General features: G+C 69.4%; 226 protein-coding genes and 1 tRNA gene (2 of these 227 only partly in view). 123 read left to right on the top strand and 104 right to left on the bottom strand.

Annotation, left to right across the window (positions count from 1 at the left end; translation table 11 throughout):
* From ABOD76_RS09365 to ABOD76_RS09355, 3 genes are all read left to right on the top strand, one after another.
* Nucleotides 1-283 carry the end of a Glu/Leu/Phe/Val family dehydrogenase gene (locus ABOD76_RS09365; RefSeq protein WP_350244564.1) on the top strand. It extends 968 nt beyond the left edge of the window, so only the last 283 of its 1,251 coding nucleotides appear in the window; its start codon lies beyond the left edge, outside the window; it ends in the stop codon at nt 281-283.
* A gap of 88 nt (nt 284-371) precedes the next feature.
* On the top strand, nt 372-1,679 hold the full coding sequence (locus tag ABOD76_RS09360; RefSeq protein ID WP_350244563.1) for a Glu/Leu/Phe/Val family dehydrogenase: 1,308 nt from the start codon (nt 372-374) through the stop codon (nt 1,677-1,679).
* A gap of 117 nt (nt 1,680-1,796) precedes the next feature.
* On the top strand, nt 1,797-2,732 hold the full coding sequence (locus ABOD76_RS09355) for a quinate 5-dehydrogenase (protein ID WP_350244562.1): 936 nt from the start codon (nt 1,797-1,799) through the stop codon (nt 2,730-2,732).
* Between the two features lie 481 nt (nt 2,733-3,213).
* Here the strand turns inward: ABOD76_RS09355 and ABOD76_RS09350 are convergent, their stop codons facing one another.
* From ABOD76_RS09350 to ABOD76_RS09315, 8 genes are all read right to left on the bottom strand, one after another.
* Nucleotides 3,214-3,837: a deoxynucleoside kinase gene (locus ABOD76_RS09350; RefSeq protein ID WP_350244561.1), complete on the bottom strand. Its 624-nt coding sequence runs from the start codon at nt 3,835-3,837 to the stop codon at nt 3,214-3,216.
* Between the two features lie 62 nt (nt 3,838-3,899).
* Nucleotides 3,900-4,523 (bottom strand): deoxynucleoside kinase, encoded by a 624-nt coding sequence (locus tag ABOD76_RS09345; protein ID WP_350244560.1) that lies wholly within the window; start codon nt 4,521-4,523, stop codon nt 3,900-3,902.
* Between the two features lie 170 nt (nt 4,524-4,693).
* Nucleotides 4,694-5,500: a GNAT family N-acetyltransferase gene (locus ABOD76_RS09340; protein ID WP_350244559.1), complete on the bottom strand. Its 807-nt coding sequence runs from the start codon at nt 5,498-5,500 to the stop codon at nt 4,694-4,696.
* 105 nt (nt 5,501-5,605) lie between these two features.
* Nucleotides 5,606-5,681 (bottom strand) — tRNA-Ala (locus ABOD76_RS09335).
* Nucleotides 5,682-5,768: 87 nt separating this feature from the next.
* Nucleotides 5,769-6,809 carry a siroheme decarboxylase subunit alpha gene (gene ahbA / locus ABOD76_RS09330; protein ID WP_350244558.1) on the bottom strand — a complete coding sequence of 347 codons (1,041 nt, stop codon included), beginning with the start codon at nt 6,807-6,809 and terminating at the stop codon, nt 5,769-5,771.
* 118 nt (nt 6,810-6,927) lie between these two features.
* A complete protein-coding gene (locus ABOD76_RS09325; protein WP_350244557.1) occupies nt 6,928-9,450 on the bottom strand; it encodes a S8 family serine peptidase in 2,523 nt (840 codons plus the stop codon).
* The gene (locus tag ABOD76_RS09320) at nt 9,450-11,066 is read right to left on the bottom strand and encodes a carboxypeptidase-like regulatory domain-containing protein (RefSeq protein ID WP_350244556.1); all 1,617 of its coding nucleotides are present in this window, start codon (nt 11,064-11,066) and stop codon (nt 9,450-9,452) included. The genes ABOD76_RS09325 and ABOD76_RS09320 overlap by 1 nt, the downstream gene beginning before the upstream one ends.
* Nucleotides 11,067-11,330: 264 nt before the next feature.
* Nucleotides 11,331-12,557 carry an aminopeptidase gene (locus ABOD76_RS09315; protein ID WP_350244555.1) on the bottom strand — a complete coding sequence of 409 codons (1,227 nt, stop codon included), beginning with the start codon at nt 12,555-12,557 and terminating at the stop codon, nt 11,331-11,333.
* A 69-nt stretch (nt 12,558-12,626) separates the two neighbouring features.
* On the opposite strand from ABOD76_RS09315, the gene ABOD76_RS09310 reads away from it, so the two are divergent.
* Nucleotides 12,627-12,848 carry a hypothetical protein gene (locus ABOD76_RS09310; protein WP_350244554.1) on the top strand — a complete coding sequence of 74 codons (222 nt, stop codon included), beginning with the start codon at nt 12,627-12,629 and terminating at the stop codon, nt 12,846-12,848.
* Between the two features lie 3 nt (nt 12,849-12,851).
* Here the strand turns inward: ABOD76_RS09310 and ABOD76_RS09305 are convergent, their stop codons facing one another.
* From ABOD76_RS09305 to ABOD76_RS09285, 5 genes are all read right to left on the bottom strand, one after another.
* Nucleotides 12,852-13,151, bottom strand: a complete 300-nt coding sequence (locus tag ABOD76_RS09305) for a hypothetical protein (protein ID WP_350244553.1) — start codon at nt 13,149-13,151, stop codon at nt 12,852-12,854.
* Nucleotides 13,152-13,154: 3 nt separating this feature from the next.
* Complete coding sequence (locus tag ABOD76_RS09300; protein ID WP_350244552.1) at nt 13,155-14,264, bottom strand: M20 family metallopeptidase; 1,110 nt, start codon at nt 14,262-14,264, stop codon at nt 13,155-13,157.
* Nucleotides 14,265-14,316: 52 nt separating this feature from the next.
* Entirely contained in the window at nt 14,317-14,556 is a 240-nt protein-coding gene (locus ABOD76_RS09295) for a hypothetical protein (RefSeq protein ID WP_350244551.1), read from the bottom strand.
* Nucleotides 14,557-14,842: 286 nt separating this feature from the next.
* Nucleotides 14,843-15,886 carry a cell division protein ZapE gene (zapE, locus tag ABOD76_RS09290; protein ID WP_350244550.1) on the bottom strand — a complete coding sequence of 348 codons (1,044 nt, stop codon included), beginning with the start codon at nt 15,884-15,886 and terminating at the stop codon, nt 14,843-14,845.
* Between the two features lie 19 nt (nt 15,887-15,905).
* On the bottom strand, nt 15,906-16,610 hold the full coding sequence (locus tag ABOD76_RS09285; RefSeq protein WP_350244549.1) for a S4 domain-containing protein: 705 nt from the start codon (nt 16,608-16,610) through the stop codon (nt 15,906-15,908).
* Nucleotides 16,611-16,685: 75 nt separating this feature from the next.
* On the opposite strand from ABOD76_RS09285, the gene ABOD76_RS09280 reads away from it, so the two are divergent.
* From ABOD76_RS09280 to ABOD76_RS09270, 3 genes are all read left to right on the top strand, one after another.
* The gene (locus tag ABOD76_RS09280; protein ID WP_350244547.1) at nt 16,686-17,087 is read left to right on the top strand and encodes a DUF3197 domain-containing protein; all 402 of its coding nucleotides are present in this window, start codon (nt 16,686-16,688) and stop codon (nt 17,085-17,087) included.
* Nucleotides 17,088-17,148: 61 nt separating this feature from the next.
* The gene (gene ung, locus ABOD76_RS09275; RefSeq protein ID WP_350244546.1) at nt 17,149-17,868 is read left to right on the top strand and encodes a uracil-DNA glycosylase; all 720 of its coding nucleotides are present in this window, start codon (nt 17,149-17,151) and stop codon (nt 17,866-17,868) included.
* Between the two features lie 2 nt (nt 17,869-17,870).
* Entirely contained in the window at nt 17,871-18,896 is a 1,026-nt protein-coding gene (locus ABOD76_RS09270) for a DNA topoisomerase IB (RefSeq protein WP_350244545.1), read from the top strand.
* An 8-nt stretch (nt 18,897-18,904) separates the two neighbouring features.
* Here ABOD76_RS09270 and ABOD76_RS09265 read toward each other — a convergent pair whose 3' ends face one another.
* The gene (locus tag ABOD76_RS09265; protein ID WP_350244544.1) at nt 18,905-19,645 is read right to left on the bottom strand and encodes an RNase H family protein; all 741 of its coding nucleotides are present in this window, start codon (nt 19,643-19,645) and stop codon (nt 18,905-18,907) included.
* Between the two features lie 242 nt (nt 19,646-19,887).
* On the opposite strand from ABOD76_RS09265, the gene pheS reads away from it, so the two are divergent.
* From pheS to ABOD76_RS09100, 33 genes are all read left to right on the top strand, one after another.
* Nucleotides 19,888-20,907, top strand: a complete 1,020-nt coding sequence (pheS, locus tag ABOD76_RS09260) for a phenylalanine--tRNA ligase subunit alpha (protein WP_350244543.1) — start codon at nt 19,888-19,890, stop codon at nt 20,905-20,907.
* Nucleotides 20,904-21,791: an SMI1/KNR4 family protein gene (locus ABOD76_RS09255; protein WP_350244542.1), complete on the top strand. Its 888-nt coding sequence runs from the start codon at nt 20,904-20,906 to the stop codon at nt 21,789-21,791. Before pheS ends, ABOD76_RS09255 begins: the two co-directional genes overlap by 4 nt.
* Entirely contained in the window at nt 21,788-24,331 is a 2,544-nt protein-coding gene (locus ABOD76_RS09250) for a phenylalanine--tRNA ligase subunit beta (protein ID WP_350244541.1), read from the top strand. Before ABOD76_RS09255 ends, ABOD76_RS09250 begins: the two co-directional genes overlap by 4 nt.
* An 83-nt stretch (nt 24,332-24,414) precedes the next feature.
* Nucleotides 24,415-24,891 (top strand): AAA family ATPase, encoded by a 477-nt coding sequence (locus ABOD76_RS09245; RefSeq protein ID WP_350244540.1) that lies wholly within the window; start codon nt 24,415-24,417, stop codon nt 24,889-24,891.
* Nucleotides 24,892-25,177: 286 nt separating this feature from the next.
* Nucleotides 25,178-26,395, top strand: coding sequence for an elongation factor Tu (tuf, locus tag ABOD76_RS09240; RefSeq protein WP_350243532.1), 1,218 nt, complete (start codon nt 25,178-25,180; stop codon nt 26,393-26,395).
* 1 nt (nt 26,396) lies between these two features.
* On the top strand, nt 26,397-26,720 hold the full coding sequence (gene rpsJ, locus ABOD76_RS09235) for a 30S ribosomal protein S10 (protein WP_350244539.1): 324 nt from the start codon (nt 26,397-26,399) through the stop codon (nt 26,718-26,720).
* The gene (gene rplC, locus ABOD76_RS09230) at nt 26,717-27,337 is read left to right on the top strand and encodes a 50S ribosomal protein L3 (RefSeq protein ID WP_350244538.1); all 621 of its coding nucleotides are present in this window, start codon (nt 26,717-26,719) and stop codon (nt 27,335-27,337) included. Before rpsJ ends, rplC begins: the two co-directional genes overlap by 4 nt.
* On the top strand, nt 27,337-27,945 hold the full coding sequence (rplD, locus tag ABOD76_RS09225; protein WP_350244537.1) for a 50S ribosomal protein L4: 609 nt from the start codon (nt 27,337-27,339) through the stop codon (nt 27,943-27,945). The genes rplC and rplD overlap by 1 nt, the downstream gene beginning before the upstream one ends.
* A gap of 56 nt (nt 27,946-28,001) precedes the next feature.
* Nucleotides 28,002-28,232 carry a 50S ribosomal protein L23 gene (locus tag ABOD76_RS09220; protein ID WP_350245239.1) on the top strand — a complete coding sequence of 77 codons (231 nt, stop codon included), beginning with the start codon at nt 28,002-28,004 and terminating at the stop codon, nt 28,230-28,232.
* Nucleotides 28,233-28,242: 10 nt separating this feature from the next.
* On the top strand, nt 28,243-29,076 hold the full coding sequence (rplB, locus tag ABOD76_RS09215) for a 50S ribosomal protein L2 (protein ID WP_350244536.1): 834 nt from the start codon (nt 28,243-28,245) through the stop codon (nt 29,074-29,076).
* Between the two features lie 13 nt (nt 29,077-29,089).
* Nucleotides 29,090-29,377 (top strand): 30S ribosomal protein S19, encoded by a 288-nt coding sequence (gene rpsS / locus ABOD76_RS09210; RefSeq protein WP_350244535.1) that lies wholly within the window; start codon nt 29,090-29,092, stop codon nt 29,375-29,377.
* Complete coding sequence (rplV, locus tag ABOD76_RS09205) at nt 29,377-29,715, top strand: 50S ribosomal protein L22 (protein WP_350244534.1); 339 nt, start codon at nt 29,377-29,379, stop codon at nt 29,713-29,715. The genes rpsS and rplV overlap by 1 nt, the downstream gene beginning before the upstream one ends.
* Nucleotides 29,708-30,451: a 30S ribosomal protein S3 gene (gene rpsC, locus ABOD76_RS09200; RefSeq protein ID WP_350244533.1), complete on the top strand. Its 744-nt coding sequence runs from the start codon at nt 29,708-29,710 to the stop codon at nt 30,449-30,451. Before rplV ends, rpsC begins: the two co-directional genes overlap by 8 nt.
* Nucleotides 30,451-30,876, top strand: a complete 426-nt coding sequence (gene rplP, locus ABOD76_RS09195; protein ID WP_350244532.1) for a 50S ribosomal protein L16 — start codon at nt 30,451-30,453, stop codon at nt 30,874-30,876. Before rpsC ends, rplP begins: the two co-directional genes overlap by 1 nt.
* Nucleotides 30,863-31,060 (top strand): 50S ribosomal protein L29, encoded by a 198-nt coding sequence (gene rpmC / locus ABOD76_RS09190; RefSeq protein WP_350244531.1) that lies wholly within the window; start codon nt 30,863-30,865, stop codon nt 31,058-31,060. The genes rplP and rpmC overlap by 14 nt, the downstream gene beginning before the upstream one ends.
* On the top strand, nt 31,057-31,341 hold the full coding sequence (rpsQ, locus tag ABOD76_RS09185) for a 30S ribosomal protein S17 (protein ID WP_350244530.1): 285 nt from the start codon (nt 31,057-31,059) through the stop codon (nt 31,339-31,341). Before rpmC ends, rpsQ begins: the two co-directional genes overlap by 4 nt.
* A complete protein-coding gene (gene rplN, locus ABOD76_RS09180; protein ID WP_350244529.1) occupies nt 31,338-31,742 on the top strand; it encodes a 50S ribosomal protein L14 in 405 nt (134 codons plus the stop codon). The genes rpsQ and rplN overlap by 4 nt, the downstream gene beginning before the upstream one ends.
* 14 nt (nt 31,743-31,756) lie before the next feature.
* Nucleotides 31,757-32,104, top strand: coding sequence for a 50S ribosomal protein L24 (rplX, locus tag ABOD76_RS09175; protein WP_433961777.1), 348 nt, complete (start codon nt 31,757-31,759; stop codon nt 32,102-32,104).
* 56 nt (nt 32,105-32,160) lie between these two features.
* On the top strand, nt 32,161-32,700 hold the full coding sequence (gene rplE / locus ABOD76_RS09170) for a 50S ribosomal protein L5 (protein ID WP_350244528.1): 540 nt from the start codon (nt 32,161-32,163) through the stop codon (nt 32,698-32,700).
* Between the two features lie 83 nt (nt 32,701-32,783).
* Nucleotides 32,784-33,053 (top strand): 30S ribosomal protein S14, encoded by a 270-nt coding sequence (gene rpsN / locus ABOD76_RS09165; protein ID WP_350244527.1) that lies wholly within the window; start codon nt 32,784-32,786, stop codon nt 33,051-33,053.
* A gap of 170 nt (nt 33,054-33,223) precedes the next feature.
* Nucleotides 33,224-33,625: a 30S ribosomal protein S8 gene (gene rpsH, locus ABOD76_RS09160; RefSeq protein WP_350244526.1), complete on the top strand. Its 402-nt coding sequence runs from the start codon at nt 33,224-33,226 to the stop codon at nt 33,623-33,625.
* 30 nt (nt 33,626-33,655) lie between these two features.
* On the top strand, nt 33,656-34,213 hold the full coding sequence (gene rplF, locus ABOD76_RS09155; protein WP_350244525.1) for a 50S ribosomal protein L6: 558 nt from the start codon (nt 33,656-33,658) through the stop codon (nt 34,211-34,213).
* On the top strand, nt 34,210-34,554 hold the full coding sequence (rplR, locus tag ABOD76_RS09150; RefSeq protein WP_350244524.1) for a 50S ribosomal protein L18: 345 nt from the start codon (nt 34,210-34,212) through the stop codon (nt 34,552-34,554). The genes rplF and rplR overlap by 4 nt, the downstream gene beginning before the upstream one ends.
* Nucleotides 34,544-35,062, top strand: a complete 519-nt coding sequence (gene rpsE / locus ABOD76_RS09145; RefSeq protein WP_350244523.1) for a 30S ribosomal protein S5 — start codon at nt 34,544-34,546, stop codon at nt 35,060-35,062. The genes rplR and rpsE overlap by 11 nt, the downstream gene beginning before the upstream one ends.
* Nucleotides 35,059-35,226 carry a 50S ribosomal protein L30 gene (gene rpmD, locus ABOD76_RS09140; protein WP_350244522.1) on the top strand — a complete coding sequence of 56 codons (168 nt, stop codon included), beginning with the start codon at nt 35,059-35,061 and terminating at the stop codon, nt 35,224-35,226. The genes rpsE and rpmD overlap by 4 nt, the downstream gene beginning before the upstream one ends.
* Nucleotides 35,223-35,678: a 50S ribosomal protein L15 gene (gene rplO, locus ABOD76_RS09135; protein WP_350244521.1), complete on the top strand. Its 456-nt coding sequence runs from the start codon at nt 35,223-35,225 to the stop codon at nt 35,676-35,678. Before rpmD ends, rplO begins: the two co-directional genes overlap by 4 nt.
* Nucleotides 35,678-36,988, top strand: a complete 1,311-nt coding sequence (gene secY / locus ABOD76_RS09130) for a preprotein translocase subunit SecY (protein WP_350244520.1) — start codon at nt 35,678-35,680, stop codon at nt 36,986-36,988. Before rplO ends, secY begins: the two co-directional genes overlap by 1 nt.
* Nucleotides 36,989-37,108: 120 nt before the next feature.
* The gene (locus ABOD76_RS09125) at nt 37,109-37,684 is read left to right on the top strand and encodes an adenylate kinase (RefSeq protein WP_350244519.1); all 576 of its coding nucleotides are present in this window, start codon (nt 37,109-37,111) and stop codon (nt 37,682-37,684) included.
* 149 nt (nt 37,685-37,833) lie between these two features.
* Nucleotides 37,834-38,034: a 50S ribosomal protein L35 gene (rpmI, locus tag ABOD76_RS09120; protein WP_350244518.1), complete on the top strand. Its 201-nt coding sequence runs from the start codon at nt 37,834-37,836 to the stop codon at nt 38,032-38,034.
* Nucleotides 38,035-38,037: 3 nt separating this feature from the next.
* Nucleotides 38,038-38,397, top strand: coding sequence for a 50S ribosomal protein L20 (gene rplT / locus ABOD76_RS09115; RefSeq protein WP_350244517.1), 360 nt, complete (start codon nt 38,038-38,040; stop codon nt 38,395-38,397).
* Between the two features lie 82 nt (nt 38,398-38,479).
* Entirely contained in the window at nt 38,480-39,817 is a 1,338-nt protein-coding gene (glmM, locus tag ABOD76_RS09110; RefSeq protein WP_350244516.1) for a phosphoglucosamine mutase, read from the top strand.
* Between the two features lie 91 nt (nt 39,818-39,908).
* A complete protein-coding gene (locus tag ABOD76_RS09105) occupies nt 39,909-40,214 on the top strand; it encodes a ribosome-binding factor A (RefSeq protein ID WP_350244515.1) in 306 nt (101 codons plus the stop codon).
* A 50-nt stretch (nt 40,215-40,264) separates the two neighbouring features.
* Nucleotides 40,265-40,612, top strand: coding sequence for an acyl-CoA thioesterase (locus ABOD76_RS09100; protein ID WP_350245237.1), 348 nt, complete (start codon nt 40,265-40,267; stop codon nt 40,610-40,612).
* A gap of 73 nt (nt 40,613-40,685) precedes the next feature.
* Here ABOD76_RS09100 and ABOD76_RS09095 read toward each other — a convergent pair whose 3' ends face one another.
* The 8 genes from ABOD76_RS09095 to ABOD76_RS09060 form a co-directional block, all read right to left on the bottom strand.
* On the bottom strand, nt 40,686-41,186 hold the full coding sequence (locus ABOD76_RS09095; protein ID WP_350244514.1) for a CarD family transcriptional regulator: 501 nt from the start codon (nt 41,184-41,186) through the stop codon (nt 40,686-40,688).
* Nucleotides 41,187-41,690: 504 nt separating this feature from the next.
* Nucleotides 41,691-42,596, bottom strand: a complete 906-nt coding sequence (locus ABOD76_RS09090; protein ID WP_350244513.1) for an SPFH domain-containing protein — start codon at nt 42,594-42,596, stop codon at nt 41,691-41,693.
* A gap of 71 nt (nt 42,597-42,667) precedes the next feature.
* The gene (locus tag ABOD76_RS09085; RefSeq protein ID WP_380130192.1) at nt 42,668-43,420 is read right to left on the bottom strand and encodes an ABC transporter permease; all 753 of its coding nucleotides are present in this window, start codon (nt 43,418-43,420) and stop codon (nt 42,668-42,670) included.
* Between the two features lie 2 nt (nt 43,421-43,422).
* The gene (locus ABOD76_RS09080) at nt 43,423-44,364 is read right to left on the bottom strand and encodes an ABC transporter ATP-binding protein (RefSeq protein WP_350244511.1); all 942 of its coding nucleotides are present in this window, start codon (nt 44,362-44,364) and stop codon (nt 43,423-43,425) included.
* A 40-nt stretch (nt 44,365-44,404) separates the two neighbouring features.
* Nucleotides 44,405-45,556, bottom strand: coding sequence for an ABC transporter permease (locus ABOD76_RS09075; protein ID WP_350244510.1), 1,152 nt, complete (start codon nt 45,554-45,556; stop codon nt 44,405-44,407).
* A gap of 73 nt (nt 45,557-45,629) precedes the next feature.
* Nucleotides 45,630-46,538 carry a glycine betaine ABC transporter substrate-binding protein gene (locus tag ABOD76_RS09070; protein ID WP_350244509.1) on the bottom strand — a complete coding sequence of 303 codons (909 nt, stop codon included), beginning with the start codon at nt 46,536-46,538 and terminating at the stop codon, nt 45,630-45,632.
* A 167-nt stretch (nt 46,539-46,705) separates the two neighbouring features.
* The gene (locus ABOD76_RS09065) at nt 46,706-47,077 is read right to left on the bottom strand and encodes an HU family DNA-binding protein (protein WP_350244508.1); all 372 of its coding nucleotides are present in this window, start codon (nt 47,075-47,077) and stop codon (nt 46,706-46,708) included.
* A 236-nt stretch (nt 47,078-47,313) separates the two neighbouring features.
* Nucleotides 47,314-48,033, bottom strand: a complete 720-nt coding sequence (locus ABOD76_RS09060; RefSeq protein WP_350244507.1) for a HesA/MoeB/ThiF family protein — start codon at nt 48,031-48,033, stop codon at nt 47,314-47,316.
* A 104-nt stretch (nt 48,034-48,137) separates the two neighbouring features.
* On the opposite strand from ABOD76_RS09060, the gene ABOD76_RS09055 reads away from it, so the two are divergent.
* From ABOD76_RS09055 to fabF, 6 genes are all read left to right on the top strand, one after another.
* Nucleotides 48,138-49,163 carry a beta-ketoacyl-ACP synthase III gene (locus ABOD76_RS09055; protein WP_350244506.1) on the top strand — a complete coding sequence of 342 codons (1,026 nt, stop codon included), beginning with the start codon at nt 48,138-48,140 and terminating at the stop codon, nt 49,161-49,163.
* The gene (gene fabD / locus ABOD76_RS09050) at nt 49,160-50,068 is read left to right on the top strand and encodes an ACP S-malonyltransferase (RefSeq protein ID WP_350244505.1); all 909 of its coding nucleotides are present in this window, start codon (nt 49,160-49,162) and stop codon (nt 50,066-50,068) included. The genes ABOD76_RS09055 and fabD overlap by 4 nt, the downstream gene beginning before the upstream one ends.
* Nucleotides 50,065-50,586 (top strand): DinB family protein, encoded by a 522-nt coding sequence (locus ABOD76_RS09045; RefSeq protein ID WP_350244504.1) that lies wholly within the window; start codon nt 50,065-50,067, stop codon nt 50,584-50,586. The genes fabD and ABOD76_RS09045 overlap by 4 nt, the downstream gene beginning before the upstream one ends.
* Nucleotides 50,583-51,335: a 3-oxoacyl-[acyl-carrier-protein] reductase gene (gene fabG / locus ABOD76_RS09040; RefSeq protein WP_350244503.1), complete on the top strand. Its 753-nt coding sequence runs from the start codon at nt 50,583-50,585 to the stop codon at nt 51,333-51,335. Before ABOD76_RS09045 ends, fabG begins: the two co-directional genes overlap by 4 nt.
* A 90-nt stretch (nt 51,336-51,425) precedes the next feature.
* Nucleotides 51,426-51,656 carry an acyl carrier protein gene (gene acpP / locus ABOD76_RS09035; RefSeq protein WP_350244502.1) on the top strand — a complete coding sequence of 77 codons (231 nt, stop codon included), beginning with the start codon at nt 51,426-51,428 and terminating at the stop codon, nt 51,654-51,656.
* A gap of 114 nt (nt 51,657-51,770) precedes the next feature.
* Nucleotides 51,771-53,003 (top strand): beta-ketoacyl-ACP synthase II, encoded by a 1,233-nt coding sequence (gene fabF, locus ABOD76_RS09030; RefSeq protein ID WP_350244501.1) that lies wholly within the window; start codon nt 51,771-51,773, stop codon nt 53,001-53,003.
* A gap of 51 nt (nt 53,004-53,054) precedes the next feature.
* Here fabF and ABOD76_RS09025 read toward each other — a convergent pair whose 3' ends face one another.
* The gene (locus tag ABOD76_RS09025; protein WP_350244500.1) at nt 53,055-53,540 is read right to left on the bottom strand and encodes a DinB family protein; all 486 of its coding nucleotides are present in this window, start codon (nt 53,538-53,540) and stop codon (nt 53,055-53,057) included.
* A 73-nt stretch (nt 53,541-53,613) separates the two neighbouring features.
* Between ABOD76_RS09025 and ABOD76_RS09020 the strand changes: the two genes are divergently transcribed.
* On the top strand, nt 53,614-54,570 hold the full coding sequence (locus ABOD76_RS09020) for a helix-turn-helix transcriptional regulator (RefSeq protein WP_350244499.1): 957 nt from the start codon (nt 53,614-53,616) through the stop codon (nt 54,568-54,570).
* A gap of 91 nt (nt 54,571-54,661) precedes the next feature.
* The gene (gene ppk1 / locus ABOD76_RS09015; RefSeq protein WP_350244498.1) at nt 54,662-56,728 is read left to right on the top strand and encodes a polyphosphate kinase 1; all 2,067 of its coding nucleotides are present in this window, start codon (nt 54,662-54,664) and stop codon (nt 56,726-56,728) included.
* A gap of 57 nt (nt 56,729-56,785) precedes the next feature.
* Here ppk1 and ABOD76_RS09010 read toward each other — a convergent pair whose 3' ends face one another.
* From ABOD76_RS09010 to ABOD76_RS08995, 4 genes are read right to left on the bottom strand one after another with little or no spacing between them, the layout of a single operon-like run.
* Nucleotides 56,786-57,508 (bottom strand): acyl-CoA acyltransferase, encoded by a 723-nt coding sequence (locus tag ABOD76_RS09010; RefSeq protein WP_350245236.1) that lies wholly within the window; start codon nt 57,506-57,508, stop codon nt 56,786-56,788.
* A 45-nt stretch (nt 57,509-57,553) separates the two neighbouring features.
* Nucleotides 57,554-58,690 carry an o-succinylbenzoate synthase gene (gene menC / locus ABOD76_RS09005; protein ID WP_350244497.1) on the bottom strand — a complete coding sequence of 379 codons (1,137 nt, stop codon included), beginning with the start codon at nt 58,688-58,690 and terminating at the stop codon, nt 57,554-57,556.
* 31 nt (nt 58,691-58,721) lie between these two features.
* Nucleotides 58,722-59,099, bottom strand: coding sequence for a RidA family protein (locus ABOD76_RS09000; RefSeq protein ID WP_350244496.1), 378 nt, complete (start codon nt 59,097-59,099; stop codon nt 58,722-58,724).
* Nucleotides 59,096-60,181 carry a PP2C family protein-serine/threonine phosphatase gene (locus tag ABOD76_RS08995; RefSeq protein WP_350244495.1) on the bottom strand — a complete coding sequence of 362 codons (1,086 nt, stop codon included), beginning with the start codon at nt 60,179-60,181 and terminating at the stop codon, nt 59,096-59,098. Before ABOD76_RS08995 ends, ABOD76_RS09000 begins: the two co-directional genes overlap by 4 nt.
* 433 nt (nt 60,182-60,614) lie before the next feature.
* On the opposite strand from ABOD76_RS08995, the gene ABOD76_RS08990 reads away from it, so the two are divergent.
* From ABOD76_RS08990 to ABOD76_RS08960, 7 genes are all read left to right on the top strand, one after another.
* Nucleotides 60,615-61,547, top strand: coding sequence for a CAP domain-containing protein (locus tag ABOD76_RS08990; RefSeq protein ID WP_350244494.1), 933 nt, complete (start codon nt 60,615-60,617; stop codon nt 61,545-61,547).
* 98 nt (nt 61,548-61,645) lie between these two features.
* Nucleotides 61,646-62,299 (top strand): RNA 2',3'-cyclic phosphodiesterase, encoded by a 654-nt coding sequence (gene thpR / locus ABOD76_RS08985; protein WP_350244493.1) that lies wholly within the window; start codon nt 61,646-61,648, stop codon nt 62,297-62,299.
* Nucleotides 62,292-63,371, top strand: a complete 1,080-nt coding sequence (gene recA, locus ABOD76_RS08980; RefSeq protein ID WP_350244492.1) for a recombinase RecA — start codon at nt 62,292-62,294, stop codon at nt 63,369-63,371. Before thpR ends, recA begins: the two co-directional genes overlap by 8 nt.
* Before the next feature lie 185 nt (nt 63,372-63,556).
* Nucleotides 63,557-63,748: a 50S ribosomal protein L32 gene (gene rpmF / locus ABOD76_RS08975; RefSeq protein WP_350244491.1), complete on the top strand. Its 192-nt coding sequence runs from the start codon at nt 63,557-63,559 to the stop codon at nt 63,746-63,748.
* Between the two features lie 59 nt (nt 63,749-63,807).
* Nucleotides 63,808-64,524: a bacillithiol biosynthesis deacetylase BshB1 gene (bshB1, locus tag ABOD76_RS08970; protein WP_350244490.1), complete on the top strand. Its 717-nt coding sequence runs from the start codon at nt 63,808-63,810 to the stop codon at nt 64,522-64,524.
* Between the two features lie 39 nt (nt 64,525-64,563).
* Nucleotides 64,564-65,250 carry a DUF305 domain-containing protein gene (locus tag ABOD76_RS08965; protein ID WP_350244489.1) on the top strand — a complete coding sequence of 229 codons (687 nt, stop codon included), beginning with the start codon at nt 64,564-64,566 and terminating at the stop codon, nt 65,248-65,250.
* Between the two features lie 179 nt (nt 65,251-65,429).
* A complete protein-coding gene (locus ABOD76_RS08960) occupies nt 65,430-68,357 on the top strand; it encodes a sensor domain-containing protein (protein ID WP_350244488.1) in 2,928 nt (975 codons plus the stop codon).
* A 12-nt stretch (nt 68,358-68,369) separates the two neighbouring features.
* On the opposite strand, the gene ABOD76_RS08955 is transcribed toward ABOD76_RS08960, so the two are convergent.
* From ABOD76_RS08955 to ABOD76_RS08920, 8 genes are read right to left on the bottom strand one after another with little or no spacing between them, the layout of a single operon-like run.
* On the bottom strand, nt 68,370-69,323 hold the full coding sequence (locus ABOD76_RS08955; protein WP_350244487.1) for an aldo/keto reductase: 954 nt from the start codon (nt 69,321-69,323) through the stop codon (nt 68,370-68,372).
* Between the two features lie 41 nt (nt 69,324-69,364).
* Nucleotides 69,365-70,726 (bottom strand): sensor histidine kinase, encoded by a 1,362-nt coding sequence (locus ABOD76_RS08950; protein ID WP_350244486.1) that lies wholly within the window; start codon nt 70,724-70,726, stop codon nt 69,365-69,367.
* Nucleotides 70,723-71,385 carry a response regulator transcription factor gene (locus ABOD76_RS08945; protein ID WP_350244485.1) on the bottom strand — a complete coding sequence of 221 codons (663 nt, stop codon included), beginning with the start codon at nt 71,383-71,385 and terminating at the stop codon, nt 70,723-70,725. The genes ABOD76_RS08950 and ABOD76_RS08945 overlap by 4 nt, the downstream gene beginning before the upstream one ends.
* A 32-nt stretch (nt 71,386-71,417) precedes the next feature.
* Nucleotides 71,418-72,245 carry an FAD:protein FMN transferase gene (locus tag ABOD76_RS08940; protein WP_350244484.1) on the bottom strand — a complete coding sequence of 276 codons (828 nt, stop codon included), beginning with the start codon at nt 72,243-72,245 and terminating at the stop codon, nt 71,418-71,420.
* A gap of 17 nt (nt 72,246-72,262) precedes the next feature.
* Entirely contained in the window at nt 72,263-72,508 is a 246-nt protein-coding gene (locus ABOD76_RS08935; protein WP_350244483.1) for a hypothetical protein, read from the bottom strand.
* The gene (locus ABOD76_RS08930; RefSeq protein WP_350244482.1) at nt 72,505-73,173 is read right to left on the bottom strand and encodes a ferric reductase; all 669 of its coding nucleotides are present in this window, start codon (nt 73,171-73,173) and stop codon (nt 72,505-72,507) included. The genes ABOD76_RS08935 and ABOD76_RS08930 overlap by 4 nt, the downstream gene beginning before the upstream one ends.
* Nucleotides 73,170-73,343: a hypothetical protein gene (locus ABOD76_RS08925; protein WP_350244481.1), complete on the bottom strand. Its 174-nt coding sequence runs from the start codon at nt 73,341-73,343 to the stop codon at nt 73,170-73,172. Before ABOD76_RS08925 ends, ABOD76_RS08930 begins: the two co-directional genes overlap by 4 nt.
* 1 nt (nt 73,344) lies before the next feature.
* Entirely contained in the window at nt 73,345-74,631 is a 1,287-nt protein-coding gene (locus ABOD76_RS08920; RefSeq protein ID WP_350244480.1) for a S1C family serine protease, read from the bottom strand.
* A 330-nt stretch (nt 74,632-74,961) separates the two neighbouring features.
* On the opposite strand from ABOD76_RS08920, the gene ABOD76_RS08915 reads away from it, so the two are divergent.
* Nucleotides 74,962-75,834: a hypothetical protein gene (locus tag ABOD76_RS08915; protein WP_350244479.1), complete on the top strand. Its 873-nt coding sequence runs from the start codon at nt 74,962-74,964 to the stop codon at nt 75,832-75,834.
* A 30-nt stretch (nt 75,835-75,864) separates the two neighbouring features.
* On the opposite strand, the gene ABOD76_RS08910 is transcribed toward ABOD76_RS08915, so the two are convergent.
* From ABOD76_RS08910 to ABOD76_RS08870, 9 genes are all read right to left on the bottom strand, one after another.
* Nucleotides 75,865-76,698, bottom strand: coding sequence for a PSP1 domain-containing protein (locus tag ABOD76_RS08910; protein WP_350244478.1), 834 nt, complete (start codon nt 76,696-76,698; stop codon nt 75,865-75,867).
* Nucleotides 76,699-76,821: 123 nt separating this feature from the next.
* A complete protein-coding gene (locus ABOD76_RS08905; protein ID WP_350244477.1) occupies nt 76,822-77,559 on the bottom strand; it encodes a YebC/PmpR family DNA-binding transcriptional regulator in 738 nt (245 codons plus the stop codon).
* A gap of 43 nt (nt 77,560-77,602) precedes the next feature.
* Nucleotides 77,603-77,800 (bottom strand): hypothetical protein, encoded by a 198-nt coding sequence (locus tag ABOD76_RS08900; protein ID WP_350244476.1) that lies wholly within the window; start codon nt 77,798-77,800, stop codon nt 77,603-77,605.
* A gap of 85 nt (nt 77,801-77,885) precedes the next feature.
* Entirely contained in the window at nt 77,886-79,172 is a 1,287-nt protein-coding gene (locus ABOD76_RS08895; protein WP_350244475.1) for a cytochrome b, read from the bottom strand.
* Nucleotides 79,169-79,837: a Rieske 2Fe-2S domain-containing protein gene (locus ABOD76_RS08890; protein WP_350244474.1), complete on the bottom strand. Its 669-nt coding sequence runs from the start codon at nt 79,835-79,837 to the stop codon at nt 79,169-79,171. The genes ABOD76_RS08895 and ABOD76_RS08890 overlap by 4 nt, the downstream gene beginning before the upstream one ends.
* 22 nt (nt 79,838-79,859) lie before the next feature.
* On the bottom strand, nt 79,860-80,699 hold the full coding sequence (locus ABOD76_RS08885) for a c-type cytochrome (RefSeq protein ID WP_350244473.1): 840 nt from the start codon (nt 80,697-80,699) through the stop codon (nt 79,860-79,862).
* A 150-nt stretch (nt 80,700-80,849) separates the two neighbouring features.
* Entirely contained in the window at nt 80,850-81,728 is an 879-nt protein-coding gene (locus tag ABOD76_RS08880; protein ID WP_350244472.1) for a serine hydrolase, read from the bottom strand.
* Nucleotides 81,725-81,952 (bottom strand): hypothetical protein, encoded by a 228-nt coding sequence (locus ABOD76_RS08875; protein WP_350244471.1) that lies wholly within the window; start codon nt 81,950-81,952, stop codon nt 81,725-81,727. The genes ABOD76_RS08880 and ABOD76_RS08875 overlap by 4 nt, the downstream gene beginning before the upstream one ends.
* A 19-nt stretch (nt 81,953-81,971) precedes the next feature.
* Complete coding sequence (locus ABOD76_RS08870) at nt 81,972-82,616, bottom strand: response regulator transcription factor (RefSeq protein WP_350244470.1); 645 nt, start codon at nt 82,614-82,616, stop codon at nt 81,972-81,974.
* Nucleotides 82,617-82,721: 105 nt separating this feature from the next.
* Here ABOD76_RS08870 and ABOD76_RS08865 point away from each other — a divergent pair, with 105 nt between their 5' ends.
* Entirely contained in the window at nt 82,722-83,216 is a 495-nt protein-coding gene (locus ABOD76_RS08865; RefSeq protein ID WP_350244469.1) for a hypothetical protein, read from the top strand.
* A 54-nt stretch (nt 83,217-83,270) separates the two neighbouring features.
* On the opposite strand, the gene ABOD76_RS08860 is transcribed toward ABOD76_RS08865, so the two are convergent.
* The 9 genes from ABOD76_RS08860 to rlmB all read right to left on the bottom strand — a co-directional run bounded on the left by ABOD76_RS08860 (nt 83,271) and on the right by rlmB (nt 89,718).
* Complete coding sequence (locus ABOD76_RS08860; protein WP_350244468.1) at nt 83,271-83,852, bottom strand: type 1 glutamine amidotransferase domain-containing protein; 582 nt, start codon at nt 83,850-83,852, stop codon at nt 83,271-83,273.
* Nucleotides 83,853-83,997: 145 nt separating this feature from the next.
* The gene (yidC, locus tag ABOD76_RS08855; protein ID WP_350244467.1) at nt 83,998-85,632 is read right to left on the bottom strand and encodes a membrane protein insertase YidC; all 1,635 of its coding nucleotides are present in this window, start codon (nt 85,630-85,632) and stop codon (nt 83,998-84,000) included.
* Entirely contained in the window at nt 85,629-85,883 is a 255-nt protein-coding gene (yidD, locus tag ABOD76_RS08850; RefSeq protein ID WP_350244466.1) for a membrane protein insertion efficiency factor YidD, read from the bottom strand. The genes yidC and yidD overlap by 4 nt, the downstream gene beginning before the upstream one ends.
* A complete protein-coding gene (rnpA, locus tag ABOD76_RS08845) occupies nt 85,880-86,290 on the bottom strand; it encodes a ribonuclease P protein component (RefSeq protein WP_350245235.1) in 411 nt (136 codons plus the stop codon). Before rnpA ends, yidD begins: the two co-directional genes overlap by 4 nt.
* 86 nt (nt 86,291-86,376) lie before the next feature.
* Entirely contained in the window at nt 86,377-86,511 is a 135-nt protein-coding gene (gene rpmH, locus ABOD76_RS08840; protein WP_350244465.1) for a 50S ribosomal protein L34, read from the bottom strand.
* Between the two features lie 138 nt (nt 86,512-86,649).
* On the bottom strand, nt 86,650-87,222 hold the full coding sequence (locus tag ABOD76_RS08835; RefSeq protein WP_350244464.1) for an antibiotic biosynthesis monooxygenase: 573 nt from the start codon (nt 87,220-87,222) through the stop codon (nt 86,650-86,652).
* Nucleotides 87,219-88,118 (bottom strand): drug/metabolite exporter YedA, encoded by a 900-nt coding sequence (gene yedA / locus ABOD76_RS08830; RefSeq protein WP_350244463.1) that lies wholly within the window; start codon nt 88,116-88,118, stop codon nt 87,219-87,221. Before yedA ends, ABOD76_RS08835 begins: the two co-directional genes overlap by 4 nt.
* Nucleotides 88,112-89,005: an aldose 1-epimerase gene (locus ABOD76_RS08825; RefSeq protein ID WP_350244462.1), complete on the bottom strand. Its 894-nt coding sequence runs from the start codon at nt 89,003-89,005 to the stop codon at nt 88,112-88,114. The genes yedA and ABOD76_RS08825 overlap by 7 nt, the downstream gene beginning before the upstream one ends.
* Entirely contained in the window at nt 89,002-89,718 is a 717-nt protein-coding gene (gene rlmB, locus ABOD76_RS08820; protein ID WP_350244461.1) for a 23S rRNA (guanosine(2251)-2'-O)-methyltransferase RlmB, read from the bottom strand. The genes ABOD76_RS08825 and rlmB overlap by 4 nt, the downstream gene beginning before the upstream one ends.
* A gap of 95 nt (nt 89,719-89,813) precedes the next feature.
* Between rlmB and ABOD76_RS08815 the strand changes: the two genes are divergently transcribed.
* From ABOD76_RS08815 to ABOD76_RS08790, 6 genes are all read left to right on the top strand, one after another.
* Complete coding sequence (locus tag ABOD76_RS08815) at nt 89,814-90,629, top strand: ABC transporter permease (protein ID WP_350244460.1); 816 nt, start codon at nt 89,814-89,816, stop codon at nt 90,627-90,629.
* Nucleotides 90,622-91,425, top strand: coding sequence for an ABC transporter permease (locus tag ABOD76_RS08810; RefSeq protein ID WP_350244459.1), 804 nt, complete (start codon nt 90,622-90,624; stop codon nt 91,423-91,425). The genes ABOD76_RS08815 and ABOD76_RS08810 overlap by 8 nt, the downstream gene beginning before the upstream one ends.
* 13 nt (nt 91,426-91,438) lie before the next feature.
* Nucleotides 91,439-92,392, top strand: a complete 954-nt coding sequence (locus ABOD76_RS08805; RefSeq protein WP_350244458.1) for an ABC transporter ATP-binding protein — start codon at nt 91,439-91,441, stop codon at nt 92,390-92,392.
* A gap of 54 nt (nt 92,393-92,446) precedes the next feature.
* Nucleotides 92,447-93,463, top strand: a complete 1,017-nt coding sequence (locus ABOD76_RS08800) for an NADP-dependent oxidoreductase (protein ID WP_380130065.1) — start codon at nt 92,447-92,449, stop codon at nt 93,461-93,463.
* 61 nt (nt 93,464-93,524) lie between these two features.
* Nucleotides 93,525-94,085: a DNA-3-methyladenine glycosylase gene (locus ABOD76_RS08795; protein ID WP_350244456.1), complete on the top strand. Its 561-nt coding sequence runs from the start codon at nt 93,525-93,527 to the stop codon at nt 94,083-94,085.
* Nucleotides 94,086-94,090: 5 nt separating this feature from the next.
* Nucleotides 94,091-94,621, top strand: coding sequence for a GNAT family N-acetyltransferase (locus ABOD76_RS08790; RefSeq protein WP_350244455.1), 531 nt, complete (start codon nt 94,091-94,093; stop codon nt 94,619-94,621).
* Here ABOD76_RS08790 and ABOD76_RS08785 read toward each other — a convergent pair.
* From ABOD76_RS08785 to ABOD76_RS08775, 3 genes are read right to left on the bottom strand one after another with little or no spacing between them, the layout of a single operon-like run.
* A complete protein-coding gene (locus ABOD76_RS08785) occupies nt 94,618-95,499 on the bottom strand; it encodes an aldo/keto reductase (protein WP_350244454.1) in 882 nt (293 codons plus the stop codon). The genes ABOD76_RS08790 and ABOD76_RS08785 overlap by 4 nt on opposite strands.
* 49 nt (nt 95,500-95,548) lie before the next feature.
* Nucleotides 95,549-97,396 (bottom strand): ABC transporter ATP-binding protein, encoded by a 1,848-nt coding sequence (locus tag ABOD76_RS08780; RefSeq protein ID WP_350244453.1) that lies wholly within the window; start codon nt 97,394-97,396, stop codon nt 95,549-95,551.
* A gap of 51 nt (nt 97,397-97,447) precedes the next feature.
* Entirely contained in the window at nt 97,448-98,842 is a 1,395-nt protein-coding gene (locus tag ABOD76_RS08775) for a M1 family metallopeptidase (RefSeq protein ID WP_350244452.1), read from the bottom strand.
* 83 nt (nt 98,843-98,925) lie between these two features.
* On the opposite strand from ABOD76_RS08775, the gene ABOD76_RS08770 reads away from it, so the two are divergent.
* Nucleotides 98,926-99,261: an NAD(P)H-dependent oxidoreductase subunit E gene (locus tag ABOD76_RS08770; RefSeq protein ID WP_350244451.1), complete on the top strand. Its 336-nt coding sequence runs from the start codon at nt 98,926-98,928 to the stop codon at nt 99,259-99,261.
* Entirely contained in the window at nt 99,258-99,806 is a 549-nt protein-coding gene (locus tag ABOD76_RS08765; protein WP_350244450.1) for a nucleotidyltransferase family protein, read from the top strand. The genes ABOD76_RS08770 and ABOD76_RS08765 overlap by 4 nt, the downstream gene beginning before the upstream one ends.
* Here the strand turns inward: ABOD76_RS08765 and ABOD76_RS08760 are convergent.
* Nucleotides 99,790-100,689: an EamA family transporter gene (locus tag ABOD76_RS08760; protein WP_350244449.1), complete on the bottom strand. Its 900-nt coding sequence runs from the start codon at nt 100,687-100,689 to the stop codon at nt 99,790-99,792. The two genes, ABOD76_RS08765 and ABOD76_RS08760, sit on opposite strands and share 17 nt — an antisense overlap.
* Before the next feature lie 78 nt (nt 100,690-100,767).
* Here ABOD76_RS08760 and ABOD76_RS08755 point away from each other — a divergent pair, with 78 nt between their 5' ends.
* The 3 genes from ABOD76_RS08755 to ABOD76_RS08745 all read left to right on the top strand — a co-directional run bounded on the left by ABOD76_RS08755 (nt 100,768) and on the right by ABOD76_RS08745 (nt 106,196).
* Nucleotides 100,768-101,505 carry a hypothetical protein gene (locus ABOD76_RS08755; protein WP_350244448.1) on the top strand — a complete coding sequence of 246 codons (738 nt, stop codon included), beginning with the start codon at nt 100,768-100,770 and terminating at the stop codon, nt 101,503-101,505.
* A gap of 277 nt (nt 101,506-101,782) precedes the next feature.
* A complete protein-coding gene (locus ABOD76_RS08750; RefSeq protein ID WP_350244447.1) occupies nt 101,783-104,782 on the top strand; it encodes an adenosylcobalamin-dependent ribonucleoside-diphosphate reductase in 3,000 nt (999 codons plus the stop codon).
* Between the two features lie 238 nt (nt 104,783-105,020).
* The gene (locus ABOD76_RS08745) at nt 105,021-106,196 is read left to right on the top strand and encodes a VLRF1 family aeRF1-type release factor (protein WP_350244446.1); all 1,176 of its coding nucleotides are present in this window, start codon (nt 105,021-105,023) and stop codon (nt 106,194-106,196) included.
* Between the two features lie 12 nt (nt 106,197-106,208).
* Here the strand turns inward: ABOD76_RS08745 and ABOD76_RS08740 are convergent, their stop codons facing one another.
* The gene (locus ABOD76_RS08740) at nt 106,209-106,889 is read right to left on the bottom strand and encodes a spermidine synthase (protein WP_350244445.1); all 681 of its coding nucleotides are present in this window, start codon (nt 106,887-106,889) and stop codon (nt 106,209-106,211) included.
* A gap of 172 nt (nt 106,890-107,061) precedes the next feature.
* Here ABOD76_RS08740 and ABOD76_RS08735 point away from each other — a divergent pair, with 172 nt between their 5' ends.
* Nucleotides 107,062-109,317, top strand: coding sequence for an ATP-binding protein (locus ABOD76_RS08735; protein WP_350244444.1), 2,256 nt, complete (start codon nt 107,062-107,064; stop codon nt 109,315-109,317).
* Between the two features lie 7 nt (nt 109,318-109,324).
* Here ABOD76_RS08735 and queC read toward each other — a convergent pair whose 3' ends face one another.
* From queC to queF, 4 genes are read right to left on the bottom strand one after another with little or no spacing between them, the layout of a single operon-like run.
* Nucleotides 109,325-110,020, bottom strand: coding sequence for a 7-cyano-7-deazaguanine synthase QueC (queC, locus tag ABOD76_RS08730; protein ID WP_350244443.1), 696 nt, complete (start codon nt 110,018-110,020; stop codon nt 109,325-109,327).
* A complete protein-coding gene (locus tag ABOD76_RS08725; RefSeq protein ID WP_350244442.1) occupies nt 110,021-110,713 on the bottom strand; it encodes a 7-carboxy-7-deazaguanine synthase QueE in 693 nt (230 codons plus the stop codon).
* Complete coding sequence (locus ABOD76_RS08720) at nt 110,710-111,120, bottom strand: 6-pyruvoyl trahydropterin synthase family protein (protein WP_350244441.1); 411 nt, start codon at nt 111,118-111,120, stop codon at nt 110,710-110,712. Before ABOD76_RS08720 ends, ABOD76_RS08725 begins: the two co-directional genes overlap by 4 nt.
* Before the next feature lie 3 nt (nt 111,121-111,123).
* Nucleotides 111,124-111,576: a preQ(1) synthase gene (gene queF / locus ABOD76_RS08715; protein WP_350244440.1), complete on the bottom strand. Its 453-nt coding sequence runs from the start codon at nt 111,574-111,576 to the stop codon at nt 111,124-111,126.
* A gap of 255 nt (nt 111,577-111,831) precedes the next feature.
* Here queF and rimO point away from each other — a divergent pair, with 255 nt between their 5' ends.
* From rimO to ABOD76_RS08680, 7 genes are all read left to right on the top strand, one after another.
* Nucleotides 111,832-113,277, top strand: a complete 1,446-nt coding sequence (gene rimO, locus ABOD76_RS08710; protein ID WP_350245234.1) for a 30S ribosomal protein S12 methylthiotransferase RimO — start codon at nt 111,832-111,834, stop codon at nt 113,275-113,277.
* A gap of 33 nt (nt 113,278-113,310) precedes the next feature.
* Complete coding sequence (locus ABOD76_RS08705; protein WP_350244439.1) at nt 113,311-114,444, top strand: hypothetical protein; 1,134 nt, start codon at nt 113,311-113,313, stop codon at nt 114,442-114,444.
* Between the two features lie 2 nt (nt 114,445-114,446).
* Nucleotides 114,447-115,112 carry an arginase gene (locus ABOD76_RS08700; RefSeq protein WP_350244438.1) on the top strand — a complete coding sequence of 222 codons (666 nt, stop codon included), beginning with the start codon at nt 114,447-114,449 and terminating at the stop codon, nt 115,110-115,112.
* Nucleotides 115,113-115,244: 132 nt separating this feature from the next.
* Nucleotides 115,245-115,709: a 50S ribosomal protein L19 gene (gene rplS / locus ABOD76_RS08695; protein WP_350244437.1), complete on the top strand. Its 465-nt coding sequence runs from the start codon at nt 115,245-115,247 to the stop codon at nt 115,707-115,709.
* 136 nt (nt 115,710-115,845) lie between these two features.
* On the top strand, nt 115,846-116,487 hold the full coding sequence (locus ABOD76_RS08690; protein ID WP_350244436.1) for a DsbA family oxidoreductase: 642 nt from the start codon (nt 115,846-115,848) through the stop codon (nt 116,485-116,487).
* Nucleotides 116,488-116,561: 74 nt separating this feature from the next.
* A complete protein-coding gene (locus ABOD76_RS08685; protein WP_350244435.1) occupies nt 116,562-117,026 on the top strand; it encodes a MarR family winged helix-turn-helix transcriptional regulator in 465 nt (154 codons plus the stop codon).
* Nucleotides 117,023-118,504 (top strand): MFS transporter, encoded by a 1,482-nt coding sequence (locus ABOD76_RS08680; protein ID WP_350244433.1) that lies wholly within the window; start codon nt 117,023-117,025, stop codon nt 118,502-118,504. Before ABOD76_RS08685 ends, ABOD76_RS08680 begins: the two co-directional genes overlap by 4 nt.
* Before the next feature lie 43 nt (nt 118,505-118,547).
* On the opposite strand, the gene ABOD76_RS08675 is transcribed toward ABOD76_RS08680, so the two are convergent.
* Both ABOD76_RS08675 and ABOD76_RS08670 read right to left on the bottom strand, forming a co-directional pair.
* Nucleotides 118,548-119,165, bottom strand: coding sequence for a cyclodeaminase/cyclohydrolase family protein (locus tag ABOD76_RS08675; protein ID WP_350244432.1), 618 nt, complete (start codon nt 119,163-119,165; stop codon nt 118,548-118,550).
* Nucleotides 119,162-119,572: a methylglyoxal synthase gene (locus ABOD76_RS08670; RefSeq protein WP_350244431.1), complete on the bottom strand. Its 411-nt coding sequence runs from the start codon at nt 119,570-119,572 to the stop codon at nt 119,162-119,164. Before ABOD76_RS08670 ends, ABOD76_RS08675 begins: the two co-directional genes overlap by 4 nt.
* A 102-nt stretch (nt 119,573-119,674) precedes the next feature.
* Here ABOD76_RS08670 and ABOD76_RS08665 point away from each other — a divergent pair, with 102 nt between their 5' ends.
* Both ABOD76_RS08665 and ABOD76_RS08660 read left to right on the top strand, forming a co-directional pair.
* Complete coding sequence (locus tag ABOD76_RS08665; RefSeq protein ID WP_350244430.1) at nt 119,675-120,775, top strand: BMP family lipoprotein; 1,101 nt, start codon at nt 119,675-119,677, stop codon at nt 120,773-120,775.
* An 81-nt stretch (nt 120,776-120,856) separates the two neighbouring features.
* Entirely contained in the window at nt 120,857-121,897 is a 1,041-nt protein-coding gene (locus ABOD76_RS08660) for a S66 family peptidase (protein ID WP_350244429.1), read from the top strand.
* Here the strand turns inward: ABOD76_RS08660 and ABOD76_RS08655 are convergent.
* Nucleotides 121,890-122,291 carry a DUF6194 family protein gene (locus ABOD76_RS08655; protein WP_350244428.1) on the bottom strand — a complete coding sequence of 134 codons (402 nt, stop codon included), beginning with the start codon at nt 122,289-122,291 and terminating at the stop codon, nt 121,890-121,892. The genes ABOD76_RS08660 and ABOD76_RS08655 overlap by 8 nt on opposite strands.
* A 143-nt stretch (nt 122,292-122,434) precedes the next feature.
* On the opposite strand from ABOD76_RS08655, the gene dnaX reads away from it, so the two are divergent.
* From dnaX to ABOD76_RS08640, 3 genes are read left to right on the top strand one after another with little or no spacing between them, the layout of a single operon-like run.
* On the top strand, nt 122,435-124,618 hold the full coding sequence (dnaX, locus tag ABOD76_RS08650; protein WP_350244427.1) for a DNA polymerase III subunit gamma/tau: 2,184 nt from the start codon (nt 122,435-122,437) through the stop codon (nt 124,616-124,618).
* 43 nt (nt 124,619-124,661) lie between these two features.
* Complete coding sequence (locus ABOD76_RS08645; RefSeq protein ID WP_350244426.1) at nt 124,662-125,357, top strand: AzlC family ABC transporter permease; 696 nt, start codon at nt 124,662-124,664, stop codon at nt 125,355-125,357.
* On the top strand, nt 125,354-125,653 hold the full coding sequence (locus ABOD76_RS08640; RefSeq protein WP_350244424.1) for an AzlD domain-containing protein: 300 nt from the start codon (nt 125,354-125,356) through the stop codon (nt 125,651-125,653). Before ABOD76_RS08645 ends, ABOD76_RS08640 begins: the two co-directional genes overlap by 4 nt.
* 22 nt (nt 125,654-125,675) lie before the next feature.
* Here ABOD76_RS08640 and ABOD76_RS08635 read toward each other — a convergent pair whose 3' ends face one another.
* Complete coding sequence (locus tag ABOD76_RS08635) at nt 125,676-126,116, bottom strand: universal stress protein (RefSeq protein WP_350244423.1); 441 nt, start codon at nt 126,114-126,116, stop codon at nt 125,676-125,678.
* An 88-nt stretch (nt 126,117-126,204) separates the two neighbouring features.
* Between ABOD76_RS08635 and ABOD76_RS08630 the strand changes: the two genes are divergently transcribed.
* From ABOD76_RS08630 to ABOD76_RS08610, 5 genes are read left to right on the top strand one after another with little or no spacing between them, the layout of a single operon-like run.
* The gene (locus ABOD76_RS08630; RefSeq protein WP_350244422.1) at nt 126,205-127,608 is read left to right on the top strand and encodes an MBL fold metallo-hydrolase; all 1,404 of its coding nucleotides are present in this window, start codon (nt 126,205-126,207) and stop codon (nt 127,606-127,608) included.
* Nucleotides 127,609-127,665: 57 nt separating this feature from the next.
* Entirely contained in the window at nt 127,666-129,027 is a 1,362-nt protein-coding gene (locus tag ABOD76_RS08625; protein ID WP_350244421.1) for a DUF4127 family protein, read from the top strand.
* Between the two features lie 40 nt (nt 129,028-129,067).
* Complete coding sequence (locus ABOD76_RS08620; protein ID WP_350245232.1) at nt 129,068-129,805, top strand: glucodextranase DOMON-like domain-containing protein; 738 nt, start codon at nt 129,068-129,070, stop codon at nt 129,803-129,805.
* Nucleotides 129,802-130,674 (top strand): DMT family transporter, encoded by an 873-nt coding sequence (locus ABOD76_RS08615; RefSeq protein ID WP_350244420.1) that lies wholly within the window; start codon nt 129,802-129,804, stop codon nt 130,672-130,674. The genes ABOD76_RS08620 and ABOD76_RS08615 overlap by 4 nt, the downstream gene beginning before the upstream one ends.
* A gap of 24 nt (nt 130,675-130,698) precedes the next feature.
* The gene (locus tag ABOD76_RS08610) at nt 130,699-131,892 is read left to right on the top strand and encodes an amidohydrolase family protein (RefSeq protein ID WP_350244419.1); all 1,194 of its coding nucleotides are present in this window, start codon (nt 130,699-130,701) and stop codon (nt 131,890-131,892) included.
* Between the two features lie 2 nt (nt 131,893-131,894).
* Here ABOD76_RS08610 and ABOD76_RS08605 read toward each other — a convergent pair whose 3' ends face one another.
* The 13 genes from ABOD76_RS08605 to ABOD76_RS08545 all read right to left on the bottom strand — a co-directional run bounded on the left by ABOD76_RS08605 (nt 131,895) and on the right by ABOD76_RS08545 (nt 147,433).
* The gene (locus tag ABOD76_RS08605) at nt 131,895-132,371 is read right to left on the bottom strand and encodes a hypothetical protein (protein WP_350244418.1); all 477 of its coding nucleotides are present in this window, start codon (nt 132,369-132,371) and stop codon (nt 131,895-131,897) included.
* A gap of 50 nt (nt 132,372-132,421) precedes the next feature.
* Entirely contained in the window at nt 132,422-133,042 is a 621-nt protein-coding gene (gene plsY / locus ABOD76_RS08600; RefSeq protein WP_350244417.1) for a glycerol-3-phosphate 1-O-acyltransferase PlsY, read from the bottom strand.
* A gap of 42 nt (nt 133,043-133,084) precedes the next feature.
* Nucleotides 133,085-134,587: a lipopolysaccharide biosynthesis protein gene (locus tag ABOD76_RS08595; RefSeq protein WP_350244416.1), complete on the bottom strand. Its 1,503-nt coding sequence runs from the start codon at nt 134,585-134,587 to the stop codon at nt 133,085-133,087.
* Nucleotides 134,584-135,765, bottom strand: a complete 1,182-nt coding sequence (locus ABOD76_RS08590) for a glycosyltransferase (RefSeq protein WP_350244415.1) — start codon at nt 135,763-135,765, stop codon at nt 134,584-134,586. The genes ABOD76_RS08595 and ABOD76_RS08590 overlap by 4 nt, the downstream gene beginning before the upstream one ends.
* On the bottom strand, nt 135,737-136,984 hold the full coding sequence (locus ABOD76_RS08585; protein ID WP_350244414.1) for a glycosyltransferase: 1,248 nt from the start codon (nt 136,982-136,984) through the stop codon (nt 135,737-135,739). The genes ABOD76_RS08590 and ABOD76_RS08585 overlap by 29 nt, the downstream gene beginning before the upstream one ends.
* The gene (locus ABOD76_RS08580; RefSeq protein WP_350244413.1) at nt 136,963-138,222 is read right to left on the bottom strand and encodes a glycosyltransferase; all 1,260 of its coding nucleotides are present in this window, start codon (nt 138,220-138,222) and stop codon (nt 136,963-136,965) included. The genes ABOD76_RS08585 and ABOD76_RS08580 overlap by 22 nt, the downstream gene beginning before the upstream one ends.
* Nucleotides 138,223-138,333: 111 nt before the next feature.
* Nucleotides 138,334-139,308, bottom strand: a complete 975-nt coding sequence (locus ABOD76_RS08575) for a glycosyltransferase family 2 protein (RefSeq protein WP_350244412.1) — start codon at nt 139,306-139,308, stop codon at nt 138,334-138,336.
* Nucleotides 139,309-139,393: 85 nt separating this feature from the next.
* Entirely contained in the window at nt 139,394-140,380 is a 987-nt protein-coding gene (locus tag ABOD76_RS08570; protein WP_350244411.1) for a UDP-glucuronic acid decarboxylase family protein, read from the bottom strand.
* Nucleotides 140,377-141,858 (bottom strand): UDP-glucose dehydrogenase family protein, encoded by a 1,482-nt coding sequence (locus tag ABOD76_RS08565; RefSeq protein WP_350244410.1) that lies wholly within the window; start codon nt 141,856-141,858, stop codon nt 140,377-140,379. Before ABOD76_RS08565 ends, ABOD76_RS08570 begins: the two co-directional genes overlap by 4 nt.
* A 210-nt stretch (nt 141,859-142,068) precedes the next feature.
* On the bottom strand, nt 142,069-143,055 hold the full coding sequence (locus ABOD76_RS08560) for a choice-of-anchor D domain-containing protein (RefSeq protein ID WP_350244409.1): 987 nt from the start codon (nt 143,053-143,055) through the stop codon (nt 142,069-142,071).
* A gap of 72 nt (nt 143,056-143,127) precedes the next feature.
* A complete protein-coding gene (locus tag ABOD76_RS08555; RefSeq protein ID WP_350244408.1) occupies nt 143,128-144,351 on the bottom strand; it encodes a glycosyltransferase family 4 protein in 1,224 nt (407 codons plus the stop codon).
* Nucleotides 144,329-145,561, bottom strand: coding sequence for a glycosyltransferase family 4 protein (locus ABOD76_RS08550; RefSeq protein ID WP_350244407.1), 1,233 nt, complete (start codon nt 145,559-145,561; stop codon nt 144,329-144,331). Before ABOD76_RS08550 ends, ABOD76_RS08555 begins: the two co-directional genes overlap by 23 nt.
* A 186-nt stretch (nt 145,562-145,747) precedes the next feature.
* A complete protein-coding gene (locus ABOD76_RS08545; RefSeq protein WP_350244406.1) occupies nt 145,748-147,433 on the bottom strand; it encodes an O-antigen ligase family protein in 1,686 nt (561 codons plus the stop codon).
* A 307-nt stretch (nt 147,434-147,740) separates the two neighbouring features.
* On the opposite strand from ABOD76_RS08545, the gene ABOD76_RS08540 reads away from it, so the two are divergent.
* The 3 genes from ABOD76_RS08540 to ABOD76_RS08530 all read left to right on the top strand — a co-directional run bounded on the left by ABOD76_RS08540 (nt 147,741) and on the right by ABOD76_RS08530 (nt 154,167).
* Nucleotides 147,741-149,651 carry a malectin domain-containing carbohydrate-binding protein gene (locus tag ABOD76_RS08540; protein WP_350244405.1) on the top strand — a complete coding sequence of 637 codons (1,911 nt, stop codon included), beginning with the start codon at nt 147,741-147,743 and terminating at the stop codon, nt 149,649-149,651.
* Nucleotides 149,652-149,744: 93 nt separating this feature from the next.
* Nucleotides 149,745-151,355, top strand: a complete 1,611-nt coding sequence (locus tag ABOD76_RS08535; protein ID WP_350244404.1) for an NPCBM/NEW2 domain-containing protein — start codon at nt 149,745-149,747, stop codon at nt 151,353-151,355.
* A 310-nt stretch (nt 151,356-151,665) separates the two neighbouring features.
* A complete protein-coding gene (locus tag ABOD76_RS08530; RefSeq protein ID WP_350244403.1) occupies nt 151,666-154,167 on the top strand; it encodes an AAA family ATPase in 2,502 nt (833 codons plus the stop codon).
* Nucleotides 154,168-154,230: 63 nt separating this feature from the next.
* Here ABOD76_RS08530 and ABOD76_RS08525 read toward each other — a convergent pair whose 3' ends face one another.
* The 6 genes from ABOD76_RS08525 to ABOD76_RS08500 form a co-directional block, all read right to left on the bottom strand.
* Complete coding sequence (locus tag ABOD76_RS08525; RefSeq protein ID WP_350244402.1) at nt 154,231-155,556, bottom strand: alginate O-acetyltransferase AlgX-related protein; 1,326 nt, start codon at nt 155,554-155,556, stop codon at nt 154,231-154,233.
* A complete protein-coding gene (locus ABOD76_RS08520; RefSeq protein ID WP_350244401.1) occupies nt 155,544-156,698 on the bottom strand; it encodes an alginate O-acetyltransferase AlgX-related protein in 1,155 nt (384 codons plus the stop codon). Before ABOD76_RS08520 ends, ABOD76_RS08525 begins: the two co-directional genes overlap by 13 nt.
* Before the next feature lie 166 nt (nt 156,699-156,864).
* Nucleotides 156,865-158,022 carry an alginate O-acetyltransferase gene (locus ABOD76_RS08515; protein ID WP_350244400.1) on the bottom strand — a complete coding sequence of 386 codons (1,158 nt, stop codon included), beginning with the start codon at nt 158,020-158,022 and terminating at the stop codon, nt 156,865-156,867.
* Between the two features lie 34 nt (nt 158,023-158,056).
* Nucleotides 158,057-159,475 (bottom strand): MBOAT family O-acyltransferase, encoded by a 1,419-nt coding sequence (locus tag ABOD76_RS08510; protein WP_350244399.1) that lies wholly within the window; start codon nt 159,473-159,475, stop codon nt 158,057-158,059.
* Nucleotides 159,476-159,508: 33 nt separating this feature from the next.
* The gene (locus ABOD76_RS08505; protein WP_350244398.1) at nt 159,509-160,102 is read right to left on the bottom strand and encodes an alginate O-acetyltransferase AlgF; all 594 of its coding nucleotides are present in this window, start codon (nt 160,100-160,102) and stop codon (nt 159,509-159,511) included.
* Nucleotides 160,103-160,354: 252 nt separating this feature from the next.
* Nucleotides 160,355-162,250 (bottom strand): NPCBM/NEW2 domain-containing protein, encoded by a 1,896-nt coding sequence (locus ABOD76_RS08500; protein WP_350244397.1) that lies wholly within the window; start codon nt 162,248-162,250, stop codon nt 160,355-160,357.
* Between the two features lie 345 nt (nt 162,251-162,595).
* Here ABOD76_RS08500 and ABOD76_RS08495 point away from each other — a divergent pair, with 345 nt between their 5' ends.
* The gene (locus ABOD76_RS08495) at nt 162,596-162,739 is read left to right on the top strand and encodes a hypothetical protein (RefSeq protein ID WP_350244396.1); all 144 of its coding nucleotides are present in this window, start codon (nt 162,596-162,598) and stop codon (nt 162,737-162,739) included.
* A gap of 61 nt (nt 162,740-162,800) precedes the next feature.
* On the opposite strand, the gene argB is transcribed toward ABOD76_RS08495, so the two are convergent.
* Both argB and ABOD76_RS08485 read right to left on the bottom strand, forming a co-directional pair.
* On the bottom strand, nt 162,801-163,550 hold the full coding sequence (gene argB / locus ABOD76_RS08490) for an acetylglutamate kinase (protein ID WP_350244395.1): 750 nt from the start codon (nt 163,548-163,550) through the stop codon (nt 162,801-162,803).
* A 60-nt stretch (nt 163,551-163,610) separates the two neighbouring features.
* A complete protein-coding gene (locus ABOD76_RS08485) occupies nt 163,611-164,123 on the bottom strand; it encodes a GNAT family N-acetyltransferase (protein ID WP_350244394.1) in 513 nt (170 codons plus the stop codon).
* A 180-nt stretch (nt 164,124-164,303) separates the two neighbouring features.
* Here ABOD76_RS08485 and ABOD76_RS08480 point away from each other — a divergent pair, with 180 nt between their 5' ends.
* The 13 genes from ABOD76_RS08480 to ABOD76_RS08420 all read left to right on the top strand — a co-directional run bounded on the left by ABOD76_RS08480 (nt 164,304) and on the right by ABOD76_RS08420 (nt 178,724).
* Complete coding sequence (locus tag ABOD76_RS08480; protein ID WP_350244393.1) at nt 164,304-165,287, top strand: tRNA dihydrouridine synthase; 984 nt, start codon at nt 164,304-164,306, stop codon at nt 165,285-165,287.
* Nucleotides 165,284-165,802, top strand: a complete 519-nt coding sequence (locus tag ABOD76_RS08475; protein ID WP_350244392.1) for a DinB family protein — start codon at nt 165,284-165,286, stop codon at nt 165,800-165,802. Before ABOD76_RS08480 ends, ABOD76_RS08475 begins: the two co-directional genes overlap by 4 nt.
* A gap of 113 nt (nt 165,803-165,915) precedes the next feature.
* Nucleotides 165,916-166,956: an alpha/beta hydrolase gene (locus ABOD76_RS08470; protein ID WP_350244390.1), complete on the top strand. Its 1,041-nt coding sequence runs from the start codon at nt 165,916-165,918 to the stop codon at nt 166,954-166,956.
* A 26-nt stretch (nt 166,957-166,982) separates the two neighbouring features.
* Nucleotides 166,983-168,065 carry a peptidase C39 family protein gene (locus ABOD76_RS08465; protein ID WP_350244389.1) on the top strand — a complete coding sequence of 361 codons (1,083 nt, stop codon included), beginning with the start codon at nt 166,983-166,985 and terminating at the stop codon, nt 168,063-168,065.
* A 3-nt stretch (nt 168,066-168,068) separates the two neighbouring features.
* Nucleotides 168,069-168,854, top strand: coding sequence for a hypothetical protein (locus ABOD76_RS08460; RefSeq protein ID WP_350244388.1), 786 nt, complete (start codon nt 168,069-168,071; stop codon nt 168,852-168,854).
* 16 nt (nt 168,855-168,870) lie between these two features.
* A complete protein-coding gene (locus tag ABOD76_RS08455; protein WP_350244387.1) occupies nt 168,871-169,599 on the top strand; it encodes a PIG-L deacetylase family protein in 729 nt (242 codons plus the stop codon).
* 70 nt (nt 169,600-169,669) lie between these two features.
* Nucleotides 169,670-171,688: a molybdopterin oxidoreductase family protein gene (locus tag ABOD76_RS08450; protein ID WP_350244386.1), complete on the top strand. Its 2,019-nt coding sequence runs from the start codon at nt 169,670-169,672 to the stop codon at nt 171,686-171,688.
* Between the two features lie 62 nt (nt 171,689-171,750).
* Nucleotides 171,751-172,311 carry a molybdopterin-dependent oxidoreductase gene (locus tag ABOD76_RS08445; RefSeq protein WP_350244385.1) on the top strand — a complete coding sequence of 187 codons (561 nt, stop codon included), beginning with the start codon at nt 171,751-171,753 and terminating at the stop codon, nt 172,309-172,311.
* Between the two features lie 17 nt (nt 172,312-172,328).
* Nucleotides 172,329-173,585, top strand: a complete 1,257-nt coding sequence (locus ABOD76_RS08440) for a sensor histidine kinase (RefSeq protein WP_350244384.1) — start codon at nt 172,329-172,331, stop codon at nt 173,583-173,585.
* Between the two features lie 174 nt (nt 173,586-173,759).
* On the top strand, nt 173,760-174,824 hold the full coding sequence (locus ABOD76_RS08435; RefSeq protein ID WP_350244383.1) for a glucose-1-phosphate thymidylyltransferase: 1,065 nt from the start codon (nt 173,760-173,762) through the stop codon (nt 174,822-174,824).
* Between the two features lie 58 nt (nt 174,825-174,882).
* Nucleotides 174,883-176,604: a polysaccharide biosynthesis tyrosine autokinase gene (locus ABOD76_RS08430; RefSeq protein WP_350244382.1), complete on the top strand. Its 1,722-nt coding sequence runs from the start codon at nt 174,883-174,885 to the stop codon at nt 176,602-176,604.
* Between the two features lie 87 nt (nt 176,605-176,691).
* Nucleotides 176,692-178,269, top strand: coding sequence for an O-antigen ligase family protein (locus ABOD76_RS08425; RefSeq protein WP_350244381.1), 1,578 nt, complete (start codon nt 176,692-176,694; stop codon nt 178,267-178,269).
* On the top strand, nt 178,266-178,724 hold the full coding sequence (locus tag ABOD76_RS08420; RefSeq protein ID WP_350244380.1) for a hypothetical protein: 459 nt from the start codon (nt 178,266-178,268) through the stop codon (nt 178,722-178,724). The genes ABOD76_RS08425 and ABOD76_RS08420 overlap by 4 nt, the downstream gene beginning before the upstream one ends.
* 264 nt (nt 178,725-178,988) lie before the next feature.
* Here the strand turns inward: ABOD76_RS08420 and wbaP are convergent, their stop codons facing one another.
* On the bottom strand, nt 178,989-180,434 hold the full coding sequence (gene wbaP, locus ABOD76_RS08415) for an undecaprenyl-phosphate galactose phosphotransferase WbaP (RefSeq protein WP_350244379.1): 1,446 nt from the start codon (nt 180,432-180,434) through the stop codon (nt 178,989-178,991).
* Between the two features lie 395 nt (nt 180,435-180,829).
* On the opposite strand from wbaP, the gene ABOD76_RS08410 reads away from it, so the two are divergent.
* The 3 genes from ABOD76_RS08410 (at nt 180,830) to ABOD76_RS08400 (ending at nt 183,733) form a co-directional block, all read left to right on the top strand.
* Nucleotides 180,830-181,903, top strand: coding sequence for an NAD-dependent epimerase/dehydratase family protein (locus ABOD76_RS08410; protein WP_350244378.1), 1,074 nt, complete (start codon nt 180,830-180,832; stop codon nt 181,901-181,903).
* Entirely contained in the window at nt 181,896-182,702 is an 807-nt protein-coding gene (locus tag ABOD76_RS08405; RefSeq protein WP_350244377.1) for a WecB/TagA/CpsF family glycosyltransferase, read from the top strand. The genes ABOD76_RS08410 and ABOD76_RS08405 overlap by 8 nt, the downstream gene beginning before the upstream one ends.
* Before the next feature lie 80 nt (nt 182,703-182,782).
* Nucleotides 182,783-183,733 carry an NAD-dependent epimerase/dehydratase family protein gene (locus tag ABOD76_RS08400; RefSeq protein WP_350244376.1) on the top strand — a complete coding sequence of 317 codons (951 nt, stop codon included), beginning with the start codon at nt 182,783-182,785 and terminating at the stop codon, nt 183,731-183,733.
* A 58-nt stretch (nt 183,734-183,791) separates the two neighbouring features.
* Here the strand turns inward: ABOD76_RS08400 and ABOD76_RS08395 are convergent, their stop codons facing one another.
* Together ABOD76_RS08395 and ABOD76_RS08390 are read right to left on the bottom strand one after the other, a co-directional pair.
* The gene (locus ABOD76_RS08395; protein WP_350244375.1) at nt 183,792-184,199 is read right to left on the bottom strand and encodes a uracil-DNA glycosylase; all 408 of its coding nucleotides are present in this window, start codon (nt 184,197-184,199) and stop codon (nt 183,792-183,794) included.
* On the bottom strand, nt 184,196-184,339 hold the full coding sequence (locus ABOD76_RS08390) for a hypothetical protein (RefSeq protein ID WP_350244374.1): 144 nt from the start codon (nt 184,337-184,339) through the stop codon (nt 184,196-184,198). Before ABOD76_RS08390 ends, ABOD76_RS08395 begins: the two co-directional genes overlap by 4 nt.
* A 130-nt stretch (nt 184,340-184,469) precedes the next feature.
* Between ABOD76_RS08390 and tdh the strand changes: the two genes are divergently transcribed.
* The gene (gene tdh / locus ABOD76_RS08385; protein WP_350245231.1) at nt 184,470-185,498 is read left to right on the top strand and encodes an L-threonine 3-dehydrogenase; all 1,029 of its coding nucleotides are present in this window, start codon (nt 184,470-184,472) and stop codon (nt 185,496-185,498) included.
* A 53-nt stretch (nt 185,499-185,551) separates the two neighbouring features.
* On the opposite strand, the gene ABOD76_RS08380 is transcribed toward tdh, so the two are convergent.
* The 3 genes from ABOD76_RS08380 to ABOD76_RS08370 all read right to left on the bottom strand — a co-directional run bounded on the left by ABOD76_RS08380 (nt 185,552) and on the right by ABOD76_RS08370 (nt 190,342).
* Entirely contained in the window at nt 185,552-186,547 is a 996-nt protein-coding gene (locus ABOD76_RS08380) for an inorganic phosphate transporter (protein ID WP_350244373.1), read from the bottom strand.
* Nucleotides 186,547-187,185, bottom strand: a complete 639-nt coding sequence (locus tag ABOD76_RS08375; RefSeq protein ID WP_350244372.1) for a DUF47 domain-containing protein — start codon at nt 187,183-187,185, stop codon at nt 186,547-186,549. The genes ABOD76_RS08380 and ABOD76_RS08375 overlap by 1 nt, the downstream gene beginning before the upstream one ends.
* A 112-nt stretch (nt 187,186-187,297) precedes the next feature.
* Entirely contained in the window at nt 187,298-190,342 is a 3,045-nt protein-coding gene (locus tag ABOD76_RS08370) for an alpha-amylase family glycosyl hydrolase (protein WP_350244371.1), read from the bottom strand.
* Between the two features lie 116 nt (nt 190,343-190,458).
* Between ABOD76_RS08370 and ABOD76_RS08365 the strand changes: the two genes are divergently transcribed.
* Nucleotides 190,459-190,743 (top strand): DUF427 domain-containing protein, encoded by a 285-nt coding sequence (locus ABOD76_RS08365; protein WP_350244370.1) that lies wholly within the window; start codon nt 190,459-190,461, stop codon nt 190,741-190,743.
* A 57-nt stretch (nt 190,744-190,800) separates the two neighbouring features.
* On the opposite strand, the gene ABOD76_RS08360 is transcribed toward ABOD76_RS08365, so the two are convergent.
* The 3 genes from ABOD76_RS08360 to thrC form a co-directional block, all read right to left on the bottom strand.
* Nucleotides 190,801-191,778 (bottom strand): ribose-phosphate diphosphokinase, encoded by a 978-nt coding sequence (locus tag ABOD76_RS08360; RefSeq protein WP_380130128.1) that lies wholly within the window; start codon nt 191,776-191,778, stop codon nt 190,801-190,803.
* Between the two features lie 118 nt (nt 191,779-191,896).
* Nucleotides 191,897-192,805, bottom strand: a complete 909-nt coding sequence (thrB, locus tag ABOD76_RS08355; protein ID WP_350244368.1) for a homoserine kinase — start codon at nt 192,803-192,805, stop codon at nt 191,897-191,899.
* 39 nt (nt 192,806-192,844) lie between these two features.
* Nucleotides 192,845-193,882 carry a threonine synthase gene (gene thrC / locus ABOD76_RS08350; RefSeq protein ID WP_350244367.1) on the bottom strand — a complete coding sequence of 346 codons (1,038 nt, stop codon included), beginning with the start codon at nt 193,880-193,882 and terminating at the stop codon, nt 192,845-192,847.
* 349 nt (nt 193,883-194,231) lie between these two features.
* On the opposite strand from thrC, the gene ABOD76_RS08345 reads away from it, so the two are divergent.
* From ABOD76_RS08345 to ABOD76_RS08335, 3 genes are all read left to right on the top strand, one after another.
* A complete protein-coding gene (locus tag ABOD76_RS08345) occupies nt 194,232-194,495 on the top strand; it encodes a GlsB/YeaQ/YmgE family stress response membrane protein (protein WP_350244366.1) in 264 nt (87 codons plus the stop codon).
* A gap of 73 nt (nt 194,496-194,568) precedes the next feature.
* Nucleotides 194,569-195,447 (top strand): hypothetical protein, encoded by an 879-nt coding sequence (locus tag ABOD76_RS08340; protein WP_350244365.1) that lies wholly within the window; start codon nt 194,569-194,571, stop codon nt 195,445-195,447.
* A complete protein-coding gene (locus ABOD76_RS08335) occupies nt 195,444-195,800 on the top strand; it encodes a hypothetical protein (RefSeq protein WP_350244364.1) in 357 nt (118 codons plus the stop codon). Before ABOD76_RS08340 ends, ABOD76_RS08335 begins: the two co-directional genes overlap by 4 nt.
* Nucleotides 195,801-195,864: 64 nt before the next feature.
* Here ABOD76_RS08335 and ABOD76_RS08330 read toward each other — a convergent pair whose 3' ends face one another.
* Nucleotides 195,865-196,713 carry a MerR family transcriptional regulator gene (locus tag ABOD76_RS08330; RefSeq protein WP_350244363.1) on the bottom strand — a complete coding sequence of 283 codons (849 nt, stop codon included), beginning with the start codon at nt 196,711-196,713 and terminating at the stop codon, nt 195,865-195,867.
* A gap of 106 nt (nt 196,714-196,819) precedes the next feature.
* On the opposite strand from ABOD76_RS08330, the gene pta reads away from it, so the two are divergent.
* Together pta and ABOD76_RS08320 are read left to right on the top strand one after the other, a co-directional pair.
* The gene (pta, locus tag ABOD76_RS08325; protein WP_350244362.1) at nt 196,820-198,952 is read left to right on the top strand and encodes a phosphate acetyltransferase; all 2,133 of its coding nucleotides are present in this window, start codon (nt 196,820-196,822) and stop codon (nt 198,950-198,952) included.
* On the top strand, nt 198,949-199,602 hold the full coding sequence (locus tag ABOD76_RS08320; protein ID WP_350244361.1) for a DUF1345 domain-containing protein: 654 nt from the start codon (nt 198,949-198,951) through the stop codon (nt 199,600-199,602). Before pta ends, ABOD76_RS08320 begins: the two co-directional genes overlap by 4 nt.
* A gap of 63 nt (nt 199,603-199,665) precedes the next feature.
* On the opposite strand, the gene ABOD76_RS08315 is transcribed toward ABOD76_RS08320, so the two are convergent.
* The gene (locus ABOD76_RS08315) at nt 199,666-201,006 is read right to left on the bottom strand and encodes an MATE family efflux transporter (RefSeq protein WP_350244360.1); all 1,341 of its coding nucleotides are present in this window, start codon (nt 201,004-201,006) and stop codon (nt 199,666-199,668) included.
* Nucleotides 201,007-201,345: 339 nt separating this feature from the next.
* Complete coding sequence (locus ABOD76_RS08310) at nt 201,346-202,338, bottom strand: SDR family oxidoreductase (RefSeq protein ID WP_350244359.1); 993 nt, start codon at nt 202,336-202,338, stop codon at nt 201,346-201,348.
* 249 nt (nt 202,339-202,587) lie between these two features.
* Here ABOD76_RS08310 and ABOD76_RS08305 point away from each other — a divergent pair, with 249 nt between their 5' ends.
* The 7 genes from ABOD76_RS08305 to ABOD76_RS08275 all read left to right on the top strand — a co-directional run bounded on the left by ABOD76_RS08305 (nt 202,588) and on the right by ABOD76_RS08275 (nt 211,380).
* Complete coding sequence (locus tag ABOD76_RS08305; protein WP_350244358.1) at nt 202,588-204,918, top strand: putative bifunctional diguanylate cyclase/phosphodiesterase; 2,331 nt, start codon at nt 202,588-202,590, stop codon at nt 204,916-204,918.
* A gap of 74 nt (nt 204,919-204,992) precedes the next feature.
* Nucleotides 204,993-205,742 carry an IclR family transcriptional regulator gene (locus ABOD76_RS08300; protein WP_350244357.1) on the top strand — a complete coding sequence of 250 codons (750 nt, stop codon included), beginning with the start codon at nt 204,993-204,995 and terminating at the stop codon, nt 205,740-205,742.
* A gap of 28 nt (nt 205,743-205,770) precedes the next feature.
* The gene (locus ABOD76_RS08295; RefSeq protein WP_350244356.1) at nt 205,771-206,895 is read left to right on the top strand and encodes a thiamine pyrophosphate-dependent dehydrogenase E1 component subunit alpha; all 1,125 of its coding nucleotides are present in this window, start codon (nt 205,771-205,773) and stop codon (nt 206,893-206,895) included.
* Entirely contained in the window at nt 206,892-207,905 is a 1,014-nt protein-coding gene (locus tag ABOD76_RS08290; RefSeq protein ID WP_350244355.1) for an alpha-ketoacid dehydrogenase subunit beta, read from the top strand. Before ABOD76_RS08295 ends, ABOD76_RS08290 begins: the two co-directional genes overlap by 4 nt.
* On the top strand, nt 207,905-208,342 hold the full coding sequence (locus tag ABOD76_RS08285; protein ID WP_350244354.1) for a thioesterase family protein: 438 nt from the start codon (nt 207,905-207,907) through the stop codon (nt 208,340-208,342). Before ABOD76_RS08290 ends, ABOD76_RS08285 begins: the two co-directional genes overlap by 1 nt.
* On the top strand, nt 208,339-209,760 hold the full coding sequence (locus ABOD76_RS08280) for a dihydrolipoamide acetyltransferase family protein (RefSeq protein ID WP_350244352.1): 1,422 nt from the start codon (nt 208,339-208,341) through the stop codon (nt 209,758-209,760). The genes ABOD76_RS08285 and ABOD76_RS08280 overlap by 4 nt, the downstream gene beginning before the upstream one ends.
* Before the next feature lie 465 nt (nt 209,761-210,225).
* Complete coding sequence (locus ABOD76_RS08275; RefSeq protein ID WP_350244351.1) at nt 210,226-211,380, top strand: IS630 family transposase; 1,155 nt, start codon at nt 210,226-210,228, stop codon at nt 211,378-211,380.
* Between the two features lie 261 nt (nt 211,381-211,641).
* Here the strand turns inward: ABOD76_RS08275 and paaZ are convergent, their stop codons facing one another.
* Genes paaZ through paaA form a run of 5 tightly spaced genes read right to left on the bottom strand, consistent with a single transcriptional unit; the run spans nt 211,642 to nt 216,482 of the window.
* Nucleotides 211,642-213,705, bottom strand: a complete 2,064-nt coding sequence (gene paaZ, locus ABOD76_RS08270) for a phenylacetic acid degradation bifunctional protein PaaZ (RefSeq protein ID WP_350244350.1) — start codon at nt 213,703-213,705, stop codon at nt 211,642-211,644.
* A gap of 11 nt (nt 213,706-213,716) precedes the next feature.
* Entirely contained in the window at nt 213,717-214,214 is a 498-nt protein-coding gene (paaD, locus tag ABOD76_RS08265) for a 1,2-phenylacetyl-CoA epoxidase subunit PaaD (RefSeq protein ID WP_350244349.1), read from the bottom strand.
* A complete protein-coding gene (paaC, locus tag ABOD76_RS08260) occupies nt 214,211-214,984 on the bottom strand; it encodes a 1,2-phenylacetyl-CoA epoxidase subunit PaaC (RefSeq protein WP_350244348.1) in 774 nt (257 codons plus the stop codon). Before paaC ends, paaD begins: the two co-directional genes overlap by 4 nt.
* Complete coding sequence (locus ABOD76_RS08255; RefSeq protein WP_350244347.1) at nt 214,981-215,529, bottom strand: phenylacetic acid degradation protein; 549 nt, start codon at nt 215,527-215,529, stop codon at nt 214,981-214,983. The genes paaC and ABOD76_RS08255 overlap by 4 nt, the downstream gene beginning before the upstream one ends.
* The gene (gene paaA, locus ABOD76_RS08250) at nt 215,526-216,482 is read right to left on the bottom strand and encodes a 1,2-phenylacetyl-CoA epoxidase subunit PaaA (RefSeq protein WP_350244346.1); all 957 of its coding nucleotides are present in this window, start codon (nt 216,480-216,482) and stop codon (nt 215,526-215,528) included. Before paaA ends, ABOD76_RS08255 begins: the two co-directional genes overlap by 4 nt.
* Nucleotides 216,483-216,636: 154 nt before the next feature.
* Between paaA and ABOD76_RS08245 the strand changes: the two genes are divergently transcribed.
* The 3 genes from ABOD76_RS08245 to ABOD76_RS08235 form a co-directional block, all read left to right on the top strand.
* On the top strand, nt 216,637-217,233 hold the full coding sequence (locus tag ABOD76_RS08245; protein ID WP_350244345.1) for a TetR/AcrR family transcriptional regulator: 597 nt from the start codon (nt 216,637-216,639) through the stop codon (nt 217,231-217,233).
* A 245-nt stretch (nt 217,234-217,478) separates the two neighbouring features.
* Entirely contained in the window at nt 217,479-217,970 is a 492-nt protein-coding gene (locus ABOD76_RS08240) for a fasciclin domain-containing protein (protein ID WP_350244343.1), read from the top strand.
* Between the two features lies 1 nt (nt 217,971).
* Nucleotides 217,972-218,762, top strand: partial view of a VanW family protein gene (locus tag ABOD76_RS08235; protein WP_350244342.1) — the 5' portion only. It continues 403 nt past the right edge of the window; 791 of the gene's 1,194 nt are visible here — the first part of the coding sequence; the start codon lies at nt 217,972-217,974; its stop codon lies off the right edge, out of view.

Here is a 218,762-nt window from a genome sequence, read left to right as displayed (position 1 = left end):
GGCGGAGCGGGCCCTGAAAGCGCAGGGCTGCACCGTGCTGCCGGACCTGGTGGCCAGCAGCGGCGGCGTGATCGCCAACTACCTGGAGTGGGTGCAGGACGCCAGCAACTTCTTCTGGATGGAAGAAGAGATCCTGCAGGCCATCGACACCCGGGTGCTGGCCGCCGTGGACGCGGTGAGCCGCTACGCCCGCCAGCATGCCCTGGACCTGCGCACCGCCGCCTACGCCCTGGCGCTCAACAAGCTGCACGACGCCTCGGTCCTGCGCGGGGTGTATCCCTGAAGCTGCGGCCTGAGCTGTTCCGTCGCCTGTTTCCTGCCTGCCCCGGCGCGGCGTCGCCCGCCCGGCGTTCTCACCCCCAGAGGTACCCATGACCACCGAACCGCAACCCGCCAGCGCCGCTCCTCACCCCCTGCCCAGCTACCTGGACCCGCAGCATCTGGGCCCCTGGGGGATTTTCCTGGAACAGGTGGAGCGCGTCACGCCGTATCTGGGCAAGCTGGCCTACTGGGCCGAGACGCTGAAGCGGCCCAAGCGCATCCTGATCGTGGACGTGCCGATTCACCTGGACGACGGCACCGTGGCGCATTTCGAGGGCTACCGCGTGCAGCACAACACCTCGCGCGGCCCCGCCAAGGGCGGCGTGCGCTACCACCAGGACGTGACGCTCAGCGAGGTGATGGCGCTCTCCGCGTGGATGACCGTCAAGAATGCGGCCGTGAACCTGCCGTACGGCGGCGGCAAGGGCGGCATCCGCATTGACCCGCGCAACTACAGCCAGGGCGAGATCGAGCGGCTGACCCGGCGTTACACCACCGAGATCGGGCTGATCATCGGGCCGGAGAAGGACATCCCCGCGCCGGACGTGAACACCAACCCCAACATCATGGCCTGGATGATGGACACCTACAGCATGAACACCGGCAAGACCTCCACCGGCGTGGTGACCGGGAAGCCGGTCAGCTTGGGCGGCTCGCTGGGCCGCAGCGACGCCACCGGGCGCGGCGTATTCGTGACTGGCGCCCAGGCGATGCAGAAGCTGGGCATCCCGTTGGAGGGGGCGCGGGTGGCGGTGCAGGGCTTCGGCAACGTAGGCAACGCGGCAGCCCGCATCTTTCACGACCACGGTGCGAAGATCGTGGCGATTCAGGACGTGAGCGGCACCGTTTACAGCGACGCCGGCATCGACCCGTACCGGGCGCTGGAGCACCTGAAGGCCACCGGCAGCATCCTGGGCCTGGACGGCTCGGAGCAGCTGGAACGCGACCAGTTCTGGGACGTGACATGCGAGGTGTTGATTCCGGCGGCGCTGGAGAACCAGCTGACCGAGACCAACGCAGGCCGTATCCGGGCGCGGGTGATCGTGGAGGGTGCCAACGGCCCCACCACCCCGGCCGCCGACGACATTCTGCGCGAGCAGGGCGTGACGGTGGTGCCGGACGTGCTGGCCAACGCTGGCGGTGTGACGGTCAGCTACTTTGAGTGGGTGCAGGACTTCTCCAGCTTCTTTTGGACCGAGGATGAGATCAACGCCCGGCTGGAGCGCATCATGCGGGAAGCCTTCGACAGCCTGTGGGACGTGGCCGAGCGGCACAAGGTGACGCTGCGGACGGCCGCCTACATCGTGGCCTGCACCCGCGTGCTGGAAGCGCGCGCCCTGCGCGGCCTGTACCCCTGAACCCAGGCAACAGGGAAGCAGTGGACCCGGGTGACGCATTGGCCGCCCGGGTCCATTGCTTTTCGTCTGCGGGTCGTGAGAAATCCCTTTACCTTCACCCTCTACAATGTCAGCCAGATGACCAATCCTGATTCAGCCTGGCAGCCGGCTCCGGCCGGCTACAAACATGTGGTGAGCGTGTCCCTGGGGTCCAGCAAGCGCAATGCCCGCGAGGAAGTGGAGGTGCTGGGCCAGCCGTTCATCCTGGAGCGGCTTGGCACCGATGGAGACAGCAAGCGGATGATGCAGCTGTTTGCGGAACTGGACGGCCGGGTGGACGCGTTCGGGCTGGGCGGCGCCGACCTCGCGGTGGTGGCCGGCGGGCGGCGCTACGAGTTCGGCAACGTCCGCAAGCTGGTGGCGGGCATCCGGAACACCCCGGTACTGGACGGCAGCGGCCTCAAGAACACCCTGGAACGGGACGCCATTCAGCAGCTGGACCCGCTGCTGAAGTGGAAGAGCCAGAAGGTGCTGATGGTGAGTGCCGTGGACCGCTTCGGCATGGCCGAGGCGCTCAGCGACGCCCACGCCGACGTGGTCTACGGTGACGTGATCTTCGGGCTGGGCATTGACTACCCGCTGCGCAGCATCCAGGCGTTGCGCCGCATTGCGGGTGTGGTGCTGCCGGTGGTGACGCGGCTGCCGCAGGACTGGTTCTACCCGACCGGCGAGAAGCAGGAGGTCAGCGTGCAGGGCAAGGGCACGCGCTACTACCACTGGGCCGACGTGCTGGCGGGCGACACACACTACGTCAAGCGCTACGCGCCGCATGACCTGCAGGGCAAGACCGTGCTGACCCAGACCATCACCGCCCCCGACCGCGAGTGGATGCGCGAGCGCGGCGTGAAGCGTCTGATCACCACCACGCCGCGCATCGGGAGCCGCAACTTCGCCACCAACGTCATGGAGGCGATGTTCGTGGCACTCCGGGACAAGCAGGAGGCCCTCAGCGAGGCCGAGTACCTGGACCTGATCCGGCAGGTGGAGTTCCACCCGCAGGTCAACGAGTTCTGAGCTCGGGTGAAGGGAGAGCGGCGGCAGATAGCACCGCTGACCTGAAGGGTTCGGAACGGCAGACAACGACTGCCTGGCCGAAATTGCTGATCGTCAGGGTGGTCTGAAAACTGTGCTTTCGCATGGCCAGGTCAGAAACGGCGTTCTGGTGCACGACGATAGCCATCTGGGCCGACGCATCCTGATGGTCGAGAAGCGCAGGCCCTTCTGACAAGGCTCTGGCTCCTCCCGTCTATAGCGGCCCAGGCCCTGTAGCACGGAGACCGTCCGTAGAAGCCCCGGTATCTGGGGACGGGCTTCCGGGTGATCTTAGGTCAGGACCTGACCAGGGCCGTTGATGTGGCGCACCACTTCAGAATTGCTGATGATGTTCAAGGAGCGACCAGGCCGCTGCATCAACAACCTGCCTGAACGTCAGGCGCGGCATTTCGAGATGAACCATGTGCCCTCTCCCGTCCGGCAGTGGCGGAGCAACCCCCTGTTAGCGGAGAATCGGTTCTCTCAGGCCGCGCTGCTCAATCTGGCGGCAGACCCAGCCAAACCCCTCCGGGTCGGCCACGAAGTCCAGGGTGTCGCCAGGAATCCGCAGCAGCGGGCTGTGCTGGTACCCGGCGGCCCACGCGTCGTACAGCCGCCCCAGGCGCTCCAGGTACTCGTCCGGGATGGTCTGCTCGTAGGCGCGGCCCCGCATCGCGATGCGCCGCCGCAGGGTCGGCAGCGACCCGTCAATGTGGATCAGCAGGTCGGGGGTGCGCAGCGCCGGCAGGATACCGCCGTACAGGCTGTCGTAGGTGCGCCAGTCGCGGTCCTCCATCTGTCCGGACTCGTAGAGGTTGCGCGCGAACACCCCGGCATCCTCGAAGATGGTCCGGTCCTGAATGACCCGCTCGGCGCCGTTGACCAGCGTCAGGTGCTGCGAGAGCCGCTTGCTCAGGAAGAACACCTGGCTGTGGAAGCTGTAGCGGCGCATGTCCTGGTAGAAGTCCTGCAGGTAGGGGTTGTCCTCGAAGGCCTCGTACACGGGCGTCAGGCTGTAGCGGGCCGCGATCATGCCCGTCAGGGTGCTCTTGCCGCTGCCGATGTTGCCGGAGATGGCGATATACATGGAAGACCTTCTGAGGGTGCCCGTCCGGACTGCCGCCGGCGGGAGAGAGGGAGCGTGCGGGGTCAGTCGGCGGCGCTGGGGGCGTGCAGCGCGTCGTGGACCCGCTGCATCAGCTGCTGTTCATGGTCCGGATCGCCCACGAAGTCCAGCGTGTCGGCGGCCACCGTCAGCACCCGGCCCGGGTAGGTGCGGAAAAAGTCGTCGTAGCGGCGGGTCAGCTCCGCCAGGTAGGCCGCCTGGATGCCGTGCTCGCCCTGCTCATACGGCCGCGCCCGCCGCTCGATGCGGCGCAGCAGTTCGTCGGGTTCGGCGCGCAGGTACACCACCAGATCCGGGGTGGGCAGCCGGGGGCTCAGGTGGCCATACAGGTCCTGATACAGCTCGAACTCGTGGTCGCGCAGGTTCATGGCGGCGAAAATGAAGTCCTTGGCGAACAGGTAGTCGCTGACCACAGAGCCGCCGCTCCACAGCCCACCCTGCGCGATGCGCTCCAGCTGCTTGTAGCGCGACAGCAGAAAGAACACCTGCACCTGAAAGGCGTAGAGCTCCGGCTGCGCGTAGAAGTGGGCCAGGAACGGATTCTCCTCGACCACCTCCAGGTTCAGTTCGGCACCGTACCGCGCCGCCAGCCGCCTGGACAGGCTGGTTTTCCCGACCCCGATGGGGCCTTCCACGACGACATACATCGCCGCCGATGATAGCCCGCCCGGCACGGCAAATGTTGAGTGGGTTGGAATTGGAGCCCGCAGTCAGGAGAATGGACGGCGCAGTTCCCAGCTGCCACTCGCGGCCCGGAAGCCCAGGCGGCGATTGACGGCCAGCATGGGAGCATTGGCCGCATGGTTGTTGGTCCGCATCAGCGGGATGCCCTCGGCCTGTGCCCGCCGGACAGGTTCAGTTTCAGCATGCGCGCCACACCCTGGCCCCGCAGGTCCGGCACCACGCCTGTGAATTCGTTGTAGATGCCCGTGGTGATAGGGAAGCCCACAGCCAGACCCACCACCTCCGGGCCACGCATGGCCCGCACGACCCAGTCGGGGCGCATCCGGGAGCTGCCGCCCAGAGCGGCGTGAAGCTGCTGGGGCGTCCAGCGCGGCTGGCCCTGCAGGTCGGGGGTGTGGGCCAGCAGGTCGCCGTAGAGCGTTTCCAGCTGCCGCCATTCCTCGTCACTGGCCCCGGTCATGTCGCGCGGGTGCAGGCCGTCGGGCCAGTGGGGCGTCGGCTGTGGCCGGCGCAGATCCAGTTCGCTGGCAAACCGGTGGGCGTGCAGCCGGTAGCCGCGTCGCTCGGCCCACCCGCGGCTGGCCGGATCATGGTCAAGCACGTTGGTGACGATGCCGGCGGCACCCCGCTGCAGGGCCTGCGTCTCGGCCCACCGGAGCAGCTGATCACCCAGCCGTTTCCCCCCTCCCTGCGGGGCCAGCCCCAGCGTCAGCAGCAGCCAGCCGGGCGGGATGTACTCAAAGCTCCGCAGGTCGGCCAGTCCCAGCAGCTGTCCGTCCAGGTGGGCGACGTGCCGTTCCAGCACCAGTTGCGCGGGCCACTGGCGTTCCTGATCCAGAAAGCGCTCCAGGGTGGTCTCCTGGGCGCGCAGGCGGCTGTACAGCGCCATGAACTCCTGCGCGTCGGTGACCGAGTGATAGGGGCGCAGCTGAACAGGCATGCCTCATTGTGTCCGGGCAGAAGAAGTGGCGCTTCCGCCAGATGGCGCACCCCAGCACTGGACGGCAAAGAAAACCGGGAGGCCTCAGGGCCTCCCGGTGCGTTGTGGTGGAGCTGAGCGGGATCGAACCGCTGACCTTCTGAATGCCATTCAGACGCGCTCCCAGCTGCGCCACAGCCCCACAAGCTCAGATAGATTAGCAACGGTTCCGGGACTTGTCAACCGCGCGGGGCGGTGGGGCCAGGACGCAGCCCCACCGCCCCCACGGTCAGGCGTGAACGCCCAGCTCGCGCGCCTCCCACTCGTAGAACTCCGGCTTGTAGAACTCCAGCCGAATCTTCTTGTACTCCTTGGTGCTGTACAGGATGGCGTACGGCACGCCCTGCGCCACCTCGCGCTCAATGGCCTCGATCTTCCCGAACGCTTCTTCCTTGCTGCGTCCGTGCACCATGGTGAAGATGGTGTAGGGCCACTCGGGGTAGGTGGGGCGCAGGTAGCAGTGACTCACGGCCTTGAAGCCGGCCATCGCCTGCCCCACCTCCTGCACCTGATCCTGCGGCACGGCCCATACGCCCATGGCATTGAAGGTGAAGCCCGCCGACTGGTGGCGGAACACCGCCGAGACGCGCCGCAGGGCACCGGCTGCCTTCATCTTCTCGGCGTGGGCGGCCACCTCCTCAATGCTCAGCCCCAGCGCGGCGCAGGCGTCCGCGTAGGGCTCCTCGGTGATCGGCAGGTCCTTCTGGAACTCCAGCACGAAGCGCCGGTCCAGCTCCGAGACCGCGTAGCCGATGTTGCGCTGGGCGCTGGTGTACTGCGGGGCGGCCTTGGCGTTCCAGGCTTCCTTGCCGGTCATGTCGAACTCCACCCCGATCTTGAACAGGTGGAGGGTCGGCATCAGGCGGGTGAGCTGCGCGCCCGACAGCTCGTGCAGCCGCTGAACGTGCTGCTCCAGGTCGCTCTCCGGCGGTACCGCGATGGTGTACCACAGGTTGAAGTCGTGGTTGCGGCGGTAGTTGTGACTCACGCCCGGGTGCTGGTTGACGAGCTCGGCACCGGCGTCCAGCTGATCGGCCGGGTAGACGGCGGCCACCAGGCTGCTCTGATAGCCGAGCGTCCGGGTGTCGAAGATGGCGCTGACCTGCCGCAGCACTCCCTCGGCCTTGACCTCACGCAGGATGGCCAACGCCTCCTGCTCGGTCAGACCCACCTCCTCGGCCAGCACGCGGTAAGGCCGCGCCGTGATGGGGATGTCTTTCTGGATGCGGTTGAGCAGCAGCTCGCGCGGCGTGGATTGCACGGCAGTCATGCTTCACGCTAACACTTCAGGGGTGAGCAAAACGTCCTGTTTATCCCGAACCTGTTGGGACATGCAGCAGACAAAAGGGGCGGGCCAGCTGGCCCGCCCCCTTCCGGTTCCTGTCCGTTCAGCGCTGGTCGAGGCTGATGCGGTAGTCGCCGCTGCTGCTCTGGGTGCTGTTAGTAAATGCGCCTACCACCAGGTAATAGGTGTCGTTAGACGGCAGTTTGGCCTCGATAGTGGAGTCTGTGGACGTGCTGTCGTCGTTGCCAGTGATCAGCGTCGGGGCCGTACCGGTTCCCTTGCGGTACAGGGCCATGACGGTGTCGGGCTTGCCGCTCACTGAGGCGTTGATGTCAGCCACGATCTGCTGGCCGGTGGTACCGTTGAAGGTATAGACGTCCACGTCGCTGGCTGTCCCGATACTCGCATCAAGCGCCTGGCCCATGCCCAGGACGTTGGCCTTGCTGAAGTCCACGTTGCTGAAAGCCGCGCCCTTCACCGTGCCGCTGCCGTTCGGCTCGGTCTCCGAGCCGGCCCGTTTGCTCAGGCTGACCCAGTAAGAGTTTACGGGCGTGCCGCCGTTCTGGTCGTCCACTTTGATGTAGTAAGTGCCAGTGGTGGGGATGGTGTAATCCAAGGCAGCATCGCTTACACCGCTGCGCTGGTCGTCGTTGGTAGCCACCACTGTGCCGCTGGCATCCAACACCTGAAGCCGCAGGTCTGGGCCGCTATCAATGTAGCGGCTTAGACCGTTGGTTAAGGTATTGATGGAGGCTTTGTCGCCTGCCGTACCTGTGAACTTGTACAGGTCGGTGTCGGTTTCTGCCAGTACCCCGTCCTGCACTTGCCCATAATCGATGGCAGTGGCAGTGGCCCGGGTGTTATTCGGCTCGTTGCTGTCGGTAGGGAGGGTGATCGGGAGCTGCACCGCCTTGGCAAGGCTCTCGCCCGGGGCCAGGGACAAAGTCGCAGAGGCGACCCCCGCGTTGCCTCCCACCACCACTGTGCGCGGCCCGGAGGCATACAGCTGGTAATCGCCTGCGTCAATCTCGCGGAACGAGGCAATACCGGTGGGGAAGAAGGCGTTACCGGCCGCCGACTGGGCGTACAGCAGCTGATCGGGCCGCTTGCCGCCCACCATGGTCACCCCGACCAGCGGGATACTCACGGCCGTGTTGCTGGACGCCACGAACTTCAGGGTGACGTTCACGCCTTTTTCAGTGGTCGTGGCCACGTCCGCCTTGGAGGCAGCCGCCACCGCGGCGTCGGCGCGCACCACACCATTGCCGGTATCAATGCTATAGCTGCCTGTGGGCTTGAAGGCGGTGTCTTCCAAGAGATGGCGCACTTGGGCCGGAGTCAGCGTGATCTTGGCCACGCTGCCGTCCGGGTTCTTGGTGGCCGAAGCCTGCAGAATCAGGGCAATCGTGCCGGCGGTGGCTGGACTGGAGAAGCTGGTGCCGTCCACGTACGAGTAGTTGGCTTCGTCCGGGTTGCTCACGTTGGTCCGCAGGGTGGTGAGCCACATGTTTTGCCCGGGCGCGGCCACCGTGATATGCGAGCCCCGGTTCGAGAACCCAGTGCGCTCGTTGTAAGGGGTGGTGGCGGCGACGCTGATGGCACCGGGGGTCCATGCGGGACTGGCCGGTCCGGTGGTGGGCGTGTTACCGGCAGAGGTCACGAACACCACGCCGTTGCTCAGCACGTAGTCGACCGCTTCCTTGTCGAGTTGACTGTAGTCGCTTCCGCCGAACGAGTAGTTCAGGACGTCCACGTAGCCGTTGTGCCCGGCAGGCGTGTCGGTGTCGCCGGTCTCGCCCGGGGCCTTGCCGTCCGGGCCCACCACGGCCCATAAAAAAGCGTAGGCCGAGTCCACACTGCTGGCGCCGGTGGCGTCGTGGGTGATGGTGATGGGCACGATGCTGGCCTGGTACGCTACACCCGCGCCACCGATGCCGTTGTTGCCCACGGCGGCCGCGGTGCCGGCCACCCAGGTACCGTGTTCGCCCACGCCGTCGTAGGCGGTAGTGGGCGTGATCAGCTTGTCGTTGGGGCTGTCGTACCCTGGATAAACGATGTTGGCTTTCAAGTCTGGGTGGTTGCGGTCAATGTCCTCGTCGGCCACCCCAATGCGGATGCCCTTGCCAGTGGCGGTCTCCCAGGCCTTGTAGGCGCCCATGTTCTTCAGGAACCACTGCTTGCCCAGCTGCGGGTCGTTGAGGGTAGTGGCGACCGCCTGCGGCGCAAGAGAGGCCGCGCTCAGCGCCTGCGCCGTGTGGCTGGAACGCTCCGGCGTGGTCATCAGGTAGTTCGGCTCGGCATAGCGGACGCTGCCGGCCGCCGCGTAGGCATGCACGGCCTTGTTCACGCTTAGGCCATCCGGCAGCCGGATCAGGGCGGCGTGCAGGGCCGGCATCTCGCGCAGCACCTGACCACCTACGGTGGCGGCGGCGGCGGCGGCGCTCACGCCGTCAGGTAGCCCCACCACCACCTGCCCGGTCTGAAAGCTGCGGGTGGGGTCTAACGTGAATTTTGAGTCGGTGGGGACGGGTCGAACGGTCGTCACGCTGCTCTGTCCACAAGCGGCCAGCAGCAGGGTCAGGGCCAATGAAAGGTTGCCCAGTTTCTTCGTATGCACACGGTTCATCAGTATCCTCCGGTCACGAACTCGTTGACAGGGCCACGCTCGATCGGATTGGCCGTCACGCCGAATAGGTTGAAGAAGTCGGCCCCGACGGAGAAGGCGGTGTTGTCCTTGGAATTGGTCACGGCCGCCATCTGCCAGTCGTAAGCGTGGAACGGCTGCAGGTACTTGGTTAGGGCCGAGCCGTCGAAGTCGTAGGTGGCTGAGTTCATGCCCGACACATCGCTGAGCCACTGATCGGAGTTGCCTTCCGCCTGGGTGCGGTCCTCTACCAGCAACAGCAGGTTCTCGACGTCGCTGGCCCCGCTGGTGCGCCAGCGGAAGATCGGGGCGGTGTCCACACCGGTGTCGGCCTGGCCTGGGCTCAGCAGCTCTACCGAGTAACGGCCCAGCGGCGTGACGCTCTTTTCATCAGAGTCCTTGGTGCCCGCGTCGCTGACGGCCCGCACCCGGTACGTGGTCTTGACGCCGGGGGTCAGCTGCGAGCTGTTGTCACGCAGCACGTAGCCGGCGCTGGCGTCCTTGGGGTCCACCATCGCTTTGGCGGGCGTGGCGCTAAGCACCTTGGTGTAGGTCTTGCCGCCGTCCAGCGAGCGGTCGAGCTCGAAGGTGCGTGGCGCGGCCGTGCCGGTGTACTCGAAGTTCACGTCCACCCACATCACGGTGCCGGTGGGAGCCGCCTGCGGGGTCAGGCGGCCGGTGGTGCTGCGGGCCGTGCTGCTCAGCGCCTTCAGGGCGGCGCTGTCGTGGGTCTGCACCCAGCGCTTGAGCAGGGTGGCGGTCTGAGGATTCTTGCCCAGCGCGCCGTAGGTGGCGGTGTCGGCGAAAGTGATGGCGGTGGGGGCCACCTTGGTGGGAGCCACCAGCGCGCCAGCGTTGGCCACCGTATTGAGCTTCAGGTGCCGGATGACGTGGGTGCGGTTGCCGTTGAAGTCGTACATGCTGACGTGCAGGTCCACCGTGCCCTTGAAGGCAGCGAAGTCGCTGGCCGTGAAGGTGAAGGTGTCGTTGCCGCTGGGCGTCAGGTTCAGTGACCGGGTCCGGCCGGCATTCAGGAAGCCGGAACTGCCCGCGTCCACCTCCAGCGAAGCGATGCCGCCGTACACGCCATTCACGTCGGGCGAGGCGGTGGTGGTCTTGACGCCCACGTTGAGGTCCAGCGGCTTGTCGCCCGTGACATCAATCGTGTCGCCGTCCTTCAGCGGGACTTCGCTGGTCACCTTGCCCTTGGCGTCCAGCGTCTGGCGACTTAGCGTCACGGTGGGCGGCGTGGTGGGCAGGTCCGGATCAAAGCTGCGCTGCAGGATCTCGTCGAGCGTCTGCGGCGCGGTGGTGGTAAAGTTCTCGACCCGCGTGCTGGCGTAACCGTCCTTGTGGATCACCAGCGTATGCCGGCTGACCGGCACGTCCACGCTGTAGTGTCCGTTTGCGTCGGTGGTCGTGCTGACCTTGGTGCCGTCCACGCTCACGGTGGCGCCGGCCACCGCCTCGCCGGCGCGGGCCACACTCACGGTACCACTCACCTTCACGGTCGCCTCGGGCGGCGTGCTGCCCATACATCCGGTCAGCAACAGCATCCCCACGCCCATCAATCCCAGTACCTTGCCCTGATCCCTCATGTTGCCTCCTGAACAGCTTTAACTGGCGAACCCGCCCGGAGCCGTGCGCTGCTGCGGGGTCTGTGGAATTGCGCCGTCATGAATGAGGCCGGTGGGACCGGCCACCGCTGGAGAGTTCAGATGCCCCGGCAGGCCGAAAACCTGCCTGGTTCATTCCTGCCCAGACGGAGTTGGATTTGTACAGGACTATAGCTAACTTTCACGAATCGCTTCTGAGCGTCCCCGACGGTGCGGCTGAAATGAAGAAAGCCTGAAGCGGCCGGCTCAGAAGGCCCACTTGCCGCCGCGCATCACCGGCTCCCGGCTGCCGTCGTCACGCAGGCCATCCACGTCCGTGTCGGGTGTGCCGATCATCCAGTCCACGTGGATCAGGCTGTCGTTGCCGCCCGCCGCCTTCAGATCCCCCTCGACCGTGAATGGATAGGCGCGCCCCAGCGCAATGTGACTGGCCGCGTTCTCGTCAAAGAGCGTGTTGTAGAAGAGCAGCCCGGTGCGGGCCACCGGCGAGTCGTGCTCGACCAGCGCGATCTCACCGATGTGCCGGGCGCCCTCGTCGGTGTCGAGCAGGGCGGTCAGGACGTCCTGGCCGCGGCTGGCGGTGGCCTCCACCACCCGTCCGTGTTCAAAGCGCACCTGAATGTCCTCGATCAGCGTTCCACGGGTGCTCAGTGGCTTGCTGGCCCGCACGGTGCCGTTCACCCGGTCGCGGTGAGGCGCGGTGAACACCTCGTCGGTCGGCAGGTTCGGTACGCCCACGACGCCATTCTGGGCCGGTCCGGCGCCCCCGGCCCAGATGTGACCGTCGGCCAGTCCGACCTCCAGGTCACTGTGGGCATTCCGAAAGTGCAGGGCACGGTACTGGCGGCCATTCAGGTGCTCCCGCACCCGGGCCAGCTGCGCCACATGTGCCTGCCAGGCCGCCACCGGGTCCGGCTGATCGGCGCGGCTCGTGACGAAGATGGCCTCCCACAGGGCCTGGATCGCCTGCTCCGGCGGGAGGTCGGGGAACACTCGTGCGGCCCAGCTCGGCACCGGCATCGCGCCCACGCTCCAGTTGACCTCGAAGGTGCTGAAGCGTTCATTGAACGGCCGGTACAGCTGGGCCATCACCCGGCTGTGGCGGGCGATCCGCTCCTGATCGGCCCCGGCCAGCAGGTCCGGATCGCTGCCCATAATGGTCAGAAAGCTGTAGCCCTCATCGACCTGGTGCATCGGCTCGTCGAGCTTCCAGGTCGGCGCGTAGTCCAGCGCCGCTTCGGGGGCGTGGTCGTACATCAGGCGCGACAGCCGCTCGTCCTGGTACTCCACCGTGACCGCCAGCGCACCGATTGCCCAGGCACGCTCCACGACCAGCCGTGCCAGCGGGGCGCCGTCCAGGGGAGCCCAGATGAAGAGCCGGCCGCCCGGCTGCAGGTTCACCCCCACCCGCACCAGCAGGTCGGCGTAATTGGCGAGTTTCTGATCGAAGCTGAGCCCGGTCGCTGTGGTCATGGGGCTCAGTATTCACCACCGGAGGCCGGGCCGCGCAACCCTGCAGGCGTCCTCCGCGTACCTGAAGGCATGAACCTGATCTCGATCGTCTTTGGCGTGCTGGCGGCGCTGGGCCTGGTGGTGGGCTTTCTGCCGCTGCTCGGCTGGACCAACTGGTTTATCACGCTGCCGCTGGGCATTGTCGGCCTGATTCTGGGCGTGATGAGCCGCCAGCGCGGCGGCACCACGCTCAACGTGGTGGTGCTGGCACTGGCAGCGCTGCGGCTGTTCCTGGGTGGCGGCCTGCTGTAACGCCTAGGAGCGGGGGTCTTCCCACTCGCGGAACGGCACCAGTTCGCCCCCGGTCACCTGCGTTTCCAGGACGGTGTAGCGCCTGTCGAAGCGCACCACCACCTCCCCGCGGTCCAGGTGCTGGCTGCTCAGGATGGCCTTGCGGAACACGTAGCCGCCGTCGTCATCCACCCCGATGTGGGCCGCCCGGGTGAAGCGCAGGTCCACCGTGTCGCCGTGCGCCGTGGTCCGGACCCGCAGCCGGTAGATGCCCTGAGCCTCTTCCTTGACATAAATGTTGGCCGGCTTCTTGCGGAAGAACATGCCTTAATCTACCCCGCAGTCGCTAATCAGCGCTGTCAGCAGCTGAATGTGCTGCGGCCAGCGGTCCAGCCGCACGTGCTCGTGGGCGGCGTGGGCGCCGTCGCCCGGCGCGCCCAGGCCGTCCAGGGTGGGGCAGAGCGGCGCCGTGAAGTTGCCGTCCGAGCCGCCGCCCACGAACGCCTCGCTCAGCGGCAGGCCCAGACTCCGCGCCTGCCGCTCGGCCTGGGCGTACAGCCGCGCCGTGCCCTCTCCGCGCTCGAAGGGAGGGCGGTTCAGGCCGCCGCCCAGTTCAAAGCGCACGCGTGGGTCGTGGGGCCGCAGCTGCTCGAAGCCCTGCTGCACCCGCGCGGCCTCGGCCAGCGTGGAGACCCGCACGTCGGTATCGAACTCAGCGTGCGCCGGAATCACGTTGACCGCGCCGCCGCCACGAATGCGCCCCACACTCACGGTGGTGCCGGCCGCCGGGTCGGCCAGCGCCTGCACGGCCAGCACCGCCCGCGCCGCTTCTGTGATGGCGCTGGCGCCCTCTTCCGGCTTGTTGCCCGCGTGGGCCGCCACGCCCGTCACCCGCAGCGTGTACAGGCCGACGCCCTTGCGCCCGGTCTTGAGCGCGTGGCTGTCGGCCACCGGCGGCTCCACCACCAGCACGCAGCGGGCGCGCCGGGCCGCCGCCTCGATGTGGGGGCGGCTCAGCAGCGACCCCACCTCCTCGTCGGCGGTCAGCAGCACCTCGATGCCGCCCTGCGGCCACTGGCCGTTCAGAAGCATCAGGGCGTGCCGGACGCTCACGATGCCGCCCTTCATGTCGTAGGTGCCGGGGCCGTAGACGCGTTCGCCGTCCACCCGCCAGGGCATGCTCTCCAGCGTGCCGTGCGGCCACACCGTGTCGGCATGCATCAGGATCAGCACCGGGCGCTGCTGCGGGCCGAGCAGGAAGCGGCGCACTCCGCCCGGCAGGGCGTGCGTCTCGGCGCCCAGGCCACGCATCCAGCCCTCCACCACGTCCTGCACGCGCAGGATGGCCACCGGGTCATCGGACGGTGATTCGAGCAGCACAAGTTGCCGCAGGTCGTGGAGCAGCGCTTCCGGGTCAGGGGAGGTGAAGTTGGTCATGCTGCACGGTAGCAGCCGCCACCCGGGAAGGTGACGGCTGCAGGGGAGAAGGTTACGCGAGTTCCAGCAACTGCTGTTCGCTCAGGCGCAGGCGGGCGCGGCCCTTGAGGTACAACTGGTCCATCAGGCTACGACCGAACATGCTGGACAGACGCTGCGCCGCCAGCTCGCGCACCTGCCGGGTCCGGTCAATGGTGAACCGGATGCGGTCTGTGGTGCCGGGGACCCAGGCACAGTCCACGTCGTAGAGGGTGGGCTCCGTGGGGACGACTGCGATGAGGGCTCTGTTCATGGCACTCCTTATCAAGGCCGTAGAGTTGCCCGTCTCCGGCAGGGCAGAACAAGCGGACACAGATGCACGCAGAGCGCATCAGCGGGAGTGTATTCCGGAGACAACCGGGTAGTGTTCAGGGTAGGCGTGCAGCTGACCGCTTTGGAAAGAATCCGCTGAGGAGAAGCTTCACAAGCCGGTCATGGACGCGGCCGCGCTGACTGTACGTTGGGGACAGGCTCAGTGTAGCCGCTTGCGTGGCCGCTGCACCACTCCCCAGCGGCTGCCACCCTTCCCTGAAGCCCTCTTAATCGCGGTCTTGGACGCGCGCTTCATTCAGCAGTTCCGACAGGCGCGAGAGGCAGCGGGCGTACTTCTTGGCAAAGGCACCGTACCGGTAGGTCTCGTCAAAGAGGGTGCCCAGCGGCGCGCCGGTGAAGGCGGCGGCCACGCCCAGGTCGTAGACCTTGTCGATGAAATGCACCAGCCGCAGGGCCGGTCCCTGATCATTCATGGGGGCCAGCCCGGTCAGGCCCAGCGCCGCCACGCCGTCCAGCAGCTGCGGAAACCGGGCCGGATGCACCCCCAGCAGCACCGGCTGCAGCGCGGTGAACGTCAGCTCGGCCAGGGTGGCGGGGTCCTGACGTTCGCGCCAGTGGCGGTACTCGGCCTCGCTGAGCGGTTCGGCGGGCGCGCTGCCACGCTGGCGGTAGTCGGGGCCGTCCAGGGCCAGCGACTCGAAGCGGCCGGTGATCGCCTGGATCTGCCGTGCGAAGTCCTGGGCGTTGAAGCGGCCCTGCCCCAGCGCGCCCGGCTGGGTGTTGCTGGTGGCGATCACGTTCAGGCCCGCCGGCATCAGCTCACCCAGAAAGGTGTTGGCCATGTGGGTGTTGCCGGGATCATCCAGCTCGAACTCGTCGATGCACAGCAGTCGCAGGCCCCGGAACGCCTGCACGGCGCGCGGCATACCCAGCGCCCCGATCACGTACATCAGGTCCTGAAAGCTCATGAAAGCCTTGGGCACCGCCGCGGCGTGGTAGGCGCTGGCCAGCAGGTGGGTCTTGCCCACCCCGAATCCGCCGTCCAGGTACAGGCCCCGGCCCTCGGCGGGGCGGCGCTTCAGGCCCAGAAACCCGCTGCGCTGCTCGGCACCCAGGCCCGCCACGAACTGCTGCATCCGGTCGCTGGCCTGCTGCTGTGAGGGAAAGTCCGGGTTGGGGCGGTAGCTGGCGAAGCGCACGTCCTGAAAGCGTGCGCCGGGCGTCAGGGCCGCCGTCAGCTGCTCCGGGTCCAGTTCCGGATGGCGGACGCTCAGGTCAATGCCCGCCGGGGCCGCAGCCGGCACGCTCACCGGCCCCGGTCCCCGGCGCTCACTTGTGAACCTCCAGTTCCACCTTGTAGTTGCCGCGCCGGGTTTCGTTGACCACCCGCTTGAAGTCGATGCGGCCCAGTCCCTCGGCCGACAGGCTGTCTCCCTCGCGGATGTCGCTGCTGGCGCGCGCCGGCTGGCCGTTGAGCCGCACCTTGCCGCCGTCGATGCCCTGCTGGAAGTACGCGCGGCTGACGCCGAAGCCCTTGGCGCCCACCACGTCCACCCGCATGGACGGCACCACCACCTCGCGGGTCTTGCTGCCGCGCCCGGCCGCTGCGCCCAGTTCCTCCACATCCAGCTCGCGGCCGTCCAGTTCGGTGAGGTCGGCAATGGCCCGGGTGGCTTTGCCGGTCGTGACCACCACGAAGCTGCCGCGTTCCTCGCGCAGCTCGCCCAGCGTGTCTTCCGGCAGCTGCAGCCGCCGCAGCTGCACCGCGAAGTCCTGCTGGTCCCAGCCGGCCGTGTGGGGGGTGACGCGGAAGACGGTGACGCCGGTGTCCACATCCGGGATGTGCGCCGGGTAGACGGTCAGCACCACCCGGCGGGCATCCGGGAAGCCGCCGGCGATGTGGTGGCGCACCTCGTCGTCCTGCAGCTGGCGGCGGTCGATGGTCTCGGCGTCCACGAAGGCGGTGCGGACCACGCGGCCGCCACGGGCCTGGGCGACCAGGGTCGGCACTTTGGAGGCAGCGGGTTTGCTCATGCGCGTCAGCATAGTGTGCCGGGCGGGGGCGGAGGGTGGTGCGGGTTGCGCTGCGGCGGGCCGTACACTGGGGCCATGTCCTTCACCATCGCTGATCCGCTGGGCCTGACCGGTGCTCCGGCCCTCACGCTGCAGGCGCTGCAGGCCCGCTTTGAAGGCGCGGACCTGCGTGGCGCGCGCCTGATTCTGCTGACCGACCGCCAGGGCGAGCGCTTACAGGCGCGTTACGCCGTGCTGGTGGAGGCCTCGGGTGAGCGGGTGCTGACCGCGGCCGCCTTTGGGCCGCACTACGGCAAGGCCGGGATGGAGGCGCTGCGCCGGCTGGCCCAGTGGGGGGACGCGCAGGGCCTCCCGGTGCGCGAAACGGTGCTGAATGCCAGCGACTTCAACCGGGTGGTGGCCGAGCCGGACGCCGAGGAGGTGGGGCGGCTGGTGGCGGCCAGCAACCCCAGCGACTACGGCATTTATCTGTCCTGAAGCCAAGGTTCGTTTAGTTCTTCTTACCGTTGGTGTCGCGGTGGAGCCGCAGACTGGCAGCATGTCACTGCCGTCTTCTTCGTCCGGCCTGGCCTCGTTGCCGGAGCTGCCCGCCGACTGGCAGGCCGCCCTGCAGGGCGTGATGCACAGCGCCGCCTTTCAGCAGTTGCTGGCCTTCGTGGAGGCCGAGCGTCAGGCCGGACCCGTCTATCCGGCCCCCGAGGATATGTTCACGGCCCTGCGCCTGACGCCGCTGCACGAGGTGCGGGTGCTGATTCTGGGCCAGGACCCGTATCACGGGGCGGGGCAGGCCCACGGGCTGAGCTTCAGCGTGCGCCCCGGCGTGCGGCCGCCGCCCAGCCTGCAGAACATCTACAAGGAACTGCGCGACGACGTGGGTTTCCAGATACCCCGGCACGGCGACCTGCGCAGCTGGGCCCGCCAGGGGGTGCTGCTGCTCAATGCGGTGCTGACGGTGCGCCAGGGGCAGCCGAACAGCCACGCGGGTCACGGCTGGGAAGCGTTCACCGACGCCGTGATCCGGGCGGTGAACGAACAGCCGCAGCGGGTGGTGTTCGTGCTGTGGGGTGCCTATGCCCGCAAGAAGGCCAAGCTGGTGACCGGCAGCCAGCACGTGGTGATCGAGTCGGCGCATCCCAGCCCGCTGAGCGTCACGAAGTTCATGGGCACCCGGCCGTTCAGCCGCGTCAACGCCGCCCTGACCGAGGCGGGCCGGGACCCCATCGACTGGCAGCTGCCGCTGACGCCGGACGGAGCGTGAGCGTGACGACCCGCACCGAGCTGCTGCAGGAAACCTACCTGCGCCGTGAAGGCAATAAGCCGGACGCCTTCCGGTACTTCGAGCCGGACGGCCGCGAGTACCGTGACGCGGCGGGCCTGGAGCGCATCGCGCGGCTGGCGGTGCCGCCCGCGTATCAGGACGTGTACGTGAGCCCCGACCCGGACGCCGAACTGCAGGCCTTCGGCCGGGACGCGGCCGGGCGGCTGCAGTACCGCTACCACCCGGAGTTCATGCAGGCGGGGGCGCTGCGCAAGTGGCAGCGGCTGACCCGCTTCGCCGGGGTGCTGCCGACCCTGCGGACCGTGACCGGCAGCGACCTGCGCCGCAGCGGCCTGCCGGAGCGCAAGGTGCTGGCCCTAATGACCCGGCTGCTGCACGTGGGGCACTTCCGGGTGGGCAGCGACGGCTACGCGGCGGCCCACCGCACCTACGGCCTGTCCACGCTGCGGCACCGGCACGTCACGGTCAGCGGCACCACCGTGACCTTTGATTTCCGGGGCAAGCACGGCATCCAGCAGCACAAGGCCACCCGCGACGCCACCCTGGCGGCCAACATCTCGCGGCTGCTGGAGCTGCCGGGCCCGTGGCTGTTTCAGGCGGTGCAGGACGAGGGGCGCTTCCGGGTGCGGGCCGGGCAGCTCAACCGCTACCTGGGCGAGGTGATCGGCCCGTTCACCGCCAAGGACTTCCGCACCTGGGGCGGGACGCTGACGGCCGCCGAGTACCTCGCGGAGGCGGGCGTGGCCGGCAGCGAGCGCGCCGCGCGCCGCACCCTGGTGGAGTGCGTCAAATACGTCGCCGACGACCTGGGCAACACCCCGGCGGTGGTGCGCGGCCACTACGTCTGCCCGGTGATCTTTGACCGCTACCTGGAGGGCAAGGTGCTGGACGACTACGAGCCCCGGGCCACCCGCGCCGACAACCTGGAGGGCCTGACCCGCAGCGAGGCGGCCCTGAAGCGGATGCTGGAGAGCGAAAAGTCGCTGAGAACCCGCCGCCGGGGCTGACGGCTCGCTCAGTCGCCAGCCCGCAGGCCCGCCTCCTCGAACAGCACCTGCACCCGCTTTTCGGCGGCCTCGCTGCGGGCCGCCTGGACCGCGTCCCGGGCCTCACCTTCCAGCGCGCGCACCGGACGCTCCCAGATCGCCTGCGCCAGCCGGCTGGCCCGCCGGATCAGCAGCGTTTCCTGTGGCTGGGCCAGGCTCAGCACCGCGATCAGCACCTGCACGGTGGGCGGCAGCGGCGCCACCGGGTCCACCGGGAACTGCAGCGTCACCCGCTCGCCAGCGCGGCGCAGGCTGACCCGGGCTTCCGCCTGCCAGTGCGCCTGTTCGATGACGGCCTCCGCGCCGATGGCAGGCGGAGGCGGGCTGGAGCGGTCGCGCCGGGCGTCGTTGGCCAGCAGGTGGGCGGTCTGCATGTGGCGGTGGTCGCGGTTCACCCGCGCCACCCGCAGCTCCAGGCCGCGTTCGGCGGCTTCCAGCCGCACCTGCGCGGCCATCTCGTCCTGCGGCGCACTCTGGCTGCCGACCCGCAGGCTGCGGATCACGCTGGTGTTGTCGGTGTGGGCGGTCAGCCGCTCGCCCGCCGGCGCCTGTCGCACCGCCTCCAGCATGGCGCGCAGCTCGGTGGCATTGTTGTCCTCGGCCTCCGAGCGGCCCTGAATGCGGCTCTGCGGCTGCCCGGGCCGGATCAGCACCACGCCCCAGCCGCCCACTCCCGCGTCATAGCTGCCGTCCACGTAGGCGTGGTTCACCCGTCAAGGATAGCGTGCGGGTCAGCGCCGGTTCATGCCCCATCTCACCGAAGAGCACGCCTTGACCGCTCCGGGGGTCTGCGGCTACCCTGAACCCATGACCTCCCGTCCCGGTACACCTTCGCCGTTTTTCCGGGGCGGGAGCAGGCACGCCTGAACTGAGCGATGCCCCGCTGCCGCCCTGCCGCACTCCGGTAGGGCGGCTTTTTTGCTGAACCCATTGTCATCAAGGAGCCACAGCCATGCAGGAAGAAGCCCTTCAGGCCATCCAGGCCGCCCCCGATCTGGAGTCGCTCCAGGCGGTCAAGACCCGCTACGTGGGCAAGAGCGGACTGGTCACCCGCGAACTCGGCACCCTCGGCAAGCTGCCCCCGGAGGAACGCAAGGCGCGCGGCGCCGAGATCAACGCCGTGCGCGCCGCCATTGACGCGGCACTGACGGAGCGCGAAGCGGCGCTGAAGCGGGCTGCCCTGGACGCGCGCCTGGCCAGCGAGGCCATCGACGTGACGCTGCCGGGGCTGGGCCTGCCGTCCGGCGGGCCGCACCTGATCAGCCGCATTCTCACCGACCTGCAGGACATCTACGCCGGCCTGGGCTACACGGTGGTGGAGGGCAACGAGGTCGAGGACGACCAGCACAACTTCGACGCCCTGAACATTCCCTGGTTCCACCCGGCCCGCGACCTGTGGGACACCTTCTGGCTGGAGGACGGCCGCCTGCTGCGCACCCACACCTCACCCATGCAGGTGCGTTACATGGTCGACCACACGCCGCCCCTGAAGATCGTGGTGCCGGGCAAGGTCTACCGCTACGAGGCCACCGACGCCACCCACGAGAGCATGTTCCACCAATTGGAGGGGCTGGTGGTGGGCGAACGGGTCAGCATGGCCGACCTGAAAGGGACCATTGCCGAGATGGCCCGGGGTCTGTTCGGGCCGCGCACGCAGGTGCGTTTCCAGCCGAGCTACTACCCCTTCACCGAGCCGGGCGCCGACTTCTCGGTGTGGTGGGAGAACCCGCGCGGCGAGAGCAAGTGGCTGGAGCTGGGCGGCTGCGGCATGGTGCACCCCAACGTGTTCCGGGCGGTGGACGATTTGCGTGAGGCGCAGGGCCAGCCGCGCGTGTACGAGGGCAAGACCGGCTTCGCCTTCGGGCTGGGGCCGGAGCGCATCGCCATGCTGAAGTACGGCATTCCGGACATCCGCTACTTCTACGCCAACGACCCGAAGGTGCTGGCACAGTTCCGGGGGCCCCTCGGGTGAGCGTGCCGGAGACCCTCGCGCAGCTGGAGCAGTGGCTCAAGACCCACTACCGCGCCGCGCACGGCTCGCTGCAGCCGGGCCTCAGCGACGCCGAGATCGATGAGCTGCTCAGCGACTGGCCCCACCGGCTGAGCGACGACGTGCGCGCGCTGTACCGCTGGCACGACGGCTTCGAGGACACCCAGGTGGAGTTGTTGCCGGGCCTGAGCTTCCTGCCGCTCGCGCAGGCGCTGGAGCTGGCCCGGATGCTGTGGGCCGCCAGCGCGGCGCAGGCGCAGAAGGGCGGCCCCGACTTCTTCCCGAAGCAGCTGCTGCCCATCCTGTCGGACGAGGCCAACGACGTGCTGCTGCTGGTGCAGGGCGACGAGGCACCGCTGCCCAGCTCGCCGGCCCAGGTGGTGGCGCTGCAGCGTGGCCAGCGGCTCTATGCCTTCGAGCGGCTGGACGATCTGCTGCGGGCCTCGCTCGCCCTGCTGCAGCGCGGGGTCTATCAGATCGATCAGGACCGGGACCGGGTGGAGCTCGCGGACGCCCGGGCCGCGCAGACCGAGTGGCGCAAGTACCGGCTGCTGTATCTGGAGCAGGCCGAGGCGGCGGCCATCGAGGACGCCGACGAGGACCTCACCGAAGACGACACCGACCTGCCCGAGGAAGTCCAGGCCGAGCAGCTGATGAGCAACCTGATGAGCATGCTGGGCCTGCACCCCGACGACCTCGATCCGTCCACCGCCACGCTGGACGAACTGAACGACCTGGCCGAGATGGTGCCGCCCGAAGCGTGGCCCGAAGCCCTGCAGGAGCGCTATCAGGCCCTGGGTGGCCGCCCGCCCGGTGCGCCCGACCCTGCCCCCAACGCGTTGCCCCCCAGCGAGGACACCCCATGAAATTGCCCTATTCCTGGCTCAAAGAACTGATTCCCGACCTCGAAGCGCACCTGCGGCAGCGGCTGACCCAGCGGCGGGCCAGCGAGAGCACGCTGGACGGCTCGGCGGCCCTGGACGTGGCTGCCGGCGCGGAAGTCCACGAACTCGAGCCGTTGCTCGCCGGCCTGGGTCTGCCGCTGGAAGACACGGTGCACGTGCCGGCCCCGCCCGAGGGCGTGCTGCTGGTCCGCGTCACCGAGGCCGCCGCGATGGAAGGCACCCAGCTGACCCGGCTGACGCTGGACACCGGGCCGCACGGCCAGCGCACCATCGCTAGCGGCGCGCCCAATGCGGTGGGCCTGCCGGCCGGCACCATGCTGGCGCTGGTCACGCCCGGCACCCGGCTGGGTGAGCTGGAGTACGGCGTGCGGATGCTGCAGGGGGTGGAGAGCTGGGGCATGGCCGCCAGCGCCAAGGAGCTGGGGCTGGGCGAGAGTTCGGCGGGCCTGATGCTGTTCCCGGACGGGACCGCCGCGCCCGGCACCCCGATGCACACGCTCTGGCCCGCCGACTGGGTGCTGGACGTGGAGGTCACGCCCAACCGCGCCGACGTGCTCTCGGCGCTGGGGCTGGCCCGCGACCTCGCGGCCGCGCTGCAGCTGACCCTGCACGAGCCGCCGGCCGGCCCGGCCGCCACGGAAGCCGGTGAGATCACCGTCGTGCTGCCCGAGCGCGGCCTGACGGTCGAGCGCGACCCGGCCCAGCGGCTGCGCTTCGGCTGCGACCATTTCGTGGCGCGCACCGTGAACGGGGTGCAGAACGGCCCGTCGCCGCTGTGGCTGCAGCGCCGGCTGATGCTGTGCGGCTCGCGCAGCGTGAGCGCCATCGTGGACGTCAGCAACTACGTGATGCTGGAGCTGGGGCAGCCCACCGCGCTCTACGACCGGCGGGCCGTGCTCGGGGACCGCATCGTGGTGGGCTTCGGCCTGCGGCAGGGCGAGCGGGTGGCGGACCTGATGGGCAGCGTTCATCAGGTGGGTCCGGAGGACCTGCTGATCCGCGACGGCCGGGAGATCCAGATCCCGACCGTACAGGAGGCGTTCCGCACCGCCGGCGAGGTGCAGGAGGGCACGTCGGTGCTGGGCATCGCCGGCATCGTGGGGGCCGAGCACGGGGCGGTCCAGGCCGACACCCAGGACGTGGTGATCGAGAGCGCCCACTTCGACCCGGTGCTGCTGCGCCGGACCAGCACCCGGCTGGGCCTCAAGACCGACGCGGTCTACCGCTACGAGCGCGGCACCGACCCGCTGCTGCCGCCCCGCGCGGCCGACCGCATCGCGGCGCTGCTCTCGGACCTGGGCGGCACGGTGCATCCGGGCGCCACGGTGGTGGGCGAGCCGGCCCGGCCGGAGTCCATCCGGCTGGACCCGGAGTATGCCCGGGCGCTGCTGGGCATGGAGATTGCCACTTCGGAGATGCAGGGGATGCTGGAGCGGCTGGGCTGCACGGTGGAGCCGCAGGCCGGACAGCTGCAGGTGACGCCGCCGTCGTGGCGCATCGACCTGCTGATTCAGGAAGACCTGATCGAGGAGGTGGCGCGGCTGCACGGCTACGCCAGCCTGCCCGAGACGCTGCCGGTGCTGCTGGTGCACCCGGACAACGCCGGGGCCGAGCAGGCCAGCCTGGAGCGCCGGGAGCTGAAGCGCGCGGTGATGGGCCTGGGCTTCCAGGAGGTGGTCACCTACACCTTCACCAGCGACGAGGAGGCGGCCCGCGCCCGCAGCGAACGGCCCGGTGTGCGCCTCAGAAATCCGCTGACCGTGGAGCGTACCGGCCTGCGTACGGCGCTGTACCCCAGCCTGCTGCGCACCGCCCAGACCCACAGCCGGGAGCCGCGCACCCTGATCTTCGAGGTGGGGCACATCTTCCCGGCCAGCGGTGAGGCCGAGCGGCTGGGCCTGCTGATGCGCGGCCCACTGGCCCCGGACGACCATCAGGCGGGCGTGGCCGGCGGCTTCCGCGCTTTCCGGGGCCTGCTGGACGCGCTGGCCAGCACCCTGGGCGCCGAGGTGGAGGTGCGGCAGCTGCGCGGGGCGGCGGTGCCGGAGGCGCTGCACCCCGGCATTGCCGGCGAGGTCGTCTGGAACGGACAGCCGGTCGGCTGGCTGGGCGCGCTGCACCCGGAGGTGGCCGCCAGCTTCGGGCTGAGTGGCGATACCTTCCTGCTGGAGGTGGCGCTGCCGCTGCCGGGCCGAACGTGGGCCTTCCACGACCCCAGCCGCGCTCCAGCCGCCTGGCGCGACCTCGCGGTTGTGGCACCTCAGGCGGTCAGCTACGGCGAGATCGCAGGGCTGCTGCGGCAACACGCGGGAGAGCTGCTGGAGTCGGTGCGGCCGCTGAGCGTGTACACCGGCGAGTCGATTGCCGAGGGGCAGCGCAGTGTGGCGGTACGGCTGACCTTCCGCGCCGGGCGCACCCTGAGTGACGCGGAGGTGGACCCGCTGATGGACCGCCTGATGGCCGCAGTGCGGGCCGAGGGCTGGAGCATCCGGGAGCGGTAGACGGTCAACAGGAGGGGAGGAGAGGGCGGGCGCAGGGCGTTCCCGCCCTTTTTCCTGTGGGGCGACGGCGGGTATCGTGCCGTATGCCCACCCTGTTCCTGTTGTGCGGGCTGCCCGGGTCCGGGAAAACCACCCTGGCCCGGCAGCTGGAGCGGCAGCACCACACCCTGACGCTCAATCTGGATGCCTGGATGGTGCCGCTGTTCGGTCAGCACATGGAACGCCGCGTCTTTGATGCGCGGCTGGCCCAGCTGCAGACCATGCAGTGGGCGCTGGCCGGGCGCGCCCTGCAGCTGGGCGTGAACGTCACGCTCGACTGGGGCTTCTGGCGGCGGGCCGAACGGGAGACGTACCGGCAGCGGGCAGAGGCACTCGGCGCCCGCGTTCGGTTGCTGTGGCTGGACGTGCCGTCGGAGGTGCTGTGGCAGCGGCTGTTGCAGCGGAACGGGCAGGGAGCCGCAGGGACCTTCGAGCTGGACCGGAACGCGCTCGACCTGTTTCGTGAGCGCTTCGAGCGTCCTCTGGCGAGCGAGGAGCCCGAGCACCTGCAGCACGGCTGAACGTCGGTCGTGTCAGCCTCCGGAACGGCCCGGCCTTCGCCTCCGCAACGCCCTCTGTCAGGCGGCGGAGCGCCCTTCCGTCGGCTTCAGCACTCTTGCCTCCAGGCCGGTTTTCCAGTACCATGTATCTTCGGTGCGCCGAGCAAAGGCGACGTCTTTGCATGCCGGAGCATTGTGGCTTGAGGTGGGACACCGCCCAGCCGAGAAGAAACCCAATGTCGGCCAGCGCCTGATCAAAGGGCTGCACAACTGTGTGTAGAGCCGACCAATTGGAGGAGAGGGAATTATGGCGAAAGGGACGTTTGAGCGGACGAAGCCCCACGTGAACGTGGGGACGATCGGGCACGTGGACCACGGGAAGACGACGCTGACGGCAGCGATCACCTTCACGGCGGCGAGCGCGGACCCGAGCATCGAGACGCAGCGCTACGACCAGATCGACAAGGCGCCGGAAGAGAAGGCGCGCGGCATCACCATCAACACCGCGCACGTGGAATACAACACCACCTCGCGCCACTACAGCCACGTGGACTGCCCGGGCCACGCCGACTACGTCAAGAACATGATCACCGGCGCCGCGCAGATGGACGGCGCGATCCTGGTGGTCAGCAGCGCCGACGGCCCGATGCCGCAGACCCGCGAGCACATCCTGCTCGCCCGTCAGGTGGGCGTGCCGTACATCGTGGTGTTCATGAACAAGGTCGACATGGTCGACGACGAAGAGTTGCTGGAGCTCGTGGAGATGGAAGTGCGCGAGCTGCTCAGCCGCTACGAGTTCCCCGGCGATGACCTGCCGGTGGTCAAGGGCAGCGCCCTGCAGGCGCTCGAGGCGCTGGTCGCCGATCCCAAGATGGCGCGCGGCACCAACAAGTGGGTCGACAACATCTGGGAACTGCTCGACGCGGTGGACAGCTACATCCCCACCCCCGAGCGCGACACCGACAAGACCTTCCTGATGCCGGTCGAAGACGTGTTCACCATCACCGGCCGTGGCACCGTGGCCACCGGTCGTGTGGAGCGCGGCATCGTCAAGGTGCAGGACGAAGTGGAGATCGTGGGCCTGCGCGACACCCGCAAGACCACCGTCACCGGCATCGAAATGCACCGCAAGCTGCTGGATCAGGGCATGGCCGGCGACAACGTGGGCGTGCTGCTGCGTGGCGTGGCGCGTGACGACGTGGAGCGCGGTCAGGTGCTGGCCAAGCCGGGCAGCATCAAGCCGCACACCAAGTTCGAAGCGAGCGTGTACATCCTCAGCAAGGACGAGGGGGGCCGCCACAGCGCGTTCTTCGGTGGCTACCGCCCGCAGTTCTACTTCCGCACCACCGACGTGACCGGTGTGGTGGAACTGCCCGAAGGCGTCGAAATGGTGATGCCCGGTGACAACATCAGCTTCACCGTGGAGCTGATCAAGCCGATCGCCATGGAAGAGGGCCTGCGCTTCGCCATCCGCGAAGGTGGCCGCACCGTTGGCGCCGGCGTCGTCACCAAGGTGAACCAGTAATATGGTCGCGCCCAAGATTCGCATCAAGCTGCGCGGCTTTGACCACAAGGCGCTGGACACCTCGGCCAGCCGCATCGTGGACACGGTGCGCCGCACCGGCGCGGACGTGAGTGGCCCGGTGCCGCTGCCGACCCGCGTCCGGCGCTTCTGCGTGCTGCGGTCGCCCTTCAAGTACAAGGACGCCCGCGAGCACTTCGAGATCCGCACCCACAACCGCCTGGTGGACATCAGCAACCCCACCAAGAAGACCATCGACAGCCTGATGACCCTCGACCTGCCGACCGGCGTGGACATCGAGATCAAGACGGTGGGAGGCCGGGCATGAAGGGCATCCTCGGCACCAAGATCGGCATGACCCAGATCTGGAAGGGCGACCGCGCCGTTCCGGTGACGGTCGTGCTGGCCGGCCCGTGCCCGGTGGTGCAGCGCAAGACGCTGGTCACCGACGGCTACGAGGCTGTGCAGGTGGGTTTCATGCCCAAGAGCGAGAAGCGCATGACCCGCCCCGTGCTCGGCCATCTCAAGAAGGCCGGCGTGGGCGCGGTGCGGTACCTGCGCGAGTTCCGCAACTTCGCGCCGGAAGGCGACACCATCAGCGTGGACATCTTCGCTGAAGGCGAGAAGATCGATGCCACCGGCACCAGCAAGGGCCGCGGCACCCAGGGCGTGATGCGCCGCTGGAACTTCTCCGGTGGTCCGGCCAGTCACGGTTCCAAGAAGTGGCACCGCCGCCCCGGTTCGATCGGCCAGCGCAAGACGCCGGGCCGCGTGTACAAGGGCAAGCGCATGGCCGGGCACTGGGGTGTGGAGCGCGTCACCATCCAGAACCTGGAAGTGGTGGAAGTGCGCCCCAGCGAAAACCTGATTCTGATCAAGGGCGCCATCCCCGGCATGACCGGCGGCCTCGTGGTGCTGCGTCAGGCCGTTAAGGGAGCGAAATAATGGCCCAGATCAACGTGGTGGGCAAGAACGCCCGCACCATCGAACTCGACCTGCCGCGGGCGAACAAGCACCTGCTGCACCAGGTGGTCACCTGGCAGCTGGCCAAGCGCCGTCAGGGCAGCGCCAGCACCAAGACCCGCGCTGAAGTCAGCCGCACCGGCAAGAAGATCTTCAGCCAGAAGGGCACCGGCAACGCGCGTCACGGCGACCGCAGCGTCCCGACCTTCGTGGGCGGCGGCGTGGCTTTCGGCCCCAAGCCGCGCAACTACGGCTACACCCTGCCCAAGAAGGTGCGCCGCCTCGGCCTGGCCATGGCGCTCAGCGACCGTCAGCAGGACGGCAAGCTGGTTGCGGTGGACGGCTTCGAGCTGGACGGCAAGACCAAGAGCTTCCTGAACTGGGCGGCCCAGAACGGGATGGACGGCAGTGAGCGCGTGTTCCTGGTCACCGATGACGAGAACGCCCGCCGTGGCGCCCGGAACCTGAGCTGGGTGACGGCGCTCCCGGTCGCGGGCCTGAACGTCTACGACATCCTGCGTCATGACCGTCTGGTGATCGACGCCGTGGTGCTGGAGCCGGCCAAGACGGAAGAGGAGGCGGGCCAGTGAGCAGCGTCTACGACATCATCAAGCAGCCGGTCATCAGCGAGAAGGCCTACGCCGGCATGGACCGCGGCGTCTACACCTTCTGGGTGGCCCCCAGCGCCACCAAGACCCAGATCAAGAACGCCGTTCAGCAGGCGTTCGGCGTGACGGTGGTGAAGGTGACCGCCTTCAACGCCCTGGGCAAGATGAAGCGCACCGGCAAGTACGAAGGCCGCCGCGTGAGCCGCAAGAAGGCCATGGTCAAACTCGCCGAGGGCCAGACGATCGACGCCCTGGTCGGCACGGCGTAAGGAGCGGATTATGGCTGTCAAGAAATATCGTCCGTATACCGCGTCGCGCCGTCAGATGACGACCGCCGACTTCAGCGGCCTGACCAAGAAGCGCCCCGAGAAGGCGCTCACCGAGGCGCTGCCCAAGAGCGGCGGCCACAACAACCGCGGCCGCGTCACCAGCCGCTTCCGTGGCGGCGGGCACAAGCGCCTGTACCGCATCATCGACTTCAAGCGCCGCGACAAGTCGGGCGTGGTGGCCAAGGTGGCCGCGCTGGAGTACGACCCCAACCGCAGCGCCCGCATCGCCCTGCTGGCCTACGCCGACGGTGAGAAGCGCTACGTGCTGGCTCCCGAAGGCCTGACCGTGGGTGCGAGCGTCGTGAGCGGCCCGGAAGCCGAGCCGAAGGTGGGCAACGCCCTCCCGCTGCGCTTCATCCCGGTGGGTGCCGTGGTGCACGCCGTGGAACTGGTGCCGGGCAAGGGCGCCCAGATGGCGCGCAGCGCCGGAACCAGCGTTCAGCTGCAGGGCAAGGAAGGCAACTACGTCAGCCTGCGTCTGCCGAGCGGCGAGGTGCGCCGCGTGCACATCGAGTGCTACGCGACCATCGGCGCCGTGGGCAACGCCGAGCACAAGAACATCGTGATCGGCAAGGCCGGCCGCAGCCGCTGGCTGGGCCGCAAGCCGCACGTCCGCGGCAGCGCCATGAACCCCGTCGACCACCCGCACGGTGGTGGTGAGGGCCGCACCGGTGCGGGCCGCACGCCGGTCAGCCCCTGGGGCCAGCCGTCCAAGGGCCTGAAGACCCGCCGCAAGCGCAAGATCTCGGACCGCTTCATCGTCACCCGCCGTGGCGGGAAGTAAAGGAGGGTAGCGTATGCCCCGTAGCCTCAAAAAAGGGCCGTTCGTGGATGACCACCTCCTGGTGAAGGTGGACGCCCAGAACGACCGCAAGGACAAGCGCGTCATCAAGACCTGGAGCCGGCGCAGCACCATCGTGCCCGAGATGATCGGCCACACCATCGCGGTGTACAACGGCAAGCAGCATGTGCCGGTCTTCGTCTCGGAGCAGATGATCGGCCACAAGCTCGGCGAGTTCAGCCCCACCCGCAGCTACCGCGGGCACGGCGCGGACAAGAACGCCAAGGGGAGCAAGAAGAAGTAATGCAAGCCAAAGCGATTGCCAAATACATCCGCATGACGCCGCGCAAGGTTCGCCTGGTTGTGGACGTCATCCGCGGCAAGGACGTGCAGGCCGCCGAGGATCTGCTGCGCTTCATCCCCCGCGCCGCCAGCCTGCCGATCGAGAAGGTGCTCAAGAGCGCCAAAGCCAACGCGGTCAACAACCACGACATGATCGAGGACCGCCTCTTCGTGGCCCAGGCGTTCGTGGATGCCGGCCCCACCCTGAAGCGTCTGATTCCCCGTGCGCGCGGCAGTGCCAACATCATCAAGAAGCGCACCAGCCACATCACCATCATCCTGGAGGAGCGCCATGGGTAACAAGATCAACCCGAACGGCTTCCGCCTGGGCATCACCAAGGGCTGGAACAGCCGCTGGTACGCCGGGAAGAAGACCTACAGCAAGATGGTCCAGGAAGACGAGCGCATTCGCCGTCTGGTGGCCAAGGAGCTGTCGCAGGCGGGCCTGGCCCGCATCGAGATCGAGCGCGCGGGCCAGCAGGTCAACGTGATCATCAGCGCGGCCAAGCCGGGCATCGTGATCGGCAAGGGCGGCGAGAGCATCAAGCGCCTGCGCGCCGACATCGAGCGTCTGGTGAGCGCCGGCACGGTGGCCGTGAACGTCGCCGAGATCCCCAACCCCAACACCAGCGCCCCGCTGGTCGCGCTGCGCGTGGCCGAGCAGATCGAGCGCCGGTTCGCGTTCCGCCGCGCCATGAAGCAGGCGGCCCAGCGCGTGATGGAGTCGGGCGCCCGCGGCGTTAAGGTGATCCTGTCGGGTCGTCTGGGCGGCGCCGAGCAGGCCCGCACCGAGAAGGTGCTGGAAGGCCGCGTGCCGCTGCACACCCTGCGCGCCGACATCGACTACGGCACCGCGCTGGCCCGCACCACCTACGGCATCATCGGCATCAAGGTGCTGGTGTTCAACGGCGAGGTCATCGGTGGCAAGACCGAAACCGTGGTCCGTCCGCCGCGTCAGGGTGGCGAGCGCCGTCCTGAGGGTGACCGTCCCAACCGCCGCCGCCCCACCGCGCGCCGCCGCACAGGAGGTGAGTGATGCTTCTTCCGAAGCGCACCAAGTTCCGCAAGCAGTTCCGTGGCCGGATGACCGGCGACGCCAAGGGCGGCGATTACGTGGCCTTCGGCGACTTCGGCCTGGTGGCCATGGAGCCGGCCTGGATCAAGAGCAACCAGATCGAGGCCTGCCGCATCGTGATGAGCCGTCACTTCCGCCGCGGCGGCAAGATCTACATCCGCGTGTTCCCCGACAAGCCCGTCACCAAGAAGCCGGCCGAAACCCGAATGGGTAAGGGTAAGGGCGCCGTGGAGTACTGGGTGGCCGTCGTGAAGCCGGGCCGCGTGATGTTCGAGGTGAGCGGCGTGACCGAGGAGCAGGCCAAGGAGGCCTTCCGCCTGGCGGGCCACAAGCTCCCCATCAGCACCAAGATGGTGAAGCGCGAGGTATACGATGAAGCTCAGTGAAATGCGTGAGCTGGACGCGGCTGCGTTCGAGCAGGAAGTGGCGTCGCGCAAGAAGGAACTGATGGAACTGCGGTTCCAGGGCGCGGTGGGCAATCTGGACAAGCCGCACCGGGTCACCCAGCTCCGCCGCGAGGTGGCTCAGCTCCTGACCGTGCAGACGGAGAAGCAGAGGAGCCAGAAATGAAGAAGACACTGACCGGTGTGGTCGTGAGCGACAAGGCCGACAAGACGGTGAGCGTCAAGGTCGAGCGGCGCTTCATGCACCCGCTGTACGGCAAGGTCGTGACCCGCAGCCAGAAGTACGCGGCCCACGACGAGACCAACGAGTACCGGCTGGGCGACCGCGTCGAGATCCTCTCGGTGCGGCCCATCAGCAAGACCAAGACCTGGAAGGTCACCCGGTTGGTCGAGCGCCCGCGTGGCATCGAGACCACCGCGGTGGAGACCGAAGGCGGTAACGCATGATCATGCCTCAGTCCCGCCTCGACGTGGCGGACAACAGCGGTGCCCGTGAACTGATGTGCATCCGGGTGCTGAACAGCGGCATCGGCGGCAAGGGCCTGACCAAGGGCGGCGGCGGCAACAAGCGCTACGCCCACGTGGGCGACATCATCGTCGCCTCGGTCAAGGACGCCGCACCGCGCGGCACCGTCAAGGCCGGTGACGTGGTCAAGGCCGTGGTGGTGCGCACCAGCTTTGCGGTGAAGCGCCAGGACGGCTCGGCCATCCGCTTCGATAAGAACGCGGCCGTCATCATCAACAACAACGGCGAGCCGCGTGGAACGCGCGTCTTCGGGCCGGTGGCGCGCGAGCTGCGTGATCGCCGCTTTATGAAGATCATCTCGCTGGCCCCGGAGGTGCTGTAATGCCGCAGGGCAAGATCAGCAAGCCCAAAGCGGGCGAGCACCACAACTTCAAGCTGCACGTCAAGAAGGGCGACACCGTCGTCGTGACGCGCGGCAAGCACAAGGGCCAGACCGGCACCGTGCTGCTGGCGCTGCCTGAGGACCAGAAGGTCGTGGTCGAGGGCGTCAACATCGTCAAGAAGCACGTCAAGCCGAACCCCGGCAACAGCGCTGGCGGCATCGAGGAGCGCGAAGGCGCCCTGCATGCCAGCAAGGTGAGCCTGGTGGATCCTGAAACCGGTAAGGCCACCCGCGTGCGCAAGCAGGTCGTGGACGGCAAGAAGGTCCGCGTGGCTGTGGCCAGCGGCAAAGTCATCGACTGATTCAGGGTCGCGCCACTCTGCGTCCCGGGCGACCCGCCCGCCCGAAAGAGGAATCCATGCAGCAACTCAAGAGCAAGTACAACGATGAAGTGCGTCCCGCGCTGATGCAGCAGTTTGGCTACAGCAGCGTGATGGCCGTGCCGCGCATCGAGAAGATCGTCATCAACGAGGGTCTGGGCAGCAGCAAGGAAGACAGCAAGGCCATCGACAAGGCGGCCCGCGAGCTGAGCCTGATCACGCTGCAGAAGCCGATCATCACCAAGGCCAAGAAGAGCATCAGCAACTTCAAGCTGCGTCAGGGCATGCCGGTCGGCGTGAAGGTCACGCTGCGCGGCGAGCGCATGTACGTGTTCATGGAGAAGCTGCTGAACATCGCGCTACCGCGTCTGCGCGACTTCCGTGGCATCAACCCCAACGCCTTCGATGGCCGTGGTAACTACAACCTGGGCATCAAGGAGCAGCTGATCTTCCCGGAAATCACCTATGATATGGTGGACAAAGTCCGTGGCATGGACATCACTGTCGTGACCACGGCCAAGTCCGACGAGGAAGCCCGCGCGCTGCTCCAGGCGATGGGATTTCCGTTCCGGAAGTAAGACACAGCGAGCGGTAAAGGTTTCCCCGCACTTCACCCCCGGCTTCTGCCGGGTTCGGCGTGTGGGGACAAGGAGAGCCGAGTATGGCCAAGAAGAGCAAGATTGCCAAGCAGAAGCAGCGTGAGCAGACGGTGGCCAAGTACGCCGAGCGCCGTGAGGCGATGAAGGCGGCCGGTGACTACGCCGGTCTGGCGACCCTGCCGCGCGACGCCAGCCCCACCCGCCTGCACAACCGTTGTGAGCAGACCGGTCGCCCCCGCGGCTACATCCGCTTCTTCGGGGTCAGCCGCATCGTGCTGCGCGAGATGGCGCACCGCGGTGAGCTGCCGGGCGTCAAGAAGTCCAGCTGGTAACACCCGCTGTGTCCGTCCAGCTGGATACGAACCGCTTCACTTGAACGGTGATCGTCCGGACCTGGAACTGAGGATCCAAAGCCAGAAGCCCCAATGTTGGGGACCCCAGGGGAGCAGCCAGCCGGCTGTCTCCCCTCCAGCCGGGGCAGAGTGCCCCCGGAGGAGACCGAATGCTCAGTGATCCCATCGCCGATATGCTGACGCGCATCCGCAACGCGACGCGCGGCCACAAGGAGATCGTGGACGTGCCCGCCTCCAAGTTCAAGGAGCAGCTGGGCCACCTGCTGGTCAAGGAAGGCTACTTGGCCTCCTGCGAGCGAGTGCGCGACGAAGGTATGAAGTTCGATGTGCTGCGTCTGACCCTGAAGTACGGCGCCAAGCGCGAGCAGGTCATCAAGCACATTGAGCGCATCAGCCGTCCCGGCCGCCGCGCCTACGTCAGCCATGAGCACCTGCCGCGCATCCAGCGTGGCCTGGGTCTGGCGGTCGTTTCGACCAGCCACGGCCTGCTGGCCGACCGTGATGCCCGCAAGCAGGGCATCGGCGGCGAACTCGTCTGCGTTCTCTGGTAACGCGTTCACCCCTACACAGAAGGAGCTGCCATGTCGCGTATTGGTAGACAGCCGATCGCCGTTCCGAGTGGTGTGACCGCCACCATCGAGAAGGGCCTGTTCAAGGTCAAAGGCCCCAAGGGCGAGTTGACCGTTCCCCATAATCCCGCCATTGAGGTGCAGCAGCAGGACGGCACCCTGAGCGTCACCCGTCCGGATGACCGCCAGGACCACCGCGCCCTGCACGGCCTGACCCGCACGCTGGTCGCCAACGCCGTTCACGGTGTGGCCAACGGCTTCACCATCAACCTGGAGCTGCGCGGCGTGGGTTACCGTGCCCGCCTGAACGGCACGTCGCTGGAGCTGACCATCGGCTACAGCCACCCCGTTGTGATCGCGCCGCCCGCCGGCGTGAGCTTCGCGGTTCCGGAGCCCACCCGCATTGACGTGACGGGCATCGACAAGCAGCTGGTCGGCCAGGTGGCCGCCAACGTCCGCAAGGTCCGCGTGCCGGATGCCTACCACGGCAAGGGTGTGCGCTTTGTGGGTGAGAAGATTGCCCTCAAGGCCGGTAAGGCCGGCGCCACGGGCGGAAAGGGTAAGAAATGAGCGTCGCCAACCAGACCATGTTGCGCCGCAAGCTGCGTAACCGCCGCAAGGTGGTGACCGCCGCTTCGGGCCGTCCGCGCCTGAGCATCTACCGTTCCAGCAAGCACATCTACGCGCAGCTGATCGATGACGCCTCCGGCACCACCATCGCCCAGGTCGGCAGCAAGGCCGTCAAGACCGGCACCAAGACCGACAGCGCCGCTGCCGTGGGCCGTGCCCTGGCCGCCGCCGCGCTGGAGAAGGGCGTCAAGCAGGTTGTTTTCGACCGTGGACAGTACAAGTACCACGGCCGGGTGAAGGCGCTGGCCGAAGCAGCGCGGGAGGGTGGCCTTGACTTTTAATCGTCGCAATGACCGCAACGCCGAGCGCGAGACCGGCGAATTCGAAGAGAAGATGCTCTTCGTCAACCGCACCGCCAAGACCTACCAGGGTGGTCGCCGCTTCCGCTTCGCCGCGCTGGTGATCCTGGGTGACCGCAACGGTCGCGTGGGCATGGGCATCGGCAAGGCCAAGGAAGTGCCGGTCGCCATCGAGAAGGCGAAGGCTGTGGCCCGCAAGAACATGATCCAGGTGCCGGTCGAGAACGGCACCATCCCCCACGACATCGTGGGCGAGAACAGCACCAGCCGCGTGCTGCTGAAGCCGGCCGGCCCCGGTACCGGTGTGATCGCCGGCACCGTACCGCGCTCGATCGCCGAACTGGCGGGCATCACCAACATGCTCAGCAAGGAGCTCGGGAGCCGCAACAAGGTGAACGTGGCGTACGCCGTGTTCGACGGCCTGAAGAACCTGCGCACCGCGAAGCAGGTGCGGGCGCTGCGCGGCACGGCCGAAGGGGGGCAGGCATGAAGGTCACGCTGAAGCGCAGCACCATCGGCCGTCCGCAGGACCAGGTCGAGACCGTCAAGGCGCTGGGACTCAGCAGAATCGGCCAAAGCCGTGAGCTGCCGGAGACCCCCGCCATCCAGGGCATGATCCGCAAGGTCATCCACCTGCTGGAGGTGAGCAAGTGAAGCTTCACGATCTGATTCCCGCGCCCGGTTCCAAGAAGAACCGTAAGCGCGTGGGCCGTGGCCCCGGCGGCACCGACAAGACCGCCGGCCGTGGCCACAAGGGCCAGAAGAGCCGCTCGGGCGCCGGCAAGGGCCAGTTCTTCCAGGGTGGCGGCAGCACGCTGATCAGCCGCCTGCCCAAGCGCGGCTTCAACAACGTGGGCACCACCTTCGAAGTGGTGAACCTCAGCCAGCTGGACGGCCTGAGCGGCACGGTGGACCGTGCGGCGCTGGAAGCGGCCGGACTGGTGCGCCGCAAGGGCCGCCCGGTCAAGCTGCTGGCGCGCGGTGAGGTCAAGGCTGCCCTGACGCTGCACGTGGACGCGGCCAGCGAGGCGGCTGTGAAGGCCATCGAAGCTGCCGGCGGCAGCGTGGTGCTGACGCAGCCCCAGGCCGAAGCGCAGGCCGAGTAATGCTGCGCGCCTTCCGCGACGCATTCCGGATTCCGGATCTTCAGCGGAAGATCGTGTTCACGCTGCTGTTGCTGGCCGTGTACCGGCTGGGCAACGCCATTCCGACCCCAGGCATCAACGCGGCTGCGCTGGCCAACAGCAACAGCAACAACAGCATCCTCGGCTTGATTGGTCTGGTGTCGGGCGGCAACCTCCAGCAGTTCTCGATCTTCGCGCTGGGGGTGCTGCCCTACATCACGGCCAGCATCGTGATCCAGCTGTTGACCACCACCATCCCCGCCCTGGAGAAGCTCTCCAAGGAAGGGGAGGAGGGGCGCAAAAAGATCAACCAGTACACCCGCTACGCGGCGATCGCGCTGGGAACGGTGCAGGCCACCATTTTCTCGGTGCTGTTCACCCGCGACGCGGGCAATCTGGCGCCCGGCTGGGACCCGGGGCTCTTCACCATCCTGGTGATGGTGCTGGCGCAGGTGGCCGGCATCGCCTTCACCATGTGGCTGGGCGAACGCATCACCGAGGTGGGGGTGGGCAACGGCATCTCGCTGATCATCACGGCGGGCATCATCGCCCGCTACCCCCCGGAGATCGCCAACACCGCCAAGCTGATGCAGGCCGGCAACCTGACGCTCTTCCCGCTGCTGGGCTTCATCCTGGTGACGCTGCTGGTGATCGCCGGCATCGTCTACGTGTATCAGGCGGAGCGGCGGGTGCCGGTGCAGTACGCCCGCAAGCAGGTGGGCGGCCGCAGCTACGGCGGTCAGGCCACCTTCCTGCCGATCAAGGTGAACCAGGCGGGCGTGATTCCGGTGATCTTCGCGTCGGCCATGCTGATCCTGCCGAACCTGCTGCAGCAGGCTACCCAGACGCGGGCGCCGGCTGTGGCGACCTTCATCCAGCGCTACCTCAGCAGTGGCGGGGTGTGGTACACGGTGCTGGAAGTGCTGCTGATCGTGGGCTTCACCTACCTGTACAACAGCGTGCAGTTTGATCCCAAGCGCATTGCGGAGCAGCTGCGCGAGGCCGGCGGCTTCGTGCCGGGCGTGCGTCCAGGGACGGCCACCGCCGAGTTCCTGGGCCGCATCAGTACCCGCATCTCGCTGTGGGGCGCCATCTTCCTGGCCCTGCTGGTGATCATTCCGCAGCTGGTGCAGAAGGCCACCGGCGTGACCACCTTCCAGTTCTCCGGAACCGGCCTGCTGATCATCGTGGGTGTGGCGCTGGAAACCCTGCGCCAGCTGGAGTCGCAGCTGACGGTGCGCCGCTACGACGGCTTCATCAGCAAGGGCCGGATCCGCGGCCGGTTGCAGTAAGCTCAGCGACGTGCAGGAGTGGGCCGGGGGCATCCCCCGGCCCGCTTTCTGCTACTTTGGGTTCATCGCAGTCTCAGGACCAGTTCGCCCTGCGTCCGGCTGTACGGAAAGGAACACCTGATGCCCAACCAGTCCAACAAAGTGGTGATCTTTCTGGGGCCCCCCGGCGCCGGCAAGGGAACGCAGGCCGAACGTCTGGCGGCTGAGCAGCAGCTGCTCAAGATCAGCACCGGAGACATTTTGCGAGACCATGTGACCCGCAACACCGAGCTGGGGCAGCAGGTCAAGCCGCTGCTGGACGCCGGCCACCTGGTGCCGGATGACATCCTGATCGCGCTGATCCGCGACCGGCTGGCCAGCCTGGACCCGGTCCGGGTGATCTTCGACGGTTTCCCCCGCACCACCGCCCAGGCGCAGGAGCTGGACGTGCTGCTGGAGGAACTCGGCGCGCCGGTGAGTGCCGTGCCGCTGCTGGAGGTGCCGGACGACGTGCTGATCGCCCGGATCGTGGAGCGCGGCAAGACCAGCGGGCGCAGCGACGACACCGAGGAGGTGGCCCGCAACCGGCAGACGGTGTACCGGGACCAGACCCAGCCGCTGATTGATTACTACGCCGCGCGCGGGCAGGTGCATACCATCAACGGGGTGGGCAGCATGGACGAGGTGTACGGCCGCATCCGTGACGCGGTGAACTGAAGCCGCGACTTGAAGCGGCCCCGCCGGGCCTGTATAGTACTTTCTTGGCCAAGCGGAAGCCGGGCGGCCAACGGTCTCCAGCGAGAGACGGCCCGCTTCCCAGACGGCGGCCCCGCCAGCGTGCGGGCGCTTCCGGGCTCAGGAGAGACATGCCCAAGGTCAAGACCAAGAAGAGTGTCACGCGCCGGGTGAAGATCACGGCGACGGGCAAAGTCATGGCGTTCAAGAGTGGCAAGCGCCACCAGAACACCGGCAAGAGCGGCAGCGAAATCCGCGGCAAGGGCAAGGGCTTCGTCCTGGCCAAGAGCGAGTGGGCGCGCATGAAAGCGGCGCTGCCGAAGGGGAACTGATCTATGCCTCGCGTTAAAACCGGTGTTGTCCGTCGTCGCCGCCACAAGAAGACCCTCAAGCAGGCCAAGGGCTTCTGGGGTTCGCGCAGCAAGCAGTACAAGAACGCCTTCCAGACCCTGCTGAACGCGGCCACCTACGAGTACCGCGATCGCCGCAACAAGAAGCGCGACTTCCGCCGGCTGTGGATTCAGCGCATCAATGCGGGCGCCCGCCTGCACGGCATGAACTACAGCACCTTCATCAACGGCCTCAAGACGGCCGGCGTGGACCTGAACCGCAAGGTGCTGGCCGACATCGCCGCCCGCGAGCCGGAAGTGTTTGCCACTCTGGTGCAGACCGCCAAGGCCAGCCGCAACGGCTGAATCCGGCTGCCCCGAAGCGCCCCCGGTCGGGGGCGCTTTTTTGTGCTCCGGCACGGCCCGGCTTGCCTGATACCATACGGACATGACCACAGTTCAAGTTGCGCAGCGCAGGTATTTTGGCACCGATGGAGTGCGGGGGGTGGCGGGAGAAGCGCCGTTGACGGCCGACTGGGTGCTGCGGCTGGGGATGGCCGCCGCCGTGGTGCTGCAGGCGGCAGGCGGCGGGCGCGCCACCGTCGTGATCGGCAAGGACACCCGCCAGAGCGGTGACATGCTGGAAGCGGCGCTGGCCGCTGGCCTGACCTCGCGCGGCGTGAACGTGATTCACCTGGGCGTGCTGCCCACGCCGGGCGTCAGCTTCCTGACCCGCTACCTGAAGGCGGAGGCGGGCGTGGTGATCAGCGCGTCGCACAATCCCTACCAGGACAACGGCATCAAGTTCTTCGGGAAGAGCGGCGAGAAGCTGAGTGATGAGCTGGAGCTGCAGATCGAGGCCGCGCTCGACAGCTTGGACGCGCTGCCGCCAGTGAACGGGGTGGAGCTGGGCAGCGTCACCGACTACACCGAGGCCGAGCGGCTCTACGCCGACTTTCTGAAAACCCAGGCCCCGGACCTGAGCGGCCTGCGGGTGGCCATGGACTGCGCCAACGGCGCCGCCTACCGGGTGGGCCCCCGGGTGTTCCAGGCGGCGGGCGCCGACCTGTTTGCCATCTACACCACCCCGGACGGCCGCAACATCAACCGCGACTGCGGCAGCACCCACATGGACAATCTGGCACGCATCGTGCGCGAGGGCGGCTATGACCTGGGCGTGGCCTTCGATGGCGACGCCGACCGGGCGCTGTTCGTGGATTCGCGCGGCAACGTGGTGCACGGCGACCACCTGCTGCTGCTGAACGCGCGGGCGCGCGGCGAGCGCGGCGTGGTGGCCACCGTGATGAGCAACATGGCGCTGGAAGTCAAGCTGCAGGAGGCGGGCATTCCGCTGATCCGGGCGGCGGTGGGCGACCGCTACGTGCACGAGCAGCTGCAGGCGGGCAGCCTGCACCTGGGCGGCGAGCAGAGCGGCCACGTGTTGTTCCTGGACCGCTCGCCCACCGGCGACGGCATCCTGACGGCGCTGCTGAGCCTGGCCGCGCTCTCGCAGCTGGGCACCACCCTGGACGAGCTCCACGACGAGCTGGTGATGTTCCCGCAGACGCTGGTGAACGTGCGGGTGCAGGACAAGGCGGCGGCGGTCCAGCGTCCGCAGGTGCAGGCGGCGGTGCAGGCGGCCGAGCAGCGCCTGAGTGGCCGGGGCCGCGTCAACCTGCGGCCCAGCGGCACCGAGCAGCTGGTGCGGGTGATGGTGGAAGGCCCCGACGAGGCCGAGATCCAGGAGATCGCCCAGGGCATCGCCGGGCTGGTGGCGCAGGCCTGAACGGCCTGCCCGCGCCGCAGCGGGGCCACATGTGCGAACATGGCCAGATGACTGTCCTCTGTGCCGCTGGCCGCCGCTGTCCGGTGGCGCCATGAAACCCCGTCAGGTGGAGGCCGCCCTGTCCCGGCTGCTGTCCGGGGCCATCCACGACCTGCGCGACCCGCGCGTGCCGCTGATCGTGACCATCGAGCGGGTGACCGTCACGTCGGACTATGGGCTGGCGCGGGTGTATGTCTCGAGCATTGGGGACGTGGACGCGCTGGTCGAGGCGCTCAACCATGCCCGTGGCCGGCTGCAGCGCGAGGCCGCCAGCCAGCTGAAGCTGCGTCGCACGCCGCAGCTGGAGTTCTTCGGGACCCAGGCGATGCCGTTTCTGGCCCCGGAGTCGGACGCGTGAACGCAGAAACCCAGACCGTGATCCGGGCGCGCTACGCCGAAACCGACGCGATGGGCGTGGTGCATCACGCCACCTACCCGATCTGGTTCGAGCTGGGCCGCAGCGACCTGATGCGCGCGCTGGGGCTGCCGTACAGCGAGGTGGAACGGCGCGGCTACTACCTGATGCTCTCCGGGCTGAACGTGCGCTACCACCGGGCGGTGCGCTACGACGAGGAGGTCACGCTGCACACCCGCACCGCCGAGGTCCGGTCCCGCACCGTGAACTTCAGCTATGAGCTGCGGCGCGGCGAGGAACTGCTGGCCACCGGCGAGACGCATCACATCGCCACCGACCGGCAGTACCGCCCCGCCCGGATGCCGGACGACGTGCTGGCCCTGCTGCGCGGCGAGGGCTGACCGGAGGCGGGCCGCCCTGGCGGAAAACGGCGGCAGCTTCCTTTCTCGGGAAGCTGCCGCCGCGCACGTCCGGTTACTGGGGGGTTTCGTTCCAGGCGTGGTCCAGCAGGTCACGGACGTGAACGGCGCTCACGTCGTCCAGGCCACGCACCTCCTGCTCCAGCAGCTTGATGGCGCGGCGGAACGCCTGACGGTCCAGGTCCGGCAGCCCGCGGCGGATGTTCCAGCGCCGCAGCTCACAGGTCAGGGTGGCCAGCTCGTAGGGGTCGCCCGACACCAGGATCTCGGTGACGCGGCGGTGCCGGGCCGCCCATTGGCGCGGCAGCACCACTTCACCCTCCTGCAGGTGGTGCAGCAGGGTGGGCATCTCGTCCTCGGTCAGGGCGGCGCGCATGCCGCTGCTGGCGGGGGCGTCCACCGGCACGAAGGCCCGCGAGGAGGTATGGGGGAACTCGATGCTGTAGTACTGCAGCTGCTCGCCGCCCACCGGCCGCACACACGTCTCTCCGATCACGCCGATGCCGTAAGGAGGCACCACCACCCGGTCACCAATATTGAACGCACTGTTCTTCACGGATTCCACCTCGCTGATGACGGTGCTGGGCCAGACAGGCCACAGCAGCAGGAGAGGCGCAGCCTGACTCCACAAGGCGACAGCCCAGCCTGGAGGCTGGGCTGGAATTACTGCGGAGCGGGGCGGCGCGTTGCCGGGAGACTGCTCAAGATATGTGAATCGGTGCAGACACTGGAGCGGCGCAACAGGAGGGCGGTTCTGGCCCGCTGGGGCTGGAACGGGTACGACGTCCGCCGACGTGACATGAAGTGAGTGTAAGCGCTTGCACAGCTGAAACGATGCAGCTGGACTTAAGGCTTCATTTACGTATCTTCAGCGCTTGATGGGGGCGCAGGCGGGTCCACCCCCCGACTTTTCAGCCGCCCGTTCCGTCGTGCTGCCTCAGTCAACAGGTACTCGATCTGGGCGTTCACGCTGCGTAGTTCGTCGGCCGCCCAGCGCTCTAGCGCCTCGTACAGTTCGGGAGTCACGCGCAGCGCGAAGTTTTTGCGTTTCTCGGCCACCTCAGTAGAGGCTGCCGGCGTTCAGCACCGGCTGGGTGCCGCGCTCGCTGGTCAGCACCACCAGCAGGTTGCTGACCATCTGGGCCTTGCGTTCCTCGTCCAGTTCCACGATGTGCTGCTCCGAGAGCTGCCGCAGGGCCATCTCGACCATGCCCACCGCGCCCTGCACGATGATCTGGCGGGCCGCCAAAATTGCGCCGGCCTGCTGACGCTGCAGCATCGCCCCGGCGATCTCCGGTGCGTAGGCCAGGTGCGAGAGCCGCGCTTCCAGCACCTCCACCCCGGCGTGCTGCAGCCGCAGCCCCAGCTCGGTCACCAGCGCACCCGCCACCTCATCCGGGTTGCCGCGCAGCGAGAAGCCGGTGGCCTCGTGATCGTCGTAGCTGTACTGCGAGGCGAGGTGCCGCAGGGCCGTCTCGGCCTGGATATGCACGAACTGCTCGTACTCCTCCACGTCGAAGGTGGCCCGCGCGGTGTCCACCACCCGCCACACGATCACGGCCGCGATCTCGATGGGGTTGCCGCCCGCGTCGTTGACCTTCAGCCGCTCACTGTTGAAGTTGCGGATGCGCAGCGAGAGCCGGCGGCGGCTGGTGAAGGGGTTGGTCCAGAAGAAGCCGTTGCGCCGCTCGGTGCCCACGTAGCGCCCGAACAGCGTGATCACCGAGGCCTGATTCGGCTGCACGATGAAAAAGCCGCTGAGCATCAGGAAGGCGGCGATGCCCAGCAAGACGCCCCAGATGTACAGCTCCGCGACCAGCAGCGTCACCGTGGCCACCACCAGCACCAGCAGGATCAGCAGCGCCGGAATCCCCGGCAGCCCGAAGGCCCGGCGTTCCACGCTCGCCACCCCCTGCACCGGGGTGGCGTCCAGCACACGGTTCGGATCGGATTGCAGGTTGGTCATGACATCCTCCTATCAGGATGATATCACATGTGTATAGGTTACGTTAGAAGAACTGGAGGCAGTTGTCAGGGTCAAGCGCGGGGGCGCGGTGCAGCCGACACGATCAGCCCCAGCAGAGCGTCCAGACTCAGCGCCAGCAGACCAGCCAGCGCCGCGCCCAGCAGCACCAGCCCGGTGTTCTGCTGCGACAGACCGTTGATGATCGGGTCGCCCAGCCCGCCCGCGCCCAGCGCCGCGCCGATGGTGGCGGTGCCGACGTTGTAGACGGTGCTGGTGCGAACCCCGGCCAGCAGCACCGGCAGACTGAGCGGCAGCTCCACCCGGCGCAGCCGCTGGCCGGCGCTCATGCCCATGCCGCGCGCCGCGTCCAGCGCTGCGGCGTCCACGCCCAGCAGGCCCGCCACGGCGTTGCTCACCACCGGCACCAGGCCGTAGAGGATCAGGCCCACCAGGGTGGGGGCCGCCCCGAAGCCCAGCACCGGCACCGCCAGCGCCAGGATGGCGATGGTGGGCACCGTCTGGCCCAGTCCGGTGATGGCCTCGGCCAGCCCCATCTGGGCTCGGCGGCCGGGCCGGGTGACGTACACGCTCAGCGGCACGCCGATCAGCAGTACGGCGGCCTCGGCCACCAGCACCAGGCCCAGGTGCGTGGCGGTCAGCTGCCACAGCGGCCGGGAGGTGCTGAGGTCGCCGCCCGCCGCCAGCGGCCGCAGCACGGTGGTGAGCAGCGGGGTGAACAGGCACAGCAGCAGCAGCAGCGGCCACAGCACCGCCGTCAGGAAGCGCCCGGGCCGCCGGACTGGCCGCGCCGGTGCGGCCGTCAGGCTCAAGGCTGCTCCCGCTCGGGCGCCCCGGCCGCCAGCTGCGGCCAACCCACCACACCCAGCAGCCGGTCGCCGTCCCACACCGCCGCCTGAGCCTGACCGGCCCGCAGCATCAGGGCGATGGCGGTGCGGGCGTTGGTGGCCGCCTCGATGCGCGGTAGGCCCGCCGCGTCGCCCGGTTCCACCAGGTCGCGCACCGGCACGCCGGCCAGCTGCCTCAGGTTGGCGTCGTCGCCCAGAAACTGCCGCACGAAGGCGCTGGCCGGGTGATGCACCAGCTCGTCCGGCGTCCCGAACTGCTCCAGCTGGCCGGCACGCATCAGTGCCACGCGGTCACCCATCCGTAGCGCTTCGTCGATGTCGTGCGACACGATCACCACCGTTTTCCTCAGCTCCGCCTGGATGTTCAGGAAGCGCTCCTGCACCTCATCGCGCGCCAGCGGGTCCAGCGCTCCGAACGGCTCATCCATCAGCAGCACCGGCGGGTCGGCAGCCAGCGCGCGCGCCACCCCCACCCGCTGCGCCTGCCCGCCCGACAGCTCCGAGGGCCGCTTGTCGCGGAAGGCGCCGGGCTCCAGGCCCACCAGCGCCAGCAGCTCATCTACCCGGGCGCGGGTTTTGCTGCGGGGCCAGCCAAGCAGATCCGGCACGGTGGCCACGTTCTGCGCCACCGACAGGTGCGGAAACAGCCCGATCTGCTGGATCACGTAGCCGATGCCGCGCCGCAGCTGTTCGGGTCGCAGCGTGGTGGTGTCCTGGCCGCCCAGCAGCACCCGGCCGCTTGTTGGTTCGATCAGCCGGTTGATCATCCGCAAGGTGGTGGTCTTGCCGCAGCCGCTCGGCCCCAGCAGCGCGGTGATGGCGCCGTCCGGGAAGCTCAGGCTCAGGTCGTGGACGGCGACGGTTGCGCCGTAGGTCTTGTTGAGGTGTTCGAGCGTGATCATGGGCAGCTCCGGGAAAGGGGGAGACGGCGGACGGAAAGCATCAGTGGCGGCCCCCCAGCAGCACCTCGGCGCCGCGCAGCAGGGCGCTCAGCACGATGGCCAGCAGGCAGGCCGGCAGCGCGCCCAGCAGGATCAGGTCGGCGGCGCCCGCCTGCAGGCCCCGGAAGATGTACACGCCCAGGCCGCCCGCCCCGATCAGCGCGGCGATGCTGGCCACCCCCACCAGCAGCACCGCCGCCTGCCGCACGCCGCTCAGCCACACCGGCAGGCTCAGCGGAAACTGCACCCGCCAGAAGCGCTGGCTGCCGGTCATGCCCATGCCGCGCGCCGCGTCGATGGCCCCGGTCGAGACGCCGGTCAGGCCCACCACCCCGTTGCGCAGCACCGGCAGCAGGGCGTACAGCGTCATGGCGGTCAGGGCCGGCGCCACCCCGATGCCGCGCACCCCCAGCTCACGCAGGGTCGGCACGGCGGTGGACAGGGCGGAGAGCGGCGCGATCAGCAGGCCCAGCAGCGCCAGACTGGGGATGGTCTGCACCGCGTTGGCCAGCCCCAGCACTGTGCCGGCCACCCGCGGCCGGGCGCTGGCCCACACCGCCAGCGGGCCGCCGATCACCAGCGCCAGCAGCAGCGCCACCCCGACCAGCCGGACGTGCTGAATCAGCTCCTGGATGAAGCGGCTCTGCTCCACCCGCCCCTCAGCCACCACCGACCAGCTGCTGAAATGGCCGCTGAAGATCCAATACAGCAGCGGCAGCAGCCACAGCTGACTCAGCAGGCGCTCGGCGGGGGTGCGGGCCGCCTGCCAGACGCCGTACGCGCCGATGCCTGCCCCCAGCAGCCACAGCCACAGGCCACTGCTGGCGCTGGCGCGCGCAAAGGTCGCCTGCCCACTCAGCGCCGCGGCCGTCCTGGCCCCCAGCGCCCAGAAGCCGAAGCCCAGCGTCAGGGCCGAGGCCAGCCACAGCAGCCGGGGCATCAGGCGAGCGCTGACCACCAGCAGCAGCACCAGCAGCAGCGCCGCAGCGAGCAGGGCCGGCGGGAGCCCCTGCGGCACGCCCGGCGCGATGCGGTTGGGCCGCAGCAGCACCCACGGCAGCAGCAGGGCGGCCAGCATCGGCGCCGCCGCCAGCCCGAAGAGGGTCAGCAGGTCGCCGGACAGCCGGGCCGGAGCAGAGACAGGACCGTTCACCACCACCTCCTGAACGCGGCGCAGGCCGCTTCCGGGTCTGGACCGACCGGAAGCGGCCTGCGCCGTCACGCTCTTACTTGATCAGGTTCTTGCTTTTGAGGTAGGCCTGGGCGACATCGGCGGCGCTGCGGCCCTCCACGGCGATCTGGCCGTTGAGCGTCTGCAGCGTCTGCTGGTTGAGGGTGGCAAACACTTTGTTCAGGATGCCCTCAATCTGCGGGTTGGCCTTCAGCGTCTCGGTCCGGATGATCGGGGCCGGCTGGTAGACCGGCTGCGCGCCCTTGGGATCGGTCAGGGCCACCAGCTTCAGCGCCGCCAGGGTGCCATCGGTGCCGTAGGCCATGGCCGCGTTCACGCCGTTGGTGCCGGCGGCGGCGGCCTGCTGCGTCTGCGGGGGGGTGGCGCCGGCCAGCACCAGCTTCTGATCGGCCTTCAGCGAGAAGCCGTAGGCCTTCTCGAAGGCGGGCATGGTGTCGGGGCGGTTGAAGAACTCCGGGCTGCCGGCGATCTTGAAGGTGCCGCCGCCCTTCAGGTAGGAGGCCAGGTCCGCCAGGCTCTTGAGCTTGTTCTTGCTGGCAAACGCTTCCGGCAGCGCCACCACCCAGGTGTTGTTGGCGTTGGCGGGCTTCAGCCAGGTGATGCCCTGCTTGCTGTCCAGCTGCCGGGCGAGCGCGTAGATGCGCGTGGGGTTGCCGGCGTCGGTGGCGGGAATCTTGGCGGTGGGGAAGAGGTAGACGGCGTTGCCGGTGTACTCGGCGTAGGTGTCGATTTCACCGGCCAGGATGGCCTTGCGGTTCACGCCGGTGTCGCCGAGGCTGGCCTTGTCGGTGACGTCCAGGCCGGCGTTTTTCAGGGAGAGGATGATCAGCTGACTGAGCAGCTGCGCCTCAGGGTCCAGTTTCCCGCCCACCACAATCGGTTTCGCACTCGCGGAACTGGCACTGACCAGGGCGGCCAGCAGAAGCACAAAGGTCCGGTTCATGAATCTCCTCCGTTGTGCCTAACGTACTGAGCGGGCCATCATGAACTTGTGGGTGCGGCAACAAAGCGCGGCTTTTCCAGCTGAAGATAAACGTTTGGCAAATGCCCCGGTGCAGCGAATGGGCCGCCCCCGGTGAAGGAGGCGGCCCATCCTGGAGTACGGCTGGCTTAGAGGCCGGACTTGAGGGTGCTGGCGACCTTAAAGCGCACCTTCTTGCCAGCGGGAATGGTGATCTTCTCGCTGGTGCCGGGACGCACGCCCTGACGGGCTGCGGTCTTGGCGACGCTGAAGGTGCCGAGGCCCGGAAGGCCCACGCTTTTGCCGCCGCGCAGCGCTTCCACCACGACGTCCAGCATCGAGGCCACGGCCTCACCGGCCTGCTTCTTGTTCAGGCTGGTCTTGTCCGCCACCAGATCGATGATCTGGGTCTTGGCGATCTTCTCGCCCTTGTCAGCGGCGGCGGGGCGGGCAGCCTTGGCGGCCGGCTTGGCAGCCTTGGCGGCGGGCTTGGCGGCGGCGGGTTTGGTGCTCTTGGCCATGTAAGTTCCTCCAGGAGATGAATTTGAGCAGTTTTTTGGCTCGAACGGATAGTAACACACATTCGGAAAGATGTGTCCATGAAAACACCCTCCAGGGGGGCATTCAGCCGCCTTTCAAGCTCCATAGATGAGCCGGAAAAGACCGCTAAAATCGGAAAAAATGCGTGCTGGAGGGCGTTGTTATGGTTGAGAAATATGTGAGCAGCCTAAACAGGTTCTCAAGCTTCAGCAACTTTTTACCGTTCAGTACGCAGTCCAATTCGCCTGAACCGCCCGCTCATCAGGTCATAGGTGAGCAGCTGACCTTCCAGCGGCTGGCCCACCCCGCCCAGCAGCTTCAGGGCCTCGGCGCTCATTAGCGAAGCGATCACCCCCAGCAGCGGCCCCAGCACCCCAATGGTCTCGCACGACTCGGCCCCGTCCGGGGTGGGGAACACGCTACGCAGCGTGCAGTCGGGGCCGAACACGCTGACCATGCCCTCGCTGCCGCCGGCGGCACCCCACACCCAGCGCCGGCCCAGCTGGACGCAGGTGTCGTTGATCAGGTAGCGGGCCTCGAAATTGTCGGTGCAGTCGAGCGTCAGGTCAAAGCGGCCCAGCGTGGCGGCGTTGGTCGGGTCCAGGGCCGGCAGCGGCTCCACCTGCACGTGCGGGTTGACCTGCTGGGCGCGGGCTGCCGCCACCTGCGCCTTGGGGTGGCCCACGTCGGCGGTGGTGTAGAGCGTCTGGCGGTGCAGGTTCGACACGCTCACCGTGTCGCTGTCGGCAATCCCCAGCCGCCCGACGCCCGCTCCGCTGAGGTACTGCACCACCGGACTGCCAAGCCCGCCGGCGCCCACCACCAGCACCGAGGCGGCCCGCAGCCGCTCCTGGGCCGCGCCTTCGGCCCATTCCGGGACCAGCAGTGCGCGGCCATAGCGCCGCAGCTCGTCGCGACTGAGGGGCTCTTGGGTCATGCCCGGCAGCATAGCGAAGGGAAGAGCTGCCACATGAAGGGGCTCTGCTTCATTCTTTGACCATCCGGTCAGAGAATGCTAGCATCGGGCCTGGAGGTACACCTATGCCCATCGGCATCACGGCGCTCGGCACCTACGTTCCCGAGCGTGTTCTGACCAACCACGACCTGGAAGCGATGTTCGAGACCAGCGACGAGTGGATCGTGTCGCGCACCGGCATCCGCGAACGTCACCTGGCGCAGCCGGACGAGTATGCCTCGGACATGGGCGTGCGCGCGGTCCAGGACCTGGTGCGCCGCAGCCCGGACGCGCTCTCGGGCGTGGATATGGTGGTGTGCGCCACCAGCAGCCCCGACGCCTACTTTCCGTCCACCGCCGCGCTGATCGCCGGTCAGGTGGGGCTGGCCGGCGCGGGCGCCCTGGACCTCAGCACCGCCTGCAGCGGCTTTGTCTATGCGCTCTCGGTGGCGCAGGGCCTGATCATGGGCGGCACCGCCCGCAAGGTGCTGGTGGTGGGCGCCGAGACGCTCAGCAAGCTGCTCGACTGGACCGACCGCAGCACCTGCATCCTGTTCGGGGACGGCGGGGGCGCGGCCGTCGTGGAGTCGGTGCCGGACGGCTACGGCTTTCAGAGCTTCGTGCTGGGCGCCGACAGCGCGGGCGGTCCCAGCCTCTACAAGTTCGCGATCGCCGACCACATTCCCGGCGTCCCGGTCGGCAGCGGCAACCCGATGCTCGGCATGAACGGGCGCGAGGTGTTCCGCTTCGCCGTGCGGGTGCTCGTGGACAGCGGCCAGCAGGCGCTCGACAAGGCCGGCGTGCGCGGCAGCGACGTGGCCTGGATGGTGCCGCATCAGGCCAACATCCGCATCATCGAGAGTGCCTGCGAGCGCTTCGGGATTCCCAAAGAGCGCACGGTGGTGAACCTGGAGCGCTACGGCAATACCAGCACCGCCAGCGTGCCGATCGCGCTGCGCGAGGCGCTGGACGACGGCCGCATTCAGGACGGCGATCAGCTGCTGCTGGTGGCGTTCGGGGGCGGGCTGAGCTGGGCGGCCAGCGCCATGAAGTGGTACGGCGGCGCCGGTCAGGTGGCCCAGCAGCGCGAGGCGCAGGCGGTGACGTCGTGACGGTGGCGGCGCTGTTTCCCGGGCAGGGGTCGCAGGCCATCGGGATGGGACAGGCGGTGGCGGCGGCCTTCCCGGTGGCGCAGCGGGTGATGGAGCAGACGGAGGGCGTGGTGCCGGGCCTGCTGAGCCTGATGCGGGACGGCCCAGTGGAGACGCTGACCCTGACCGCCAATCAGCAGCCGGCCCTGGTGGCGGCCAGCGTGGCGGTGTTTCGGGCCTGGCAGCAGGCGGGAGGCGGCCCGGTCGCCTACGCGGCCGGCCACAGCCTGGGCGAGTACAGCGCCCTGGTGGCTGCCGGCGCCCTGACGCTGGAGGACGCGCTGCGGCTGACCCGGCTGCGCGGCGAGCTGATGCAGGGGGCGGTGCCGCCCGGCGACGGCGCCATGAGCGCGGTGATGGGCGACCCGGCCGTGGTGGCCGAGGTGTGCGCCCAGACCGCCGGGGTGGTGCAGCCAGCCAACTACAACGCGCCCACCCAGACGGTCATCAGCGGCGAGAAGGCGGCGGTGGAGGCGGCGTCGGCGGCCCTGAAGGCGCGCGGCCTGAAGGTGATTCCACTGAAGGTCTCGGCCCCGTTTCACTGCTCGCTGATGGAGCCGGCCCGCAGTGGTCTGGCGCCGGCCCTGGGTGCCGTGCCGCTCGGTCAGCTGCAATTCCCGGTGATCGCCAACGTGACGGCCGAGCCGGTGACCGACGTGACGCTGGTGCCGGACCTGCTGGAGCGGCAGATCACCGGGAGCGTCCGCTGGGTGGAGACGGTGCAGCGGCTCGCGGCGCTGGGCGTGGATACCTTCATCGAGTTCGGGCAGGGCACGGTGCTCACCGGGCTGGTGAAGCGCATCCTGCCGGACGCCCGCACCGTCAACATCCACACGCCCGACGAGATCCAGCGCGCCCTGTCATGAACGCGCCAGTCACTCAGGAGCAGACCGGGCAGGCGCTGGCGGCCATCCGGGATGAGCTGCGGGCGCTGGCCGGCACGTTGCCTTCGGAGCAGTTTTTCCGGGGCTCGGGGGAGCGCTGGTCCGTGGCGCACCATCTGGACCATCTGGTCCGCTCGAACCAGCCGGTGGCGTCTGCCCTGACGCTGCCGAAAGACCGGCTGTTGCCCTGGACCGGCGCTCCGCGCAGCTTCACTGAGGTTCAGACGCTATACCGGGCGGCTCTGGGCGGCGGGGCCAAGGCCTCCGGGCGCTTCCTGCCGGACCCGCAGGGCACCCAGCAGGAGCTGCTGGACCGGTACGCCAGCTCCATTGAGCAGCTGACCCACGGCCTCACCGGCTGGGCCGGGCCGGACCTGGACCGCTTTGCCCTGCCGCATCCGGTGCTGGGCCCACTGAGCGTCCGGGAAATGTTGTTCTTTACCGTCTACCACAACCAGCATCATCTGCAGGGCATCCGTGCCCGACTGGAGACCGCATGACCGATTCTTCCCCGCGCCGGGTGGCCCTGGTCACCGGCAGCAGCCGGGGGCTGGGCCGCGCCATGGCGCTGCGGCTGGCCCACGACGGCTTTGACGTGGCGGTGCACTACGGCCGCAACCAGACGGAGGCCGAACGGGTGGCCGCCGAGATCAGCGCCCTGGGGGTGCGCGCCGAGGTGTTCGGTGCCGACCTCAGCACCCCTGCCAACGCGGGCCGGCTGGTGGACGACGTGATCGCTCGCCTGGGCCGGCTGGACGTGCTGGTCAACAATGCCGGGCTCACCCGCGACAACCTCGCCATCCGTATCAAGGACGAGGACTGGGACGCGGTGATCGCCACCAACCTGTCGAGCGCCTTCATCGCCTGCCGCGCGGCCATCAAGCACATGATGCGGGCCCGCGCCGGCCGCATCATCAACATCGCCTCGGTGGTGGGCCTGATGGGCAACCCCGGGCAGGCCAACTATGTGGCCAGCAAGGCGGGCCTGATCGGGCTGAGCAAGGCGCTGGCCAAGGAGTACGGCTCGCGCGGCATCACCGTGAATGCGGTGGCGCCCGGCTTCATCAGCAGCGACATGACCGATCAGCTGTCCCCGCAGGTGCGGCAGGGCTACCTGGACAGCATTCCGCTGGGCCGGCTGGGCGCTCCGGAGGACGTGGCGGCGCTGGTGGCCTTCCTGGCCTCCGACGCGGCCGGCTACATCACCGGTCAGGTGATCGGCGTGGACGGCGGACTGTACCCGCACTGAGGCCCGCTGTTGGACCCGCTCTAACCTCTGGCCCCCTCAACTCTCATCCGTGTAGACTGTCCCGGACTGTCAGCACTGGAGGACACCACCATGGATACATTTGAACAGGTCAAAGAAGTGATCGTCGAGAAGCTGGGCGTGGACGCCGGCAAGGTGACGCCCGAGGCGCGCTTCGTGGAGGATCTGGGCGCCGACAGCCTCGAGACCGTGGAACTGATCATGGGTCTGGAAGACAAGTTCGGCATCAGCATCAGCGACGAGGACGCCGAGAGCATCCGCACCGTGCAGGCGGCGGTGGACTACATCGGCAGCAAGCAGTAAGGCGCCGGGCGGGTGGACGGCCCAGCGCCGCCCTACCCGCCTGCGTGGACCGGTGGGGCGGGCGCGGAAACAGCCGTGCCCGCCCCCCGTGTTGAACACAGCCAGGAGGAACACATGCGGCGTGTGGTGATTACCGGAATGGGGCCCGTGACGCCCATCGGCATCGGGGAGCAGGATTACGCCCAGGCGCAGCGCCAGGGCAGCAACGGCATCGCGACCATCACGCGCTTTGACCCCGCCGCCTACTCGGCGCGGATGGCCGGCGAGGTGAAGGTGGACCTCAGCACGTACCTGGATCCGCGCGAAGCCAAGCGGATGGACCGCTTCGTGCAGCTGGCCATGATCGCGGCGGAACTGGCGGTGCAGGACAGCGGCCTGACGGAAGAGCAGCTGGCCGGCGAGCAGAGCGGCTCACTGATCGGCACCGGCGTGGGCGGCATGGAGACCTGGGAGGAGCAGACCCGCATCGCGCACACGCGCGGCGCCAACCGGGTCAGCCCGATGTTCATTCCCATGATCATCAGCAACATGGCCTCCGGACACGTGGCGATGCGCTACCACCTGAACGGCCCCAGCAGCACGGTGGTCACCGCCTGCGCCACCGGCTCCGGCGCGGTGGGCGACGCGATGCGCATCATCCAGCTGGGCCTGGCGGACATCATGGTGACCGGCGGCACCGAGGCGGCCATCACCCCGATGGCCATCGGGTCGTTCGGCAACATGAAAGCGCTCAGCACCCGCAACGACGACCCGGCCACCGCCAGCCGGCCGTTCTGCGCCTCGCGCGACGGCTTCGTGCTGGGCGAGGGCGCAGGCGTGCTGATCCTGGAGGAGCTGGAGCACGCCCTGAAGCGCGGCGCGCGGATTCACGCGGAGGTGGTGGGCTACGGCACCAGCGCGGACGCGCACCACATCACTGCTCCCGCCCCGGAGGGCCGCGGCGCCCAGGTGGCGATGCGCATGGCGCTCAAGACCGCCGGCATCAACCCCGAGCAGGTGGGCTATGTGAATGCCCACGGCACCAGCACCCCGGCCAACGACCTCGCGGAGACGCAGGCGATCCAGGCAGTGTACGGAGATCACGCCCGGCAGCTGGCGGTCAGCAGCACCAAGAGCATGACCGGCCACCTGCTGGGCGCGGCGGGCGCCATCGAGGCGATTGCGGTGGCGCAGGCGCTGCGCGACGGTATCCTGCCGCCCACCATCAACTACATCGACCCGGACCCGGAGCTGACCCTCGACTACATCCCCAACGAGGCCCGCGAGCAGCAGGTGGAGTACGCCATGAGCAACAGCTTCGCCTTCGGCGGCCAGAACGCCGTGCTGGTGCTGAAGCGCTACCAGTAAGGGCGGAACGAGAGAGGGGGGCACACCAACGCGGTGTGCCCCTTCGTCTGCTTACCGTTCCCAGAAGGGCGGCGGCTCCAGCCCCAGCGACCGCAGGTACACGTAGCCCTGCCCCCGGTGATGGATCTCGTTGTCGATGGCGTACGTGACCGCCGCGTGGCCCGGCAGCGTGGCCCAGAACATCGCCTGCGGCTGGTGATACCGCTCCACCGGCACCTTCGGCAGCTGCTCGTCCAGCTGACCGGTCAGGTCGTCCCAGGCGGCCAGCACGGCTGCACGGTCCTGAGGGAGCGCCTGCGGGAACTGCGGTTCGGGCCACTCGCCCCTGACCATGCCCTGCAGCGTGTAGAGCGACACGCCGTACAGCTCCCACGCCAGCGCCCCGAAGGGCCGCATCCCGCCCAGGCTGTAGGTGAACAGCTGCTCCTCCGGGAAGCGCTCGATCACCCGGCGGGTCAGGCGGCGGTGGCCCTGCCAGTGGGTCAGCAGGTCTGCGGTCGTCAGCACGGCGCGGTCCTGGATGGCTGTCTCGTTCATGGTTGACCTCCACCTGCATGGTAGGCGGCATTCCCGTCAGGACCTGTCGTCAATCTGAGGCACAATAACAGGCATGTACGACCCCTCCATGCGGGTGCTCACGGTGCTGGAAGTGCTGCAGGCGCGCGAGCAGGTGAGCGGTCCGGAGCTGAGCCGGACCCTGGAGGTCAGCCTGCGCTCGGTGCAGCGGTATGTGGCGCGGCTGCAGGACCTGGGCATTCCGGTGGAGTCGCGCCGGGGGGTGGGCGGGTCCTACCGGCTGAAGCCCGGCTACCGGCTGCCCCCGCTGATGCTGACCGACGACGAGGCGCTGGCGGTGTCCCTGGGGCTGGGTGCGCTGCAGCACCTGGGGCTGGGCGCGGTGACGCCCGCCGCCGCCAGCGCCGAGGCCAAGCTGAAGCGGGTGCTGCCGCGCGCCGTCAGCGAGCGGCTGGACCAGACCGAGGCGGCGGTGCAGCTAGTGCCGGTGCCGTGGACCGTGCCGGCCGACCCCCGGGCGCTGGTGCTGATCGCGTCGGCGGCGTCCCAGCAGCGCGTGGTGACGTTCCGGTACCGCGCCCACGGCGGCGAGCAGACCCGCCGGGAGGTGGAGCCGTACGGGCTGGTGCATCTGGAGGGCCGCTGGTATGTGGTGGGACGCTGCCGGGTGCGCTCGGCACTGCGTTCGTTCCGGCTGGACCGGCTGCAGGAAGTGAGTGTGTCGGCGCAGGCCTTCTTGCGCCCCCCGGATTTTGATGCTGGGGCGTACCTGCGCCGCAGCCTGCCGTATGCCCAGTCCACCCACCGCATCAGCGTGTGGGTGGACCTGCCGCTGCCGGAGGCGGAGCGCCGGCTGGCGCCGGGGCGGGCCGACCTGCAGGCCCAGGACGGCGGGACCCGGCTGCGCTGCAGCCGCGAGACGCTGGACCAGTTCGCGGGGATGCTGCTGGGGCTCGGCTGTGAGGTGCGGGTGGAGGCGCCGGACGCCCTGCGCGAGACGCTGCAGCGGATGGCGGAGCGGGCCGCCCGAGCGGCCATGACGCCCCCCTGACCCGTCCGGTGGCTTAGCATGGCCAGCAGGTGCGGCCCGCCGGCCCGCTGACACCGCCCTGAAGCCCTTCCTCTAGCTTTGACAGAAGGTCATGACCGTGAAACGTTCTGCAGATGCCCCGCCCGTCACCCACACCACCGGCGCCACCGACAGCCCCTTCCTGAACCGTGAGCTGTCGTGGCTGGCCTTTAACGAGCGGGTCCTGGCTGAATCGCGCGACGTGCGCAACCCGCTGCTGGAGCGGCTGAAGTACGCGGCCATCTGCGGCAGCAACCTCGACGAGTTCTTTATGGTACGCGTTGCGGGCATTCACCGCCAGATCGCGGCGGGCGTGAGCATCAAATCGCCGGACGGCCTGCTCCCGCGTGAGAGCCTCTCGCTGGTGCGCGAGCGGACCCACCGGATGCTGCGCGAGATCGAGCGCTCGGCCCGGGTGGTGCTGCGGGACCTGCGCGAGGAGGGCGTGCGGCTGCTGCGCGTCTCGGAGCTGGGCAAGCGCGCCCGGGCCGCGCTGCGCGAGCATTACCTGACCCAGATCCAGCCGGTGCTGACGCCGCTGGTGGTGGACCCCAGCCACCCGTTTCCGTACATCAGCAACCTGAGCCTGAACCTGGCGGTGCTGCTGCGCGACGACGGCGACGACCCGGAGTTCGCGCGGGTCAAGGTGCCGGTGGGGGTGCTGCCGCGCTTCGTGGAGGTGGCAGGCTCGCACCTGCTGCTGGAGGACGTGATCGCCGCGCACCTGCCGGACCTGTTCCGGGGCCGCGAGGTGCTGGCCTCCTACGTGTTCCGGGTCACCCGCAACACCGACTACGAGTGGGACGAGGACGAGGCCGAGGACCTGCTGGCCACCATCGAGGATGGGCTGCGGCGGCGGCGCTTCGGCTCGGCGGTGCGGCTGGAGGTAACGGGCGACATGCCCCGGACGCTGATGATGTTCCTGCGCGAGCGGCTGCGGCTGGACGCCGAGGACGTGTTCGAACTGGAAGGGCCGCTCGGCACCGCCGACCTGATGAGCTTTCCGGTGCGCCGCGCGGACCTGAGCTACCCGGCCTACACGCCGCACGTCCCGGACCTGGACGGCGACGAGGACGACAGCATCTTCAGCACCCTATCCGCGGGCGACGTGCTGCTGCACCACCCCTACGACAGCTTCGCGGCGGTGCTGGCCTTCGTGGAGGCGGCCTCGCAGGACCCGGACGTGCTGGCCATCAAGCAGACGCTGTACCGCACCGGCGACGACCCGCGCCTGCTCACCGCCCTGCGCACCGCCGCCGAGAACGGCAAGCAGGTGGTGGCGCTGATCGAGCTGAAGGCCCGCTTCGACGAGCAGCGCAACATCAGCTGGGCGCGGCAGCTGGAGCGCGCCGGGGCGCACGTGGTGTACGGGGTGAGCGGCCTCAAGACCCACGCCAAGGTGACGCTGGTGGTGCGCCGCGAGGGCCAGACGCTGCGGCGCTACGTGCATGTCGGCACCGGCAATTACAACCCCAAGACCGCCCGGCTCTACACCGATCTCTCGCTGCTGACCGCCGACAAGGACATCGGTGAGGACATCTCGGAGCTGTTCAATCACCTGACCGGCTATGCCGAGGCCACCTACCACACCCTGCTGGTGGCACCCGACACCGCCCGCACCGGGCTGGAGCGGCTGCTGGAGCGCGAGTCGGCCATGGCGCGCCGCGGCAAGCCCGCCTGGGCGCGCATCAAGATCAATCAGCTCACCGACCCCGGCATGATCGAGGCGCTGTACCGCGCGTCCCAGGCGGGTGTACGCATCGAGCTGATGATCCGGGGGGTGTGCTGCCTGCGGCCGGGCGTGCCGGGCCTCTCGGAGAACATCCGGGTCCGCAGCCTGCTGGGCCGCTACCTGGAGCACGCCCGGGTGTACGCCTTCGCGCACGGGGCGGGGGAAGGGCCGCAGGTGTACATCGGCAGCGCCGACTGGATGAGCCGCAACCTGGACCGCCGGGTGGAGGTGCTGGCCCCGGTGTGCCACCAGCAGTACCAGCAGGCGCTGCTCTCGCTGCTGGACGCCGAATGGGCCGATCAGCTGGGCAGCTGGGAGCTGGGACCGGACGGGGTGTACCGCAAACTGCCGGGTGACCACAGCGCGCAGAGCAGCTTTATGCAGGCGCACGGTACCGTGGCCGAGTAGAGGCGAGCGGGCGCACCGGGAGGCCAGCCCTCGTCTGGTCCCGGCCCCCTGGCCCGCCTAATCGTGGCGACGTTCCAGCACGTACCACGCGCGGTCGTCCTGCCGGGCCAGTCCGGTGACGGCGTACCCGGCCTCCAGCGGACCGCCCAGGGCCGCCCGCAGCGCCAGCCGCCAGGCGAGCTGCAGCGCCGGGGGCAGCTGTTCCGGCCGGGTCGGAACCTCGGCCAGCAGGCAGGCCCCTGGAGCGGGCCACTGCACCGGGCTGGGGCCGTCTCCGGCGCGCTCCAGCACCAGCACGCCCTCCGGCCGGGTGTCGGGCCGTTCCTCCGGCGGCCTTGTCAGGTCCCATTCGATCATCAGCCGGTCGGCCGGGACAGGGCCGGGAAAGTCATACCAGGCCGGGTGGTAGCTCACCGCCCGCGCGCCCAGCTTGCCCAGGTTCAGCCGGGCGTTGCGGGCGATCAGCGGATCGAAGGTCCAGGTCATGCGCGTCAGGCCCTGCTGGAGCGCCTGGTCCCGCTGCGCCAGCTTGAGGGCCACCGCCGCCCCGCTGCCGCGCCACGCGGGTGCCACCGCCAGCAGGTGCGAGTGATGCCACAGCTGACCGTCCCGCAGGGCCGGAAAGCCGTAGGCCAGGCCGAACGGCACGTCGGCGCCGACCGGGTAGGCGGCCAGCACCACGCCTCCGGTGGCCGCGCTGATGCGGAACATGCTGGCAGGCAGCACCTCGCGGTCACTGTAGCCCCAGGCGGCCACCTGCACGTCCTCCAGGGCGCGCATCGCGGTGGCCGCTCGCACGTTCCGGATCTCGAATGCGGCCACCCGTTACTCTCCGCTCTCCACGGCCCAGTGCACCTCCGCCATCCGCTGCACGAAGTCCTGGTCCAGCGTCACCCCGATGCCGGGGCCCATCGGCACCGACTGGTGACCGTCCACCATCTCCAGCGGCTCCTGCACCACGTCCTGGGTCCAGTAGCGGCTGGCCGAGGCGGTGTCGCCCGGCTTGCTGAAGTTCGGCAGCGTCGAGAGGTGGATGTTGTGGGCGCGGCCCACCCCGCTCTCCAGCATCCCGCCGCACCACACCGGCACCCCCCAGGCCATACACTGGTCATGCACCCGCCGGGCCTCGCCGTGGCCACCCACCCGACCCACCTTGATGTTCACCACCCGGCCTGCATCCAGCTGCAGGGCCTTCCGGGTCTCGGCGGCGCTGGTGATGCTCTCGTCCAGGCACAGGGGCGTCTGCAGGCGGCCCTGCAGCGCGGCGTGGTCCAGCAGGTCGTCGAAGGCCAGCGGCTGCTCGATGTAGTCCAGGCCGTACCCGTCCAGCCGCTGCAGCGTGCGGGTGTCGGCCAGGGTGTAGGCGCTGTTGGCGTCCACCGTCAGGTTGATGTCGGGGAAGCTCTCGCGCACCGCCCGCACCGGCTGCACGTCCCAGCCGGGCCGGATCTTGAGCTTGATGCGCCGGTAGCCCTGCTCCACATGCCGCGCCACCGCCTCCACCGTCTCGGCCTCACTCGCCTGGATGCCCAGGCTGGCCCCCACCGCCACGCGCGTGCGGACGCCGCCCAGCAGCTGCCACAGCGGCACTTCGAGCTGCCGCGCCCACAGGTCCCAGGCGGCCATCTCCAGCATGGCCCGGGCCATCCGGTTGCCGCGGAACCCTTCCAGCGCAGCGTTCAACGCTTCGGGGTTGGCGTAGGTCTGCCCCAGCACCCGCGGCAGCAGCGCCTCGCGCAGCAGGTGCAGCCCACCCGCCAGCGTTTCCTCCCGGAACTGCGGCAGCGGCTCCATCACCCCTTCCGCCAGGCCGGTGTGGCCGCCGCCATGCAGCAGCAGCAGCGGCACCTGCTTCTCGGTCTGCACCCCGAAGCTGGTCTCGAAGCGGAACCGCAGCGGCAGCCGGACCATAAACAGTTCGGCCCGCTCAATGAGCAGGCCGGTGGGGGAGAGGACAGTCATGTGGGCCAGCATACCCGGCCGGGAGGGCGACTCAGCCGAGGTCGGCGATCGCTTCGATCTCCACCCGCACGTCGCGCGGGAGGCGGGCCACCTGCACGGTGCTGCGGGCCGGATACGGCTCGCTGAAGTACTCGCCGTAGACCGCGTTCATGCGGGCAAACTCCTGCATGTCCTGCAGGAACACGGTGGTCTTGATGACCCGGGTCAGGTCGCTGCCGGCAGCGGCCAGCACCGCGCGCAGGTTGTCCAGCACCTGCCGCGTCTGCGCCTCGATGTCGCCGTCCAGCAGGGTACCGTCCGGCTGCAGCGGAATCTGGCCGCTGGTGATCAGCAGGCTGCCGGAGCGCACCGCCTGGCTGTAGGGGCCGATGGCGGCCGGGGCGTCTGCCGTCTGAATCGCTTCTTTCATCGTTCTCCCGTACTGCGGGTGGTCTGGGCCGGGCGGGGCCAGCTGGCCGGGTCGCCGGTGGCCTGGCCCGCCGGACTGTAGCACGGCAGGTCTGGAAGGCGACCGGGCCGCTGCATCCGCCGGTAGCCCCACACCCCCAGGATGATCGCCAGCAGCAGGCCCAGCCCCACGGTCACGGTGATGACCCGCCGCTCCGGGTACAGCAGCAGCCCCATCAGCACGAAGTACAGCAGCACCAGCGCCAGGTACGTGAGCGGGCTGTTGCCGCGCCGCAGGTCCAGCAGCACGTCGGCGTACATCGGGCCGTCGTGACCGTGTACCGGCAGCGGGTAGTGCGGCAGCCGGCTGCTGCGCATGGTGTCCAGCACGATGGCGGTGATGTTGTCGGGGCCGCCCGCCGCATTGGCCGCGTCGATCAGCTGCCGGGTGGTCTCTTCCGGCGTCAGGCCGCGGGCCAGCAGCTCGTACAGCTCGCGCTCCTCGATGACGCCGCTCAGGCCGTCGCTGCACAGCAGCACCCGATCGCCGCGCCGCAGCGCGAAGCCGTACAGCTCCAGCCGCACCCGCTCCTCGCCGCCCAGCGCATTGCTCACCACGCTGCGCCACTGGTGGGTGCGCGCCTCGGCCTCGGTGAGGTGGCCCAGCCGCACCTGCTCGGCCACCCAGGAGTGGTCCTCGGTGAGCCGGTGCAGCTGGCCGTCGCGCAGCAGGTAGGCGCGCGAGTCGCCCACGTGAGCCAGCAGCGCCGCGCCCCGGTCCACCACCAGCGCGATCATGGTGGTGCCCATGCCCAGGTACTCGCCCACCGCGTGCCGCAGCACCGCCAGGTTGGCGGCCTGCACCGCCTCGGCCAGCCGCTCCGGCACCGCGCCCCGGCTGTTGAGGAAGGTCTGCGACAGCGTATCCAGCGCCAGATTGGCCGCCAGTTCACCTGCCACGTGGCCACCCATGCCGTCGGCCACGGCGTACAGGCCGCCGCGCGGCAGTTCCAGCATCACGCCCGCGTCCTGATTGATGCTGCGTTGGAGACCCGTATCGGTGAGCAGCCCGGAAGCGAGAAGCGGTATCGCGCTGGACCGCATACGGTCTTTAGTATAGAGCGTCTGTATGCTGCCGACCGCCATCCCCACCTCCTTCTCCGTCTGCATGGATTCCCTGTGCTTTCCCTGGTCTCCAGCAGTGTAGACCGCCACCGCTGAGCGCCGCCGTGAAGTTTCAGCCGCCGGATCTGTGGAAGCGGCTCAGGATCACGGGTCCAGCGTCATACGGTCGAAGCAAGAAGATGATGGGAAAATGGCAGAACATTAAACCGTATACATGAATGTTTTCATAACAGGGTGGGACAACGCAATGACTGGTCTAGACAAGTCCTTCATTGTTGGATATCGGCTAAATTTGTCGTCTAGGCCGTCAACGAGCCGCGTTGTTGTCCAGATCGAAATGTCGAAATTTATACATAAATGATGTTGAGCAAACCTTAAGATTCTGGGGATGCGATGGTGGTGGAGTGTTCTGGTGTTGTTTGGCCTCAGCCTGGGCGGGGCGGTAGGGCCACAGATCCAGCTTTTGAGCGCGGCCGACCACCGCGCTCCGCTGGACGTTCAGCTGTCGGCGGACGTGCCGGCCGGAAGCGCTGTGAGCTGGGAGTTCGGAGACGGTCAGCAGGGCAGCGGCAGCCGAATCACCCACACCTACTACCGGCCAGGGCAGTATGAGCTCACCGTGCAGCTGCGCCTGCCGGACGGCCGGGTCTCGCAGGCCCGGGCGCAGGTGACGGTGGAGTCGGGCGGGCCGGAACAGGCAGTCCTGACCGTGCTGCAGGGCAGCGATTCGCTGGCCCTGAGCGCCGGATCCAGCCGGGTCTATCTGCCCTACACGCCGCAGTACACCCTGGATGGCCGCCCAGTGACGGGGCGGCGGCAGACGCTGACGCCCGGCCTCCACACCGCCTCGCTGCTGATTAAAGGCAGTGACGGCCCGCTGCTGCGGACGGTCCGTTTTCAGAGTGGGCCGGTGCCGGGCAACCTCGCGTTTGACCAAGAGGTGGTGCGGCTGACCAACCGGGCGCGCGCCCAGGGCTGGGACTGCACCCGGCAGGCTCCCGGCGGTCCGGCCCTGAGCGCGCTGGCCCTCAACGACCGGCTGTCGGAGGCGGCGCGGGCGCAGTCGGTGGGCATGGCGCTGGGCCGCTACTTTGCGCACGTCAGCGCAGTGGACGGCAGCGATCCGTTTCAGCGCATCGACGCCACCGGCTACCGGGGCCGGGCCGAGGCGGAGAACATCGCGGCCGGACAGACCACCCCGCAGCAGGTGGTGGACGCCTGGCTGCGCAGCCCCGGCCACTGCCACAACATCATGGGCGACTACACCGAGATCGGCGTGGCCTACGCCGCCCTGCAGGGCAGCGTGTATGGGCAGTACTGGACCCAGACCTTCGGCCGTCCCTGAATGAAGCGAGTCTTGCCCGGCAGGGGTGGCAGGCTGGTACGTTTTAGGTTATACTTCTGGGCGATGGTTACGCTGATAGCAGAAACGTGGCACCGGGCATGACCGCACCAAAATCGGAGCGGTCCCGGCGCTCCACGTCGGCGGGCCAGGCGCGGCCGGCAGGCGAACAGCGGCTTCGGCTGTTCTATGCCCTGCGGCTGCCGCAGGAGGTGGCGACCCAGCTGGCGCAGGCCCAGACGCAGCTGCGCGGCAACTGGCGCCGGGTGGCGCCGGAGCAGCTGCACCTGACGCTGGCCTACCTGCCGGGCATTCCGCTGTCGCAGGTGGACCGTCTCCGGGAGCTGGGCCGGGAGGTCGCTGACCTGTCGCCGCCGCTGCAGTTGCGTCTGCGCGGCACCGGTTACCATCCCAACACCGGCAATCCCAGGGTCTGGTTCGTGAAGGTGGAGGGCGAGGGGCTCAGTGAGCTGGGCGCCCGCCTGCAGACCGCACTGACCGGTCAGGGGATCACCCTTGAAGAACCGTTCCGCCCGCACATCACGCTGGCCCGCAAGAAGGGGCCGGCGCCGCGTGTGCCGCCGCTCAGCTTCGACGTGAGCTGGGCCGCCGGCCAACTCACCCTGATTCACAGCACCCTGCGCAAGACAGGGCCCATCTACGACACCGTCAGCCGGTATCAGCTGCGCGGCACCGCCGCCCCGCTGCCCCCCGAATCCGCCCCACCCGCTGCCCCGGAGGCATCTCATGGATAAGACCATCGACAAGATCGACAAGACCGTAGACAAGGAGCGCTCCAAGGCCATCGACACGGCCATGAGCCAGATCGAGAAGCAGTTCGGCAAGGGCGCCATCATGCGCCTGGGCGCCGACAGCCGGCTGGACGTGCAGACCATCAGCACCGGCAGCCTCTCGCTGGACCTCGCGCTCGGCGTGGGCGGCATTCCCAAGGGCCGCGTCACCGAGATCTACGGCCCCGAGTCGGGCGGCAAGACCACCCTGGCGCTGAGCATCATCGCGCAGGCGCAGCGCGACGGCGGCACGGCCGCTTTCATTGACGCCGAGCACGCGCTGGACCCGGTGTACGCCCGCGCCCTGGGCGTCAACACTGACGAACTGCTGGTGTCGCAGCCGGACAACGGCGAGCAGGCGCTAGAGATCATGGAGCTGCTGGTGCGTTCGGGCGCCGTGGACATCGTGGTGGTGGACAGCGTGGCGGCCCTGACCCCCCGCGCCGAGATCGAGGGCGAGATGGGCGACAGCCTGCCGGGCCTGCAGGCCCGCCTGATGTCGCAGGCGCTGCGCAAGCTGACCGGCGTGCTGTCCAAGACCAACACCGCCGCCATCTTCATCAACCAGGTGCGCGAGAAGATCGGCGTGATGTACGGCAACCCCGAGACCACCACCGGTGGCCGGGCGCTGAAGTTCTACGCCAGCGTGCGTCTGGACGTGCGCCGCATCGGGCAGCCGGTCAAGACCGGCAACGACTCGGTCGGCACCACCGTCAAGATCAAGACCGTCAAGAACAAGGTGGCGCCGCCCTTCAAGGAAGTGGAGCTGACGCTGCTGTTCGGCAAGGGCTTCGACCAGCTCTCGGACCTGGTGACGCTGGCCGCCGACATGGACATCGTCAAGAAGGCCGGCAGCTTCTACAGCTACGGCGACGAGCGCATCGGCCAGGGCAAGGAGAAGGCCATCCAGTACATCGCCGAGCGTCCGGCGATGGAGCGCGAGATCCGCGACCGGGTACTGGCCACCATCAAGTCGGGTGCCAAGCCGGAACTGGTCAAGGAGATGGCCCCGGCCGAGATGGGCGCCGACGCCTGAACGGAGCACCCCCGTGCCGGGCGGAGAGGCACCTGCCTCCCGCCCGGCTATGCTATACTCCCGGCTGTTGCCTCATCCGCCAAGGCGTGAGTGAGCGAAGGCCGCCCCGGCGCCAGCAGGTCGTGACCGTCCCGGTTTCTCCTGCCCGCAGACCCGGCGCGGACCCACCTGAGGAGTGAACGAACATGGCCAAACACCCCGTCCCCAAGAAGAAGACCAGCAAGAGCAAGCGCGACATGCGCCGCAGCCACCACGCCCTGGTGGCCCCCAATCTGGTCGAGTGCCCCCATTGCCACGCCAAGAAGCTGCAGCACCACATCTGTGACAGCTGCGGATACTACGACGGTCGTCAGGTCCTTCAGGTCGCCAGCGCCTGAAGTGGTTCCCTGCCCGGAAGCGCCGAAGGTGAACAGCCTTCGGCGCTTCTCTTTTGGAGATGCCCATGCTTGAGACCATCTACGGCCACGTCCAGCCGCTGCACTGGTTGGTGCTGGCCCCCCACCCGGACGACGCCGAGATCGGGGCCGGCGGCACGCTGCTGCGGCTGGCCCACGCGGGCCGCGCCACCGGCATTCTGGAACTGACGCGCGGCGAGGGCGGCACCCAGGGCGATCCCGAGACGCGCGTGCAGGAGTGCCGCGAGGCGGCCCGGCTGCTGCAGCTCAGCTGGCGCGGTCAGCTGGGCCTGCCGGACGGCGAGCTGCGCGACACCCCGCAGGACGCCCGCACCCTGGCGGCGGCGCTGCGGACGGTGCGCCCGGCCACGCTGGTGGTGCCGCACCACAAGGACCGTCACCCGGACCATTTCGGGGCGTATCACCTCGCCAAGCGGGCGGTGCATCTGTCGGCGCTGAAGAAGGCCGACGTGCCGGGCGAACCGCACCGGGTGTCGCGGGTGCTGCTGTACCAGGGCAACGCCGACATTGCTCCGAACCTGCTGGTGGACGTGGAAGCGGTGATGCCCGAGTGGGAGCAGGCGATCCTGGCGCACGTCAGCCAGTTCTCCGGCGCGGCCATCTCCGAGACCGTCACGCCCGAGATCATTGAGCGGCGCAAGGCCCGGCTGATGTACTGGGGTACGCTGGGCCGCCGCCGCTACTGCGAGGGCTTCGAGGTGGAAGAGCCGCTGGTGGTGGCTCCGGAACAGTGGTGAGACGCAGCGCTCCTCACGCGTCCCCTCTACACTGAAGCCATGCAGGCTGCTCCCCGCCGGATCCGCACCCCCGACTCCCGTCGCCGCTGGCCCGTGGCCGTGGCGGCCATCGTGTTGCTGCTCGCCCTGGCCGCGCTGCTGCCGGGCATGCTGCGGCAATGGCCCGCCGAGGGCAGCCAGGACGTGGTGTTCGTGCGCCAGATGACCCAGCACCACCTACAGGCGATCGACATGGCCACCCGCCTGCGCGACCGCACCCAGAACCGCGAGTTGCGCGCGCTGGCGCTGGACATCATGCTGTCGCAGCAGGATCAGGTAGGGCAGATGCGCGGCTGGCTCAGCCTGTGGGGATTGCCGTGGGGCGGCAGCGGTATGACTGCCGAACACGCGGCGGCCATGGGCATGGCCACCCCCGCGCAGGTCCAGCAGATCAGCACGCTGCCGCTGGCGCAGGCGGAGCGGCAGTTCCTGGGCCTGATGATCCGGCACCATCAGGGCGCGCTGCAGATGGCCGGAGCCGTCGCGAACGGAAACGGACGGTCGGAAGTGCGTACCCTGGCGCGGCAGATCATCGCCACCCAGCGCGGGGAAATCTCGCTGATGCAGGAGCTGCTGTCGGCCAGGGGCGGCCCCCTGCCGGCTCCGGCCCCAGCCATGGACGGAATGGGCAGTATGGACATGGGCGGCCACAGCATGCCCCCGGCCGACGCGCCCCAGCAGCCCTGACGTTCAGGCCGGGCGGCTGTGATAAATCAGTCAATGCCCACAGGCGATACTGAGAGAGCAGCGGTGGCCCGGCCGCGTTGAGTCAGACACGGCCGGGTGCCAGCTGAGCGGGCGCTCCATCTGCTCCATGATCTCTGTGTTCTCGTGCCGCGTCACCAGAGGAGCTTGCACCAGCATCCATGCCCTATTCCCACGAACCACCACTTCAGACCGAGGCCACACCGCTCCTGCTCATCGTCGGCCGTGACGGCCGGCCCATCTACCTGTCGTCGGTGCTGGGTCTGCTGCTGGGGGGGCGTTCGCTGACAGAGAGCCTGACGGATCCGGACCCGGCCCTGCTGCAGGCGCCGGCCGACGGCCATGAACGGCGCCGGACGGTGACGCTGCGGACGCCGGACGGCCAGCTGCAGGACTTTGACCTGAGCGTGGCGGCGCTGCCCAGCCTGGATGCGGTGCTGTATCACCTGGAGCCGGCGGGCCGTGGCGACCGGCCTCCGCGGTCCACCGCACTGGTGGTCGTGTCGTTCCGGCCCACCCTGCAGCTGGTGTACGCCAACGCGGCGGCCCAGCACCATGCCGGGCTGGACGGCCTGGAACTGCGGCCCGACGCGCCGCCCGGACCGGGCCAGAGCGCGGCGGCGCGTCGGCGGGCCCGGCACACTGCCCTGCTGCAGCAGGCGGTGCAGGAGCGGCGCGCGGTGGTGTGGCTGGAGCAGTACAGCGGGCCGGAATTGCCGGTGCTGGTGCTGCGCTGCAGCTTTCTGCCGGTCTACGGGCCGGACGGCCGGGTGCTGCTGGTGATCGGCACCGGCCTGGACCTGACGCCGGAACTGCGCGGGCAGCTGCAGGCCCAGCTGCTGAGCGCCGTGGTGCAGGACAGTCCCGACGCCACCCTGGTGGCGGACATGCAGCCGCAGCTGTTGAGCGGCCGGATTCAGCTGACCAACCGGGCGGCCCGCCGCCTGCTGCGGCCGTGGCTGCCGCTGGAGGGGCGTCCGCTGGGGGAGCTGGTGCGGAGCGTGCTGACCCCCGAGCAGGTGGAGCAGCTGTCGGCCGACGTGCGGGCCGGGCAGCGGGTGAGCCTGACCCTCCAGCTGGCCCCGGGCACCGCCGCCGAGCGCTGCCTGGAGCTGAGCGTGCTGCCCGGCAGCCACCGCCCGCCGAGCCCGCTGTGGGGCGACCTGCTGTTGACCGGGGACGCGCTGCCGCCGGGCGAGCTGTCGTATCTGTCGGTGACGCTGCGCGACGTGACGCTGACAGAGCGCATCCGCCGGCTGGAGGCGGGCCGGGCCCGCACCCTGCAGCTGAGTGCCGGTGGCGCGGGGCTGGAGCAGGTGCTGACCGAACTGGTGCAGACGGTGGAGGGGCAGCTGCCGGGCCAGCGCGCCGCGGTGCTGCTGCGGCAGGCGGGCCGCTGGCAGGTGGCGTGCGCGCCGCAGCTGCCGGCCGCGTTTGTAGCGCAGCTGAGCGAGCAGCTGGTGGAGCTGCCGGCCGACCCCTGCCTGCACGAGGGGCCAGCACTGGCGCTGGCTCGGGCCCACGGGCTGCCCACCTGCTGGGCCGTGCCGATCCGGGGCCGGGACGGTCAGGAACTGGGCCAGCTGGCGGTGTACGGGGAACGCCGGCCGGTGGGCGCCCGCGCCCGCGACGTGGTGCAGCAGCTGGCCGATCTGGCGGGCCTGATCGTGGCCGGGCGGCAGGCGCTGGCCCAGCTGGCGCAGGTGGCCTACCACGATCCGCTGACCGGCCTGCCCAACCGCTACACCTTCATGCTCAGCCTGGACCGGCAGCTGCGTGCGGTGCCGGAGGGCGGCGAGCTGCCGGAGACGCGGGTGGGCCTAGCCCTGATTGACCTGGACAGCTTCCGGGCCATCAACGACGCCTACGGTCAGGCGACCGGCGACCAGCTGCTGCAGGCGGTGACGGCGCGGCTCCAGGCGGCGCTGCAGGGGCGCGGCCGCGACGGACGCCCCGAGCCGCTGCTGGCGCGGGTGGGCGGCGATGAATTTGCGGTGCTGATTCCGCAGCTGGACCACGAGCAGGAACTGGGCGCCCTGAGCAGCCAGCTGAGTGCGGCCATCCATGCGCCGCTGACGGTGCACGGTCAGGAGATCACGCTGCGGGGCAACATCGGCTGGAGCCTCTACCCGGACCTGGCGCTGGACGGGGAAGGCCTGCTGGCGCAGGCCGACACCGCGCTGTACACGGCCCGGCAGGAGGGGGTGACGTCGCGGCTGTATTCGCTGAATGGCGGGCACTGGACGCTCAGCCCCTCCACCATCCGCACGGCGCTGGAACGGGCGCTGGAGCAGGGCCAGCTGCATTTGGCGTACCAGCCGCTGGTGGGACGCGGCGGCGCGCTGCGCGGTTTCGAGGCCTTGCTGCGCTGGGCGCATCCGCAGTACGGCACCATCGGACCGGACCAGTTCATTCCGGTGGCCGAGATGTCGGGCCTGATCCGGCACATCGGCAGCTGGGTGCTGCAGGAGGCCACCCGCACCGCCCTGGGGTGGCCGGACGGCACGGTGGTGAGCGTCAACATCTCGGGGCGGCAGTTCGAGCATCCGGAGTTCATCCGGGAGCTGAAGGCGGCGCTGGCCCACAGCGCCCTGCCCCCACAGCGGCTGGAACTGGAACTCACCGAGTCGGCGCTGATGCTGAACAGTGCCCGCGCCGAACGCACCCTGCGGCAGGTCAAGGCCATGGGGGTGCGGGTGGCACTGGATGACTACGGGGTGGGCTACAGCAACCTGGGCCGGCTGAAGCTGCTGGACATCGACACCATCAAGATCGACCGCTCGTTCACCCGTGACCTGACCGCCTCGCTGCCGGGTCAGGTGAACCCGGACGCGGCCATCGTGCGCAGTGTGGTGGGGCTGGCCCGCGACCTGGGCATTGAAGTGGTGGCCGAGGGCGTGGAAACCCAGGGCCACCTGAACCTGCTGGCGCAGCTCGGCTGCGAGACGATGCAGGGCTACCTGTTCAGCCGCCCGCTGCCGGCCGCCGAGGCGCAGCGCTGGCTGATCCACTGGGGCCGCTGGAGCTGGCTGAGCGGCCTGCCGTGGGGCCAGGAAACCCCGCCCGGCCCCTCTGGGCTCGACTTCTGAGCGGTCCGGCCTTCAGTCTGCCGAGACGGCCTGCGGGCGGGTCAGCCGGTCCACCTCGGCCAGCTCCTCCGGGCTGAGCGTCCAGGCCACCGCCTGCACGTTCTGCTGCACCTGCTCCGGGCGGGTGGCCCCGGCGATCACGCTGCTGACGGTCGGCTGGGCGGCCAGCCAGCTGAAGGCCAGCTCCAGCAGGGTGTGCCCGCGCCCCTCGGCGAACTGCCGCAGCTGTTCCACCACGGCCCAGTTGCGCTCATTCATGTAGCGGTCCTGGGCGCCCTTGGAGCCGGCGAATCGGGTGCCTTCCGGAAGCGGCTGGTCCGGGCGGTACTTGCCGGTGAGCAGGCCGCTGGCCAGTGGAAAGTACGGCAACAGGCCCAGATCCAGGGTCTGCATGGTGGGCACCAGTTCGGCCTCCACGTCGCGCACCAGCAGACTGTACTCGTCCTGGCAGCTGGTGAAGCGGGTCAGCTGCTGGGCCACGGCCAGCCGGTCAGCCTCCTGTACCGCTTCGGCCTTCAGGTTCGAGCAGCCCACCGCCCGCACCAGCCCCTGCTGCACCAGTTCGTTCAGGGCCTCCAGCGTCTCCTCGATGGGGGTGTGCGGGTCCGGGGTGTGCAGCTGGTACAGGTCGATGTAATCGGTGCCCAGCCGGCGCAGACTCGCGTGGACCGCCTTCTGGATGTAGGCGCGCGACGCACCCTTGCCGTCCTCGCCCATGTCGTGACCGAACTTGGTGGCCAGCACCACCTGCGTTCGTTCGGCACCCAGCGCCCGGCCCAGCAGTTCCTCCGAGCGGCCCTGACCGCCGTACACGTCGGCAGTGTCGAACAGGGTGACGCCCTGATCCAGGGCCGCACGCACCACCCGGGTGGTCGCCTCCTGGTCCAGCCGCCCGCCGAAGTTGTTGCAGCCCAGCCCCACCACCGACACCTGCAGGCCTGAATGGCCCAGTCTGCGCGTTTCCATGCTGCCCATCCTGACCCGCCCGCGTGAGGGCAGAGCGTGACTCAGCTCACGGGGCGGTGGGGCTCCGGGGTCCGGGCGGTCAGCGGCAGCCGCAGCGTGGCGCGGAATCCGGCGCCCGGTGCACTGTCCAGCGTCAGCGTTCCGCCGTGCAGCTGGGCCACGTGCCGCACGATGGCCAGCCCCAGCCCGTACCCCTCGCCGCTGCGGGCCGCGTCCGGGCGGTAGAAGGCCTCGCCCAGCCGCGCCAGCACGGCCGGTTCCACGCCGGGGCCGTCGTCCTGCACCGTCAGCAGGGCCTCCGACCCGTCCGGGCGCACGCTCAGCGTGACGGCCGCGCCCGGCGCGTGCCGCAGCGCGTTCTGCAGCAGGTTGCTGACCGCCTGCCCGAGCAGCACCCGGTCGCCCGCCACGGTCAGCGCCGTGCCGTACAGGTCCAGGTCGCGCTCCGGCTGCCGGCTGCGGGCCTCGTCCACCGCGTCGGCGGCCAGCTCCAGCAGCGGCACCGGCCCCTGGCCCAGGCCCTGCGGGTTGCGGGCCAGCAGCAGCAGGTGTTCGGCCAGGCGGGCCAGCCGGCCCAGGTCGTGGCCCACCTCCTGCAGGTCCTGGCGGTAGCGCGCTGAGTCGCGCTCGCGACTCAGCGCCAGCGACACCCGCGTCTGCAGGGCGGCCAGCGGAGAACGCAAGTCGTGCGCGGCCGAGCGCAGGAACTGCTGCTCGCGCTGCCGGGTCAGGTTCAGCTGCTCGAAGGTGAGCTGCAGGGTGGCGGCCAGCCGGGTCAGTTCGTCGCGGTCTCCGGCATCCGGCACCGGGCGGGTCAGGTCGCCGCTCTCCCCGATCTCACGGGCGGTGCGTTCCAGCGCCGCGATGGGCCGCAGCATCCGGCCCGCCGCCCACCACGAGGCGCTCAGCGCCAGCAGCAGCGCCAGCGGCAGGGTCAGCAGCAGCGCGCGCAGCACGGCCTCGCGCGCCTCCCGGTCGCCCCGATTGTCCAGGCTGAGCGTCAGCAGGGCGCTGCCGCCGCGGCCGTCCAGCGTCAGCGCCTGCACGTAGCGGCCTCCCGAGCGGTACACGCCGGGCGCCAGATCGGCCGGCAGCGCGCCGGGAAACTGGGGGCTCTGGGCCAGCACCTGCTCGTCCACGCTGACCCGCAGCTGGATGTCCTGGCCCACGTCGCTGCCGAACAGCCGGTCCAGGTCCAGTCGTCCGAACATCAGCCCCGATTCGGTGCGGGCCTTCAGGATCGCCCCGGCCGCCTGCAGCCGCGAGAGCTGGCCCTGCTCCACAATGCGCTGCACCCCCACGTACAGCCCCAGTGACAGCAGTCCGGCCACCAGCACGCACGACAGCGCCGTGATCAGGGCCATGCGGGCCCGCAGCGTCAGGCGGCCGGGGCGCACGGTCATTCGGCCACCCGGTAGCCGCGCCCACGCTCGCTCACGATCACGTCCGGGGCCAGCTTCCGGCGCAGGTAGCGCACGTACACGTCCACGATGCGCGCCTCGCCGCCAAAGTCCGGGCCCCAGACACGGTCCAGCAGCTCCTCACGGGTGAACCAGCGCCCCCGGCTGAGCAGCAGCGTTTCCAGCAACGCGTACTCGCGGCCGGTCAGCGCCGCCTCCTGGCCCAGCCAGCTCACGGTGCGCCCGGCCGTGTCCAGCACCCCCTGGTCGGCCGCGAAGCGCAGCTGGGCGCTGCGCGCCTGCCCCTCGCGCCGGGCCAGCGCCCGCAGGGTGGCCAGCAGTTCGGGCGGCTGAAACGGCTTGACCAGGTAGGCGTCGCCGCCCAGGTCCAGGCCCTGTACCCGGTCGTCCAGCTCGCCCCGGGCGGTCAGGAACAGGATCGCGCCGGCCCCGCCCGCCTCGCGGTAGGTGCGGGCCAGCGAGAAGCCGTCCAGCCCGGGCAGCATCACGTCCAGCACCAGCAGCGGCGTGTCCTGGGTCAGCGCTTCCTGCAGCCCTGACTCGCCGTCCCGGCACCAGCTGACCGTGTAGCCGGCCTCGCGCAGCGTCTCGGCCAGCGGCCCCCCGATGCGTTCATCGTCCTCGACCAGCAGCAGCCTCACCGGATCATCCTAGAGCGGACTGTAGGCCCCACTCAGGCGGCCCGGATAACCCGTTGCGGGCTGGGCACGAACGCGCGCCCGGTCCAGCGGTGCAGGCTGCCGTCGGCCCGGTAGGCCAGCACCAGCGCCGCGCCGCCGGCCGGCAGCCGGGAGGGGTCCAGCAGGGCCAGTTTGGTGAGCACCTCGGCCCAGGTTACGTCGCGGCAGACCGCCGTGGCCTGCACGAAGGGCGAGCGCGCCGACTCGCCCGTGCGCGGGTCGATCAGGTGGTGGCCGCCCACGAAGCGCCGTTTCAGTACGCTGCTGGTGGCCACCCCGTGCCGGCCCGGCGGCAGGGCGAGCAGCGGGGCCGCGCGGCCGTAGGGATGCTCGATCTGCACGGTACACAGTTCGCTGCTGCTGATCAGCAGGTCGCCGCCCGCGTCCAGCAGCCAGTCAGGGCCGTCCAGCAGCCCGGCCGCCTGCCGCACGATCCAGCTCTTGGCGGTGCCGCCCAGGTCCAGCGTCACGCCGGCCGGCAGCACAATGGCGGCTTCGTCCAGCGCGATGCCGCGCCAGTCGGGGGCCGGCAGCGCCACCGAGCGCGGCCCGTCGGTGACGGGCACGCCTCCGGGCCGGGAGCCGATCCGCTCCAGAGCCGGCAGCACGGTGGGAGTGATCAGGCCGCCGCTCCAGTGCGCCACGCTCAGCGCGTGGCCCAGCGCCTCGCGCAGCTCGGCTGGCGGACGGTCCAGGCGGCCGTCGCGGTTCAGGCGGGTCAGCGGCGAGTCGTGGAAGCGGGTCAGCATGCGCTCCAGCCGGGCCACCTCCTGCAGCGCCGCTTCCGCACCCGGCCCCTGCGCTTCCACCCGGGTGTTCATGGCCTGCAGGCTGGCCATCAGCTGCCCCGGGTGGTGGCGCGCGGCGCCGGGTAGGCCTGCGGGTTCTGGCTGAAGGTCTCGTCGCTGGCCGTGTCACCGGGCCACAGCAGGCCGCTGGTGTCGGCGGGGCTGGCCTGCGGCATGGCGGCCTGGTCCGTCTGCGGCGCCGGGCTCTGCTGCCACCACCAGCGCACCGCCGGCACGCCAGCCAGCAGCAGCGCCGCGCTCAGCAGCAGGGAGCGGCCGCTCTGCGCGCGCTTCACTGGACCTCCCGGATGCCCGGCAGCGCCAGCGGGGCCGGCCGGGTGGCCAGCGTCAGGAGCCGCAGCGCCAGCGCGAGCCCCACCGCCAGGCTGCTGATCAGGTACAGCGGCTCCGGCTGGCCGGCGTGCCCGAGCCACACCGAATGCAGCGTGGCCGCCACGAAGGCCGGGTAGGCCAGCAGATGCAGCACCCGCGCCGCGCGCAGGCCCAGCCGGCCGCGCAGGGCATACGTGGCGTAGACGGCGGCCATCAGCCACAGCCCCAGCGTCCCGGCGGCCATGCTGACGGTGCGCCACCCCGACTGCCCAGGAATCAGGGCCGCCTGCAGGCTCAGGGCGTCTGGCCCCACCAGCGAGAAGGCCCCGTGCACCGCGCCCAGCGTGAGCGCGAACCCGGCCAGCAGGCCGTGCCAGCCACTCTTGAGACCGGCGGTCAGCAGCTGCGGCAGGAAGCGGGTGCCGATCAACGGTCCCAGCACGCAGGTGGCGGCCAGCAGCAGGTACCCGAAGGTGCCGGACTGCCGCAGCAGCGTGTCGGACCAGCCCTGCGCCAGCGTGCCGCGGTAGGCCATGCCCCAGGCCAGCACCAGCAGGCCCAGCAGCAGCCCGGTCAGCAGCTCACTGAGCCACGAGGCCGGGTCACGGCGGACCGGCGCGGCGCTCACCACGCCTCCCGGACGGGCTGGCTCGAGGCGGGCCGCGGCTGCGCGGCGCTGCGGGCATGGTCCTGCGCGCCAGCCACGGCGCGCAGGACGGTCAGGCCCAGCGCCAGGCTGCACACGGCCAGCAGGCTCAGGGTCGCCCGGGGCTTATGGAAGCGGGGCCGGGCGGCCATCTCAGCTCTCCCCGCTGGGCCGGGCGCTCAGCGTGACCGTCAGATTCTGCGTCTGGCCGCCGCGCACCACCCGCAGCGTGACGCGGTCGCCCACCTGCTTGCCGCGCAGGTACGCGATCAGGGCGGTGGGGGTGCTGACACTGCGGCCGTCCACACCCACGATCACGTCGGCGCCGCTGGTGTCCTGCTGCACCGCGCCCGAGTCGTCGCGGTACTCGCTGACCACGCTGGCCTTCAGGCCCGCCTTCGCGGCGCCCAGGCCCGGCGTCACGCCCGTCACCAGGATGCCGCTGCCACTGCCGTACTGCCGGGCGTCGGCCACGCTGATGCCCAGCACCGGCACGCCGCGTTTGGTGCCGGCGATCAGGTCCCGGAGCAGCGTGGTGCTGCGGGTGACCGGCACGAAGTAGCTGTTGAACTGTCCGTTCTGCTCGCTGATGGCGGTGCTGATGCCCACCACCTCGCCCTGGGCGTTCAGCACCGGGCCGCCGGAATCGCCGGGCGCCAGCGGCATGCTCGACACCACCAGGTTGTTGGGGAAGGTGGGGTCCAGCGTGGCGTTCACTGCGGTGACGGCGCCGGCCCGGCCCCCATCGAAGCTGCCGCGCGAGTTCCCGATCGCCACCACGCCGTCCCCCACGCTGGGCGTGCGGCTGGCCAGCCGCAGGGTGGAGAAGCCGCTGCCCTGGGCCCGCAGCACCGCCAGGTCGCGCACCTCGTCATAGCCGACCAGGGTGGCCGGGTGCTGGGTGCCGTCGGCAGTGGTGACGCTCAGCTGGGCGCTGGCGTCACCCAGCGGCACGTGGGCGGCGGTGAGTACCAGCCCGTCGCTGGTCATGAAGTAGCCGCTGCCGATGCCGCTGTCGCCCACGTTGACGCGCACGGCGGCGGCGGTGGACTGCTCATACACGCGCTTCAGGGCGGCGCGCGTGGTGCTGCTCAGCGTGCTGGTGGCGCTGCCCTGCTGGGTTTGCGGCGTCTGGTTGCGGCGCCACGGCAGCTGACCCTGATCCGGCAGGCCCTGGCCCTGGTCTGCAAAGGGGCTGTCCGGCTGCCAGGGATTCTGGGTGTCCAGGTCCGGCGTCGTCGTACTGTCGGGCGCCGTCTCACTGGGGCTGCTCTGGGTGGGGGCCGCCTGCTCCGGCGTGGTCAGGGTGGGGGCGGACGTCTGGGGCGAGCCCTGCTCCTGGGCGGTCAGGGTGCCGGTGGCGTGATCCTGGGCGGGCAGAAACGGGACCGCCACGATGGCGGCCGCGACGGGCAGGGCAAGAAGGGGCCATCTGTTCATTGGGACACTCCTGTGGATCGGTGCAAAAGGTGGGCGGATCGGCTCGGGGGCCGCGACAGGTCCTCACCTGTGGCCGCACCGTAGAGACGGGCGGTTAAGCGGGTGTTAGAGCCGCACGTCTGCATCAACCCTTCAGCTGCCATCAGATGAGCGTCATGCCCCCGCCCTAGCTTGATCGAGCAAAAGCCGCCCTCCTGGCTTCGTCTCCTGCGCCGTCACCGGACCGCCCCCCCTGGTCCCCAAGAGTGCCTTCATCTCCTACTTCGTCCCGCGGTTTTTGCGTTCTGTACAGTGTGCAGATCTCAATACCGCACCCGTAAAGGAGTTTCCATGACCACCCTGACCCGTCTGTCCATGTGCACCGCCGCCAGCCTGACCCTGGCCCTGGGCGCCGTCCAGGCCCAGAGCACCGCGCCGGCCGTCACCAGCCTGACCCTGATCAACACCGCCACCAACCAGCCGGTGACGGGCTTCGACCCGATCCAGCCGGGCGCCAACCTGGACCTCGCCAAGCTGCCGGCCGGCCTGAACATCCGCGCCAACACCAGCGGCCAGGTGGGCAGCGTCCGCTTCGCTGTGGACGGCAACGCCAACTACCGTACCGAAAATGCCGCCCCGTACTCGCTGTGCGTGGATGACGACGGCAAGTACCGCAGCTGCCCGACCAGCCTCTTCACGCTGGGCGAGCACCGCATCACCGCCAGCGCGTCCTCCCAGACCGAGGGCCGCGGCACCCAGGGCGCGGGCGTGATCGTGAGCTTCACCGTGACCCGCACCGCCACCACCACGGCCCCGAAGCCAGCCCCCACCCCGGCCCCGGCCAACCTGGCCGTCACCAGCCTGACGCTGATGGACGCCGATACCGACCGCCCGGTCGCCGGCTTCGATCCGATCCCGGCCGGCGCCACCCTGCGTCTCTCGGCGCTGCCGCGTCACCTGAACCTGCGCGCCAACACCAGCGGCGCCGTCCGCAGCGTGAGCTTCGTGCTGGACCGGACCACCTTCAAGCCGGAGAACGATCCCCCGTTCGCGCTGTGCAGCGACACCCGCTTCAAGAACGGCCAGAAGGGTGACTACCTCACCTGTGGCGCCAACATCTTCACGCCCGGCGACCACACCCTGCGGACCACCCCCTACAGCAAGATGTTCGCCGCTGGCCAGACCGGCGCCTACCTGGAGTGGAACTTCAAGGTCGTGCGCTGAGGCTGCAGCAGGATTCCCACCGCTCCAGGGTCAGTCCCTGGGGCGGTTTTTCTGTTGCCCGGGCGCGGGCTCACCCTTGAGCACCCGCAGTTCCGAGGCCGGGACGCCCTGCATCATGCCGGCGTCGGTCAGCACGTCCACGGTGCCTTCCAGCGGGTGCAACTTGACCACCTTGCCGCAGGCGCCGCTGCTGTCGTGACAGACCCGGGCGTTCTTGCGCGGCACGTCCTTGAGCAGGTCCAGGTACTGGGTGTGCTCGAACTGCAGGCAGCACAGCAGCCGCCCGCAGGGGCCGCTCAGCTTCTCCGGGTTCAGCGGCAGCTGCTGGTCGCGGGCCATGCGGATGCTGACCGGCGCGAAGTCCTGCAGGTGATGGCTGCTGCAATTTTCCCGGCCGCAGGCGCCCAGCGTACCGAGCATCATGGCCTGCTCACGCGGACCCACCGCCGCGAAGTTGATGCGCGCGCGGGTGTGGCCGCGCAGGTCCTGAATCAGGGCGCCCAGCTCAATGCGCTCCTCAGCGCTGTAGCTGACCGTCAGCAGCGACCCGTCCAGCGTGAACTCGGCCGCCACGATCTTGACCGGCAGGCCACGGGCGCGCGCACGGGCGCGCAGCAGCCACTTGAGGTCCTCGGCCTCGCGGCCCAGTTCGGCCCAGCGGTCCAGGTCTGCCTCGCTGGCCGCGCCCAGGATCATGCCGTAGCGGCCGTCTCCGGGCATCGGCTCGGCCTCGTCACGCACGGTGGCCACTTCCGGGCCACGCTTGCCCTGCACCACCACCCGGGCGTTCACCGGATAGGGCGCCTCGGTCATCATGGCGTGGAGCTTGGGACTGCGCTCGAAGCGGACCTTCTGGATCAACACGGCTCAGGATGGCACGAAGCGGTGAGGGGCGTCGAGAGACACATGACAAACTCATGCCCGGCCATGGGCCAGAAAGCAGGGCGGCCGCATCCGAACGGGGTGCGGCCGCCCTGCTTTCTGGCCTCAGGCCAGGGTCTCTTCCGGCAGGTCGGCGTTGGAATACACGTTCTGCACGTCGTCCAGGTCTTCCAGCGCCTCCAGCAGCGTCATCAGCTTGTCGGCGTCGGGGCCGCTGACCGCCACCGTGTTGCTGGGCAGCATCGCAAGCTGGGCGCTCTGCACCGTGTACCCGCGGCTGGTGAGCCCCTCACTGACCGCGTACAGGTCGCTCGGCGCGGTGCTGATCTCCAGCCCGTCCTCGGTCTCCTGCAGGTCCTCGGCCCCCAGCTCGATGGCCGCTTCCTGGGCCGCCTCAGAGCCTTCAGCCAGCACGATGACGCCCTTGCTCTCGAACTGCCACGCCACCGACCCGCTGGTGCCCATGCTGCCGCCGCGCTTGTTGAACACGCTGCGCACCTCGGCCACCGTGCGCGTCACGTTGTCGGTCAGCGTCTCGATCAGGATGGCCGTGCCGCCGGGGCCGTACCCCTCGTAGACCGCCTCCTTGTAGCTGGTGCCGCCCTCGCCTTCACCCACCGCCCGCTTGATGGCGTTGTCGATGTTGTCGGCCGGCACCGTGTCGGTCTTGGCCGCCGCGATGGCGTTCTTGAGGCTCAGGTTCCCGGCCGGGTCCCCGATGCCACCGCCCGAGCGCACCGCCGCCGTGATGGCGCGGATGTGCTTGCTGATGACGGCGCTGCGCTTCTTGTCGTTGGCACCCTTCTTGCGCTTGATCTGTGCCCATTTGCTGTGTCCGGCCATGGTGGAGAATTCCTTTCGCGGGAGAGATGGAGGTGAAGTACGTTCAGTTGTTGGAGCTGCGCGGCTCCGCATAACAGCCAACCGGCTCCGGTCCGGTCAGCCGGCCGCGGGCCTGCAACTCGCCCAGCACCCGGCGGCTGAACTCGCGCAGCGTTTCCGGGGCGGCTTCTTCGGCACCCGCGCCGTCCAGCTGCAGTTCATGCGCCTGCCGGGCCAGCCACGCTTCCAGCTCGTCGTGCATACCGGGTTTACTGTAGCAGGGGAGAGGCCGCTCGCTCCAGCGAAAAAGGGCGGCCGTGGCCGCCCCTTTCCGCTGGACGCGACGTTCAGTCGTCGGCCGCGGCCGCGTGCTGCGCCTGATCGCGTTCATCGGCGGCCCGGAAGGCCTTGATGCCGCGCACGATGCCCAGGGTGGCGAAGTAGGCGACCAGCGGACCCACGAAGGTCAGGATCCAGAAGGGGGCCACCGGCCACTGGAAGTCGTTCTTGTACCCGGCGAAGCTCCAGACGATCAGCAGGGTGAAGAAGGCCACGCCCGCCGCCAGCCGCTTGGGAAAGTCGGTGGGGTTCTCCGCGTAGTACATGTTCTCGCGGCTCTTGTCGAAGATCGGCACCGCCAGCATCAGCACCAGCACCAGGGTGGCGATCACGATGCCGCCGATGAACTCGGGCCCGATGGTGCCGCCCAGGATGGTGAACTTGGCGTTGGCCGGGATCATCTCCAGCACGCCGAAGATCCACAGCAGGTACCAGTCGGGCTTGATGTTGGCCACCGGCTGGTTGCTGGCCGGACCGAACACCTCGACCGGGTGCACCGGGATGAAGGCGGCGAACAGGATGATCAGGCCGGTCATCAGCAGCGCCAGCATGATCATGATCGGGGTCTGCTGGGTCATGAGCGGCACACCGACGATCTTCTTGTAAGCGATGCGCTTGGCGTACTGCGGCTGGGTGTGCTTCTGCTTGATCATGATCAGCATGTGCGCGGCGGTCAGGCCCAGCAGGATCGCCGGCAGCAGCATGATGTGGTAGCCGTACACGCGCGGGATCATGGCCATGTTGTCCAGCGCGAACTTGCCGCCGAAGGCCGCCTGGGCCACCCAGTCCCCGATCCAGGGGATCGAGGCCACGATGCCCACCACCACGCCCAGGGTGGTCTTGGCGAAGTTGTCGTACGGCAGGCTGTAGCCGGTCACGGCGGTGATGATGGTGAACACCAGCAGCAGCATGCCGATCCACCAGTTCAGCTCGCGCGGCTTCTTGAAGGCACCCGTGAAGTAGATGCGCATCATGTGCAGAATCGCGGCGCCGACCATGATGTTGGCCGACCAGTGGTGGATGCGGCGCAGCATGTCACCGAACGGCATCCAGTTAATGCGGATGATCGAGGCGTAGGCGGCCGGCACCATCTGCGAGGCGTCGGTGGGGTTGGCGACCATGCGGGTGCTCGGCTCGTAGCTGAGTGCCAGGAACACGCCGGTCAGGATCAGCACGATCAGCGAGAACAGCGTGATCTCACCCAGGAAGAAGGAATGGTGGACCGGGAAGGCTTTGCGCAGGAACTTGTCGTTCAGGCGCGAGATGTGCAGACGTTCATCGAGCCACTGGTTCATGCCTTGGTCAACTCCTCTTTCTGGGAAACGAATTCCGGTTCGCTGATGTCATACGGCAGCGAGAGGAAGAAGCCGTCCACCACCAGCTGATCGCCCTGCACCTTGATCGGCAGCTGGGCCAGCGGGGCCGGGGGCGGCCCGCCCACCACCTGGGCGCCGGCCGTCAGGTTGTACGCGCCACCGTGGCAGGGGCACACCGCCGCCACCTTCAGGTTGGCCGGGGTGTACGGCTGAATCAGCACGGCGCAGCCCAGGTGCATGCACTGGCGCGAGTACACGATCACGCCCTGGTCGGTGGCCTTCACGTCGGTAGGCGCCTTGAGCTCGCTCGGCTGGAACTTCGCCACGATCAGCTGGTTGCGGTCCACGCCGTTCTTCAGCACCTCCTTGCCATTGCTGGCCTTGCCCTTGGGGTAGGCGAACAGCGCCCGTTCCGGCTGGATGTCGGCCAGCTGCACCGGCTGACCGGCGTTGGGGCCGTCCGCGTGCACCAGCACGTCGCCGGGGCGGGGGAGTTCCTTCTCGGGGGTGATCTTGTAGGGCGGCTTGACGCCACCGATGATGCTCAGCAGGCTCAGGGTGCCGACGCCGGCAGTGGTGCCCAGCGCCACGTTGATGAACTTGCGCCGGCTGAGTTCCGGATCCTTGCGTACGTATTTGGTCATGGGTTGCTCCTGATGCCCGGCATTACCACGGGAACTCGCCGCTGGCGTCCTCCACCAGCACCTCATCGTCCATGAAGAACTTCTTGTACAGGCCCACCGCCAGCGCCAGCAGCAGCACCACCATCGCGGCGTAGAAGCCTTCCTGCGTCACCTGCGGCGCCACCGGGGGCGTCGCGGCCATGTCGGCAATCGAGCGCAGGATCTCGCGCACGAACAGCACGCTGAACAGCACCACGCCGGCCAGGGTGGCCACCATGGCCGTCATGCTCAGCGGGCTGCTGCGCGACTTGTGGATGCCGGGGCGCAGCTCGGTGCCCTCGGTCCAGTAGCTGTACAGCCCGATCAGGCCGTAGGTCAGCAGCAGCACCACGAAGGTCACCAGGAAGATCTCCGGCAGGATGATCTCTTCCGGCACGAAGCGCGAGCGAACCCGCAGCACGTCCGGGCTGACCTTGCCCACACCGGCCGCCAGGGTGGCGGGCGTGACCAGTTCCTTGGCCTTGTTGCCCCAGCTGTTCTCCACGAAGTTGGCGATGGCGTAGATCTCGTTTTCCTTCAGCCGGCCCTCGAAGGCGGGCATGGCGCCCTTGCCGTGCAGGATGCGGGTCGGGACCAGGGCCGGGTCGTTCTGGATGTGCGGGTCGCCGGCCAGCTTGGGACCCACGCCGCCCTGGCCCTGCGCGCCGTGACAGCCGGAGCAGTTGGACGTATACAGCGCCGGCCCGATCTTGGGCCACTCCTTCTGGATGGTGGCGCTCAGCGCCGGATCAGCCGCCACCGGTTCCGGCGCGGTCTGAGTGTTGAACATAAACAGCAAAATGATCCACATGATGGCCGCCACCACGATGGCGACCGATGGCATGACCGCGTCGTTCCGTTCCACGTTTCCCCTCTCTACTGCTGATACCGATTCAGACCTGTGGCTGCAGACTTTATGGGCCAGCATAGCATGGCCTGAAGACGCCCCCGAGCGCAGTTTTTGAGGTGTCAGTGCGGCCAGGCTAGCGTGACCTCACTGTACCGCTGAGGCTTCAGTAAGAATGTCCCCCAGCCGGCTGGCGACCGGGTGAAAACCGTAATACTGCAGCAGTGGCCACACTGCTGCAGCCAGCAGCTGCACATCCCGGTTGTCCGGGTGCTCACGCGGGTCGCTTCCGCCCTCTGAAAGCAGCGCCACCGCCAGCGGACGCGGCAGCTGCAGCAGGCCCACGTCGTGGTGAACGCCGTTCAGCTCGCCGCTCTTGGTGGCCATCCGGTAGATCAGTTCGCCGGCCGCGTCGCGCGGGGCATGGCGGGCCAGCAGGTCACGCTGCTGCTGGCGGAACAGGATGTCCAGGGCCAGCCGGGTGTGGGCGTCGTCCAGCAGCTCGCCGCGCTGCAGCTGCACCAGCAGCCGCGTCTGCTCCGCCGCGGTGGTCCGGTTGCGCTCGCCGCGCCGCTGGGCCTCATTGCGCAGATGGGCCGGCAGCTGCAGCGGGCCCACCAACCGGCTCGCCGGCATGGTCCGGGCCAGCCATCTCTGCACCGCCTCCAGGCCCAGCCGCCGGATCATCAGGTTGGTGGCGGTGTTGTCGCTCACCACGGTCATCAGGGTCAGCAGGTCCAGCACGCTCGGCTGGAGCCCGCCGCCCAGCTCGTGCAGTACGCCGCTGCCCGGCACCCGGTCGTCCGGCTGCAGTGTCAGGCGCTCGTTCAGGTCCAGCCGTCCGGCCTGCGCCTCCTGCAGGGCCAGCACCAGGAGCGGCACCTTGATGGTGCTGGCCGCCGGAAAGACCCGCTCCGGCTGCTCGGCGTGCAGGGGTTCGCCCGTGTGGGCATCCAGAATCACCAGGGCGGCGCTGCCGGCGTAGCCGTGCGCCGCCAGCGTCTGGCCCAGCGACGGCGGCGTCACTCGGGCAGGCCCGGATCGCCCAGCAGGGCGGCCAGTGCGGCGAACGGGTGGGGCGTGTTTTCCGGACGCAGGGTACAGAAGGGCGGGGCGCCCTCTGGCTCTACCCGGTGCGGGCAGCCGGGGCAGTCGGCAAAGGCCTGCTCGGTGTAGGCCAGGTCCGGCTCGCGGCTGGCAAAGCTCCACTCGCGGCCACAGCCGGCGCGGTAGGTCTGTGGCCCGGCCACAGGGGGACTCGGGGCGCGCCTACTCAAGGTTGGCGATGCCCTCGCGCAGCGCGTACAGCGCCGCCTGGGTGCGGTTGTTCAGCTGCAGCTTGGTGAAGATTTCCGAGAGCCGGTTGCGCACCGTCTTCTCCGAGATGTCCAGCCGCATGGCGATGTCCTGATTGGAGAAGCCCTGGGCCAGCAGCTTCAGGATGGTGGTCTCGCGCTCGTTCAGGTCGGCGTGCTTCTCGGTGGGCAGCACCTCGCGCTTGTCCCGGAAGTCGTCCAGCACGTTCTGGGCCATCTCCGGGTCCAGCAGCGCCTCGCCGCCCGCCACCCGCCGGATCGCGTCCAGCAGCGTGTTGGCGTCGGCGTCCTTGAGGATGTAGCCGCGCGCGCCCGCCTTGACCGCCTCAAAGACGTAGCGGTCCTGGCGGTACATGGTGATCATGATGACGCGCGCCTGCGGATCGATCTCCAGGATGCTCTGGGTGGCCTTCACGCCGTCCAGCTCCGGCATCTGGATGTCCATCAGGATCACGTCGGGGTGGGTGTCGGCGGCGTAGCGGATCGCTTCCCGGCCGTTGGCGGCCTCACCGATCACGCGCATCCCCTCCGACTCCAGCAGGCTTCGCAGACCCTGGCGGAACAGGGCGTGGTCATCGGCAAGCAGCACACGGATCATGAGCACAGTCTAGTGCGGGTGGCGGCGCGCGAGTGTCCGTTTGGTCGCCATGCGCCGGTCTCCTGAAAGCTTCATGTCAGTTTTGTGTTGCTACTATGACAGGCAATGATGACCTGGTTTGACGTGCTGCTGGTCAGCCTGTGGGCGGCAGTCACCGCCCTGGGAGCCCGCCGGGGTCTGGGCGGCGCGGCCTGGGGCCTGCTGGCGCTGGCCGCCTGCTTCCTGGTCGATCTGCTGGCGCCGGGCGGCCTGGTGGGCGCGGTGCTGGCGCTACTGCTGGGCCTGGGCGCGGTCTGGGCGGCCCGGCGGCTGGTGCCGGAGGGCCTGAACCAGGCCTGGCATCTGCTGGCCGGTGGCCTGGGCGGCTTCCTGCTGGGCGGGGTGCTGGTGGGCACCCTGGCGCTGGGCCTGCCGATCCAGACGGTGGGTGACGTGCGGCGCTACCCGTCGGCCGAGCTGCCGGAGGCGCTGTACTACCCGGTGTTCCGCTCGGCCATCCGGCAGGGCCTCAACCGGGTCTGGGCCCCCACCACCAACGCGGCGCTGCGGACCCTGCTGATTCCGGACCAGGCGCGTCCGGCGCTGCCGCCCAAAGAGTAAAGACGAAGGGGGCGGGCGAGCCGATCGGCTCGCCCGCCCCCTTTATGGAGCGGCTCAGCTCTGCTGGCGCTTCTGGCTGTGGTCGCCTTCCGCGAACTCCTCCAGCATCTTGCGATTGAAGTTGGGAATGTCCTGCGGGTTGCGGCTGGTCACCACGCCCCGGTCCGTGACGACCGTCTCGTCCACCCAGCTGGCCCCGGCGTTCCGCAGGTCGGTCTGCAGGCTGGGCCAGCTGGTCACCTGGAGGCCGCGCACCACGTCCGCCTCCACCAGCGTCCAGGGGCCGTGGCAGATGGCCGCAATCGGCTTGCCGCTGTCATAGAACGCCTTCACCAGCGCCACCGCCTGCTTGTTGGTCCGCAGTTTGTCCGGGTTGGCCACGCCGCCCGGCAGTAGCAGCGCGTCGAAGTCATTCGCGCTGACCTGTTCCACCGTCTGGTCCACCGGGAAGGTGTCGCCCAGCTCGGTGTCGCCGTTCATGCCCTGAATGCTGCCGGGCTTCAGACTCACGATGGTCGTCTGGGCGCCCGCCTGGTCCAGGGCCTCTTTGGGGCCGGTCAGTTCCACCTGTTCAAAGCCGTCGGTTGCCAGAATCGCGACCCGCTTGCCGCTCACGGAGTTGCCTTGCTGTGTCATGGGTTCACCCTAGGCCGCTGGTCCTGCGCCGCTTCTGAAGTGAGCCTCAAGTGCCGTTTACGGGAGGTTCAGCCCAGCTTGAAGCAGACCCAGCAAGGCAGCGCGGGCCATGCTCTAAGGCATGGCCCGCGCCGTGATGGGCGTGTTACTTCTTGTCCGTGGCGGGCTTGCTGGGCTTGAGCGGCTTGACCACGGTGGTCCGCGCCGGCGTGCTCTTGCTGGCGCTGGCGTCCACCGTCTTGGCGGCGCGCGGTCCGGCCACGCGCTCCACCCGCTGCAGGCCGCCGGCCATGTGCGCCTCCACCTGCTTGTTGATCAGGAACTGCTGCCCGGCGCCGATCAGGGTGCTGATGATCCAGTACATGGTCACGCCGGCCGGGAAGGTGATGGCGAAGTACGCGAAGATCAGGTAGATGAACGACTGCTGCTTGAACATCTGCGGGGTCTTGCGGGTGCTGACGTACAGCTGCAGCAGGTTGGCCAGCACGTACAGCGCCGCCAGGATGTACAGCGGGTCCGGGATGCTCAGGTCCGGAATCCAGCCGAGCCCCTGATCGAACTCGAAGTTGCGGATGGTGGAGTACAGCGCGATCAGGATCGGGAACGGCACGAACATGCTCAGGCAGCCGGCCGGGTTGACGTTGTTCTCGCGGTACAGCCGCATCGTCTCGGCCTGCAGCTGCTGCGGATTGTCCTTGTACTTCTCCTGGGCTTCCTTCAGCAGCGGCTGCACCATCTGCATCTTGGCGGTGGTGCGGCCCTGCGTCTGCATCAGCGGCCAGATGGCCAGCCGCAGCACCACCGTCAGCACCAGGATCACCAGCCCCCAGTTGCCCAGGAAGCTGTACAGCCACTCCATGAACTTCACCACCAGCAGGCTGATCTGGCCGAACAGGTTCGGCTCGAACACGCCCGGCAGCTTGGTGTAGCCCTCCTGATACAGGTGGATCAGCTCGTTCTTGCCGCCGTACACGTCAAATCTGCTCTCACCGCTCAGGCCGGTCAGCGACAGGGCCGCCTTCTGGCCGGTGGTGGTGCTGACGTTCGCGGTCGTGCCGCTCTGGGGCCGCACGATCAGCGCGCTGGCCGTGTAGGAGTTGCTGCCCAGCCCCAGGAAGCCGTGGTTGATGGCGTCCTGCATGGCCGCGTACTGAATGTTCTGCACCTGGGTCTGGCCGCTCTGCAGCTGGCCGCCCTGGGCCGCGGCCTTCACGGCCGGGTCGGCGTTGCGGCTCAGGCCCGCGAAGTTCACGCTGTAGCCGCTGGCCCCGGTCACGTTGAAGGTGGCCTGCACGTTGAACTGACGGGGGTGCAGCACCACCGCCTTGGTGACCGTGGCAGCCCCCTGGCTGTAGCGGAAGGTGGCGGTCAGGCGGTTGTGGGGGATGTCGGTGGCCAGCTGCATCGGCTCAGCGGTCTTGGCGCCCGTGACGCCGGGAATCCGCACCTCCAGCGCCTTGCCGCCGTCCTGACCCACCAGGTTGGACGCCACGCCGTTGCCGGCTTTCTGCAGCGCGCTGAAGTCGTAGCCGACCGCGTTGGTCTGCTTGTTGGTGGTCCGCTTGATGATGGCCTTGCCCGGCTGCACCTTGACGTACCAGCCGATCACCTCACCCTGCGGGTTGAACACGATGTCCGCCAGGTTGCTGGTGTAGATGGCGTCCTTCTGGCCATCGCCGTTGAAATCGGCCTGAATCCACTCAGGCGTGACGTTGGCGCCGGCAGTACCGAGCGCAGCGAGACTGGCCAGCGCCAGCAGGGATTTCAGCAATTTGGTCATGACTGTTCTTTCCTGGGAAGAGGGGCGGGCGGCACCGGGTCGTAGCCGCCGGGGTTGAGCGGGTTGCAGCGCGCCACCCGCCAGGCGGCCAGCAGGCCGCCCCGCACGGCGCCGTGCCGCTCGATGGCCTCTACAGCATACTGACTGCAGGTGGGGGTGAACCGGCAGGTGGGCGCGGGCTTGAGCGGCGACAGCTGCCGCTGATACCCGCGCACCGCCTGCACCAGCATCCGGGCCGGCAGACTGCTCATGGCTGTCCTGGGCTGGTGGGCTTCACAGCCTCCGATACGCGGCGGTCGGGCGTCCGGTTGCGTCCCCTGGCCGCGCCCTTGAGCTCGGCGCGGCCCAGCGAGGCCGCCAGCGCCGTCTGCAGCTCAGCGAACGGCACCCGCAGCACGTCGGCGTTGGGCGTCAGGATGGCGCGGCAGGGCGGCAGGGTCGGCAAGGTCCGCAGCGCCTCGCGCACCCGGCGGCGCACGCGGTTGCGGTCCACGGCCCGCTTCAGGGTCTTCTTGGACACCACGATCCCGATGATGGCGCGTGGCCGCCACTGCTCACCGTAGCGGGGGCGGTAATCGGTGATGCGCAGCCCGAACAGCCGGTGGCGCACCATCTGGCCGTGGGTGCGGACCTTGCGGAATTCGCGGTCGCCACGCAATGCGTCAAGCGCCACCCGACGCGGCTGTGGCGTGCTGGTGGCGCTTGGTTGAGGAAGGTTCACGCTGACGGCCCGCTGGGCGGCGATCAGACGGTCAGGCGGTGACGGCCCTTGGCGCGGCGGCGCTGCAGGACGTTGCGGCCACTCTTGGTCTTCATGCGGATGCGGAAGCCGTGGGTCTTGGCCCGCTTGCGGACGTTGGGCTGGTAGGTACGCTTCATGGTGCTTCTCCTCTGGGTGGTGGCGGTACAGCTGTGGCGGCCTGCCTGTGGGGGCCAGTGAGCCCTTGCGGGCGGCCTGCCGTGCTCCTGGCCCGGCGTGAACCGGGGAGCAAACCACAGAAGTGTAGCATGGCCCGCTCAGGCTTGGGTAGGGGCCGGCGGGGACAGCCACGCGGCAAACCCGCGCGTGATCAGCGGCATCACCAGATAGGTCATGGTCGGCACGATCAGCAGCGACTGGAACAGCACCCGCACCACCAGCGGCAGGTGGCCCAGCAGCGGTCCCAGCGTCAGGTTCACCAGCAGGCTGGTGGGGTATAGGGCCAGCACGGTCAGCAGCACCATCTTCCAGCGCGGCGGCTGGCGCAGGGTGGGGCTGCCCGGCGGGGTGAACCAGAACTCCAGCCCCGGCTGCTTGTCGATGGTGGTTTCGCCGTCCAGCAGCGGCTCCACCTCGGCCAGGCAGCGGGCGCGCTCGGCCGAGTGTTCCCAGGCCTCGGCGCTGTCGAAGTCGGTGAAGCGCACCACCATGGTGTAGTTGCGCTCGCCGGGGGCCGGCCGGATGACGCCCAGGCCCAGATGGCCGGAAAAGTGCGCCAGTTCGCTGGACAGCGCGCCCAGCCACGTCTCGTAGGCGGCCTCCTGGCCGGCCCGCACCCGCCGCCGCACCACGATGGTCACCGGGTCCTGCAGCTCAGCGGGGCGGGTCATGCCGCCGGTTTCTGGGCCGGCCACACCACCAGCAGCACACCCAGCGTGATGACCACCAGTCCGGTCCAGCCGTAGGCGCCCAGGTGCTCGCCGCCCAGCCCCAGGCCCAGCAGCACCGCCACCAGCGGGTTGACGTAGGCGTAGCTGGTGGCCAGCGCCGGGCGGGTGTGCGCCACCAGATACATGTAGGCGCTGTAGGCCACGATGCTCCCGAACACCACCAGGTAGGCCAGCGCCCACAGGCTGGTGGCGCTGGGCTGGCGCCAGTGCTCGCCGGTCAGCGTGCTCAGCAGCATCAGCACCGCGCCCCCCGTCAGCATCTCGGCGGCGCTCCCCATCAGGCCGCTGGGCAGGTCCAGGCGCCGCGACCACTGACTCCCGAAGGTCCAGCACAGCGGGGCCAGCACCAGCAGCACCGCCGCCAGCGGGGTGGCGTGCAGCTCACCCACGTTCAGCAGCACAATGCCGACCAGTCCCACCCCGATGCCCAGCCACTCGCGCCCCGAGGTGCGCTCGCCCCACAGCCGCCCGAACAGGCTGGCGAACAGCGGACTGACCGCAATCAGCATGGCCGCCACGCTGCTGCTGGCCTGCCGCTCCGCCAGCGTGACCAGCCCGGTGCCGCCGCCCAGCAGCAGCAGGCCCACCGCCGCGCTCCAGCCCCACTGCGCCGGGGTGGGGTTCGGGACGCCACGCAGCCGCAGCACCGGATACAGGAGCAGGCCGGCCAGCAGAAAGCGTAGGCCCAGCATGCCCAGCGGCGGCAGCGTGCCGATGGCCAGCTTGATGCCGAAGTAGGTGCTGCCCCACACCACATACACGGCGGCCAGCGCCAGCAGGATGCTGGTGGTGAGCGGCGGGGCCGGGGTCTGGGCGTTCTGACCGCTCGTTACCATGGGCCGTCCAGCGTGAGCCGCACCGCGCCGGAGAGGGCCTCACCGCTCTGCAGCACCCGCATGTCGGTGCCGTGCACGCCCCGGGCCGCCAGATTGAAGGCGTCGGTGGCGTGCGTGACCGGCTCCATCGCCAGGCTGCCGTCAGGGGCGGTGAACAGCACCAGATGCGAAAAGGCGGCGTCGGCGGTCAGCGTGACGGACCGCTCGCCCCAGGCGAGCCGCGCCACCCCGTCCCAGCTGCCGTACACCCGGTCCAGCTGCGCCGGGCCGATGGACCGGGCGCTGGAAAAGTCCAGTTCCGGCGGCACGTCCTGGGCCGCTTCGGTGGGCATCAGGGTGTCGTCCACGTGGTACACCCCGCCCGCCTGGAACTGCACGGTGGGGTCGGTGTCGTCCTGCCAGCGGGCAAAGTACGGGTGCAGGCCCATCCCGGCCGGCATCGGCTCGCCCGAGACATTGGTGAGCGTCAGGGCCATGTCCAGGTGCGGGCCGTGCAGCACGTATTCGATCCGGGCGGTGAAGGCCCAGGGCCAGTTGATGTCCGCGCAGTCGCGGCTGTCGAAGAGGCCCACCAGATGGGTGCCGCTGACCGGCTGCACCCGCCAGGGCCGATTGCGGACGTCGCCGTGCTGTACCGTGTGGCCACCCGGCTGGCTGGGCCGCAGCTGCACCTCGCGGCCCTCGAAACGGAAGCGGGCGTCGCGGATGCGGTTGCTGTACGGCATCAGCGTGAAGCTGGCGCACTGGCTGCTGGTCTGCACGTCCTTCACGTCCACGTGGCGCAGCACCGGGCGCCCCGAGGCCGACGACAGGTTCAGCACGCTGGCGCCCAGTTCCGGCAGCACCTCCAGCCGCCAGTGCTCGTTGTGGATGCGCAGGGTGTTCACCGGGCCACCCGGCTGGACACGGCGTGGTGAATCAGAATGCCGGCGGCCACCGAGGCGTTCAGGCTCTGCACCTGCCCGCGCACCGGAATGCTCACCAGCTCGTCGCACTTCTCGCGCACCAGCCGCCGCATGCCCTCGCCCTCGGCGCCGATCACCAGGGCCAGCGGGCGGTCAAAGTCCAGCCGGGCCAGCGGCTGGGCGGCTTCGCCCGCCGCCCCGTACACCCACACGTTCTCGGCCTTCAGCTGGTCGATCAGCCGGGGCAGGTTCTTGGTCTGGGCCACCGGCAGGAAGCTGGTGGCGCCGGCCGCCGCCTTGGCGACTGTGGCCGACAGCGGGGCGCTGCGGCGCTCCTCCACCACCACGCCGTGCGCACCCAGCACCTCCGCCGAGCGGATGATGGCCCCGAAGTTGCGCGGGTCGGTGATGCCGTCCAGCAGCACGATCAGCAGCTGCTCGCCGCGCTGCTCGGCCCGGTCCAGGATGTCGTCCACCGTGGCCCACGCCAGGTCCTCGACCTCCGCGATGACCCCCTGGTGATCGGTGGTGCCGGCGATCTGGTCCAGCTCGATGCGCGCGGCGAACTTCAGGCGCACGTCATAGCCCTTCAGCTCCTTGACCAGCGCCTCCTCGACGCCCCGGGCCACCAGCAGTTCCTGCACCAGCCCGGCCTTGAGCGCTTCGAGCACCGGGTTTCTTCCGTAGAGCAACATGCGGCAAGTCTACGGGAAAGGGAGCGCTCCCGGCAGGTCGCTCCGCCATTGTGCCGATGGTGCGCCGGGTCCGGGCACGCTACGCTGGGCGGCCCATGCATTCCGGCCTCCTTGTCTCTGAACTGCGGCTGTTCTGGGAAATTGCCCGGCGCAGTTTCCGGCGGCAGCTGACCTACCGCCGGGCCGCCGTGGCCGGGCTGCTCACCAACCTGTTCTTCGGGGTGCTGCGCGTCAGCGTGCTGCTGGCGCTGCTGCAGGGCCGCGAGGTGGCGGGCTTCGACGCCCCGGCGGCCATCACCTACACCGGGCTGACCCAGGCGCTGATCATGGTGATGAGCCTCTTTGGCTGGTACGAGCTGATGCAGACGGTTCACCGGGGCGAGGTGGCCAGCGACCTGCTGCGGCCCACCGACTACTTCCTGCTGTGGCTGGCCCAGGACGCGGGCCGGGCCGCGTCGCAGCTGCTGATGCGCGCCGCCCCGACGCTGCTGCTGTACAGCCTGCTGTTTCAGCTGCGCTGGCCCGCCACGCCCGGCGCGTGGCTGCGGGTGCTGGCGGCGCTGCTGCTCGGCTGGCTCACCAGCTTCGGCTTCCGCTTCCTGCTGAACCTGTCGGCCTTCTGGTCGCCCAACGCGCTGGGCATCGGGCGGCTGGGCTTCACCGTGCTGATGTTTGCCTCGGGGTTCCTGCTGCCGCTGAACCTGTTTCCCGAGTGGGTGCAGCGGGTCTGCTGGCTGACCCCCTTTCCCAGCATGATGCAGGCCATCGTGGACCTCTGGACCGGCGCGGCCAGCGGGCCGGCCGCGCTGCGGCTGCTGACGGTCCAGCTCGGCTGGGCGCTCGGGCTGCTGCTGCTGTCGCGGGTGGTGCTGGCCCGCGCCACCCGGCGGCTGGTGGTGCTGGGTGGCTAGCGTGGTGCTGTACCTGCGGCTGATCCGGGCGCAGGTGCGCTCGCAGCTCAGCTACCCGCTGGCCTTCGCGCTGGACGTGGCGGCCACCGTGCTGCTGACCCTGACCGAGTTCGCCGCCTTCGCGCTGGTGATGCAGCGCTTTCCCCGGTTAGGCGGCTGGACGCTGGGCGAGGTGGCGCTGCTGTATGGGCTGGCCGAGCTGGGCTTTGCGCTGATGGATCTGGTGTTCGGCGGGTTCGACGCCCCCAACCTGGACACCCTGATTCGGCAGGGCCGGCTGGACACGCTGCTGCTGCGCCCGGCCCCGCTGACGATGCAGGTGTTCGGCTCGGAGTTCGCGCTGCGGCGGGTGGGCCGGATGGTGCTGGCGGGCGGCATCCTGCTGCTGGCGCTGCACCTGCACCCGGTGATGTGGAGTCCGCTGAAGCTGCTGCTGCTGCTGCTGAGCGTGCTGGGGCTGGTGCTGTTCTTCGGCGGGCTGTTCATCGTCGGCGGCACCCTGACCTTCTGGACCCAGGGCAGCCTGGAAGCGATGAACATCCTGACCTACGGGGGCAAGGCCCTGATCAGCTATCCGCTCACCATCTACGACGAGTGGCTGCGCCGCGCCGCCTTGCTGGTGCCGGTGGGCCTGCTCAGCTACCCGCCGGCCCTGCGGCTGCTGGACCGGCCGTTTCCGGCAGGCCTGCCCGGCTGGACCGCGTGGCTGTCTCCCGTGATCGGCGTGGCGATGCTGCTGCTGGGGCTGCGCTTCTGGCGCTTCGGGCTGCGCCGCTACCAGGGGGCCGGCGCGTGAGGAGGATTCAGTCATGATCCGCGTGTCTCACCTCGTCAAGACCTTCAGCCGCCGGCAGGGGGGCCTGTTCTCCCGGTCAGTTCAGACCCGCGCCATCGACGACCTGAGCTTCACGGTGGCGGCCGGCGAGATGGTCGGCTACCTGGGGCCCAACGGCGCCGGCAAGAGCACCACCATCAAGGTGCTGACCGGGCTGCTGGTGCCCACCAGCGGCGAGGTGCAGGTAAACGGGCTGGTGCCGTGGCAGGAGCGGCGGCGCTACGTGGCCGGGATCGGGGCGGTGTTCGGGCAGCGCACCACCCTGTGGTGGGATCTGCCGGTGGCCGAGTCGCTGGCGTTGCTGCAGCACGTGTACCGCATTCCGGCAGCCCGCTACCGCCAGAACCTCGCCGCCTTCACCGAGCTGCTGGAGCTGGGCCCGTTCCTGCAGACCCCGGTGCGCTCGCTGAGCCTGGGGCAGCGGATGCGCGCCGATCTGGCGGCCGCGCTGCTGCACGACCCGCCGCTGCTGTTCCTGGACGAGCCGACCATCGGGCTGGACGTGGTGGCCCGCGAGCGCATCCGTGAGTTTGTGCGCGAGGTGAACCGCGAGCGCGGCGTGACGGTGCTGCTCACCACCCACGACCTCTCGGACGTGCAGCGGCTGTGCCCCAGGGTCATGATCATCGACGGCGGGCGGCGGCTGTACGACGGAGCCCTGGAGGAGCTGCAGCGGCGCTTCGGGGGCGAGCGGCAGCTGGTGGTGGACTATCAGGAACCGCCGCTCCGGCCCGAGGTGGAGGGCGCCACGCTGCTGAGCGTGGACGGCCCGCGCGTGGTGTACGGCTTCCGCGATCTGGGTGCCGCCGAGCTGATCGCCCGCGTGACCCGGCAGGCGGCGGTGCGCGACCTGCGGGTGCTGGAGCCGGACATCGAGGCGACGGTGCGGACCATCTACGAGCAGCGGCTGCTGCACCGTGAGCACTGAACGTACTCCGGCTTACCGCAGCGGTCCGGACCGGCGTGCCAAATGGACAGCAGCATGACGACCTCACGTGAAGTTCAGCTGGTGGCCCGCCCGCAGGGAGCGCCGCGCCCCACCGATTTCCGCCTCACTGAGCAGCCGCTGCCGGAGCCGCAGGACGGGCAGCTGCTGGTGGAGAACCTGTACCTGACGGTGGACCCGTACATGCGCGGCCGCATGAACGACGTCAAGAGCTACACCCCGCCGTTCGCGCTGAACGAGACCATGACCGGCGGCGCCGTGGGGCGGGTGCGGGTGTCGCGGGCGGAGGGCGTGCAGGCCGGCGAGTACGTGCTGCACGACCAGGGCTGGCGCACGCACGCGGTGCTGGATGCCCGGCGCGCGCGGGTGATCCGACCGCTGCCGGGCGTGCCGCTCAGCGCCTACCTGGGCGTGCTGGGCATGCCGGGCCTGACCGCCTACGCCGGGCTGCTGCGGGTGGCGGCCTTCCAGCCGGGCGACGCGGTGTTCGTGTCGGGGGCGGCGGGCGCGGTGGGCAGCGCGGTGGGCCAGATCGCGCGGCTGAAGGGGGCTTCGCGGGTGGTGGGCAGTGCCGGCTCCGCCGACAAGGTGCGGCACCTGACCGACGTGCTGGGGTTCGACGCCGCCTTCAGCTACCGGGACGGTCCGGTGGGGCGGCAGCTGCGCGAGGCGGCCCCGGACGGCCTCGACGTGTACTTCGACAACGTGGGCGGCGAGCATCTGGAGGCGGCCATCTCGTCGCTGAAGCCGGGTGGCCGGGCGGCCATCTGCGGCATGATCAGCCAGTACAACAGCACCGAGCCGCCGGTCGCGCCGCGCAACCTCGCCCAGATGATCGGCAAGCAGCTGACCCTGCGCGGCTTTCTGGTCACGCCGCACTACGACCTGTACGACACGTTTGTGCAGGAGGTGGGCGGCTGGATTCAGGCGGGGCAGCTGCACTACGACGAGACGGTCGTGGACGGCATCGAGGCGGCGCCGGGCGCGTTTATCGGGCTGCTGGAGGGCCAGAACACCGGCAAGATGATCGTGCGGCTGGAAGGGCAGGCTTAAGCTGCCGGCCGCGTTCGAGCACCTCACGCCCTATGCCCCGGCCTTTTTCGACCACGACCCGGTGCGGGTGGCGCGCGCCGTGCTGGGCGCGGTGCTGGTGCGGACCCTGCCGGACGGCCGGGTGATGGCGGGCCGGGTGGTGGAGGTGGAGGCCTACGACTGCCCCCGTGATCCCAGCTGCACGGCGGGCCGCTTCCACGCCGCCCGCACGGTGGCGCTGGCGGAAGCGCCCGGCACCTTTATCTTCTGGGTGGCGCACAACCACCCGCTGCTGCAGGTGAGCTGCCGGGAGGAGGGGGTGTCGGCCAGCATCCTGCTGCGGGCACTGGAACCGCTGGCGGGCATTCCGGTTATGCTGGAGCACCGCCCGGTGGTGAACGAACGGCACCTGACCAGCGGCCCGGCCCGGCTGGTGCAGGCGATGGGGCTGGCCCCGGCCTTCCGGGGCGCGCCGGTCAACGGCCCGGACCTGTATCTGGCGCCGGGCCAGCCGCTGCCGGACGAGCGGGTGGGCGTTTCGGCACGGGTGGGCATCCGGGCGGGCCAGAACCTGCCGTGGCGGTTCTACGAGCAGGGGAGCCCGTGGCTGTCCGGCGGAAAGCCGAGCATGGAGCTACTTTAAGTGAGATGAATGACAAGGTTCTCCGCTGGCTCAAACTGACCCCGCAGGTGCTCTCGGCGCTGCTGGACCACGATCTCGAGGCGGCCAGCGCCCTGCTCGGCGTGCCGCTGGGCCCCTTCTTCCTGACCGAGGAAGCGCTGTGGCTGTGGCGCTACCGCCTGGACCAGATGCGGCGTGACCCGGCGAGCGCGGCCTGGGTGGCGCGGGCGGTGGCCGCCGAACCGGCAGGCGTGGTGGTGGGCTACGCCGGATTCCACGGCCCGCCAGACGAGGCGGGCATGGTGGAGGTGGGGTACTCGGTGGACCCGGCTCACCGCCGCCAGGGCTACGCCACCGCGATGCTGCGCGACCTGCTGGAGGAGGCAGGAAGCCATGCGGGGGTGCAGACCGTGCGGGCCACCATCCGCCCGGACAATTCGGCTTCGCTCGCCACCATCCGGCCCTTCGGGTTCCGCGAGGTCGGGGAGCAGTGGGACGAGATCGATGGCCTGGAGCTGATCTTCGAGCGGCCGGCCCGGACGCCCCTGGACCGCTAGACCTCGCCGCCCCAACCGTGCCCGTGCTGCTGCCAGGCGGCGTCCACCGTGGCCAGCAGCTCCGGCGGCAGCGGCCCCTGCTCCACGATGCGGGCGTCGTGTTCCAGGTTCTGCAGGCTGCGGGTGCCCACGATCACCGAGTCCACGCCCGGCGCGAAGGCCGAGTACCGCAGCGCGAAGCTGGTCCAGTCCAGATCGCCGGGGTTCAGCTGCAGCTGCTGCAGCCGGTCCCAGTACACCTCCGGGTACTGGCCGGTGGGGCGCTCCGGGTAGGTCCAGGCCATGTTCGCCACCGGCCGCTTGGCGATCACGCCCAGGCCGCGTTCCTTCGCCTGCGGCAGCACGTGGCGCAGGCTCCACTGGTCGGCGAGGTTCACGCTGGTCTGCACGCTCCCGAAGCGGCCCGACTCCACCGCCCAGGCCAGCGCCTCGTTCTCGCCGCTGTAGGCCGCCACCCGGATGTGCCCGGCCTGCCGCGCCGCGTCCAGGGCCGAGAGCAGGTCCTCCTGACGCAGCGTCTCCAGCGGCGGGGAGTGCAGGTGAAAGATGTCGATGTGGTCGGTCTGCAGCCGCTGCAGCGCCTGCTCGATGCCCAGCCGGATGCTGTCGCCGGTCCAGTCCTGGGCGCCCTCGGCGCTGTAGCCGCCCTTGCTGGACAGCACGTACTCGCCCCGCCGCCCGCGCAGGAAGCGCCCGATGCGCTCCTCGCTCAGGCCGTAGCCGCGCGCGGTGTCCAGCAGGGTGACGCCCAGGTCCAGCACCCGGTGCAGCACCCGCTCCGCCTCCGCGTCGCTCACGTCGTGGTTGCCGATGTGCGCCGCCCCGAAGCCCAGGGCGCTCACCTGGAGGCCGCTGCGGCCGAATTCACGCTCGATCATTCGGGGAGTGTAGCGGGCTGCGCATGGCCGGGCCTAGCCGGGGCGGTCTTCACACGCCGGTCAGCGAGGCGGCGGGCCGGTCCAGTTCGGCGGCGCCCTCGGCCTGCCGCCGGAACTGCATCTCGTACAGCTCGCGGTACAGGCCGCCGGACGCCATCAGCGTCTCGTGGGTGCCGTCCTGGATGATCCGGCCCGCCTCCAGCACCAGGATGCGCCCGGCGGTGCGGATGGTGCTGAGTCGGTGGGCGATCACGAAGGTGGTGCGCCCGACCATCAGCCGCTCCAGCGCGTCCTGCACCAGCGCCTCGCTCTCGCTGTCGAGGGCGCTGGTCGCCTCGTCCAGAATCAGGATGCGCGGGTTTTTCAGCAGCGCCCGCGCGATGGCCACCCGCTGGCGCTGCCCGCCCGAGAGCTTCACGCCGCGCTCGCCCACCACCGTCTGATAGCCGTCCGGGAACCCCACGATGAAGTCGTGGGCGTTGGCGGCCCGGGCGGCCTGCTGCACCTCCGCGTCGCTGGCGCCGGGGCGGCCGTACAGGATGTTCTCGTGGATGGTGCCGGAGAACAGCAGCGTCTCCTGCGGCACCAGCCCCACATGGGCGCGCAGGTCGTGCAGGGCCAGCTCACGCACGTCGGTGCCGTCAATCAGCAGCTGACCCTGCGTCACGTCGTAGAAGCGCGGAATCAGGCCCACCAGGGTGCTCTTGCCGGCCCCGCTCGGCCCGACCAGCGCCACCACCTGACCGGCCGGCACCTCGAAATCCAGGCCGCTCAGGATCGGCGCGTCGCCCCGGTCGCCATAGTCGAAGCTCACGTCCCGGAACGCCACCCGGCCCTCCGGCTGCTGCAGCGCCGCCGGGCGGCTTGCCTCCGGCAGGTCCGAGCGGGTGTCCAGCAGCTCGAAGATGCGCCCGGACGCGCCCAGCGCCTCCTGGAACTGGTTGAAGATGCCGGTCAGCGACGCGACCGTGATGCCCACCTGCAGCGCGTAGAACAGGAAGCTCACCAGATGGCCGGGCGTGATGGCCCCGCTCAGCACCTGCCGCCCGCCGTACCACAGCACCACGGCCAGCGCTCCGAAGGTCAGGAAGCTCATCACGCCGGCCATCAGCGCCTGCAGCTGCGCCCGCTGCAGCGCCGCGCGGAACGACACCAGGATGCCGGCGCCGTAGCGCTCCCGTTCCTGATCCTCGGCCGTGAAGCTCTGCACCACCCGGACCCCGCTGATGGCCTCCTCGGCATTGGCGTTGGCCGCCGCGATGGCGTCCTGCACCTGCCGCGACACCCGCCGGATGCGCCGCCCGATGGTAATGGCCGTGCCGATGACCAGCGGAATCACCGCCAGCGTCACCACGCTCAGTCGGGCACTGGTCACGAACAGCAGCACCACGCCGCCCACCAGCGTGACCGCCTGACTGAACAGCTGGGCCAGCGCGGTGCTCACCACCCCCTGCACCGTGCCCACGTCGGCGGTGAGCCGGCTGGTCAAGTCGCCGGTCTTGTGGGCGGCGAAGAAACGTGGGCTGAGCGTCAGCAGGTGCGAGAACAGCGCCCGGCGCAGGTCCGCCACCACCGAGGCGCCCATCCGCGACAGCAGGTAGCTCTGGGCTGCCCCGAACGCCGCCGACAGCGCGAAGATGCCCAGCAGCAGCAGCACGATGCGGTCCAGCGGCCCGGTGTCGGTGTTGCCCACCCGCAGGAAGCTGGCGTCAATCAGGCGCCCGAACAGTCCCGGAAACACCAGGTTCAGGCCGCTGGAGAACAGCGTACAGACGATGCCCAGCGCCAGCAGCGGCACGTAGGGGCGCGCGAACTGCGCCAGCCGGCGCAGCTGCGAGAAGTCCCGGCGGGGACGGGCGGCCGGTGAAACAGTGCGGGTGGACCGGGCCGGAAGCATGGTCCCAGCCTAAGCCCAAATGAAGCCCGGCACAGCGGCGCAGGGCACCGCTCAGTCGGGGGCGACGGGCAGCGGCGGCAGGGCGGCCTGCTCCACCCAGGGCCGGATGGCCGCGGCCCCCGGCTCGCCCGCCACCTGCTGCACCAGCCGCAGGAAGTCGGCGGTGCCGGCGCTCTGCCCTCCGTAGCGCTGCACCCAGGTCTGCAGCACTCGCCGGAAGGGGTCGTCGCCCACCGCCAGCCGCAGGGCCTGCAGCGTCAGGGCGCCGCGCAGGTAGCTGCTGGCGTCGAACAGCTGCTCGGGCCGGGTGGCCACCAGCGGGCGCGGCGCGGCGCGCTGCACGCTGCTGTACCACGACTGCACCAGGGCCGGCACGTTGCCCCCCTGCTGCTCGGTCCAGAGCAGTTCGGCGTAGGTGGCAAAGCCCTCGTTGAGCCACACGTCCGACCAGTCGGCGAGGCGCACCGTGTCGCCGAACCACTGGTGGGCCAGCTCATGGACCGCCACCCGCTCGCTGCTCTGGCGGGCCGGAAAGGTGCTGAGGGTGGCGGTTTCCAGCGCCGGAATCCCCGGGTCCTCGGTCAGGGCCACCCCGTAGGTGGCAAACGGAAAGCGGCCCAGCCAGCCCTGCAGCACGCCGATCATCTCGCCGCTGCTGGCAAACGGCGTGCGCAGGTTCTGCGGCAGGCCCACCGGGTACGCGTCGCGCAGCACGATGCCGTCCGGGCCGGGGCGCGTCACCACGTCCAGCCGGTTCACGTGGATGCCCAGGGCGTAGGTGGGAATCGGCTGCGGCAGCTCGAAGGTGGTCACGGTGCGGCCCTGGGCGGTGCGGCTGCCCTGCGGGGTGCCGCTGGCCAGCGCGGTGTAGCCGGCCGGCACGTCCAGCTGCACCGTATAGCTGGCGCCGTCGGCCGGCACGTCGTTGCAGGGAAAGAAGGTGCGCGCGCCGTCCGGCTCCGACAGCACGTAGCTGCCGGCGCCCTGGGTGATCCAGCCGAGCCGCAGCCCGCCGTCCGACTGGTCGATGCGCAGCCCCGGCGTGCCCTGATACGTCACCGTGACCGTAAACGCCCGCCCGGCTGGGCGCGTGCCGGGGAGCGTGACCGTGAGCTTCTCCGCGCCCTGCTGAAACCGCACCGGCTGCCCATCCACCTGCACGCGGCTCACCTTTGGGCCCAGGAAATCCAGGCTCAGCTGCTGCAGCGGCGCGCGGGCCACAATGCTCAGGGTCGCCTGCCCGCTGAGCGTGTCGGACAGGCCCGCCTGCCCGGCGCCGGCCGCCTCCAGCCGCAGGCGCAGATCATAGTGCTGCACGTCCAGGGCCGCGTCGCCCAGCGCCGGGTAGATGCGGTCACCGTAGCCGGTGGCGGCCGGGTTGGCCGGCTGCGCCAGCCCCCATGAGGTCAGGACCAGAGCGCTGAGCAGGGCAGGCAGACGCTTCACCGGCCCAGGCTAGCGTGGCCGGGTGAGGACCGGGTTGAGCTGGGCCACGGTTCGGTCGGGGCGCACACGCTAGCCTGCTCAGGATGCCGCCCGTTCACTTCCGAACCCATGGTCACCTGCTGCTCTGCCAGCACGTCAACTGCGAGGCGCGCGGCGCCCGGCTGCTGTACAGCGCTCTGTGGAACGCCCTGGACCGCGAGCGGCTGGCCTACTTCAAGTCGGGCGGGACCGTGCGGCTGACCGCCAGCGGCTGTCTGGGGGCCTGCAGCTTCGGGCCGGTGCTGTGCGTGTACCGCGAACGGGCCGGACAGCTGGAAGAGGGCTGGTACGCCGCCGCCGACCTGCCGCTGGCGCTGCAGGTGGCGCGGGCCACCCACGAGCAGACCGCCCTGCCGGACGACCGGAAGTACGGTCCGTGACCGACGCGGAGTTTCTGGCCGCCATCCAGCAGAACCCGGTGAATGCCGCCATCCTGGAGCGGCTGCCGGACCTGGGCCTGCCGGATGCTCAGTTGGTGGCCGGGGCGCTGTTCGGCACTGTCTGGAACCTGCAGGGAGGGGAGGCCCCCACCCGCCACATCCGCGACTACGACCTGTTCTACTGGGACCCCGACACCAGCTACGCCGCCGAGGACCGCCAGATTCAGCGGGCCGAGCAGCTGTTCCGTGATCTGAAGTCCCCCATCGAACTGCGCAATCAGGCGCGGGTGCACCTGTGGTTCCCCGAGCGGCACGGGGTGGAACGGCCGCCGCTGCTGAGTGTGCAGGAGGGCATCGACCAGTTTCTGGTGCGCTGCACCTGCCTGGGGGTGAACGCGGCCGGCGAGGTGTACGCGCCGTGCGGCCTGTCGGAGCTGGAAGCCGGCGTGCTGCGCCCCAATCCGCGCAACCACACCCCTCACCTCTACGCGGCCAAGGTGCAGAGCTACCGCGAGCGCTGGCCCTGGCTCACCGACGCGAGCTGAGCGGCGGCCGGGCCTGCCACGCGCTGAGCCAGCGGCCCCCGAACACGTGCAGCAGCAGGCCCAGGAACACCAGCAGCGCCGCCAGCGCCTTGAGCGGCGGAAAGGCCTCGTGGAAGTACAGGGCGCTGCTGAGCAGCCCGAACACCGGCACCATCAGCGACAGGGGTGCGACCCGCGCCGCCCCGTACTGCTGGATCAGGCGGCTCCACAGCCCGAAGCCCAGCACCGTGTTGAAGTAGCCCATGAACGCCACCGCCGCCCAGAACCCCAGCCCGCCACCCAGCAGCGCCTGCACGGTCGGCGTCCAGCCGGACAGCAGCCCCGAGCCGATGAACAGCGGCACCGGCGACACCAGCGACGACCACACCACCAGCGAGATCACGTCGGCGTTGCCGGCCTGCCGCACCTGCAGGTTGCTGACCGCCCAGCCGAGTGCGGCCAGCAGCACCAGCCCGAAGCTGAGCAGGCCGCCCTGGTGGGTGCCGCCCAGCCCGATCAGGAGCATGCCCAGGAAGGCCAGCGTCATGCCGCCGATCTGGTTGGGCTGCAGCCGCTCACGCAGCACCGCCGCGCTGAGCAGCGCCGTGAAGAAGGCCTGCAGCTGCATCAGCAGCGAGGCCAGCCCGGCGCTCATGCCCAGCTCGACCGCCACATACAGCAGCCCGAACTGCACCAGCCCCACCGTCAGGCCGTACCCGATCAGCAGCCGCAGCGGCACCGCCGGGCGCTTCAGGAAGAACACCGCCGGCAGCGCGGCCAGCGCGAAACGCAGCGCGGCCACCAGCAGCGGCGGCGCCCCGTCCACGCTGAGTTTGATGACCACGAAGTTGACCCCCCAGATGAAGGTGACGAGCAGGGCCAGCAGAAACGCGCGCAGAGGCATGAACGTCAGTATAGGAATGCGGCTGGCCGGGCAGTCCGCATCATCCTGCAATCATGCCGTTCTCAGTACGCTGCTCCCATGACCCGGATGCTGCCCCTCTGTCTGCTCCTGCTGTCCTCCGCGCTGGCCGCCACCGCGCTGCCGAAGCTGACCTTCGATGCCGGCCTGCTGGGGGTGCAGGCCACCGTCCGCAGCCTGCCCGCCACCCCGCGCCGGGACGAGCCGGACTTTTTTCCGCCGGCCCACCTCACCGTCCGGCTGGGCCCGGACAACGGTGCGCTGCACGAGCTGAACGTGTATCCGGTGGCGGGGCTGCTGGCGCAGTATCCGGAGCGGCCCGGCGAGGTGCGCCCGCAGCTGGACCGGCTGAAGACGCTGCTCCAGACCCGCCGCGTGCCCCCGCTGGCCTCGGAGTTGCCGTTCCTGCCGCTGGTGCCGGCCGGACAGGTGCTGCATGCGGCGGTGGCCTACCTGAACTTTCCCGGCGGCCACGGGGTGCGCTACCTGACCGCCTACAGCCAGGAGGTGGCCCCGGTGACCCGCCAACAGGTGTTCTACACCTTTCAGGGTCTGAGCGACGATGGCCGCGCCTACGTCTCGTTCCAGTACGACCTGAACCTGAAGGAGTTGCCCCAGGACGTCACGTCGGCCGCCGACCGGGCGCTCCTGCAGACCCTGATGTCGCCGGATACGCAGCGGGTCCAGACGGCCTGGAACAGCTACCTGACGCGTACAGTGAAGCGGCTGGACGCCCTGACCCAGGACCCGCGCCTGACCCGGCTGGACCGCTTTGTGCGTTCGGTACAGCTGCGCTGAGGGGTGGCCCGGCCTCACCTGTCATCTGCGATTGTGGACAGCTCCGGAGCGTGATCTAATGCCCATACTCGGTTGTGGCTGCCGGAACTGTGCGCCGGACCGCTGGTGGAAGACGTCTACATCTGGTACGGTTGGCCGCAGTAGATACCAGATATAGACGTTCCTTCTGGTTAATGTTACATTCAGGTAACGACAGCCCAAGGCCCCATTCTGCCCGTGTGCGGTGCCGCCCAGCGGCGGCGCTGGCCCACGCACGCCCCCTTTCCAGGAGAGTCCCATGACCACCCCAGCCGTCCCCACCGCCCTGCAGAACTTCGACGAGAACGCCCACCACATTGCCCGGCGGCAGTACTTTCAGCCGGGTGACGGTGACCTCGCCGGACTGTTCCGGCGGGTGGCCGAGTGGGTGGCCCAGGCGGAGGCCCCGGAAGCGCGGCTCGGCTGGGCGCAGCGCTACTACGACCTGATGGCCGGGAAGCGCTTCTGCCCGGGCGGCCGGGTGATGGCCGGCGCCGGCACCCAGCACGGCAACGTGCTGAACTGCTTCGTGCAGGGCGCCACCGAGCACGACCCCAGCAGCTTTGAAGGTGTGATGGAGGTGGCCAGGAAGCTGGCACTCGTGACCAAGGTGGGCGGCGGCAACGGGGTGAACCTGGACGTGTACCACCCGCGCGGCGAGCAGAGCCGCAGCGACGCCGGGGTGCGCGGCTGGGCCTACATGAGCAGCGGCCACGCCGACGTGCAGGACTTCATCGAGGGCATGATGCGCCCGCCCACCCAGCCGGACGGCGACAAGCAGCCGGTCTCGGTGCGCAACTGGACCCGGGTGGTGTACGGGCAGGCGATCCGGCCCGAGCTGGTGGCGCTGGCCCGCCAGAACGGCGTGCAGATCGTGCGGGCGCTGCCGGAGGGCGTGCTGAACGTCGAGGACGACATGGGCGGCATCATCGACGCGGCCCGCGCCGTGGCCGAGCACGGCAAGCTGGGCCTGGAGCCGCGCATCGACCTGTCCGGCATGCGGCCGGAAGGCGCCCCGATCAAGGGCTCGGGCGGCACCAGCAGCGGTCCGGTCAGCTTCCTGCTGGAGATCTTCGACAACTTCCTGGAGTGGGCCAACCGCGGCGGCGAGCAAGCCGGACCGATCAACACCCTGCGCTTCGTGTACGCGCCGGTGCTGCGGGTGGTGCGTCAGGGCGGCACCCGGCGCGGCGCCGGCATGGCGACCATCAGTGTGGGCCACCCGGACGTGCTGGATTTCCTGACCGCCAAGGACCTGGACCGCGAGGCGGCGGAAGGTGACATCAGCACCTTCAACATCAGCATCCTGGTGGGCGAGGCCTTCTGGACCACCCTGCAGGCGGGCGGGCTGTGGCCGATCCAGGCGCAGGAGGTGCCGGGCAAGTACTACCTCGCGGCCCAGCCGGGCAGCTACGCAGGCCAGTGGCCCACCCTGCCAGAGCGCGACATTGACGGCGCGCGCGGGGTGCCGGTGTACACCCAGGACGGCGTGAGCGCCATTCCGGCGGCGTGGCTGTGGCGCGAGATCGCCACCCACGCCTGGAGCACCGGCGAGCCGGGCCTCATCTTCGACGACCGCGTCAACGAGTTCTCGGCCCTCAAGAACCTGGGCGAGCGCTACCAGATCAGGAGCACCAACCCCTGCGGCGAGATTCCGCTGACGGTGGGCGAGCCGTGCGACCTGGGCGCCATCAACCTGGCCGCCTACGTGCAGCAGGGCCGCTTCGACGACGCCGCGTTCCGCGCCGACGTGCGCACCTGCGTGCGCTTCCTGGACGACGTGCTGGACGTGAACGTGTTCGCGCTGGAAGACAACCGGGTGGCCAGCCAGGACCTGCGCCGCCTGGGCCTGGGCGTGATGGGCCTGGCCGACGCCCTGATCAAGCTGGGGCTGCGCTACGACAGCGAGGCGGGCCGTCAGGCGATCTCGGACATCATGGGCGCGCTGCGCGACGAGGCCATCGCCGCCAGCGAGCAGCTGGCCGAGGAGCGCGGGGTGTACCCGGTGTACGCCCGCCACACTGCCCAGATTCCGCACGCGCCCCGGCGCAACGTGGCGGTGCTGACGGTGGCCCCCACCGGCACCACCAGCATGCTGATGGGCGTGTCCAGCGGCATCGAGCCGGTGTTCTCGCCGTTCATCTGGCGCAAGATCGGCAGCGAGTACCGCGCGCTGCTGGCCCCGCTGTTCGTGGAACTGCTGGAAACCTATCCGCCGGCCCCCAACATGGACGACGGTCAGGGCCGCTGGAACTGGGACCGGGTGACCGAGGCGGTCAGCGAGAACCACGGCTCGGTGGTGGGCCTGGACTTCATTCCCAAGAGCCTGCAGCAGGTGTTCGTGTGCGCCCACGACATCGCGCCGCTGGACCACGTGCGGATGCAGGGCGTGGTGCAGCAGGCCTTCGATGCGGCCGGCTACGCCGCCAACAGCCTCTCCAAGACCATCAACCTGCCGAACACCGCCACGGTCGAGGAGATCGAGGCCGCCTACAGCGAGGCCTACCGGACCGGCTGCAAGGGCATCACGGTGTACCGTGACGGCAGCCGCCAGTTCCAGGTGCTGAGCACCAGCAAGAAGAAGGACAAGAAGGAGGAGGCGCAGCCGGAGGTGGTGGCCGCCGCACAGCCGGAGGTCAGCCTGCCCGCCGCCGAGGTGATGGGAGAGAGCGTGGTGGCCGCCGCGCCGACCGCGCCGAGCGCCCCGGTGGCCACGCCGACCTACCGGCCGGGCCGCCCGGTCTACGACCGCCCCGCCCGGCTGAAGGGCGTGACCGACATGGTCAAGCTGACCGACCCCACCAGCGGCCACCGTCGCAGCTTCCTGGTGACGGTCAACTGCCTGGAGGGCCACCCGGTGGAGGTGCTGGTCACCTCCGGCCGCGCCGGCGACGAGGCCAATGCCGACAGCGAGGCGCTGGGCCGGGTGGTGAGCATCGCGCTGCAGCACGGCGTGCCGACCGAGGCGATCATCAAGACGCTGCGCGGCATCAACGGCGGGCTGTACGGCAGCTACAACGGGCGGCTGGTGGGCAGCAAGGCCGACCTGATCGCGGTGGCGCTGGAAACGGTGGACATGGAGGCGTCTGCGCCGAAGCTGCCGGCGCTGGCGGGCGGGAGCGGCGAGGCCCCGGTCAGCAGCGGCGTCAGCGTGGACAGCATGGCCGGGGAGAAGTGCCCGGTGTGTGAGGAGCGCGCCGTGATCCGCGAGGAAGGTTGCCTGAAGTGCCGCGCCTGCGGCTACAGCAAGTGCGGCTAAGGCCCTGAAGCGACCGGGGGCCGGAAGGGGATTCCCCTTCCGGCCCCCGTCTTGTGTCCCGCAGGTGCCGGCTGAGGTGAGAAGACCCCACCTGCCGGGCTGCGGCGTTCATATGGTCTGAAGCTCGTCTGGAGCGGCTCTTTTCCTAATTTCAGTTCACCGGAATGGGGCTTGAATGAGACAGGCACCTTCGCAGAATGGGGCCAGACAAGACCAGTTCTGCATCAAGGAGGAGTCCATGCTCAACCCAAGCGACATTGAACGCATTGAACAGCTGCCGGAAGACGCCATGGTGCTGATGGCGGTCATCAACACCAACCCTACCCTCTCCGACAACGAGGGCAACGGCCTGACCACCCGCGCCAAGCAGCTGATGAACGACGAGGGGGTGCCACCCACGCTGGCCGGCCGGGTGCTGGACGACCTGGGTCAGGCCCGGACCGGCTTCGGCAAGAGCGCCTTCTACGTCGCCAGCGAGGAGATGTTCGAGCGCTACGACGTGCAGGTGGACCTGCCGGAACGCATTCACTATGGCCGCCCGCTGAAGGCCATGATTCCCACGGTGCTGGAGCTGATGCCCAGGGTCGGGGTGCTGGCGGTGGACCGCGAGTGGGCACGCTTCTTTGTGATCGAGCAGGGCGAACTCTCTGAGATCCGCCGCCGCGAGAACGTGCGGCTCGACGACGGCAAGCGCTGGGACACCATCGTGTCCGGCACCCGCCACGTGCCGGGCGTGCAGGGCTCCGGCGGGGCCGGTCAGGGGCAGCCGGGCAGCGGCCCGCGCAGCGACAGCGGCTACGACCTGTTCGAGGCGAAGGAGGCGGCCAATCAGCAGCGCTTCTACAACGAGATGTCCCAGCAGCTGAGCAAGCTGATGCAGCAGCATGACCTGAAGCATCTGGTGCTGGCCGGGCCGGTGCAGCGGGTGGCGGACTTCAAGGCCGAGCTGCCGGAGAAGCCGCCGTACGAGCTGATCGGCACCACCAGCGTCAACGGGGGTGTGGGCTGGGCCGATGCCGGACAGCTGCTGGAGCGGGTGCAGCCGCTGCTCGACGAGCTGCACCGCAACGAGCAGGAACAGCTGCTCAGCGAGGTACAGGAACACGGCGTGATGGAGATGGAGCCGGTACTGGAGATGATTCAGCAGGCGCGCATCTACCGGCTGGTGATTCCCGAGGACGGCTCGCAGATCCACATCTACCGCAGCCACAACCGCGAGGTGCCGTACTTCACCAGCAAGAAGGACGTGGCGCACAGCCCGCTGGACGACAGCCTGATGGAGCGCGTTACGCTCGATGAGGTGCTGCCGGATCTGCAGCAGCTGTACGGCCTGGAGGTGCGACGCGTGCACGGGGACCATGCCCAGCGGCTGGTCAAGGAGTTCGGCGGTCTGGCCGGCATCCCGCGGTACTGAGCAGCGGAACCTTCAGGGGCGGCGGGCCACCCACACGGTGTGCCGGGCGCCCTTGCCGCCGGCCCGTGCCCGGACCGCATGCACCTCCACCGTGTAGCCGGCCCGCCGCACCCGGGCCGTGAAGCGGTCATCGGGGGCCGCTGACCAGACCGCCAGCACGCCGCCGGGCGTCAGCACCTGCCGGGTGGCCTGCAGGCCGGCCAGCGAGTACAGCCAGTCGTTGTCCTTGTGGGTCATGCTTTCCGGGCCGTTGTCCACGTCCAGCAGCACCGCGTCGTAGCGCGGCGGGCCGCTCCGCAGCAGGCGCGCCACGTCGCCCTGGGCCACCTCCACCCGCCGGTCCTCCAGCGGGCGGCCCGCACACGCGCCCAGGTCGCCCTGGTTCCACTCCACCACTTCCGGCACCAGTTCGGCCACCGTGACGCGGGCGTCGCCGGGCAGGGCCTGGAGGGCGGCGGCCAGCGTGTAGCCCATCCCCAGCCCACCGATCAGCACGTGCGGATTCGGGCGGCCCTGCAGGGGCGCGCAGCCGAGCCGGGCCAGCTGTTCCTCACTGCCATGGACCCGGCTGTTCATCAGTTCGCTCACGTAGCCGCGAATGCGGATCGAGAACTCGTCGCCGCGCCGCCACAGCAGCAGTTCGTCCCGGCCACCGGGAATCAGGGCGCGGCCCTCCAGGGTCCAGGGAATCACAGCGGGCGTCCACACGGCACAGGCATCAGCGGAGTGTAGCGGACCCGGCCGCCCAGGAGGGCGGGACGGCGGCGCATCGCCCGGCTGGGAACCTCCTTCAGATTTAGAAACCCACAACCTGACGGCATTTCTTCTGTGTGAGCCGCTGGCCGGGAGACCGTAAGCTGGACGGATGGCCGGCCTCGTTACCGACTCTGCGCTTCACCTGATGGGCCAGCTTCAGGAGATCACCGCCCAGCTGGCGGGCGTGCGGACGCCCCAGCAGGTGTACGACGCGCTGCTGCAGCGCGCCTGTGGTGTGCTGGAGGCCAGTGCCGGCGTGATCTGGGTGGCGTCCGGCAGCGGCTGGACCGCGCAGGCGCAGGTGGGCCAGCTGCCGGTGACGCTCCCGGCGCTGCTGGAGCCGGACGGGCTGATGACGCGGGCGCTGGAGCAGGAGCGGCCGCAGTTCAGCGAGCAGACCGGGCACGGAGCGGGCGTGGTGCTGCCGCTGCGCCGCGACGGCCAGCCGGAGGCGGCGCTGGTGCTGTGGTACAGCGGCCCGCGCAGCTTCCCAGCGCACGAGCAGCAGTTTCTCTCGATCCTGGCGCTCCAGTCGGGCATCGCGCTGGGACGGGTCCGCAGTGTGAGTGGCCTTGAACGGCGGGTAGCCGAACGCACCGCCGCCGTGATCCAGCAGTCCGAGGCACTGGACGCGTTCGTGCGCTTCACGGAAGTCTCGGTCGAGACGGCCGACGTGCTGACGCTGGCCCAGCTGGCGATGGACCTGTTGCGGTCGGTGCTGGTGGACGTCTCGACCGTCTACTACCAGCTGGAGGACGGTGTGTGGAAGGCGCGGCTGCTCTCCAGCGACATCAGCCCGGAGGTGGAGGCGCTGACCCGCGCCGGCATCTCTCCCGCAAGCCCCAGCTTCGCGGCGGCAGTGCGGGCGGGCGGGCCCTACTTTCAGGACCGCTGGAGCCCGGACCAGGAAGGCCTGTCGGCGGCCAGCATGTACGCGGCCACCGCCCGCGCCCCCTACTTCCTGGGCGGCGCTCCCCACGGCCTGCTGGCGATGAGCAAGCGGGCCGTGGAGCGCTGGACCCAGCGCGAGCGGGCGGTGTTCCGGGCGGTGGCCAAGAGCCTGGGGCTGGCCTTCGAGCGGGCGCAGGCGCAGCGTGAAGCGGAGCAGCGCGCCCGTCAGGCAGAGGAGGCGGCCCGCGCCCAGTCGGCCTTCGTGGCCTTCACCGAGATGGTGGGGCTGCGCACCGACCGGCATGCCCTGTTTCAGGCGGTGTTCGGCGTGCTGGGCCAGCACCTGCCGGGCCTGGGCGCAGTGGCGATCGAGCCGGAGGGCGAGCGCTGGGTGCCGCGCGTCTGGACCGACAACCTGGCCCCGCCGCTGGTCCGGGTCCTGCAGGCCGGTCTGCCGCTGGACCCGGAGCGCCTGAGCCAGCTGCAGGCCCACCCGGAACCGCTGTTCATGGACCGGGAGGCGTGGCGGCAGCGCCGGAACATGCTGCCGGCGCTGGACACCTTTGACCTGATGGCGGCCTACCCGCTGGTGCTGAACGGCCGGGTGCACAGCCTGCTGGCCTTCGGGCTGCCCAGCCAGGCCGAAGCGTGGAGCAACGCCGACCGCGCGCTGATCCTGGCGGTGGGCCGGGGCCTGACGCTGGCGATGGAGCGGGCCATGCAGGCGCAGGAGCTGGAAGCGCAGCGCTCGGTGCTGCAGGCGCGCACCCAGGCGCTGCAGGACGCCAACGAGGAGCTGGAGGCCTTCAGCTACAGCGTGTCACACGACCTGCGGACTCCGGTGCGCCACATCAAGGGCTTCACCGAGCTGCTGCAGCGTGACATTGCCGCTTCCGGCAGCGAGAAGGCGCTGCGGTACGTCGGGATCATCGATCAGGCGACCAACCGCATGACCGCCCTCATTGACGCGATGCTCAACCTTTCGCGCACCTCGCGGCAGGAACTGCGGATCGGGCCGGTGCCGCTGCCCGCGCTGGTGGAGCAGGCGCGGCGCGACACCCAGCCGGAGGTGCAGGAGGGCCGGCAGATCGAGTGGGTGATCGGGGCGCTGCCCACCGTGCTGGCCGACCACGACACCCTCCAGCAGGTGATGACCAACCTGATCTCCAACGCGCTGAAATACACCCGCACCCGCCCGCTGACCCGCATTGAGGTGTGGGCCGAGGAGACGCCGACCGAGTGGCAGGTGCATGTGCGCGACAACGGGGTGGGCTTCGAGCCGAAATACAGCGACAAGCTGTTCGGGGTGTTCCAGCGGCTGCACCGCCAGGAGGAGTTCGAGGGCACCGGAGTGGGGCTCGCCAACGTGCGGCGCATCATCGTGCGGCAGGGCGGGCGGGTCTGGGCGACCGGCGTGCCTCAGGAGGGTGCCACCTTCAGCTTCAGCCTGCCGCGCGTCCCCGCGCAGGCCTGACCGGTCTCTAGCGTCCGGCTAACGTGCGGCCCACCGGGGTGGCGAGTTCCGGGTGGCCCGCCTCGATCAGGGCGGCGTCCCGGATGCGGCAGCTGTCGCAGACCCCACACGGCTCGTCGCCGCCCTGGTAGCAGCTCCAGGTCTCCTGCACCGGTACGCCCAGCCGCAGCGCTTCGCGCACGATGTCGGGCTTGCTGAGCAGGATCAGCGGCGCTGTCAGTTTCGCGCCCCGGCCCTCCAGCCCGGCCTTGCTGGACAGGTCCGCGAGGCGCTGGTAGGCCTCCAGGTACTCGGGCCGGCAGTCGGGGTAGCCGCTGTAGTCCACCGCGTTGATGCCCAGATACAGCCGCTCGGCGCCAATGGCTTCGGCCAGGCTGAGCCCCACCGCAATGAAGACGGTGTTGCGCCCTGGCACATAGGTGGACGGAATCACCCCGTCAGCGGTGCCGTCGGTGGGCACGTCCATCGCCTCGTCGGTCAGGGCGCTGCCGCCGAAGCTGCCGATGTTGATGTCGATGACGCGGTGGTCGGCCCCGAAGTGCCGGGCGATGCGGCTGGCGCGTTCCAGTTCGATGGTGTGGCGCTGGCCGTAGCGGAACGAGAGGGCGGTGCAGTGGTCGCCGGCCTCCTGGGCCAGGGCAAGCACGGTGCTGGAATCCAGGCCGCCGGAGAGCAGCACCACGGCGCGGTTGGAAGGTGTCATTCAGTACCCCAGTTCGGTGTTCCCGCCCAGCGGGATCAGGCGTTTGTCGCTGTGCAGGTCCAGCTCGTCGGCGCGGTAGAGCTTGTGCATCTGGTAGCCGGCCCGCAGACGCGGATTGGCCTTCACCGCGTCGGTGATGGCGTTCAGCACGGCCATGTCCCGGTCCCGGGCTTTGCTCCACTCCGGATGCAGCCAGATCACGGCGTCGTCGCGCAGGCCCTTCAGCGTGTCCAGCCCGGCCTGAATGTCCTGCGGCACCTGCACGATGATCTTGACCTCGTCGGCGCGGGCCACCACGTCCGGGGTGGGCCACGTGCCGAACGGCTTGGGGCTGAGCGTCACCCAGTCCAGAGCGCCCCGCAGCGGCGCGATGCCGCTGGTCTCGATGTGGACCCGGCGGCCCAGGGTGTGCAGCAGGTTCACCAGCGGGGCCAGGTCAAACAGGATGGGCTCGCCCCCGGTGATCACCACGAAGGCCCCCGCCGGGCTCTCCTGGGCCACCCGGTCCGCGAGGTCCTGGGCGCTCATCAGGGTCACGCCCGCCGGGCGGTACTCCGGATGCCACGTCCCGGCGCTGTCGCACCACGGGCAGGCCTGCGGGCAGCCGTACAGCCGGATGAAGTAGGCGGCGCGGCCCAGGTGCACCCCCTCGCCCTGCCAGGTGTAGAAGCGCTCGTAGACCGGGTACTTCATTCCCAGTACTCGCAGCAGCTGTCGGGCGTTTCCCACAGGCTCACCCGCAGCCGCAGGTCCGCCCCGTCGTCGCCCTCGTCCAGCGTCTCCTTCACCCGGCGCAGCGTCTCACGGTGCAGGTAGGCGGCGATCACCTCGGCGGTGGTGTCGTCGCCCAGGTCGGGGAGGTCGTTGAGGTAGGCGTGGTCCAGGCCGCCCTGGGTCACGTCCTTCTTGGCCCACTTGAGCGTCTTGAAGTCCGCGACCATGATGCTGCGCCGCACATGGGCGCTGGGCCGCAGCCGCTCGCTGGTCAGCTGCAGCCGCACCCGGTAGGTATGGCCGTGCAGCCGACCGCAGGGGCCGTCGTAGCCGGTGATGGTATGCGCCGAGTCGAAGGTGAACTCGGTGCTCAGCGTCCAGGGCACGGCTCAGCCCTGCTTCTGGTCCGGCGCGGCGTAGCGGGCGGTACAGACGGTGTTGATGCCGCCGCGCATGCCGTAGTCGGCGGTGATGGTCATGGACAGCGGGTCCAGCAGCGTCACCAGGTCGCCCAGCACCCGTCGGGTGGCGTGCTCGTGGTAGATGCCCACGAACCGGTAGCTGGTCAGGTAGTACTTGAGGCTCTTGAGCTCCACGCACTTGTCGCGTGGCAGGTAGCGGATCTCCAGCCGACCGAAGTCCGGCAGGCCGCTCCAGGGGCACACCGGCGAGAACTCGTCAGTGGAGATCACGATCTCCATCGGCTCGCCGGGGTAACGGACGGGGTCGTCCTCGCGCACGTGCGGAAAGGTGTCCAGCACCGCCACGTCGATGGCGTCAAGGCCCTGCACGTCATAGCGGCGGTCAAAGCCGCGCTGCTGCGGCTTGTCCTGAATGGTCATGGGTGGTCCTCCTCAGAGGCGCGGCGGTCCGCCGCCCTCAGGCCGATAAGACAGATCGGCCCGCCCAGGAGTGTAGAGCGTGGAGGGGAGCCGGGGAAAGGACACAGGGAACCATGCGGCCAGAGGCCTGCGCCGCAACCCTGCTCCGCTTCACCCTTCATGCCCGCTTCAGGCAGTACACTCTCCAGTTGAATGCAGCCCCCCAGCACAGCGGGCGCGGCGGCGCAGGCCAGCTTCAGTGGCCGGGGAGAGCACATGACACAGCAGATCGAGCCGGCCACCGTGCCGGACATCAAGAAGGTGGGCTTCATCAGCCTGGGGTGCCCCAAGGCCCTGGTGGACAGCGAACGCATCCTGACGCAGCTGCGCGCCGAGGGCTATCAGGTGGCCAGCGGCTACGAGGACGCTGACACGGTGATCGTGAACACCTGCGGCTTCATCACGCCCGCTGTCGAGGAGTCGCTGAACGCCATCGGCGAAGCGCTGGACCATGGCGGACGCGTCATCGTGACCGGCTGCCTGGGGGAACGGCCCGAGAAGATCATGGAGCGGCACCCCAAGGTGGCCGCCATCACCGGCAGCGAGGCGGTGGATGACGTGATGGCCGCCGTTCATCAGCTGTTGCCCCCGGACCAGAACCCCTTTACGTCGCTGCTGCCGGTCGGCACCCGCCGGGACGTGCTGGCCCCCGAGGTCAAGCTCACCCCGCGTCACTACGCCTACCTGAAGATCGCGGAGGGCTGCAACCACAAGTGCAGCTTCTGCATCATCCCCAAGCTGCGCGGTCTGCAGGTCAGCCGCGACGCCGGCAGCGTGCTGTACGAGGCGTACCGGCTGGTGGCCGGCGGCACCCGCGAGCTGGTGGTGATCTCGCAGGACACCAGCGCCTACGGGGTGGACCTGCGCCACCGCGAGTCGGAGTTTCAGGAGCGGCAGGTGACTGCCCACCTGACCGACCTCGCCCGTGAACTGGGCGAGCTGGGCGTGTGGGTGCGGATGCACTACGTCTACCCCTACCCGCACGTGGAGCGGGTGGTGGAACTGATGGCCCAGGGCAAGATCCTGCCGTACCTGGACGTGCCGCTGCAGCACGCCTCGCCGCGCATCCTGAAGCTGATGCGCCGCCCCGGGGCCGGCAAGCAGCTGGACACCATCCGCCGCTGGCGCGAGATCTGCCCGGAGCTGACCATCCGCAGCACCTTCATCGTGGGTTTCCCCGGCGAGACCGAGGCCGATTTCCAGCTGCTGCTGGATTTCCTGGAGGAGGCGCAGCTGGACCGGGTGGGGGCCTTCACCTACAGCGACGTGGAGGAGGCCGACGCCAACGCGTTGCCGGACGCGGTGCCGCAGGAGGTCAAGGAGGAGCGGCTGGCGCGCTTCATGGAGGTGGCGCAGCGCATCTCCACCGCCCGGCTGGCGCAGAAGGTGGGCCGCACTCTACCCGTCATCATCGACGAGTACAACGACGACGAGGGCGACGCGCCCGGCACCCGCCTGATCGGGCGCACCCAGGGCGACGCGCCGGGCATTGACGGGCAGGTCTACCTGTACGCCGGTGCCTTCGCCGGTCAGGTCAAGGTGGGCGATATCGTGAACGCGCGCATCGAGGACAGTGACGAGTACGACCTGTACGGCGAGGTGGTGGCCCGTCCCGAGTGGCGGCCCAACGTGCCGCAGCTGGGACACTTCGTCCGGCACTGAACGGCAGGGGAGGGCGCGCTTTACACTCTGGGTATGCGCCTTCTGGCCCTGCTCGCTGCCCTGACCGTTCCGGCCGCTGCTCATGCCGCTCCCACGCCGCTGCAGGCCTGTTCTGCAGCGGCGGCGTCCGCGCTCCCCACGGGTGTGTCGGCGGGCGTGTACCGGGGGACCCTGGGCACGCAGGCCGTCACGCTGGAGCTGGGCGGCCCGGCGGCCACCGGCGACACGCCGGACCGCTACAGCTACGACCGCTACGGCCTGGATCTGCCGCTCGTGCGTGGCCGGGCCGCCGACCGCACCGCCAACTACACGCTGGTGCTGGCCGAGGCGGTCGAAACCTACCCGGATCCGAAGCCGAGCGGCTGCCTGATCCTGAATGCCTCCGGCACGGGCCTGAGCGGTCAGTGGCGCACGCCGGATGGGAAAAAGCAGCTGCCGGCGCGGCTTCAGCGGATCAACGTGGCGGCCCAGCCGCTGCAGCTGCCGGCGTCGCCGGGCCTGCTGAAGCTGCGGTCCAGCGACCCCTACACCTTCCTGAAGCTCAACCGCCGCTGGATTTCGGTGAAGGGGGGCGTGCAGGAGCCCCTCAGCGGCGTGACATATCCGCGTGTGGTGGGCGGCACCACAGCACTGAACCTGGCGCTGCAGGACCGGCAGCTGGCGCTGGCCGCCGACGCGCTGGAGTGCCGGGGCGGCAACCGGGAGCTGGGCGGCGACTACAGCGGCGGCGGCACCCTGTCGTGGCAGAGCGCCCACCTGATCTCGCTGCATGAGGACGTGGACTACTACTGTGGCGGGGCGCACCCCGACGCCTACACCGCCGGCGTCACGCTGGACGCCCGCACCGGACAGGAGATGACGCTGACCGGGAAGCCGGCCAGCCTGTGGCCGGGGCTGACGCCAGCGCGGGTGCAGGCTATGTACCTGGCCGCTTATCCGCAGGGCCCAGACGACGCCGAGTGCCGGGAGGCGCTGGGCAGTGAGGACGGGCGCAGCAGTGAGTACGCCAGTTTTCAGCTGTACCTGACGCGTCAGGGGCTGGCCGTGTGGCCCGGCTTCCTGCCGCACGTGATCCTGGCCTGTGCCGAGACGGTCACGTTGCCGTATGCGCGCCTGCGTCCGCTGGCCAACACCGCCCACCCGGCCTTCCGCGACGTGTACCGCTGAGCATGCTGCTCAGCATCGACTGGGACGCGTACAGCGGTCCGGCCGAGCATGTCTTCGACGCCCCGATCTGGGGTACGGCGGACCGGGAGTATGACCGGCTGGAGGCCTGGAGAGAGCGGGTCCGGAAGCGCGGCGGGCAGGAGTGGACCGCGCTCGGCCCGGACTATCCGCTGTACCCCGGCTGGGAGCGGCTGCGGCGCTATGCGGGCGTGCCCGCTTTCCTGGCCTGGAGCCATGCTCATGCCCAGACGTGGCTGGAGCGATTTCCTGGGCGCGACGTGCTGAACATAGACAGCCACCACGACCTCGTGAACCGCCGGGGTGATGCCCAGCGGTGGCGGCCCGGCAACTGGGCCGGGCTAGGCCTGGAGACCGGGCTCATCCGGCACTACACCGTCCGGTACCCCGCGTGGCACCAGACGCTGAGGGTGGCGGAAGGGTACGACCTGGAGCGTACCCGCGCGGAACTGGAGCCGCTTCTTTTGCCAGAGCTGTGGTCCCGCCTCACGCTGGAGCGCGGCGATCAGCTGCCGGAGCCGGCGCAAGTGGAGGCGCTGCTGCTGGTGCAGTCGCCCGCCTGGACCAGCCCCGCCCACGACGACGCCTTGTTTCAGGTGGTGGAGTGGCTGCAGCCGCAGGTGCTGAGCGCCGTCTGCCGGCGCACTTGAGCTGCCTGCCCACGCCCTGTATACTCCCAGAGTTGCCCCGGTGAATCCGGGCGCAGAACATGTGCTGAGAATGCCTCTGCTTACAGACGTGAGAGGTGGGGCAGTCCGCCAGCCAGGGAGTTCACTATGACCATGAAGATCAACACCGGTGCCATTCTGCGCAGCATCGAGCAGCCGCACCTCAAGGGCGACCTGCCGGACTTCCAGCCGGGCGATACCGTGCGCGTCGAGACCAAGGTGGTCGAAGGGACCCGGACCCGCAACCAGGCCTTCGAGGGCGTCGTGATCGCCATCAACGGGTCGGGCAGCCGCAAGAGCTTCACCGTCCGCAAGATTTCCTTCGGTGAGGGTGTGGAGCGCGTGTTCCCGTACCACAGCCCGCTGGTCGCCAAGGTGACGGTGCTGGAGCGTGGCCGTGTGCGCCGCGCCAAGCTGTACTACCTGCGCGAGCTGCGCGGCAAGGCCGCCCGCATCAAGAGCGACCGTGGCCGCGTGATGAAGGACGCCGCGCGCGCCCAGCGTCAGCGCGACGACGCGGCGGCCCAGGCCGCCCAGGCGGCCCCCGCCGCCGAGAGCAGCGACACCCAGAGCGAGTAAACCCGCCCTGGCAGGTGCGCCCCGGCCGTTCGGTCCGGGGCGCACTGCTGTACCGGGCCAGCGCCGGTCTTAAGCTGCCCTTGGCTGAGCGGACGGAACTGCGGTCTGCCGCCCGGAGGAGTGCTACCGTCCGGCCATGACCTCCACTTCAGAGTCCCGGGCGATTCAGCTGTACTTCGATTTCCTGTGCCCCTATGCCTGGCGCGGCGTGGAACTGGCCGACGTGCTGCGGCGCGAACACGGCCTGCACTTTGAGCTGCGCCACTTCTCGCTGGTGCAGGGCAATCATCCGGAGAACCCGGACCGCAAGGCGCCGCAGTGGTGGCTGACCGATCAGGCGGCTGAGGGTGGCAGCGAGGCGCAGCAGGGGAGCCTGGCGGCCTTCCTGGCGGCGCAGGCGGCCATGCGTCAGGGGGAGGAGGCCGGCTGGCGCTTTGCGCTGGCGTTGCTGCGGGCGCGGCACCAGCAGAAGGCCGAGTTGCACCGGCCGGACGTGCTGCAGCAGGTGGCCGAGGCGGCGGGCCTGGAACTGCCGACCTTCCAGCAGGACCTGCAGGATGACGCCGGACTGCGGGCCGCGCTGCGCCAGGACCTGCAGGACAGCGCCGCACTGGGGGTCTTCGGGACGCCCACCTTCCAGCTGCCGGAGGGCGGGGCCGCGTACTTCCGGTACGCCAATCTGGTCACGGACCCGGCCCAGGCGCTGGCGCTGTGGCAGCTGTACACCTCGGTGCTGAGCGACGACGCGCGCATCGAGACCATCAAGCGACCCCGCTGAACCAAGGGGCGGTGCCTTCGGCATTCCTGCTGCTTGATTGATATAGGCTTATATGATATAGTCCCTGACTGTATATGGATCTCACTCGTCCTCCACAGGTGCAGGCCTGGATCACCCTCGACCGGGTGCAGAGCTTGATGTCGCGGCGCATCCAGGGCCGCATGGCCGACTTTGAGCTGACCCGGCCGCAGTACAGCGTGCTGCGGCTGTTGCTGGAGCAGGGACCGCTCACGGCCCAGGCGATCAGCGCCCAGATGGGCGTGACCCCGGCCAATCTGACTGGCCCGATTGACCGCCTGGAGGCGGCGGGCCTGTTGCAGCGTCAGCGCGACGATCAGGACCGCCGCTGCGTGTACCTGAGCCTGACCCAGGAGGGCCGCGCCCGTGCCGAGCAGGTGGTGCCGGACCTGAGGCAGCTGGTCCAGCAGCTGTTCCGTGCGCTGAACCCCCAGGAACTGGACGCCCTGAACCACGCGCTCGGCCGCCTGGATCAGGCCCTGAATGCTGAAGCCTCCGAACCCCAGCAGGTGATGTCATGAGCACGGTCAGCGAACAACCCGCCCCCCTGGGGGCCCACTACAAATGGATGGCCCTGAGCGTCACCAGCGTCGGCGCGCTGATGGCCAGCATGAACAGCGGCACCCTGATCATCGCGCTGCCGACCCTGCTGCGTGACCTGCACACCACGCTGCTCTCACTGATCTGGATTCTGCTGGCCTACAACGTCACCCAGACAGTTTTCGTGCTGAACGGTGGCCGGCTCTCGGACATGTATGGGCGCAAGCGGCTGTACGTGATGGGCTTCAGCGTCTTCACGCTGGCTTCGCTGCTGGCCGGCTTCACCAAGAACGTGGACCTGCTGATTGCGCTGCGGGCGGTGCAGGGGGTGGGCGGCGCCTTCATGGCCGCCAACAGCAGCGCCATCGTGGCCGACGCCTTTCCCAAGGCGCAGCTGGGGCTCGCCATCGGCACCAACCAGATGATGATCGCGGTAGGCAGCATCCTGGGGCCGATCGTGGGCGGGTGGCTCACCTCGCTCGGCTGGCAGTGGGTGTTCTGGTTCAACGTGCCGATCGGCGTCATCGGGACCATCTGGGCGCTCGTCACGCTGCGGGACACCGCTCCGCGCGACGCCCGCGACCCGGTGGACGTGTGGGGCAACCTGACCTACGCGGCGGGCTTTGCCCTGTTGATGATCGGGCTGAGCATCGGCGGCATCCAGAGCTGGGCCGGCGTGACGAAGTACATCCTGACTGGCGTGGTGTTCCTGGCGGCCTTCCTGCTGATCGAGCGCCGGGTGCGCGCCCCGATGCTGGACCTGCGGCTGTTCCGCGACGCCAGCTTCAGCCTCAACAACGCCCAGGTGTTCCTGAACGCCATCGTGCGCTTCGCGCTGACCTTCCTGTTCGTGTTCTACTTCCAGGGGGCCAAGGGCATCGACGCGGTGCTGGCCGGCGTGATGCTGGGGCCGGTGGCCATCGGGCTGCTGATCGCTTCACCTATCGCGGGCCGGCTGGCCGACAGGGCGCACCCCCGGCGCCTGATCCAGCTGGGACTGCTGCTGACCACGCTCGGCATGCTGGGCTTCGCCACCCTGCTGGGCAGTCACACCGCCTACCCGCTGATCGCCGTGCTGATGTTCGTGGCGGGTGTGGGCAGCGGCCTGTTCAACTCGCCCAACTCGTCCCTGATTATGGGCAGCGTGGCCCCGGACCGGCGCGGTGTGGCGGCGGGCGTGCGCACCCTGCTGATGAGCGTGGGGAGCGTGGTGGCGATCATCTTCACGCTGAGCGTGGTGGTGGCGCGGGTGCCCAGAGACGTGATGCTGAAGGTGTTCTCGGGGCTGGCCAGCAACCTGCCGGACGCCACCCTGCAGCCGTTCATCAGCGGCCTGCGCGAGGCGTTCTGGCTGCTGACCGTCGTGAGCGCCCTTTCGCTGGTGCTGGCGCTGCTGACGCCGCGCCCGCAGGCTGCGGCGCAGGGCCGTGGCCAACTGGTGGCGGCCAGCGACGACTGAAGCGCGGGACCAGAAGGGGGCGCCACCTGGGCGCCCCCTTCTGCTATGCCAGTTGCCGCGCTACGGCGGCCGTGACCTGCTGGCCCAGCCCGGTGGCCTGCTCGGCCAGCTGCACCCGTTCCTGATGTGCGGCGGCCCGCTCCGGTTCCGGCAGGCTGCCCAGATTGATGTCCACGTTCAGCAGGGTGGCGTGCAGCGCGCCGTGGATCAGATGAGCGCCCGCCCCCACGTCCGACACCACCGTGCGGTGCGTCAGCGGCGCGGCCCGTTCGGCCAGCCGCAGGGCGCCCAGCAGGTCGCGGGCGGCGGACAGCGGGGCCTCGGTGGCCTGCCGCGCCGCCTGCCGGATGGCTTCTCGGCGCTGGGCCTTCTCCTCGTCGCTGGCTTTTGGCCGGTCCAGTGCGGCGATGTAACCCTGGAATGCGGCCACGTCGGCGTCCGGGTGCGCTTCCAGCCGGGTCAGCAGGGCGCGGGTCTCGGCCAGCAGCGGCGCCACCCCGGCGTCCGCGTCGGGGCGGCGGGCGCTCAGCTCCAGCCCCATGATCACCAGCCCCAGCCCGAACGTGCCGGTCAGGGCTGCCACCGAGCCGCCGCCGGGGGTCGGCTCGGCCGAGGCGGTGTGACGCAGCAGCGCGGCCGCCGACTGCTCCCAGACGCTCATCCGGTGGCCTCCACCTGCTCGGCCAGCCACAGCATCAGGGCCTCCGCACTCGCCGGGTTGGTGGCGAGCGGGATGTCGTGTACGTCGCACAGCCGCACCAGCGCCGACACGTCCGGTTCGTGCGGCTGCGCGGTCAGCGGGTCACGGAAGAAGAACACCGCCAGCACCTGCTCCAGCGCGATCCTGGCCCCGATCTGCTGATCGCCGCCCAGCGGCCCCGAGAGCACCCGCTCCACCTCCAGGCCGGTCTGCTTCTGCAGGATGCCGCCGGTGGTGCCGGTGGCCACCAGATGAAACTGCCGCAGGGTGTCCCGGTGGGCCAGGGCGAACAGGGCCAGTTCCAGCTTCTTCTTGTCGTGGGCGATCAGGGCCACCTGCCGTTTGCGGCTCACCGGAGCGTCGGTCATGACCCTGATTGTGGCAGCTCGCCAGCGTGGGGTGGCGCCGCCCATTCACCTGCCCGGCGGGTGAGAGTCCTGTCAGGGCCTCTGCCTAGACTGAGGGCAGTCATGAAACAGAATACCGTCCGGTCGCTGGCCCTGCTGTCTCTCGTGTTGACCTCTTCGGTCGTGGCCCAGAGCACCGCCGTCAACATCGGCCTGGTGTTCGATCCGGCGGGCAAGTACGACCACGGCATCAACCAGGCGGTGAACGATGGTCTGGAGCGCGCCACCCAGGACTTCGGGGTGAGCGTGTCGAGCTACACGCCCGTGGACGCGGCCGACGCGGCCGCCAAGCTGGCCTCGTATGCCGGCGACAACCAGCTGGTGATCGGGGTGGGCCACTTCAACGTCGCCGGGGTCTCGAAGCTGGCCGCCAGCGCGCCGCGCACGCACTTCGCCGTGGTGGACGACCTGCCCAAGGGCAGCAACACCATGGGCATCCGCTTCCGTGAGAACGAGGGCGCCTTCATGGCCGGGTACATCGCCGGCAGCACCTCCAGCACCAGCGTGGTGGGCATCGTGATGCCGGCCGGTGCGGGCAGCACGCCGTTCGTGTCGGCCTACCGCGCCGGGACCAAGCTGGTCTGCCCGAACTGCAAGGTGCTGGTCGGCACCCTGAACGGCAGCGGCGACGACACCGCCTCGGCCGAGGCGGTCAGCAAGACGCTGCTCAAGCAGGGCGCCGACATCCTGTTCGTCGGGGCCACCAGCGGCAAGCTGGGCGTGATCAGTGCGGTGCGCAGCCAGCAGTGCTTCAAGGCCTCGGCGCTGCCGGCCGGCGTGAAGTTCAACCAGGACGTGTTCGCCAAGGTGCCCAAGGCCCAGGATTACCAGGGCCGCTGCGGCGCCCAGAGCCGCCCGGTGTTCTTTATCGGCTGGGAGAGCGACTACCTCTCGCTGGGCGACACCGACGCGGACGCCGGCACGCTCAACACCGGCCTGACCGCCATCGTGAAGCGGGCCGACAACGCCGTCTACAGCCTGATTGACGCGGTGGTCAAGAAGCGCGCGTGGCGCCCGGGGGACAACGGCTTCGGGTTTCAGAACGCTGGCCTGGAAGTGGCGATCAACAAGTACAACGAGGCCCTCTTCGACAAGGCGATGCTTGGCCGCCTCAAGACCGTGCAGGGGCTGATCAAGAGCGGCTCGGTGCGCCTGGGCGACTGAGCGGGCCGGCATCATCTTTGCGGACGCCCTGTAGGTCAGCTGGCCGATGCACGGGGCCGAAGCCACCGGTATGGTGCGTCCATGCCTCCCACCTTTGTGCGGCCCCCGGCCCTTCGTCCGGGCGACACCGTGGCGGCCCTGAGCCTCAGCAGCGGCTTTGTGGCGGAGGTGCCGCACCGCTACGAGGCGGGCCGGCGGCAGGCGCGGGCCGAGCTGGGCTGGCACATCCTTCCGGCCCCGAACGCGCTGCGCGGCTCCGAGTACCTGTACCGCAACCCGCAGGCTCGCGCCGACGACCTGCACTGGGCGCTGGAGAACCCGGAGATCCACGGGCTGCTCAGCACCCTGGGCGGCGACGACAGCGTGCGCCTGCTGCCGCACCTGGACCTGAACCTCATCCGTACCCACCCCAAGTGCATGGTGGGGTTCAGCGACACCACCGTCACGCTGCTGCAGTTCCTGCGGGCCGGGGTGAGCGCCTGTTACGGGCCGTCCCTGCTGACCGATATCGCGGAGCACGGCGGGATGCACCGCTTCGTGGTCCAGGGCCTCCGGCAGGCCACCATGCAGACCGCCGGCTTTGCCCTGTCCCCGGCGCCCGAGTGGACCGAGCAGCATCAGGAGTGGTTGGACCCGGACCTGCAGGAGGTCCGGCGCACCTTCCTGCCGTCCCGGGGCTGGCGCTGGCTTCAGGGTGAAGGGGCGGTGTCCGGGCACCTGATCGGCGGGTGTCTGGAGGTGCTGGACATGCTGAACGGCACCCCCGGCTGGCCGGAGCCGGAGCTGTGGCGGGGCGCCATCCTGTGCCTGGAAACCTCCGAGGACGTGCCGCCCCCGGCGCAGGTGGGCTACTGGCTGCGGAACTTTGCGGCGCAGGGCATCCTGGGGAGCGCAGCCGGGATGGTCCTGGCCCGGCCCCGTGGGTACAGCTCCGAAATGGTGGAGGAGCTGGACGGCTGGGTGCGGCGGGTGCTGTGGGCGGCCGGCCGCGAGCACCTGCCGGTGCTGGCCAACGTGGACTTCGGGCACACCAGCCCGCAGCTCACCCTGCCGCTGGGCGGGCAGGCCCGGCTGGACCCGGAGGCCGGGGTGTTCGAGGTGCTGCAGGGCGCCGTCAGCTGAGCCCGGCGCGCCGGGCCGCGCGCTCATGGGCGGCGCGCAGCAGCGGCTGCAGGTCGGCGAAGGTGGCGGAGCTGGGATTCAGCACACAGACCCAGCCCTGAGCGGCGTACTCCGGGTGGGGCATCAGGGTGTCGAGCGCCGTGAAGTCGTGGCTGTTCAAAGTGGCGTTGCCGAACAGCTGCCGGTAGAGCCTGGGCCCCACCCCGAGGTTCAGGCGGTAGATGCCCGGTCGCTCCAGCTGCGACGCCTGATCGTAGAGGTCACTGGTCATCACGGTGACAAAGGGCAGCATCCGATCTGCCCCTACAAAGAGAAAATGCTGTCCGTGCTGCGTCAGCACCTGAACATTTGTCAGCTCATCGGTCAGCCACTGCAGGATCTGCTGCTCATTCATGGGTCCTCCTGGGCACCTCCATGCTTTCTGAGGCCTCTGAGAGAAGGCCGGGGCGTTCGCTTCACCGGATCTTCAGCTGGCTGCCCCCGACATTCCCGACCGGCGCACCGACGCGGGCCGCCCGGACGCTCTAGACTGCGAACATGTCAGCCATCTACCAGCGCGCACGCCCCATCCGCTGGGATCAGGTGGTGGGGCAGGAACAGGTCAAGGACGTGCTCCGGTCCGCTCTGGAGCAGGGCCGGGTGGGCCACGCCTACCTGTTCTCCGGCCCGCGCGGGGTCGGCAAGACCACCACTGCCCGCCTGATCGCCATGACCGCCAACTGCACCGGCCCGCTGCCCAAGCCCTGCGGTGAGTGCGACAGCTGCCTCTCGGTGCGGGCCGGCAGCCACCCGGACGTGCTGGAGATCGACGCGGCCAGCAACAACAGTGTGGACGACGTCCGGGACCTGCGGGAGAAGGTGGGGCTGAGCGCCATGCGTGGCGGCAAGAAGATCTACATCCTCGACGAGGCGCACATGATGAGCCGGGCGGCCTTCAACGCGCTGCTCAAGACCCTGGAGGAGCCGCCTGGGCACGTGATCTTCATCCTGGCCACCACCGAGCCGGAGAAGATCATCCCGACCATCCTGTCGCGCTGCCAGCACTTCCGCTTCCGCCGGCTGACGCCGGAGGAGGTGGCCGGCAAGCTGAGCGGCATTGCCCGGCAGGAGGGCGTGCAGGCCGAGCCGGAGGCGCTGCAGCTGATCGGGCGGCTGGCCGACGGGGCCATGCGCGACGGCGAGAGCCTGCTGGAGCGGATGCTGGCGTCCGGCGAGGCGGTCACGCGCGCCGGGGTGGAGGCCGCCCTGGGCCTGCCGCCCAGCGAGCGGGTACGCGAGATGGCCGGGGCATTGGTGCAGCTGGACGCGGGGCCGCTGCTGGGTGGCGCGCGGCGGCTGTATCAGGACGGCTACGCGGCCCGCACGGTGGTGGAGGGGCTGGTGACGGCGCTGGGCGAGGCGCTGCACGCCGAGCTGGGCGTGGGCGACGGCGTCCGGCTGGAGGGCGCGGACGTGCCGAGGCTGCTGCGGCTGCAGGCGGCGCTGGACGCCCAGGACGCCCGCTTCGCCCGCAGCGCCGACCTGCAGAGCCTGGAACTGGCGCTGACCCACGCGCTGATCGCGGGGGAGGGGAGTGGCGGCAGCGCGGCTCCGGCAGGGGCGGGCACGTCGCCGGAAGTGGGGCAGCGGCTGGCCCGGCTGGAGAAGGAACTGGCCCAGCTGCGTGCGCAGGGGGTGGCCCCGGTGAGCCGGGCACCGCTGGCCGCCCCCATCGAGGGCGCGCTGAACGAGATTCCGCCGCTGGACGTGGCCGGACGTGGCCCCCGGCCCGAGGCGGCCCGGCCGGTCGCGGTCGCGGCCCCCGCCGGAGGTGGCAACTGGGCCGACGTGGTCAAGCTGGCCAGCATGCAGACGCGCGCGTTTCTGAAGCCGGCGCGGATGCACGCCCAGCAGGGGTACGTCAGCCTCACCTACGACGCCAAGAGCACCTTCCACGCCAAGCAGGTGGTGGAGAAGTTCGAGGAACTGAGCCGGGCGGTGCTGAAGGTGTTCGGGCCGGTCACGCTGGAGATCATCGGCCCCACGCCCGACACCAGCCGCAAGACGGTGGTGGGCGGGCGCGCGGCGGCAGAGGCGAGCGCGGGCGCTCCCCCGGTCCCGGCAGCGGCTCCGGTGGCCGTTCCGGCAGTGCCGGTGGCCGAGGTGGTGGCGGACGCGTCACGTGGTGAGGCGCCGCCGGTTCGCCCCACGCCAGCACCCAGCACAGCCAGCGCCGCCATTCCGGAGTTTCAGCCGGCCGGCCGTGGACGAGCGGCGGTGCAGGAGCCGCCGCCGTTTACGCCGGTCCAGCGGAGCGGACGCGGCTCACCGGATGACCGCGCGCCCGCCCCGCTGCCGGACCCGGCGCCCCCGGCCGCCCCGCCACCAGAACCGCTCCCGCGCGAGCAGCGCTCCACCTACATCGAGCCGGAGCCGATCACCCAGGAGCCGGACTGGGACGACCTGGGCGGCCCGCCGGATGAGCTGCCGGGAGTAGCCTCCGCCGCCGTGCCGGACCGGCCGGCTCCACCGGCCCGCGACGTAAAAAAAAATGATGACGTGAGGCCCGGGCCGGCCCCGGCCCGCGGAGTGGTGCAGGATCTGCGCGGGCATCCGCTGTACCAGGACGCCACCCGCCGCTGGGCTGGCCGGGTCCGCGAGATCGGGAAGGTGCGCCGCGCGGCCGCTGCCGACGCCGATGAGGGGGCAGACCTGCCGCCCGAGGAGGCCGTGGAGGGCTAGGCGGCTGACACGGCCGCACCTGCGGAGGCATACTGGGCCGGGCATGCCGCCGACTTCCTCTCCTTTCTGGCGCGGGTTCACTGCAATGCTTCCGCTGTGGCTGGGCGTCGCGCCGTTCGCGGTGGCCTACGCGGTCACGGCCCGGGCCGCTGGCCTGAGCCTCAGCCAGACGCAGTTTATGAGCCTGAGCGTGTTCGCCGGTGCCTCGCAGTTTGCGGCGGCAGGGCTGTTCGGGCAGGGGGTGGGCGCCGTGAGCATCATCGCCACCACCCTGCTGTTGAACCTGCGCCACGTGCTGTACGGCCTGAGTATCAGCCAGCAGGTGCCCACCTCCGGATGGCGGCGGCTGCTCACTGCCCAGCTGCTCACCGACGAGGCCTATGGGGTGGCGATCGCCGCCGGGCCGCGTCAGCCGGGCGGGCTCAGCTGGCCCTTCCTGCTGGGCGCGGAGCTGAGCCTGTACACCGTCTGGAACGTCTGCACGCTGCTGGGCGGGCTGGCCGGCGCGGTCATCCCGGACCCGGCGGCGGTGGGTGCGGACGTGGTGTTTCCGCTGGCGTTCCTGGGGCTGCTGACGCCGCTGCTGGCCGGGCGGGTGGAGCTGCTGGTGGCTGTGGTGGCCGGCGCGCTGGCCTGGGCGCTCAGCCGCGTTGCGCCGGGCGGCGTCACGGTGCTGGTGGCGGCGGTGGGCGGCGCCCTGCTGGGGGCCTGGCTCACCACCCGCCGGAGCCGCCCATGAGCGTGCTGGTCACCATGCTGGGCATGTGGGCGGTCACGCTCGGCAGCCGCCTGCTGGGCCTGAGCCTGGGCCACCTGCGGCTGCCGCCGTTCTGGCTGGCCTTCCTGCGCTTCGTGCCGATCAGCGTGTTCGCGGCGCTGGTGGTGCCGGACATCGCGGCGGCGCCGGACGCCCTGCGCCGCGCTGCCGCCGGGCTGGTGTGCGCCCTGCTGATCTGGCGCAGCCGCTCGCTGGCGCTGGGCATTCTGGGCGGCTTCGGGGTGTACTGGCTGCTGCGCTGGACCCAGCTGCTCTGAGGGCTCAGGCCTCCCGGACCCGCTAGCGTCTGGGCATCGGCACCGTCAGCACCGGCACCGGCGAGCGGCGCACCACCTGTTCGGCCACCGAGCCGAGAAAGAAGTGCTCCAGCGCGCCCTGCGAGTGGGTGCCCACCACGATCAGGTCCGCGCCCCAGCGCATTGCCGACTCCACCAGCGTCAGGGCCGGTTCGCCCATCACCACCTCCTCCTCCTCGCCCTCCTGCGCCAGCCGGTCCAGCTGACGGCCGTCTCCGAGCGACAGCTGGTCCAGCACCTCGGGACTGGTGGTGACCGGGGCGAGCCCACCGGTCGAGAGGTCCGGGACCGCGCCGGCGCGGGCGTCTACCACATGGATGAGCCGCAGCTGAGCGCCGCCGAATCGCTGGCGGGCCAGCTGCAGGGCAGCCTCCGCGCTGGGCGAGAAGTCAATGCCGATGGCGATACGGGCAAACGGGTTCATGAAGCTACCCTAGCCCTCCCAAACAGGCGCGGCGCGGCACGCAAAGAAATGCTGAAGCTGGCCGCAGACCCAGGCGCTAGACTGGCCCATGCGCCTGACGAGTCTGGGAGCGGCCGGAACCGTGAGCGGCAGCGCCCACCATCTGCAGCTGGACGGGCAGCAGCTGCTGATTGACTGTGGCCTGTTTCAGGGCGACGAGCAGACCGAGCAGCGCAACCGCGAGCCCTTCCCGTTCGAGGCGGCCGGGCTGAACGCGGTGCTGCTCACCCACGCCCACCTGGACCATGTGGGACGCCTGCCGCTGCTGTACCGGCGCGGCTTCCGCGGTCCGATCTACTGCACCCCGCCCACCGCGCGGCTGACCGCCACCGTGCTGCGCGACAGCGCGAGGCTGCAGGTGGACGGCTATACCCAGGCGCTCAAACTGGCGCGGCGCATAGGCCAGGAACGGACGGTCCCGCCCCCGCTCTATGACGAGCAGGACGTGGACGACGTGCTGACGCTGATGCGGCCGGTGCTGCACTACGGGCAGACCCTGACGCTGGGACAGGTGCGGGTGCGGCCCGAGCGGGCCGGGCACATCCTGGGCAGCGCGTTTCTGGTGCTGGACAGCCGGGAGGGCCGGCTGGTGATGAGCGGCGACCTGGGCCGCCAGCCCTCGGTGCTGCAGCCGGGTTACAGCCTGCCGCCGGAGGCCGACGCGGTGGTGGTGGAGAGCACCTACGGCCTGAGCCGGCACCCGACGTTGCCACAGACGCTGGCACAGCTGGCGGAGGTGCTGCGGCAGGCGGTGCGGCGCGGCGGCAAGATCCTGATGCCGTGCTTCGCCATCGAGCGGACCCAGGTGCTGCTGTACCTGCTCCACGGCCTGATGGAACGTGGCGAGCTGCCGCGCGTGCCGGTGTTCCTGGACGCCCCGATGGCGGCGCGGGCCACCCTCAGCTACGCCGAGTATGGCGCGGAGTTGCGCCCGGAGCTCGGAGCGATGCTGCAGGCGGGGCTGGACCCGTTCCGGCCCAGCACGCTTCACGTGGTGACCACGCCGCTGGAGTCGCAGCGCCTCAACCGTTACGACGGCCCGGCCATCATCCTGGCGGGCAACGGCATGATGACCGGGGGCCGTATCCTGCATCACCTGCGGCATCAGCTGTGGAAGCCCAGCACCACCGTGGTGGCGGTGGGGTACCAGAGCCCCAGCAGCCTGGGCGGCCAGCTCGTGGGCGGGGCCGCCGAGGTGGAGGTGCTGGGCGAGGTGGTGCCGGTGAAGGCGCACATCGAGCGGGTGTCGGGCCTCTCGGCCCACGCGGACCAGGCCGACCTGCAGCGCTGGTTGGAACCCACCGGGCCAGCGCAGGTCTGGCTGGTGCACGGTGAGCCGGAGGTGATGCAGGGCTTTGCGGCCGTGCTGGAGGCGGCCGGGCGGTCGGCCCGCCCGGTGCCGGCCGGTCAGCCGGTGGAGCTGTCGGGTGCGGCGGTGCCGGCCGAGCGCTGAAGCGGGCCGGAGCACCGCCGCCTGACGTTCCTCACGTTGGGTCGCTAGGGTTCAGCTATGCGTGTTCGCCCCTCTGCCGTGGCCCTGTCCCTCGCGCTGGCCGGAAGTGTGCAGGCCCAGCTGCTGATTCCGCTCGATTCCCGTCCGGCCACCAGCACCCTCCCGGCCCAGATCGCTGGACTGCGCGGCCAGCCGGTCCATGTCACGCCGGCCGAGCTGCTGGGCGACGCCCAACACGGGGCCGATCCGCAGCGGCTCACCGAGTGGATGAACGCGCAGCCGGCCGACGGGCCGCTGATCATCGCGCTGGACGCGCTGGCCTACGGCGGGCTGGTGCAGTCGCGGACCAGCCCGGACCCGGTGGAGACGGTGATGCAGCGGCTGCAGGCGGTGCGCGACTGGCACGAGCGCACCGGGCAGCCGGTCTACGCCTTCATCACGCTGCCGCGCGAACCGGACGCCACCAACCGCGCCCGCAACCTGGAGGTGGCCCGCCAGATGATCGGCTGGGCGCGCGAGGGCGTGTTTGCCCAGCTGCACGTCACCTGGGACGACGCGCTGCCCGGCAGTCCCTCTCCGGCCGAGGGGGCGGCGCTGGCCCAGGACGCGCCCGAAAATGTCCGGGTCTACCCGGGGGCCGACGAGGTGCTGGCCAGTCTGGCCGCGCTGTCGCTGGGCGGCGAGCCCAGCCCGCTGGCGGTGGAGTACAGCCAGAGCGACAAGGCGGCCCAGGTGATCCGCTACGAGGGCATTCCGCTGAGCGCCTCGGTGGCGCTGCATGCGGCGGCGGCCGGCTGGACGGTGGTGCCGACCGTGCCGGACCCGGTGCTCACGCCCTTCGGCGGGGTGGGGACCCGGCCGGAGGGCGGTCCGGCGGCCCTGACGCTCTACGTCTACAACGGCGGCGACGCGCGGGCCGCGGCCCTGCGGATCAGCCAGCTGCTGCGGCGCGGCCCGGTGGCGGTGGCCGACGTGGAGAAGATCAACGGTGGCAACCCGCGCATGTGGACCGACCTTTACACCCTGCGCCGCCCGCAGGACCTGGCGAGTCTGGCCGCCTGGGGCACGCCCGGCAACAACCTCGGCACCGTGCTGGCCCACGCCCGGGTGCTGCAGCTGGCCGAGCAGGCGCCGGTGAGCGGCCCGGCGCTGCCGGAGCGTCAGGACGCGCTGCTGGCCCGCGAGTACGCCAACGACATCGTGTACGGCACCAAGCTGCGCGCTCAGCTGAGGCAGGCGCTGCCCGAGACGCAGCTGGGCACGCCGCAGGCCCAGCAGACGCTGCTGACGCTGGCCCGGCTCTATTTTCCGCTGCAGTTCGGGCAGACCTACACCCTGGAAGGCGCGCGGCTGCCGTGGCAGCGCAGCTTCGAGGCCGACCTGCAGCTGCAGCCGGAGGGACAGGAAGACGGCCGGTGAGCGCTGAGCGGCAGCCCGCTCTATACTTCCAGCCGTGCTGATGCTCCTGGCTGCCGCCGCCCTGCTCACCGTTCCTGACGCCACCGGAGACATGCGCGGCGACGGCAGCTACGTCCTGCCGACCCGTCCGGCCCTCAACCCCGACGCCCTGGACCTGCGTGAACTGCAGGTGCAGGACGTGGGTGGGCGGTTGCAGCTGCGGGTGGGCCTGGGCGCGGTGCAGAACCTGTGGAACGCGCCGCTCGGCTACTCGGCGGGCGTGCTGGACGTGTTCGTGAAAAGCCGGCTGGGCGGCGCCACCGATCTTGCGGGGCTGGGCTTCTCGGCGGCGGGCAGCGGCGGCTGGCAGTACCACCTGCGGGTGAGCGGCTTCGGGTCCAGCCTGGAATTCGTGCCGGACGGCCAGACGCGCCCGCAGCCGCGCACCACGCCGCTGACGGTGCAGCTGTCCGGCAGCACTGTCGTCATCGGCACCCCGATTCCCAGCGGGCAGTACAGCTACTGGGTGACCATGAGCGTGTACTCGCCCTTCACGCCGGACGGTTACCTGCGGCCCAGCACCGGCGGAGGGGAGTCCAGCCTGCAGGTAACGGCCCTGAATGCTCCGTTGCCGGTGGACGTGATCGGGGTGACACCGCAGGCGCAGGCCTACCGCACCCATCAGCTCGGCGCTGTGGGCCAGACCCGCGACCGGCGCGCCCTGCTGCTGTTGCTGCTGGCGGTGGCCGGGCTGGTGCTGGCGGTGGTATTCACGGTGCTGGTCTGGCGTAAACGGTGACGGCGACCCCAGGCCGCGCCCGCCCGGACCTGCTGCGCGCCACCCTGCTGGTGCTGGCGGCGGCCTGCCTGTGGGGCCTGCTGGGCATCTTCGGCAAGGCGGCCCAGCGGCTGGGCCTGGGGCCGCTGGAGGTGGCGTTCTGGCGGGCCGCGCTGGGGGGCGGGCTGTACCTGCTGCACGCGGCGGTGACACGGGCGGCGCTGCCGCGGGGTCGCGACCTGCTCTTCACGCTGTTGTTCGGGGTGCTGGGAGTCAGCGTGTTCTATGCCAGCTATCAGCTGGCCGTGCGCGCCGGGGGAGCCAGCCTCGCCTCGGTGCTGCTGTACACCGCGCCGGCCTTTGTGGCGATCATGGGCGGCCTCTTTCTGCAGGAGCGGCTGGGCGCACGTGAGCTGGGCGCGGTGCTGCTGACGCTGGGCGGCGTGGCGCTGATCTCGCTGGGCGGCGGCCAGGGGGTGCAGGTGAGTGCGGCCGCGCTCGGCTGGGGGCTGTGTGCCGGGTTCACCTACAGCCTGTATTACCTGTACGGCAAGCTGTTTTTCAGTCGGTATGCGGTGCCGGCGCTGTACGGGGTGGCGCTGCCGTTCGGGGCGCTGCTGTTGGCCCCCCTGACCACCTTCAGTCACAAGAGCGGCCCAGCCTGGCTGCTGCTCCTGACCATCGCGGTGTTCAGCACGTATCTCGCCTACCTGGCCTACAGCGCGGGCCTGAAGCGGCTGCCCGCCACCCGCACCAGCGTGATCGCCAGCCTGGAGCCGGTGGTGGCCGCGCTGCTGGCCGCGGCCCTGTTCGGAGAACATCTCTCGCTGCTGGCGCTGCTGGGGGCGGCGCTGGTGGTGGGGGCGGCGCTGCTGCTCAGTACCGGCTAGCCACACGCCTGCTATCTTCGCGGCATGACGCTGCTTCCCACCCTCTACGCCGCCGACATCCTCTACACCGGCATGGGCCTGCCCATCACCGACGGGGGGGTGGTGGTCTCGGGCCAGACCATCGCGGCGGCGGGGCCACTTGCGGAGCTGCGCGTGAACTACCCGCAGGCGCAGGAGCAGCGGGTGGGCCGGGTGATCGCGCCGCCGCCGGTCAACGCGCACACGCACCTGGACATGAGCCTGTATGCCTTCCGGGCGCTGCCGTACTTCCAGTGGATTCCGGAGGTGGTGATCGCCGGCCGGTTTCTACGCGGGCTGGAAGGCGCGCAGTCGGGCCTGAATGCGGTGCGCCGCAGCGGCGCGGCCGCGCTGGGCGACATCGTGTGGCATCCGGACGTGATGGAGTGGCTGCTGCGCGACTCTGAGGTGCCGGGCGTGGCCTACTGGGAGGTGCTGGACCCCAACCCGGCCACCGCCCGGCAGACCTTTGCCCGCACGCGTGAGCGGCTGGAGAGCTGGCGGCGGCTGGAGCGGCCCGGCGGCATGCGCCTGGGCCTCTCGCCGCACGCGACCTACACCGTGTCGAGCGTGCTGCTGCAGCTGCTCTCGGAATATGCAGCTGGCGAGGGCCTGCCGATGCAGATCCACGTGCTGGAACATCCCTCAGAGGCCGAGCTGTTCCGCACCGGTGGCGGTCCGCTGGCCGAGTCGTTCCTGCGGTCCATGCAGGCCAGCGTGCCGGGCCTGGGCATCGCGGACGTGCTGGGCCGCGCCCCCGACCCGGAGCGGACCGGCGTGGCCTACCTGGCGGAGCTGGGCGTGCTGCAGGCCCGCCCCACCCTGATCCACATGGTCAACGTGACGCCGGAGGACATCCGCACCGTGGCGCAGGCCGGCTGTCTGGTGGTCAGCTGCCCGCGCAGCAACCGCAACCTGGAGTGCGGCACCTTTCCCTGGGCTGCATATGCGGCGGCCGGAGGGGAGGTGGCGCTGGGCACCGACAGCGTGGCGAGCGGCGAGACGCTGGACATCCATGACGAGATTCAGGCGGCCTGGGCCGTCCACCCGGCCCTGGACCCGCGCCAGATCGTGCGGGCGGCGGTCAAGGGTGGGATGCGGGTGGTGGGCGGCCGGGTGCCACTGCTGCGGCGCGGTGAACCGTGGAGTGAGCGCTATCTCTGGCCAGACCGGGAGGAGGGCCGACCACTGCTCAACTGAGCTCAGCTGGCCGGCTGGGCGCTGCAGGTGCCGGTGTAGTTGTTGCCGCTCCGCTGCAGCGTCAGCACGCCGTTGTAGGGCGCCTGGGTCAGGGTAGTGAGGGTGCAGGTGTAACGGCCTGTCCCGTTGCCGTCGGCATTCTCGGTCCAGCGGAAGATCAGGGTCGGCACCCCTTGGTCGCTGTATTCCGCCTCCTGATAGCCGGCGGTGGCCTGCTGCTCCACCCGCTCGCGGTCGGTGTGGGTGGAGCGCGCGTACTGGGCGGTGAGGTTCAGCGCGGGGACCGGGATGGTCGTGCTCACCGGACCGCCGTCAATCTGCCCGCTCACGGTCCAGCGCTGGCCCACGGTCAGCGGGCCGGACCGATCCGGAGCAGGCCCCTGCTCCGAGAGCTGGGCGGCGGTGCTGATCAGCGGGGCGCAGGAGGCGAACAGCAGCGGCAGGGCCAGCAGCGACAGGGCACGGCGAACAGTCAGCATGGCCCCAGCATACGGGCCGGTGATGAGGAAGCTGAGCAGGGGCCGGCCGGTCAGCGGGCCGGCTTGGGCACGTTCTGAACGGCCACTTTCTGGCCCAGCCGGCTCTCATTGCCACTCTGCAGGCGCTTCATGTTCTCGCGGTGCTGCCAGAACACCAGCGCCGTCAGCAGCGCCAGAATCAAGGTTTCCCACCAGGGCCGGCCCAGCAGCAGCGCGCTCACCAGCACCGTCAGCGCCCCGATCATGCTGCCGGCCGAGACGTAGCGGGTCAGCAGGATGGTCACGAGGCCCACCACGAAGCCGGCTCCCGCGCTGAGCGGACTGATCATCAGCAGCACGCCGAAGCTGGTCGCCACGCCCTTGCCGCCCCGGAACCCCATGAAGGCGCTGTAGTTGTGTCCCATGACGGCGGCCAGGCCGCACAGCGCCGCTGCCGGGTCGCCCAGATGCAGCCGCCGGGCGACCCAGACCGCCAGCGCGCCTTTCAGGATGTCGAAGACCGCCACCGCCAGCCCCGGCCCCCAGCCGAGCGTGCGCTGCACGTTGGTGGCCCCGCTGTTGCCGGAGCCCACCGTCCGGATGTTGACGCCCCGGCTGCGCGCCACCAGCAGGCCGACCGGCACTGCGCCGAGCAGATACGCCACCACCACCGCCACCACCGTCTGGATCACCGGGCCATTCTACTCACCGTGGCCGCCGGGTGGGGTGTGAGGTCAGCGGCCGTGCAGGTCGGTGGTGGGGGCCGCGCCGCGCCCCAGCCGGGTCTGCACCCGGCGCAGGCCACCCTGGATCATCCGCTTGGCTTCCGTCTCAGGGCCGTTTAGCACCACCAGCAGCATCAGGCCGCCGCCCAGCAGCAGTTCGGTCACGAACAGCAGCGCCAGCGGGGTGTGCGCGGCGCGCAGCCCCAGCACCGCCAGGAACAGCGGCACGCCCACCACGATGCTGGGCAGCACCCCGCTCAGGTTGCTGCGCACCACATTGCCCAGGCCGCCGCCGATGATGCGCTCCACCACCACCATGTAGCCGGCCCAGCGCAGCGCGCTGGCCACAGCCAGCACCGCCGCGAAGCTGATGACCGGCAGTCCCAGCCGGTGCACCAGCAGGAAGCCCGCGCCGATGCCGACCAGGTACAACGACTGGATCACGATCTTGGCACCCAGGCGAGCGGTGGCCTGCGAGATCACGCCGGAGATATTGGTCAGCACCATGAACGGGATGTACATCGCGAACACCTGCATGATCGGCACCGAACCGGCGAAGCGCGGCCCCAGCAGCACATGCACGATCTCCGGCGCGCAGATCAGTACCCCGACCGCAATCGGGCAGGTCAGCACCGAGAGCGTCTGGACGCCGGTGAGGTAGGCGCGGCGCAGCCGCTCCTGCTGGTCCTGGGCCGCGCTGAAACTGGAGGCCAGCACCCGGGTCATGCTGCGGGTGAATGAGAGCAGCGGCGTGCAGACGGTGCGGTAGGCGCTGTTGTACAGACCCAGCGAGGTCACGTTATAGAAACGGCCCACCAGGAAGGTGTCCAGGCTGCTGCTGAAGTACTCCAGCAGCGTCACCACCGACACCATGCCGCCGAAGCTGTACAGCTCGCGCATGGCGCTCCAGTGGAAGGCCAGCCCGAACTGTCGTCTTGTCAGGAACATCGTGCAGCTCAGCAGAATCACGTTCTGGGCGATCACGCTGATCACCAGGCTGGTGGCCCCGTAGCCCAGGTACGCCGAGCCCAGCCCGAACAGGCCGTGCCCCACGATGTAGGAGGTGGTGTCGATGACCATCATGGCCCGGAAGCGCAGGTCGCGGCGCAGCAGGTTGGCTGCCACCCCGGTCAGGGTCAGCGGCAGGTAGGTGAGCGAAAAGCCCCGGAACACCGTCACCACATCGGGGTTGTGGAAATACTGGCCGGCCAGGGGAGCCGTGAACCACCCGAGCGCCGTGACCAGCAGGCCCAGCAGCACCGAGGAGCCGAAGGCCGAATGCACGTGCTGGGGCGTCAGTTCCTTTTTCTGCACCAGCGCCGGCCCGACCCCCAGGTCAGCCAGGAACTGGCCCAGCAGGTAGAGCGCCATGCCCAGCGCCACCACGCCGAACTGTGCGGGGGTGAGCAGGCGGGCCAGGATCGCGGCGAACACCGGCGTGAGCAGGGCGTTGATGACGAAGGAGAAGGTGCTCCACTTGACAGCGTTGACGGTCCTGGTCCGCAGGGTCATGACGTGACGCTCCGCTGAGCGGCCGCACTCGGCAGCTGCTGACCGATCACCCGGGTGTACAGCTGTTCCAGCACCCGCACCTGGTTGCCGGCGTCGAAGCGGCGCACCACCTCACGGCGCGCCGCCTGACCGAAGCGCTGCCGCAGCGGCGCGTCGGTCAGCAGGCGCGTCAGGGCGGCGGCCAGCTGCGCCGGGTCGCGCTCCGGCACCACCAGCCCGTTGACCTCATGCTGCACCGCCTCCGGAATGCCGGCATGCTCGGTGGCCACCACCGGCAGACCGCAGGCCTGGGCTTCCAGCACCACGGTGGGCAGGCCCTCGGTGTCGCCGTTCTGGGCCGTCACGCTCGGCACGCACAGCAGGCTGGCCTGGGCCATCCACTGCTGGATCTCTGGCACCGATTGCCGGCCCATGAAGTCGCAGGGGAGCCCCAGGTGGCCGGCCAGCGTCTGCAGCTCGGTGAGCAGCGGGCCGTCGCCCAGCAGCACCAGCCGGGCTTCCGGCAGCTGGGCGCGGACCTGCTGCATGGCCCGCAGCAGATCCGCCACCCCCTTTTTTTCCACCATGCGGCCCACGAACAGCACCAGCGGCGGCAGGTCCGAGGCCTGCGCCGGGTCGCGGTAGTCGAAGCGGTGGGTGTCCACGCCGTTGTAGTGCGTCACGATCTTTTCGGCCGGAAAGCCCTTGGCGATCAGCAGCCGGCGGATGTGTTCCGAGACCGCCAGAAACAGAGTGGCCTCCCGGATCAGCTGCGGGCGTTGCTGCACCAGCCGCCGGTCGCGCAGGTTCGGCAGCGCCAGCAGCGCCTCATCGTGCATCGCGGCGTCGTAGCCGTGGAAGGTGACCAGCAGCGGCACCCGCAGCCGGCGCGCCAGCGGCAGGGCCATCACCCCGTCCGAGCCGAAATGTGCGTGGATCAGGGCCGGCCGGATCTGCCGCAGCCGGGCATGCAGGCGCGGCGCGAAGCCGCTGAACTTGTAGAGCAGCTCCTCGGCCCGGCCGACCACGGTGCCGGAACTCAGCACCACGCTGCGGTCCTCCGGCAGCGACAGCCCGTTTAATCGCCGGGTGCCGACGTAGTACGGCCGGAAGTTCTGCAGCGACTCGGCCTGGTTCAGAATGAAGGTTTCTGAGTAGGCCAGCAGGTTTTCACGGTAGATGACGATGTTTCGCGGCATGCGCCACTCCTTGTACCGGCGGACGCAGTTCCGGCTCGGCACGGTAGTGCCGGACGATCTGGTCTGCAAACTGTTCGAGCGAATGGTCTCGTCTGAATTGTTCGGTCAGGCCCTGGTACGGCTGGCTGACCACCCGTTCCACAGCGGCCTGCATGGCGTCCAGATCCTCGCAGGGGAACACCTCGCCCAGCTGATACGCCTCCACCGTTTCGCGCATGGTGCCCGAGTCGGAGGCGGCCACCGGGACGCCCAGGGTGGCCGCCACCGACAGCACCCCGCTCTGGCCGGAGAACACCGGACGGTACGGCAGCAGCACCACGTCCGAGGCCGCGAAGTAGCTTTCGGCCTCGCCGTGCGGAATGAAGTTGAGGTTGGTGTACAGCCGGTCCTGCACCCCCGCCTCCCGCGCCATCCGCTCGATGTCGTCGGCCTTGAAGTGCTGGGCCGGGCCGGCGATCATCAGCCGGTAGCGCTCCGGCAGGCGCGCCAGCAGCCGCAGCGCCAGGTCGGCGCCCTTGTCCTGCCGGGTGCCGCCGAACAGCAGGATCAGCCGTTGATCCGGTTGCAGCTGCAACCCCGCCCGCAACTCGCGGGCCCGCGCCTGCACGTCGGCCGGCGGCTCTTCAATCGGATACGGGATGTGCGTGACGTTGTCGCTGCCGCTCAGCTCGCGCAGCAGCGGCTTGAAGCTGTGCGAATGCACCTGCAGCTGCATGCCGCCGCGCAGCAGCCGGCGCAGGCTCCAGATGTGCAGCAGATTGCGGCCGTTCTTCCAGCGGCTCGCGGCGCTGCCGGGCAGGAAGTAGGTCCAGTGCAGGGTGCCGAACAGCCGGGCGCGCGGGCGGCTCAGCAGCACGTTCAGGAAAGCACTCGGCAGGAAGTAGTCCAGGTAGACCAGGTGAATGGTCTCGCTGCCGAAGTCGGCGGCGATCTTGAGCGCGCGCCTGAGGAAGCGGAAGTTGTAGCCCTCCTTCTTCCAGACCCGGCTCCGGTGGTACTGCTCGATCGGCCCGTCGTAGATGCTCAGCACCTGCGAGCGGCTGATCTCGGCCTCCGCCGAGACCGCCTCGATGAAGCGCGCGCTGCCGATCAGGTTGACCTGCAGACCGCGCGCCACCAGTTCGCGCGCCATCCAGATGGCGTAGGGGGTGTGGTGGCCCGAGTCGAGCGGGTCGATGATGGTCACGCTGTCGGGGATCAACGGCTGGTGGATAGACATGGCTCACTCACCTCACTGAGAAGACGGGTGTACAGGCTGCTGTAGAGGCGCGCCTGACGGGAGAAGGTATAGAGGCGCTCGGTCTTGTCACGGCCATGCTGTGCGAGCTGGCCGGGGTCAGGATGGTGCAGCAGCTGGCGAATGCCCTCCGCCAGATCCGGAATGTCGCCCAGCCGGGCCAGGTAGCCGTTCTGAAGGTGGTCCACCACGTCCTTCAGTCCGCCCACATTGAAGCCCACCACCGGGGTGCCGCAGGCCAGCGACTCCATCGCCACCTTGCCGAAGGCCTCCTCGTGGGACGGCATCACGGTCAGGTCGGCGGCGGCGTAGGCCAGCGCCAGCGAGGCGTCGTCGCGCAGCGGCCCCGTGTAGATGGTCGGCACCGGCGGGCGTTCCGGCGGGGTGCGGGTGACGGCTCCCACCACCACCGCCGTCAGATCCTCCTCGCCCTGCTGCCGCAGGAGCTCCAGGGCGGCCATGAACTCGGCGAAGCCCTTGCGCCGCTCACCCAGCGGGTTCAGGGCACTGAACAGCACGATGCGGCCGCGGGCCGGCAGGTTCAGGGCCTCGCGGGCGAAGGCGCGGGGCATCTGTTTGTAGATGTCGGTGTCCAGGGCGTTGGGAATCACCGAGATGTCGCTGCCCGCAAACAGGGGGCTGAGCCGGGCCTGATCTGCCATCCACTCGCTCAGCGCCACCAGCGTGATGCGCCGCCCACGCCACGCCCGCTGCTTGCGCGCGTACAGCAGGGACGACAGGTCCAGGCCGCGCTCGGAGCCCAGCGCCGGACAGTGGCCACAGCCGCTGGTGAAGCGCTCGCAGTCGCCGCTGTAGTGGCAGCCGCCGGTCAGCGGCCACAGGTCGCGCAGGGTCCAGACCAGCGGGGCCTGAATGGCCCCGATGGTCTCGGGGGTGGTGAAGCCGCCCTGGACCCAGTGCAGGTTGACCACGTCCGGCCGCAGCCGGTTGACGGTGTGCTGCACGCCCCAGCCCATCAGCGACGGCGTGAAGATGGCCCGCCGACGCTTCGGGTAGAGGCGCAGCGCCAGCTGATCGGTGCGGCTGGCCAGTTTGTGCAGGTGGCCGGCTGCCAGCAGCACGTCCGGGTCCTGGGTGCTCTTGCGCTGCACCAGCATCCGGGACGCCACGCCCTCAGACCGCAGCGCCTGATGCAGCCAGTAGGCGCCGCGCGCGGCGCCACCGCCCAGATCGTCGGTGCTCAGATGCAGAACGTTCACGGGACGTGCCGTTCCGGAGGGGGGAGCTGGGGTACCTGCGTCATCTGAGGGGAGTGTAAGAGCGTGAGCGTAACACGAATATAAACATGAGGACTGCCGTAAAGTGCCATTTTATCGCTTCAGGTGGGCGCTGTTTCCGGTCCGGACGTCGGCGCGGCGCCGGAACAGTCGGGCGCGCAGCCGGTCCGGCAGCAGCCAGATCATCAGGAACCGTGGCCACTCGAACAGCCGGGGCCGCAACCTCAGCAGGCGTCCCCCGATGGTCAGGAAGGCCTTCAGGGTGGGGGTCCGGGCCGCCAGCGGCGACACGAACGACACCAGAAAGCCGGCGTAGGCCCGGCGGCTCATCCGGCCGGCCCGGTAATGGCCCTCCGCCCACTCCAGCGAGTAGGCCCAGCGGCTGTTCCAGCTCATCTGCGGTCGGCCCGCCTCGAAGTAGTAGAGGATGGCCGGTTCCTGCAGCACCTCCACGCCCACCCCCGGATGCGCGCCGGCCCGCAGCAGCCAGTCGGTGTCCTGGTGCTTGGGCAGGCCGTCGGTGAACGGCACCTGCAGCAGCAGTGCGCGCGGCACCAGCAGGGTGGAGCAGGTTAGGCCGCACTCGCGCACTGAAGGCTGGTCGCGCGAGAGCAGGTAGTCGCCCAGCGGCTCGCCTTCGCGCAGCGGGCGGTGCAGGTTCGGCTCGTCGCCCTCCAGGGTACGAGTGAACCACTGGCTGGAGATGACCGGCCAGCGGAAACGGGAGCGACCGGCCAGTGCCAGCTGCCGTTCCAGCTTGTGCGGCAGCCACGCGTCGTCGTCGTCCAGAAAGGCGATCCACTCGCCGCCTGCAGCCTGCACGCCGGCGTTGCGGGCGGTGGCGCCGCCCTGGTTGCCCTCCAGGATCACGTGCCGGACGCGCGGGTCGGCCAGGGCCGAGAGCCGCGCCTCGGTTTCGGGGTCCGGGCCGCCGTCCTGCACCACGATCACTTCCAGGTTCGGGTACGTCTGGGCCAGGGCGCTGGGCAGCGAGCGTTCCATCAGCAGGTCGGGCCGCCGGTAGGTCGGGATAACCACCGAGATGAGGGGAAGTACGGTTTGGGACATCAGATTCCTTTCGGGGCCAGCCACGGCACAGAGGCCAGGAAGTGTCGCCGCTTCCTGGCCTCTGTGCTGAGCTGAACCGCGCCGTTCAGTCGGTGCTGCTCGCCAGCGTGGTGCCGGCCGTGTGGTCCAGCGGGGCGGCCGTCTGCGGCTGCCGGAAGGCCGCCACCGTCAGGCCCAGGCCCTCGTGCAGCGACTTGCTGGGGGCCCAGCCGAGCAGCTCGCGGGCGCGGCTGATGTCCGGCTTGCGCTGCATCGGGTCGTCCTGCGGCAGCGGCTCGAAGACCACCGGCAGTTGCGGGTTGATCGCCTCGCGGATCACCTCCGCGAACTGCAGGATGGTGTACTCGTCGGGGTTGCCCAGGTTGACCGGTTCGTGGAAGTCCACGCCCATCAGCCGGATGATGCCCTCGATCAGGTCAGTGACGTACTGGAAGCTGCGGGTCTGCGAGCCGTCGCCGTAGACGGTCAGCGCCTCGCCACGTAGCGCCTGGTTCACCAGGTTGGTCACCACCCGGCCGTCGTCGGCGCGCATCCGGGGGCCATAGGTGTTGAAGATGCGGATGACGCGCGTGTCCACCCCGCGGGAGCGGTGGTAGGCGAAGGTGATGGCCTCGGCGTAGCGCTTGGCCTCGTCGTAGCAGCTGCGCAGGCCGTTGGGGTTCACGTGGCCCCAGTAGCTTTCCGGCTGCGGGTGCACCTTCGGGTCGCCGTAGACCTCGCTGGTGCTGGCCAGCATGAACTTGGCGCCGTGCCGGCTGGCCAGCTCCAGGGCATTCTGGGTGCCCTGCGCGCCCACCATCAGCGTCTCGATCTGGTGCTGCTGGTAGTGCGGGGGGCTGGCGGGGCTGGCGAAGTGCAGCACCCAGTCCAGCGGCTCCTGCACCACCGGCATGTTGGTGGACACGTCGGCCTCGATGAAGCTGAAGCGGGGGTGGTCCAGGAACAGCTGCGTGTTGGCCGGCTGCCCGCTGATGTAGTTGTCCACCCCGATCACAGTGTGGCCGTCCGACAGCAGCCGCTCGGTCAGGTGGCTGCCGATGAAGCCGGCGCTGCCGGTCAGCAGCACTCTCATGCCTGGGCTCCGGTCGCGATGGTGACGGGGTGCTCCTCGGCCAGCACGTCGGCGTCCGGCAGGTGTGGCACGCCCACGCCGCTGCGCTTGCCGATCTGCTCCAGGGTGCAGCGGTCCGGCTGGGTGGTGATGATGTTGCGGGTGTCGATGATCAGACGGCCGCGCATGTCCACCAGCAGGGCGTTCCAGTCCAGCTCGCGGTACTCGTCCCACTCGGTGGCGATGATCACGGCGTCGGCGCCACGCACGGCGGCCCGCACCGACTCGGCCTCGGTGTAGCTCAGGTGCTGCCACTCGCGGCGGGCACGCGGCATCGCGATCGGGTCGTGGGCCACCACGGTGGCGCCCAGGGCCGTCAGGCGCTGGATGGTGTCGTGGGCCGGCGCGTCACGCAGGTCGTCGGTGTTGGGCTTGAAGGCCATGCCCAGGACGGCCACGCGCTTGCCCTTCAGCCGGTGCAGGTGCTGCTGCAGCTTGTTGATGATCAGGCTGCGCTGACGCTGGTTGACCGCGATGGCCGCTTCCAGGATCGGCATGCTGTAGCCGTACTCGGACCCGGTGCTGATCAGCGCCGAGGTGTCCTTGCCGAAGCAGCTGCCACCCCAGCCGGCGCCCGCGTTCAGGAAGCGGTGGCAGCTGCGCTTGTCGTGCCCGATGCCCTGCGTCACCTCGCTGATGTCGGCGCCGACCCGCTCGCACAGCCCGGCGATCTCGTTGGCGAAGCTGATCTTGAGTGCCAGGAACGCGTTGGCGGCGTACTTGATCATCTCGGCGCTGCTGAGCGCGGTGGCCACCAGCTCCGGGCGCTCGTAGTTGCTGGGCCGCGGCACGTACGCCGGCGCCTCAAAGCTCTGGTCGAGCAGCGGGGCGTACAGCAGGCGCATGCGCTCGATGCCCAGGCTGCTGTCGCTGCCCAGCACGATGCGGTCCGGGTACAGGCTGTCGTACAGCGCGGTGCCCTCACGCAGGAACTCGGGGTTGCTGACCACCAGGTACCGGCCGGAGCTGTACTCGCGGGCGTTGTCCTCGATGATGCGCGCCACCCAGTCACCGGTCCCCACCGGGACGGTGCTCTTGTTCACCACGACCTGCACTTTGCCGTTCAGGTTCTGGGCAATGCTGCGGGCCGCCTCCGCCACAAAGCGCAGGTTGGGCGAGCCGTCGGCGTTGGGCGGCGTGCCCACGCAGATAAAGATCACGTCCGCATCCGGGATGGCTGTGGTGTAATCGGTGGTCCAGCGCAGCCGGTCCTTGCTGTCGCGCAGCAGCTGGTCCAGGCCCGGCTCGTAGATGGGCAGCTCGCCCCCCGCGAGCATGTCCACCTTCGACTGGTCCACGTCCAGGCCGGTCACCTGATGGCCCAGGTAGGCCAGCATGATGGCGGTACCCAGTCCCACGTAGCCTGTGCCCACGACCGTTACCTTGAGCGGCTGCATCGTGTTCGTCTTGTCCGTTCCCGCCATCAAATCCTGTGACATAGTCTGGTCTCCTCGGTCGGTCTTGCGTGCCCTCAACGCTTCCCTCAAGCGGGTGTTCTCCACATCCGACGTGCATAGGGTAGGAAGACGGGCGCTAAAAAAAGGTAAAAGGCTGATGTGGACCGGCGGCCAAAAAGCGCAAAAAACCCGGCCTGGAGAGGGCCGGGGCTAGGTGAAATCTGCGTGAGAAATGGCAGGTGTTCGTCTGTTTTACGGCAGCGGGGTCACGTTGCTTAGCACGAACACGTAGTCGTTGTAGTCGCCGTTCTTGGACGGTTCGAAGGCCAGCAGGTACTGGCCGCTGAGCGTGGTCCCCGCCGGATCGCGCAGCGGGAACACCCGCACCGCGTGCTTGACCGCCGCCGTGTTGAGGCTGTCCTGGGTATAGGTGGTGCTGGGGCCGTAGCTGGTGGCCGCCACATACACCCCGAAACTGACGCTGCCCGGGTCAAAGCTGGTGCTGCCGCTCTGGAGCGCCGGGTAGAGCCGCTGCTCCTGGCCAGTGGTGATCACGGCCGTCTGATGCAGTGTGGGGGTGCTGCCGGGCGTGTAGTAGCCAAATGGCAGCGGGGCGTCCGGCGAGTAGCGGGCCACCGGGGTCAGCGTCACCGGGCCGCTGCCGGCTTTCTGGAACAGCGGCGCGCTGATCTCTTCGCCCACCCTGGCGGAGGTGGTGCCCAGCAGCAGCTGGTTCGGGAGGCCGTTGATGTGGTAGCCCAGCGCCTCCACGATCTGATACAGCGGCGGCTCGTTGTCGCCCTGTTCGCCCTTGGTGCTGAGCGCCCGGATGGCCAGACTGCGGCCTTCCACGCTCAGGTTGGCCTGCAGCACCCCGACGCTGGCGGTGGGTTTCCGCTGCACCTGAAGGCTGACGACCTGACCGGCGGCCACCGTCAGCGGAGTGGCCGGCGGACTCACCAGGACGAAGCTGTCCTTGTCGGTGCCGGTCAGGGTCCAGGCGGAGATGGTCAGCGGTCCGGTTCCGGTGTTGGTCAGCTGGACCGTCTGCACGGCGCTGGCCTGGGTGCTGACGCCGCTGAACACCAGCTGCTCCGGATTCAGCTGCAGCGCGCCCACCGGGGTCGGCGTGCTGGGTGACGTGACGGGCGGCTGGCCGAGGGGCGGCTCGGTAATGGTCTGGGTGCTGCAGCTCACGGCCAGCAGGCTGAAGCTCAGCATCAGGATGTATCGGTGCATGGGTCCTCCAGGACAGCGGGATGACGGCTCAGCGAAGAAAGAGCGTCGCAGGGGGCGGGGCAGCGGCCGGCGTCAGGCCGAGGAACCGGCCTGGGCGGGGCGCAGCTGCGGCTGGCGGTGGCGGCGTTCCAGCGCAAAACGGTAGATGTCCAGCTGCTGCTCGAAGTTGATGTCGGCGGTGTAGCGCTCCAGGAAGCGGGCCCGGGCCTGCCGGCTCAGCTGCGCGCGCAGCGCCGGGTCCTGCAGGCGCCGCACCTGGGCGGCCAGGTCCCGGGGATCGCCGGGGCGGAAGTGCAGGCCGCTCACCCCGTCCTCGACCACGCTGGTGAGCACCCCGATGCGGCTGGCCAGCACCGGCACGCCGGCCGCCGCCGCCTCGATGCTCACCAGCGTGAAGGTCTCATACCACTCGGAGGTCACGGTCAGCAGCGTGGCGCGGCCCATCAGGGCGGCCACTTCCTCGCTGCTGCGGCGGCCCAGCACCTCTACCCCAGGAATCCCGGCGGCCAGTTGCTGCACGTCCTCCAGCAGCGGCCCGTCTCCCACGATCTTGAGCGGCAGTTCGCGGCTCACCTCGCGCCAGGCCTCCAGCAGCGTCAGCACGCCCTTCTCGCGGGTCAGGCGGCCCACGTACAGGGCGTAGCCGCCGTCGCCCGCGCCCAGCCCCGGGTCGTGGGCCAGAAAGTTCGGCTTGACCCGCACGCTGGCGCGGTCCAGGCCCGCCTGGACCATCTTGTCGCGGCCAAAGTCGGTCAGGGCGATGTAGGCGTCTACCTGACGGCGATAGCTGCCGATGGTCCAGTGGGTGGCCTGCATCGCCGCCACCACCGCCGATCCGGCCCGGCTGTCCCGGTAGCAGCGGTGCTGCACTGCGCCCACTGCCACGCGCTTGCCCAGGCACTCCTCGCAGACGCGGCCCACCCCGTCGGCGTGCACCCGGTAGAGGGTGCTGGGCGCGCAGCTGAGCCGGAAGTTGTGCAGCGTCTGCACGGCGGCGGCCCCGGCGCGGCGCACCGCCCAGTACGCGGCCGGCGAGATCAGCGGAAAGGTGTTGTGGAAATGCACCACCTCAATGCCGTGGTCCTGCACCAGCCGCGCCAGATGACCGGCCTGCTGGCGGTTCCAGAGCGTCTGGGCCGCCACCTGCAGCTGGTTGTGGCCCTGGATGCTGTCATTGCTGACGCTGTAGGTGTGGATGTTCAGCCCGTGCCGGCGCAGATTCTCCTGCTCGGCCGCGAATACCTGGTCCTCGCCGCCCGGCTGCTGATAGGTGTTATGCACCAATAATACGTTCAAAACGGCCTCCCGGCTGCGCCGCCTCCCGGCAGACCAGATCGTAGACGCGGGCGTACTCGCGCGCCATCCGCTCCACGCCGTACTTGGCCGCAATCTCCGGCTGGATCGCCTGCGCCACCCGGCGGTAGCGCTCCGGCGCTTCCACCAGCCGGGCCAGCGCCTGGGCATAGTCCTCGATGTCCTCGCTGCGGGCGAACAGTGGATAGTCGTCCGGCAGCAGTTCCTGCAGCCCATTGATGCGGCTGGGCACCAGCGGCACGCCGCTGATCAGGGTCTCGATGGCCGTCAGGGCCAGTCCCTCGAAGCGCGACGGCATCAGGACCGCGTCGTAGTGGCCCAGCCGGGACGACAGCCCCGCCATCGGCGGCCCGATCCGCACATTCCATGGGGTGGTGGGCGCGCGGCCCTTGACCCAGTCGAGCAGCTGCGGCCACAGCGAGCCGCTGCCGTGCACGTCCAGTTCCACGGCGCGATACGTCAGCTGGCTGGCGCGCTCCACGATGGCGGGCAGCAGGTCCACGCCCTTCTGCGGTTCCATCCGTCCGGCGAACAGCAGCCGCACCGGACGCTTCGGGTCGTGCAGGTCGGCTGGTGCGGCCGGCGGCGGCACCGCCACCCCGTTCAGGATCACGCCGCAATGCGCGTCGTCAATGCGCGGCAGGCCGTAGTCCTCGCGCATCACCTGCAGCGCTTCCAGGCTGGCGGCCGAGCAGGCCGGCGCCCACATCTGCCCGGAGCGTTCCTCCACAAATTTGCCCACCCAGCGCCACTTGGGCCACATGCTGGTGTTGTGGACGGTGCGCATTGTCTGCACCCAGCGGGGCCGGGGAAACAGCGTCGAGAAGGCGTGGACGCCCTCCGGGATGTCGGTGTGCAGGTGCACCACGTCCGGCCGCAGCCACTGGATCAGCCGGGCCAGCCGGAAGCTCGCCTGCAGCATACCGCCGCGCTTGATGTCGATGCGGGTGCCGCTCACCACCGGCACGCCCAGCTGGTCGAGCCGGCGTTTCATGTCGCGGCCCACCTCGGTGTCGCGCACGCCGTACACCGCGAACACCGTGAAGTCATAGACCTGATGCAGCTGTTCGATGATCGACAGCGCCACCTGCTCGCCACCGCCCAGGTCCAGATGCGTGACCACGTGCAGAATTCTGGATTTCACGGCGCGCGGCCGGGGCGGTTCGGACGGTCGGACCGGGAACTGGGTCATGGCACCTCCTGAGCAGGGGTCCGGTGGGCGGCGGGCACGGTGCGGAACATGACGGCGGGGACACGGGACCCGGGTGAATGAGCGGGACGGACGCTGCGGGTCATGCGGGCGGCCCGTTGCGGGACCTGTTCACTCTCCAGTGGAGGGGGCCGCAGGCGGAGGCGGCCCGCCTGCGGGGCACACCGCTCAGCGCAGCAGTTCGGGCGCATCATCGTCCTGACCTGGCGTGGCCTGAGGCGGGGTAGGGAAGGGGAGAGCCGGGCCCGGCGACAGCGGCGTGCCGGACGCCAGCATCGGCGTCAGAGCGGGGGCCGGGCGCGGCTGGGCCGGCTGGACGAAGCGTTGCAACGGCTGGGCGGCCAGCTCACTGAGCGGCATGGTGTGCAGGCCGCGCCGCTGGAACTCGATCAGCGCCATCCCGAAGCCGAAGTAGGCCCAGAACCAGATGCCGCCCTGCGGCCCTTCCAGATACACGTCGAAGCTGGCGTTCACCATGAAGGCCGCCCAGCCGGCCAGCGTCCACAGGTTCAGCCGGGCCCAGTCCTGGCGCCCGCTGGCCCGGGCCCGCAGGAACGCCAGGAGCAGCAGCACGGCGAAGGTGGCCTGCACCAGCACCCAGACGGTGAAGCCCGGCACGCCGGAGCGGGCCAGCACGTTCATGTGGCCGTTGTGGGGGCTGCGCAGCGCGTTGCCCTGCACGTCACGGGCGCCCAGCTGGTAGCCGTCGGCGTCGGCGAGGTTGATGCCGTAGCCCTTGCCGGTCCAGAAATACGGGCCGTTCAGGGTGTAGTTCACGATGTCGGTCCACCAGTGCAGGCGCCAGCCGCGGGTGCCGTCGCGGCCCGCGTCGCCGGTGTTGCTCTCGGTGATGCTCTGGACGTTCAGCAGCAGCGTCTGGATCGAGACGGTGTTGCGCTGCTCCCCCACGCGAAACTGCACGTTGAACGCGAACAGCACGAAGAAGGTCAGGGTGACAGCGATGGCCGGTTTCCACCAGCGGCTGGCCGGCCGGCCCAGGAACACGATGGTCAGCGAGATCGCGATGGCCAGCAGCCCGGCCCGCACCCGGAACAGCGGGATGGCGGCGGTGGCCAGCCACAGCATCCACCACAGCCACTCGCGGCGCTGGCCCAGCTTCAGGAAGCGGCCCCGGTTCAGGCCCAGGTCGCGGTGCAGGCCCAGGATCAGCAGCGCGGCGATCATCGCCAGCATCACCGCCACGTCCCCGCCCTTCAGGTCGAAGATCTTGATGTTGCTGTTGCCCGGCAGGCGCAGGTTGTGCCGGCCCAGCGTCTCGCCCAGGATCACCACCACCGGCGCGGCGCACAGGTAGTACGGCACGAAGCGCGCGAAGCTGCGGAACGCCGTGATGACCCAGCCGTTCTGCAGCAGCAGCATCGCCACGATGATCGAGAACAGCCCGTAGCCCCACAGCACCGCGTCCCGCAGCGCGTCGATGCCGTAGGTGCCGACGTACGGCAGGGTGGCGGCCGCGCCGATCACCATCTGGACCAGCAGCAGGTACAGCAGCGGCGAGCGCGCCAGCACCGCGACGCGGCCGCGCATCAGGATCGCCAGCACACCCAGGCCCAGCGCCATCTCACCTACGAACAGCGGCGCGACGCCCAGGTAGGCGAAGGCCTTGCCCAGCAGCGCGTAGCCGGCCAGACAGATGCCCAGGAAGCCCAGCGCCAGCCGCGGCATCTGGTCGCGCAGGCTGATGGTCACGGCCAGCACGGTGGCCACCAGCATCAGCAGCGCCGTTGCCAGGGTATTCCAGTTGACCAGCAGCACGACAAGAACCGCCAGCCCCACCGCCCCCACCAGGCCCGGCAGGCCGCTGGGCACGGCAGGCCAGCTTCGTTTCGTCACACTTCGCACAGGAACACTCCTTCACAGGCCAGCAGGAAAGACGTCTTCGGCCGTTTCTGCCCACACCATGCCCAGCGGTCCGCTAACAAAAGGTAAACGCCGCTGGGCGGGGCCGGGCGCTGCCTGCGCACCACCAGCAGCCGGCGGGCGTCCAGGTTCCTGGTCGCCGGACTGCCGCCTGCTCCAATGCAACGAATTGTTTACGCTCCGGCGGGCAGTCTGGGCAGCACGTGATAGCCACGGGTGCAGTTTCCGAGGAGGCCAGGCCCCTCTGCACGCGCGAGGTTCCGGGAGGACCGAACACACTATGCTGAACCATCAGAAGCACCCCAATCCGTCCCACCCGCGTGGCCGCTCCGGGCTGAAGGTCCTGCTGGCCGGGACCCTGCTAACGGCGCTGATCGCCTGCAACACGCCCCCACCGCCAATTCAGCCTGTGGACGGCAAACCGGCCGCGCCCCAGGGCCTCAGCGCAGCGGCCAACGGCACCAGCATCACGCTCAAGTGGACCGCCAACACCGAGGCGACCCTGTCCGGCTACCTGGTGTACCGGGGCGGGGCCAACGGCGCGTTCACCAAGCTGACGGCCAGCCCCATCACCGCCACGGACTACACCGACAGCGGCCTGAACTACGCCACCACCTACCAGTATCAGGTGGTCGCGGTGAACAAGGTCGGGGAGTCGGCGGCCGCCACCGCCTCGGCCAAAACCGCGGACAAGCCGACCGGTCCGCAGCCCGCGCTGCAACTGGCGAATCCGGTGACGGTACCGTACCCGGACCGGCTGATCTTCAGCCGCATCCAGAACCCCAACCCCAGCATTCCCAACGTCACACACACCACCAACGTGCTGACGCTCAGCAACACTGGCGTGGCGCCGCTGGTCATCAGCGCCCTGACCCTGCAGGACGCCTGGCAGCTCGACAACCCGCCGGCGCTGCCGCTGACCATTGCCCCGGGAGCCAGCCAGAACCTGACGCTGCGCTTCACGGCCGGCAACACCGGGTACCACGCCGGCAGTCTGACCATCCAGTCCAACGACCCCACCACCCCCAGCCGGGTGGTGCAGCTGCGCGGGCTCTCGCAGGACCACTCGGAGGACAACCAGGAGCCGAGCCTGCCGGATCTCCTCAAGGCGCTGGGCTACCGCGTCAACCTGGTGGGCGGCCAAGTGGCCGACAGCGGCAGCGGCGCGTACGGCAGCTACCTGACCGTCAACCAGGACGGCCTGGTGAGGCGCCAGGGCGAGGAAGTGATGTCGGCCTACTGGCAGGCGGCCGACGCCAGTCAGAAGGTGCAGGTCACGCAGCTCGCCTCCTACCACACCCAGGGCAACACCGCCACGCTCAGCTGGTACAGCAAGGGCAAGACCACGGCCAACACCATCATGACGGCCGCTGGCGCGGAGGCTCAGAGCGTGCTGCCGCACCTGAACGGGTCTCCCACCCAGCTGGCCAACGCCTCGTTCACGCCAAGCTCGACCTTCGGCTTCAAGGTGGATGCCGAGTGGAGCGATCCGGCCAAGAACAGCCAGACCGCCGACATCAACCACGGCTGCACTCCCGGTCCCTGCGGTCAGCACCTGCGCTTCTGGCCGCTGCGTGACCGGACCGGTCAGCTGGTGCCCAACACCTACCTGCTGGGCATGGACTACTCGGGCATCAACTACGACTATCAGGACAACCTGTACCTGATCAGCAACATCAAGCCGGCGCCGATGCTGATTGATGTGGGCATGACCACCACCTACACCGACCCGGCCGGCAACGTCTGGCTGCCGGACCAGGACCAGAACAAGTACACGGTCTACACGCCCAGCACTGCCATTGCGGAGCCGTCCACCGCCTACACCGGCAGCATCGCCGGCACCACCAACCCGCAGCTGTACCGCACCTACCGCGGCAACGTGGGCACCAGCACCCCGCAGGACCAGCGGGTCATCGCCTTCAACATTCCGGTGGGCAACGGCACCTACAACCTGAACCTGCACTTCGCCGATCTGGCGCACACCACCAGCGGCCAGCGCGTGTTCGACGTCACGGTCGAGAACAAGCTGCAGGTGGACGACTTGGACATCGTGGCCCGCGCCGGCGGCGGCAAGACTGCCCTGGTGGTGCCGGTCAACGGGGTGCAGGTCACGGACGGCCTGCTCACCATCAGCCTCAAGGCCAGCATCGACTTCCCGTCCATCGCCGGCATCGAGATCATCCCGCAGTAAGCGTCATCCCGGCGCCTGGGCCAGTCACCTGCCGAACTGCTGCGGGGACTGGCCCGCGCTCTACCCCACACCGCTCCACGGAAGGCAGCCCACATGAGTGAATACAGACAGGAACAGCGGCCCGGCCGCGGGTGGCCCCGGAACGCCGGCCTGCTGCTCGGCACCCTCGCCATCCTGGCGGCCTGCAGCCAGAACCCACCGGTCACGCCCGGGCCGGGCAGCACCGATCCCTATGCCGGAACACCTTACGCCAACGGCGCGCGCGTGTTGTGGACCAATGCGCCGGGAACCCAGCCACTGCCCGAATACGGCGACCACGCGCTGTCCGAGCTGAACTGGAGCGCCGCCAGCAACAGCTGGGGGCCGGTGGAACGGGACCGCAGCAACGGCGAGGCGGCGGCCGGAGATGGTCAGCCGCTCCGTATTGGCGGCGTGGCCTACGGCCGTGGTCTGGGCGTTCACGCGGCCTCGGACCTCAGTTACACCCTGGGTGGGCACTGCACCAAGCTCACGGTCAAGGTCGGCGTGGACTCCGAGGTAGGCAGCAAGGGGAGCGTGGTGTTCCAAGTCTGGGACGGCACCACCCGGAAGCTCTCGGACAGCGGCGTGCTGAAGGGCGGCGCGGCGGCCAACGTGCTGACGGCCGACCTGAGCGGCGTGCAGACGCTGCGGCTGGTGGTCACCGACGCGGGCGACGGCATTGGCTTTGACCATGCCGACTGGGCCGACCCGGTGCTGTCCTGTCCGGCCCCGACGCCGCCCCCGCCCCCCCCGCCGCCACCCACCCTCAGCTACAGCAGCATGGCCGCCCAGCCTCAGGGGGTATCGGAAGCGCAGGGGCGGGTGGTGAAGGGCAAGCTCTACACCTTCGGCGGCTTCGACAGCCTCAAGAGCTGCTGCACCCCCACCGACCGTGCCTACGTCTACGACCCGGCCGTGAACCGCTGGGCTTCCATCGCACCCATGCCGGATCACGGGGCCACCCACGCCGGCATGACCACCGACGGTACTTTCATCTACTACGCGGGCGGTTATGTGGCCAACAGCACCTGGACGGCGCAGGTGTTCGGCACCCGGGCGGTCTGGCGTTACGACCCGGCCGCCAACAGCTACACCCGGCTCCCGGACCTGCCGGTCACCAGCGCGGCCGGTCAGCTGGAATACCTGAACGGCAAACTGCACTACTTCGGGGGCACCAACCAGGCCCGGACCGCCGACATCGCCGACCACTACGTGCTGGACCTGGCGGGACAGGCCACCGCCTGGACGGTGGCCGCCCCGATGCCCGCGCCGCGCAATCACCTGGGCTCGGTGGTGCTGGACGGCTTCATCTACGCCATCGGCGGGCAGAATGGCCACGATGCCGCCCTGGTCACCCGCAGTGACGTGTACCGCTACGACCCGGCCAGCGACCGCTGGACCACGCTGGCGTCGCTGCCCCGGGCACGCAGCCACATCGCCAACTCCACCTTTGTGTGGCAAGGACGTATACTGGTGGCCGGTGGCGAAACGGCTCACAATGTGGCCATTTCCGACGTCTCTGCCTATAACCCGGCCACCAATACCTGGACCGAATGGACGCCTCTGCCGTTCGCCCGCGTGTCAGGTGTGGCAGCCGCGACGGACGGCACTCATTTCGTCTTCACCGGAGGCAACGAGAACAATACGGCGCAGAGTACAGGACGGGTGGCCAGCCTGCCCTGACCAGCGCCTCAAGCAGGCGGACGCGACGTGACGCCGTGGCCGTTTCTTCATGAACCAGGATGGTCGCCTTAAACCGTGATTAAGGATGTGAACTGTCAGACAATGAAGGGTACGCTGAGACGGCTCAATGAGGTCGCAGTGAAACGCGGCTGAACCGTGAGCTTGCCAGGTTCATCCCCCGTTTCTCACAGGGGGCCTCGCCGCCCCGCACATTCCCTCTTTCTCTGCGTTCGTTGATAGTCGTCCTGATCTGTCCTCTCCTGCGTCCTGCGCTGTCCTGAACCGTTCTCCTGCTCGTTGGAGGTTTTGAGTGCTCACTGTTCACCTGCTCGGCCACGCCCACGTGACCCAGAATGGCCAGCCTGTTCCCCTGTCGGCCAAAGCGGTGGCCCTGATCGCCTATCTGGCCACCGAAAAGCTGCCCCAGCACCGCGAGCGTCTCGCGGATCTGCTCTGGAACACCTCCGAGGCGCGCACCAACCTGCGGGTTGAGCTGGCGCGCATCCGTTCGGCCGGGCTGAACGTCTTTCCATCCAGCCGGCAGCTGCTGTATCTGGAGAGCGTCGGCACCGACATCGACCACTGGCGCGCCCAGGCCGACACCGAGATGAACCAGACGCAGCTCTCGTCGTGGCTGGCCACCCTGCGTGGCCTGCCGCTGTGTGGTCTGGAGGATCTGGGCAGCACCGCGTTTCAGGTGTGGGTGGAACAGCAGCGCTGGATGCTGTGCGAGCAGGTGGAGCAGAGCCTCGCGCGCGTGTACTGGCGCTACGCCCAGGCCGGACAGGACTGGGCCACCCGCCTGATCTCGGCGCGGGCCGAGGCGGTGGGCTTCGCCGATCCGGCCGAGCTGGATGCCCCTGAGGTCGAAGCCTCAGAGCTGGCCGTCTCGGCGGCCTCGGCGGAGCAGCGTGCTGCGCCGGCCCCCTCGGCTCCGGCCCGCATCAGCCTGCCGGAGCCGGCCCCGGCGCCGCGTGCCGCAGAAGCGCTTCCAGCTGCGCGTGTCCGGCAGCCGGAGCCCAGTGGCGCGCCGCGCCCGGTGGTGTTCGAGCGGCCCCACGAGGAAGCCCTGCTGACGTCGATGCTGGAGCGGGCCCAGAAGCAGCCTCAGCTGGTGCTGCTGCATGGCCCCCCCGGCATGGGGAAGAGCCATCTGGTGCGGCGGGTGGCGGCCCAGCATCCGCAGTGGCAGGAACTTCGGCTGGGCGGTGGCAAGTCCGGCCGCCTGGTGCTGGCCGCGCTGGCGCAGGCGTTGATCCGCTGCTCGGACGCGGAGGGTGCTGAGATTCTTCAGCGGGTGCTGCTGAGCCCCGGCACGCTGGAGGAGGACGCGGTGAAGCTGGCGGTGGCGTATGCCCGCTGTGCCCAGCCGCTGCTGCTGGTGTGTGAGGAGGTGCAGAACGCCCCCCAGGAGCTGGCCGACCTGCTGCTGTTCATGATTCAGATGCCCAGCGAGGGGCCGCGCGCGTTCCTGCTGCTGTGCCGGGAACAGCCGGACCGGCTGCCGCTGACCCGTGGCCTGTGGCAGCGCCTGCCGGCTGAGCAGCGCAGCGTCATTGAGCTGCCGATGCTGACGCGGGCCAGCATTCAGCGCGCGCTGGAGCAGCGCTTTCCGCAGGAGCCGGCCCGCCGTCTGCAGGCCAGCGCCTCGCGGCTGCTGCAGCGCAGCGGCGGCAATCCGCTGCATCTGGTGACGCTGCTGGACGGCGTGACCGAACTGGAGCGGATTGGCGGCACCACGCTGCCCCAGGCGGTGCGCGAGAGCTACGGCAGCGAGGCCGACAGCTGGCGGGCCGGGTTGCAGGGAGCCATGGGCCGCCTGAGCGTCATCAACGGCAGTTTTGACCGTGTGGTCGCGCAGCGGGTGCTGAACGAGCTGACCCCGGCCCAGGTGGACGCGCTGCTGTGTGAGGCGCTGGACCGGCAGCTGCTGTGCGAGGTGGAGCCGGGCACCGCCCTGCGCGTTCCGGACCTGACCGTGCAGCGGGCCGGGGCCGAGGGCGAGCCGCAGTACATGTTCCGCAACGAGGGCCTGCGTATCACGCTGGCCGGTCAACTGCCGCAGCTGATCCGCCAGGACGTGCGCCGTCAGCTGATGGACACCTTCGCCGAATCGGCCCCGGGGCTGGCGAGTTACTACGCCGAACGCGCCGGCCTCACGGAGCGGGCGCGCGAGCTGCTGCAGGTGCATCAGTCGGCGCTCGGCGCGGCACATCCGCTGGTGCAGCCGGGCCGCACGCCGGTGGCGCCGGTGGCCTACGCCGCGCCGATCGAGCCGCCGCGCAACGTGCAGCAGGTACGGCCCCCGGTGTCGCACCTGGGCTACTCGGTGCTGATGGACGGCGGCTGGCTGACGGTGGTCAGCGATGGCCGTTTCGGGCCGCCCCAGACCCTCGACCTGCTGTTCGAGCTGCCGGAGGGTCTCGGCACGACCGACGTGAGCCTGGTCTGGCGGATGGACACCTACGGCAGTGGGGAAGAGGTGCGCCCCAGCCTGGTGCCGTTCCCGCTGCGTCTGCAGGTGGCCGGGTCCCGGACCGCCCACGTCTTCTCGCCTCAGCTGCAGACGGGCTTCGAGGCGGAGGGGCTGAGCCACGTGGCCCACCCGCGCGTCGGGGTGGCCAGCTGGATGGAGCACCATTTCCAGCTGGACGTGGCGGGCGCCCGGCAGCTGATCTGCAGCGTGCGCGCCATTGACCTGTCGATGAGCCTGGGCCGGCTGGTGGTGGGCGGTCGTGAACTGCTGCCGGTGGGGACGGCCGTCCACCATCCGGCGGAGGGCTACGCCGCCGGGGCTGCTGCGCTCCTGTAACTTCACCAGCTGAACAGCGAAGGGGCCGGCACGTATATGCCGGCCCCTTGCTGATGGTGCGAGTCAGGGTAGGCGGTCGTACCGGAACACCGACACCTGGTAGCCGTCGCCGCTGTCAGAGGTCACGCGCACCGACTCCAGGGTGCTCTGCTCCGGCTTGAGCTCGTAGTAGAAGCTGGTGGTGTAGCGGTCCTTGACCGCTTCGTCTTTTCTCCAGACCGCCACCTTCTCCTCGGCGCCGCTGTAGTGGAGCGTCAGGCTGTAGTTCTGGGTCTTTTTGCCGGTGAAGGTCACGCGCAGGTAATAGCGCGCCGTCTTGTCGAGCGGCACGTTCATGGTGGTCGGCTGGGCATTCGGCGTGTCGACCGTGGCGGTGGCCAGCGGGCTGGAGGTGTGATAGGCGCTGTAGAAGGTCGGCTTGTACTCGCGCGTCTCGTTGGACCCCATCAGCACGTTCAGTGACGTCCAGATCAGGATGGAGGGCTTGTGGTCCTGGGGCCCCAGGCTGGCGTACAGCGCGGGAAACGCCGAACAGCAGCCGCCGCCGTTGATGCTCATGTTCTGGATCGGGGCCTTGAGCAGCGCACTCACCACCTGCGGAAAGCCGAAGTAATCGATGCTGAAGCTGTCACCGATGGCGTAGATGTCAATCGGCTCGTCGCCCAGCAGATCGCCGGAGCCGCTGGTCACGGCCTTATAGAACACGCGCTGTTCGCTGGACGGAAAGCTGTACTGACAGTGCTTCTGCAGTTCGTCGGCAATGGAGCCGCCGTAGTTTCGGGTTTCGCGTTGCAGATCCACCGTGGCCTGCTTGGGGTAGCCGCGCCCCAGACCGATGACCGCCTCCGCCGTCTTCTGGGCGGTCAGTTCCAGGGCGGCGCTGGTCCAGTGATGGTCGCGGCGCGCAAAGAAGGTCTGCCCGGCCGGCATGCTGCGGGCCAGGGCGTCCAGGTCCTGCACCACTATGCCGGCCTCGCGCATGGCCGCAACCTCTGCCTGATACTGTTGCCGGGCCTGGACCGGGTTGTATTTGTTCTCCGGCGGATGCTGCGCGTCGTACAGCAGGGAGGCCTTGAACGGCACCGGGTTCACGATCAGCGTCACGCCCTCGCGTCGGAGCATCCGTCCGAACTCCTGCAGGTTCTGCCGGTCGGTGTCGTTGAGCTGGCGATACATGTCAAATTCCGGTTTGACCAGATAGGTGTCGCCCACGCGGGTGATGTAGGTGGAACCTTTGGGATTCCGGACGGCGTCGCACAGCGCCGGATCGTCCGAACGGGCGGCAGCGCCACCGGCACCGGCCAGCAGCGCCAGCAGCGCTGCTCGCAGCACAGGAATCAGCGCGGCCCGCCGGAAAGACAATGGAGAAGCCAGGGTCAGCGCTTGCATAGGCTGACGCTGTCCTGGGGATTCATGGCGTGGTCGGTGCTGACCTGCAGGTCCTTGACCGTTCTGTCGGCCGGCAGGCTGACGTAGAAGTTGCGCCGGTCGCCCTTGAAATAGTCGGCGTTGCTGCGGTTGAGGGTCATCTTCTCGCTGGTCCCGTCCTGGTAATCCAGCGTCAGTTTGACCTTCTGGGTGTCCTGAGTGAATGCCAGATGCACCGCGCTGTGCGCCGCTCCATCCGCCTGGAAGGTGACAGCGGCCTCGGCGGCGGACTGCACAGCCTGGACCGGCCCTGGGCAGCCGCGCAGCGTGGCGGTGATCTGCCGGTACTGATTCGCGTCATTGGGGACTGCGCCCATGAACGGTACCACCACGACCTGGGGCAGGCTGTGGTTGACGGCCGGGTCGGCGAGGTACCCGGTCAGCGCGCCGAGGGAGCCGCCGCCGGCCAGCGAGTAATTGACCGTGTTGAGTTTGGTGTTCCATTCCAGCAGCGGCGCAAAGTTGTTGTCCGGATAAGCCAGCCCGAAGCTGTCGCCGAACACGCCGATGGTGGCCACCGTGTCGTCCAGCAGGCCGGTCTGCTTGGTGTAGCGCACCTTGTAGGCGGGCGACGAGGCCGCCCGCGAGCCGCAGGCTTTGGTGTAGCGGTCGGCGAAGGCACCGGAGTTGAAGCCTTCCTTCTTCAGCGAGAAACCGTCCATCTTGACGGTCAGCTTGTTCAGCCCCGGCAATTTCAGCGCGCTGATGGCCTGAGCGACCACCGGCGCGATGACCTGCACGCCGGAGGTGGTCCAGTGGTGGTCGCGCGGGTAGAAGAACTCCTCGCCGGTCTCGCTGGTGCTGTAGTTCTCCACGGACGGCAGCAGGTCGACCACCGTCACGCCGGTGGCCCGGGCCGCCTGGATCATGGTCTGCCAGCTCTGCTTGTACGTCTCGGGAGAGAACTTCAGGTTCGGGTAGAGGGTGGGGTCAATCTTGGACAGGTACTTGTACGGCCGCGACGGCACCGGCACCAGCACCAGGGTGCTGCCCCTGGCCCGGAAGGCTTCGTTCAGCTCTTGCAGGGCGGCGGTGGCACTGAACGAGAAGGTGTCGTTGAATTCCCACGGCTCGAACATCCAGCCGTCGGTGCCGAAGGTCATGTCCGCCACCTTGGCGCACGGTTCGTAGGTGCGTCCATGTGCCGGTGACGTCGGCAGCGGCGGTGCCGGCCCGGGCCAGGGCCAGGGTGCCCCCCACGGCCAGCAGCAACAAGGTGGTCTGCATCTTCTTCATTGGTCGCCTCCTGAAGACGGGGCTGGTGAGGGGTCAGGGCGTGGGCGTGTCCAGGAACCGTTCCGGAATTTCCCAGATCAGCAGCTGAGGCGGCTGGGTGCGGAAGGTCTCGCTGGTGAGGTACTGCTGCATCGGCACGATCGGGCCCTTGCCCTCAAGGGAAACGTTCAGCACGTCGCTGGCCACGGCCGTCTTGAGGGCCCCCTCGAAATTCCAGCTCTGAATCGCGCTGTAACTCGTACCCACCAGTGTGACCGCCACCGCGTCGTCGCCGAGCAGGCCGCCGCCCGCGTCGTCCGTGCGGGTGGTCGCTGGGATGCTCAGCGGCTCACGCTGCGGCCCCATCCGGTCCTTAAGGGCGCCCACCCGCACGAAGCTCAGCAGGTCACCCGAGTAGGAGGTGGCCGGACGGGTCGTGGTCTCAAAGGTGTTGTGCGGCAGCTGCAGATCCGGATAGTGCTGGCGGATGCTGGCCGCCACGCTGCGGGCGGCGGCGCTGGCGCCGAGCGGAGTCCAGTGGGTGTCGGTATGCAGGAACACGTCGCCCTGCGGCTTGGCCGCCTGCAGCGCGCCTTGCAGGTTCGGTGCGGGAATGTTCAGGTGTGCCAGCCGCTGGAGGAACTGCTGGTACACCTGGGCCTTGACTGCAGGCACGCGGTAGCGGCCCAGATGCTCTGAGTACACCCGCGCCTTGGCCGGCACCAGCGCCACCACCAGCCGGGTGCCGTGGGCGGCCAGCTGATCGCGCACCTGCCGGATGTACTGGAGTTTGCTGGTCACCTCCCGGGCATCGTCGGGGGTGGTCAGGAACTCCTCAGTGGTGTAGAGCCAGTCGCCGTCCCCGATCAGCACGCCAGGCCGTCCCTCGCGGAACAGCGCGTAGTTGATCAGCCCCCAGGTGTCGATGCCGGGATCACGCACCGGGTGGTGGGCGTCATAGTTGTGCTCGAAGGTGGCCTGGGCGCTGCCCTGCATCACGCTCTGGCCCACCGGCCGCACCCAGATCTTGGCGCCCTTGTCGCCCAGCACGGACAGCACGGCGCCGGCCCCCACCACCGCCACCAGAAACAGGCCCGGCAGTGCCCGCATCAGGGCGGGCGTGGACATGGCCGGTTGAAGGTCGGCGCTGGCGCTGGGGTCGGGGCTGGCGGGGGTGGACGGCCGGGGCTGTTCACGCATCAGGTCGGTCATGGCTGGGGCCTCATCGTGACGGGGAGTGAGCATCTCAGAACTGGAAGTACAGGAAGGGGGTGTAGCTCTGGGCGGAGAGTTTCAGGATCGCCATCACGAACAGCGGCATCAGCAGCAGGGTGGCGGTGCTGGCCAGCGCGGGGCGGCGCAGGGTGCGGCTCATGTCGCCCACCCGGTTGCCCCACCACGGCGCCACATACACCAGCACCAGCGCGATCAGCATCGTCACCAGGGTGCTGCCCTGCACCTGCCACGCCAGCGTGTCAGACAGGCCCGCTCCGTTGAGCCCGAACATCCCTCGGTACATCCGGAACGCGTCGTGTACATTGTCGGCGCGGAACATCACCCAACCGAGCATTACCAGCAGCATGGTGCCGGGGATGGTCAGCCACACCGGGCTGGGCTTCCACAGCTTCGCTTCCTTCAGGCGGCGCTCGGCGGCCAGGATGCTGCCGTGCCACGCACCCCACAGCACGAAGGTCCAGTTGGCGCCGTGCCACAGCCCGCCCAGCAGCATGGTCAGGAACAGGTTGATGTACGTGCGCACCCGGCCGCGGCGGTTGCCGCCCAGGCTGAAGTACAGGTACTCCATCAGCCAGCTCGACAGGCTCATGTGCCAGCGCTTCCAGAACTCGGTGATGCTGCGGCTGATGTACGGGTGGTTGAAGTTCTCCGGGAACTTGAAGCCCATCATCGCGGCCAGCCCGATGGCCATGTCGCTGTAGCCGGAGAAGTCAAAGTACAGCTGCAGCGTGTAGGCCAGCGCGCCCAGCCACGCGTCCGCCAGGGTCGGGTCCGGGGTGGCGAAGGCCACCTTGACCAGTGGCGCGATGGTGTCAGCGATCAGCACCTTCTTGGCGAAGCCGGTCATGAAGCGGGTCGCGCCGTAGCTGAACTTCTCCAGCGTGTGGGTGCGGTGCCGGAACTGATCGGCCAGCAGGTTGTACTTCAGCACCGGCCCGGCGATCAGGTGCGGAAACAGCGCGATGAACGCCGCGAAATCCAGCGGGTTGCGGGTGGGCGGTTCGCCGCCCCGGTACACATCCACCACGTAGCTGATGGCGTGGAACACGAAGAAGCTCAGCCCGATCGGCAGCAGCACCGGGGTCCAGCTGAACGGCTGCAGTCCCACCGCGGTGATGGCCGCGTTAAAGCTGTCGATGCCGAAGTTGGCGTACTTGAAGTACCCCAGCGCGCACAGGTTCAGCGTCACGCTGGCGATGATCAGCAGCCGTTTGCGCGGTGGCGGCGCGGCGTGAATCCACAGGCCGAACAAGTAGGCGGCGGCCGTGACGGCCACCAGCAGCCACAGGAAGTCCAGCCGCCACCAGCTGTAGAGCGCGTAGCTGCCCACCAGGATCCAGCCGCTCCGGGCCCGGAACGGCAACAGGTAATACACCGCCAGAAACACCGGCAGGAACGCGAACAGAAAGATGTTGCTGCTGAAAACCACCCTGAGACCTCCCTTGCGTGCGCGGCCTGAAGCTTACTTCGGCATGCTGGCGGTGCTGCTCTGCGTCAGGGTGGCGCCGTTCTCGGTCACCACGATGGCGTAGGCCGAGCCGCGTTCCAGCTGGGTCTTCTTGAAGGTCGCCAGGGCCTTGTTCTGGTTAAAGACCGCCAGGTCCACGGTGATGCCGTTCACGGCGCGGTTGGCGCTGGTCATGGGCGCCACGCCCTCCAGTACCCGGGTCTTGCCGTCAGCCGTGGCCAAGTCGATCAGCGGCGTGCTGCTCAGGTTGTAGACCACCAGCAGCGCCTTGGCGCGGTTGTCGGCGTTGGGGTCGTCCATCAGCCGGAAGGTCTTGCCGGTCCAGACCAGCGAGTAGAACTTTCCGGCACTCACGTTGACCTGCTGCGTGACGCTGCCCACATGCACGCTGACCGCGCCCTGCGGAATGATCTGGTAGGTACCCACACCGGCCTTTGCCGCCGTGACGGCCGAGCTGCCGATGGTCCCGCTGGCTGCGGTGGCCGTCGCGTTGATCAGCCGGACGAACGCACTGTTCGGAGGGGGGGCCGGAGCGTACAGGCTGGTGGTGTCCTGAGCAGAAGCCGTGCCGCTCGCGAGCACCAGCATGAGAACCATTTGACGTGGAGCATTTGTTGACATTTCGACCTCCAGTAATTCTGAACACGTCAAAAGAAATGGAGAGATGGTCAGACGTGCCCCATCGGCAGATGAGTAGCTTCATTTTGTGTGAGGTGCGTAACAGAAGCGTAAAGGTAGGGGTCCAGGGCCGGGGTACACCCAAAAGGACACGGTCACCTGAAGGTGACCGTGTCCTTTCTATTTGGATTCAAACCGCAGGCGCGGGAAAGAGGGAAGGGCTTACTGGGGGCCGACGTTGACGTTGGCGGCGGTGAGCTTGGAGAGCCAGCGCTGGTACTCCTGCTTCTCGGTGTCGAGGGTGGCGGTGCCGCCGCTCACGTTGCCAGTGCAGACGGTGTTGTTCAGGCCGCAGTCCGGCACCCACCAGGGGTTGGTCGTCGTCGTGCCGTCACTCTTGACCTTGGTCCACATCACGAAGTTGTCCCGCATCACGTTGTTCGCAAACATCGCCGGCGTCTTCTGCCCCAGCTTGTACGGGTCCCACACGTACAGGCCCACGTTCTGCGCCGCAATCGGGCGGCCGTCCGGCAGGCGACCGCTGCTGATCACCCGGTTGTTGTAGATCTGATTGTCCACCCCACCCGCGATGCCCAGCCCATGGTTGGTGGTGGCGACGATCTGGTTGTTGTACACCCGGGCGTGACCCATCAGGCTCGGGTCGCTCGCCTGCCCGTCGCCCAGCAGGATCCCGCCGCCCGGGTAGGTCGCGTTGGTGGCCGGGTCGGCGTTGTAGGCACCCTGGATGTAGTTGTCGTGGATCAGGTACGGGCTGGCCGCGGTGCCACTGCTGAGGTAGAAGTTCATGTTCTCCTCGGTGTAGCTGTGATACGGCGCGTTGATGATCTCGTTCCAGCTGATATCCACGTTCGCCACCCGCTGGATGCTGTTGAACAGCACCGCCTGCACGATGGTGCGCTTGCCGTTGTAGCCTTCCGCCCCATCGCTCTGGCGCCCGTCGATGTCCCGCAGCTGGTTGTTGCGGATGCGGATCCCTTCACCCTTGCTGGGATCACCGTAGAAGCTGCGCAGGTAGATGCCGGTGCCGTGCTCGAAGTAGTTGTTCTCGATGGTGATGTTGTACGCCTCTTCGAGGTTGGCAAAGCGCCCCATGATCCGGCCCGCGACGTTCGGGTTCAGGCCATAGCCCTTGTTGTTGCGCAGGGTCACACGGTTGCGGAAGCCGGCCACCAGGTTGCCGCGGCCGCGCAGCGTGCTGTTCTCGATGATCACCGGCTCGCTGGTCTTGATGGTGATCACCGGGACGCTCGGGTCATTGCTCTGCCAGTTGCCGGTGTACGTGCCGCCCTTGGTGATCACCAGCGGCCCACTCACCGTCGGCGCCGGCGTCGGAGCAGGGGCAGGGGCAGGCGTCGTCGTGGGGGTGCCGTTGGTGGTGTCGACGGAGCAGCCGGTGAGGGTGGCGCCGGCCCAGTCGGCGTGGTCGTAGTAGTTGTTGTCGCCCGCGTCGGTCACGACCAGCTTCAGTTCCCGCTTGCCGGCCACGCTGACGCTCACCGTCTTGGTGGCGCTGCTGCCGGTCATGGTGCCGCTGTCGTACAGCTTGGTGCCGTCGGCGTACACCTGGAACACCACGCTGCCCAGGCTCCCCACCTCGTCGTCCACCCCGATGTCCGACGTGAACGTCGCGCACTTCCCGCCCAGGTCGTACAGGACGCTCGAGTTGGAGTGGGTTCCCAGGCCGGTGGTGTAGGTCTTGCCGTTCAGCGCCAGGGTCTTGCCGTCGCCCGCCTTGCTGCCCGCGTTGCTCTTGTTCTTCTCGATGGGCCCCCAGCCGCTGGTGGCGGCGGTCCAGGCCTGGCTGCTGACGGCGTTTGTCCCGCTGCTCAGAGAGAGGGCGGTGATGGCGGCCGGGGTGGCGGTCCAGCTGACGTCCTGGCCGCCATACACGAAGGCCCGCTGAGCCGCCTCAGTCGCGGCCGCTTCGGTCGCCGGCAGGGCGGCAGTATCGGTGGGGTTGAGAGTCGCCGTGGCCGCAGTGGTGCGGGCGTTGTTTCCGCAGGCCGCCAGGGTCAGGGTGAGCAGGGTCGCCAGGCCGAACAGAGCAGTGCGGTTCATGCTGGACGCAGCGGGGGTGGTGGGGGTGATGTGCTTCATGAATCCTCCAATGGAACATGCGTCAGGCGTGAGCCATCTTGCAGAAAAACCAGACCGATGCGGTCCTGGTGCAAAAGTCAACAGCAACAGTTGACGGGCAAGTGGTGTGCGCTGAGGAAGTTGGAGGAGACAGAAGCGCGCAGCGGGTCACAAACGGGTCTACTGGTCTGACCAGTACTGGCGGGAGCCAGACGTTGTTGGGTTATGGGCTGCCCGGCTGAGCGAGCCAAGAAAAGGTTAGCTAAAGGGTAGCCGAAGGTTCTGTGCAAATTCTCTAATGAGCCCTCGAAAATTTCCCACTTTTCCGGCATGTGTGTGTGAATGTTCTCAATGGCACATGAAGACATGAAGAAGGCGGCTGGCCTGCGCCATCTCAACCCGGCTTTAAATGAAGATGATGAACCTCTGATGACCACTGCGCTCATGGCAGCGGCCAATTGTCATACGTTTCCCATTTGCATCAGCATTAGAACTCACTGGAAAAAATGAGAAATCGCTCAGGTTCCGGAAACACGACGATGGAGACGAGTGGGTCGCAGTTCCTGTGCCTTCAGGGCACCAGGCGGGTGCCGGCTTCTCCAGCGGCGGCCAGCGCCAGTGTTCCGGCAGTCATGCCGCTGGCGATCACGGCGGAAGGGGCGCCCGCATCCAGCGCATACAGTGCGGACCGGACCTTGGGAATCATGCCCCCCGCGATCCAGCCCTGGGCGATGCCCTGCTCCACCTCGGATCGGCTCAGCTGCGCGGCCCGGCTGTCCGGGTCCGGATAGGCGCGGTACACGCCGTCCACGTCGGTCAGGAACACAATGTCCTGCTGCAGGGCGCCGGCCACCGCCCCTGCTGCCATATCGGCATTCACGTTGAGCGCCTCGCCGTCTGGTGCCACCGCCACGCAGCCCACCACGGGCGTCAGACCGGCCGCCAGCAGGCTGTGCAGCAGCGCGGTGTTCACCCGCGTCACCTGACCGACCCGGCCCCACGCGTCGCCCAGCAGCTCACCCAGCAGGAGCTGACTGTCGCGGCCCATCAGCCCCACGGCCTGCCCCACGTCCTGGCTGAGTTCCTTGTTGAGTTTGCACAGCGCCATCTCGATCACGTCCATGGCATCGGGGCTGGTGACGCGCAGGCCCTCCAGAAAGGTGCTCTCCAGGCTGCGCCGCTGCAGTTCCCGCTCGATGACCGGGCCGCCGCCGTGCACCACCACCACTGCCTGCTGCTGCCTGAGCGCCGCAATCTCACCGGCCACCGCCCGGCGAAGCTCCAGGCTCTTCATCGCGTTGCCCCCGTACTTGACGATCATGCCCCGCAGCATAAACGCCCGCCTGCACAGGGGCAGGGCGGGCGTCCAGACCGGGCGGCTTCAGTGCCGCGACAGGCTGGGGTGCGCTGGGGCGGGCGAAAGCGGCGGCGTGAGCTGTTTGGCGTACCACGTCATCACCGGGCGCGCGTCGGTGGCGAAGCGGTAGCCGAGCCGCTCCCAGAAGCGCACCGCCCGTGCATTGTCACCCAGCACACTGGCCAGCATCCGGCGGGTCCGGGTGGGCAGCCGCTGCTCCACGTGCTGCATCACCTGCCCGCCCAGACCGCTGCTCTGCAGCTCACCGCGGATCAGCAGCAGGTTGATGGTCACGTCTCCAGCGTCCGGAAAATCCAGTTTGTAGTCGATGCTGCCGATCGGCCGCCCGGCCTCGCCGTCCGGCAGGTAGATCAGTTCCAGCCGCCGGCGCGGATCAAAGAGCGCCGTCTGCACGTCTTGTTCCACTTCTCCGACCGACGGCAGTTGCGTGCCCAGCAGTCGAAAGTAATCGGGGGTGTCGGCATACAGTTGGTGCAGAAGCGGCGCGTCCTGCAGCGCCAGCGGTTGAAACTTCAAGTTCGGGCCTCCGGCGTCCGGGGGCATGACGGAATAACGCCCAGGTGGCGTTACTGTTCTTCATTCCGGACCCCCTCAGCATACTGCTGGAAATGTCAGCAGACTGAGAAGCGCCGCTGGGGGAGCCTTGATGATTTTTTCAGGGGCAGCCGTCCAGGGGGGGTCTGCTAGCATGGCGGGATGAACGCGGGCTTCTATCAGGACAGGCTGCGCGTGAAGGGCGCGGTGCTGGCCCCGATGGCCGGCTACTCCGACGCCCCGATGCGCCAGCTGTGCAGCGAACAGGGCGCGCTGTGGACGGTGAGCGAGATGATCAGCGCACGCGGTCTGGTGCACGGAGGAGAGAACGCCTCCCTCGACCTGGGCCGTCCCTACCCGGGCGAACAGAACCGTGTGGTGCAGCTGTTCGGCGACGACCCGGAGGTGCTGGCCGGGGCGTCCATCCGGGCGGCCGAGTGGTTCGGGGCGGCCGCCCTGGACCTGAACATGGGCTGCCCGGTGCCCAAGCTGCGCGGGCGCGGCGGGGCCTGCCTGCTGCAGACGCCGGACGTGGCCTACCGGCTGGTGACGGCCATGCGCGGGGCCGTTCCGCTGGACGTGAGCGCCAAGATCCGGCTCGGCTGGGACCACAACCGGGCGGTGGAGCTGGCGCAGGGGCTGGCGGCGGCCGGGGCCAGCCTGATCACGGTTCACGGCCGCACCAGCGCGCAGAAGTACACGGGTGAGGCCGACTGGGACGCGATTCAGGCGGTGGCGGCCAGCGTGGACGTGCCGGTGGTGGGCAGCGGCGACATTCAGGACCTTCCCACCCTGCAGCGGCGTCAGCAGGGCGGGGTGGCCGCCGTGATGGTGGGCCGGGGCGCGGTAGGCAATCCCTGGCTGTTTGCCCAGGCGCGTGGCGACCCGGACCGGGTGCCGGACCATGCCGAGCGGGTACAGACGGCCCTGCGGCATGCCCGGCTGAACGTCCAGTGGTACGGCGAGCGGCGCGGCCTGCTGCAGCTGCGCAAGGTGCTGCCGCGCTACTTTCCGGCACGTCCGGAGTGGCGCGAGCGGCTGGTGCAGATCAGCACGCTGCCGGAACTGGAACACCTGCTGATGGGTCCCCCCGTTCGCGGCGCTGTGTCGGCCCCCCGGACGGGGTATGATCTGGTCAGGTCATGAATGTCCCCGAATATTACGCCTATCTGTGCAGCGCCCGTGAGCAGCTCTGGAATTTTCTCAGGGCGCTCCCCACGGAGGACCTGAAGCGCCCCCTGATCGATGGGGACCGCTTCAGGAGCATCCAGGACCTCTTGCTGCACGTCCTGGACGTGGAGGACCACTGGGTTCACGGGGTGGCCCGTGGCCAGACCGACTACCACGATCAGGACTACCGCCACGACTGGGTGACGCCGCGGGCCGAGCAGTACGACCTGAGCTGGATCCTCAGTTATGGCCACAGCGTGCAGGCCGAAACCCAGCGGTTCCTGGCGAGCCGGCCCGACTACTCGGCGCAGGTGGCGCTGGTGCGCGACGATCCGGACACCAACACCGTGACGCTGGACCAGCTGATGTGGCACGTGATGACCCACGAGGTGCGCCACACTGCCCAGATCACCCTGCTGATCCGGATGCTGGGCCACACGCCCCCGTGGCTGGACTACCTGCGCTTCATGCGCCCGCAGGTGGTCGCCTGAGGTTGACAGGCCTTTGAACATGCACAGCCCGCTCCGGCGGGTTGTGTGCGTTTAGGGCTGCTGCGGTGAGGTGAGCAGCGGCGCCGCCCTCCCCGGCCCTTAGACTGGGGCGCATGGCCGTTACCGTCGAGGACACCCGCGTCACCTTCATCCCGCCGCCGGGGGCTGTGGCCCTGGTCGGTGACTTCACCGACTGGACCAAGCGGCCCTCCCTCCCCGTGCACGCGGGGGAGCCGCTCCAGCTGACCCTGCCGCGCGGCGCCTGGGTGGAATACGCCTGGCTGGACGCCGCCGGAACACCATTCGCCGATCCGGACAACGCCCAGCGCAGCCTCAATCCCTGGTGGCCATATCCGCGGGCCGTGGCGGTGGGCGAGTACGCCCGGCCCGCCCTGTGGAGCGGGCCGGAGCCGGAGCAACGGGGACAGGCGCACCGGCTCAGCTGGGACGGCGGGGTGTTTTCCGGGGTGCGCCGGGCCATCGTGTACACGCCGCCCGGCTACGACGAGGCCCGGACCTACCCGGTGTACTACGTGCAGGACGGGGTGGCCTTCTACCGCACCGGACGCCTGGGCGAGCTGATGGACCGGGCGCTGGCGCAGCGGCTGGTGCGCCCCGCCGTGCTGGTGTTCGTGGAACCGGGCGACCGCAATGAGGAGTACTACCTCAACGAGCGCTACCTGAACTTCCTGACGTCCGAGGTGTGGCCGCGCGTGGAGGCCAGCTACAACGTGTCGCGCGAGGCCAGCGGGCGGGGGCTGTGGGGCGCGTCGCTGGGCGGCCTGATCAGCCTGTACCTGGGCAGCCGTCACCCGGAGCTGTTCTCGCGGGTGGCCAGCCACAGCGGGGCCTTCATCGCCCACCCGGACGGGCGCAGCGGGAGCGCCATCAACACCACCACCGCCGGCGAGTGGCTGCGCGCCCAGCTGGAGGCGGCCCCGCCTCATCACCTGCAGGTCAGCCTCGACACCGGCACGCTGGAATGGCTGGCGGCGCCCAACCGCCGCATGGCCGCCGCGCTGCTGGACCTGGGCGTGGAGCACCAGTACCGCGAGTACCAGAGCGGCCACAACTGGGTGACCTGGAGATCGGCGCTGCCGGAGGCGCTGCTGTACCTGCAGGGTGGACATGGCCTGCCGTCCACATCTCCCTGACGTGCGCCGTGCCTAGACTGACCGGTATGCGCCGCCCGTCCGCCATGATCGCCCTCGCCCTCTGCTGCTCTGCCCAGGCCCGGACCATGACCTATTCCCACACTGCCACCACCGTGCTCTCCGCCCCCGCCGACTTCGCCGGAGCCGCCCTGCAGGGCGTGGTTCCGGCCGCAGACGGCTACACCCTGGCCCCGGGCCAGAAGAGCGGCACCCTGACCGGTCCGCCGACCGCCGCCGCCCCCTTTGACGAGCTGGTGCCGTCCTGGAACGCGCGCACGCCGGCCGGGAGCAGCGTGACGGTGGAAGTGCGCGCCCGCAAGCCGGGCGGCGACTGGACCCGCTACTACTCGCTGGGGCGCTGGCAGAGCGGCGAGGGCCGAAGCAGCCTGAACGGCCAGAGTGACGCCGACGGCACACTCAGCACCGACACCCTGAGCCTGAAGGCCAAGGCCAGCGGCTACCAGTACCGGGTGACGCTGCAGGCGGGTCCGGGCGGCGGGCCCACCCTGTCGCTGCTGGCCTTCAGCACCAGCGAGCAGGCCCGCCGCGCCGCGCTGCTGGGCCAGCCGGGCGACCGCTCGGCGTGGGGCCGGGTGCTGGACGTGGCGCCACGCAGCCAGATGCCGTACCCGAACGGCGGTGAGGTGTGGTGCAGCCCCACCAGCACCAGCATGATCCTGAAGTACTGGGGCATCGACGTGCCGGTGCCGCAGGCCGCGCAGGCGACCTACGACGCGGCGTATCAGGGCACCGGCAACTGGCCGTTCAACACCGCCTGGGCCGGGTCGCTGGGCCTGCGGGCCTTCGTGGCGCGGCTGCCGAGCCTGCGGGCCGCCGAAGACTATCTGCGGACCGGCATTCCGCTGGCGGTCAGCCTCGGCTGGCGGGTGGGCGAGCTGCCGGGCGCGCCGATTCCCAGCAGCAGCGGCCACCTGATGGTGCTGATCGGCTTCGATGCGGCGGGCAATCCGGTGCTCAACGATCCGGCCGCGCCCACCGACGCCACGGTGCGGCGCAGCTACCCGCGCGCCGCCTTCGAGCGGCTGTGGCTGACCCACTCGGGCGGCACCGTGTACGTGATTGCGCCGCCGGACCGGGCGCTGCCCTAGGCCGTGCGCTTCCCGACCCGCTGCCCGCACTGCCAGACCGAGCATCAGACCGAGTACCTGGACAGCGGCATCCATGACCTGATCTGTCCGGCCTGCAGGGGTCGGTACGTGCTGTTCGTGCGCAAGCACCGCTTCGAGATGCTCTTTGACCTGGGCACCCGCGCGCTGATGGGCGGCTACGCGCGCGAGGCGGTCGCCAACTTCGCGGCCAGCTGCGAGCGCTGTTTCGAGTTCTACCTGCGGGCCGTGACGCTGGAGCGGGCCGCCGGGAGCACCCTGGACCTGGACACGTTCGGGGAGGAGCTGGACCGCACCTGGAAGACGGTGGTGAGCCAGAGCGAGCGGCAGCTGGGGGCCTTCGCGTTCGCGTACCTGGGCCGCGAGGGCCGCGCCCCGGATTTCCTGACCCCGCGCGCGCTGGGCACCGACTTTCGCAACCGGGTCATCCACCGCGGTGAGCTGCCGCGCGAGGCGGAGGTGGAGGCCTACGCGGCCCGGCTGTACGCCCTGATGAACCGGCTGCTGGCCGAGCTGGGCGACGCGGCGCTGCACGTCACGCTGCTGCAGGAGCGCGACTACGCCCGCTACCGCGAGACGCTGCCGCCAGGGGTGCCGTGCCGCTTCGAGGAGCATCCGGGGATGTTCCAGCTGCGGCGCTTCGGGGGCACCGACAAGGGCCGGGACGCCAAGGCCACGCCTGCGGCCCTGAATGACGCGGCGGTGTTCCAGGCGGCCATGCAGGAGCGTGGTCAGCTGGTGGTGGAACTGTTCAAGGGCCGGCGCGCCTGAGGGTATGCTGCGGGCCATGAACGTCATGGCCGTGTTCAGCCACCCGGACGACGAATGCGGCTGTGCCGCCACCCTGGCCAAGCACGTCCGGCGCGGTGACGACGTGATGATCGTCTGGACCACCTACGGTGAGATGGCCAGCCGCTTCAGCGGCGTGCCGCACGCGGAGGTCAAGCGCATCCGGGAGGGCTGGGGCCGGGACGTGGCGGCCATCATCGGCGCCCGGCACCACTTTTTCGATATGGGCGACACCCGCATGCAGGGGTCGCGCGAGGAGGCGCTGCAGCTGGCCCGGCTGTACGCCGACTTCAAACCGGACGCGATCATCACCTGGGACGACCGGGGCGGCGGCACCTTCACCCCGCATCCGGACCACCGCGCGACCGTCAAGATTGCCTACGACGCCATCGTGCTGGCCCGGCTGCCCAAGGCGCTGATGGAGGTCGGGCAGGGGACGGAGGAGCCGCAGGCGCACCGCCAGCCGGTGAACTTCTACCAGTACGCCCAGTACGGGACGCCGGACCCCAGCCTGCCGCTGGTGCATGTGGACGTGGGCGAGACCATCGAGGTGGCCGGGCAGGTGTATGGCTACTACCGGAGGCAGCTGCATGGCCCTGACTACGTGTTCCCGATGGAGGAGTTCAAGATCGGGCGCTCGGCCAACGCGCACCACACCGGGGCGGAGTTCACGGAGAAATACACGGTCCGGCGGATGTACCACCCGGTGATTCCCTACCTGCTGTGAGGGCTGGACCACCCGGCGCCGCGTGAACTGGACCGCACTGGCCCGGCCGCTGGCTCTCTAGAATGCCCGCATGACTGCCTCCACCCGTGACGTGCTGCTGACCTGCCCGCTCGACTGCCCGGACGCCTGCCGCCTGCGCGTCACGCTGGGGCGCGATGAGCACGGGCGGGAGGTGGCCGTGCGGCTGACCGGCGACGCGGACCACCCCGTTACGCGCGGGTTTGCCTGTGCCAAGACGGTGCACTATCCGGAGCGCCAGAACCACCCGGAGCGCCCACTGTACCCGATGAAGCGGATGGACGGTCAGCTGGTGCGCATCAGCTGGGAGCAGGCGCTGGATGAGATTGCCGCCCGGCTGCAGGACATCCTAACCCGGCGCGGCGCGGACGCCATCCTGCGTTACAACTACGCCGGCACCATGGGGCTGCGGGAGGGCACCCACGTGCACAGTTTCTTCCGGGCGCTGGGCGCGCCGGAGCTGGACGAGACCATCTGCGCCACCGCCGGCACCGAAGCCTGGGCCATGGGGTACGGCCCGCGCTACGGTATTGATCTGGCGGACGTGCCGCATGCCCGCACCATCGTGCTGTGGGGCATCAACAGCCTCAGCACCAACAGCCACCTGACGCCCGCCATGACCGAGGCCCGCCGCAACGGGGCGCGCATCATCTGCGTGGACCCGTACCGCACCCGCACCGCCCGCTACGCCGACACCCACCTGCGGCTGCGCCCCGGCAGCGACGCCGCGCTGGCGCTGGGCGTGGCCCGCGAGCTGATCCACCAGGGCTGGACCGACGAGGCCTACATCCGCGAGGCCACCGTGGGCTTCGAGACGTTCCGGGCCGAGGCGGAGGCCTACACGCCCGAGCGCACCGCCGAGTTGACCGGCCTGAGCGTGGAGCAGATCCGCGACCTGGCCCGGCAGATCGGTACCGCCAGCCCCACCTTCATCCGGGTGGGCTACGGCATGACCCGCCACGAGTTCGGCGGCGCCGGGCTGCGGGCCGTGACGCTGCTGCCGGCCCTGACCGGCGACTGGCGGCGCCGTGGCGGCGGCTGCATGCTCAGCAGCTCCGGTGCCTTTGCGCTGAACCGCTCCCGACTGGGCGCGGCTCACCTGATCCGCCCGGACGTGCGGCACGTCAACATGAACGAGCTGGCCAGCGCGCTGGAACCGGACGCCGGGCTGGAAGCACTCTTCGTGTACAACACCAACCCAGCGGTGGTGGCCCCCGACTCCGGGCGGGTGCGGCGTGGGCTGGCGCGTCCGGACCTGATGGTGGTGGTGCTGGAGCAGGCCATGACCGAAACGGCCCGCCTCGCCGACTATCTGCTGCCGGCCACCACATTCATGGAACATGCCGACGTATACACCAGCTACGGCCATCACTACCTGGGCTTTAATCCGGCCACGCTGCAGGCGCCGGGGGAGGCCCGGCCCAACAGCTGGGTGTTCGCGGAACTGGGGCGGCGGCTGGGGCTGCAGGAGCCGAGCCTGTACTGGAGCATGGATGAGCTGCTCGCGGCGCTGCTGGACACCGATCATCCGCATCTGGCCGGCATCACCCCGGAGCGGGTGCGCACCGAGGGCAGCGTGCGCCTGAACCTGCCGGAAGAGTTTCTGCCGTATGCCCACGGCGCCGGCACGCCCAGCGGCCGGGTACAGTTCACGCCGGTGCCGCTGCACCAGGAGGCCGAAGCCCGCCTGACCGCCGAGTATCCGCTGCGGCTGCTGACCCCGCCGGCCCACCACTTCCTGAACAGCACCTACGGCAATCTGGAGCGCCTGAACCGCGCCGAGGGCGGCGAGCCGCAGGCGATGGTGCATCCCCAGGACGCGGCAGCGGCAGGTGTGCAGCACGGCCAGCGGGCGCAGCTGATCAGCGAGCAGGGACAGGTCGTGCGGCAGGTGCGCGTCACCGAGGACGTGCAGCCGGGCGTGGTGGTGGTGGAGGGAACCTGGTGGGGCCTGTCGGCGCCGGACGGGAAGAGCATCAACGAACTCACTGCCCAGACGCTCACGGACCTGGGCGGTGGCAGCACCTTCCACAACACCCGGGTCCGGCTGTACCCCCAGGTCGTCGGCTGAGGTGACATTCATGATGGTGCCCTGGTATTGAGAAAACCTTAAGCTCCCTCTAAACTCTGGGGGTGTTGAATGTACGGCGTCGGGTCTGGGTCAGCGTGCTGGTGCTGGCGGTCCTGGCGCTGTCCGTGGGCCTGGTGATGTCCCGTCAGCGCAGCCGGGCGACAGACGGATTCGTCTACCTGCACGGTGTGCTCAAGGTGGCCGCCTCGGCCGACCAGACGGTGCTGCTGACCCTCAGGGGCCCCGGCGGACAGCGCCGCTACACCCGCGCCCAGCTCGAAGCGCTGCCGGCGGTGCGTTACCGCGCCTTCCAGCCGCAGCTGAAGCAGGACTTCGAGTACGTGGGCGTGCCGCTGCGTGATCTGGCCGCCCTGGTCGGGCTGACCGGTCAGCCGCTGCAGTTGCAGGCCAGCGACAATTTCAGCACCACCATCCAGCCGAACGACTACCAGGACCACCCGGTGATGCTGGCCTACCAGGCGGACGGCCACCCGATCGACATTCAGCAGAAGGGACCGCTGCTGGCGGTGTTTCCCAACCTCGACGAACCTGCCCGCTTCCCAAACCCCGTGTACGGGTCCCGGTGGGCGTGGTATGTGGAGCGCATCGGCGGCGGCCAGTGAGCCGCCTGTGGCCGCGTGTGACCGTGCCGGTGCCGTTGTGGCCCTCGCGGCGGGTGACGGACCGGCTCGGCTGGAGGGAGCTGCTGCTGGCCGCCGTGCCGCTGGTGTTCACGCTGGTGATGCTGGTGTTCAGCTTCGCGCCGAGTTTACAGCTGCTGCAGCAGCCCCAGCATTCCTGGACCGGTTTTCCGTACCAGAGCATGATCAACAAGCTCTACGGCTACCTGCTGGCCTCCCAGGACCCGCACACCAGCCCGGCGCAGCTGAACCGGCTCTACCAGCAGGCGCTCGCCAGCCTGAACAATCCCAACGAGTACAGCGATCTGGCCGACATCGAGCGGCTGGGCGACGCCCGGCTGGCCCACATCGCTGAACTGTTCCGGGGACGCACACCGTCGGCGCTGCGTGCGGCGGTGGCCGAGGCCGAGCAGCTGAATGCCCAGGCGCACCAGCAGATCAACGCCCAGCGCTGGACGTACGTGCAGCACCTGTCCCGGCTGCGGATGCAGCTGCTGATCACCGCGCTGGTCACGGGCCTGTTCAGCACGGCCCTGACGGTGCGGGCGCTGGCGCTGTGGCGGCGCGAGCGGCGGGCGCGTGACCGGCAGGCGCGGCAGCAGCAGGACCTGCTGGAGATGGCCTCGCACGAGCTGCGCCGGCCGCTGCAGACGCTGCTGCTGGCCAGCGACCTGATGCGCGAGGCCGGGACCCACGAGCAGCGCCAGCGGTTCCTGAACATGATCGAGGACAGCGCGGCCCAGATCGCCAGCCGCAGCGACCTGGAACAGCTGGACACCGTCTACCGGCTGATGCAGCTGTCGCCCAAGCCCACCGACCTGGGGGCGCTGCTGCGCGAGTTCTCCGGGCCACGCCTGCAGCTGAGCGTGCCGGAGCAGCCGCTGGTGTGGCGGGTGGACCCAGGCCGGCTGCGGCAGATCATCGAGAACCTGGTGGAGAACGCCCTCAAGTACACCGACGGACGGGTGCAGCTGATCCTGGAGCTTCACGACGCGCAGCCGCAGATCCGGGTGGAGGACGGGGGGCCGGGCCTCACCGACGAGCAGCTGGAACGGGCCTTCGAGGCGCGGGTGCGTTTTCAGCCGGACCGGCCCGGCAGCGGGATGGGGCTGGCGGTGGCCCGGCGGCTGGCGCAGGCGCACGGAGGACAGCTGCAGCTGCGGCGGCTGCCGCACGGCGGCACCTGCGCGCACCTGCAGCTGGGCGTGGCGCGGGTGGACGCCTTCCGTTCGCCGCGCACCACGCTGTTCGGCTGACCGGGGTGTAACGAATCATTTACGTTCATGAGTTTTGTGGCATGGAGCCGCGCTGGCTGCTGCGCGCGGGCATTGTCGCTGCCTTAACGCCTGCTTCCTCATAGTGGCGATGTCGAAGGTCCCGCACTGCCGGGACAGGGTGCTGGATTCGCATCACTACACCGGAGGTAAGAGATGAAGGCAATCATTCCCGCCGCAGGATTCGGTACGCGGCTGCGTCCGCTGACCTACACGCGCCCCAAGCCCGCGCTGCGCGTGGCCAACCAGCCGATCATCGTGCATGCGGTCCGTACCCTGGTGCAGGCCGGCATCACCGAGATCGGCATCGTGGTCTCGGACCTGACCCAGCAGGCCATTGAGCTGGCGGTGCGCGGCCTGGAAGGGGTGCATATCACCTACATCGACCAGCCGGAGATGCTGGGGCTGGGCAACGCGGTCAAGATGGCGCGCGAGTACGTGGGCCAGGACGACTTCTGTGTGTACCTGGGCGACAACCTGTTCGAGAACGGGGTGCGCAGCTACATCGACACCTTCTACGCTCAGCAGGCGGACGCAGTGATCGCGCTGGTCGAGGTGGACGATCCCACCGCCTTCGGTGTGGCGGAGCTGGACAACGAGGGCCGCATCGTGCGGCTGGTGGAGAAGCCCAAGAACCCGCCCAGCAACCTGGCGGTGGCGGGCGTGTACTGCTTCAAGCCGAAGTTCTTCGACTACCTCGAGGCGCTGAAGCCCAGCGCGCGCGGCGAGTACGAGATCACCGACGCCATCGCCGCATTGATCAGCGAGCAGGGCCACGTGCAGGGCGTGAAGGTGGAGGGCTGGTGGCGCGACACCGGCAAGGCCGCCGACCTGATCGACACCAACCGCCTGCTGCTGGAGAAGCTGGAGCCGTACGTGCTCGGCACCGTGACCGGCTCCAACCTGACCGGCCGCGTGGTGGTGGAGCCGGGCGCCGAGGTGCGCAACAGCACCATCATCGGGCCCGTGACCATCGCCGCCGGAGCAATCATCGAGAACGCCTACCTGGGGCCGTTCACCAGCGTGGGGCGCGGCAGCCGCATCGAGAACGCCGAGGTGGAGTGCAGCGTGATTGATGAGGAGGCCGAGATCCGCGACGTGAGCATCCGGCTGCACGGCTGCCTGATCGGCATCCGCGCCAAGGTGGTCGGGCACGGCACAGTGCCGCGCGTCCACCGCCTGACCCTGTCCGACACCAGCGTGGTTGAGCTGGGCTGCTGACGCTCCGCTTCTCATCTGCCCCGAACTTCCCTGCTCCGATTCCCCTGAGAGGCCTGACATGCAGTCCAACCTACCCACAAACGAAGATTTCGATTTCCCGCGTCTGCTGATGTCGGTGCGGCGCCACGCGCTCCCGATCCTGAGCGCCGCGCTGCTGGCTGGAGCCGGGACCTACTACCTGTCGAGCCAGCAGCCGCCCGTGTACGAGGCCGTCAGTTCGGCCATCGCCTCGCGTCCCGACACCAGCGGCGGCGTGGTCGGCAGCAACCTGGTCTCGGCGCCGCAGCTGCCGCAGGGTGCGGTGGACAAGGCGATCCACAGCCGCGACGTCATTGAGGACATCATCCGCCGGCTGAACGACAGCACCGAGCTGAGCGCGCCGGTCAAGGCTGACCTGAGCCGCCGCCTGCGCAGCCAGCTGCAGGGCGGCAGCTTCCCGGACCTGCAGGTCAGCGCCCTGACCGACGGCCAGCAGGCGGGCATCTACGAGCTGCACGTGAAGGCCGGCACCCCGGTGGCCGCCCGCGTGCTGGCCGACACCAGCCTCGAGAGCCTGCTCGCCTGGGACCTGGGCCGTGCCCAGCGCCGCATCGCGCAGGCCAAGAACAGCCTGCAGGCGCAGCTGGACGCGCTGACCAGCCAGCTCGGTCAGCGGAGCACCGGCCCCAACGCCAGCCTGGAGGTGCAGACGCTGGCCGCCGCGCGCGCCCAGGTACAGCAGAACCTGCTGCAGGTGCGGGTGCTGGAGAGCGCCGCCACCGGCAGCCTGGACACGGTATCGCAGGCGGTGGAACCGAACAAGAGCGTCTCGCCGCGTCCGGTGCGCAGCGGCGTGCTGGCGGCCCTGCTGACGCTGCTGCTGGCCAGCGGCGCCGCGCTGCTGACCGACAGCCTGCGCCGCCGGGTGCACGGCGAGCAGGACCTGGCCGGCTACGGCGTGCCGTTCTTGGGCAAGCTGCCGCGCCTGAGCGCCGCGGACCTGAAGAGCGGCATGGTGGAGGCGGCCCGCAGCGGCAGCCTGTACATGGGCGCCGGCTTCCTGCGCGTCAACCTGCTGTCGCAGCTGCCGGCCGGCAAGCCCCGCCGCATCGTGGTGAGCAGCGCCCGGCCCGGCGAGGGCAAGAGCAGCGTCACGGCGGTGCTGGCCGCCAGCCTGGCCGCCAGCGGCCTGCGCGTGCTGGTGGTGGACGCCGACATGCACCGGCCCAGCCAGCCGCAGCTGTGGCGCGGCTTCGGCAACCCGCTGTGGCGCATCATGCCCAGCTGCCGCCTGAACGCCATTGATCCGACCAAGACGCTGATGGACCCGGCCCAGACGCTGCCCAGCGCCCTGGACCGTCTGGACGAGGTGCAGGTGATGGCGGTGGCCGAGAACATCGACCTGCTGCCGGCCGGCCGGCCGATGAAGGACAGCAGCGGCGTGATCGGCCACCCCCGGCTGGCCGAGGCGCTGGACCGCTGGGGTGCGGCCTACGACGTGGTGCTGATCGACACCCCGCCGATGCTGGTGCTGGCCGACGCGATGGCGTTCGCCCACCTCGCGGACGGCGTGGTGCTGGTGGCCGAGGCCGGCAGCACCAGCGGCCAGGAGATCCAGAGCGCCCTCAACAACGCCCGCGTGACCGGTGCCCGCATTCTGGGCATCGTGCTGAACAAGCAGGTGCGCAGCGAGGACAAGGGCACCTACTACGACTACAGCTACCGCATGGAGGGCAGCACTCCGGTGCGCCCGGCGGCCAACGACACGCGGCTGGGGCGCCACGCCTCCTCGTCGGACTGAGCCGTGACGTCCTCTCCGTCTGTGCAGGCGGCGGGGCGGGAGCAGGGAGGGGGAGAGGCCGGAGCATGGGCCTCTCCCCCTCGTCCTGTGAGCTCTCGCCGGTCGGCGTGGTGGCTGGCGCTGCTGCCGCTGGTGCCGCCGCTGAGTGTGCTCGGCGTGATCAGCTGGCGCCGGGTGACCGCGCTGCCGCTGGCGCTGCGCTGGCTGCTCGGCACCGCTGCCGTTCTGCTGCTGCTGTCGAGTGTGGCGGCGGCCCGGCCGCTGCCGGGGCTGGTGGGCGGCGTGCTGCGGGTGCTGGTGGTGGGCGGCCTGCTGCTGACCGGCTGGCAGCTGGCCCGGCCCGGCCAGGAAGCCGCTGAGCGGCTGCGCCCCCTGCTGTGGGGCCTGCTGGTGGTGTGGCTGACCGCGCTGCTGAACACGGCGCTGCTGGAGCACGGCGCGGTGTGGCGCACCCGCCTGCTGCACCCCTTTCTGCCGATGGTCTGGCTGGGCATCATGGGCGGGGTGGGGCTGTGGCTGGCCGCCTGCTGGCGCGGCGGCGTGTGGTGGCTGCGCTGGCCGCTGCTGCTGCTGGGCTTCGCGGTGATGGTGCTGAGCGGCAGCCGCTCGGCGGTGGCCGCCGGCGTGGTGGGCCTGCTGGCCGCCGCCCTGGTGGGCCGGGTAAGCCGCAACTTCCGGCTCACGGTGCTGGCCGGACTGGTGCTGCTGCTGGCGGGCGCGGCGCTGCTGCCCCGGCTGAGCAGCACCAGCGCAGCGGCGGCGCACCTGTCGCAGCTGGACCTCAACAGCCGAGACCTGTACTGGGACGAGGCCCGCAGCATCGCCCAGCGGCTGCCCTGGGGCGGCAGCGGGGTGCTGCAGCTGGGCGCCCTGGCGCGCACCTCCGAGGAGAACTGCTGGCAGGAGTACGTCTCGGCGGCGCTGAACTGCCCGCCCTCGGTGCGGGCGCTGAAGGACGCCGCGTGGTTCCAGCCGTTCCGCTACGCCATCTGGCAGGCGCACAACGTGGCGCTGCAGAGCCTGGCGGAAAGTGGCCTGGTGGGGACGGCCGGACTGTTTCTGCTGCTGGGGCTGGTGACGGTGGCGGCCCTGGCCGGGCGCGATCCGTTCCTGATTGCCACAGCGGTGGGGTACGCCGTCATCAATCTGGTGGACAACGCGACCCTGCTGGTGGGCATGGGGGTGGCCGATCTGTACTGGCTGATCGCGGGCATGGCGCTGCGCTCGCTGTGGGCGCGGCCGGTGGCGACCGGATGGTTGTGGAGCCGCGCCTCGCTGGCGGGCGGGGTGCTGCTGCTCGCGTCGCTGGTGCCGGTCCAGCTGCCGCAACTGCTGACGCCGCAGGGAGGCACCGGTGTCCGGCTGCTCACGCTCAGCAGCGCCCGTGGACCGCTGTCGGCCGGGCGCAGCGCCGTGATGGTGGGCTTGCAGGTGCCGGCCGGGCAGTACCGGCTGCAGCTGCGGCTGTGTGACCCCGACTGCGTGGTGGTGGACCGCCGTGAGATCAGCAGCGCTGGCGGCGCGTGGTGGGGCGAGCTGAGTCAGCCGCCGCTGCACACCGCAAGCCGGCTTCAGCTGCTGGTGCTGCCGGCCGCCAACACCTTCTGGAGCGTGCGTCCGCTGGCCCAGGCCGCCTGGACTGCTGACCCGGGAGCGCGGCCATGAGGGCCGGAGACGCCCTGCTGCTGGGCCTGCCGCTTAGTCTGCTGGTGGCCGGCTGGAGCCTCAGCCAGCGGCCGGAGACGCCCGAGCTGCAGCCGGCCACGCTGACCTGCCCGGCCGGGACGCCGCCGGTCAGCACCCAGGGCAACGTACGGCGGCGCGGCAGCAGTGAGGCCGACTTCTGGGCCAACGCCACCCTGACGCTGCCGGTGTGCGGTGCCGGCACCCTGAGCCTGGTGGCGTCCGGCACGCCTGCCGCCGGTGGCGCGCCGCTGCTGCTGGTTTCGCTGGACGGGGAGCCATTGCTGGAGACGAACGTGCTGGCGCCCCGGCCGCTGAAGGTCCCGGTGCCGCATGCCGGCCGGCTGACCCTGGCCTTCGTCAACGACCTGAACCGGCCACCCCAGGACCGCAACCTGTTCGTGAAACAGCTGATGTTCCGGCCCGCAGGACCGTAAGGGCAGCAGGAAGAGGCGGACCACCTCAGGTGGTCCGCTTTGTTGTGGCCCGGGAGCGGCGGCGTCAGCGGTCCTGCCGGATACATTCCCGCCGCTGAGCCCTTCCACCGTCAGGGAACGTCTGCCAACAGGCGGGAACACGCATGGGCAGTGGAGCTGTCAGGCGCAGGGCTTCAGCCACCGTAAGGACTGCCGCTGGAACGGGCATATGACCGGGGGCGGTGGATACGCTCCACCGCCCCCGACACCCTACAGGCGCTAACTTCAGTATGCGCCGGAGCCGCGAATGACCGCCCGGACTGTCCGCATCAGCACCACCAGGTCCAGCCAGATGCTCCAGTTGCGGACGTAGTAGGGGTCCCAGCGCTCCATGCCGATGTTGCCGCTCTCGCTGCGGCCCGACACCTGCCACAGGCCGGTCATGCCGGGGCGCACCTTCTCGCGCAGCGCCTGCACCTGCGGCGGCAGCTGGCTGTGGTGGTAGTCGGGCAGCGGGCGCGGTCCGACCAGTGACATCTGGCCGGTCAGCACGTTCACCAGCTGTGGCAGCTCGTCCAGGCTGAGCTTGCGGATGACCCGGCCCACCCGCGTGATGCGCGGGTCGCGCTTCAGCTTGTAGAACTCCAGCCACTCGGCCATCAGCGCCGGGTCCTCGGCCAGCGTGCGGCGCAGCACGTCCTCGGCGTTCGGCACCATGGTGCGGAACTTCCAGGTCAGGAAGGTCTGGCCGTCCAGCCCGATGCGCGGCTGCAGAAACAGTGGGTTCTGGCGGTCCTCCAGCCAGATCAGCGCCGCCAGCAGCAGGCACGGCAGCAGCCACAGCGGCAGCGTGATCAGCACGGCCACCAGATCGAAGGCCCGCTTGCCGAAGGTGGCGACCGGGTCCAGCAGGTAGCGCGTGACCTCCAGGCCCAGCACGCCGCCGAAATCGCTGGCCTTGACCCAGATGCTCTCCATCTCGAACAGGTCCGGGATGATCACCACGTTGCGGTAGTGAGACAGCGGGCCTTCCAGCAGCTCATTCATGCGCTCGCGGCTCAGGCCCGGCATGGCCAGCACCGCTGCCGGCACGTTGTGCACCGTGCGCGAGGCTGGACCCAGCACGGGCACGCCGTCCACCGTCTGCCCGCTCAGGGCCGGATCGTCGTCGAACACCGCCGAGGGGATGTAGCCGTACCCGGGGTTCTCCCGCAGCGCCGCGATCAGCGAGCGTCCGGTGTGCCCGCCGCCGTAGATGGCGGTGGGCAGGCCCCACAGCCCGGCGCGCAGCAGCAGCGAGCGGGCCGTGTGCCGCAGCAGCAGGCTGAGCGGCAGCGCCAGCACCAGGCTGAACACCAGGGCCACGCGGCTCACCTGACCGTCGTGGTTGGCCAGGAACAGCGAAGCTGCCGTGACGGCCAGCACGGTGAAGGTCAGCTCGGTCATGCGCTTGAGCTCGGTGGCCGCGCTCAGGCCCCAGCCGGGCAGCAGCTTCAGGATGAAGGCGCCCAGCAGCCACATGCACGCCGAGAACCACACCCAGTCCGGGTGCAGCACCGGCGCGAACAGGACGTTGCGCAGCCAGGTGGCGAAGTAGACGGCCAGCAGCAGGGCGGCCAGATCGGCCAGGGCCATGCACAGCCCGCCCAGCAGCGAGCGGTTGCGGAAGAGACGATGGGTATGGGCCTGCGGTTTGAGACCAGGGCGTGTTGAGCGGGTGGTGACGTGCATGCAGACTCCTGATCGGCCAGCGCCGGGCGAACATCCAGGGCAAGGAGGGGAAAACGTGGCGCCGGAGAAAGATCGGCCCTCCAACAAGACGCCCCTATCGTGACCGGGAGGTCGTTAAGTGAACGCAAAATCGCCGCGCGGCACGGCAACGTCGTGTGGGGTTTCCAGCCGTGGCGCGGACGCGTTGGCGGCGGCGCTGCCGCGGTTCCGGGGGTCCTGGTGTTCACACTGCATGCCTCACCCTTCACAGGTGAGGAGATGGTTTAGCGCCTCTTTTACGCCTGCTCCCTCACAGTAGGGGCAACCCGATGGGGTAGAAGCTCTTCGGCGCGGTCCAGGCCCTCCGGCCGGTGCGCTGCGGCCCACGATTCGCCAATCACTAAAGGAGTTTGAAGATGAGTGTCGTACTGGTAACGGGTTCTGCAGGATTGATCGGATCAGAAGCGGTGCGTCACTTTGCCGGCATGGGCATGGACGTGGTGGGCCTCGACAACGACATGCGCAAGTTCTTCTTCGGCGAGGAGGCCTCCACCCAGTGGAACCAGCGCCGCCTGGAAAAGGACCTGAAGAACTACACCCACCTGGATGTGGACATCCGCGACTACACCGAGATCGAGAAGATCTTTCAGCACTACGGCAAGGACCTGGCGCTGATCATTCACACGGCCGCGCAGCCCTCGCACGACTGGGCCGCCCGCGACCCCTTCTCGGACTTCTCGGTGAACGCCAACGGCACGCTGAACCTGCTGCAGGCCGCCCGCACCTTCTGCCCCACCACGCCTTTTATCTTCACCAGCACCAACAAGGTGTACGGTGACACGCCCAACCTGCTGCCGCTCCAGGAGCTGGAGAAGCGCTGGGAGATCGACCCCTCGCACCGCTACACCGTCGGCATCGCCGAGGACATGAGCATCGACCAGACCAAGCACTCGCTGTTCGGGGCCAGCAAGGTGGCCGCCGACGTGCTGGTGCAGGAGTACGGCCGCTACTTTGACATGCCGACCGTGTGCTTCCGCGGCGGCTGCCTGACCGGCCCCAACCACTCGGGCACCCAGCTGCACGGCTTCCTGGCCTACCTGATGAAGTGCGCCATGAGCGGCACCCACTACACGGTGTTCGGCTACAAGGGCAAGCAGGTGCGCGACAACATCCACAGCGCCGACCTGATCTCCGCCTTCCATCAGTTCTACCTGAACCCGCGCGTGGCGGAGGTCTACAACATCGGCGGCGGGCGCGAGAGCAACTGCAGCATGATGGAGGCCATCGAGCTGTGCGAGCAGATCACCGGGCAGCCGATGAACCACAGCTACGCCGAGGACAACCGCATCGGCGACCACATCTGGTACATCAGCGATCTGGCCAAGTTCAAGCAGCACTACCCCGAGTGGCAGATCACCTACGACGTGCCGCGCATCCTGCAGGAGATGTACGACTACAACCAGGAGCGCTGGGTGGTCTCGCATGATTGATCTGGGGCGCCATAGCGTGCTGGGCGTGGGCATCAATGCCGTGGACTACGACGCGGCGGTGGCGCGCATCATGCAGGCGGCCACCGAGAAGCGGCCGCTGGCGGTGAGCGCCCTGGCGGTGCACGGCGTGATGACCGGCCACCTGGACCCGGAACACGCCCGGCGGCTGAATGGCCTGGACCTGGTGGTGCCGGACGGCCAGCCGGTCCGCTGGGCGCTGCGGCTGCTGTACGGCAAGGCCCTGCCGGACCGGGTGTACGGCCCGAACCTGACGCTGTACACCGCCGAGGCGCTCGGCAAGCAGGGCATGAGCGTGTATCTGTACGGCAGCAAGCAGGAGGTGCTGGAGAAGTTTGCCAGCAACCTGCAGCAGAAGTACCCGGGCCTGCGCATCGCCGGGATGGAGGCGTCCAAGTTCCGGCGCACCACCCCGGAAGAGCAGCGCGAGATCGCCGAGCGCATCCGGGCTTCCGGGGCCGACGCGGTGTTCGTGGGGCTGGGCTGCCCGCGCCAGGAGGTGTGGGCCTTCGAGTACCGTAACCTGCTGCCGATGCCGGTGCTGGCGGTGGGCGCGGCCTTCGACTTCCACGCGGGCACGCTCGCGCAGGCGCCCAAGCACATGCAGGACGCCGGCCTGGAGTGGTTCTACCGACTCACCAAAGAGCCGGGCCGCCTGTGGAAACGTTACGTGCTGCTCAACCCGCTGTTCGTGTGGCGCCTGCTGCTGCAGGCCGCGCGGCTGCGCCGCTTCTCGGTGGCGCTGCCGGACGGCACCGAGCGCCAAGAACTGTACGGCTGACCATGACCGCTGATCCGGCTCTTTCCCGGTCGGCTTCGCTCTGCGCGCTCCCGCCCGCAGCAGACCCCCTGAGGTTGACGGTGAAACTCGCGCTCGACTCCAAAATCTTTGTGACCGGACACAACGAGGTTGTGGGGGGAGCGATTGTCCGGCACCTGCGTCAGCTGGGGTACCACAACATCGTGGTGCGCGACGACGATGCCCCGGCCGCCTGGGAGCCGGCCGCCGTGAACGCCTTCTTCGAGGCGCACCTGCCGGATTACGTGTTCCTGGCCCCCATCAGCCTGGGCGGGGTGCTGGACGACAGCCTGACGCCCGCCACCTGGCTGCGGCAGGCCCTGATGATGATGAGCAGCGTGATTCACGCCGCCTACCTCTACGAGAGCGAGCGGCTGCTGTGCATCGACTGCGACCCGACCCTCTTCGACGCGCGGGTGGTGAACCGCGACGCCGATTACCTGCAGGCCGAGCTGATCGCCGAGAGCCAGCGCGCCCGGGAGGCGGCCAGCACCATCATGACCGAGCTGTGCGACAGCTACCGCACCCAGTACGGCTGCCACTTCTCCAGCGCGGTGGCCACCGGCCTGTACGGGCCGGGGCTGCGGCTGGACGCCCCCAGAGGCAACCTGGTGAGCGCCCTGTTCCGCAAGGTGATCCAGGCGGCCGAGACGGGCCAGCCGCAGGTGCAGCTGCACGGCCACCCGGACCTGCCGTGTGAGGCGCTGTACATCGACGACCTCGCCGACGCCTGCCTGTTCCTGATCGAGCAGCTCTCGGAGCCCGGCACCATCGGCATCCGGCAGCGGGAGCCGCACACCCTGGTGCAGCTGGCCGAATGCGTGGGCCGCGTGACCGGCTACACCGGCCGTTTCTGCTTCGACGACAGCACCCCGCTGCCGCCGCCACGCCGTCAGGGCGACCCGGAGCGGCTGATCCGGGCCGGCTGGGTGCCGGACACCTCGCTGGAGGGCGGCTTCCGCAAGACCTACCGCTGGTACCAGCGGCACGCCGGCACCGTCAGCACGGTATAAGCAAGGCAAGAAGAGGGGGTCGGGCAGCGTCTGCGCCCGGCCCCCTCGCTGTTGCCCTTCAGTTGCTGCCGGGCGCTGCTTTGGGAAACTCCACCTTGACGTGCACGGTGGTGCCCACCGGCGTCTGCGGGTCCAGGTTGATGCCGTGGGCGGCCAGCAGCGGGGGGCTCGGCTGCGGGTCAATGGCCCGGATGAACACCCGTCCCTGCGCCGGCAGAAACACGCACCAGCCTTTCGGCTCGCCCACGAAGGCGCGCACCGGCAGCAGCGACTGCAGCGTCAGGTTTTCTGGCGTGGCCCAGAACTCGATCAGCAGCAGCGCCTGCTCGCGCTTCATGTCGCTCTCCTGCAGGTCCAGCTGCAGTTCGATGGCGTCCTTCACGCCCGGTACGATGTTGGTCCAGCCGGGCACCACCGCCCGGTCACTGCCTACGCTGCGGAGCATCTGTTGAGGTTGCTGGGTCATGCGGGTTCCGCCTTCCACGTCGAGATCAGGGTCCGGGTCAGCAGAAAGCCCAGGCCGAACAGCAGCAGCGGCACCAGGTCTATCTGTACCGACCGCTCCTTCTCCGGTTCCAGGGCATTGCTCTTTCGAAAGGTGATCATGGGCCGAGCTTAGCGTGAAACGGGTCCGGCGTGGGCCGGGTGGGGGCAGCGGCGGGCCATTGTTCGGCCGGTCCTTGCGTGCGGCCACAGATGACGCTAGAACCGTCTAGACATGAGCGCCCCTGCCACCATGACCGCCCTCATCAAGGAACACGCCCGCGAGGGCATCTGGATGCGTCAGGTTCCAGTTCCGGAACCGGGCCCCAACGACCTGCTGATCCGGGTCCGCAAAAGCAGCATCTGCGGCACCGACGTGCACATCTACAACTGGGACGCCTGGTCCAGCCAGACGATTCCGCTGGGCATGGTGGTGGGTCACGAGTACGTGGGCACCGTGGCCGGCATGGGCAGTGAGGTGCGTGGTTTCCAGATGGGGGACCGGGTCAGCGGGGAAGGGCACATCACCTGCGGGCACTGCCGCAACTGCCGCGCCGGCCGCCGCCACCTGTGCCGCAACACCCAGGGGGTGGGCGTCAACCGCCCCGGCAGCTTCGCCGAGTACCTGGTGATTCCGGCCTTCAACGCCTTCCGCATCCCCGAGAACATCCCCGACGACGTGGCGGCCATTTTCGACCCGTTCGGGAACGCGGTGCACACGGCGCTCAGCTTCGATCTGGTGGCCGAGGACGTGCTGATCACCGGGGCCGGCCCCATCGGGGTGATGGCGGCGGCCATCGCGCGGCACGCCGGGGCCCGCAACGTGGTCATTACCGACGTCAACGATTACCGCCTGGACCTTGCCCGGCAGATGGGCGCCACCCGCGCCGTGAACGTGGCGCGCGAGGACCTGTGGACCGTGGCGCAGACGGAACTCGGCATGACCGAGGGCTTCGACGTGGGCCTGGAGATGAGCGGCAACGGGGCGGCGTTCCGTCAGCTGCTGCACAGCATGAACCACGGCGGCAAGGTGGCGCTGCTGGGCATCCCGGCCGGCGACGTGCAGATCGACTGGAACGACGTGATCTTCAAGGGCCTGACCTTGAAGGGCATCTACGGCCGCGAGATGTTCGAGACGTGGTACAAGATGGCGGCGCTGGTGCAGTCGGGCCTGGACCTGAGCCCGGTCATCACGCACCACTACGGCATCCAGGACTTCCAGCAGGGCTTTGACATGATGCGCGGCGGCCAGAGCGGCAAGGTCATCCTGGACTGGGAATAAAGAAGCAAGAAGGCCGGCTGACTGCTGTGGTCAGCCGGCCTTCTTGTTGCTGTTCAGAACAGCGTGGCGGCCTTGAAGCACAGCCAGCCGAGCAGCATGCAGGTGGGAATGGTGAAGATCCAGGCGCTGACGATGCGTCCGGCCACCTGCCACTTGACCTTCTTGTAGCCCTTGGTGGTGCCCACCCCCATGATGGCGCTGCTGATGACGTGGGTGGTGCTGACCGGGATGCCCAGCCGGCTGGCGGTTTCGATGATGCTGGCCGCGCTCAGCTCCGCCACGAAGCCGTCAATGGGCCGCAGCTCCACCACCTTGAAGCCCATGGTGCGGATGATGCGCCACCCGCCGGTGGCCGTGCCGATGCCCATGGCGGTGGCGGCGGCCAGGATCACCCACAGCGGCACCGTGTTGAGGGTGGTGCCTAGGTACGCGCCCAGCGCCAGCGTGATGATGCCCATGGTCTTCTGGGCGTCATTGCCGCCGTGCGAGAAGGCCATAAATGCCGCCGAGAAGATCTGCAGCGGCCGGAACACGCGCGTCACGGTGCGGGGGCTCAGGTGGCGCACCACCAGCCACAGCAGCAGAAACATCAGCACGATCGGCACCAGGAAGCCCAGCACCGGGCTGAACAGCAGGCCCTGCAGCGTCTTGACCACGCCCTTGGGCACGATGGAACCCCAGCCGCCGGCCGCTACCCCGGCTCCCACCAGGCTGAACACCAGGGCGTGGCTGCTGCTGCTGGGAATGCCGCGCCACCATGTGAAGAGGTTCCAGACGATGGCACTCACCAGGGCGGCCCCCACCAGCGTCAGGTTGCCCGCGATCTCGGGCGACACGATGTCGCGGCTGATGGTTTTGGCTACGGCCGTGCCGGTCAGGGCGCCCACGATGTTCAGCACCGCGCTCATGGTGATGGCCTGGGTAGGCGTCAGAACGCGGGTGGCCACGCTGGTGGCGATGGCGTTGGCGGTGTCGTGAAAGCCGTTGATGAAATCGAAGATCAGGGCCAGCGCCACGATCACGATCAGGGTGAGCAGGGCCGCGCTCATCAGGCGTTCTTGAGCATGACGTTCTCGACCGTCTTGGCCACCCGCTGCGCCTGATCGATGGCGCTTTCAAGCAGCGCCAGGATCTCGCCCATCCGCATGGCCGCCACCATCCCCGGCACGTCCGTCACGCCGTCATACAGGCCCACCTGCACCTCGTCGCTGACCTGATCGCCCTGGTCTTCCAGCTGCCGCACCTGCTCCATCAGCTGGCGCAGCTCACCGTATCGGCCCGCCGACTCCAGCAGCGGCATGCCCTGGGCCAGCACCTCGGCCTGCTGGCGCACGATCTCGGCCAGCGTGGCGGCCTGCGGCGACGGCTGCCGCACCCGGTACAGCACCAGCTTGCGGGCGGCCTCCTCGATGTCGTCCACCACGTCGTCCAGGTGTTCGATCAGCTGAATGATGTCCTCGCGATCGAACGGCACGATAAATGACTGCGACAGCACCTCCACCAGCTGCTTGCTCAGCCGGTCGGCCTCGTGCTCTAGGTCGCGGATGGCCTGCACCTTTGCCTCCACCTCGGTGTAGTCCTGCAGCAGCGTGCACAGCGCCTGGGCGGTCTGGGCCGCAATCCGGGCCTGCTGCGTGAACAGGACACTGAATTGCGGATTCTTGGGCATGAACCTTGACAGAACCATGATCCCAATTGTGAAGGAAGGCCAGCGGTTTGTCAGGCCGGGTAAGCAAATGATGGTCAGACAAAAGACATGCCCCGGAGGTCTGTCTCCGGGGCATGTCTGACTGCTCGGCTCAGGGCAGGGTCAGGGGCGTGGTGAAGTTCGCGCGGAAGCTGTCGGCGCTGTTGGTGGTGTTGGCACCGGGCGGGGTGCTGGTGCTGTTTGGCACGATGTCGCCCGCACCGTAGTTGTCGCCGCCGAAGATGCCGCCGTAGATGTTGACCGGCGTACTGGGCTTGCCGCTCAGGCCCAGGGCGGTCCAGGGAATCGCCAGTTCGACCGTCTGATTGGGCAGCGTGCCGCTGGCCGCCTGGAGGTAATCAGCGCTGCCGACCTCAGGCACGACGGTGTTGCTCGTCACGCGGTGCACCTGGGCCGCCTCGTTGCCGTAGCGGGCAACGAAGCTGTCCACTCCCGAGTTGAATGTGGCGAGGCGGGGCCATGCAGCAAACTGGTTGGCCTGCAGCGCCCCGCCGGCGCCGGTATCCAGGTACACGATGGCGCTGTTGCCGCTGACGGTATAGGTGTAGGCCAGATACAGGTACTGGCTGTCACTGTCAGCCTGCAGAGTCAGGAAGTTGTTGTCGGTCCCGAAGCCGCCTTGATCCGGGCTGGTGAGCTTCACCTTGGGGGCAATCCAGTCGGAGAGGTTGCCGTCGATGGTGTACTTGGTGTTGGTGGACCCACTCTGGCTCAGCGCGAAGTCCACGCCGGTGGCCGGGGAGGTGGCAGTGATGGCCGCACTGTTCAGGTAGCCCGCAGCGCTGGCGGTCAGCGTCTGGCTGCCGGAAGGGGCCAGCAGGGTGTAGCTGCCGTCCGCGAAGGTGTAGGCGTACTGCAGGTTCTTGTCGTTGCCCTCCACCAGGGCGCCGGCCAGCGGCGCGCCCTTGCCGGTCACGTGGCCCTCGATGACGGTGGTGGGCGCGGGCGTGCTGATGTAGTCGTAGGTGGCGTTCACCGCGGCGCCGGTGTCTACCGTCACGCTGCGGTTCGGCTGGTTTGGTCCCTCGTAGCCGCTGTTCTTGGCACCGGCGGCGGTGTTGCCGAACTTGAACTCCACAGTCCGGAAGAGCGGCAGCGCCACGGTGGTCTTCCAGAGGCCGCGCGTCGTCTGGGTCATCGGGTAGCTGATCTGGCTGCCGGTGTCGAAGCGGCGCAGTTCCACCGTGCCGTTGCCCTGGCTGCGGGCGTTGACTGTGAAGGTCACCTGGACCGTGTTCTTGCTATCGGGCATGGCGCTCACGCTGCGCCCCGCCGACTCGCGGCCCTGGGCGTCCACCCCCACCACCCGGAAGCTGTAGCTGCTGCCGTTGGTCAGGCTGCGTGCCAGGAAGGTCAGGGTGCTGGCCGGCAGCGGCGCGAAGTTCAGCAGCTGTTCCTGGCCGCCCGCTACCGACTGGTACACCCGGTAGCCGGTGACGTCCGTGCCGGCCGGGGCCGTCCAGGTCAGCTGCACCGCACCGTCGCCCGCCCGTGCGGCCAGCGCACCCACCTCCGGTAGAGCGGGGTTGACCGTCACGGTCGCCCCACTGCCGGCCTTGCCGCTCACTGCCAGCAGGCTGTGGGCCGGAACGGTGCCCACCAGCAGGCCATTCTGGTACTTAAGGGTGCTGGTCCGCCCGGTGATCTCCGTCAGGGCCGCGCCGCTGAAGGTGCCGAGCAGCGGAATGCCGCCGCCCGGCAGACTGGAGAGCTGCAGGTCGGTGTCGCCGTTGTTCATGACGGCCACCACCGGCTGCCCGCTGCCGTCCTTCATCACGCGGCGGAAGGCGTAGATGGGCGCGCCGCCGTTGGGCCGCCACAGCTCCTGCTGCACGCCATGCCGCAGCGCCACGTAGCCGGTGCGGGCCTTGGCCAGCGCCGTGAGCCGGGCAGCGGTGGGGCTGCCGTCCACCTTGCTGAAGTCCATGTCCTCGCGGTTGCCCTCGCCCAGCACGTAGTTGTAGGGGTCGCCCTTGCCCGCCTGCGCAATCTCGGTGCCCTGGTACACGCTGGGGGTGCCGCGCGACATGTACATCAGGCTCAGCGCGAGGTCCAGGCGGGCGGCGGCCTGCTGGGCGTTGCCCCCCTTGTTCTGCACCTCGCTCACGAAGCGCGGCACGTCGTGGTTGTCGATAAAGGTGGTCAGCCGGGTCGGGTCCTTGTAGGCGCTGTCGCGGGCGAAGGTGTCGGCCAGGGCGTCCAGGCTGCCGGACGCGCTGCTCAGGTTGTCCTTGACCGCGAAGTACAGCGCGAAGTCGAACACGCTTGGCGAGCCCAGCACGTCCATGTAGCGCGCCAGGAAGGCCGGGTCGCCGTTGAACACCTCGCCCACCGACCAGATTTTGCTCGGGTCGCCGGCGCCGCCCGCCTTGAAGAACTGCGGCCAGTAGCTGTCGGCCACGTGCTTCATGGTGTCGATACGCAGGCCGTCGATGCCGACGTTGTCGCGCCAGTACGTCACGAAGTCGTTGAGGTACTGCACCACTTCCGGCTTGCTCTGGTCGAAGTCCGGCAGACCATCCAGGCCACAGTCCTGATCCTTATTGGTGCTGTCGTCGCACTGTTTCTGGGTGTGAAACCAGTCCGGGTGCGCATCGGTCAGTGCCGACTTGTATCCGGCATGGTTCACCACCACGTCCTGGATGATCTTCAGGCCGTTCTTGTGCGCGCTGTCCACCAGCGCCTTCAGGTCCGCCTGGCTGCCGAAGTGCGGGTCGGTCTTGAAGAAGTCGTCGGCCCAATAGCCGTGATACGCAGCAAACGGCTTGCCCTTGTTGGGGCCGTCTTTGACCGCGATGCTCGGCACCTGCAGCACCACCGGGCTGATCCAGATGGCCGTGAAGCCCAGCTTCTTGAAGTAGCCGGATTCGATCTTCTGCTGCAGCCCCTTCCAGTCGCCGCCGTGCCAGCCGAGCGGGTTGGTCCGGTCGGCGCGGTCGCCCGGCTCGCGGTCTGCCCCGTTGTCGTTGCTGGGGTCGCCGTTGCTGAAGCGGTCGGTGAGGGCGAAATAGATGGTCTCGCCCTGCCAGTCCCGCGCGGTGGGCGGAGTTGGCTTGTTGACGAGGCCGCACGCCGACAGGGCCAGCGTGACGGCGACCAGGGCGCCGAGGCGCCCGCCCGTTTGGAAGCGTTTCATTTAACTGTATTGAATCGTGAACGAAGGAACTTTGTCAATGCGGCCAGCCTTGACGCCGCCCTCACTCTGTCGGCCATCTGACAGCCGGTGCCGGACCGCTTCCCTAGCCTGGAGGCATGAAAGCCACCTGGAACGGTCAGACCATCGCCAGCAGCACCCAGACGGTGGTGGTGGAGGGCAACCACTACTTCCCGCGCGAATCGGTGAACCCGCAGTACCTCCGGGAGAGCACCACCCACACCACCTGCCCGTGGAAGGGCGAGGCCAGCTACTACACGCTGGAAGTGGACGGGCAGCAGAACCGGGACGCAGCCTGGTATTACCCTCAGCCGAAGCAGGCGGCCAGCAACATCACCGGGTACATCGCCTTCTGGAAGGGTGTGGAGGTTCAGCCGGACTGAACAGGCGAAGGCCAGCGAATTCCTGATTCGCTGGCCTTCGCCTGTTCGGCACCGTCTTCACTCGAACAGGGTGCTGACGCTCTCGCCGGTGTGAATGTTGCGGATGGCGTCGGCAAACAGCTGGGCCACCGACAGCACGTGCATCTTGCCGCCGGACCCCTCAATCTTGCTCTCCGGCACCAGCACCGTGTTGGTGCTCGCCACCTGCACGGCGTCCAGGGCGCGGATGCGCTCCACCGCCGGGCCGGTGTACACGCCGTGCGTGACGGCCACGTACACGTCCTTGGCGCCCATCCGCTTGGCGAAGTTGACCGCCTCCACCAGACTGCCGGCGGTGCTGATCTCGTCGTCCACGATGAACACGTTCTTGCCCTGCACGTCACCGATCAGGGCGCGTGGGTCCACAGTGGTGTCGGAGGTGCGCTGCTTGTCGATGAAGGCCAGACCACTGTTGAGCCGGTGCGCGATGGCCGCCGCCCGCTTGATGCTGCCGGCGTCGGGCGCCAGTACCACGCCTTCATGGGCGTGTGGCACCACCCGCTGGAAGTGCTCGCCCAGGATGCGGTCGGAGGAGAGGTGGTCTACCGGCACCTTGAAGAAGCCGTGCACCTGAGAGCTGTGCAGCGTCATGGTCAGGATGCGGTCGGCGCCGGCCTCCTGCAGCAGGTCGGCCACCAGCCGACCGGCGATGCTGATGCGCGGCGCGTCCTTCTTGTCGCTGCGGGCGTAGCTGTAATACGGAATCACGGCGGTGACGCGCCCGGCAGACGCGCTCTTGGCCGCGTCGATCAGCAGCATCAGTTCCATGATCGCGTCGCTGACCGGGGTGCTGAAGCTCTGCACGATGAACACGTCGCCCTCGCGCAGCGATTCCTCGTACTGCACGATGATGTTGTCGTTGGTGAACTTCACCGTCTCGCTCCGCCCCAATGGAATGCCCAGGTGCTGACAGATCTCCTGGGCGAGCGGAATGTTGCTCTGCCCGGAAAACACGAGCAGCGGACCACGGTTGATGTTCAAGGGAGAAACCTCCATTGGGTGGGGGAGTCTGAGGGCAGGACAGGCTGCGCGCGGCACCTGAGTCGGGACGGTCGTAGCATAGCGCCGTCAGCCGGGTGTTTCGTCCTGTCACCCGGTCAGTAGTGCCCGGAGCTCAACCGTGGACGGTGGTGCCTTCCACATCAATCGGCAGGTCCAGCACCTGACCGTGCAGGCCGTTGCGGGCCATCACGCCGCTCAGGAACTGGTGCAGCCCGCCGGTAGGCTGGCGGGTGTCGTGAAAGCACAGCACGGTGGGGCCGGCGCCGCTCAGGGCCGCGCCCAGCGCCCCGTGACGGGTGGCGCCCTCCAGCACGTCGGTGAGGCCCGGCACCAGCGGCGCGCGCCAGATCTGGTGCACGTAGTCCTGCATGGCGTGCTGCAGCAGCTCCAGCCGCCCCTGCGACAGTGCGGCGGCCAGCAGCGCGGCGTGCGACAGCGCGTGGACGGTGTCGGAGCGCGAGTACTCGGTGGGCAGCACAGCGCGGGCCTTGCTGGTGGACAGCTCGAAGTCCGGAATCAGCACCGTGACGCCCAGGTGCGCGGGCGGCTCCAGTCGCACGTAGTGGGTGCCCAGCTTGTCCAGCGTCGCCACGGCGATGCCGCCGTACAGCGCCGGCGCCACGTTATCCGGGTGGCCTTCCTCGCGCGCCGCCACGTCCAGCAGGTCCTCGCTGCTCAGCGGTTCACCCAGCAGCACGTTGCCGGCCACCAGCCCCGCCACCAGTGCGGCGGCGCTGCTGCCCAGGCCGCGCGCCAGCGGCACCTCGGTTTCGATCTCTACCCGCACCGGCGGCAGCTTGCGGCCCACCTTGCGGGCGGCCAGCAGCATCGCCTGATAGATGTAGTTGCTCTCGTTGGCGGGCGTGCCCTCCAACGCCTCGCCCAGCGGCACCACCTCGGTGCGGGCCTGCCGGGTCAGGCGCAGGGTGGTCCACAGGCTCAGGCTCAGGCCCAGGCTGTCGAAGCCGGGCCCCAGGTTGGCGCTGGAGGCGGGCGCGCGGACGGTGAACGACTCAGCCATGCTGCAACCGGGCGGCGGGGTGCGCGGGGGGCCTCCCGATCAAAGGATGGCCTCCAGCACCCGGTCCAGGCTGGCCTCGATGCCTTTGGGTGCCTCCACCGCGCGCATGGCCGCGTTCGGGTCCTTCAGGCCATTGCCGGTCAGAATCGCCACCACCGTCTGCCCCGGCGTGAGGCGCCCCTCGCGTTTGAGTTTCAGCAGCCCCGCCACCGGCGTGGCGCTGGCCGGCTCGCAGAACACGCCCTCGCGGGCGATCAGGTTGTAGGCGTGCATGATCTCGTCGTCGCTGGCCATGTCAAAGAGGCCGCCCGACTCCTGCACGGCAGCGCGGGCCAGCGGCGCACTGGCCGGATTGCCGATGCGGATGGCGCTGGCCAGCGTCTCGGGCTCGTCGATGATGGCGTTGCGCACGAAGGGGGCCGCGCCCTCCGCCTGGAAGCCCAGCATCCGGGGCCGGTGCTCGCTCTGGCCCGCCTCGTGGTACTCCTTGAAGCCCATCCAGTACGCGCTGATGTTGCCGGCGTTGCCCACTGGAATCGCCAGTGCGTCCGGGGCGCGGCCCAGCACGTCCACGATCTCGAAGGCGCCGGTCTTCTGGCCCTGCAGTCGGTACGGGTTGACGCTGTTCACCAGCGCCAGCGGATGCTTGTCGCTGATCTCGCGCACCAGCGTGAGCGCCCGGTCGAAGTTGCCCTGAATCGCCACGATGTGGGCGCCGTAGGCGATGGCCTGCGCCAGTTTGCCGAGCGCGATGTTGCCGTCCGGAATCAGCACCACGCACTTCAGGCCGCTGCGGGCAGCGTAGGCGGCGGCGGCGGCGCTGGTGTTGCCGGTGCTGGCGCAGATGATGGTGTCGGCACCGTCCTCGATGGCCTTGGCCACCGCCATCACCATGCCGCGGTCCTTGAAGCTGCCGGTGGGATTAAGCCCCTCGTATTTCAGGTACAGCTCGATGTCCAGTTCGCGGCTCAGCTTCGCGGCGTGAATCAGCGGCGTGTTGCCCTCGTGCAGCGTCAGGGCGGGCGTCCGCTCGGTGACGGGCAGATACGGACGGTACGCTTCGATGATTCCGGGCATGCTGTTCCTCCAGTGGGCCACTCCCGGCGGCTGCCGGGACGCGCTGCCGCCATGCTACAGGGCCGGCGCGCTCCGGCGTGAGGCGGCGTCAAGACAAGTCCGGCACACCGAAGCAGCTCAGTGCCCGGTCAGCCAGGACGCCGGTTTTTCACCTGCAGGCCGCGAGTCTGACGGCCCCTTTACACCGTTTTGTGCGGAACCTTACATGGCCTTGAAATGGTCTTGATTTGGTAAGCCGCGCTGCTATTGGGGCATTTGTCCAGGCTCATGCTTCTCCCACAACGAGCGAAAGCCGTTGGCCATCAAGGGAAGCCTCATACGGGCAATCCACATCACGGAGGTAGACATCATGGGTTGGATTATTACGATCATCGTCGGCGCACTGTGTGGTTGGCTCGCCAGCATCATCATGAAGACGGACGCGCAGCAGGGCGCGGTCGCCAACATCCTGATCGGTATCGTGGGCGCGCTGCTGGCCCAGTGGATCTTCGGCAACCTGCTCGGCTGGGGCGGCTCCACAGCGGGGACCTTCAGCATCATGGGCATTGTCTGGGGCATTGTGGGATCGGTCATTCTGATCGCCATCCTCAAGGCCCTGCGCGTTCTGCGTTAATCGACAGACGGCTTCACAGCACCGCCGGGATTCGTCCCGGCGGTTTTTTGTGGCCGTGACGTAGACTGACCGGGTGAAGGTTGGTCTGATTTCTACATTTGGTGCCCGGCAGTTCGGCTTCTGGGAAGCCTATCTGAACGAGCTGGGGGTGGAGCTGATGCTGCCGGCCCTCAGCGCCAGCGAGGTCTATGAGGTGGGCCGCCAGAGTCTGCAGGACGAGCCGCCGCAGGTGCAGCTGGCGCTGGGCCGGGTGCTGGAACTGGAGCGCGCGGACCTGATTCTGCTGCCGGCCCTGGCGCCGGTGGCCCAGGACGCCTGGGGCGAGGCGTTTGCCGAGCTGCTGCCCCGCCGCCTGAGCGGGCTGCCGCCGCTCCAGACGCTGCCGGACGGCGGCCCGGAGCTGAGCGGCGAGGCCGCGCGGCTGGGCCAGCGTCTGGTGCACAACGCGGCGCGGGTGCAGCGGGCGCTGGAGCGGGTGCGCCCGCTGGCCCAGCCGCCACGCTCCGCCATGCCGCCGCTCACCGCGCCGGGCCGGCAGACGGTGCTGGTGATCGGGCCGCGCGCGCTGCTGGCCGAGCCGTTCCTGGCCGGTCAGCTGCGTGAACAGCTGGACGCCCTGGGCCTGCACGCCGTCTACAGCAGCGACCTGCCGCCGGAGGCGGTGCTGGAGCGCGCGCAGCGGTACGGCCCGGCCCCGCTGGGCCAGCAGCTGTTGCAGGGCGCCCAGAGCCTGTTGGAAGGCAAGGCGGCCGTGAAGGGCCTGCTGTATGTGGCCCCCGAGCGCGACGTGGCGCACCAGCAGGCGCTGCAGCGGCTGGCCGCCGGCACCCACAAGCCGCACGCCACCCTGCTGCTGTCGCCAGAAACCACGGACTACAGCGAGCTGGAACGGTTTCGTGACCGGCTGGCGGTGGGCGCCTCGGCCCGCCCGGTCGCGGAGGAGGACCGATGAACGCCTGGCGCTGGCTGACCACCCCGCACCCGGACCCCGGCTTCAGCCGCGGCAAGATCGGCAAGATCGCGCTGCGCTTCCTGCTGTTTCTGCTGCTGCTGACCCTGGTGCAGTTCCTGTTGAACCTGACGCCGCTGCGGCCCTACCTGCAGACGTGGTGGGGGAGCGCCCTGGTGGTGCTGCTGATGTACGTGCCCTTCTTCCGCTTCCTGACCCTGGACACGCCCGGCGCCGGCACCCGCTTCGGCGCGCCGCCGCCGTCGCCCGCCAGCACCAGCCGGGTGCAGCGTCGCCGCGAGAAGAACCGCTACGCCGGGGTCCGCAAGGCGCCGCCGCGCGGGGGCCGGCGCTAGACCCAGGACGGCAATCAAGAACGCTCGCCACCTCCAGGGTGGCGAGCGTTCTTGTAACAGGGGCTCAGGCCGTGTTTCCCTCCTTCACTGGCCAGGCGATGTCGCAGAACGGGTCCGTGGGCTCCAGGCCCTCGGGGGACGTAAAGTACACCTCCCGGGGCGATCCGCCCGCGCCAAGCTGGTGCTCCTGAATAAAGCGGTGAACAGCGTCGTAGGCTTCCAGGATGCCGGGGAACCGGCACTGCTCCAGGGTGATGGTCGTGAACGCCTCGCGGTGCGCCGCTTCCACCCGCACACGCTGGTCGCCGCTCGGCTGGGGGGCCTGCCCCCGGTACGGCAGGCAGACCTCCACCGGGCCGTCGCTGTCCTCGTTCACCTGCCCGTGGAAGATCACCAGGGCCGGGCCCCCCTGCTGCAGGCCCGCCCGAGCCAGCATGTCGGTCAGCTCATGTTGCGCGGTCATGATCAGGTCCGGCAGCGCCCCGGCGTAGGCATGACGCTGGATGCTGACCACCTGCTGCTCGGGCACCTCACGGACGTTGACGGTGTACATGGTGTCTCCTTTTCCCAGCAGATACCCTGCCAGGTACTGAACGAGCTCGCGTTTGATGGCCGCCTCGCGCTCCACCTCGGCCCCGTAGGCCCGGATCGCGTCCACCGCCGCCCGCCCCTCGAGGTCCAGCACCTCCGCAATCCGCGTGAGCGGCATGTCCAGCTGCCGCAGCAGACCGATCAGCCGGGCACGTGGCAGCTGGGACGGGGCGTAATGGCGGTAGCCGCTGGCCGGGTCCTTGCTGAGCGGCTGCAGGAGGCCCAGGTCGTCATAGAGGCGCAGCGCCTTGAGCGTCAGGCGCGACTGCTGGGCAAACGCGCTGATGGTGAGGAAAGCCGTTTCAACCGGCGTCTCATTCATGGCTGCAGCGTAGACCCTGCCCAAAGGGCCGGGTCAAGCGCCCCGGCCCCCCATTTCACAACGAAGCCAGCAGGACGGGGCTGCCAGCCCGGCATACAGTGAGCGCATGACGTTTCGGACGCTGTTTGTGGCCCCGGTGGCCCAGGATGTGGGGCTAACCACCGTGGCGCTGGGGCTGGTGCGGGCGCTGCAGCGCAGCGGCCTGCGGGTGGGATTTCTGAAGCCGGTGGCGCAGAGCCACCATCCGCAGGAACGCAGCACCACTTTTGCGCGCACCCTGGTGAGCGGCACGGTCCCCGACCCGATTCCGCGCTCGCAGGCCGAAGCGCTGCTGGGCCGCGAGGCGATTGCCGACCTGATGGAGCAGGTGGTGTCGCTGGCCCAGGCGGCGGGGGAGGGCCAGGACCTGCTGGTGGTGGAGGGGCTGGCCCTCACCGGGGCCCACCCGTATGCCGCCGGGCTCAACGCCGCCATCAGCCGCGACCTGGGGGCGGAGGCGGTGCTGGTGGCGGCCCTGCGCGACGGCGAACCGGGCGCGCTGGCCGACGGTCTGGAGATCGCCGCCCGCGACTACGACCGCTCCGACGGGGCGGGGCTGGCCGGCTACGTGCTGAACTATGCCCAGCAGGGCACCGACCTGGGCGAGGTGTTGGCGGACCTGCGCCGGCAGTCGCAGGTGCTGCGCAGCGGGCGGCTGCCGCTGCTGGGCCTGATCAGTGAGCGCACCGACCTGAACGCGCCGCGCGTCTGTGACGTGGCGCTGGCGCTGGGGGCCACCACGCTCAACGAGGGCGAGTCGCGGCTGCGGCGGGTGACCAGCACGGTGGTCTCGGCCCGCAGCGCGCGGCATGTCGTGGACCTGTTTCGGCCCGGAGCGCTGGTGGTGGCCCCCGGCGACCGCGAGGACATCATCATGGCCGCCAGCCTGGCGCACCTGAGCGGCACCCCGCTGGCCGGACTGCTGTTCACCAGCGGTACCCTGCCGGAGGAGCCGATCGGGCGGCTGTGCCGGGCGGCCCTCCAGAGCGCCCTGCCGGTGCTGCAGGTGCAGACCAACAGCTACGAGACCGCCGGGCGGCTGCGCACCATGAGCCGCAAGATTCCGCTGGACGACCGCGAGCGTCTGGAGCGCACCCTGGACTTCGTGGCTGACCGGCTGGACGTGCAGCCGCTCACCGCGCCGCTGGCCGGGCCGGCGCTGGAGCGGGGTGGCCCGCGCATGTCGCCCCCGGCCTTCCGCTATCACCTGATTCAGCAGGCCCGGGCAGCGGGCAAGCGCATCGTGCTGCCGGAAGGCGACGAGCCGCGCACGGTGAAAGCCGCCGTGGTCTGCCACGAGAAGCAGATCGCGCGCTGCGTGCTGCTGGGCGCGCCGGAGACGGTGCGGCAGGTGGCCGAGGCGCAGGGCCTGACGCTGCCGCCGGACCTGGACATCCTGGACCCGGACGAGGTGAGGAGCCGCTATGTCGCGCCGATGGTGGAGCTGCGCAAGAGCAAGGGCCTGACCGCCCCGCAGGCGGAGGCGCAGCTGGAGGACGCGGTGGTGCTGGGCACCATGATGCTGGCGCTGGGTGAGGTGGACGGGCTGGTGTCGGGGGCAGTGCACACCACCGCCAACACGGTGCGGCCCGCGCTGCAGCTGATCAAGACGGCGCCAGGCGTGAAGCTGGTCAGCAGCGTGTTTTTCATGCTGATGCCGGAGCAGGTGCTGGTGTACGGCGACTGCGCCATCAACCCGGACCCCAATGCCGAGGAACTGGCGGACATCGCCCTACAGTCGGCCGGCAGCGCGGCGGCCTTCGGCATCGAACCGCGGGTGGCGATGCTCAGCTACAGCACCGGGGCCAGCGGCAGCGGCGAGGACGTGGACAAGGTCAAGCGCGCCACCGAACTCGCCCGCGCCCTGCGCCCGGACCTGCCGATTGACGGGCCGCTGCAGTACGACGCGGCCAGCGTGCTGAGCGTGGGCCAGCAGAAGGCGCCCGGCAGCCCGGTGGCCGGGCGCGCCACCGTGTTCATCTTTCCGGACCTGAACACCGGCAACACCACGTACAAGGCGGTGCAGCGCGGCGCCGGGGTGGTGGCGGTGGGCCCGATGCTGCAGGGCCTGCGCAAGCCGGTCAATGACCTGTCGCGCGGCGCCCTGGTGGACGACATCGTGTTCACCATCGCCCTGACGGCCATCCAGGCGCAGCAGCAGGGGGCCAGCGCAGCCGCTTCCGCGCCCGTGCCCGCGTGAACCTGAGCCTGCGCGAACCGTCGGCCCTGTTCCGGCTGAGCGTCTCGGGGGTAGTGGGCGTGGTGGTGGCCGCGCTGGTCCAGGGACGGTGGGAACTGCGGCTGCTGAGCGGCTGGTGCGCGCTGGCGCTGACCTTCCTGGCGCTGGCCTGGCGGGTGATCCTGACGGCCGACAGCGACATGACCAAGCGCCTGGCCACCCGCGAGGATGACGGGCGGGCCATGTCGGGCCTGCTGACCCTGACCGGGAGCCTGGGCAGTCTGGTGGCCGTGGTGTACGTGATGGCGCAGGTTTCGGACCTGCAGAAGGCAGGGCACGGCGGACTGGCTACCCTGCTGTCGGTGCTGAGCATCGCCACGGTGGTGCTGTCGTGGCTGCTGATCCACACCAATTACACCTTCCGTTACGCGCACAGCTACTACGACGAGCAGCCGGAAGGCGGGGTGCAGTTCGACGGCACCGGAGCGCCCGATTACCTGGACTTCGTGTATCTGGCCTTCACCATCGGCATGACCTTCCAGGTGTCGGACACCAACATCTCCAAACGCAACATTCGCCGGGTGCTGACTTGGCACGCTCTGATCTCGTACGCCTACGGCACGGTGCTGGTGGCGCTCACCATCAACACCGTGGCGGGCCTGATGAAGTGACGGAACAGGGCAGACGGGCCGGTCAATGCGAAGGGAGGGCCAGCCGCCCTCCCTCTCTCTTGCCTACAGCCGGGCCCGGTACCAGCGGCCCGACCAGAAACGCCAGGCGTACACGCTCGCCAGCACCGCGATGTACAGCAGCGCGGCACACCACGCGCCACCCACGCCGTAGCGAGGCGCCAGCCAGGTGGCGGCCGGCACCATCAGCAGCCACGCGCCCCCCAGGGTGACCAGCAGCCGGAAGCGCGTGTCGCCAGCCCCGCCCAGCGCACCGCCCAGCACGATGCCGATGCCGTCCAGCAGCAGGTAACCGGACATCACCGCCAGCACGGTGGTGCCGAGCTTCAGCACCTCCGGGTCCTGGTTGAACAGCCGGATCAGGGGTTGGGGAAACAGCAGGAACGCCGCTGTCAGCAGCAGCATCAGCCCGGCGGCCAATGCCGCGCCGCGCCAGCCGATGCGCCGGGCCAGCGCTGGCTGCCCCGCGCCCAGCGCCCGCGAGAGCAGGCTGCTGGTGCTGGCGCTCAGCGCGAAGGCCGGCAGAAACCCGAAGCTGGCAAACTGGTTGGCGATCTGCGAGGCGGCGAGTTCGGTCGGCCCCAGCCGGGCAATCACGCCCAGGAAGGCGGTGAAGGCGCCCACGTCGGCCAGATCGGTGGCGCCGGCCGGCAGCGAGATGCGGCCCACCGCCTGCAGTTCCTCGCGGGTGGGGCGCACGAACCACATCCGCCCATATTCGCCGCGGTACAGCCGCAGCAGCAGCCAGAAGGCCAGCAGCCCCTGCAGCGCCACCGCGACCAGGCTGGCCCAGGCGGCCCCGACCACCCCCCAGCGGAAGACGAACACGAAGACGGCGGCCAGCACGGCGTTCACGATCACCAGCATCCACGACAGCACCATCGGCGTGCGGGTGTTGCCCAGGCCCAGCATGATGGCCAGGCTGGCGGTGCCGATCAGCACGAAGGGAATCTCCAGAATGCGGACGTGCGCGTACGCCTGCGCCACCTGCAGGATGCTGGGCGCGGCGTGCAGCAGCGTCAGCACGCTGCTGACCAGCCACGGTCCCACCACTGCCAGCGGCAGGCCCAGCAGCGAGAGCGTCAGGAACACGCCGGCCCAGCGCTGCACCCCCGGCCGGTCATTGCCACCCAGCGCGCGCGCCACGAAGGTAGAGGCCGTGTTGAGGGCGCCACGGAACAGCAGCGACACCGTGAACAGCACCAGCGAGGCGAGGCCCACCGCGCCCACCTCCACCACCCCCAGGCGGCCCATGTAGAGCGTGTCGGTGAAGCCCACGGCGGTATAGGCGAGATTGCTCAGCACCAGCGGCCATGCCAGCGTCACCAGCTCGCGGGTGGTGCCGAGCGGGGCATTGGCGGTGTCGGGTGGAGTGGAAGCAGGCATCCGGCCAGCCTAGTGCGCTGGCGGTGTCAGGAGCAACAGGCCAGATCGCCTAGTTTTGCCGCCTGAAGGCGCGGCTGCACCGATGCGTCCTGCGCGAAGGGGCGGGTTGAGGGTGGCAGACACAGGGGGCCGGCCGGTGTCATGGTGCAGTGCTTCTGGATTTCGCGGGATGGCAGCAGGGTGGCGGTCGTGAACAGCCCGTTTCCTGCCGGTCTGTGTGCAGCGCACCGGGCACCGCTGCGTCCTACGTCAACGCGGGACCGCTTGCTTGGTGGCGGGCCCGCGTTCGCACAGCCCGCTGGCTGAACGGCGCTCCTGGTCCGCCCCGGGCGCCCTCCTTCAGCGGCCCGCGGCCCGGTCATAGGCGGCCACCAGCTCGTCCATGCGGCGGTCGAGCGCCTCGTTCACCACCTGCCGGGCCGGGTCAGCGTCATACCACGCCATGATCTCGTCGGCGCCGCGCGCAAAGGGAATGCTGGGGCGGAAGTCCGGCACCGCCCGGCGGATCTTGGTGTTGTCGAAGATGACGCTGTGCGCCTTGTCGCCCAGCAGCCCCGCGCCCCAGTCGGGATCGGCGGCAGCGATCAGGTCCGACGGCAGGTGCACCAGCTGCGCCTCGGTGCCGGCCGCCCGCGCCACCGTCTCGAAGATCTGGTTCCAGCTGAGCAGCTCGTCACTGGTGATGTGGAAGGTCTCGCCCAGCGCGTGCGGATTGCCCAGCAGCCCCACAAAGCCCACTGCGAAGTCGCGGTGATGCGTCAGCACCCACAGCGAGCTGCCGTCGCCGTGCACGATCACCCGCTTGCCCTGGCGCATCCTGTTCACTACCGTGTAACCGCCGTCCATCGGCAGCAGCGTCTGGTCATAGGTGTGAGACGGGCGCACCACCGTCATCGGGAAGCCCTGCTCGCGGTAGGCGCGCATCAGCCGCTCCTCGCAGGCGATCTTGTTGCGCGAGTATTCCCAGAACGGATTGGCCAGCGGCGTGGACTCGGTGATCGGCAGCAGCGAGATGGGCTTCTGGTACGCCGAGGCCGAGCTAATGAACACGTACTGGCGGGTGCGCCCCGCGAAGGTCTGCAGATCCGCCTCAATCTGGTCCGGCGTGAAGGCGATCCAGTTCACCACCGCGTCGAAGGTGTGGTCGCCCAGCGCGCGCTGCAGCGAGGCCGGGTCGTGCAGGTCGCCCTGCAGCACCTGGGCGCCCGCCGGCACCGGCCGCGAACTGGTCTGGCCCCGGTTGAGCAGGTACAGCTCGATGCCGCGCTCGGTGGCGAGCTGACTGCACGCGCTGCTGATGATGCCGGTACCGCCAATGAACAGAACTTTCATGGACACGCTCCTTGCGCCGTGGGGACGAATGGGACGCTCCGGATCATGACACGGCGGGCCCTGAAGTCAGGCCTTCATCCAGTGCGAATGGTCCGCCGTGCCGGCCATTCGCCCACGCGGTTCCGGCGCGGCTGCCCACAGGCCCAGCCAGCAGGGCGCCCCCTGTGCCTCAGCCTGGCGCAGCTTAGGCGCTTTATCAGCACACATCGGTGAGGTGGCTGTCAGACCGCCCGCCGTAGGCTGAGCGGCATGCCTGAGCGTTCGCTGAGTCTCCTGCCGCCCTGGACCCACCGGGTCTGGCGGACCCTGGACCCGACGCTGCTGCTGCTGCTGCTCACCTGCCTGATTCACCTGCTCTGGACCGTGCTGTGGCCAACGTTGGGGGCCGCGCCGCTGTTCAGCGACCTGCTGCTGGTGCCGCCCTTTGTGCTGAGCGGCGTGCTGCTGTGGCGGACTGCCCGCAGCTTCGAGGGCCGCGTCGCCCAGGGCTGGCGGCTCTTCGCGCTCGGCGTCTTCAGCTGGGCGGCCGGGCAGCTGACGTACGCCGGCCTGGACACCCTCACCACGTTCAAGCCATATCCGTCGCTGGCGGATCTGGGCTACCTGGGCCTGATTCCGTGCTTTGCGCTGGGCCTGTGGCGGCTGGGGGGCCTGCGCAATGGCCGCCCCCTGGACCCACGGCTGCTGCTGGACGCCGCCATGCTCGGCCTGGTGCTGGTCAGTCTGTACTGGACGCTGCTGCTGGGTCCCAGTCTGGCGCACCAGCGCGGGACTGCCTGGCAGCTGACCATTGCCCTGAGCTATCCGCTGGGCGACCTGGCGCTGCTGCTGCTGGCGGTGCTGACGGTGCTGTGGCGGCCTCATGGAACCCTGGCCACCCGCTTCCCGGCGCTGGGTGCCGGTCTGCTGCTGCTGCTCGGCGCCGACGCGGTGTATCAGACACAGGCGGTCCAGCAGATCTATGACGCCAGCAGCCCCATGAACGTGCTCTGGAGCTTCGCGGCGCTGGCGCTGGGCCTGTGGGCCACGCTCAGCCGGCGGAGCGCCCAGGCCCGGTCTGCAGGGGCGCCGCCGGGCGTGGCCTGGGCGTCCATGGCAGAGACCACGCTGGGCCTGTTTCCGTCGCTGGGCTTTCTGGTGTCGCTGTGGCTGGCGCTGGTGGCCGCGCAGCGCCCGGACGCGCAGGCCAAGGGCGCGATGGTGGGCGCGGTGCTACTGGCGGTGCTGGGCCTGCTGCGCCAGCTGCTGTCCTTTCAGCGCGAGCGGCAGCTGCGCCGGCAGCTGCAGCAGCAGGCCAGCCACGACGCGCTGACCGGCGTGCTGAGCCGCGGCGAGGTGCCCGCGCATCTGGCGCAGGCGATTGCGGCGGCGCAGGCGACCGGCAGCTGCATGGCGGTGCTGTTCATTGACCTGGACCGCTTCAAGCGCATCAACGACGCGTTCGGGCACCGGGTCGGTGACCGGATGCTGGTGGAAGCCGCGGGCCGGCTGGGCCGCTGCATCCGCCCGCACGACAGCGCGGCGCGCATGGGGGGCGACGAGTTCGTGGTGATCCTGAACCGCCTGCGCGACGCTCAGGAGGCGGGACTGGTGGCCCAGCGCATCCTGCACGCGCTGAGCCGCCCGATCACGCTGGACGATCAGGGATTCGCCCTGACCGCCAGCGTGGGCATCGCCGTCTGCCCGGACGACGGCACCCAGGCCGAGACGCTGATGCACCACGCCGACCTGGCGATGTATCAGGCCAAGCACCGGGGCCGCAACACCCATCACTACTACAGCGAGACGCTCCGCACCGACGTGCAGCCGCAGCTGAAGATCGAGGCGCATCTGCTGGGGGCGCTGGAGCGCGGCGAATTCCAGCTGTACTACCAGCCGCTGGTGGACCTGCAGACCGGCGCGGTCCGCTCGCTCGAGGCGCTGCTGCGCTGGCACTCGCCGGCGCTGGGTCCGGTGTCGCCCGCCGACTTCATCCCGCTGGCCGAGGCCTGCGGCCTGATCCGTGAGCTGGGCAGCTGGGTGCTGCGCCAGGCGGCGGTCCAGGTGGGAGTGTGGCGCGCGGCCGGCTACCCGAACCTCAGCGTCGCGGTGAACATCTCGCCGCTGCAGTTCGAGCATCCCGAGTTCATTGCGGAGGTGGCGGCGCTGCTGGACGAGGAACAGCTGCCGGGGCAGGCGCTGACGCTGGAACTCACCGAGGGCACCCTGATTCAGGACCTGCAGGCCACCACCGCCAAGCTGGAGCGGCTGCAGGCGCTGGGCCTGCGCGTGGCGCTGGACGACTTCGGCACCGGCTACAGCAGCCTCAGCTACCTGCGGCGGCTGCGGGTGGACATCCTCAAGATCGACCGCTCGTTTGTGCGCTCGCTGGACAGCGAGGGGCCGGCCTTCGCCGAGATGATCCTGCAGCTGGCCCGCCACCTGGGCGTGCAGACGGTGGCCGAGGGCATCGAGCAGGAGGATCAGCGCGACCTGCTGGCCCGGCTTGGCTGTGACCTGGGGCAGGGCTACCTGTTCGCCCGCCCGCTGCCGGTCAGCGCGCTGGAGGATCTGCTGGCAGCCAGCGCCCAGCCGCGCTGACCAGCCCGGTGTCCGGATAATCCGCACGGGTCACGGTGACGCCGGCGGTACGGGGGTACAGTGACGGCACCATCATGTTGAGCACTGTCGAACGGGCCTTTCAGGTGCTGCATCTGTTCACGCCGCTGGAGCCGGTCTGGGGCGCGACCGCCGTGGCGGGCCGGCTGCAGGTGCCGAAGTCCTGCGCCCACGAGCTGCTGCAGACCCTGGTGCATCTGGGTGTGCTGGACCGCCTGCCCCGGGGACAGTTCCGGCTGGGGGCGCTCAACCTGCTGGGCGCCCTGAACGCCGGCCACCCCTGGCTGCCGGCGGCCCGCTGGGCGATGCACGAGCTGGCCCGCCTGAGTGGCGAGGCCGCCCACCTAAGCGTGGTGCAGGGCGGCACCCTGCTGCACCTGGAAGGGGTGCAGGCGGCCGGAGAGCCCTGGCCGGCCAGCCGGCCCGCCCGGGTGCCGCCGCAGTGCAGCGCGATGGGCAAGGTGCTGCTGTGCGCCTGGCCATGGCCGGACGTGGAGCGGCTGATCGAGCGGCAGGGCCTGGCCGGGCTGACCGTGAACTCCATCGTGACGCCGGATGAGTTGCAGACCGAACTGCAGCGCATCCGCGAGCGCGGCTACGCCTACGACATGGAGGAGGCGTTCCCCGGCGTGTGCTGCATCGCCGCGCCGCTGCGCGGCCCGGCCGGCGAGGTATTGGCGGCCATCAGCGTGTCGGCCCCCACCGACCACTTCTACCAGCACAAGAGCCGCTGGCGTGCCCTGCTGCTGGAGGTGTGTGACCACGCGTCTCGGACGCTGGCCACCCCAGCCCTGGCCGGCGCCTGAGCCCCCCGTTTCTCTGGAAAGGACTGCCATGACCACACCGACTCCAGCCTCCACCGAGCCCGCTGACCCGCGTCTGGCCGGCACCTTCAGCCTGCTGGCGCCGGACGGCACCCCTCGCCGTCCCGAGCTGCTGCCGCTTGGTCCGGAGGTGCTGCGGCTGTACCGCCAGATGCGCCGCGCCCGCCTCTTCGACGACCGCGCCCTGGTGCTGCAGCGGCAGGGTCGGCTGGGCGTGTACCCGCTGTTCGGCGGCATGGAGGCCACCCAGGTGGGCGCGGTGCTGGCGCTGGACACGGCCCGAGACTGGCTGGCCCCTACCTACCGCGGCACCGGCTGCGCGCTGGCCTACGGCTTGCCGATGCACAAGGTGATCCTCAGCTGGCGCGCCCACCCGGACGGCTTCCGGATGGACCCGCAGCAGCGCCTGCTGCCGTTCTACGTGCCGATCGGCAACCAGCTGCCGCACGCGGCCGGCATCGCGCTGGCCGAACGCCGCCGCGCCGAGCGGGAAGGCCACGACGCCTCGGTGGTGCTGGCCTTTGTGGGCGACGGCGGCACCTCCGAGGGCGACTTCCACGTGGGCCTGAATTTTGCCGGCGTGTACCGCGCCCCGGCGGTGTTCGTGATCGAGAACAACGGCTGGGCCATCAGCACGCCCACCTCGCGGCAGACGGCGGCGGCCACGCTCGCCTCGCGCGGGGAGGGCTACGGCATGCCGGCGGTGCGGGTGGACGGCAACGACCTGCTGGCGGTGCATCACGTGACCGCCGAGGCCGTGGCGCGGGCGCGGGCGGGGGAGGGCCCCACCCTGATCGAGTGCGTGACCTACCGGGTGATGCCGCACACCTCCAGCGACGACCCGGCCCGCTACCGCGACGAGGCCGAGGGCGAGCTGTGGCGCACCGTGCTGGCGCCGGCCCGGCGGCTGCGCGCGTACCTGGACCGGGCCGGGCTGTGGGACGACGAGCAGGAGCAGGCGCTGGCCGCCGAGGTGGAGCAGGAGCTCCGGGACGCGCTGGTGCAGGCGGACGCCGCGCCGGGCCTGGAGCCCTGGCAGATTCTGGATCACGTGTACGCCGAGCCGACCCCGGACCTGCTGGAGCAGCAGGCCGAACTGCGGGCGCTGTATCCCCAGCGTGGGGCGGGCCAGTGAGCGCGGCGACGCGGCCGGCCGAGCCGGCGGCCACCCGTACCCTGACGCTGGTGCAGGCGGTGCAGGACGCGCTGGCGGTGGCGCTGGAGCAGGACGAGCGCGTGATGGTGTTCGGGGAGGACGTGGGCATGGGCGGCGTGTTCCGCGCCACCGACGGGCTGCAGGCGCGCTTTGGAGAAGGGCGCGTCTTCGACACCCCGCTCAGCGAGGCGGGCATCGTGGGCATGGGCATCGGGCTGGCGCTGGCAGGCGAGCGTCCGGTGGCCGAGCTGCAGTTCGCAGGGTTCCTGTACCCGGCGCTGGAGCAGATGGCGGTGCAGCTGGGCCGCTACCGCCACCGCAGCCAGGGCCGCTACACGGTACCGATGGTGATTCGCGCGCCGTACGGGGGCGGCATTCACTCGCCGGAGCTGCACTCGGAGAGCCCGGAGGGGCTGGTGGCCGCGCTGCCGGGCCTGAAGGTCGCGATTCCCAGCACCCCCGCCGATGCCAAGGGGCTGCTGCTGGCCGCCATCGAGGACCCGGACCCGGTGGTGCTGTTCGAGAGCATCAAGCTGTACCGCTCGGTGCGCGGCGAAGTGCCGTCCGGGCGCCACATCGTCCCGCTGGGGCAGGCGCGGGTGGCGCGGCCCGGGCAGCACTGCACCGTGCTGTGCTACGGCGGCATGGTGGAGGTGTGCCTGGCGGCGGCCGAGGCGGCCAGCGCGGCGGGGGTGGAGGCGGAAGTCATTGATCTGCGCTCGCTGGTGCCGCTGGACCTGGCCACCATCGGGGAGAGCGTGGAGCGCACCGGCCGGGTGGTGATCGTGCACGAGGCGGCCCGGCGCATGGGCTTCGGCGCGGAGCTGGCGGCCCTGATCGCCGAGCGGCACCTCACGTCGCTGCACGCGCCGATTGTGCGGGTGGCCGGCTGGGACGCGCCGTATCCGCCCTTCACCTCCGAGGAGGCGCTGTACCGCCCGGATGCCCGGCGGGTGGCGCTGGCGGTGCGGCAGGTGATGCAGTACTGATGCGGCCACTTCCTGAAGGCCACATCGCCCGGCTGGAGGTGCAGGTGACCGACGAGATGACCGTGCAGTTCGACCGGCTGGGGCCGCTGCACCCGGTGTACGCCACCTACCAGATCGCGCGGCATTTCGAGGAAGCGGGCCGGCTGCTGCTGCTGCCGTACCTGGAGCCGGGCGAGGACGCGGTGGGTTCGGCGCTGAGCGTGGAGCACCTCGCGTCCGCGCTGCCGGGCATGCGGGTGAACATCACCGCCACGCTCGACTCGCAGGACGGGCGCCGGCTGGTGGCCTCGCTTAAGGCCGTCTCCGAGCTGGGCGACCTGATCGCCACCGGACACACCACTCAGCACGTGATGTCGGCCCAGCGGCTGCAGGAACGCTTCGCCGCGTTGCAGGGCCGCTGGGCACAGCAGCGCCCGCAGGAGGAAGGAACACCATGACCACCCAATCGCCCGCACTTCAGGCCTTCACGCTGCCCTCACTGGCCGAATCGGTGGTGGAGGGTGAGATTCTCGGCTGGCTGGTCGCGGAGGGGGACACCCTCCAGGAAGGCCAGAGCGTGCTGGAGGTGATGACCGACAAGGTCAACGTGGAGTTGCCGGCTCCGTTTGCCGGGGTGCTGCGGCAGCGGCTGGTCCAGGCCGGTGACGTGGTGGCGGTGGGGGCGACCCTGGCACTGATCGAGCCGCAGACCCCAGCGCAGGCGCGCCCCGAGCCGGTCGCTGCTCCTGCTGCCCCAGTCTCCCAGCCGGCCGCCGAAGGCCTGAAGGAGGAGCGCTCGATCATCGAGTCGGCGGGCGCGGCGGACGTTGACCCGTTGCTGGCGGCCTCGGTGTTCGCCGGCTGGTCGCTGCCGGCGGCGGCGGAGGTGCCAGAGCCAGCCCCTGCGTCGGCGCCACGGCTGACCCCACAGGAGCCGGTCCGTTCGCGGGTGCTGGCCGCGCCCTCGGCCCGGCAGCTGGCACGCGAGCGGGGCGTGGACCTCACACAGGTGCCGGGCAGCGGGCCCAACGGCACGGTGCGCCGCGCCGACGTGGCCGCCCACCTGGAGCAGCAGGTCCGTGCTCCGGCGGGGCCCACTCCGGAACGCGGCAGCTGGCCGCCGCCCCCACCACCCGCCTACCGCACGCCCGCCGGCTACGAGGCGCAGGAGGAGCGCACCCCGTTCCGGGGCCAGCGCCGGGCCATCAGTCAGGCGCTGCTGGCCAGCACGCTCTACACCGCCCAGACGCACACCATCGAGGAGCTGGACTGCAGCGCCCTGATCGCGCTGCGCGGGGCAATGCGGGCCGACGCCGAGGCGCAGGGCGTCTCACTCTCCTACCTGCCGTTCTTCCTGAAGGCGGTGGCGGTGGCGCTCCACGATTTTCCGGCGCTCAACAGCAGCCTGGACGAGGCCAGGGGCGAGGTGGTCCGCAAGCGCTTCGTGCATCTGGGCATGGCGGTCAACGCGCCGCAGGGCCTGATCGTGCCGGTATTGCGGGACGTGGACCGCAAAAGCCTGCTCACGCTGGCCCGCGAGAGCAGCGACCTCGCGGAGCGTGCCCGCGCCGGCACGCTGCAGCCGCAGGAACTGCAGGACGCCACCTTCACCGTCTCGAACATCGGGGCAGTGGGGGCGCTGGTGGGCGTGCCGATCGTGAACCCGCCGGCCAGCGGCATCCTGTCGCTGCACAGCATCACCAAACGGCCGGTGGCGGTGGAGCAGGACGGCGAAGACGTGGTGGTGGTGCGTCCGATGATGTACCTGACCCTCAGCTTCGATCACCGGCTGGTGGACGGCGCCGACGCCGCGCGCTTCAACCGCCGGGTGGTGGCGCTGCTGGAGGAACCGCGCCGCCTGATGCTCAGCATGTAGGCCGGCTGGGGAGGAGGGAGAAGGTGGAGGCCGCGACCCACAGACTGGTGTGGCCGGGTGCAGAGGCGTCAGGGCGCTGATTGCCGGCCGATCTAACTAGCACAGATGGCCGCGCATCAGGCCTCCACGCTGATCCGTCAGGGGATCTCCCAGCTCAGGGCATCGCCTTCGTCTTGCGCATCTAGAGGCCCCAGGTGCCGGGCCCGACGGCCTCATCCGTCAGGCGAAGGTCGTCGGCGATCAGCGCGAGTTTGATCTGGCCGGGCGACAGTCGGGCTGCCTGAGGTGGCGCGGACTGCCAGACTACCGTCCGGAATGGCGCGCAAAAGATATCAGCAGGATGGTATTGCCGCGGTCCTAGTGCCTAGTCCCAGCGAAGATCAGGTTTGCGGGTGGGCGCGGCTTCAGAGCCTTTGAACGGTGAGGCTCAGCTTCTGGTGGTCTTCGTGGTTAGGCTCCACGGTGATGTCACCGCACCTGCACCTCAGCTTGCGTCCTGAAGACCGCTTGGAATTGATTGACCTCACAACGAAGGGGAGCGCCAGGGCCAGAACCATTACCCGAGCGCAGATCTTGTTGCTTGCAGATCGCTCGCAAGGCGAGCGACGCACCCAGACAGTCATTGCTCAGACACTGAGATGTAGCGCCAGCCGGGTCAATGCGGTGTTGAACCGTTACCTTGAGCATGGCCTTCAGGACGCTCTGTATGAGCGTCCTCGCCCTGGGACTCCCCCCAAAATCGATGGGGTCACGGAAGCCCATCTGATGGTGCTGGCGTGCAGCGCCCCTCCAGAGGGGCGAAAACGCTGGACCGTTCGCTTGCTTGCGGATCACATGGTTGAGCTGGGTCACCTCGATTCAGTTGGGCGCATGACGGTCCATCGGTCCTTGAAACAGAATCAGATCAAACCCTGGCAGGTGAAATCGTGGTGTCTTCCCAAACCGAGCGCGAAGTTCGTTGCCAAGATGGAAGACGTGCTCGACGTCTATGCCAGGCCGTATGACCCGAGATTTCCGGTGATTTGTTTTGATGAGGCGAGCAAGGAACTCCGTACAACCCCACGTGGAGGGATCCTACCCACACCGGGTCAGCCGGCGCGGGAGGACTACGAATCCGCGCGGAACGGCACCGCGAATCTCTTTCTGGCCGTCGAGCCGCTGGCAGGAAAAAGGAGCGTGCGCGTCACGGATCGTCGGACGAACATCGACTTTGCCCAGGAACTCCGGCGGTTGGTCGAGGTGGAGTATCGGCAGGCCGAAAAAGTGGTGCTGGTGACCGACAACCTCAGTATTCACAGCATAAACGCACTCTACGAGGCCTTTGAGCCAGAGGTTGCCCGCCGCATAGCGCGCCGGGTTGAGTGGCATTACACGCCAGAACACGCCAGTTGGCTCAACGTTGCCGAGATCGAGCTTTCTGCCCTGTCGACCCAGTGCCTGGGTCGACGCATAGAAAGTAGAGAAGCGTTAGAACGCCAGATTGCCGCCTGGGAACGGTCGCGGAATCGGCAGAAGTCTCGCATCATTTGGCACTTCCGAACCGACGACGCGCGAATCAAACTACGTCGGCTCTATCCAACCTTCCAAAGCCCTGAAGCCGCGCCCACCCACAAACCCTGATCTTCGCTGGGACTAGGCACTAGGAGTCCAGCAGGGCGGCCAGGACCGAAGGGTTATCCGTGTGTAGGGTCATTCCGCTCCTCCGCGGCGCGTGTCCAGACGGCGTGGTGATGTTCAGCGCTCCACCCTGAAGGTCTCTTCCCGGATCGGGAAGGTCTCCGGACGACAGGCGACACCGACCGGGCGGCCTGAAGCAGCCCCACCGGTCGTCTCTGCCTCCGGGCAGCGGGAGATTGAGCCGGTCCTCCCGCTGCCCCTGTTTTATTGGTCCTGAGGGGCCCTCGCCACCAGGGTCAGCAGCTGGTAGGTCGCCACCAGCGTGTCGTGCTGGTTGGTCACGTCCACCTGCCACTTCACCACGCCGCTCGGCGGCTCGCCGGCCTTCTGGTCGCGGGCCGTCTTGCTGTGGACCGTCAGGCGGGCGCGGATGGTGTCCCCGAAACCCACCGGCTCGATGAAGCGCAGGCCCTCCAGGCCGTAGTTGGCCAGCACCGGCCCCACGCCGGGGTCCACGAACAGGCCGGCGGCGGCGCTCAGGATGAAGTAGCCGTGCGCCACCCGCTGCCCGAACAGGCTCTCGCGGGCCGCGATCTCGTCGGTGTGGGCGTAGAAGCGGTCGCCGCTCAGCGCGGCGAAGGCGCTCACGTCGCCCTCGGTCACGGTGCGGCGCGGGGTGAGCAGGCTGTCGCCCACCTGCAGCTCCTCGAAGGTCTTGCGGAAGGGGTGCAGCCGGTCCTCGTGCACCTCAGCGCCGCGCACGTACTCGCCGGTCAGCGCCTGAAGGGTGGTGGGGTCCGCCTGCAGGGCGGTGCGCTGCAGGTAATGCCGCACCGCCCGCAGGCCGCCCAGCTCCTCGCCGCCGCCGGCCCGGCCGGGGCCGCCGTGCTTCAGGTGGGGCAGCGGCGAGCCGTGGCCGGTGTTCTCGCGGGCGTCGTCGCGGTTGAGCACCAGGATGCGGCCGTGCGCGCTGGCCATCCCGAAGAACAGGGCCCGGGCCTCGTCGCGGTCATGGGTCACGATGCTGCCAGCCAGGCTGCCGCGTCCCAGGCGGGCCAGCTCGGCCGCGTCATCCAGCGTGCGGTAGGGCAGCAGGGTCGCCACCGGCCCGAACGCTTCCAGTTCATGCACCGCCCGGCCGTGCAGCGGCTCGCGGCTGAGCAGCAAGGTGGGTGCCATGAACGCCCCGGCGTCCGGGTCGCCGCCCAGCAGGTCCAGGGTGTCCTGGCCGATCAGCAGCTCGGTTTCCGCCCGCAGCTGCTCCACCACGCCCCGCACGTTGTCGCGCTGCGCCGCGCTGACCAGCGGCCCCATCCGTACGTCGTCCCGGCTGGGGTCGCCCACCGTGATGCCCGCCAGCCGCTCGCGGATGGCCGCCGCTACCGGCTCCTGCATGCCCTCCGGCACGATCACCCGGCGGATGGCCGTGCACTTCTGGCCGGCCTTGCTGGTCATCTCGTTCACCACCTCGCGCACGAACAGCGAGAACTCCGGCGCGTCCGGCGTGACGGTGCGGCCCAGCACGATGCAGTTGAGCGAGTCGGCCTCGGTATTGAACGGCACGCTGCGGCCCACGATGGTCGGGTGAACCTTGAGCTTGCTCGCGGTGGCGGCCGAGCCGGTGAAGGTCACCACGTCCTGCTCCTCCAGGTGGTCCAGCAGGTCGCCGGTGTCGCCGCAGATCAGCTGCAGCGCGCCGTCCGGCAGCAGACCCGACGCGTGGATGGCCCGCACCACGGCTTCGGTCACGTAGGCGGTCTGCGAGGCGGGCTTCACGATGGCCGGCAGCCCGGCGATCAAGGTGGGCGCGATCTTTTCCAGCATGCCCCACACCGGGAAGTTGTAGGCGTTGATGTGCAGCGCCACGCCCTCACGCGGGACCAGCACGTGCCGTCCCAGGAAGGTGCCGCCCTTGCCCAGCACGCTCACGTCATCTTCCAGCAGAAACGGCTGGGACGGCAGCTCCCGGCGCGCGAGGCTGGCGTAGCTGAAGAGCGTGCCGATGCCGCCGTCGATGTCCACCAGGTTGTCGCGGCGGGTGGCGCCGGTGTGGTGCGACAGCGCCGAGAACTCGGCCTTGCGCTCGTTGAGGTACACGGCCAGGGCGCGCAGCATCCGGGCGCGGTCCTGGAAGGTGGTGCGGCGCAGGGCGCGGCCCCCCTGCTGGCGGGCGTAGCGCAGCGTGGCCGCGAAGTCCACGCCCTCGCTGGACACGTAGGCCACCGGGCGGCCATAGGCGGCGTCACGGATCTCCTGGCCGCCCAGGGCGGCGTGCCACTGGCCGGAAACGTAGGAGGCGACCTGCAGGGGCCGGATCAGGGTGGTCATGGGCAGTCCTTTCAGAGGCTCTTGAGCCCCTCGAACGGTTCGCGGCAGTGCTGGCAGACGTACATGCGTTTGCACAGCGCCGAACCGAAGGTGGAGGTGACGCGGGTGTCGGTGCTGCCACAGTGCGGGCAGGCCACCGGGGGGGCTTCCAGCCGGATCAGGTCCAGGCCGGACGGGGCGGGGGCAGGCGGGGCGATGCCGGCCTGCTGCAGCTTGCGGCGGGCCGAGTCGTGCAGGTCGGCGCTGCTCCACGGCGGGCTGATGACCGTATCGACCTGCACGTCGCTGGCCCCCAGCTGCGCCACGGCCCGGCGGATGTCGTCGCGGATCACCTGCACGGCGGGGCAGCCGGAAAAGGTGGGCGTGAACTGCACCCGCACCTGCCCGCCCTCCACGGTCACGCCCCGCACCATCCCCAGTTCCACGATGTTCACCACCGGCAGTTCCGGGTCCGGCACCTCCGAGAGCGCCCGCCACACGTCGGCTTCCACCGGCTGCACGGTCGTCATCTCCCTACCACCCCGCCGACGTCCGGGTGCTCGCGGGCCACCCGCTGGAACTCGGCCAGCAGCGGCCCCAGGTGCGGGGTGTGCTGGCCCCTGGGTATGGGCGCCGTGTCCGGCGGGGTCAGCTGCAGCCGCTGCAGGTGCCCGCCCACCAGCATCAGCCAGCGTTCCTTGAGCACCGTTACGTCCGGCAGCAGGTCGGCGTCGATGCCCGGCTGCTCGCCCGGCAGCGGCTCAAACAGGCCCAGCGCGTACGGCCACAGTTCCTCCAGAGCATTGCTCAGGCGGCGGGCGCTCTCGGGGGTGCCCAGTGCCAGCCGCTCGGTCCACAGGGCGGTGTGCTCCAGATGAAAGCGTTCCTCGCGCAGCGCCAGCGCCGCGGTCTGGGCCAGCGGCGTGTAGTGGCTTCGGGAGGCCGCGTCCAGCCACAGCGCCTCCCAGGCATCGAAGAGGTACTGGCGCAGCATGGTGAAGGCCCAGTCGCCGTTTGGCAGCTCGGTGATGGCGCTGTGCCGGAAGGCGGAGGCGTCGCGGGAGAAGGCCAGCTGGTCCGGGTCGCTGCCGTCCAGGGTGCGCCGCAGTTCCAGCCAGCCGGTGGCGTGGCCCAGCTCGTCCTGTGCGATGTTCGCCAGCGCGATGTCCTCTTCCAGGATCGGGGCGTGGCCGGTCCAGGCCCCCACCCGGTGTGCCAGCAGCAGCTCATCGTCGGCCAGCGTGGCGAGCCGCAGCAGCAGGGCGTTGCGCTGTGCCACGCTCAGGGCGGGGTCACTCATGGCTGCTCCCGGCGGCGCTCACCCGGATGGCGGCCCACCAGCCCGTAGCTGCCCTGCTGGCGGTAGGTCTTGTCCTGCGCCGGGGCAAACCAGCTGTCCAGACTGGGCGCGTCCTCGGGGCTGCGGTGCAGCGCCGGTTCCGGCACCACCCACCACACCAGCAGGTCGTCGCCGTACCGCTCACACGCCTGCTCCAGCGCGGCCTGCGGGCTGGCTGCCTCCACCGTGCCGAGGTCGTCCACGAAGGTCATGGCCCGCCGCTGGCTGGCCTTGCCGAACACCCGGTACGGCTGCGCAGGGCCGGGCGTACCGGGCAGGGTTGCTCCCGCCTGCCGCTGCTCCAGCGTGATGGCGTGGATGTCCTGCGCCAGCGCCACCCACAGGCTGACGGCGGCGGGCCGGCGCGCGAAGACGCTGCGGGCGGTGTACAGGGCGTGCTGCGGGTCGGCGGCGTGCACGCTGCCCACCGCCTGATGCCGCTTGCCGGGGCCGTCCTGCTTGAACACCTCCCAGCGCGGCCACTGGGTGTCGGGCCCGGCGCTCATGCGGTGGGCGCCGTGCGGGCGGCGTACGCGCTCATGGCCTCACGCACCCACGCGCCGTCCTGGTGGGCCTGCTGGCGGGTGGCGAGGCGCTCACGGTTCAGGCCGCGCTCGCCCTTCACCACCGCCCAGAACTCGCTCCAGTCGATCGGGCCGTGCCGCCAGTGGCCCTGCTCGTCCTGGTGCAGCAACGGGTCGGGGATGCTCAGGCCCGCCTCCAGCAGCTCCGGCACGTGCTCATCCAGAAACTGCTGGCGCACCTCGTCGTTGCTCTTCAGCTTGATGCCCCAGCGGGTCAGCACACCGCTGTTGGGGCTGTCGGCGTCGTGCGGCCCCAGCATCATCAGCGCCGGCCACCACCAGCGGTTCAGGGCATCCTGCGCCATCTGGCGCTGTCCGGCGGTGCCGCGCGCGTAGGTGACGATCATCTCCTTGCCCTGCTTGTGATGAAACGTTTCCTCGCTGCAGATGCGCACCATCGCGCGCGAGTAGGGGCCGTAGCTGCACCCGGCCAGCATCGTCTGGTTCTTGATGGCCGCGCCGTCCACCAGCCAGCCGATCATGCCCACGTCGGCCCAGCTGCGGGTGGGGTAGTTGAAGATGCTGCTGTACTTGGCCTGACCGCTCAGCAGCGCGTCCAGCATCGCCTCGCGGGTGGCGCCCAGCGTCTCGGCGGCGTGGTACAGGTACTGGCCGTGGCCGGCCTCGTCCTGCACCTTGGCCATCAGGATCAGCTTGCGGCGCAGGCTGGGGGCGCGGGTGATCCACTCGCCCTCCGGCAGCATGCCCACCACCTCGCTGTGGGCGTGCTGCGAGATCATGCGGATCAGCTGGCGGCGGTACTCGGCCGGCATCCAGTCGCCCGGCTCGATCTTCTCGCCCCGCTGAATGCGCGCCTCGAAGGCGGCGTGCTGCTCCGGCGTTTCGCCGGGGTGAATCCGTGCGGCTTCGGTCATGGGCCTCCTCCTGAAACGGTGCAGCTGCGAGCTAACGTTAGTTAGGTAATGTCCGGAGTATAGCCGGTGGGAGAAGGGGAGTCAATGCCGTGCTGAACGTCAAAAGTGTGCGTTCTGCTGCGGAGACGGGGGCGTCTGGTAGGATGCTCCTCTAATGGAGTCCGGTTCCCAGGTGCCGCCCGACCGCAAGGAGCAGATCTACCGCACGGCGGCCCGGCTGTTCTCGGAGGCGGGCTACCGCGCCACCAGCATGCGCGACATTGCGGCGGCGCTGCAGCTGAAGGCCGGCAGCCTCTACTCGCACATCGAGAGCAAGGAAGAGCTGCTGTGGGGCATCGTGAGCCGGGTGGCCGACGAGTTCGACGAGGCGCTGGGACCGTCCGGCGCGTCCGATGCCCCGCCCGCCGAGCGGCTGCGCGCCGCCCTGGTGGCGTACACCGGCGTGGTGACGCGCAACCTGGAATACGCGGCGGTGCTGTTCAGTGAGTGGCGACAGCTGCCGCCGGAGCGGCAGGCGCAGATCACCCGGCGCCGGGACGCGGTGGAGCAGGTGTTCCGCCGCATCCTGCAGGACGGCGTGGCCGCCGGGGTGTTCCTGCCCGACACCGACGTGAAGCTGACGGCGGTGCTGGCGCTGTCCGGCGCAAACTGGCTGCCCCACTGGTTCAACCCGGCCGGTGACCTCAGCCCCGAGCAGGTGGCCGACCGGTTCGGCACCCTGCTGCTGCGCGGCCTTCAGACACCAGATTGAAGCCGGGCCCCCAGTGCGGCCCGCTGGACGGCACCCGACTGTACGGAGGCGTACGCCCCCCTGTGGGGCCGCCTTTTACCCTTGGGGCAAGCCGGTAACGGAGCCCCTCATCCAGGCGCGCACGTTTCCTTTCAGGGCCTGCGGCCAAGCCGCGGAGCCCTGAAGGAGACGCGCGTCCCGGAGACATGGCCCGCTGCCGGCCGACGGGGTGGCCAACAGTTCAGGCCGCTCCGCTGGAGGAGCCTATGAAGATCAGGACTGCGATTCTGGGGCTGGCGCTGCTGGGCGGGGCACCGGCTGTGGCTGGAGGCGGCGCGGCGGTGCCGGGCGGGACGACCATTGCGGGCATCGTGGCCAACGACCCGAACTTCAGCACGCTGCTGTCGGCGGTGCAGGCGGCGGGCCTGACCGAGACGCTCAGCGGGGCCGGTCCCTTCACGGTCTTCGCGCCCACCAACGCCGCGTTCGCCAAGGTGCCGGCCGATCAGCTGAACGCGCTGCTGGCCGACCCGGCCCAGCTCAAGGCGGTGCTGCTGTACCACGTGGTGCCGGGCCGGGTCATGGCGGCCCAGGCGGCGCGGCTCACCTCGGCCAAGACGGTCAACGGCGCCAGCCTGAACATCATGGCCTCCGGCGGCATGGTCCGCATCAACAACGCGACCGTGACCAAAGCGGACGTGATGGCCAGCAACGGCGTGATCCACGTGATCGATACTGTGCTGCTGCCGCCCCAGTGAGGTGAAGCGGCCGGGTGTTCTGGGCTGGCTGCTGGCTGGGCTGGGGCTGCTGGGTCCAGCGGTCAGCGCGCCGCGTCCTGCGCTGTCCGCGCCCGGTCCGGCCCGGCTGCGGCTGGTGGTGGTGGCACCGGAGCCGACCCTCCACGAGGGCCGGATAGAACAGACGAAGCTGAGGCGCACGCTGGACCTCACGCTCCCGGCCACGGAGCTGGCCGCCTGGCGCTCGTCTGGAACGGCCATTCCCGCGGCCCTGAGGTCGCTCTACCGTCAGCTGGAGACCCGAACTCCGCAGGACGCCCGCTTCTTCCCGGATGCGGAGGGCGGCTGGACTGCCCGCGCCCAGACCGGCTGGACCGTGAACCGCGCCGTCACCGGGGCGCGGGTGCGGCAGGCGCTGCAGGACGGCGGTCGTGAAGTGCAGGTGGCGCTGCGCTTCACGCCGCCGACGCGCACGGTGCAGCGGTTGCTGGCGGCCGGCGTGCGCGGCCACATCGGGTCCGGGCGGTCGGCGTTTACCGGCAGCCCGGCCTTCCGGGTCCAGAACATCCGGGTGGGCAGCGCCCTGCTGAGCGGTCAGCTGCTGCAGCCGGGCGAGGTGTTCGACTTCAACCGCGCGCTCGGCCCCATCCAGGCCGGGCGCGGCTTCGTGCCGGGCTACGTGATCACCGGCGGTACCCTCAGCCTGGAGGACGGGGGCGGCATCTGTCAGGTCAGCACCACACTGTTCCGGGCGGCCTACACGGCGGGGCTGCCGATCGTGGAGCGGCACGCCCACTCGCATCAGGTGGCGTA

The organism is Deinococcus sonorensis KR-87 (assembly GCF_040256395.1).
Lineage (GTDB): Bacteria > Deinococcota > Deinococci > Deinococcales > Deinococcaceae > Deinococcus > Deinococcus sonorensis.
The sequence above is the reverse complement of the archived record's forward strand: the minus strand, read 5'-3'. Positions and strand labels throughout refer to the sequence as shown.

Excerpts from the sequence above, each read along its gene's own strand:
- ABOD76_RS08405 (WP_350244377.1), top strand. The coding sequence starts at position 181,896 with ATGATTGATCTGGGGCGCCATAGCGTGCTGGGCGTGGGCATCAATGCC.
- fabF (WP_350244501.1), top strand. The coding sequence starts at position 51,771 with ATGCGGCGTGTGGTGATTACCGGAATGGGGCCCGTGACGCCCATCGGC.
- yedA (WP_350244463.1), bottom strand. The coding sequence starts at position 88,118 with ATGGTAACGAGCGGTCAGAACGCCCAGACCCCGGCCCCGCCGCTCACC.
- ABOD76_RS08865 (WP_350244469.1), top strand. The coding sequence starts at position 82,722 with ATGATGACCTGGTTTGACGTGCTGCTGGTCAGCCTGTGGGCGGCAGTC.
- ABOD76_RS09055 (WP_350244506.1), top strand. The coding sequence starts at position 48,138 with ATGCCCATCGGCATCACGGCGCTCGGCACCTACGTTCCCGAGCGTGTT.
- ABOD76_RS08995 (WP_350244495.1), bottom strand. The coding sequence starts at position 60,181 with ATGCGGTCCAGCGCGATACCGCTTCTCGCTTCCGGGCTGCTCACCGAT.
- ABOD76_RS08640 (WP_350244424.1), top strand. The coding sequence starts at position 125,354 with ATGAGCGTGCTGGTCACCATGCTGGGCATGTGGGCGGTCACGCTCGGC.
- rpsQ (WP_350244530.1), top strand. The coding sequence starts at position 31,057 with ATGAAGAAGACACTGACCGGTGTGGTCGTGAGCGACAAGGCCGACAAG.
- ABOD76_RS08500 (WP_350244397.1), bottom strand. The coding sequence starts at position 162,250 with ATGAAGCACATCACCCCCACCACCCCCGCTGCGTCCAGCATGAACCGC.
- tdh (WP_350245231.1), top strand. The coding sequence starts at position 184,470 with ATGACCGCCCTCATCAAGGAACACGCCCGCGAGGGCATCTGGATGCGT.
- ABOD76_RS08240 (WP_350244343.1), top strand. The coding sequence starts at position 217,479 with ATGAAGATCAGGACTGCGATTCTGGGGCTGGCGCTGCTGGGCGGGGCA.
- ABOD76_RS08690 (WP_350244436.1), top strand. The coding sequence starts at position 115,846 with ATGACCTCCACTTCAGAGTCCCGGGCGATTCAGCTGTACTTCGATTTC.
- ABOD76_RS09300 (WP_350244552.1), bottom strand. The coding sequence starts at position 14,264 with ATGACCAACTTCACCTCCCCTGACCCGGAAGCGCTGCTCCACGACCTG.
- paaA (WP_350244346.1), bottom strand. The coding sequence starts at position 216,482 with ATGACCGAAGCCGCACGGATTCACCCCGGCGAAACGCCGGAGCAGCAC.
- ABOD76_RS09310 (WP_350244554.1), top strand. The coding sequence starts at position 12,627 with ATGAACCTGATCTCGATCGTCTTTGGCGTGCTGGCGGCGCTGGGCCTG.
- ABOD76_RS08365 (WP_350244370.1), top strand. The coding sequence starts at position 190,459 with ATGAAAGCCACCTGGAACGGTCAGACCATCGCCAGCAGCACCCAGACG.
- thpR (WP_350244493.1), top strand. The coding sequence starts at position 61,646 with ATGACCGCACCAAAATCGGAGCGGTCCCGGCGCTCCACGTCGGCGGGC.
- ABOD76_RS08735 (WP_350244444.1), top strand. The coding sequence starts at position 107,062 with ATGGCCGGCCTCGTTACCGACTCTGCGCTTCACCTGATGGGCCAGCTT.
- thrC (WP_350244367.1), bottom strand. The coding sequence starts at position 193,882 with ATGCCCGGAATCATCGAAGCGTACCGTCCGTATCTGCCCGTCACCGAG.
- ABOD76_RS09345 (WP_350244560.1), bottom strand. The coding sequence starts at position 4,523 with ATGTATGTCGTCGTGGAAGGCCCCATCGGGGTCGGGAAAACCAGCCTG.
- ABOD76_RS08525 (WP_350244402.1), bottom strand. The coding sequence starts at position 155,556 with ATGCAAGCGCTGACCCTGGCTTCTCCATTGTCTTTCCGGCGGGCCGCG.
- rpsH (WP_350244526.1), top strand. The coding sequence starts at position 33,224 with ATGCTCAGTGATCCCATCGCCGATATGCTGACGCGCATCCGCAACGCG.
- ABOD76_RS09315 (WP_350244555.1), bottom strand. The coding sequence starts at position 12,557 with ATGACCACAGCGACCGGGCTCAGCTTCGATCAGAAACTCGCCAATTAC.
- ppk1 (WP_350244498.1), top strand. The coding sequence starts at position 54,662 with ATGACCGTGAAACGTTCTGCAGATGCCCCGCCCGTCACCCACACCACC.
- ABOD76_RS08805 (WP_350244458.1), top strand. The coding sequence starts at position 91,439 with ATGATCCGCGTGTCTCACCTCGTCAAGACCTTCAGCCGCCGGCAGGGG.
- ABOD76_RS08360 (WP_380130128.1), bottom strand. The coding sequence starts at position 191,778 with ATGGAGGTTTCTCCCTTGAACATCAACCGTGGTCCGCTGCTCGTGTTT.
- ABOD76_RS08505 (WP_350244398.1), bottom strand. The coding sequence starts at position 160,102 with ATGCTGGTGCTCGCGAGCGGCACGGCTTCTGCTCAGGACACCACCAGC.
- paaZ (WP_350244350.1), bottom strand. The coding sequence starts at position 213,705 with ATGACCACCCTGATCCGGCCCCTGCAGGTCGCCTCCTACGTTTCCGGC.
- ABOD76_RS09000 (WP_350244496.1), bottom strand. The coding sequence starts at position 59,099 with ATGAAAGAAGCGATTCAGACGGCAGACGCCCCGGCCGCCATCGGCCCC.
- ABOD76_RS08345 (WP_350244366.1), top strand. The coding sequence starts at position 194,232 with ATGGGTTGGATTATTACGATCATCGTCGGCGCACTGTGTGGTTGGCTC.
- ABOD76_RS08455 (WP_350244387.1), top strand. The coding sequence starts at position 168,871 with ATGAACGTCATGGCCGTGTTCAGCCACCCGGACGACGAATGCGGCTGT.
- ABOD76_RS08275 (WP_350244351.1), top strand. The coding sequence starts at position 210,226 with ATGTCACCGCACCTGCACCTCAGCTTGCGTCCTGAAGACCGCTTGGAA.
- ABOD76_RS08335 (WP_350244364.1), top strand. The coding sequence starts at position 195,444 with ATGAACGCCTGGCGCTGGCTGACCACCCCGCACCCGGACCCCGGCTTC.
- ABOD76_RS08450 (WP_350244386.1), top strand. The coding sequence starts at position 169,670 with ATGACTGCCTCCACCCGTGACGTGCTGCTGACCTGCCCGCTCGACTGC.
- ABOD76_RS08885 (WP_350244473.1), bottom strand. The coding sequence starts at position 80,699 with ATGCCATCGGTCGCCATCGTGGTGGCGGCCATCATGTGGATCATTTTG.
- rimO (WP_350245234.1), top strand. The coding sequence starts at position 111,832 with ATGACACAGCAGATCGAGCCGGCCACCGTGCCGGACATCAAGAAGGTG.
- ahbA (WP_350244558.1), bottom strand. The coding sequence starts at position 6,809 with ATGACTGCCGTGCAATCCACGCCGCGCGAGCTGCTGCTCAACCGCATC.
- ABOD76_RS09060 (WP_350244507.1), bottom strand. The coding sequence starts at position 48,033 with ATGACCCAAGAGCCCCTCAGTCGCGACGAGCTGCGGCGCTATGGCCGC.
- queF (WP_350244440.1), bottom strand. The coding sequence starts at position 111,576 with ATGACCATTCAGGACAAGCCGCAGCAGCGCGGCTTTGACCGCCGCTAT.
- rpsC (WP_350244533.1), top strand. The coding sequence starts at position 29,708 with ATGGGTAACAAGATCAACCCGAACGGCTTCCGCCTGGGCATCACCAAG.
- ABOD76_RS08660 (WP_350244429.1), top strand. The coding sequence starts at position 120,857 with ATGCCTCCCACCTTTGTGCGGCCCCCGGCCCTTCGTCCGGGCGACACC.
- ABOD76_RS08915 (WP_350244479.1), top strand. The coding sequence starts at position 74,962 with ATGACCACCCTGACCCGTCTGTCCATGTGCACCGCCGCCAGCCTGACC.
- ABOD76_RS08565 (WP_350244410.1), bottom strand. The coding sequence starts at position 141,858 with ATGTCACAGGATTTGATGGCGGGAACGGACAAGACGAACACGATGCAG.
- pheS (WP_350244543.1), top strand. The coding sequence starts at position 19,888 with ATGCAGGAAGAAGCCCTTCAGGCCATCCAGGCCGCCCCCGATCTGGAG.
- ABOD76_RS08540 (WP_350244405.1), top strand. The coding sequence starts at position 147,741 with ATGCTGAACCATCAGAAGCACCCCAATCCGTCCCACCCGCGTGGCCGC.
- ABOD76_RS08950 (WP_350244486.1), bottom strand. The coding sequence starts at position 70,726 with ATGACCGTGCGCCCCGGCCGCCTGACGCTGCGGGCCCGCATGGCCCTG.
- ABOD76_RS08815 (WP_350244460.1), top strand. The coding sequence starts at position 89,814 with ATGCATTCCGGCCTCCTTGTCTCTGAACTGCGGCTGTTCTGGGAAATT.
- ABOD76_RS09340 (WP_350244559.1), bottom strand. The coding sequence starts at position 5,500 with ATGCCTGTTCAGCTGCGCCCCTATCACTCGGTCACCGACGCGCAGGAG.
- ABOD76_RS08480 (WP_350244393.1), top strand. The coding sequence starts at position 164,304 with ATGAACGCGGGCTTCTATCAGGACAGGCTGCGCGTGAAGGGCGCGGTG.
- ABOD76_RS09080 (WP_350244511.1), bottom strand. The coding sequence starts at position 44,364 with ATGATCACGCTCGAACACCTCAACAAGACCTACGGCGCAACCGTCGCC.
- ABOD76_RS09100 (WP_350245237.1), top strand. The coding sequence starts at position 40,265 with ATGGGCGTGGTGCATCACGCCACCTACCCGATCTGGTTCGAGCTGGGC.
- ABOD76_RS09280 (WP_350244547.1), top strand. The coding sequence starts at position 16,686 with ATGTCCTTCACCATCGCTGATCCGCTGGGCCTGACCGGTGCTCCGGCC.
- ABOD76_RS08800 (WP_380130065.1), top strand. The coding sequence starts at position 92,447 with ATGACGACCTCACGTGAAGTTCAGCTGGTGGCCCGCCCGCAGGGAGCG.
- ABOD76_RS08675 (WP_350244432.1), bottom strand. The coding sequence starts at position 119,165 with ATGAGCGTCTGGGAGCAGTCGGCGGCCGCGCTGCTGCGTCACACCGCC.
- ABOD76_RS09320 (WP_350244556.1), bottom strand. The coding sequence starts at position 11,066 with ATGAGGGATCAGGGCAAGGTACTGGGATTGATGGGCGTGGGGATGCTG.
- ABOD76_RS08435 (WP_350244383.1), top strand. The coding sequence starts at position 173,760 with ATGAAGGCAATCATTCCCGCCGCAGGATTCGGTACGCGGCTGCGTCCG.
- ABOD76_RS08965 (WP_350244489.1), top strand. The coding sequence starts at position 64,564 with ATGCAGGCTGCTCCCCGCCGGATCCGCACCCCCGACTCCCGTCGCCGC.
- ABOD76_RS08900 (WP_350244476.1), bottom strand. The coding sequence starts at position 77,800 with ATGCACGACGAGCTGGAAGCGTGGCTGGCCCGGCAGGCGCATGAACTG.
- ABOD76_RS08955 (WP_350244487.1), bottom strand. The coding sequence starts at position 69,323 with ATGGAAACGCGCAGACTGGGCCATTCAGGCCTGCAGGTGTCGGTGGTG.
- ABOD76_RS09355 (WP_350244562.1), top strand. The coding sequence starts at position 1,797 with ATGACCAATCCTGATTCAGCCTGGCAGCCGGCTCCGGCCGGCTACAAA.
- ABOD76_RS08905 (WP_350244477.1), bottom strand. The coding sequence starts at position 77,559 with ATGGCCGGACACAGCAAATGGGCACAGATCAAGCGCAAGAAGGGTGCC.
- recA (WP_350244492.1), top strand. The coding sequence starts at position 62,292 with ATGGATAAGACCATCGACAAGATCGACAAGACCGTAGACAAGGAGCGC.
- ABOD76_RS08700 (WP_350244438.1), top strand. The coding sequence starts at position 114,447 with ATGCTGCTCAGCATCGACTGGGACGCGTACAGCGGTCCGGCCGAGCAT.
- dnaX (WP_350244427.1), top strand. The coding sequence starts at position 122,435 with ATGTCAGCCATCTACCAGCGCGCACGCCCCATCCGCTGGGATCAGGTG.
- ABOD76_RS08465 (WP_350244389.1), top strand. The coding sequence starts at position 166,983 with ATGCGCCGCCCGTCCGCCATGATCGCCCTCGCCCTCTGCTGCTCTGCC.
- ABOD76_RS08475 (WP_350244392.1), top strand. The coding sequence starts at position 165,284 with ATGAATGTCCCCGAATATTACGCCTATCTGTGCAGCGCCCGTGAGCAG.
- thrB (WP_350244368.1), bottom strand. The coding sequence starts at position 192,805 with ATGGCTGAGTCGTTCACCGTCCGCGCGCCCGCCTCCAGCGCCAACCTG.
- rpmH (WP_350244465.1), bottom strand. The coding sequence starts at position 86,511 with ATGAAGCGTACCTACCAGCCCAACGTCCGCAAGCGGGCCAAGACCCAC.
- ABOD76_RS08310 (WP_350244359.1), bottom strand. The coding sequence starts at position 202,338 with ATGAAAGTTCTGTTCATTGGCGGTACCGGCATCATCAGCAGCGCGTGC.
- rpsS (WP_350244535.1), top strand. The coding sequence starts at position 29,090 with ATGCCCCGTAGCCTCAAAAAAGGGCCGTTCGTGGATGACCACCTCCTG.
- ABOD76_RS08725 (WP_350244442.1), bottom strand. The coding sequence starts at position 110,713 with ATGAAGTACCCGGTCTACGAGCGCTTCTACACCTGGCAGGGCGAGGGG.
- pta (WP_350244362.1), top strand. The coding sequence starts at position 196,820 with ATGACGTTTCGGACGCTGTTTGTGGCCCCGGTGGCCCAGGATGTGGGG.
- ABOD76_RS09045 (WP_350244504.1), top strand. The coding sequence starts at position 50,065 with ATGAACGCGCCAGTCACTCAGGAGCAGACCGGGCAGGCGCTGGCGGCC.
- ABOD76_RS08380 (WP_350244373.1), bottom strand. The coding sequence starts at position 186,547 with ATGAGCGCGGCCCTGCTCACCCTGATCGTGATCGTGGCGCTGGCCCTG.
- queC (WP_350244443.1), bottom strand. The coding sequence starts at position 110,020 with ATGACACCTTCCAACCGCGCCGTGGTGCTGCTCTCCGGCGGCCTGGAT.
- ABOD76_RS08315 (WP_350244360.1), bottom strand. The coding sequence starts at position 201,006 with ATGCCTGCTTCCACTCCACCCGACACCGCCAATGCCCCGCTCGGCACC.
- ABOD76_RS09350 (WP_350244561.1), bottom strand. The coding sequence starts at position 3,837 with ATGTATATCGCCATCTCCGGCAACATCGGCAGCGGCAAGAGCACCCTG.
- ABOD76_RS08300 (WP_350244357.1), top strand. The coding sequence starts at position 204,993 with ATGTTGAGCACTGTCGAACGGGCCTTTCAGGTGCTGCATCTGTTCACG.
- ABOD76_RS08295 (WP_350244356.1), top strand. The coding sequence starts at position 205,771 with ATGACCACACCGACTCCAGCCTCCACCGAGCCCGCTGACCCGCGTCTG.
- ABOD76_RS08330 (WP_350244363.1), bottom strand. The coding sequence starts at position 196,713 with ATGAATGAGACGCCGGTTGAAACGGCTTTCCTCACCATCAGCGCGTTT.
- ABOD76_RS09305 (WP_350244553.1), bottom strand. The coding sequence starts at position 13,151 with ATGTTCTTCCGCAAGAAGCCGGCCAACATTTATGTCAAGGAAGAGGCT.
- ABOD76_RS08390 (WP_350244374.1), bottom strand. The coding sequence starts at position 184,339 with ATGATCACCTTTCGAAAGAGCAATGCCCTGGAACCGGAGAAGGAGCGG.
- ABOD76_RS08430 (WP_350244382.1), top strand. The coding sequence starts at position 174,883 with ATGCAGTCCAACCTACCCACAAACGAAGATTTCGATTTCCCGCGTCTG.
- secY (WP_350244520.1), top strand. The coding sequence starts at position 35,678 with ATGCTGCGCGCCTTCCGCGACGCATTCCGGATTCCGGATCTTCAGCGG.
- ABOD76_RS09125 (WP_350244519.1), top strand. The coding sequence starts at position 37,109 with ATGCCCAACCAGTCCAACAAAGTGGTGATCTTTCTGGGGCCCCCCGGC.
- ABOD76_RS08785 (WP_350244454.1), bottom strand. The coding sequence starts at position 95,499 with ATGATCGAGCGTGAATTCGGCCGCAGCGGCCTCCAGGTGAGCGCCCTG.
- paaC (WP_350244348.1), bottom strand. The coding sequence starts at position 214,984 with ATGAGTGACCCCGCCCTGAGCGTGGCACAGCGCAACGCCCTGCTGCTG.
- ABOD76_RS08280 (WP_350244352.1), top strand. The coding sequence starts at position 208,339 with ATGACCACCCAATCGCCCGCACTTCAGGCCTTCACGCTGCCCTCACTG.
- ABOD76_RS08705 (WP_350244439.1), top strand. The coding sequence starts at position 113,311 with ATGCGCCTTCTGGCCCTGCTCGCTGCCCTGACCGTTCCGGCCGCTGCT.
- ABOD76_RS08245 (WP_350244345.1), top strand. The coding sequence starts at position 216,637 with ATGGAGTCCGGTTCCCAGGTGCCGCCCGACCGCAAGGAGCAGATCTAC.
- ABOD76_RS08370 (WP_350244371.1), bottom strand. The coding sequence starts at position 190,342 with ATGAAACGCTTCCAAACGGGCGGGCGCCTCGGCGCCCTGGTCGCCGTC.
- argB (WP_350244395.1), bottom strand. The coding sequence starts at position 163,550 with ATGATCGTCAAGTACGGGGGCAACGCGATGAAGAGCCTGGAGCTTCGC.
- ABOD76_RS08750 (WP_350244447.1), top strand. The coding sequence starts at position 101,783 with ATGACCACCCCAGCCGTCCCCACCGCCCTGCAGAACTTCGACGAGAAC.
- ABOD76_RS09090 (WP_350244513.1), bottom strand. The coding sequence starts at position 42,596 with ATGACCAACCTGCAATCCGATCCGAACCGTGTGCTGGACGCCACCCCG.
- ABOD76_RS08585 (WP_350244414.1), bottom strand. The coding sequence starts at position 136,984 with ATGTCTATCCACCAGCCGTTGATCCCCGACAGCGTGACCATCATCGAC.
- ABOD76_RS08645 (WP_350244426.1), top strand. The coding sequence starts at position 124,662 with ATGCCGCCGACTTCCTCTCCTTTCTGGCGCGGGTTCACTGCAATGCTT.
- ABOD76_RS08925 (WP_350244481.1), bottom strand. The coding sequence starts at position 73,343 with ATGGCCGCCCGGCCCCGCTTCCATAAGCCCCGGGCGACCCTGAGCCTG.
- ABOD76_RS08790 (WP_350244455.1), top strand. The coding sequence starts at position 94,091 with ATGAATGACAAGGTTCTCCGCTGGCTCAAACTGACCCCGCAGGTGCTC.
- rpmF (WP_350244491.1), top strand. The coding sequence starts at position 63,557 with ATGGCCAAACACCCCGTCCCCAAGAAGAAGACCAGCAAGAGCAAGCGC.
- ABOD76_RS09070 (WP_350244509.1), bottom strand. The coding sequence starts at position 46,538 with ATGAACCGGACCTTTGTGCTTCTGCTGGCCGCCCTGGTCAGTGCCAGT.
- ABOD76_RS08515 (WP_350244400.1), bottom strand. The coding sequence starts at position 158,022 with ATGACCGACCTGATGCGTGAACAGCCCCGGCCGTCCACCCCCGCCAGC.
- ABOD76_RS09105 (WP_350244515.1), top strand. The coding sequence starts at position 39,909 with ATGAAACCCCGTCAGGTGGAGGCCGCCCTGTCCCGGCTGCTGTCCGGG.
- ABOD76_RS08670 (WP_350244431.1), bottom strand. The coding sequence starts at position 119,572 with ATGACCGACGCTCCGGTGAGCCGCAAACGGCAGGTGGCCCTGATCGCC.
- rpsJ (WP_350244539.1), top strand. The coding sequence starts at position 26,397 with ATGGTCGCGCCCAAGATTCGCATCAAGCTGCGCGGCTTTGACCACAAG.
- rplT (WP_350244517.1), top strand. The coding sequence starts at position 38,038 with ATGCCTCGCGTTAAAACCGGTGTTGTCCGTCGTCGCCGCCACAAGAAG.
- rplS (WP_350244437.1), top strand. The coding sequence starts at position 115,245 with ATGAAGATCAACACCGGTGCCATTCTGCGCAGCATCGAGCAGCCGCAC.
- ABOD76_RS08685 (WP_350244435.1), top strand. The coding sequence starts at position 116,562 with ATGGATCTCACTCGTCCTCCACAGGTGCAGGCCTGGATCACCCTCGAC.
- ABOD76_RS08890 (WP_350244474.1), bottom strand. The coding sequence starts at position 79,837 with ATGACCAAATACGTACGCAAGGATCCGGAACTCAGCCGGCGCAAGTTC.
- ABOD76_RS08940 (WP_350244484.1), bottom strand. The coding sequence starts at position 72,245 with ATGAACACCCGGGTGGAAGCGCAGGGGCCGGGTGCGGAAGCGGCGCTG.
- ABOD76_RS08550 (WP_350244407.1), bottom strand. The coding sequence starts at position 145,561 with ATGACCCAGTTCCCGGTCCGACCGTCCGAACCGCCCCGGCCGCGCGCC.
- ABOD76_RS08835 (WP_350244464.1), bottom strand. The coding sequence starts at position 87,222 with ATGACCCGCCCCGCTGAGCTGCAGGACCCGGTGACCATCGTGGTGCGG.
- rpsN (WP_350244527.1), top strand. The coding sequence starts at position 32,784 with ATGGCCAAGAAGAGCAAGATTGCCAAGCAGAAGCAGCGTGAGCAGACG.
- ABOD76_RS08920 (WP_350244480.1), bottom strand. The coding sequence starts at position 74,631 with ATGAACAGATGGCCCCTTCTTGCCCTGCCCGTCGCGGCCGCCATCGTG.
- ABOD76_RS09360 (WP_350244563.1), top strand. The coding sequence starts at position 372 with ATGACCACCGAACCGCAACCCGCCAGCGCCGCTCCTCACCCCCTGCCC.
- ABOD76_RS08575 (WP_350244412.1), bottom strand. The coding sequence starts at position 139,308 with ATGTCCCAAACCGTACTTCCCCTCATCTCGGTGGTTATCCCGACCTAC.
- rpmD (WP_350244522.1), top strand. The coding sequence starts at position 35,059 with ATGAAGGTCACGCTGAAGCGCAGCACCATCGGCCGTCCGCAGGACCAG.
- ABOD76_RS09285 (WP_350244549.1), bottom strand. The coding sequence starts at position 16,610 with ATGAGCAAACCCGCTGCCTCCAAAGTGCCGACCCTGGTCGCCCAGGCC.
- ABOD76_RS09010 (WP_350245236.1), bottom strand. The coding sequence starts at position 57,508 with ATGCGCGCCCTGGAGGACGTGCAGGTGGCCGCCTGGGGCTACAGTGAC.
- rplN (WP_350244529.1), top strand. The coding sequence starts at position 31,338 with ATGATCATGCCTCAGTCCCGCCTCGACGTGGCGGACAACAGCGGTGCC.
- fabG (WP_350244503.1), top strand. The coding sequence starts at position 50,583 with ATGACCGATTCTTCCCCGCGCCGGGTGGCCCTGGTCACCGGCAGCAGC.
- ABOD76_RS09295 (WP_350244551.1), bottom strand. The coding sequence starts at position 14,556 with ATGAACAGAGCCCTCATCGCAGTCGTCCCCACGGAGCCCACCCTCTAC.
- ABOD76_RS08590 (WP_350244415.1), bottom strand. The coding sequence starts at position 135,765 with ATGCCGCGAAACATCGTCATCTACCGTGAAAACCTGCTGGCCTACTCA.
- wbaP (WP_350244379.1), bottom strand. The coding sequence starts at position 180,434 with ATGCACGTCACCACCCGCTCAACACGCCCTGGTCTCAAACCGCAGGCC.
- ABOD76_RS09220 (WP_350245239.1), top strand. The coding sequence starts at position 28,002 with ATGGACCGCGGCGTCTACACCTTCTGGGTGGCCCCCAGCGCCACCAAG.
- ABOD76_RS08495 (WP_350244396.1), top strand. The coding sequence starts at position 162,596 with ATGAAGAAGGCGGCTGGCCTGCGCCATCTCAACCCGGCTTTAAATGAA.
- yidC (WP_350244467.1), bottom strand. The coding sequence starts at position 85,632 with ATGACCAAATTGCTGAAATCCCTGCTGGCGCTGGCCAGTCTCGCTGCG.
- ABOD76_RS08255 (WP_350244347.1), bottom strand. The coding sequence starts at position 215,529 with ATGAGCGCCGGGCCCGACACCCAGTGGCCGCGCTGGGAGGTGTTCAAG.
- rlmB (WP_350244461.1), bottom strand. The coding sequence starts at position 89,718 with ATGTTGCTCTACGGAAGAAACCCGGTGCTCGAAGCGCTCAAGGCCGGG.
- acpP (WP_350244502.1), top strand. The coding sequence starts at position 51,426 with ATGGATACATTTGAACAGGTCAAAGAAGTGATCGTCGAGAAGCTGGGC.
- glmM (WP_350244516.1), top strand. The coding sequence starts at position 38,480 with ATGACCACAGTTCAAGTTGCGCAGCGCAGGTATTTTGGCACCGATGGA.
- ABOD76_RS09020 (WP_350244499.1), top strand. The coding sequence starts at position 53,614 with ATGTACGACCCCTCCATGCGGGTGCTCACGGTGCTGGAAGTGCTGCAG.
- rplF (WP_350244525.1), top strand. The coding sequence starts at position 33,656 with ATGTCGCGTATTGGTAGACAGCCGATCGCCGTTCCGAGTGGTGTGACC.
- ABOD76_RS09065 (WP_350244508.1), bottom strand. The coding sequence starts at position 47,077 with ATGGCCAAGAGCACCAAACCCGCCGCCGCCAAGCCCGCCGCCAAGGCT.
- ABOD76_RS08680 (WP_350244433.1), top strand. The coding sequence starts at position 117,023 with ATGAGCACGGTCAGCGAACAACCCGCCCCCCTGGGGGCCCACTACAAA.
- ung (WP_350244546.1), top strand. The coding sequence starts at position 17,149 with ATGTCACTGCCGTCTTCTTCGTCCGGCCTGGCCTCGTTGCCGGAGCTG.
- ABOD76_RS09245 (WP_350244540.1), top strand. The coding sequence starts at position 24,415 with ATGCCCACCCTGTTCCTGTTGTGCGGGCTGCCCGGGTCCGGGAAAACC.
- ABOD76_RS08760 (WP_350244449.1), bottom strand. The coding sequence starts at position 100,689 with ATGCCTCTGCGCGCGTTTCTGCTGGCCCTGCTCGTCACCTTCATCTGG.
- ABOD76_RS08560 (WP_350244409.1), bottom strand. The coding sequence starts at position 143,055 with ATGCACCGATACATCCTGATGCTGAGCTTCAGCCTGCTGGCCGTGAGC.
- ABOD76_RS08285 (WP_350244354.1), top strand. The coding sequence starts at position 207,905 with ATGCGGCCACTTCCTGAAGGCCACATCGCCCGGCTGGAGGTGCAGGTG.
- ABOD76_RS08410 (WP_350244378.1), top strand. The coding sequence starts at position 180,830 with ATGAGTGTCGTACTGGTAACGGGTTCTGCAGGATTGATCGGATCAGAA.
- ABOD76_RS09250 (WP_350244541.1), top strand. The coding sequence starts at position 21,788 with ATGAAATTGCCCTATTCCTGGCTCAAAGAACTGATTCCCGACCTCGAA.
- yidD (WP_350244466.1), bottom strand. The coding sequence starts at position 85,883 with ATGAGCAGTCTGCCGGCCCGGATGCTGGTGCAGGCGGTGCGCGGGTAT.
- ABOD76_RS08655 (WP_350244428.1), bottom strand. The coding sequence starts at position 122,291 with ATGAATGAGCAGCAGATCCTGCAGTGGCTGACCGATGAGCTGACAAAT.
- ABOD76_RS08780 (WP_350244453.1), bottom strand. The coding sequence starts at position 97,396 with ATGCTTCCGGCCCGGTCCACCCGCACTGTTTCACCGGCCGCCCGTCCC.
- ABOD76_RS08610 (WP_350244419.1), top strand. The coding sequence starts at position 130,699 with ATGACGCTGCTTCCCACCCTCTACGCCGCCGACATCCTCTACACCGGC.
- rplV (WP_350244534.1), top strand. The coding sequence starts at position 29,377 with ATGCAAGCCAAAGCGATTGCCAAATACATCCGCATGACGCCGCGCAAG.
- ABOD76_RS09025 (WP_350244500.1), bottom strand. The coding sequence starts at position 53,540 with ATGAACGAGACAGCCATCCAGGACCGCGCCGTGCTGACGACCGCAGAC.
- rplE (WP_350244528.1), top strand. The coding sequence starts at position 32,161 with ATGCAGCAACTCAAGAGCAAGTACAACGATGAAGTGCGTCCCGCGCTG.
- paaD (WP_350244349.1), bottom strand. The coding sequence starts at position 214,214 with ATGACGACCGTGCAGCCGGTGGAAGCCGACGTGTGGCGGGCGCTCTCG.
- ABOD76_RS08860 (WP_350244468.1), bottom strand. The coding sequence starts at position 83,852 with ATGACACAGCAAGGCAACTCCGTGAGCGGCAAGCGGGTCGCGATTCTG.
- ABOD76_RS08960 (WP_350244488.1), top strand. The coding sequence starts at position 65,430 with ATGCCCTATTCCCACGAACCACCACTTCAGACCGAGGCCACACCGCTC.
- bshB1 (WP_350244490.1), top strand. The coding sequence starts at position 63,808 with ATGCCCATGCTTGAGACCATCTACGGCCACGTCCAGCCGCTGCACTGG.
- ABOD76_RS08665 (WP_350244430.1), top strand. The coding sequence starts at position 119,675 with ATGAAACAGAATACCGTCCGGTCGCTGGCCCTGCTGTCTCTCGTGTTG.
- ABOD76_RS08595 (WP_350244416.1), bottom strand. The coding sequence starts at position 134,587 with ATGACCCTGCGGACCAGGACCGTCAACGCTGTCAAGTGGAGCACCTTC.
- rplB (WP_350244536.1), top strand. The coding sequence starts at position 28,243 with ATGGCTGTCAAGAAATATCGTCCGTATACCGCGTCGCGCCGTCAGATG.
- ABOD76_RS08870 (WP_350244470.1), bottom strand. The coding sequence starts at position 82,616 with ATGATCCGTGTGCTGCTTGCCGATGACCACGCCCTGTTCCGCCAGGGT.
- ABOD76_RS08895 (WP_350244475.1), bottom strand. The coding sequence starts at position 79,172 with ATGAACCAGTGGCTCGATGAACGTCTGCACATCTCGCGCCTGAACGAC.
- rplC (WP_350244538.1), top strand. The coding sequence starts at position 26,717 with ATGAAGGGCATCCTCGGCACCAAGATCGGCATGACCCAGATCTGGAAG.
- rplD (WP_350244537.1), top strand. The coding sequence starts at position 27,337 with ATGGCCCAGATCAACGTGGTGGGCAAGAACGCCCGCACCATCGAACTC.
- menC (WP_350244497.1), bottom strand. The coding sequence starts at position 58,690 with ATGACTGTCCTCTCCCCCACCGGCCTGCTCATTGAGCGGGCCGAACTG.
- ABOD76_RS08630 (WP_350244422.1), top strand. The coding sequence starts at position 126,205 with ATGCGCCTGACGAGTCTGGGAGCGGCCGGAACCGTGAGCGGCAGCGCC.
- ABOD76_RS08305 (WP_350244358.1), top strand. The coding sequence starts at position 202,588 with ATGCCTGAGCGTTCGCTGAGTCTCCTGCCGCCCTGGACCCACCGGGTC.
- rplP (WP_350244532.1), top strand. The coding sequence starts at position 30,451 with ATGCTTCTTCCGAAGCGCACCAAGTTCCGCAAGCAGTTCCGTGGCCGG.
- ABOD76_RS08745 (WP_350244446.1), top strand. The coding sequence starts at position 105,021 with ATGCTCAACCCAAGCGACATTGAACGCATTGAACAGCTGCCGGAAGAC.
- ABOD76_RS08420 (WP_350244380.1), top strand. The coding sequence starts at position 178,266 with ATGAGGGCCGGAGACGCCCTGCTGCTGGGCCTGCCGCTTAGTCTGCTG.
- ABOD76_RS08620 (WP_350245232.1), top strand. The coding sequence starts at position 129,068 with ATGCTCCTGGCTGCCGCCGCCCTGCTCACCGTTCCTGACGCCACCGGA.
- ABOD76_RS08395 (WP_350244375.1), bottom strand. The coding sequence starts at position 184,199 with ATGACCCAGCAACCTCAACAGATGCTCCGCAGCGTAGGCAGTGACCGG.
- ABOD76_RS08635 (WP_350244423.1), bottom strand. The coding sequence starts at position 126,116 with ATGAACCCGTTTGCCCGTATCGCCATCGGCATTGACTTCTCGCCCAGC.
- ABOD76_RS08520 (WP_350244401.1), bottom strand. The coding sequence starts at position 156,698 with ATGACCTTCGGCACCGACGGCTGGATGTTCGAGCCGTGGGAATTCAAC.
- ABOD76_RS08375 (WP_350244372.1), bottom strand. The coding sequence starts at position 187,185 with ATGGTTCTGTCAAGGTTCATGCCCAAGAATCCGCAATTCAGTGTCCTG.
- ABOD76_RS08625 (WP_350244421.1), top strand. The coding sequence starts at position 127,666 with ATGCGTGTTCGCCCCTCTGCCGTGGCCCTGTCCCTCGCGCTGGCCGGA.
- ABOD76_RS08605 (WP_350244418.1), bottom strand. The coding sequence starts at position 132,371 with ATGCTGACTGTTCGCCGTGCCCTGTCGCTGCTGGCCCTGCCGCTGCTG.
- rplR (WP_350244524.1), top strand. The coding sequence starts at position 34,210 with ATGAGCGTCGCCAACCAGACCATGTTGCGCCGCAAGCTGCGTAACCGC.
- ABOD76_RS08770 (WP_350244451.1), top strand. The coding sequence starts at position 98,926 with ATGCCGCCCGTTCACTTCCGAACCCATGGTCACCTGCTGCTCTGCCAG.
- ABOD76_RS08755 (WP_350244448.1), top strand. The coding sequence starts at position 100,768 with ATGACCCGGATGCTGCCCCTCTGTCTGCTCCTGCTGTCCTCCGCGCTG.
- ABOD76_RS08570 (WP_350244411.1), bottom strand. The coding sequence starts at position 140,380 with ATGAGAGTGCTGCTGACCGGCAGCGCCGGCTTCATCGGCAGCCACCTG.
- rpmI (WP_350244518.1), top strand. The coding sequence starts at position 37,834 with ATGCCCAAGGTCAAGACCAAGAAGAGTGTCACGCGCCGGGTGAAGATC.
- tuf (WP_350243532.1), top strand. The coding sequence starts at position 25,178 with ATGGCGAAAGGGACGTTTGAGCGGACGAAGCCCCACGTGAACGTGGGG.
- ABOD76_RS09325 (WP_350244557.1), bottom strand. The coding sequence starts at position 9,450 with ATGAACCGTGTGCATACGAAGAAACTGGGCAACCTTTCATTGGCCCTG.
- ABOD76_RS08470 (WP_350244390.1), top strand. The coding sequence starts at position 165,916 with ATGGCCGTTACCGTCGAGGACACCCGCGTCACCTTCATCCCGCCGCCG.
- ABOD76_RS08535 (WP_350244404.1), top strand. The coding sequence starts at position 149,745 with ATGAGTGAATACAGACAGGAACAGCGGCCCGGCCGCGGGTGGCCCCGG.
- rpmC (WP_350244531.1), top strand. The coding sequence starts at position 30,863 with ATGAAGCTCAGTGAAATGCGTGAGCTGGACGCGGCTGCGTTCGAGCAG.